This is a genomic window from Flavobacterium daemonense (genome assembly GCF_007341385.1).
In the GTDB taxonomy this organism is placed as follows: domain Bacteria; phylum Bacteroidota; class Bacteroidia; order Flavobacteriales; family Flavobacteriaceae; genus Flavobacterium; species Flavobacterium daemonense.
In genome coordinates this window covers 1-230,686 of sequence record NZ_VJYD01000003.1, presented here as the reverse complement: position 1 = coordinate 230,686, position 230,686 = coordinate 1, and the positions used below count along the sequence as shown (strand labels likewise).

The window sequence follows — 230,686 nt, the reverse complement described above, 5'->3', positions numbered from 1 at the left end:
CATACTTTAAAACTGAAAATAAATAAATTGTTGTTCTTTACCACTAAAACAAAAAATAGCAACGATAATCATATAATAAAATAAATATCTAAAAATAGGCTTCCATTTTAGTCCAAACTTAGCTATTGCAAATTGATTTTCTCTACCTATCCATTCAATTAGAACAAAAAATGACAATAATAAAAACAATATCTTTTTAAAATCATCACCATGATATATAGGATAACTAAACAACGAACTCGAAAAAATCTCCGAAATATAATTCAAAGCATGTTTCAGGTTATCTGCTCGAAAAAATATCCAAGCAAAAACGGTTAAACAAAATGTCAAACTCATTTGAAGAATTTCTTTCAAATTAGGTACGCATCTACCTTGAGCCACAATATTCAGATTTTTCCTATTTGTTCTAAAAATAATTGAAGGCATAATATACATTGCGTGTAGAAGTCCCCATACTATAAAGGTCCAATTGGCTCCATGCCAAAAACCACTCACTAAGAAAATGATAACGGTATTCCTGATTTTCATCCAAGTTCCGCCTTTACTTCCACCTAAGGGGATATACAAGTAATCCCTAAACCAAGTTGAAAGAGAAATATGCCATCTTCTCCAGAATTCTGCAATATCTCTAGAAAAATAAGGAAAAGCAAAATTTCTTAATAAGTCAATACCAAAAAGGCGTGCTGTTCCTATGGCAATATCAGAGTAACCAGAAAAGTCTCCATAGATCTGAAATGCAAAAAATATTGCACCTAATACAAGTGTACTACCTGAATATTGGACAGAATTATCAAAAATCTCATTAGCACATTGAGCACATTGATCAGCTATCACAACTTTTTTAAACAATCCCCATAAAATCTGTCGCAATCCGTCTGCGGCTAAAGCATAATCAAAAACTCTTTTCTTCTGAATTTGAGGAAGAAGATGTGTAGCGCGTTCGATAGGCCCTGCAACAAGCAAAGGAAAAAAACTTACAAATACAGAATAATCGACAATGTTTTTTTCTGCAGATATCCTTTCTTTATAAATATCAATTACATACGATAGGCCATGAAAAGTATAAAATGAAATTCCAACCGGCAATAACACATCTAATGTCAAAGGATTTATATGAAAACCAAACTCAGAAACGCCTTCAGCAAAAGATTCAACAAAGAAATTATAATACTTAAAAATACCTAAAAAACCAAGATTAATAGATATACTAAGCCAAAACCAAAATTTTCGAGTGGTTTGATTATTAGATTCAGCAATTTTTATTCCTGAAAAAAAATCTAACATCGTAGAAAAGATTAACAGGAATAAAAACCTCCAATCCCAGCAAGCGTAAAAAAAGTAACTCGATAAAAGCAATAATATGTTTTGAGCTTTAAGTGATTTATTAAATACAAACCAATACAATATAAAAACTAATGGTAAAAAAATCGCAAAATTTATAGAATTAAAAAGCATTAAAAAGATTTGTGGTTTGCATTTAGTTATTAATTATTTATAAATTTCTTATCGAATAATCATCAATTTCTTAACCTTTGTTTCTCCACCGTCTTGAGCTGAAATAAAAATCATATAAACTCCGGAAGTAACTTTATATTTTCCAAAAGCAGTTGTATCCCACTCTATAGTTCCTCCTTCTGAGGTAGTCTCATAAACCAAATTCCCTTCAATGTCTGTTATTTTAACATTGGCTTTATTTAATAATCCAGCCACTTTTACGGTGCCGCTATAGGTTGGGCGAACTGGATTTGGATACACATACACACTATTCAAATCCTCATTGGCTTCAGTATTAACCCCTTTAAAAGAAATCAATCCTTTATTAGTAGCAATAAAAACTTCGCCAGTGCTGCTGTTTATTTTAATTTCATTTATGGCGTTGCTCGGTAAAGGAGAATTGCTGATTGTAAAATGGTATTTCGTTTCTTGTCCGTTTGGCGAAACCATAAAAACACCAGAATCACTGGTACCAATCCATTTATTATTTGCGCCGTCAACTGCAATTGTGGTTATAAATTGCTCATAGAGCAGTTCTTGAGCCACATTATCTTCCATAATTATAATTGGATTTGCTTTTAGCTGACTCTCATTTTGAAAATTCCCAACATTTGACAAAACGCGCAACCCCTTTGTTGTTCCTATCCAAAGCTGATTTTTAGTATCAATTGCCAGCGCTCTTACATCAGCAACTGGAAGATTTCCAGCATCGGCACCAAAAGCCATTTTTTTGAATGTGTTTGTCGCTTCATTAAAACCAACAACACCGTCGCGATTTGTTGCAATCCATTTTACATTATTTCTATCCACTAAAATACTCGCATAACTGCTCGCCTCGGCATCATCCAAAATCGAAGTCATTGCATAACTTCCCCATTGATTATTCGATTTCAAAACTTTCAATCCGTTTTTGATTCGGCTGTTGGTTACCCACAAATTCCCATTTTTATCAAAAGCCGTCGCATTAATGCGGACATCAATATAACTTGGACCTTCAGTCGTAATCGATTCTAAACCACTGTTTTTTTCGTTGTACAAAAAGTTCGGCACATCATTTTCTATTCGGAGCAATCCAGAAAAGAAAGAACTTGCATAAACTTGATTCTCATTTTTTGGATTAACAATAACTCTAGTAATCGACTTTGCATTTAAAACAGAAGAATAAGGGATATTCAACCAGCCAGAAGTATTGAATTTGCTGACTCCATAACTATCTAAATCGTACGGATTATAATAGGTATCATAATCTCCATATACAGCCCAAAGAACATTTGGCGTAACATCCATCGAAAAAATATTGTTTCGCGCTGGTCCGGCAGGCGTATTATTCGCAAATGTGCCGTTGCTCGAAAGTGATGAAGAAAACAAACCTTTTTCTTTTGTTCCAATAAAAATCACATCGCCTACAGCAGTTGCGCATGTAAAATTCAAAGTATTATCTAAAACCTGCGAATTACTGATTTGACGAATCAAAGTCATTTGATTATTATAGACATAAACCGCATTTGAAATCGTAATAAACAAATTATGATTTTTTGCCCTCATATCAACCGAAGCCTGCGGAAGCTGAAAAAAACCAACAAAATTACTTGAGTTGAATCGGTGAATATTACCAGCAGAATTAATCGCAATCAATTCTGTATCGATACTTTCAATACTTGACCAATCGCCAGAATTGACAACAGACCACTGCTGAAAATCATTTAAGTTAGGATTCGTAATATCGGCGCGGCGTATTCCGCTTGAAGTTGCTGCATAAATAAATCCGTTAAAAAATGCAGTTTGCTTTACACTGATTTCTGCACCATTGTCACCAATAAAATACGTATCGCCAAATTGAGATGTTGCCAAATTGAACTGTACAATTCCGAAATCACAGGAAACATAAACCAATCCGTTATGCTCCATAAAATGATTGATTTTTTTGATATTTGGTGCTAATTGTTTGTTGATGATATCGACAACTTTCAGCATACTTCCATCAGCCTCATTAATCACAATCATAAGACCGTTTTCATAACCAACGATTGTTTTTTTGAAAGCCTCACTATAATAAACTGCCGAAATCGTCTGTCCTGAAAGTCCATCAACAGTTGTAATGGTTTTGCTAGTATTTGCTGTAGTATTTTTAACAAACAAAGCATTTTCTGAAGCCGCATAAACCGCAGAAGATGATTCTGAAATATCTTTTATTTCGTTAAACGAAAAATAACCTTGCCATGACAATTTATTCTGCGAAAAAGCAAATTGAAACAGGAGCAAAAACAAAATATACAGAAAACCTTTTTTCATTATTTTATGCATTCAGATTGACAAATATACTACAAACGAAAGTATTTGTTTTTTGTTCTTATACAAATAAAAAAATGCCTTCAATTGTCTCGCAACAATCAAAGGCATCTCAAAAAACTATAACTAAAAATTACACTACACCTTGAGCCAGCATAGCATCGGCAACTTTAACAAATCCGGCAATGTTTGCTCCTTTTACGTAGTTTACATAACCGTCTTCTTCAGCACCGTATTTTTTACATTGATTGTGAATTCCAACCATGATATCTTTTAATCTCAAATCCACTTCTTCACTTGTCCAGTTCAAACGAATAGAGTTTTGCGTCATTTCTAATCCAGAAGCTGCAACTCCACCAGCGTTAGCCGCTTTTCCAGGTGCAAAAAGCACTTTATTATCTAAGAAAAGTTTAATTGCATCTAAAGTAGATGGCATATTCGCCGCTTCAGTTACACATAAAACTCCGTTGTCGATTAGTTTTTTAGCATCATCTCCGTTCAATTCGTTTTGAGTAGCACAAGGAATCGCAATATCAACTTTTACTTCCCAAGGGCTTTTTCCTTTATGGAATACCGCATTTGGATATTTTTCTAAATATCTTTCTGCTCTGTTATCACCAGTTGCTCTCATTTCAAGCATGTGGTCGATTTTTTCTCCAGAAATTCCTTCTTCATCATAAATATAACCATCAGGACCAGAAAGCGTAACCACTTTTCCTCCTAATTCATTTACCTTCAAAGCAACTCCCCAAGCAACGTTTCCAAATCCTGAGATCGCAACTCTTTTTCCTTTAATTTCGTGACCAATAGTACGAAGCATTTGATCTGTAAAATATACAACTCCGTAACCTGTAGCTTCTGGTCTGATTAATGAACCTCCGTAAGCCAAACCTTTTCCAGTTAAAACTCCGGTAAATTCATTTCTGATTCTTTTATATTGACCAAACAAATAACCAATTTCTCTTGCTCCAACACCAATATCTCCAGCAGGAACGTCAAGGTCTGGACCAATGTGACGACACAATTCTGTCATAAACGATTGGCAGAAACGCATAATTTCACCATCAGATTTTCCTTCTGGATCAAAATCAGAACCTCCTTTTCCTCCTCCCATTGGAAGAGTTGTCAAACTGTTTTTAAATACTTGCTCAAATGCCAAGAATTTTAAAACTGATAGGTTTACTGTGTGATGAAATCTTATTCCACCTTTATAAGGTCCAATCGCTGAGTTCATCTGGATTCTAAATCCTCTGTTTACGATGATTTCTCCTTTGTCATCAACCCACGGAACTCTAAAAATTACAGATCTTTCCGGTTCAGCTATTCTAAGAAGTAAATTTTTCCCGTCATATTTTTTTCTTTCAGCAATAAACGGAATAACCGTTTCTGCAAATTCTCTGACAGCTTGAAGAAACTCTGGCTCGTTTGGATTTTTTGACTCCACCAGAGCCATAAATTCATTTATTTTTTGTTCCATTTTTAAATCAATTATTCAAATAATAGTTTTTAGCTTACATCTAATTATAATACGAAAATACGCAATAGAAAACGTTTTCGTAACAACATGCAAAGATAAGGCAAAACAATCATGATTTGTTATTTTTTTTCGTTTTTGGAGAAGAATTGTGTATTTTTTAAACAAAAGGAAAAATACAATTTTACACGTCCGGAATTACACCAATTAATCCCACTTAAAGTCAGAAAATTAAGTGTTTTGTTACTAATTTTTTAATAGACTTATATAATATTTTGTTTAGACAACCTTTTTTATATATTTGCCATGATTTGAAAGCCCCCATACTATGCTCAAACCCGTAATTATCACGCTATTTGCCTTTTTTGCAATCAATACCACAGCGAATGCACAATCCAATTTAGCACAAGAAATAGGAATATTCGCAGGACCTGTTACACTGCAGTCAGATTTTGGACAAAGAAACAATTTTGACACCAATGTTGGGAACAGTGGATTTGGAATTGGACTGATGCATTTTATCAACTTTTCAGCAGCCAATAACCACGAAAGTTTTTTCACAGAGCACTTTAAAGTTCGATCTGAACTTTCATTTAGCCATACACAATTAAAACATTATGGAGAATGGGTTGATAAAAAACCACCTACATTAGCAGTTATACTTCTCCAAAACATGCATGCTAGCTCAACAACGGTAGGATTAGGATCTCAATTAGAATTTTCGCTAATTAAAATTCATGATTTCGAAAACACAGTTGGCAGCTTTAATCCGTATGTGAGTGCTGGATTCCAGGTAAATTATTATTCTGCAAAAGTGGGTTCTCATTTAGGAGACATGACACTTCCAAGTGTTACAGTTGGGAAATATCTAATGCCATCTGACGGACGACCTCACGGATTTTCAACAGAAGACGGAGTTGTAGTCTCTGCAACTGGAAGCATAGGTGTTCACTATAAAATGACAACGATGAGCGATTTGATGTTTGAAACACGTTTTCAGATGTACAGCAACGACTGGATCGACGGTTTAAATCCAAATAAAGACGTTTATAAAGAAAACAAGTCAAATGACTGGCAAGTTTGGTTTAACTTTGGATATATCTACTACTTAGAATTCTAAAAATATTTCAAGCTCTAAAATATAAAATCCCAAATTCCAATTATAAGATCGGAATTTGGGATTTATTTTTATTTAGAATCTAATCTTTATGCCAAAGCTTGTTCCAAATCGGCAATTAAATCTTCCGCATCTTCAATACCAACGCTCAATCGAACTAAATCATCAGTAATACCAACTTCTGCTCTCTTATCTGCAGGAATTGAGGCATGCGTCATCAACGCCGGATGATTTGCTAAAGATTCAACACCACCTAAAGACTCTGCAAGTGTAAACACTTTCAATTTCTCTAAAAAGTCAATAGAATCTTCTTTTTTACCCGATTTAAAAGTAAACGAAACCATTCCGCCAAAAGCTTTCATTTGCTTTTTAGCAATTTCATGAAACGGATGATTTTTTAATCCAGGATAATAAACCGTCTTAATTTTTGGATGATTACTCAAAAACTCCACTACTTTTTCTCCGTTTTCACAATGTCTTTGAACACGTAATGAAAGTGTTTTAATTCCTCTTAAAACCAAGAAACTGTCCATTGGCCCTAAAGTTGCGCCCGTAGCAAACTGCTGAAAATGCAATTGATCGCCTAATGCTTCATCTTTTACAATTAAAGCGCCGGCAATAACATCAGAATGTCCTCCTAAATATTTCGTTGCTGAATGCATTACGATGTCAGCTCCTAGATCAAGAGGTTTTTGCAAATAAGGCGTTGCAAAAGTATTATCAACAGCAAACAAAACATTATTTGCTTTTGTGATTTTGGCCACTTCTTCAATATCAGCCAATTTCATTAATGGATTTGTTGGTGTTTCAACCCAAACCAATTTTGTGTTTTCATTGATTAGCGACTTCAACTTAGCAAGATCGGTCATATCAACAAAATGGAATTTAATTCCGGAATCTTTATAAATTCTAGAAAACATCCTGTACGTTCCGCCATATAAATCATCCATTGCAATGATTTCATCACCTGCTTTAAACGATCTCAAAATACAGTCTGTTGCCGCCAATCCAGATGAAAAAGCAAGACCGCGTGTACCATTTTCAATACTTGCCAACGCATTTTCTAAAGCTGTACGAGTTGGATTAGACGCTCTACTGTATTCATAATCTGCTAAAGGTTTTCCTGGACTTGTCTGGATAAAAGTTGAAGTTTGATACACCGGAGGCATTACTGCTCCTGTACTTGGATCATGATGCTGACCTCCATGTATTACTTTAGTATTGAATTTCATATAGTTACAAATTTTAAATGCTTAAATACTGTACAAATTTACCGTTTAATTTATTCTAATCCTGAACCAAGTTCTTACCTTTGTATATAATTAACACTTTTTTACTTAAAACAACTGCAAATCAGACTTTTATGCAATGAAAATTCTATTTCAAAAAAAAAGTGTTATCTTTTATGTCTCCTAACAAATAACTTTTACATATATGAAACATTATGCTTTTTTAGTCTTTTTGTTTTTGATATTCACAAGTTGTAACAAAGAGCTTTCATTTGAAAATGAAACATTTGACGAAAAATCCGATCTTCCTTGCAAAAATGATTGTCCGCAAATAACAATCGACATTCCTATTGCAAAAAACAAAGGAATTCCTGCCGATAGCATCAATAAAAAGGTTTTTTCGGTCGTAAAAGAAATCGTTTATTTTGGCGAAGAACCTGCAAAAGCCAACGATTATAATACGCTGGCAAAATCTTTTATTGCTTCATACGAAGAAATGCATAAAAAATTTCCAACTGAAACTTTTGGATGGGAAGGAAAAATCGTGGGTAATGTCGAATTCCATTCGGAAACAATTTTAAACATAAAAATCGATCATTATACATTTACGGGAGGTGCACATGGCTATCAAGGTTTTAGATCGCTCTTATTTGATCCAAAAACTGGAAAGACGATTTTTAACGATCAATTGTTTAAAGACGAAAAAAAATTTATGGCTTTCGCCGAAAAAAAATTCAGAGCAAAATATAAAATCCCTTCCAGCGCCAATATCAATGCAACGGGATTGATGTTTGAAAATGATAAATTTCAATTGCCACAGAATATTTTTTATACAGAAGAAGGCTTGCTTTTATATTACAATTCCTATGAAGCCGGATCTTATGCCGATGGCCCAAAAGACATTTTATTTCCATATGCCGAAGTAAACCAATTTTTGAAATACCAATAAATAAGGTTCTAAGTTGCTAAGATTCTGAGATTCTAAGTTTTTTTCCACTTAAAAATTATTGAACATCGTATTTCATTTTCCTTAAAATTCTAAGTGCTTCTTTAAAAGACAAATAAACTTGCGGAAAAGGCTTCAACAACAATTTTGAATCAATTAATTTTTGTTTGGCTTCGTCAAAACCATTCAAATAACAAATCATAAAAGTAGAAGGAAGATTTTCGAGATCAGTCAATTCGCGCTCGGATAAAGCAAATCCTTTTTGTAGTTTTTGAAGCAGTGCCATATTCGAATTATAAATATGATAGAGCATTTTTCGGTTGAATTCTGGTGGTTGGAAAAGCATTTTTCGGTCAATTTTATAATAACCGTTGTCAAAAAAATGAATTGTTTGTTCTTCTAAAGGATAATAACTGGTTTTATCATTTAGTCCCAGCGGAACATATTCGGTAATGGTAAAACTATCATCATCATAAAAAATCGTAACAACATCTTGCGCCGAATAAAAAAGTTTAATTTGTTCGTTGATCAACTCAATGTCAACGCGAGAAAGAAAGGTTTTATCTCTCGATTTTTTGGGAACTCCCGCCCAGCAAATCACAAATAATTCTTTAAAAACATGATATTTCGGCGACATATCTTTGTGCCTGAAATTCATAAAATCAAAAACGCCGTCTAACGTATATTGAATACTATTTCGGGAACTGTTTTCGATTCCAATTACAGTTTCGGTATTTTGATAATTTTTCTCGACTTCTTCGTGATTTTCTAAAGGAATCGAATTGCTTCCCCGCCTCACAAAAACGCTATTGGCTAAAATTGTATGAATACCTTTTTTGAAATACGATATTTTGCTTTTTGGCTTAATCGTAACAAGACCGATCACTTTGTCTTTTGGAAGATTCGGAAAGGGAACATTTTCGTATTGAATCTTTGGAGGATTTTCTAGAAAAGCGTTGACTAAATTCTGAATTCGGCTATCGTCAAAAAAATCATCACCAACAATTTCATTGTCCTGATCTTCAACACCAACTACGATGTATGAATTATTCGTAGGATTAGAGTTTGATAACGCGCAAATATGTTTCAAGAATTTTCCCTTTCCTTCGCGCGTATGAAGATTCAGCTGCCTTTTTTTATCATAAAAACTGCTCTCGTCGTTATGCGCGAGTAAATTCTTTATCAAAAGGCGTTTGTTGATCATAGTCTAATTTTTTTTGCCACTAATTGCACTAATTTACACTAATTAAAACATCGAAATCATTTAAATCCCAATCCATAACCTTAAAACGTAAAAAAGACGCACTGCTGTGCGTCTCTACAATAAAATTTTCTATCAAATATTTTTCTTGACAATTGTTGCTGAGGCCTGAGCTGTTGGAAACACAATCAAATCGGCAATATTTACATGATATTTTCTTGACACCACAAAATGAATAATATCTGCAATATCTTCTGCTTGCAATGCATCTAAACCTTTATATACATTGGATGCTCGGTCAGCATCGCCTTTAAAACGCACTTCACTGAATTCAGTCTCTACCATTCCTGGATGAATTGCCCCTACTCTAATTCCGTACGGATTCAAATCCATTCGCATTCCATTGTTAATTGCATCAACCGCATGTTTTGAAGCACAATACACATTTCCGTTTGGATAAACTTCTTTTCCTGCAATTGATCCAATATTGATAATATGTCCCGATTTTCTTTCGATCATCTGCGGAATAATTGCTTTAGAAACATACAAAAGTCCTTTAACGTTAATATCAATCATGGCATCCCAATCGTCAATATCTCCATTCTGAATTGGATCTAAACCATGCGCATTTCCAGCATTATTTATTAAAACGTCGATTTGCGAAAAATCTGCTGGCAAAGAATTGATTTCACTAAAAACGGTATCTTTATCTCGAACATCGAAAGATAAAGAATGAACTTCTGTAAAAGCTGAAAGTTCTTTTTCTAATTCTTCTAAACGATCTTTTCGTCTTCCACAAAGAATAACTTTATAATTGTTTTTTGCCAATATTTGCGCGGTTGCCTTACCAATTCCGCTTGTTGCTCCAGTAATTAGGGCTGTTTTTTTCATTTTAAAATATTTTGTTTAAACACATAGAAACATAGCTCTACTTTGCGCTAAAGGCATTTCATTTGCATTAATTCACATAGCTATTATATGTAAGTGAAACGCTAAATTCTTCTCTTTTCAAATAAAAGTAGAGCTATGTTTCTATGTGTTTATTTTTTCGAATTTGCTGAATACTAAAAACTGTAAACTGAACACTAAAAATTAAGGCACATCGTCGCCCATACTTTCTGTCCAGATTGCAAACCAGTCTTCTTTATCCATATCTAGTTCAACAGCTTTTAACAAAGCTTGAATTCTTGCAATGTTAACAGTTCCCGCAATTGGAATAACGCGAGCCGGATGTTTCAAAATCCAAGCAAGCAAAAGCGTATCTGCGCCTAAATGGTATTTTTCCAAAAGTACAGAAAACAGTTTTTTCAATCGGCGTGTTTTTTTGGTATCTTCTCTAAAAACCGTTCCAAGCGGATTCCATGACAACGGACGAATTCCGTGAGTCTGCATATAATCCAAACTTCCGTCAACCATTGGTTCAAAATGCGTTGCCGAAAATTGCACTTGGTTATAGCTTACTTCTGTTTTCTGACGAATCAATTCGGTTTGAGAATTCGTAAAATTCGAAAGTCCGAAATCAATAATTTTTCCTTCCGATTTTAATTTCTCAACTGCTTCCGCAATTTCGTCAGCCTGCATCAACGGACTTGGTCTGTGCAGCAAGAAAACATCTATATAATCTGTTTTTAATTTTTTTAGCGATTCTTCTGCAGACCAAATAATATAGTCTTTAGAATAATCATAATGTTTGATTTTGTTTTCAGGACGTTTTTCAGCAATCATCTGAATACCGCACTTGGTAATTAATTGTAATTTGTCGCGGGAAATTTTGCTTGCTTTAAAAGCTTTTCCAAAATCAGCTTCGGTAGTATAATTGCCGTAAATATCGGCGTGATCAAAAGTGGTAATTTTGTTTTCGATACTAATTTGTATCATGTTTTCCATTTCTTTAGTCGAAAGGTTTTTGTCCCATATTCCCCAATTCATAGTGCCTGAAATAATAGGCGATAATGTTGTTTTGCTCATGGTTATATTGCGTTATTTTTTATAATAAATATGCTTTTTAAAAACATATCCATCAAAGTTCTTAAAAATATAAAAATAGATTCACAATTCGTCCTTAAAATTAGGTGTTTGGTCGAAGTTTTAACCATTCTTTAACATCTTACTTCTCAAAAAATATTCAATTTGCACTCTCAAAAACTAGGCATAAAAATCAAAGGTTTAAAAAGGCTTTTAAAAATATTTATATGGAAGAAAATACAACGACTTTAGACATTAGAGCGATAAATGAAAAAATTGAGAGAGAAAGTGCTTTTATAGACCTTCTTACAATGGAAATGAACAAAGTTATTGTGGGCCAGAAACATATGGTCGAACGTTTATTAATTGGTCTTTTAGGACAAGGACATATTTTGCTTGAGGGAGTTCCTGGTTTAGCAAAAACATTAGCGATTAATACTTTATCGCAAGCAGTTCAAGGTTCTTTCAGCCGTATTCAGTTTACTCCTGACTTATTACCTGCCGATGTTATCGGAACCATGATTTACAACATCAAAGCAAACGAATTCTCTATTAAAAAAGGGCCAATCTTTGCTAATTTCGTACTTGCCGATGAGATCAACCGTGCTCCTGCAAAAGTACAATCAGCGCTTTTAGAGGCGATGCAGGAAAAACAAGTTACTATTGGCGACACGACTTTCAAATTAGATCGTCCGTTTTTAGTATTGGCAACACAAAACCCTGTTGAGCAAGAAGGAACATACCAGCTTCCTGAAGCGCAAGTTGACCGTTTTATGTTAAAAACGGTAATTGATTACCCAAAAATTGATGAAGAACGATTCGTAATCCGTCAAAACTTGAAAGGAAGTTATGAAAAAGTAAATCCTGTAGTTTCTGTAGATCAAATTTTGCGCGCTCAAGAAGCAGTTCGTGAAGTTTATATGGATGAAAAAATCGAAAAATATATCTTAGATATCATCTTTGCTACTCGTTATCCAGAGAAATACAAATTAGCCGATTTAAAACCTCTTATCAGCTTTGGTGCATCTCCACGTGGTAGTATCAATTTAGCAAATGCTGCAAAATGCTACGCTTTCATCAAACGTCGTGGTTATGTAATTCCAGAAGACGTTCGTGCTGTTGTACATGATGTATTGCGTCACAGAGTAGGAATAACTTATGAAGCTGAAGCTGAAAACATTACTTCTGTAGACATTATCAACAAAATCGTAAACGAGATTGAAGTACCTTAAAAAAGTTGATGGTTGATTGTTTTTTGTTGATGGTTCCAAAACCATAAACTAACAACCAACAACCATAAACCAAATCAAAAAATGGATACAAAAGAGCTTTTAAAAAAAGTACGGAAAATAGAAATCAAAACCAAAAGACTGAGCAATCATATCTTTTCGGGCGAATACCATTCTTCATTTAAAGGACGCGGGATGACTTTTAGCGAGGTGCGCCAATACCAATATGGCGATGATATCCGTAACATCGATTGGAATGTAACAGCACGCTACAACGAAGCTCACGTAAAAGTTTTTGAAGAAGAACGCGAATTGACCATGGTTTTAATGGTTGATATTTCGGGTTCAGAAGGTTTTGGTTCAAAAAGCCAATTTAAAAAAGACATTGTAACCGAAATAGCGGCAACAATGGCTTTTTCGGCTACGCAAAACAATGACAAGATTGGTTTAATATTATTCTCAGATAATGTCGAATTGTATATTCCGCCAAAAAAAGGCCGCTCGCACGTTTTGAGAATTATTCGTGAATTGATCGAATTTGAACCAAAAAGCCACAAAACCGATATTTCTGAAGCTTTAAAATTCTTATCGGGAACTCAGAAAAAGAAAGCCATAGTTTTTATGATTTCAGATTTTATGTCTGAAAATTACGAGCAGACATTAAAAATTGCCTCAAAAAAACATGACCTTACTGGAGTTCGCGTGTATGACATTCGCGAAGAAAAAATTCCGAATCTTGGAATGGTAAACATGCTTGATGCTGAAACTGGAAAAACAATTCTGGTGGATACCGGATCAAAAACGGTTCGAATGAATTACGAAAAACAGTATCAGGAAAGAGTAAATTATTTCAAAGAAACATTTAGTAAATCTGGTGCTGGAGTTGTAAATACAAGAGTCGATGAAAATTACGTAACTAAATTATTAGGCTATTTCAAATCGAGATAAATATAATTTTAGATTGCAGATTTTAGATTTTAGATTTTTTGAAAATCGATAAACTTATTTCTGCCAAAAATTAGAACGTAAAAAATCCGCTTAAATCTGTGTCATCAGTGTTCCATTTTTAAGCATCATTTTAGACTAAAATCTGAAATCAAAAATCAAATGAAATTAAAATTTTACATATTTCTATCTTTGCTTACTTCGGCTGTTTTTGCACAACAAAAACAAGTTGAAACAAGCATCGATACTACAAAAAACAAAATTGGGGCTGAGTTTAAACTGACTCTTAAAACGGTTGTGAGCTCAAAATCGAAAGTTGTTTTTCCTAAGCAAAAAACATTTGGCCCATTAGAAGTTATTCAGTCTTACCCTGTTGATACGGTGAAGAAAGATGGCAATTATGAGCTGATCAAAAAATATGGATTGACACAATTTGATTCGGGAAGATATGTAATTCCGAGTGTTAAGATTTTAATCGACAAAAAACCTTATTTCTCTGATTCAATCAAAGTTGAAGTTGCGAGTGTAAAAGTTGATACGCTACAACAAAAAATGTACGACATTAAAGACATCAATACTGCTGACGAAGGACTTGGAAATTGGTGGAAATATGTTTTGGCATTAGTAATTATACTTGGAATTGGTGCTTTTGTGTATTGGTATGTAAAAAAACGCCAGCAAAAGAAAATTGAAGAAGAAGTTTATAAAACGCCAATCGAAAAAGCGACAAGCCTTTTAAATAATCTAGAGCAAAAAGAATTGGTTCAAAAAGGCGAAATCAAAGAATACTATAGCGAACTTACAGATATTGCCAGAAATTATATTGAAGAAGCCATTCACATTCCAGCAATGGAAAGCACAACTTCTGAATTAATTCAAGCGATCAGAACAGCTTCGACCAAAAAGAAAATGACGTTGACGCCTGAAACGGTTGAAAACTTAGAACGCGTTTTACGTCAGGCCGATTTGGTAAAATTCGCAAAATCAAAACCGCTTGATTTTGAAATTACAGAAGACCGAAACAAAATCCAGAAAGTAATTTTAACGCTTGATAATGCAATTCCGACCGAAATTCCGTCTGAAGAAGATGAATTATTGAACGAGGCGCAAAGACAAAAACAGATCAAGCTTCAGTTACAAAAACAAAGAAATAAACGAATTACAATTGCTGTTGCATCTGTTTTTGGTTTGTTGATTGCGGCAACAGCTGTTTTAATTGCTGTAAAAGGCTTCACTAATGTAAAAGATACTGTTTTAATGAACCCAACAAAACGTCTTTTAGAAAGCGAATGGGTAAAAAGTGAATACGGAAATCCAGGCGTTTTAATTGAAACACCACAAGTTTTAAAACGAATGGATCCGATGAAAGTCCTTCCAAAAGATGCTATGGCGTTGATTAAAGAAATGCAACTTTTTGTTTATGGAGGCATGACGGACAATTTTTACATTGCAGTTTCAACAAGTAAATTTAAAACCCCAACTGAAATCGATTTGGCAAAAACCTTAGAAGGTTCATTAAAAATTATTGAAGCGCAAGGCGGACAAAATATTATTGTAAAACAGGAAGATTACCAAACAAACGAAGGTGTTCAAGGATTAAAAGGATACGGAACAATGTCGGTTATAAATCCGTTGACAAAAAGCAGCACAAAAGTGTATTATGAAATTCTTCTGTTCAAACAAGAACAAGGTTTGCAGCAAATTATTATTTCACACGAAGAAGGTGATACTTACGGAAATACGATTACAGACCGAATTTTAAATTCTGTTGAACTTAAAAAAGCTAGCAACTAATGGGAAAGATCACTTTTTTAAATCCAGAATTCTTTTGGCTGTTTCTTTGGATCCCGCTTGTGATTGCTTGGTATTTTTGGAAAAGAAACCAGCAGTCAGCAACTTTAAAAATGAGTTCAACAATAGGTTTTAAAAACAGCGAATCGTTGCTGGTAAAATTAAAACCGAGTTTACATGTTTTTAGAATTCTTGCTTTATGTTCGTTGATTATTGCTTTGGCAAGACCAAGAACAGTTGACGTGAGCAATCAAACTAAAACGACCAAAGGAATTGATATTGTTATGGCAATTGACGTTTCTGGATCTATGCTGGCAAAAGATTTAAAGCCAAACCGTATGGAGGCTTTAAAAAGAGTTGCCGCAGACTTTGTTGGAGAACGACCAAATGACAGAATCGGTTTGGTTTTGTATGCTTCTGAAGCCTATACAAAAACCCCTGTTACAAGCGACAAAGCCATCATTTTAGAAGCAATTAAAGAAATTAAATACGATACTGCTTTACAAGACGGAACCGGAATTGGAATGGGACTTGCAACAGCAGTAAATCGCCTTAAAGACAGCAAAGCAAAAAGCCGTGTTATTATTTTATTGACAGATGGTGTAAACAATGCTGGATTTATCGAGCCGGAAACGGCTGCAGATATTGCAAAACAATATGGAATCAAAGTCTATACAATTGGGTTGGGAACTAATGGAATGGCTGAATCTCCATATGCGTATGGTCCAAATGGCGGTTTCTTGTTCAAAATGCAAAAAGTAGAAATTGACGAACAGTTGATGAAAAGTATTGCCCGCAAAACAGACGGAACGTATTTTAGAGCAACTAGCAACGACAGACTAGCTCAAATATATAACGCAATCAACAAATTAGAAACAACAGAAATACAAGAATTAAAGTTCTACGATTATGACGAAAAATACCGATTTTTTGTTGGATTCGCGGTTTTCTTATTATTGTTAGAAGTTGGTTTAAGAAATACAGTTTACAGAAGCTTTATTTGATTTTTCAAATCAAAAAATTCCAATTTCATAAATTCCAAATAACAAAATTGGGATTTATAATTTGAGAAATCGCTTAATAGGTAAACAACAAAATTTGGAATTTGGAATTTCAACATTGGAATTTAAAAAATTTATGGAATTAGACGAAAAAAAATATTTATACCTTTTATTTTTACTGCCAATTTTGGTGTGTATTTTTCTTTTCAATGTGTATTGGAAACGAAAAAAACAACGCGAATTTGGTGATGTCGAAATGGTCAAAAAACTGAGCCCAGAAAGTTCTGTTTTTAAACCTGTATTAAAATTATCGATTATACTTTTAGCGCTTGCCTGTTTGATTATCGGTTTAGTAAATCCGAAGATTGGGACTAAAATGGAAACGGTTAAACGTGAAGGTATTGATATTGTTTTTGCTGTTGACGTTTCTAAAAGTATGCTTGCTGAAGATGTGGCGCCAAGCCGTTTGGAAAAAAGCAAACAAATTGTTTCTCAAATCATCAATCAGTTAGGAAGCGACCGAATTGGTATTGTGGCTTACGCAGGAAGTGCTTTCCCTGTTTTGCCAATTACAACAGATTACAGCGTTGCAAAAATGTTCTTGCAAAGTATGAGCCCAGATATGGTTTCATCACAGGGAACTTCGCTTGACGACGCAATCCGATTATCATCGACATATTTTGATGAAAAAAGCAAAACGAGCAAACTTTTGATAATGATTTCTGATGGAGAAGATCATTCTGAAGGCGCAACAGCTGCGGCTGAAGAAGCGAATAAAATTGGAATGAAAATCATCACAATTGGTGTTGGAACTGAAAAAGGAAGTACAATTCCGTTAAAAGAAAACGGTGTTGTAAGAAACCATCAAAGAGACCAAAACGGAGAAATTGTAATCACTAAATTAAATCAGGAAGGTTTAAAAACGATTGCAAAAGCTACAAAAGGAGGTTATGTTTATGGCGGCAACACTAAAGAAGTTTTAGAATACATAAAAAATGCGTTAAACAACATTCAGAAAACCGAATTTGAAGCTACACAAATGGCCGAATTTCAATCGCAGTTTCAATGGTTCATCGGCTTTGCTTTTCTTTTATTATTCTTAGATATTTTCCTTTTAGAAAGAAAAACAAATTGGATCAAAGAGTTGAATTTATTTAATGAAAAAAAATAATAAAGTTCGCCACTAATTACACAGATTTACACAAAAACAGTCGCTTTAAATAATCTGTTTTGTGAAATTCAAAAAATACGAAAACAATCAAATTAGTGACAATTAGTGAAATTCGTGGCAAATAAAAAAAACAAAAAATTTAGAATGAAAAATTTACTTCTATATATTTTACTAACCTTTTCTTTAGCAATTTCTGCTCAAGAAAAAGACAAAACATTGCCAAACGGGAACGAAGAATATAAACAGAATAAATTTGTTGATGCCGAAGCTAATTATAGAATTTCGCAATCAAAATTTCCAAAAAAAGCAGCTGCTTCATACAATTTAGGAAATACGATTTACAAGCAAAATCAAATTTCAGAAGCGAAATATGCTTACGCGAAAGCCATAAAAAATGCGAAAACACGTCCTGAAAAACATCAAGCGTATCATAACTTAGGAAATGTTTTCATGAAAGAGAAAGATTATACACAAGCGGTTGAAGCGTATAAAGAAGCGCTTAGAAATGATCCAACCGATGATGAAACGCGTTACAATTATGCTTTAGCAAAACAAAAGCTAAAAGAGAATCCGCCTAAAAACGACAACAAAGACAAGAATAAGGACAAGGACAAAGACAAGGATAAAAATAAAGATAAAGACAAGGACAAAGATAAAAACAAGGACAAGGATAAAGACAAAAAAGACGACAAAGGCGATAAAGACAAGGATAAAAAGGATGGCAAAAATGATCCGAAGAAAGATGATAAATCAGACAATAACGGACAGCCAAAACCACAGCCTGGAGGAATATCTAAAGAACGAGTTCAGAATTTATTAGATGCTGTCAACAACGAAGAAAAGAAAATTCAGGATAAAGTAAATGCTCAAAAAGTAAAAGGAAATCCTAGAAAAACAGAAAAAGACTGGTAAAGTTTAATCGTTTAATTGTTTATTTGTTTAATCGGAAAGTATCCTTTAGACAAAAAACCGATTAAACGATTTCACAGTTAAACAATTAAACAACAAACAAAAAAACCGATTAAACGAATAAATGAAAAGATTTTTAATTTTATTTCTATTCACTTTTCAAGGACTTTTGGCTCAGGTTCAGTTTGAAGCCAGAGTCAGCAAAAACACGCTTGGACTTAATGAAAGACTTCGAATAGACTTCATCATGAATGTTGATGGAGACAACTTCGAACAGCCTAATTTTGAAGGCTTCAAAGTTGTAGCCGGACCAAGTCAGCAAATAAGCCAATCGTGGATCAATGGACGAAGCTCTTTTCAAAAAATATATTCTTATATTCTGCAGCCAGACAGAAAAGGAAATGTAACCATCCGTCAAGCTGCAATTGAATTTAACGGACAGATTTACAAAACTTCGCCTATAAAAATTGTTGTTACGAATGCGGTTGCTCAGGAAAGAGATCCAAACGACAGGCCACAAGGACAAGGAAGCGAAACGTTAAATCTTGTTGCCGAAATTTCAAAAACAAATCCGTATTTGAATGAACCAATTACGGTTGTCTATAAACTATATTTCAATAATATTGGTGTTACTGGTTTTAAAGAATTGGCTAAACCAAAATACAATGATTTCTGGAATCAGAATATCGACATCAAGCAATTAGCAATCGAAGAAGGAAGTTTCCAAGGACAGAAATGCTATTTTGTAATCTTAAAAAAAACAATTCTGTATCCTCAAAAATCGGGTAAATTAACGATTGAACCACTTTCATTAGACATTGGCGTACAATTGCCGACAAATCGTCGCGATATGTTTGGCCAAATGATTATCACGGATGACAATAAAGTAGTTTCGGCTGGAGCCAAAACAATAAACGTAAGACCGCTTCCAGAAACAGGAAAACCAGCAGATTTCAGTGGTGCGGTTGGTAAATTTAATTTCGTGGTTACGCCTTCAAAAACTAGCGTAAAAAGCGGAGAAGGTTTAGACTTAATTGTTAGTGCTACCGGAACTGGCAACATGAAATTGTTTACTTTGCCAAAACCAATTGTACCAAATGCACTTGAAATGTACGATCCTGTTCATGATGAAAAAGTTACTACATCATTGACTGGAATGTCTGGAAGAATATCTGACAAGTACACAATTGTGCCTCAGTACAAAGGAAAATACATCATTAAACCGATGCAATTTTCTTATTTTGACTTAGGAACGGGTTCATACAAAACAATTACATCACAGGAAATTGCAATCGACGTATTAGACGGACCAATGCAAGCAGAAGCAAACAGCACTGCGAATGCTGCCAAAAACGTAATTTCGAAAACAGATCAGTTCAAGTATATCAAATCAAGAACGACATTAGTTTCTGTTGAAAAAGATGATTTTTATGGCTCTGATTTGTATTACGCATTATTGCTTGCGCCTTTCATCATTTTGCCAATAATTATTATTGCTAAGAAGAAAAAAGAAGCTATTGATGGTGATGTTGCTGGAAACCGCATCAAAATGAACAATAAACTGGCTAAGAAATATTTGTCTGAGGCTAAAAAACAGCTTAACAACAAAGAGCCGTTTTATATTGCACTGGAAAAAGCGATGCATAATTTCTTGAAAGCAAAACTGCATATTGAAACTTCAGAAATGAGCAAAGACAATATTCGCGAGTTGCTGTTATCAAGAAATGCAAATCCAGAATCGGTTCAAAGTTTTATTAATTTGACTGAAAATTGTGAATTTGCAAGATATGCTCCGGCATCAAGCGCTTCGATTCAGCAAGATTTTGATAAAGCTGTTTTAATTATTTCAGAATTAGAAAAACAGATAGTTTAATTTTTTTAACCGCAAAGTGCGCTAAGAAATTTGATTTAGATTGCGGAATTTTAAGTTCGCAAAGTTGAAAATCGTATTACACATCTAGAAAATGAAAAATATAGTATATCTCTTTTTATTGATCACACAGGTTTTCTTTGCTCAAAGCAGCTTTGAAAAAGGAAATGCGATGTACCAAAGAGGCAATTATCAGGAAGCTATTCAGGCTTACGAAGGTGTCATTAAAGAAAACAAACAAGAATCGGCTGAGTTGTATTTCAATTTGGCAAACAGTTATTATAAACTGAACAAAGTAGCACCGGCAATTTATAATTATGAGAAAGCATTGGTTTTAAAACCTCATGATCCAGATGTGCTGAACAATTTAAAATTTGCCAAAAAACTGACCATCGATGAAATCAAAGAAGTCCCGAAAGTGGGTTTTGCAAAACTGATTCAGAACTTTACCGGAATTTTTGATTACAATACTTGGGCAAAAATATCAGTTGGAATTGCGTTTCTTTTTTTGCTGAGTTTTATTGGTTATTATTTTTCACAGCTTACACTTTCAAAACGAATTTACTTCATCGGAATGTTTGTTCTTTTGGTTGCCTTGGCATTGAGCGTTTCAGCTGGAATGTCTGAAAAAAGTCATTTTGATAATGACCGTCCGGCAATTGTATTTTCTGAAATGAGCGAAGTTAGAAGTGAACCTCAAAAAGGCGGCGCTGCCATTTTCCTATTACATGAAGGCGCAAAGGTGTACGTTACCGAAGTTTTAGGCCAATGGAAAAAAATCGAATTAACTGACGGAACGGAAGGTTGGATTGATGGTTCAACAATTAAAGAAGTGAAATAAGTTTTTAAAATTTCAAATAAAAAAATCCCAAATTCCAATTCTAAAATTGAAGTTTGGGATTTTCTTTTTTGGATTTAAATCATATAAGTGATATAAGTAAATATAAATTAAGATTGTATTTTGTTAAATATTTATTTATACCAAATTATTTCAAATGCATATCGACAAACTTTGCGTAGACGCACTGCTGTGCGCCTCTACGATATGCGTTGGGTTGATAAATGTAGGCGCAATAATTTTTCGCAATCAAAATCGTAGAGACGCATTTCAATGCGTCTAAAATCATCCAAATCAATTCTGATAATAAATCGCCAAACGTTAAGTAGACGCATTGAAATGCGTCTCTACGAAAATTAAAACGTGTATATTTTCTCGGGCGTCACACAATAATCCAATTTCACATCGGATTCAAAAACATCAACAATCTCATTTTCGGCTTCAAAAAAAGAAAGCCCAATTTTTATAGTTTCTGGTCGGCATTCTGATAAAAATTTATCATAAAAACCTTTTCCGTAACCTACACGATTTCCATGAATATCAAATGCTAAAAGCGGCACAAAAACAACATCAATATTTGAACTCTGAACTTGAAGTCCGTTTACGGGTTCCGGAATATTGAATTCGTTTTTTTTGATTTTAGTATTATCGGTCAATAAAAAATGAGTCATTGTTCGTGTTTCAAAATCACTTTTCGAAATCACGATTTCTTTATCTTTTCCAGAAAGCAAATGCAATACAAACTCAGTATCAACTTCTTTATGTTCAACAATTGGAAGAAAAACATGAAAATACGTTTTATCCCAAATTGGCAACTGAATTAAATTATTGGCTACAGCCAAACTCTTTTCTTCAATCTCCTCTTCAGAAAGCTGTTTTCTCAAGTTCTTATAATGCAGTCTTAATTCTTTTTTATTCATCGTCATGTACCGGACTGTTTTTAGATAAATGATAAATTGCATCACCTTCGTAGACAATTGGCGAATGATTTGCGTTGATTACAAAACCATCGTGCGGCGCTTTTACTTTCTGTTCAAATTTTCCAAACGGATCTGTAATAATCGCCAAGATTGTTCCTTTCGTTACGAATCTTCCAACCAAATTAAAATCATGCAGCAAGCCAGAACATTTAGCTCGGAGCCAAAAAGAATATTTAATATAAATTGAAGGAACCGGCGCTGCTTCGACAAGTTGTTTTGAGTCTAACATGCCTAGATAATTCAACAATCGTTTTACACCAAGAACACCTTCGTTGGCAATATCATTATTGATGTCCAAAGATTTCCCCCCCTCAAAAAGAAGCATTTTTACATTTGCTTTTTCAGATGTATTTCTAAACGAACCGCTAATATTTTTTGAGTACAACGTAAAAGGTGCATTAAAAACATCAGCCAAAACTTTCAGTTCAGGATTATTTTCTGTGATTCTGATTTGAGGTGCGTTAAATCGGCTTGCACCACCGGCATGAAAATCGACAGCGAAATCTAAAATTGGTAAAATTTCCTCAACAATATGATAAGCAAATCGGCTTGCGAGCGAACCTTTTTTGCTTCCCGGAAAAACTCGGTTTAAATCGCGTCCATCAGGAAACTCGCGCGACTTGTTTACAAAACCGTACATGTTGATAATTGGAATACAAATTATAGTACCGCGGGCAGGTTTATTGATTTTTTTGCTGATAATCTGCCGTACAATTTCAACACCATTTATTTCATCACCATGAATTCCTGCCGAGAATAAAACAACAGGGCCGTCAATCTTGGAACGGCGCACAATTACCGGAATATTCAGTTTTGTAGTGGTATGCAATCTTGCGATTTCGACATTAATTGTCCTGCTTTCGCCAGGCAAAATTGTTTCATCGAAGATAACCAAAGGCTTACTATTTTTCATAAAGAATTATAAAAGCTAAATATAGAAATTATTCTTTTGATTTTGTAAATTTGAAACTAAATCGATGCTTTGGTTTTTTCGAGAAATCGAAATGATTCTTGAAAACGCCAAGCTACTCTCTTCACAAATAAAAAAGAATGCAAAAACCGTCCTTAGATCTTCAAATTCTAACCCTGCCAGACAATCCTGGCGTTTATCAGTATTATGATAAAGACGGAAAAATTTTATATGTTGGAAAAGCAAAAAACTTAAAAAAACGAGTTTCTTCTTATTTCAACAAAATTCATGACACGGCTAAAACAAATGTTTTGGTCAAAAAAATTGTTACGATAAAACACATCGTCGTTCCTACTGAAACCGATGCGCTTTTATTAGAAAACAATTTAATCAAAACGTTGCAACCGCGCTATAACGTATTGCTTCGTGACGACAAAAGCTACCCTTGGATTTGTATTAAAAAAGAACCTTTTTCGAGAATATTTCCAACAAGGAGAATGGTCAAAGACGGTTCTGAATATTTTGGTCCGTATACCAATTTCAAGACCGTTCATACTATTTTAGAATTGATTAAGGAACTTTATCCACTGCGAACCTGCAATTACGATTTAAGTCAATCAAATATCGATTCCGGAAAATTCAAAGTTTGTCTGGAGTATCATATTGGCAATTGCAAAGGTCCATGCGAAGGTTTGGAACCATTAGAAGAATATCAAAAACAGGTCGATGCAATCCGTGAAATTCTAAAAGGGAATTTTAAAGAAAGTATGAAGGACTTCAAGCGTTTGATGGTCAAATATGCTGAAGATTTACGTTTTGAAGAAGCTCAGAAAATCAAAGAAAAAATTGAAGTTCTGGAGAATTATCAATCAAGATCAACAATTGTAAATCCGAAGATTACCAATATTGACGTTTTCTCTATTGTATCTGACGAAAGTGCGGCGTATGTGAATTTTTTACAGATTTCTCACGGTTCGATTATTCGTTCGCACACTTTGGAAATGAAGAAAAAGTTGGACGAAACCGATGAAGAGTTATTAGAATTGGCGATTGTCGAACTTCGTGAACGTTTCCAATTATTGTCAAAAGAAATTATTGTTCCGTTTGAGATTGATTTGGGCGAAAACATCAAAACAACCGTTCCGCAACTCGGCGATAAAAAACAGATTCTGGATTTATCGATTCGAAATGCAAAATTCTACCGAATCGAACAATTGAAACAACTTCAAATTGTAGATCCAGACCGACATACAAACCGAATCATGGCGCAAATGCAAAAAGATTTGCGACTGCCGGTTGAACCACGGCATATTGAATGTTTTGACAACTCGAACATTCAAGGAACAAATCCTGTGGCGGCTTGTGTCGTTTTTAAAGACGGAAAACCGAGCAAAAAAGATTACCGCCATTTTAATGTAAAAACGGTTGAAGGTCCAGATGATTTTGCTTCGATGACCGAAATTGTTGGTCGACGTTATAAAAGATTATTGGAAGAAAATGAACCTCTACCACAATTAATAATTATTGACGGAGGAAAAGGACAATTGTCGGCCGCTTTAAAAAGCATTGATGAATTAGGCTTGCGTGGAAAAATCGCCATAATTGGAATTGCAAAACGTCTGGAAGAGCTTTTTTATCCCGGCGATTCGATTCCGTTATATTTAGACAAAAAATCAGAAACGTTAAAAGTGATTCAGCAATTGCGAAATGAAGCACACCGATTCGGGATCACATTTCACCGCGACAAACGAAGCAAAGCAGCACTTAATTCGTCAGTAGAAAATATTCCGGGCATTGGCGAAAAAACAATGTTGGCTTTGATTCAGCATTTCAAAAGTGTTAAAAGATTAAAATTAGCATCAGAAAAAGAAATATCGGACGTTATAGGAGTTTCAAAAGCCAAAAAAATTGTCGACTTTTACAAAACAAACCCATAAATTTTTATGCGCCCAAACAAACTCATTGCACTCAATAAGTTAAATGGATTTTTCTCAAATTCTATTTGGGGCGCAGCAATCCTACTTTTCACTCTTTTACTTCTTCCCGAAAAATCATTTTCGCAGGAACAAAAACAGGACAGCGTAAAAAGACCAAAAATTGGATTGGTTTTAAGTGGCGGTGGAGCGAAAGGTTTTGCTCACATTGGTGTTTTGAAAGTATTGGAAGAAGCTGGAATCAAGATCGACTATATTGGCGGAACCAGTATGGGAGCCGTAATCGGCGGACTTTATGCGTCTGGCTATAACGCCTCACAAATTGATTCTATTTTCAAAAAAACAAATTTCGACGAACTGATAAACGATTATATTCCGCGTTCTTCCAAAAACTTTTATGGCAAAAAAAATGATGAATTATACGCCATTACTTTGCCTTTCAGCAACTTTAAAATTGGAATTCCCGAGGCGCTTTCAAAAGGAATGTACAATTATAATCTTTTAAGCAGTCTGACGAGAAATGTGCGTCATATTCGTGATTTCAATAAACTCCCAACTCCGTTTTTATGTATTGGAACCAATATTGAAACTGGCGAAGAAGTTTTGCTGAATAAAGGAAATCTTGTTCAGGCAATGATGGGAAGCGCTGCTTTTCCGTCGTTATTTACTCCCGTTGAAATTGACGGAAACTTAATTGTTGATGGCGGCGTTGTAAACAATTATCCGATAAAAGAAGTTCGCAATCTTGGTGCCGATATTATTATTGGTGTTGACGTTCAGGATGATTTAATGAATCGAAAAAAACTGAAAAACGCCACAAGAATATTAGTTCAGATTACTAATCTTCAGTCGATTGAAAAAATGAAAAGCAAAGTAAAAGACACGGATATTTATATCAAACCAGATATTCGTGATTTTGGTGTAATTTCATTTGACAAAGGCGAAGAAATAGTCAGAAAAGGCGAAGAAGCTACTTTTGCTGTTTACGAAAGAATAAAATCGTTGGTTACAGAAGAAACTTTTTATAAAAAACCGAAGCTGAAAATCAGTTCAGATACTTTAGAAATAGAAAAAATCAACGTTGACAAATTAGACAATTATACAAAAGAATACATCAACGGTAAGCTTCGTTTCAAACCGGGAAGCACGATTACCTATCATGATTTAAAAACCGGAATGAATAATTTAAATGCTACCCAAAACTTTAGCACCATTTCATATTGTTTACAGCCAAATGGCGATCATGACGATCTAGATCTTGTTTTGAAAGAAAACCCAACACAGACTTACCTAAAACTTGGACTGCATTATGACGGCTTATATAAAAGTGGTATTTTATTGAACTTGACGCATAAAAAAACATTTCTAAAAAATGACGTCACTTCTTTTGATGTTATTTTGGGTGATAATTTTAGATATGACTTCAATTATTATGTAGAAAACGGATTTAATATCAGTTTCGGATTTCGCTCTAGACTTAATCAATTCAATCGAAATGTAACTACAAGCATAAGCAAGCTCCAAGTATCAGATCCAAATGTGAACCTTATTAACGTTGACTTTTTTGACGTTACTAATCAGGCCTATTTCCAAACCATTTTTGTTCAGAAATTTTTAATGGGGGGTGGTTTTGAATATAAATATTTAAAAATCGATTCGCCGACTTTTACAAATGAAGCAAACATAATTGATAAGAGTAATTATTTCAGTGTTTTTGGATACTTGAAATACGATTCATTCGACAATAAAAGTTTTCCACGTTCCGGATTGTATTTCTCAAGTGATGTTCAAACTTATTTAGCATCTTCAGATTACAATAATACTTTCAAGCCTTTTTCAATGGCAAAAGCTGAAATTGCATTTGCCAAAACATTGTTTAGAAGAGCAACAATTAAAGTTGGCGCCGATGCAGGATTTAACATCGGCAGCGACAGCGTTCCTTATTTCGACTATATTTTGGGTGGTTACGGATACAGCAAAATCAATAATTTCAATTATTTCTATGGTTATGATTTCTTGAGTATTGCCGGAAACAGCTATATAAAAACTGATATTACGCTGGATTACGAAATCATCAAAAAAAACCACATCAATTTTTCAGCAAACTTTGCCAATCTTGGCGATGACATTTTCAGCACAGTCGATTGGATTTCGATGCCAAAATACACTGGCTACGCGTTAGGATATGGACTAGAAACCATTATTGGGCCAATTGAAATCAAACAATCATGGTCGCCAGAAATGTCAAAAAGCTTTACCTGGTTTAGTATTGGTTTCTTGTTTTAGACTTTTATTGAAGAATACTGCAATAAAATCGTACTATTTTTTTGCTATCTAAAAATTATATCAAAAAAATTAAAATATTTTATAGTTATAAATAATATAATTTTTAATTTTACTCGGAAAAAATTACGACATTTGTTATAATGAAAACAAATTGGACAGGTTTATTAGAGTATCTTCAATTCCTAATCAAGAGAAATCCTGAATAATGGCCCTATCGAATTGAAATAATTGGTCATTTTAGAGATTGATCCAATTAGCTCTTCAATTCACATTTTCTAATTATCTAATTCACAAATTATCTAATTGAAAAAGCCATGCCATTATATCATAAACTTGGAAATTTTCCTCAAAAAAGACACACCCAGTTCGAAAAACCAAATGGAGGTTTTTATTACGAACAATTATTTGGAACCGAAGGTTTTCACGGACATTCTTCTTTGTCGTACCACGTTCACCGTCCAACACAGGTAAAAGAAATTTTAAACTCATATTCGGTTGAGCCAAAAATTGCAATCGGAAAAAACATAAAATCTTTGCTTTTTAAAGGTTTCGAATTGAAGCCTGAAAATGATTTTCTGGACAGCCGAAAAGCAATGTTAGTCAACAAAGACTGTATTATTGGTTTGGCTGCGCCGAAAGAATCACTTCGAAATTATTTCTACAAAAATGCCGATGCCGATGAAATGCTTTTCATCCACAAAGGAAAAGGAAAATTAAGAACCATGTTAGGAAATATTCCGTTTGAATATGGTGATTACTTAATTATTCCAAGAGGCATTATTTACCAAATAGAATTTGAAACTACAGAAAACAGATTGTTTTACGTAGAATCATACTCTCCATTTTATACACCAAAACGATATAAAAACCAATCCGGTCAGCATTTAGAACATTCTCCATTTTGCGAGCGTGATTTTATTTTGCCAAACGAATTGGAAACACACGACGAAAAAGGAGATTTTTTAATTAAAATCAAAAAAGAAGGCATGATTCACGAAGTGGTTTATGCGACTCATCCTTTTGATGTTGTGGGTTGGGACGGATATAATTTCCCATACGGATTTTCAATTCATAATTTCGAACCTATAACGGGGCGTGTTCATCAACCTCCTCCGGTACATCAAACTTTTGAAACGGCAGCTTTTGTCGTTTGTTCATTCTGTCCAAGACTTTACGATTATCACCCGAAAGCAATTCCGGCACCATACAACCACAGCAATATAGATTCTGACGAAGTTCTTTATTACGTTGATGGCGATTTTATGAGCCGAAATAATATTGAGCAAGGACACATCACTTTACACCCAAAAGGAATTCCACATGGTCCAGCACCAGGTGCAATGGAACGCAGTATTGGCCATAAAGAAACTCAAGAATTAGCCGTTATGGTTGATACTTTCAGGCCATTAATGGTAACGGAAGAAGCTATGGGACTGGATGATGGGAAATATTACAAATCTTGGACGGAGTAACTAGTCGAATTTAACCGCAAAGTTCGCAAAGGATTTTTCGCAAAGTTCACAAAGTTTTTAAGAGAGTTTTATCAAACCAAGTCCACAAAGCTTTGCGTTCTTAGCGATTTACAAAATCTTTCTCAAAAAAGCCTTTGCGCTCTTTGCGGTAAAAAAAACTTAAACACAACATTTCGGAAAATCAATTAAACGATTAGCCGATTAAACAAATAAACATCATGTCAAAAGAAGTTAAATCAGTAGAATACGGATTAGAGAAAATCTTTGAAGGAGCACAGGATTTCCTTCCATTATTAGGAACAGATTATGTAGAGTTTTATGTAGGCAATGCAAAACAATCTGCACATTATTATAAAACAGCTTTCGGATATCAATCATTGGCTTACGCCGGATTAGAAACTGGAGTAAAAGACAAAGCGTCTTATGTATTGAAGCAAGACAAAATCAGAATTGTTTTGACAACGCCTTTAACAGCAGATTCTCCAATCAACGAACATTTGAAAAAACATGGTGACGGAGTAAAAGTTGCAGCACTTTGGGTTGAAGATGCTACAAAATCTTACGAAGAAACTATGAAACGCGGTGCGCGTTCTTTCATGGAACCAACTGTTGAGGAAGATGAATTTGGGCAAGTTATCCGTTCTGGAATTTACACGTACGGTGAAACAGTTCATATTTTTGTAGAAAGAAAAAACTACAATGGTGTTTTCTTGCCAGGTTACAAAGAATGGAAATCAGACTACAATCCAGAACCAACAGGATTAAAATATATCGATCACATGGTTGGAAATGTGGGTTGGAATGAAATGAATACTTGGGTAAAATTCTACGAAGAAGTTATGGGATTTGTGAATTTCCTATCTTTTGATGACAAACAAATCACGACGGAATATTCTGCATTGATGAGTAAAGTAATGTCAAACGGAAATGGAAGAATCAAATTCCCAATCAATGAACCAGCCGAAGGAAAGAAAAAATCACAAATTGAAGAATATTTAGACTTCTATGGCGGACCTGGAATTCAGCACATTGCCATTGCGACAGATGATATTATCAAAACCGTATCTCAGTTAAGAGCACGCGGTGTTGAATTTTTATCTGCTCCTCCTCATACATATTATGAAGCAATCCCTGAAAGATTGGGCGTTCACATGGGTATGATGAAAGAAGACATTAATGAAATTGAAAAATTAGCCATCATGGTAGATGCCGATGAAGATGGCTACCTTTTACAGATATTTACCAAGCCAGTTCAGGACAGACCTACCCTTTTCTTCGAAATTATTCAGAGAATGGGTGCAAAAGGATTCGGTGCAGGTAACTTTAAAGCCCTTTTTGAGTCTATTGAAAGAGAGCAAGAATTGAGAGGAACACTATAAAAATGCAACATTTTTACATTATACAGAAGAATTCTCTGTAAAATGATGGTTTTTATGCAAATGTTATGTTAAACTTGCCTTTTGCTATTTCTTTTTTGAACTTTCTATCTATCTTTGCACTCGCAAAACAAAAGGGGTGGTTTCCTTTTGGATTGATATAAATTTCATAATTTATAGTTTTTTGGTTAGTTAATAGCATAAAAACTCAGTCATTACTTGACTGAGTTTTTTTGTTTTGGTACATTTGGAATAGAATTTGCATTTATCCTCATAAATAATTGTAAAACAGCACTATGAAAAAATTTATCCTCACTATATTCATCCTCACAGCCTTTAGTTTTGATACACAAAAAGAAGATGCTTTCGATACGGGAGAGTTTTTTAAATTCAGAATTCACTACGGAATCATAAACGCCGGATACGCTACACTTGAGATTAAAGACGCAACAATAAACAACAAAAAAGTATTTCATGCGGTGGGTAAAGGTTACACAACCGGTATGTCAAAGTTTTTCTTTAAAGTTGAAGATTTATACGAAAGTTATTTTGATAAAGAAACCGGAAGTCCTTATCGCTATGTGAGAAAAATTGATGAAGGCGGCTATACCAAAAATCAGGAAGGTTTTTTTAATCAAAATGAAAATCGTGTTTTGGTCAAAGACTATAAACGAAAAACTGAAAAAACCATCATTACCAGTGACAATATACAAGATATTGTTTCCTCATTTTATTACTTAAGAAATCATCCGAACATTGACAAACTAAAAACCGGTGAAGCCATAATAATTGACATGTTTTTTGATGATGAAATCACAAAATTTAAGTTAAAATATGTAGGCCGTCAAGATATTACAACTAAATTTGGCACCGTTTCTACAATGGTCTTTAAACCATTGGTTCAAAAAGGAAGGGTTTTTAAAGAAGAAGAAAGCCTAACACTTTGGATTACAGACGACGACAACAAAGTTCCTATTCGAATTAAAGCAGATCTTGCCGTGGGATCACTCAAAGCAGATCTTGATGAATATAAAGGATTAAAAAATCCATTTAAAGCAAAAAAATAATGAACCTTACTGATCAATCAGAATCAATTTTAAAAGAAATTGATCAAAAATTCCAAGCTATAAATCAAAAAACTGATGTTCAGTTAGAAGGATTGCTTTGGTCAAAACCAATCACTTATTGGGATTACATTCAAACAGATGCCCTATTAAATTTACAAATACAACGCACTACACTTCCTGATGAAATGGTATTTATTATGTATCATCAAGTCAACGAATTAATCTTCAAAATGATTTTGTGGGAAATCAATCAAATTGCCGACGAACAAAACATTCAGGTAGATTTTTTCAGCGAAAGACTTTCAAGAGTGACACGTTATTTTGACATGCTGACAAACTCCTTCAGCATTATGGAAAATGGAATGGAAGTAGATCAATACATGAAATTCAGAAATACTTTAACTCCAGCAAGTGGTTTTCAAAGCGCACAATATAGAATGATCGAATTTGCATCAACTGATGTTATCAATTTAACAGACAGAAGATATAAAGTAAACTTTGACGAAAACACAGATTTGGAAACCAGTTTTGAACATTTGTACTGGCAAGCTGCTGGAAAAGATTATCATACTGGCGAAAAATCATACTTGTTGAACGAGTTTGAAAAGAAATATAAAGACCAGTTTTTAAGACAGATGTCATCGTTTAAAACGAAAAACATTTGGCAAAAATTTACTCAACTTCCTGTTGAAGATCAGCAAAACACAGAGTTGATTGACGCTATGCGCCATTATGACAAAACTGTAAATATTACTTGGGTAATGCAGCATTTGAATACTGCGAGAAAATATATTTTAGAAAGTGGAAAAGGCAACGGAGAAGCGACCGGAGGAAGTGACTGGCAAAAATATATGCATCCAAAATACCAAAGACGCATCTTTTTTCCTAAATTGTGGACCGAAGAAGAATTGTCAAATTGGGGAAATGAATAAACCACTATAATTTCCCAAAAAAAATAGAAGTTTGAAAAAAGCAGTTGTAATTATAATCCTTTTATTCTCAGTATTTTCATGTAATAAAACGGATGAAAAAGTTGAAACTAAAATCACAAAACCAAAAACTAAAAAGGTAGAGTTTGGATTTAATTACGCAGACTTTAATGTTGTAAACGATACCATTTCAAAAGGAGATTCGTTTGGATCTATTTTTCAGAGTCAAAATATTGGCGACAAAAAAGTACACGATATTGTTGAACAGGTAAAAGATTCTTTTAACGTTAGATCTATCCGATACAACAAACCTTATACTTTGCTTCGTGCAAAAAATAAAACTAATAATCTTGAGGTTTTTATTTATCAGCCTGACGCTTTGACGTATTATGTCATAGATTTAAGAGACAGTATTGCAAAAGCGTATAAAAAAATAAAACCAGTTACTTTAAAACGCAAAATTATTGGAGGCGTTTTAAAAAGCTCACTTTCTGAAACTTTAGGAAATGAAAGTGTAGAAACAGCTCTTGCCAGTAGAATCACTAAAGTTTTTTCTTGGTCGATCGACTTCTTCAAGCTTAAAAAAGGAGATCGCTACGGATTAATTTTCACAGAAAGATTCATCAACGGAAAAACGTATGACGGCGTTGAAGAACTCGAAGCTGCCTTTTTTGAATATAAAGGAAAAATCGTTTATGCCTTTCCATTCGAAAAAGACACCCTTTCTGGAAAAGTAGAATATTATGACGATCAAGGAAGAACACTTAAAAATTTCTTCTTAAAAACACCTATTAAATTCAGCCGCATTACTTCTAGATTTACAATGAATAGGTTTCATCCGGTGCAACATACTTGGAAAGCGCACAAAGGAACCGATTATGCGGCACCAACCGGAACTCCAATTTCTACAACAGCATCTGGAGTTGTTGAAACGACAGGATATACTGCCGGAAACGGAAACTTTGTAAAAGTGAAACACAACGGAACCTACTCTACTCAATATTTACATATGTCAAAAATCTTGGTGCGCCATGGACAGCGCGTTACGCAAGGTCAGACAATTGGTTTGGTTGGAAGTACAGGTTTAGCTTCGGGGCCACACGTTTGTTATCGTTTCTGGAAAAACGGCGTTCAGGTAGATGCTCTTCGATTAAATTTACCAACTGGCGAATCTTTAACCGGAAATGACAAAACTCGTTTTACAAAACAAATTGAACCTTTGAAAAGAGAATTGGATAGCATTGGGAATTTGTAAATCACCTATTTTTACAATTCTTTAAATCAAAAAGTCATGAAAAATTCGCGTTTAAAAGCCATGTATCATGAAACCTTTTCTGGTTTAAAACTATTTTACAGAGACACTGACTTGCCGGAGAATTTAATTTCGAATTACAAAGTCGGACAAATAATTCAAGAAAAAGGATTCACTGATATGAGTTCTATTGGTGGAGGACTTTCAGGGAATTTCAGATATTTGATTGCGAGTGCTCATCCAAAAGATCTATCAAAATTCAATCCTGATTCGGCAAAAATCGGTCATTTTCTTTTAGACACGATTGCCTATTTTAAAGTTTTGGATATTTATAAAATTGGCGACAAAACCCAAGTTTTCCTTTTAAATATTCCCGATAATTCGCTAACTCTTTTTAAAAATTCATCTTCAAATCTGGAAGAAGAAATTATTGAAAAAGCGCGAAAAAAATTCGCAAATAAAATCAATATTGCTTTAATTCCCGAATTACAAACCGAAGATTGGAAAGAAAGAACAAAATCTCCACTTGGAATGGCTGACAATGGCGAATTCTTTTTTGATGATTCGAAAATTAAAACCGAACCTTTAAAAAGAATCGAAATTGACAATGAAAAGAAAACTATCGAAGTCAATAAAAAACCTTGGTGGAAGATTTGGTAAAAAACTATATTCAAAAAGTCCTAGCGCAAAACCTTACTCGTTCATGAAAAAATCCTTACTGATACTTTTAGCACTTTTCATAATAGGATGTTCCGATCCGAAGGTTTTTATTTTAAGCGACCAAAAAGAAAACAGATACTTTGTCCAAAAATTAGTTGACAATGCCTTCGAAAAGAATTTGATTGGAAATTCTCCTTTGATAGTAATAAATGGAATTCCCTTCAAATACAATAAAAAACAAGACACGATTTTACTGCCACTTAAAAAAATCTGACATCATTAGCTTAGATTTTTTAAACCAAAACAGCAGTCGTATAATTTATAACGAAAAAGAAAATGATGGCGCAATCATCATAACGTCAAAAATTCAAAAGTAAAATACATAAAACGTTTTCGTAACTTATTGTTATATAATCGTGAACCGCTAAGCTTTTAAAAGTTATTTCAGTATTTTTGTGTTTCTAAAAAAAAAACAAACCACATAATAAAATACAAATGGCTTTAAACACAACAAACCCAACTGGGACTGAGGCGTGGAAAAATCTGCAAAACCACTATAATGCAATTCACGAAACTACGATACAAGAATTATTTCAGCAGGATAATACTCGTGCTGAGAAATTCAACTTACAATGGAACGACTTTTTAGTTGATTATTCTAAAAACAATATCAGTCAGGAAACTGTTTCTCTTTTATTAGAATTAGCGAATTCAATTGGATTAAAAAATGCCATTGCTGATTACTTTGGAGGAGAATTAATCAACAAAACAGAAAACCGTGCTGTTCTTCATACCGCTTTACGTGCTCCAGAATCAGCAGTGATTAAAGTTGACGGAGAAAATGTAATTCCGGAAGTTTATGAAGTAAAAAATAAAATCAAAAACTTTACAGAAGAAGTAATTTCTGGACAAAGAAAAGGATACACTGGAAAAGCATTTACAGATGTTGTAAATATCGGAATTGGAGGTTCAGATCTTGGGCCGGTTATGGCAGTTGAAGCTTTACAATTTTACAAAAATCACCTGAACTTACATTTCGTTTCAAACGTTGACGGCGATCACGTAAATGAAGTAATCAAAAAATTAAATCCTGAAACTACTTTATTTGTAATTGTTTCTAAAACTTTTACAACTCAGGAAACACTTTCGAATTCAGAAACTATTAAAGAATGGTTTTTGCAATCGGCAACACAAGAAGATATTGCAAAACACTTTGCAGCCGTTTCAACAAATATTCAAAAAGTAACAGAATTCGGAATTAATCCAGACAACGTTTTCCCAATGTGGGACTGGGTTGGAGGAAGATTTTCTCTTTGGAGCGCCGTTGGTTTAAGTATCGCTTTAGCAATTGGTTTTGAGAATTATAACCAATTATTAGTTGGAGCTCATGATATGGACGAGCATTTCAAATCGGCAGAATTTGACGAAAACATTCCGGTAATTTTAGCTTTATTAAGCGTTTGGTACAATAATTTTTACGGTGCCGAAAGTGAAGCTTTGATTCCGTATACACAATATTTGTCAAAATTAGCTCCTTACTTGCAGCAAGCAACTATGGAAAGCAATGGAAAAAGTGTTGGTCGTGACGGAAAACCTGTAAACTACCAAACCGGGACTATTATTTGGGGAGAGCCAGGAACAAACTCGCAACATGCTTTTTTCCAGTTGATTCACCAAGGAACAAAGAGAATTCCAACTGATTTTATTGGATTTATAAAACCACTTTACGGAAACGAAGATCACCACGATAAATTAATGTCAAACTTTTTTGCACAGACTGAAGCTTTAATGAACGGAAAAACTCCGGCGCAAGTTCAAGCTGAATTTGACAAACAAGGACTTTCTGCAGAAAAAGCTTCTTATTTATTGCCTTTCAAAGTATTTACAGGAAACAAGCCAACAAATACTATTTTGATTGAAAAATTAACTCCAAAAAGTTTAGGTTCGCTAATTGCATTATACGAACACAAAATTTTCGTTCAAGGTATTATCTGGAATATTTTCAGTTTTGATCAATGGGGAGTTGAATTAGGAAAACAATTGGCAAATTCAATTTTGGATGAAATTAATTCTAAAACTGTGAAAACACATGATAGCTCAACTACATTTTTATTAAATCACTTTTTGAGAAATAAATAATTCACATTTTTATAACATTCTGAAACGCCTTAATTTAATAAAAATTAAGGCGTTTTTTCGTATAAAATGCATTCAAAATCATAAAGAAAGACATCTATTTGCAAGTTTTGAGCTACAACACTAATCAAATTATTATCATTTTAACAAAAAACAATAGTTGAAATTTAAAAAATCATTATTTAATTTAACGAAAAAAGAAAAAATCATTTTAATGCGCAGCATAAACCGTAAAACTAATTTTTCTTAACACTTTGATAACATTATCTGATTTTATTGTTATAATTTTGCCAAAAACAATAAACTAAATAACAAATGAAGAAAATGAAAAATTGGTTACTTACTGGACTATTTTTTATGATAGTTTCAACCGTATTTTCTCAAGGAAAAGTGACTGGTACAATTACCGACGGAACAGGCGGTTCATTGCCAGGAGCAAACGTAGCGATCAAAGGATCATCTACAGCTACTTCAACAGATTTTGATGGTAAATTTACCCTCAATTCAACAACTGGGTCAGGAGAGATTGTTATCTCTTTCATTGGTTTTGACAACAAAACTGTAAAATTTACAGTATCAAATGGCTCAACTACAAACTTAGGTGAGATTGTTTTAACATCAAACTCAAACGAATTAAGCGAAATTGTAGTAAAAAGCAGTGTAATTGACGTTGCAAAAGACAGAAAAACTCCGGTTGCTGTGTCTACAATTAAAGCAGCTGAAATTCAAGAAAAACTTGGATCTCAAGAGTTTCCAGAAATCTTAAAAAGTACTCCATCTGTTTACGCTTCAAAAGCAGGAGGTGGATACGGAGATTCTAGAATTGCGATTCGTGGTTTTGATCAAAAAAACATTGCTGTTATGGTTAACGGGGTGCCAATCAACGATATGGAAAACAGTGCTGTTTTCTGGAGTAACTGGGCTGGTATCTCTGATGTAACTTCTGCAATGCAAGTACAAAGAGGTTTAGGAGCATCTAAATTAGCTATTTCTTCTGTTGGGGGAACAATCAACATTGTTACAAAATCTTCTGACGTTAAAGAAGGAGGAAATATTTCTTCTAGCTTTGGTAACAACAACTACTTAAAAGCACAAGCTTCTTACAGTACAGGTTTAATGAAAAACGGACTTTCTGCTTCTGTTTTATTCAGTAGAACAACTGGAGATGGTTATGTTGACGGAACAAAATTTGAAGGATACAACTACTTCATGGCTTTTGGATACAAAATCAACGACAAACATAGTTTAGAATTCACATTTACAGGAGCGCCTCAATGGCACGATCAAAGATCTACTTCTCCACTTTTAAGTGATTTCTTAAAATTCGGAAGTGATGGTTCAAAACCAAACATCAAATACAACTCTGATTGGGGTATGAGAAATGGTGAAGAATACAACTTAAAAACAAACTACTACCACAAACCTGTTATGTCTCTTAACTGGGATTACAACATCAATGAGACTACAAAATTATCTACCGTTGTTTACGCTTCTTGGGGACGTGGTGGAGGAACTACTTCTACAGGTGGTATCAAAGGTCAAAACCCTTATACTGTGCCAACTGCTACTACTCCTAACAACCTAAGAGATGCTAATGGTTTAATCAATTTTGATTTAATCCAAAATTGGAACTCTGGTCTACCAACCGCAATTGGAACAAGAACACAAACGAATGGTCAATACCAAAATACTTCAAGTTCTAGTGGTAATGGCGCTGGTCTTACTGAAATTGCTTCAGTTAATTCACACAACTGGTATGGAACTGTTATCAATTTAGATAAAAAACTTTCTGAAACTTTAACTTGGGATTTCGGAGTTGAAGGAAGAATGTACAAAGGTATTCACTTCCAAAACTTAATTGATTTATTTGGAGCTACAAACTATAAAGATACTGCAAACATAAACAACAACCCTGCTTATTTCAGTACAACTTATGCGCCAAGACCAAACGGAAACCCGTTTGTAAGTACTGATTACCAAGAAAGAATCAACTACTGGAATGATAGTAAAGTCAACTACTATGGTGCATTTACACAATTAGAATATTCTAAAGATAGCTTTACAGCATTTATTCAAGGAGCAGTTTCTCAACAAGGATACAAAAGAATTGATCACTTTAAATATCTTACAACAGACCCACTTGCTGAAACAGATTTCAAAAACATCGTTGGTGGAGACGTTAAAGCAGGTGCAAACTACAACATTAACGAGCACCATAACGTGTACTTAAATACTGGTTTCTATTCTAAACAACCATTCTTTAATGCGGTTTTCCCTAACAACGCTTCTATCATTAACGATAACCTTGTTAACGAAAAAGTTAAAGCTGTTGAAGTTGGATACGGTTTCACATCTGGAATCTTCAATGCTAAATTTAACGGATACTACACTCAGTGGAACGACAGATTTACTATAGCTAATGATTCAGATGCAGCAGGAAATCCTGGTGGATACTACACTTTCTCAGGAGTAAATGAAACACATACTGGAGTTGAGCTTGAAATGACTGCAAGAGTACTTTCTAAATTGAGACTTAACGGTATGATCTCTCTTGGAGACTGGAAATATGATGGTAATGCAACTAGTAACCGTTTTGATGCATCTAACAACCCTGTAGCAGGTGGAACTGCACAAACATTATTCTTAGATGGAGTTAAAGTTGGAAACAACGCTCAAACTACAATAGCAGTTGGTGCTGCATACGAAATCTTAGACGGTTTGAATGTTGACGCTAACCTTAACTATGCTGAGAAATTATACGGAAACATTTCTCCAGTGAACTTCTTAAGCGCTACTAATAAAGGTGCATTAGAATTACCTGGTTTTGCAACTACTGATGCTGGTCTTTCTTATAAATTCAGATTTGGAACAGATAAAGCTCAAGCATTAAACTTCAGATTTAATGTAAACAACGTTTTCAACAAAACATACATCAATGAGGCTTTCACAAACATCTTCGCTAGTGATGTTAAGCCAGGAACAAATCCTGCTAAAACTTACGAAGAGTTAGGAGAAACTTATAAAGGTCTTGCTACTGCGAACAAAGTTTATTTCGGATACGGAACAACTTGGAACTTTACATTACGTTACGAATTCTAAAATTTAGAATCTTAATAAATAATAAAACGGCATTGACTTTTAGTTTAATGCCGTTTTTTTTATGGCCTTTTTTTCTATATTTGTTTTAAACAAAAAACACAATTATGTACCATTTTCTACAAAAATTTCACTCCGGCTGGGCTTACTTGGCATTATTGCTTCTCTTAGTGGCAGTTATAAATGCATTGGTAGGTCTAAATTCTAAAAAAGAGTTTACAGCTAAAGACCGCAAAATTTCGTTGTTTGCCTTAATTGGAACTCATACGCAATTATTGATTGGTTTAATCCTTTATTTTGTATCTCCGCTTGGAAAAGCTGCTTTCGGGCAAATGAGCAATGCAGAGCTTAGACTTACTTCACTTGAACACCCTCTTATTAATATTATCGCGATCACTTTAATAACTATTGGATGGTCTAAACATAAAAAATTAATTAATAGCGAAGCTAAGTTCAAAACTTTTGCTATTTTTTACGGATTAGGGTTATTACTGATCCTTAGCAGAATACCTTGGAACCTTTGGTTCCAATAAAAAGAAAGTCCTAATTTTGTAGGACTTTTTTTATAATGGCATATTATTTGTACAAACTCCCCAAGTCTGAAAAAAATAACCCATGAGAAACAAAAAAAACTTTATACTCACAATGCTTACAGCAGCCTTTATAAGTTGCTTTACTTATGTTATAAGCCAAACCAAGCCCGTTATTGAACCAAAAACTCAAGACACGCTTTCAAGACCTAACATAATCCCTTTACCAACTGACTCTGTCTTTACTGATAAAGGATTAAAATTAAAAACCTACAAAAAAAACGCTCATGCCTCCTACTATGCAGATCGTTTTAATGGTAAAAAAACCGCAGACGGAAGTCGTTTCAGCAATAGTAAATATACTGCAGCACATAAGAAACTCCCTTTCGGAACCCGAGTTAAAGTAACAAATGAAGCCAATGGAAAATTTGTAATTGTAAAAATTACGGATCGTGGACCTTTTGTAAAAACCCGCGAAATTGATCTTTCAAAACGCGCTTTCATGGAAATCACAAAAAACAAAGGTTCCGGTGCTATGAAAGTAACAATCGAGACTATTATCGAATAAACAAAAAATCCTGCTTGAAGCAGGATTTTTTGTTTAGACAAACTTTCGGATGCTCATTGCAATTCCGGTATGAATTCCTTCATGGTAATTATTGAAATCAAGCGCTCCGTGAATATCTTTTAGTGTAAAGCCTAAACTGGTGGTGTATTCATTATAAGAAACAAAAACGCCAGCTTCGAAATCTTTAATTGTTTGATCTAAAGTTATTGATAGCAATGTTCTAATTTCGTCAACTTCGGATTGTGAAACATTTCCTTCCGGTTTTGTGCCTTTACGGTATTTTGCAATAAATTCTTCAGAAACCATTACTGGTAAACCTGATAATTTATAAACTAAAACTTGTTGCGAAGCGACGCAATGCACAATATTCCAAATCAAATTATTACTAAATCCATCCGGAATTTTGTTTAATTGTTCTAATGAATGATTGTCTAAAATCTTCAAAAGAATTTCTCTAATGGTTTTTTGAACTTCAAAAACAGATTTCATAATTTTATTTTTTTTCTAAAATTAGGCAATTTTGAGCTTCAAATGGATTTTCTTTGCATGTCTAACAAAATTCATAAAAAATGAACAAAATATATTATTTAGCGTCTTGTGATACGTGCAGAAAAATAATCAAAAGCCTGCCTGAAAATAATCTGGTTTTTCAAGACATCAGACAAAATCCGATTACTGAAGCTGAACTGGAAGAAATGTATAAGCTTTCTGGAAGCTATGAGGCGTTGTTCAGCAAGAAAGCGCAATTGTACAAATCGATGGATTTAAAAAATAAATCACTTACAGAAGCTGACTTTAAAAAGTATATTCTTGAACATTATACCTTCTTAAGTCGCCCAGTTTTTATTATTGATGGAAAAATCTACATTGGCAACAGCCAAAAAAATGTAGCAGAAGTAATAAAGGTTTTAAGCTAGATTTATTTGCCACAAATTTCACGAATTTACCCGAATTTTATTCAAGCTTGACTTCACAAACTTTAAAATTAATTAGTGCAAATTCGTGAAATTCGTGACAAAAACACTTTAAATACTTACATAGCTCACAGAATAGTATTTTACGTCATAAACAGAGCAAACTTTTAATTATCTTTGCGCCTTTATACTCAATTATATGATACAATCTATGACAGGGTTTGGCAAAGCTTCTTTGCAATTGCCTACAAAAAAAATTACCGTTGAAGTAAAATCGTTGAACTCTAAAGGTTTAGATTTAAATGTGCGAATGCCGTCGGTTTACCGCGAAATGGAATTAGGTTTGCGAACGCAGATCTCAACAAAACTGGAAAGAGGCAAAATTGATTTCGGAATTTATATCGAAAGCACCGCTGAACAGACTTCAACTAAAGTAAACGTTCCTGTTGTAAAAAATTATATCACACAATTAAGAGAAGTTTATGCAGATGCTGACGAAACTGAATTAATGAAAATGGCCGTTCGTATGCCAGACACATTAAAAACAGAACGTGAGGAAATCGATGAAAACGACTGGGAGCAAATTCAGGTTATCATTGAAGAAGCGCTGCAAAACATCTTAAATTTCAGACGAGATGAAGGAGAATCTCTTGAAAGAGAATTCAACCTTAGAATCGCAAATATCCGCCAATATATGGACGATGCTTTGGCTTTAGATCCAGAACGTGTTCAAGCTATCAAAGACCGTTTACAAACTGCAATTTCTGAACTGAAAGTAAATGTCGATGAAAATCGTTTTGAGCAGGAATTAATCTATTATTTAGAGAAACTCGATATAACGGAAGAAAAAGTACGTTTAACGAACCATTTAGACTATTTCTTGGAAACAATCAAAGGAACGGAAGCTAATGGTCGTAAACTTGGTTTTATCACTCAGGAAATGGGTCGTGAAATCAATACAATGGGTTCAAAATCAAACCATGCTCAAATGCAGAAATTGGTCGTGATGATGAAAGATGAATTGGAGAAGATTAAAGAACAGGTTTTGAATGTTTTGTAAAAAACGCTATAAGCTTTAAGCTATAGGCAATAAGCTAAAAACGGAATCAAATTAAAGCCTAAGGCATAAAGCCTAAAGCTTAAAGCATATAATAATGAACAAAGGAAAATTAATTGTTTTTTCGGCACCATCAGGATCAGGGAAAACAACTATAGTAAAACATTTACTAGGGAAAGAAGATTTAAACTTAGAATTTTCGATCTCTGCAGCTTCACGCGACCCACGTGGAGAAGAAGTTCACGGAAAGGATTATTATTTCATTTCGTTGGAACAATTCAAAAAACATATTAAGGCTGAAGAATTCCTAGAATGGGAAGAAGTTTACCGCGATAATTTCTATGGAACTTTAAAAACTGAAATCGAAAGAATCTGGGCGATGGGAAAAAATGTAATTTTTGACATCGATGTTGCCGGCGGATTGCGTATCAAACACAAATTTCCTGAACAGACGTTAGCTGTTTTCGTTAAACCTCCAAGCGTTGACGAACTAAAACGCCGTTTAAAACAACGTTCTACCGAAAGTGACGACAAGATTAATATGCGAATTGCAAAAGCTTCTGTAGAATTAGCTACTGCGCCTCAATTTGATACTATTATAAAAAACTACGATTTAGATACTGCTAAAGAAGAAGCTTATCAGTTAGTGAAGGATTTTGTGAGTAAATAGAAATTAAAAAATTGAAAGATTTAAGTATTGAAAAATTACCAAAAGAATCTTTTCAATCTTTTCAATTTTTTAATCTTTTAATAATAATAAATGAAAATAGGTCTTTACTTCGGAACATATAATCCTATTCATGTCGGACATTTGATTATTGCCAATCACATGGCAGAGTTTGCCGATTTAGATCAGGTTTGGATGGTCGTTACACCACACAATCCGTTAAAAAAGAAAGCGACATTATTAGATGACCATCATCGTTTGCAAATGGTTTATTTGGCTACTGAAGATTATCCGAAAATCAAACCTTCAGATATTGAATTTAAATTGCCTCAGCCAAATTATACGGTAAACACTTTAGTTCATTTACAGGAGAAATACCCAAATCATGATTTCTCTCTAATTATGGGAGAAGACAATCTGAAAACGCTTCATAAATGGAAAAACTATGAAGTAATTTTAGATCATTATGAGATTTATGTTTACCCTCGAATTTCTGATGAACCTGAAAACAGAGAGTTAAAATCGCATCCTAAAATTCATGTAATTGATGCACCAATTGTAGAAATTTCGTCAACTTTTATTCGAAAAAGCATCAAAGAAGGCAAAAATATTCAGCCTCTATTGCCCCCGAAAGTTTGGGAATATATTGATCACAATAATTTTTATAAGAAATAAATACACAATATTGTCATTTTGATCCCGAGGCCTCGAGATCAAAATGACAAATACAAAGTAATAAAAAACTGAATTACAGCAATAAAATCACATTCTATTACCAAAAAATAATTTCAATTCTTTCTCAATAATATCAAAAAACGATTTCACATTGTTGTTCTTTGGAGCCAGTAAATACACAAATTCTTCCGGAACATGAAAGCTGTTCCAAACCAATTGCAATTTGTTTTCTTTGATATAATTTCTCGCATTACAATTCCACGTTGCTGCTATTCCTTCGTTTTTTGCTAAAAGTCTAAGCATTTCAGCTTCTGACGGAATAATGTAATTCGGAATCATCGATGGTCGCTTTTTATTAAAAGCATGAAGCCAAAATAATTTTATATGCGGAATACGAGCATCATGACTATACCATTTCTGTGCATTCAGCCATTGCTCAATTTCCGTAAAATTATCGGCTTTTAATTTCTGGCGAAATTCGGTTATGTCTAAAGTTGCTGGCGCGACTAAAATCAATTTTATTTTCCCGACTATTTCATAAGTAGTATCAAAAGTGTCAAATCTTTTTGTAGTAATTGCAAAATCAAGTTTTTTTGAATTGACCAAATCAAAAAGTTCATCATTTTCTGCGAAAGTAAAATCAATCAAATCAAATTTTGAGATTAGAAGATTCCCGACACAATCAAAAAGATGTCTTGAAATTCCGACCGAAATCAATCGATTCGCATCTTCTGCTTTTGCCCTGAAGCCTGTTTCGACGCTTTCGAGTCGATCCAAAGCATCTATAATCAAATTATTCAGTAACTTAGCGTATTCCGTTGGTTCTACGCCTTTTGACTTTCGATTAAATAATTTATTACCAACATGAGCCTCTAACATTGATATCTGCTGACTAACGGCAGGCTGGCTCATAAACAACTCTTTCGCGGCAACTGAAAAATTACCGTTTTTGTAAACAGATTTAAAAGTTCTGTACCATTCTAGATTTACCATGATATAATATTATTTATAACAAACATAGTTTATTTTATTTTTACTGATATCACTTTAGGCGTAAATTTGTTGAAAATTTAATATTTATGAAGAAAATAGCATTACTCGCAATAATCGCATTTGCAGCTATCGGCACAACTGCTTTAGCTCAAAAATCAAACAAGAAAAGTATGAAAAAAGTATTATTTGTTGTTACCAGCAATGATAAACTGGGCAATACAGGAGAAAAAACAGGATTTTGGTCAGAAGAATTTGCTGCGCCATATTATGAATTACTTGATCAGGGAGTCGAAATCACAATTGCTTCGCCTCTTGGAGGACAGCCACCAATTGATCCTAAAAGTGCTGATCCATCATCAGCAACCGAAGACACCAAACGTTTTGACGCCGACAAAGTATTACAAGAAAAATTGAAACACACTTTAAAACTTTCTACGGTAAATCAAAAAGATTATGATGCTGTTTTTTATCCAGGAGGACATGGTCCGCTTTGGGATTTAGTAGAAGACAAAAGCTCAATCGCTTTGATCGAATCATTTTATACACACAAAAAGCCAGTTGCGTTTGTTTGTCACGCACCCGCTGTTTTGAAAAACGTAAAAGTTAATGGCGAATATTTGGTAAAAGGCAAAAAAATAACCGGCTTTACAAATGAAGAGGAAGAAGCTGTCGGGTTGACTAAAATAGTTCCGTTTTTATTAGAAGATGCCTTGTCATCAAATGGCGGTATTTTTTCAAAAGGACCAAACTGGCAACCTTACGCAGTTGAAGACGGACTTTTGATAACTGGTCAAAATCCAGCTTCATCTAAATTAGTAGCTGGAAAATTGCTACAAAAGATAAAATAAAAAGGGACTAAGGGACTGAGTTTCTAAGGTTCTGAGGGTTCTCACTTGGCATCTTAAAACTTAATCTCTCATTTTCTATAATTAGTAAAAAAAATTAAATAAAAATTGACGCTAAGTTTACTGAATAAGTTCAAAGAAAAAAACTCAGAACCTCAGAACCTTAGCATCTTAGAAACTCAAAAAAAATGCTAAACTTTGAATTATACAATCCGACAAATTTAATTTTCGGAAAAGGACAAATAGAAAAACTTTCAACTTTAGTTCCAAAAAATGCTAAAATTTTATTGGCGTACGGCGGTGGAAGTATTTTTAAAAATGGTGTTTACGATCAAGTAATCGCGAACTTAAAAGGTTTTGAAATAGTAGAATTTGGCGGAATCGAACCAAATCCAAGATTTGAGACTTTAATGAAAGCTGTTGAAGTCATCAAAACAGAAAAAATCGATTTTATTCTGGCTGTTGGTGGAGGATCTGTAATTGACGGCGTGAAATTCATTTCGGCAGCCGTTAATTTTGAAGGAAATCCGATTGATATTCTCCAAAAAAGAATTTTAATTAAAGAAAATGCATTGCCATTTGGAACCATTTTAACATTGCCGGCAACGGGAAGCGAAATGAATTCTGGCTATGTCGTTACAATCGAAGCTACTCAGGAAAAATTAGCTTCAGGCGGAAGTGCTTTATTTCCTAAATTCTCTATTTGTGACCCAACTGTAATTGCATCGCTACCAAAAAGACAAATTCAAAATGGTGTTGTAGATGCTTATACACATGTTATGGAGCAATATCTGACGTATCCGCATGAAGGTTTTCTTCAGGATAGAATTGCCGAAGGAATACTGCAAACCCTAATTGAAGTAGGCCCAGGTGTTGTCGAAAACCCAACAGATTATACTTTGGCATCTAATTTTATGTGGAGTTGTACGATGGCCTTAAACGGATTGATCCAAAAAGGTGTTCCGAGTGATTGGGCAACACATATGATTGGTCACGAATTGACAGCACTTTACGGAATTGACCATGCCAGAACTTTAGCAATTATTGGCCCAAGTTTGTACAAAGTAATGTTTGAAACCAAAAAAGGCAAACTTGCCCAATACGGAAGACGCATTTTTAATCTTTCAGGATCTGATGAAGAAGTAGCAAAAGAAGCGATCAATAAAATGGTAGAATTTTTCCACAAAATGGGAATGGACACAAAACTTTCACAATACACAGATGATTATTCAAAAACAGCTGATTTTATTGTAAGTCGTTTTGACGAAAGAGGTTGGAAAGGTCTAGGTGAGAACCAATTAGTAACTTTAGACAAAGTAAAATCTATTGTTGAACTTAGTTATTAAGTAATCAGTGGTCAGGTTTTTAGTGATCACTAAAAACTAATCAAAAAAGGCGTTCTTAATAAGTTTAAGAGCGCCTTTTTACAATACTAAAACAAAACTAACTAACTCAATTTTTATTAAATTCATTAAAATTCTAATTTATAATCACTTACAACGTAAGACTTAATCTTTTATTGTATGAGAAGTGAAATATTTTTTTATTTTTTTTCTAACTCCTTGAAAAACCGCCATTTTTAAAGACGTTTTACAAATTTCTTAAAACAGATTTTGTATTATTACTACATTATTAAGTACTTTTGTTTTAAATTATTAAAATAATGAGCGAAAATTTAAAATTTGCAGTAATTGGAGGAGGAAGCTGGGCTACGGCAATTGCAAAAATGTTGTGCGTTAATCAATCTGAGATTGCATGGTATATGCGTAATGACGCTGCAATCGAGCACATTCAAAAATATAAACACAACCCAAATTATTTAAGTTCAGTTGAATTTGACACTAAAAAACTTAAATTAACCAACAATATCAACGAAGCAATTGAATACGCAGATTATTTGATCTTCGCTATTCCATCTGCATTTTTAGATGCCGAAATGAAAAACATGACGGTTTCTCTAGCGGACAAAATTATTTTCTCGGCTATTAAAGGGATTGTTCCAGAAACAAGTTTGATTGTTGGAGAACATTTTCATATTCAGTACGATATTCCATATTATAATATCGGAGTTATCACAGGTCCTTGTCATGCTGAGGAAGTTGCTTTAGAAAGACTATCTTACTTGACAATTGCTTGTGGCGATCCTGAAAAAGCTTGCAATATGGCAAAATCACTTTCTGGAAATTACATTAAAGCCAAAATTTCAGATGATATTATTGGTACCGAATATGCGGCTATGCTAAAAAACATTTACTCTATCGCGGCCGGAATTGCACATGGATTAGGATATGGCGACAACTTCCAATCCGTTTTGATGAGTAACGCGATTCGTGAAATGAAGAAATTCATCAGAAAAGTACATAAAATGAAACGTAACATTAATGATTCGGCCTATCTGGGTGATTTATTGGTTACAGGATATTCTGTTTTTTCAAGAAACAGAATGTTTGGAAACATGATTGGAAAAGGATATACCGTAAAAAGTGCCATGATGGAAATGAGCATGATTGCCGAAGGTTATTACGCAACAAAAAGTGCTTATAAACTAAATCAAGGCTACGGTGCAAAAACACCAATTATTGACGCTGTTTATGCGGTTTTATACGAAGGAAAAGATGCCAAAACGGTTTTCAGAAAATTAACAGAGTCTTTAGATTAGTTTTAGTTAAAAGAGACAAGAAGCAAGAGACAAGATTGTTGAAAATAGAATAAATAAAAAAGAGTCAAGCTAATTATACAGTCTTGACTCTTTTTTTATTTTCAACACAAGTCTTTCCTCTTGCTTCTTGCTTCTATTCTCTTTACTTCACCATAATCCCTTCAACAAACAAAATCGGCACTTCTTCCGTTTTGTTTTCGTCAAGCGAATTGGCTTTAAAAATAAACTTCTTATCGTATAAAGTATTTCCAATGAAGAAAGTCACCATAAATTCATTATTAAGCGCCAAAAGGCTTTTTTCGACCAATTCTATCTTTACAACAGAAACCGATGGAACCTCAACAAATGCATGTCGCAGAATTGACGTTTTTTTCATCTCGCCATCAATCGTTCCAAATGCCTTTGAAACCACCATTACGCTATCTAAATTAAAATCGCTGTCGTTAACTAAATAAGCGTACCACACTTTTTCCATAAAATCGTCGCTCCACTCCTGCACTGCTGCAAGAAAAACGTTTTCAACTTCTGGAATTATTATATCTTTTTTCATTTTTTAGTAATTAGTAAAAAGTAAATAGTGATTAGAAAGAAAGCTCTTCACTAATCACTACTCACTAATAACTTATTTATTAAATATTTGCTTTGAATTGCTCTAAGAAACGAACATCATTTTCATAAAACATACGAATATCGCCAATTTGGTATAAAAGCATTGCGATACGCTCTACTCCCATTCCAAAAGCAAAACCGTTGTATTCATCTGGATTTATATCACAGTTTTTAAGAACATTTGGGTCAACCATTCCGCAACCTCCAATTTCCAACCAACCAGTTCCTTTTGTGATTCTGTAATCTGTTTCGGTTTTTAAACCCCAATAGATATCAATTTCAGCACTTGGTTCTGTAAACGGAAAGTAAGACGGACGAAGACGGATTTTCGATTTCCCGAACATCTCTTTTGTGAAATAAAGCAAAGTCTGTTTTAAATCGGCAAAAGAAACATCTTTGTCAATGTACAATCCTTCTACTTGATGGAAAATACAGTGCGAACGCGATGAAATTGCTTCATTACGAAATACACGTCCCGGAGAAATGGTACGAATTGGCGGTTTATGATTTTCCATATAACGCACCTGAACCGATGATGTATGCGTACGCAAAAGCACATCTGGATTTGTCTGAATGAAAAATGTATCCTGCATATCACGCGCCGGATGATATTCTGGCAAGTTCAATGCAGTAAAGTTATGCCAGTCGTCTTCAATTTCTGGACCTTCAGAAACGTTGAATCCAATGTTGGCAAAAATATCTATAATCTGATTTTTAACAATTGAAATCGGATGGCGAGAACCTACAATTACTGGTTCTGCAGCACGAGTTAAATCACCAAAAATACCTTTTGTCTCCTCTTTGCTTTCTAAAGCCTCAACAATAGATTTAACTTTTTCCTCAGCAGCATTTTTCAATGCGTTTATAACTTGTCCAAATTCCTTTTTCTGATCATTTGGCACGTTTTTAAACTCTGCGAAAAAATCGTTTAAAACTCCCTTTTTTCCTAAGAATTTTATACGGAATGCTTCTAACTCTTCTTTGTTTTCAGTCGAAAAAGATTGGGCTACCCCAATATACTCTTTAATCTTATCTATCATTTTCATTCGGTTCTTGAGAATACAAATTTAAATAAAAAAGTGAGATGATAATAGCGAGATATCACAAGTATTCTAAACTTCCGTGATAATTTCAATCTATCCCAAAACTTCGGGGCTAAAATCTCCACTCTAATCCCTAACCATCGGGATAAAAATCTTACTCTATGAGGTTTCTTTCTAAAAAATAACTCACAATGGCTTCTTTCATCAAAACCGATTGTTCCCCAGCTTTTAATGGTGGTAATTGCTCTTTCACTTTGTAATGCGGCCAGCCGTCTTCATCAAAATATTCAAATTCGTAAAATCCGTATGGCTCTAATAATCTACAGATTGCAATATGCATTAGGTTCAGCTTTTCATCTTTTTTGAATTGTTGGTGCACTTTCCCGAATTCCTGAACTCCAATTAGGTAAATTATGGCATCTAAATCTAAATCTTCTCCTTGCGAAAATTGATTTGAAAGTATATCGACGAGCTTTTCCCAGCGCTCTTTTAATTGTGTATCTCTAGACATTTGTTTTTAATTATGAATTATGAATTGTGAATTGTGAATTCAGAAAGCATAAATTTTAGATGGCAAAGATACGGACTTCAAATTCAATGCTCGTAAAAATATTAAACATGAGAAATATAAAACCTTTGAACCTATGCAACTCTGCACCTTTGAACCTTAAAAAAAAGAATATCTTTGCGCCTCATTAAACACCAAACCAAAGCATGAGTTTTTTTGATATTATTGTAGCCGCTCTTTTGGCTTTTAGCTTGTACAAAGGCATTAAAAACGGACTTTTTGTAGAAGTTGCTTCTTTTATTTCCCTGTTGCTGGGAATTTATCTTGCGATTAAATTTTCGTCAATAATGAAAGAAATAATCATGAAACATGTTTCATGGAATCCTAGTACAATTCAAATTACAGCTTTCATTTTAACGTTTATTCTTGTTGTGATTGGCGTTTATTTTTTAGCCAAGATTTTAACCGGAATAGCTGATTTTGCGTTTCTTGGATGGGCAAATAAATTAGGTGGCGGTTTTTTCAGAGTTTTAAAAACCATTTTGATTCTGAGTATTTTTATTGCTTTATTCGAAAAAATAAACTTCAATAATACTTTTGCAAAACAAGAGACTTTGGATAAATCCATTTTTTATAATCCGGTAAAAAAAGTGGCCGCTTTTGTGTATCCGTCGATCGAAAAATGGTACGACAGCTTTAAAAAAGAAAGCACCAAAAAACCTGAGGAAAAATCAGAAACTGAAACAGAATAATTTAATTGTCAGGCTGAGCGAAGTCGAAGCCTTTTCATGTAAATGAGCCTTCTCCCGAAGCCTCGGGACGCTCAGGATGACATTCGTTTTCATTATTAAACCCGACAGGTTTCAAAAACCTGTCGGGTTTATAATATGTTGTCAGAATAATATTTAGAATTTCACTTCTAACTTCTCTCCTTTTTTCAAAACAATTTCTTGTTTTTTATCCCCAAAAATCAAAGTAGTTTTCCCTCCGATTTTAGAAGAAATTATCAATTTTTGGATCGTTTTATTGTTCCAATTCATTTCAATTTCAAATCCGCCACGAGCACAAATTCCTTTTACAGAACCTTCTTCCCAAGCATCTGGCAAAGCAGGAAGCAAACGTATTTCATTTTCATCAGATTGGACTAGCATTTCGGCAACGGCTGCTGCGCCTCCAAAATTTCCATCGATTTGAAATGGCGGATGCGCGTCGAATAAATTTGGATACGTTCCTCCTCCTCTTCTTGGTTTATCGGTTTTCTTTTTGTCTGGATCTACGTAACGCAATAATTCGCGGTACATTTTATAAGCACGATTTCCGTCCCAAAGTCTTGCCCAAAGATTAATTCTCCAGCCCTTTGACCAACCCGTGGTTTCATCGCCTTTTATTTCGAGCGTTTTTCTTGACGCTTCAGCCAAATCTGGCGTTTTTAAAGGCGTAATATGATTTCCCGGAAAAAGTCCGAATAGATGCGATTGATGGCGGTGTTTTGGCTCTAAATCATCCCAGTCAAAATACCATTCCTGCAAATTTCCTTTTTTCCCAATTTGATACGGATGCAGTTTTGCAAGCCCCTTTTCAAGTTTATCTCTAAAATCGGCATCAGTATTCAATATTTTTGAAGCTTTTATTGTTTTATCAAAACATTCGCGAATCATCGCCAAATCAGCAGTTCCACCATAAAGTGTAGCGCCAATAAAACCATCTGCGAGTTTATATTGATTTTCAGGCGAAGTTGATGGCGATGTAATTAAATCTCCGTTTTTATCGGTAATCATCCATCCTAAAAGAAATTCGGCCGCACCTTTCATCAACGGATAACCTTCTTTTTTTAAATACTCTTTGTCCTGACTAAAAGCGTAATGTTCCCAAATATGCGTACTCAGCCACGCTTCTGCCATTGGCCAGCATGCCCACATTGGTTCTTCTTTTCCAAATTGCCCAACCGGATTGGTCATTGCCCAAATATCCGAATTATGCGCCGCCGCCCAGCCTTCTTTAACTCCGTAAAAAGTTTTAGCGGTAACTTTTCCAGTTACCGAAAGGTTTTTAATGAAGCTTAAAAGCGGCAAATGCATTTCGGAAAGATTGGTGTTTTCTGCCAGCCAATAGTTTTCTTCCAAATTGATGTTCATCGTATAATTACTGCTCCAAGGCGGATTTACATATGGGTTCCAAAGTCCTTGCAAATTTGCCGGAACACCAATTGTTCGAGATGAACTGATCAACAAATAACGCCCAAAATTGAAATACAGGATTTCCAGATTTTTATCTTCTTTCCCTTCAGAATATCGTAGTAAACGTTCGTCTGTTGGCAAATCTGGTGCGGTTGTTTTTCCTAAATCCAAATTGACACGATTGAAGAATTTTTGATAATCAGCAATATGAGATTCTTTTATTTTATCAAATGTTTTTGCATATGCTTTATTCAAATTTTGCAAGGCAATTGTAATGTCATCTACGCCTTCAGTCGCAGGATTTTTGTCAAAACCATTAAAACTTGTTGCAACAGAAACAAAAATAATAGCTTCGGTCGCATCTTTTAAAGTAAGCGTTTCTCGGGAAGTTGTAATTTTTCCGTCCGTTTTTTTGATTTGGACTAATGTCGTAAATTTTGTTCCTCTCTCTTTTATACCAAGATATTTTGGCAAAACGGTATATCCTGCATTTTCATGAATTGGCGCAGTGCCAGTCATTACCAAGATATTTCCTTTCACATCCACATTAGATTGCAACAGACTTTTCAAATTAATATCAAAATTCAACGCCCCTTTTTGATCGGCTGTAAGTTTGATGATCATGATTTGATCTGGCGCTGAGACAAAATATTCACGCGTATATTTTATGCCGGCCATTTCGTAACTTACTTTTGAAATTGCATTCGAAAGATCAAGTTCACGATGATAATTTACAGCATTTCCTTTTTCAGAATTGTTGATTTCCAAAGTTCCTAAAGGCGCATACGATTCGGAGTTTTTTCCTTGTACTTTTTTATTGAGTTCTTCGGCGAGTTTATAATTTTCATTTTTTAAAGCTTCGCGAATTGCCGGAATGTTTTTGTAAGCTTCCGGGTTCATATTAGCGTTTACGGGTTCTCCCGACCAAAGCGTAATATCGTTCAGGTAAATTTTATCTGAATTCGCACCTCCAAAAACGGTTGCTCCCATTTTTCCGTTTCCTAAAACCAAGCTTTCTTCAAAGAATTCTGCCGGTTGTTTGTACCACAAAACATGATTCGATTGTGCCGAAATGTTTATGGCGTAAGATGTGAAAAGTAAAATGAGAAATGTTTTTTTTATGAGGTTTGGATTCATGATCGGGTTGTTTTTATTTTGATGTTTTTTAGCATTAAGTATTTCCACAAACTTGTCATTTCGACCTAAGGAGAAATCACACCAGAAATTCTACAAAGTGAGTTATCCAATCTTTGTCGAATTTCTAGTGTGATTCCTCGTTCCTCGGAATGACATACAAAACGTTAAGCACGCGTTAGGGATAGCAGCTATCCTCTTCCACGCAACTATTATTTCGGTTCTAAATTTAATTCTTTAGAATTTAATTTGTCGCTTTATAAATAAAATTCTTAAATGTAACCTTGCCCGTTCCAGCGGCAGAAAGCCCTAGGCGCAAACTCATGAATCCGCTTAGGACATTATGATGAAAAGCAGAAACTTCAGCTGAATTTTCAATTTTTATCAATTCTTTTCCGTCTATGCTATAAAACATATTTACTAATTGCTCTTTCTTTTCTAAACGCAGAAATAAATGGGTTTTGTTGACTCCTTTTTGAGTAGGAAGTTGCCATGATCTCAAGATTGCAAAAACATTTTCATGATCTGCCGCGATTCCTGTGTACAATTTAGTATCATAAAATAGAACAAGTCCGGCTGTTGCATTTTCTTCAATTTCGACTTCGACTTGAGCAACATAAGAATGATCTGGTGGCGTGCACAAAAGTGGCGAACTCTCTCCAACATTTTTACCTTTTGCTTTTAACTCTAAACCATTTTTTGTGAGTTTGAATCTTTCGGCATCATATTCATTAAAAAATTGCCATTGAGGTTTGAGTTCCAAAGCCGAAAAATCATCAGAAAGCGAAAAATTACTTTCAATCTTTTTTCCTGCAGGTTTCTTAATCGGGTTTTCTGTTTTAATAGCAGCAGCGCTTTTAAACCAACCATCTTTTGTCCACTCCACTGGTTCTAAAAGTGTTTGGCGTCCCATATTGTAATAACCATTTTCGTAGCCATGAAAAACCATCCACCATTTTCCGTCAGCATCATCAATTAATGTCGCGTGCCCCTTAGACCACCATTTCTCTGATTGACTTTTGGTTCTAATAATTGGGTTGAAAGGTGAGTTTTCCCAAGGTCCTAAAGGCGATTTTGATCTTGCCGAAATTACCATATGACTTGTTGCCGGGCCAGCAGTTCCACCTTCGGCGACGGTTAAGTAATAATAATCTCTGCGTTTTAAAACTTTTGGACCTTCCATACAAAAACACTCTATCGACCAGTCAGCAGGAATTTTCCATCCATCGTAAACATGCTTTCCTTCGCCCGAAACAGAAAGCCCATCTTTAGATAACGGCACATAATTTCCGTTGCTGAAATAAAGATATCGATTGCCTTTTTCATCAGTAAAATGTCCAGGATCGATATTCCCAATTTTCAAATCAATTGGATCACTCCACGGTCCGGTGATAGTATCTGCCCAAACGACATAATTCGTTTCATTTGCGGGAAAATAAATATAAAATTTGTTGTTGTATTTTACCAAATCCGGCGCCCAGACAGAACCTACGCTTTTTTTTAATGCATGCGTCACCGGTTTCCAGTTCACTAAATCCTTCGAAGTCCAGATTAATAATCCGGGATAATAATTGAATGACGAATGCACAATATAATAATCCTCTCCGTCTCTAATAATAGATGGATCAGGATAATCGCCAGCAAATATTGGGTTTTGATAAGACTCCTTTTCAATATTTGCTTTTTGTTGCTGTGCATTTCCGGCAAAAGAAATAAAACTTATAAATAATAAAATTATTCTTTTCATAGTTTTACTTGCTCACTTTATATACTTCATTCGCCGTAATCATTTCCCAATTATCGGTTCTGAAAGGCGATGCAGGAAATTTTTCTTTATTGAAAAGATTAATCTGCGTATCATCATCTGCCCAACCGTAATGAACGGCAACTGGATTTTGAACCGCATCGCTGGAAACGATTACCTTGTTGTCTTTAATTATCGCTTTCGCGGAATGAAAAACTTTGTCTGCGCCTGCGATTTCGAAGCCTTTCAATTCATCGTTATTTGGCGTTGATAGTCCACCCCCAATGTTATCGAAAGTAAGGATGATTTGATTTACTTTTATTTCCTGAGATTTATAAGTTGGTCCGCTGAAAATTTGTTTTTTGCCGTAAACATTGTCTAAAGCAATTGCTGCCAAACGCAATCCTACATCTTGTTTGTTTGTTGGATGAATGTCTTTTGCGTTTCCAATGTCTGTTGTAACAGCCATTCCGGTATTTTTTAGTTTTAACGTTTCCGACTGTGCTTCACGAAGTTCTGCCCAACGACTTCCTTTTTTGCTGTTTCCTCCGGTTTCATCAAAAGTTGATAATTGCACAAAATAAAGGAAAATCGCCTTGTTTGAATTTTGTTCTCCAATCTGTAATCATTAACGGAAACGCTTTTTTGTATTGATTTGCTCTCCAAACATTCGCTTCGCCTTGGTACCATAAAACACCTTGAATTGCGTAAGGAACCAACGGATTTACCATTGCGTTATATAATAATGACGGATAACTATTTGGTGATAAAGCCGTTTTAACAACGATAACTCTGTATTTCCAATTTCCGTCAAGCGGAATAACTTTGTTGCCAAGTACAAGTTTTAAATCTTCCGATTCTCCGTAAATTCCGCCACCGCCACTATTATCGACAATTAGAACGGCAATTACATTTTTGCCTTCTTTTAAAACATTTGCAGGAATTTGATACACTCTTTTAAAATCCCATTGGTTATTTTTACCAACTTCGATTCCGTTTACGTAGGTAATATCTTCGTCGTCGATTTTCGCTAAATGAAGTGTTACTTTAGTTTTAATATCTTCTGCCGAAAGTGTAATGGTTTTTCGCATCCAAACAACGCCGTCCAAATCGCCAAGAGGCTGATTTTCCCATAAACTCGGCGTTTTTAATTCGCCCCACGAAGCATCATCAAAAGAAAGTTCTTTAAACGTATTTTCGTTAGCCGTACTTACTGTAGTTCCCTGAATTTTTTCGACTCTTTCGTTCATTCGCTTTGCGTATAATTTTGAAATCGAATCGACATTCATAACCGGAACATCGGCAATCATGTTTTTGAATTCGGCACTTTTTTCGAATGCTTCACGACTTGTCCAAGTTTCGACATTGGTTCCTCCCCAAGAAGTATTGATAATTCCAATTGGGATTTTCAATTCAGCATACAATTTTCTGGCAAAATAAAATCCGACAGCGGTGAAATTACCAACCGTTTCTTTACTTGAAACTTCCCATTTTCCAGCTTTTAAATCGTCTTTGGGTTTTCCGTTTAAGTCTTGCGCGACGCCAAAATGACGAATCAGAGGAAAATCAGCATTATTCATTTCTTTTTCGGCATTCATGGTTTTAAAAACCTGAAATTCCATATTTGATTGTCCACTGCAAATCCAGACTTCACCAACCAAAACATTTTTAATTGTGATTTTATTTTTTCCGATAATTTCTAATTCGAAAAGTCCGCCTGCTTTTTCAGCATTTAAGTTTACGATCCACTTTCCGTTTTTATCGGCCTGTGTTTTTTTGATTTGTTTATTGAAATGAATTTCTACATTTTCATTCGCGTCAGCAAAACCCCAAATCGGAATTCGTTTGTCTCTTTGGAGCACCATTCCGTCAGAGAATAGTAAAGGCATTTTCACATTTGCCTTTGATAAAACACTAATTAATAGAAAAATAAATATTACACTCTTTTTCATCTTTTCTAATTTAAATATTTTTTTGAATCATATAAGTGATATAAGTTTTTTAAGTTTTTATTAAACACTGTGCTTAAATTTGCTTATATCACTTGTATAGTTTTACAGTATTTTTTATTTTAATCCGTCTATTAATGCATTTAAAGCTTGTGTATCAAAAACGGTATTATCTGTTCTATTGATAATTCCGAAACCGTTGTTCCCTAAGTTTCCTTCATCCCAATAAAAAGGCAGTAATCCATTTGCTTTTGCAGTTTTTACCACCGTTTTTAAATAATATGCTCTTGAATTCAAATGCAAAGTCAAAGCGTCTCCAGTTAAAGAAGTTCTTCTGATTGCTCCAAATTCACCCAATAAAACCGGAATTCCTTTGTCTACAAACTGGGTTTTCATCAATTTGAAATTCTTTTCCAAATCCGCTTCTTCTCCCCAAGTTGCATTTCGTTCTGTATCTGTTGTCGAATGATAATTTGCTCCCCAATAATAAAACATTTTCCCCCAAGTTTCGTCTTTGGTTAAACCTGCAAAATTCCATGGAGCATAATAATGTACTTCGACCATCATTCTGCCAGAAACTTTATCTGTTGGTAATGTAGTCATTAATTTGTTTGTTTTTTCGATATCTGTCGTTGGTCCTTGTACCACCAAAACACGAGAAGCATTTTTTCCTCCCGTTGAACGAACTGCATCGATAAAAGTTTGATGGTACGAAGTTAAAACCGCCATTTGAGAAGCATCTTCAACTGCTGGTTCATTGGCGCTAGCAAAAAGTAAATGTTCGTCAAATCCGCGTAAATGCGTTGCGATTTGTTCCCAAAACGCTTTTTGCTTGGCGTTGTTTTCATCTTTTTTGGCTTCGGTAACATTGTTTTCCAGCCAACCGCCGTCCCAGTGAATATTTAATACAACGTACATATCATTGTCGACACAATATTGAACTACTTCTTTTACTCGGTTCAACCAATCGACTTTGATTTTTGCTGTTGCTGTATTTTCTAAATTCTGGTTCCAAGAACACGGAATTCTGATCGCATTAAAACCATTTGCTTTTACGGCATCGATTAATGCTTTTGTTACTTTTGGATTTCCCCAAGCAGTTTCACCTCCCGTAGCTTCCAAAGTATTTCCGATATTCCACCCTAATTTGATTTTTGCTGCCAATTCAACTGCTGAACTTCCCATTCCAGAAGCATCGGCTGCAATTGGGTTGGTATTGTAACTTGGGTATAAACTTCCGGCTGCTTGAGAAACTGAAATTGTTACAGATGGAACATCAGTACCCGTTAATGTAATCACTGCATTTCGCAGAGCCGTAGTTGTGTTTTCTAAAGCCGTAATTTTTATGATTGTACTTCCCGAAGTTCCAGCAGTTGAGCTTAATTTTATCCAACTGACAGGATTATTCAGAGCCCAGGCCGCTCCATTAGAATTAATAGTTACTTCTACCGTATTTTCTTTACTCTCAAAATCGATTTTATTTGAGCTTATTGTCAACGTTTTTATACTTACCGGCGTATTTTCTTTATCTGAGCTGCAAGCAGAAACGCCCAGAAAAACAAAACATAAAACAAAACTCAGCAGATAATCTTGAATTGTTTTTTTCATTTTATTTGGTTTGTTTTTAAAATCAACGCCAGCTTTTTAATGGGCTGGCGTCAATGGTTTGGTTACTTTTATTGCATAACAAGTTTTATTTAACTGTTACTTGAATTTCTTTCTTAATATCTCTTGAAGAAGTTCCAATTTTTAGCGTATATTTTCCTGGTTCAACCGTCCATTTTTTAGCAGAAACATCATAATAAGCCAATTCTTTTACTGGAATTTGAATGCTAACCGTTTCTGAACTTCCCGATTTTACCAATACTTTTTTGAAACCTTTCAACTCTTTTGAAGCACGAGTTACTTTAGAATCTCCTTTAGAAGAGTACACTTGAACAACTTCTTTTCCGTCTACTTTTCCGATGTTTTTTACTTCCGCAGAAACTGTAATTACATCATTTGCAGAATATGAAGTTTTATCGGTTTTACTATTTTCGATAGCGAAAGTCGTATATGAAAGTCCGTAACCAAAAGGAAATAATGGCGTAATGTTTTTAGTATCAAACCAACGGTAGCCAATCAAAATTCCTTCAGCATAATTAACCGATTTTCCTCCTGGGAAACTTTTTGTAGCGTGCGCAGGCGAATCCATAATATTTTTAGGCATTGTCCAAGGCAATTTTCCTGACGGATTTATTTTTCCAAGCAATACATCGGCCAAAGCATTTCCACCTTCAGAACCATTGAACCAGCTCCAAACTACAGCAGGCGATTTTTTAGTGATTTCGTCAATATCAAAAGGCGCTCCGGCAACAAATACAACGATAGTTCTTGGATTTACTGCTAATACTTTTTTGATTAATTCTTCTTGTCCAAAAGGCAAATGCAAATCTCTTCTGTCAGAAGCTTCCGTTTCGTAATCACGATTTGAACCTGCAAAAATCACCGCAACATCAGACTTTTTAGCCGCATCAACAGCTTCTTGAACTTTTCCTGGATCTAATTCGTCAATAGTTACAGGACCATTTAATGTAATGTCACCTAATTTTCCTTTATTTTTTTCGTCGTAACGCTCTAAATAACCTTCGGCATAATTGATTTTTATAGAAGATGGCAATCTGTTTTTTAGACCTTCAAGTGGCGTAACTTCTCTTTTCGTTTTTACTCCGGCACCAAATCCTCCAAGAGAATTTTTCTTCATGGCATTGTTTCCAATTACGGCAATCGATTTAATTGCGTCCACCTTTAAAGGCAACGCATTGTTGTCATTTTTCAATAATACAATATCTTCTGTCGCAATTTTGTAGGCATCTTGATAATGTGCTTCTGTCGCAATACTTCCTTTTGTACGATCTTTTGCGCCCATTGCTTTTACTTGGAACAACGCTCTTAAAATACGTTTTACATGCAGATCAATTTCGCTTTCTGAAATTTCTCCGGCTTTAACAGCAGCAATTAATTTATCTGCCAAGAAAAATTCATTAAATGGTTTTGGAGTTCCCATTTCAACATCTAATCCGCTTTTTAGAGATTTTACTGTTGAATGAACCGCAGCCCAATCTGACACTACAATACCTTTAAATCCCCATTCGTCACGAAGGATTTTATTCAGCATATAATCGTTTTCACATAAATATTCGCCTCTAAATTTATTATAAGCGCCCATTATAGCATACGATTTTGCTTCTTTTACCGCCGCTTCAAACGCAGGAAGGTAAATTTCGCGAAGTGTACGCTCATCCATTTGAACATCAACAAAATCACGATTTGTTTCCTGATTATTTGCCGCATAATGTTTTACACACGCCATCACATCTTTTTCCTGCAAACCAACAATCAAAGGCACGGCGATTTTTTTATTCAAAAATGGATCTTCAGACATGTATTCATATGTTCTTCCTCCAAGTGGCGTTCTAACCATATTAATTGCTGGCGAAAGCAACATGTCTTTATCTCTGGCGCGTAATTCTTCTCCTAAACTATTCCCAAAAGTATGCGCCATTTCGGCATTCCAAGTTGCAGCCAAACCGCCTCCTGCAGGATAATAGGTTGCAAAATCATTTGTCAATCCGGCTGGCGCCCAGCTGTCTCTTGAAATTTCCTCACGAACTCCAAGCGGTCCGTCGGCCATTTTTAATTCTGGAATACCTAAACGTTCTACAGCTCCCGTACTAAACATGCTGTTTCCGTGAAGCATTCCAATTTTTTCCTCAAGTGTCATTTGAGAAACTAATTTATCGATTTCAGCATCGTGTTCTGAGCCAATTTCTTTTCCTTTATATTCTTCGGTTTGTGCGTTTTCTGAAGTAGTTGTTTTTGCATCATTTTTACAAGAAGCAAACAATACAAAAGCCAAAGCGGCCGATAGGTATATCATTTTGTTTTTCATAGATAGTTAGATGGTTTTTTTTAGATTTAAAGATGCTATTCCTCACAAAGTCTCTTTAAACCATGTTAATATATGTTTGTGGTTTTTATTTTATTCTCGGGCTAAATTTAAAAAAACAACATCATTTTCATTGATTTTAATTTCTTTATTAAAAATCCCTTTCGCATCAATTGTAATTTTTTCTGTCGAAATTGGCGCGCCGTTATTTTTCTCTTTTATCAAATTAACCTGCTCACGTGTTAACTGACTTGGTTTGTTCAAAGTTAAATAATCTGCGTAAGCGTCATTTACTTTGTAACCCACTTTGTAAATTTCCAAAATGTATTTCCCTTTTTGCAGTCCGCCAACTTCAATTTTCACTTTTCCTTTTTCTTTCGATGGAAGATCTTGAACATAATAAGTCTGATTCCAAACTTTATCTCCCGGATGTGTATTGGTAAAATCCCAAAACAAAATTTGCACATCGCCTTTTGCATTCTTTGTTGTCCAAGAAGTTTTATCTGAATTTTGAAGTTCTGTTTCGCCCAATTTATTCAAAAAAGCATAAGAGAAATAAGCTGGTTTTTTAATTCCCTGCGTATTCAATAATCCGAAACCGCCGTGAAAAGGCGTGAATCTTGGTCCTGGTTCTTCAAAAATATCCGTAAAAACCCAATACGACATGGAGTTTGCAGCATTGCCAACTTGTTTTAATTTTTGCAGAATATACGCCGCCGAATGATAACTGTCGTGAATTGGATCTGCCGGTGTGTAGGATGAACTCCATTCGGTGTAATGCAATTCTAGATTTGGTTTAGCTGAGTTTGTAATTAATTTTCGAGAGTTTATAATTTCACCACTCACGCTCCATTCATCCTGATTTAAAACCGTTCCCGAAGTTCCAAATTCGTCCAAATATCCTTGTTTTACACCATACGTATGTGTTGAAACAAAATCCATTGGAACATTATTTTTAGCACAAAAATCAATAGTTTCAGAAACCCAACCAGATCCTGCCGTCGCTGGTCCTCCCACTTTGTACGCAGGATTCACGGCTTTTATTCCACGTGCTGCATAATCGTATAATTTAAAATATTCGGCTTGCGTTCCTGTCCAAAAACCTGGCGATAAATTCGGTTCATTCCAAACCTCAAAATACCAAGTTTTTACTTCTTCATCTCCATAACGTTCCTTGAAATGCTGGGTTAAATTTCGAACTAAATCTTCCCATTTTTTATAATCTTTTGGAGGCGTTACGTTGCCGCGCCACCAAAAAATCGTTTCTTTTCCGCTTGCTAAAGCATTCGGCATAAAACCTAATTCAACAAATGGTTTCATTTTCAGACTCACAATATAATCAAACAAAACATCTACATATTGGTAATTGTATTCCGGATTTCCTTTTGAATCTTCTCTGTAAACGCCCATATCATCAGACAATAAACCATGAAAACGGATGTATTTAAAATCGCATTCTTTTTTCACCAATGCCAATTGTTGTTGCCAGTCGGCTCTCAAACCTTCATTTGCTCTTCCGGCACCGATGCATTCTTTAAACATGGTGTTTAATTTTCCTGCTTCTTTTTTATAATCAACTTTTATGATTCGGTTTTCAGTTTGCCCAAACGAATAGATTGAACTAAATAAAACACCTGCTAATATTAAAAGTTTTTTCATCTGAAAATGGTTTTGTTTATTTTTTTGCCACAGATTAAAGAATTCAAAAGGTTTTTTTTCTCTTGCTGATTTATATCATACTGATTTAAATCTTTTTAATCCTTTTAATCTGTGGCTAAATATTTTATTGCCCAACTATATGTTAGACGCATTGAAATGCGTCTCTACAAATTATGGCCAATCATTTCGTTTAGTAAACCCGACAGGTTTTTAAAACCTGTCGGGTTTAACATCTAACATTTAACTTTTAACTTCTCACTTACATTACAATTTTTTAAATCTCACTGCTCCACCTCCAGCTCCGCCTAATTTCAACTGTAATTTATCTGACGCTTTTACTGTTTTCTTAGAAATTGCAACTGCTTCTGGATTATGTGTTTGATCTGTTCCTTCTGCATCTACATAAATCTGTGCTTCGTAGGTCGCATTTGGATCTAAGAATGATAACGAAACTTCTACGTTTCTTGGTTTTTCATTTGTCAAAGTTCCTAAATACCAATCGGCGCTGTTTCTGTCTTTTCTAGCAGTTGTAATGTATTCGCCAATTTTTCCTTCTAAGATTTTAGTGTCTTCCCAATCTGTCGGAACATCTTTTAAGAATTGCAATGCCGGTTTTCCTTCGTAGTTTTCAGGAAGATCAGCAAGCATTTGAATTGGCGCATAAATCGTTACATATAAAGCCAATTGCTGGCCAACTGTTCCCTGAACTCTTTTTCCAGGATAACCTTGTTTTACCTCAACATCAAAAATTCCAGGCGTGAAATCCATTGGACCAGAAAGCAATCTTGTAAACGGAATAATCGTCAAGTGATTTGGCGGATTTCCTTCGCTCCAAGCGTTATATTCTTGTCCACGCGCCGCTTCTCTCGAAACCATATTTGGAAAAGTTCTTCTTTCGCCCGTATCTTTTATTGATTCATGGTATACAACAGCCAAATCATATTGTGCCGCTTTTTCTAAAATATATCTGAAATAATTTACTCCAAATTGTCCGAAGTGCATTTGTTTCATGTTTAATTTAGAACCTACGTGACCAATTTTCACCGTGTGGATTCCTAGTTTTTTGTATAAAGCAAATGCTTCGTCAACTTGTTTCAAATAGTTGATTAAGTTCGAACCCGTTTCATGATAACCAATTAACTCAACATTATGCTTCTTTCCGTATTCAACCACTTTTTCTAAATCGAAATTGTCTGCATTTTTTGTGAAACTGAACATGTGCATTTTATTTTCATACCACGCAGGCGTCCAACCTTTATTCCAGCCTTCGATCAATAAATGATTGAAACCTTCTTTTTCTGTAAAATCAATATATTCTTCGGCATGTTTTGTGGTTGCACCTTGTTTGTCGCTTTCCCAGAAAGTATATTTCCCAATGTGCATTCCCCACCAAATTCCTAAATATTTATAGGGTCTAAAATACGAATTTGTATTTTTTAATTTGTTTGGTTCGTTCAAGTTTAAAACCAAATAAGAAGTAATCAATTCTCCTGGATTTTCTCCAATTTGAATCGTTCTCCAAGAAGAAGTAAACGAATCTTTCACACGAACTTTTACACCATCTGCCCAGGGCACTAAATCTGATTTTAATTCTGTTCCCTTGGTATTTACCAGAGTCATACTTGCAAAATCAACCAAATTTGCCTCGTGAAAACTTAATGCTAATCCGCTTTTGCTTTCGATTGTAAGTGGCGTTAAAACCGTATCCAACGTACTTACCGGCGCATCTTTAAAAAGATATTCGTCGCGGTTTTCTCTGTTTGCCGGAATCCACCAAGCTTTTCCATCTTCTTTTAAGTTGAAAGTCGTTTTTTCATCCATGATGAAAATACTGTCTTTTACATTTTGTTTTGGATAAACATATCTAAAAGCAACTCCGTCGTCGAAAGCGCGAAACTGAATTTGTAATTTTCTTTTGTTTCCCGTTTTTTGCTGTAAATCGACTACCAATTGATTGTAGTGATTTCTGATATTTTTCTTTTCTCCCCAAACTTGTTCCCAAGTTTCATCAAACGTCGAAGTTTTAGCTCCTTTAATTTCAAAATTCGAACTCAAATCTTCATTTCCTTTCAGCACAAATCCCATTTCTGACGGAGAAATCACTTCGGTTTTTCCGTGAGAAACAGCATATTTTGGTGCGTTTTTTACGAGCTCAAATTTGATTTTATTCTGTCCGTTTGGTGATGCCAATTCGTAAGCATTTTTGTTTTTCTGGCTGTATCCAATCGAAACCGAAAGCAATAAAGCGGGAAGAATCAGGTGTTTTTTCATGTTCATTTTCTTAATTCATTTTTTAATAAATCGGGCAAAAAAGAGGTTTTCACCCGATTTAGAAACTCAACAAAAACTTATTTTTAATATTGTGCGTGACTTTTTTAAACACATAGAAACATAGATTTACTGAACTTATAAAAAGGCGTTTCACTTGTTTAAAAAAAACATAGCTGAATTTGAATCTTTACATTTTCATACCTTACTTATCTCGTAGAGATTTTATATCGGTAGAAAAGAAATGTTCATTTTTCAGTGTCCCGTCAGGGACTACATATTTTTAATTTCGTTTAGTCCCTAACGGGACAAATTATAATGTGTAATATTTCTTTTCTACCGATATAAAATCCCTCTGGGATAAAACATATACAGCATAATTTCTATATGTGAAGAAACGAGTTTCTTTTTTGTCTTCTTTTCAAGAATAAAAAAACCTATGTTTCTATGTGTTTAAAAATTCTCGTAACTTATTTAACCCATTCCGTTTTAAAAGTGGTTTTTCCGTTTAATGGATTTGCGGTAACATCAAAATTGTTTCCGTTTTTATTCACTTTTATTTCTTGAACCGAACTGTCATTTGGCAAGAATACTTTGGCTGTCGCCGAAGTGGTTTTATCGCTTGCAAAAACTTTTAATGTCAATTTGCTCCAATCCATATCTTTTGTAGACTGCGCTAATCCAATATGCGGAATTGCAGTTCCATCTTTTATCAAAACTACGATTGGCACTTCGCCCGCTTTGATTTTATGCCAGCCAGATTGGTACACTTTCTTAGTTTGGTAATCGATCCAAGTTCCTTCTGGAAGATAAACGTCTCTTTCGGTCACTTCTTCAAAAAGTGGTGCAACCAACATACTTGAACCAAATAAATATTCGTTATCAACCAGCCAAGCTCCCGGATCATTTGGATATTCTACAAAAAGAGCGCGCATCATTGGCAAACCTTTTTGAGAGCTTTCTTTTGCTTGAGCGTAGATATATGGCATTAATTCGTAACGCATATTATCAGCTTTTCTAAAACCTTCCAAAAAATCTTTACTGTACAACCAAGGTTCGCGCGGAGGCTCTCCGTGGCTTCTTACGTGTGAAGTGAACATTCCGAAAGGCGCCCATCTTCTGTATAAATTCTCTGGTGATTTTGTTGCAAATCCTCCAACGTCATGGCTCCAGAAACTGAATCCGCTAAGGCCTAATGAAAGTCCGCCACGCAATTCTGCTGACATTGCGCCGTTTGACGTCTCAGCATCACCACCCCAATGTAATGGGTAACGCTGTGATCCTGCCCAAGTGCTTCTTGCCCAAATTAAAGTGTAGCCTTTTTCTTTTTGAGTAATTTCGGCAACAGCCTTATTGTATCTTAATGGATATAAATTATGTTCGTAGAAACCAGTTCTTCCCGAATGATAAATTCCATCTGGCGGAGCAGCTTCTCCAAAATCAACTTTGAAAACTGAAACGCCTTCATCAAATAATTTTTTCAATTTTGCTTGATACCACGTTACCGTTTCAGGATTTGAGAAATCCAAAACCGCATCTTCATAAGGAAGATTTCCTTTTCTGTCTCTAACTGCCAAGTTTTTGTCCATAATTTCAGGAAACAAAGTATTCTTTGGCGTGAAATAAGGCAATTGCCATAGACACACATGGAAACCATCGTCTTTCAAATCAGACATCATTTTTGTGGCATCTGGAAAACGAGATTTAGCAAACTCATAATTGTTTCTCCAATCGACATCAAACCAGCCCGTATCGAAGTGAATAACATCAGTTGGGATTTTGTATTTACGCAAATCTCTTGCTACTTCACGACCTTCTTTTTCAGAAAAATAAGTGATTCGGCTCATCCAAAATCCGAATGACCAAAGTGGTGGCATTGCAGCTTTTCCAGTCAAATTCGTGTATTGGTCTAAAATATCTTTTGGCTCTCCAATGAAGAAAAACAGATCGGCTTCATCATCTCCAATGTACATTTCGTTGGCACTTCCAAAATATCTACCAAAGTCAACTGTAATTGGTGTTGAATGATGCATGAAAACACCATAACCACGGCTGCTCATGTAAAACGGAATTGGTTTGTACATGGTTTCATTTTGGATTCCATTTGCGTCATCCGTCCATAAAACTACTTTTTGTCCGCGTTTGTTGAATTGCGTGAATGATTCTCCACAACCAAATATTTTTTCATCTGGCTCTAAACTAAACGCCGCGCCCATACTTCTTGAATAATCGCTGTTTCTACGAACATATGAGAATGGAAGTGTTGGCGTATAGGTGTTTTTGAAATCAGTATCGTGAAGCGTGCTTGTCAATAATTTTCCGTTTTCATCGTAGATTTTTACGTGCCAAGGTTTTGTCAAAATTTCGACTCTTCCGTGTTTACTTGTATAACAGTGACCTCCTTCGATTTTAGAATATTTCCATAATTCTGGGTGATTTGGAGCTGTTCCGTCAACCAACATTAAAGAAGTTGCCTGCGGATGAAACTGCGGTCCAGAAGTGGTTTTGATTCGGATTGTTCGGTCAGAAACAAACTGAATTTCGAATGGCAATACTGGAGATTCCTCATATTCCGTTGTTGGGAATTCATTTGCTTTTTCCACATCAGGTTTCATCATCATGTTGTTGAAAGCCTGACGTGTTTTATAATTGTATCTCAAATATTTTATAGTTCCTTTTCCTGTTGCAGGATCAAAAGAAGCCAATTCATCAGCAAAATAAAACGTGTTCAGATAATTCTGAAAATCTTTGCTGATGTCTATTGGAGCGTTAAGTACATCTGCATTTTGAATTTGTGCCGACACTTTTGGCGAAAGCAGCAAACTCGCAAATAAAGACAAGGACGCTATTTGTATTTTTTTCATTGTGTGTTTTTATTTATTAGCTCGTCCTACAAGGTTTGAAAAACCTTGCAGGACGAAACTTATTATTCTGTTGTAATTACTATTGTTGCAGATTTTAATCCGTTTGCTTTTGCAGTCAATTCTAATCTTCCTGATTTTGCACTCGATTGCACAATCACTAAACATTTTCCGTTTAATGCCGTATGTTTCGAACCTTTGTACGATTCATGACTTACCGGATCGCCGCTGCAAACGCCAACTATTTTTCCGTTTCCTTTTAATGAAAAATTGATTTCGTTGTTTGCATTTGGAGCCAAAGTTCCGTTGGCATCCAAAATATCTACAGTTACAAATGACAAATCATTTCCATCTGCTTTGATGGTGCTTCTGTCTGTAGTTAATTTTAGATTTTCTGGATTTCCGGCTGTTTTGATTTCGGTTTCTAAAACTGTTTTTCCGTTTTTACGAGAAATTGCTTTTAGCGTTCCTGGCTGATACGGAATTCTCCACATTACATGCAAATCATCACCTTTTTTACTTCTGATTCCGACCGATTTTCCGTTTAAGAAAAGTTCAACTTCATCAGCTTTATTATAATATGCCCAAACGTCAACAGTTTGTCCCGCTTTCCAGTTCCAATGCGGGAAAATATGAAGCACGGTTTTGTCTGTCCATTCACTTTGGTACATATAATAAACATCTTTTGGGAAACCGGCTAAATCTACAATTCCGAAATACGAACTCACTGACGGCCATTCATACGGAGTTGGTTCTCCGATATAATCGAAGCCTGTCCAAATGTACATTCCAGAAAGATAATCGTGTTTTTTAACCACTTTCCACGTTGCTTCATGTGTTGAGCCCCAAGGCGCTTGAACTTGATCGTAAGCCGAAACAGTATTTCCCGGATTTCCATCTGTAAATTTAAGATCCCATCTAACTGGCCATTTTTTTACAACATCCGAAACATTGTCATAATAACCGCGTGTCTCTAAACCTGAAGTAGTTTCGGTTGCAATAAAAGCTTTGTTTGGGAAATTTTCTTTATGATGCTCATACGTCTGATGTGCATAATTGTACCCGATCAAATCTAAAACTCCAGATGCCGCGATTGGATTGATTTGAACATTTTTCTTTTCAAATTGCAATGTCACCTCGTCAATATTCATATTAACTGGAGGATTCATAGCTGCCGTTAGTGGTCGCGTTTTATCAATCGAACGCACAATTCCGGCTAATTCTTTTGCAATTTGTACCCCGGTTTCACTCCATTGATCTGGAATTTCATTTCCGATGCTCCAAATAAAAATACTTGCGTGATTACGATCGCGAAGCAATTGATCTGTCAAATCTTTTTTATGCCATTTTTCCCAGTCGTTTGCGTAATCGTATTTTGTTTTATTGGTTTTCCACATATCAAAAGCTTCATCCATAACAATAAAACCCATTTTGTCGCAAAGTTCTAAGAGTTCTGGAGCGGGAGGATTATGAGAAGTTCTGATTCCGTTTACGCCCATTTCTTTTAAAATTTCAAGTTGGCGTTCAATTGCACGAGTATTGATTGCAGATCCTAATGGCCCTAAATCATGGTGCATACAAACACCTTTAATTTTAACTTGTTTTCCGTTTAAAATAAAACCTTTGTCTAAGTCAAATTTAAAATCTCTGATTCCGAAAGTCGTTTTGTATTGATCTACAATTTTATCGTCAAGCGAAATTTCCGTAACTGCCGTGTACAATTCTGGTTTTTCATCTGACCATAAAATCGGATTTTCAACTTCCGCCAATTGTTTCAAAGTTTGGCTTGCATTGGCATTAATGGTAATATTCTCTATTTCGGTTGCAACTTTCTTATCTTCTTTAAAAATTGTCGTTGTTACCGTTGCTTTTTTAGCTTCTTTGTTTTGATTTTGAATAGTCGTTTCAATACTAACAGCTGCTTTTTCAGTCGTAACTTTTGGCGTTGTCACATACGTTCCCCATTCTGCAACGTGCAATTTATCTGTAGTTTCAAGCCAAACATTTCTAAAAATTCCTGAACCAGAATACCAGCGTGAATTGGGTTGTTTTGAATTGTCAACCTTAACAATTATTTCGTTGTTTTTTTCTCCATAATTTAAATACTGAGAAATTTGATATTGAAAACCGATGTATCCGTTTGGACGTTTTCCTAAATAATGTCCGTTTACCCAGACTTCGCTGTTTTTGTAAACGCCATCAAAAGTGATTGAAGTTATTTTCGTGCTGTCTTCCGCCGCAACTTTGAACGTTTTTTTGTACCAGCCTAAACCGCCATTTAATGACCCTCCACCATATCCTGCCGGACTTTTTTCGTCAAATTTTCCTTCGATGCTCCAATCATGAGGAACATTTAACGTTCGCCATTTTGTTGCTGCTCCAATAGTATCTTTGTCAACAATGCTGTCATTAAGATGAAAACTCCAATCTGAATTAAAAGAAACTTTTCGGCTACTGAAAGCCTCGTCGTTTTTATTGCATGAAGTAAATAATGTAATTACTGCCAGCATTACTACTGTCAGTCGGCTGCCTAAATATTTTCTTTTATTTTTCATTTTGATATGATTTTACAGTTTTTGAAAAACAAATATAAACATACCAGCAGGTGACTGTATCAATCACCTACCGGTTAGTTTCATATATTTAAAGATTAGGCTTTGGTTTGTAATGAAAAACAATTAAACAAACACCTTCACCAGTACGGCTCTTATCTCTAATAACTGCCAAACGCAATGACGTTGGAGTTAATTCAACAAGTTTTACCGTAATCCAGTTGCTGCAGTCTAAATAATAATCACCGCCATAAAGCATTTCTGGCCCTCCGTTAAAAGTTATTTTATTGTTGATTAGATCTAAACCGTAAGTTCCTTTTTTAGTAGTTTGAACATTGCTTGAAATAGCAGTTTGGGTAACAGAAGTATTGTATCCGCCATTTAAATTAAAAGACATTTCGCCCCAGTTTTTATTTGCCATTACCCATGAATTGCCAGCGTAATCAGGAAACCAGTTCCAGTTGTCGCCTGATGCACCAGGATAATCTAAACCAGCCCATCCCACAGGACTATCCATATCTAAAATCCAAGTTTTTCCGGCTACGCCGTTTGTCAGCATTTCCCATTTTGGATCTTTAAAGTACGTTTCATCATTCTCGTCAACTGTTACGGTTACAGGAGCTCCATCTACAGAGCCACCACGAGTAAGAGCCGTAAAATAAACCGTGTATTTTCCAGCAAAAGGAAGCACAACATTGTCGCTGCTTTTGTTTGAATGTCCTAATTCGTTGCCGCTTGCATCAACATATTTCCAGTATGGAATTACAGTTGGATCATCACTTTTTAAAGTAATTTGGTTTTTGTTTGAAGGATTCTGCGTCACCGAAAACTTAAGAGTTGACGGCGTTAAAGTTACTGCAGGCAAAGTCTCACGATCTTCAACAGCCTCACATGAAAATAAAAGTGAGCTTATGGTTACTGCAGCGAATATTATATATAGTATACGTTTCATAATCATTGTTTTTTAATTAATTACCAACCTGGATTTTGAGAAATTGTACCATTTGAAAGTATAATCTGAGATTGCGGCAATGGGAACCAGCCCAAAGTCTCTGTTCTAAAAGTCACTGCAAACTGAGAACCTCCAGTTGTATTGTCAATTGCTTTTTTAGTCTCAGTCATTCCTTGTCTCAATAAATCGAAATAACGCTGTCCTTCAAGTGCCAATTCTAACTGACGCTCTTCCATAATTACTGGTTTGCTTACTGTTTTACGATTAGATGTATTTTTGAAAGCACGGTCACGAACTCTATCCAAGTCGGCTTGAGCAATTGCAGGGTTTGTATCTAAATTCAGCTCAGCTCCCATAAGCAATACATCGGCAAAACGAATGATTGCATAATCTTGGTAGTTGTCAATTTGGAAATTTCCACCGTTTGCTTCTACAACACTTGTTCCAGCTGCATTTGTAATTGGGCAATATTTTTTCCAAGAATATCCTGTATATTGACGTTGTTCTCTAGCTTCGGCATCAAAATTCAATCCTTCGCCAACGAAATCAATAAATGAAGCTGCTTTTCTTGTATCACCAGCAGCATAAGTGTTTACTAATTTTGAGTTCACAGTTGCTCCTCCCCATCCAGATGCATATTTTCCGATAGCACCGCCACGTGGCGCAATGTTAACCTGAAAACGGTTTCCTTCGTGAAGATCCCAGTTTCCTTTTCCTGAACCGTTGAAACGAACCGCCCAAACCATTTCAGTATTATCTTCACCGGCAAAATTTTCAAAAGAAGCTGCAAGCCAAAGATTAGCAAAATCAGGAACTAAATTGTGTCCGCTGTTGTTTACTGCATCATTGATATAGGCTACAGCCTGCGCTTTTGTCACAACTCCAGCCAAATCTTGTTTGCCATAAACTCCTGTGTAGAATAAAAACGTTCTAGCCAAATATGCTTCAGCTGCCCATTTTGTAATGCGCCCGAAGTTTGCATTTCCTTTTTGAGAGTAATTTTCAGGCCCTAGATTATCTGCTGCAAATTTTAAGTCATTAGCGATTAAAGCATACGTAACTTCTGGCGCTTGTCTTGGCAATGTAAATTCGCTTGACGTAATAGTATGATCAAGTGGAATAATATCACCAAACATTTTAGCAGCTGTAAAATGGAAATGCGCTCTTAAAAAACGAGCTTCTGCTTCGTATCTAGTTTTTAAAGCCGTGTCAGTTCCCCAGTTAATTTTATCCAGATTTTCTAATAAAATATTAGCTCTGTAAATTCCTAAATATGCATTTGACCAAACATCTTTATTCATGTCTTTATCAGAAACGTATAAAAAACGGTCCCATTCTAAATCTGCCTGACCATCGGCAATACCAAATCCTCCAAAGCAATCATCTGAAGCTTCTTCACTAATTAATAAAGGTCCGCCGTATGCTTCGCGCTGCAACACATCATAAACCGCAACCAATCCCTGAAAAGCATCAGCTGGAGTTTTGTAAAAGTTATCGGTTACTTTTTGTGTATAAGGTTCTGTTTCTAAAAAATTCTCCGAACAAGCTCCTAAAATAAACAAGCTTGAAAGGGCAAATAATTTTATATATGTTTTCATCGTTTTCATAAATTAAAAGTTAACATTAAGACCCATCATGTATGTTCTTGGCTGCGGATAATATCCAACATCAATTCCTTTAGCCCAAGTCTGGTTCACGTTTCCAAAACCAATTTCAGGATCCATTCCTTTGTATTTTGTAAAGGTGTAAATGTTGTTTCCTGCTACATACAATCTGAATTTGCTGAAGAAATGCAATTTGCTTGTCAATTTTGTCAAATCGCACCCAATTGTTGCATTTTTAATTCTGAAGAAATCAGCATTTTGAACATATAAATCTGAGAATCTAGTCCAGTTTCCGTTTGGATCAGTTCCGTAAGTTACTCTCGGAATTCTGTCTGAAGTTCCTTCAGTAGTCCATCTGTTTAAAATCTCAGTTGTATTGTTTGTGTACGCACGAGTTGCGTCATGAACTCCAAAAACATTCTGGCTTCCTGAAACTCCGTAAGTATTGATAGAGAAATCAAATGCTTTATACGAAAGATCCATATTTACGCCATAAGAGAAATCTGGATTTGGATTTCCAATTTTCGTTTTATCATTTGCATCGATTTTTCCATCATGATTCAAGTCCACAAAGCGAACATCTCCTGGAGAAGCATTTGGCTGCACTCCTGCCGCAACCTCAGCTGCATTTTGGAAAATTCCATCTGTCTTTAATCCGTAGAAATAACCCATTGGCTGACCTACTTCAACACGGTTCATCTCATCTAAACCTTGAAACAATAAGTTTGAGTCTCCGTGAATAATTCCTTCGCTGTTTGCAATTCGAAGTACTTTATTTTCATTATGAGAAAGGTTTGCATTGATGCCAAAATTCCAGTCTTTAGCAAACGTTTTGCGGTAGCCCAAAGTAATTTCGAAACCTTTGTTGCTCACATCTCCACCATTGATATAAGGTGCAGTTGCTCCAGCGTAAGTTGGGATAGAAGCTAAAACCAACCAATCTTTTGTTTTCTTGTCGTAGTAATCAAAAGTCAAATTGAAGTTAGAAAACAAAACGGCATCAAAACCTAAATCTAATTGTTCTGAAGTTTCCCATTTCAAATCACGGTTTGCCAATTGATCTGGGCTTGAGCCTACTAACAAAGTCTCGTCTCCTGTTCCAAAATGATAACTCTTATCTGTAGAATTTACTGTTGACATATAAGCAAATTTTCTAGCAAATTGATCGTTACCGTTTTGACCCCAGCTTCCTCTAATTTTTAAAGTATTCAACACTTTATTTTCAGTTGGGAAAAAGCTTTCTTTATCAACATTCCATCCTGCAGAGAACGATGGGAAAACTGCATATTTGTTGTTTGGACCAAATTCTGAAGATCCATCACGACGAATTGTTGCCGAGAATAAATATTTGTTGTTATAATCGTAAAGCAAACGAGCAAAATAAGACTGAATCGCGTAATCAGTACGATTTCCACCAACTGTATTTGAAGTTTGATCTTTTGCATTGTCTAAATAAGCATGCTCAAAATCATCAAAAATCAAGTTTTTACCTGTCGCTGTCATATAATCTGATGTATTTTTCTTAGCCGAAGTACCTACTAAAACATCAAAATTATGAGCTTGGCTTACTGTGAATTTATACTGAAGCGTATTTTCAAAAATCCATCCCATAGATTTAGTTCCGCTTTGTGTTACACTTGAAACCGTGTTATTATCATTTGATGAAAGCGAATAAACTGGTCTGAACGAACGGAAATTACTGTCGGTCATATCAACTCCAAAACTAGTTCTGAAAGTGAAGTTTTTTAAGAATTTTAATTCTGCAAAAATGTTTCCAACATAACGGTTTGATTTCGTTTGGTTGAAGTTATTGTAGTATAATGATCCAACAGGGTTGCTAACATCTGCAGAAATAATTGAATGTGCAAAATCTCCATTTGCATCATAAGCTGCATCAACCGGAGCCGCATTCAAGAAACTTCTGATTCCGTTGCTGTAGATACCGTCATCAGCAATTCCGCTGCTTTTGATATTCGCTAACGTAAAATTTTCTCCAATTTTCAAGTGATCTTCAATAACCTCTGAAGTTGAGTTTACACTAAAAGTTACACGATCATATTGCGACTGATTTGCAGTACCGCCAATCATACCTTCTTGCCCGTAGTAAGACAATCCTGTTGCAATTGTAGATTTTCTGTCACCTCCAGTAATTAAAAGCGAATGATTTTGTTTCATTGCACCTTCATTAAACAAGTCATCCTGCCAATCATGATTTGGCAATTTAGCAACCTGTGCCTGTGTGTATAAAGGAGTATAACCTGAATTAACGCGAGCTTCGTTAATAATAGTTGTATATTCCTGCGTATTCATCAAGTCTAATTTTTTAGCAACTTGCTGAAAACCTGTATAAGAATTTAGGGAAACATTCATTTTCCCGTCTTTTCCTTTTTTGGTTGTCACCAAAATAACACCATTCGCCGCCCTTGCACCATAAATTGAAGAAGCCGCAGCATCTTTCAATACATCCATCCTTTCAATAACAGAAGGATCTAAATATCCTATTCCGTTATCAACCACAACACCATCAACTACATAAAGCGGATCACTGTTTCCAGCAGTTCCTGCTCCACGAATGTTCACGACCATGTTTGCGCCAGGTTGTCCAGAAGATGAAGTAACGCTAACCCCAGATGCTTGACCTTGCAAAGCATTTACAACATCTAAAGTTGCAACTTGCTGAATATCTTTTCCAGACACTACTGAAGTTGCTGCAGTATTTACTTTTTTCTTCTGCGTTCCATATCCAATAACAACAATCTCTTTAAGTTCTGCTGTTTCAGCCTGTAAAGAAACATTGACAGTTTTTTGTGTTCCTACTGTAACTTTTTGTGTTTTATATCCCATAAAACTTACTACAAGTACGTCTCCGGCTTTTGCCTCGATTTTGTAGTTTCCGTCAAAATCAGTTGCGGTACTGATTTTTGTTCCTTGTACCAAAATAGTAGCACCGGGAACTCCCATTCCATCCTCTGCCGAGGTCACATTTCCACTTATTGATCTTGACTGGTCCTGAGCAAAACCAGACTGAATCGTAAACACGCTAAGCAGCAGCGCCATACAAAACGGAAGCATTGTCGTTTTAATACAATTTTTGCTTTTCATAATAATTAAGAATTGGTTAAATTAAGTTAGTTGTAATATGTAATTAAAGTGTAAGTTTCAAAACTGGTAATCGTTCATAATCTTCATTTTATGAACTTTTTTCTCGATCATTTTCCGTTTAAAATAGGCTCATTTCAAAACTTATAGTCAAATTGAACTTATCTTATGGTAAATTTGACTACAAGTGTAAAACTTTTTTTCTATTTTAGCAAAATATTAAGCTTATTTTTTTTCTATTCGGATTTATGAGAACTCATTTTTGCCAATACGACAACTAAAGTGTTTAAAATGAATTATTAAATGATAAAAAAAGAACGAAGAGCAATTTTTGCCATCAACTATTTAATAGGTTTTAAATAAGAAAGACACTTTTTTGATAAACCTGTAATATTTTGACATTCAGAAATTTCATCTTCAAAAAATATTCAATAATCAACCCAGACAGTTATGCATTTTATTTGTTTAATTTGTCCTAATTAATTTCACGTATGGTTAAAAAATTAGATTCTGGTTCGGCAACAAACAGCGAACAAAATGCGATGAATGCTATCACAATTGACTGCGTTATATTTGGTTTTGATGAAGGAAGCCTCGAAGTTCTTTTAGTACAGCATGCTGAAGGAATCAGTAAAGGAAAATGGGGACTTCCGGGAGGATGGATTTATAAAAAAGAAAGCACAGACAATGCGGCTCATCGTTTATTGAATGAACTTACCGGACTTGATAATATTTACTTGGAGCAGTTAAAAGCCTTTGGCGATCCAGACCGTTTCCCGCTTCGACGCGTTATTACGATTGGTTATTATGCTTTGGTAAAACGCGAGGATTACAACATTAAGGCAGGTTTTACAGCTTCGGATGCAAAATGGTACCGAATTAATACTATTCCGGATCTTATTTATGACCACAACGAAATACTCTCTTATAGTTTAAAACATCTTCAAAACCGAGTACGCCAAGCTCCAATCGGATTTAATTTATTGCCAGAAAAATTTACTTTGCTGCAATTGATGCATTTGTACGAAGAAATTTTAGGCGTTGAAATGGACAAATCGAATTTCAGAAGAAAAATTCTGCATATGAAATTATTAGTGGCTTTAGATGAAAAACAGCAAGATGTTTCACATCGAGCCGCAAAATTGTATAAATTTGATCCAGAGATTTACAACAAACTAACTCAAAAAGGATTCAATTTCGAATTTTAAAAACCGTTTATAAAAACCAAAAATGACATTGCCTTCTCCAAGAAAACATGAAAACCCAAACAGCAGTACAGCCGTTGATGGCATCACGATTGACTGCGTTATTTTCGGATTCAACAAAGCAAATCTGGAAGTGCTTTTAGTACAACACGCCGAGGGTGAAAGTATAGGAAAATGGGGTTTGCTTGGAGGTTATCTTAGAAAAGACGAAAGCGCCGATGATGCAGCACAGCGAATTGTATATGAACTTACAACACTGGACAACATTTACTTGGAGCAATTAAAAGCCTTTACAAATCCGAATCGTGTGAGCGAACGCCGCGTCGTGACGATTGGTTATTATACTTTGGTCAACCGCGAAGATTATAACATTAAGGCTAGCCAAACCGTTATTGAAGCAAAATGGTACAAAATCAGCGAGATTCCAGATTTGATTTTTGACCACAACGAAATTTTCGATTTTAGTTTGATGCAGCTTCAAAATAGAGTTCGTCAAGCGCCAATTGGTTTTAATCTTTTGCCTGAAAAATTCACATTATTGCAACTGATGCATCTTTATGAAGAAATCCTCGGAATTGAATTAGACAAATCGAATTTCCGCAGAAAAATTCTTCATATGAAACTCCTTGTAGCACTCGATGAAAAGCAACAAGACGTTTCGCACAGAGCGGCAAAACTCTATAAATTTGATCCTGATATTTACAAAAAACTGACTGAAAAAGGTTTTAATTTTGAATTTTAACCAATGTTTTAAATTTCTGACACCAACTATCAGGCAACTACATTTCAGAATCCAAAACTTTGCGCTATCTTTGCGCCTTACTAATAGGTGCTAAAGCATTTGCTGCAGTGCCATTTATACCCAAAAAAAGACTTAAACTCGATTAGAGAACTGATATATTAAAATGAAGAAGATACGTAACTTTTGCATTATTGCACACATTGACCACGGTAAAAGTACACTGGCAGACCGATTATTGGGCGCTACACAAACCGTTACAGCTCGTGAAGAAAAAGCACAATTGCTTGACAACATGGACCTGGAGCGCGAGCGTGGAATTACCATAAAAAGTCACGCCATACAAATGGAATACACTTATAAAGGTGAAGAATATATCCTGAATTTAATTGATACCCCGGGTCACGTTGACTTTTCATACGAAGTTTCACGATCTATTGCAGCCTGCGAAGGTGCGCTTTTGATTGTTGATGCTGCGCAAAGTATTCAAGCACAAACGATTTCAAATTTATATTTGGCTTTAGAAAACGACTTGGAAATTATTCCGGTTTTGAATAAAGTCGATTTGCCAAGTGCTAACCCTGAAGAAGTTAGCGATGATATTATTGATTTATTAGGTTGCAAATTAGAAGATATTATTCACGCTTCTGGAAAAACAGGTTTTGGTGTTGAAAATATTTTGGCAGCTATTATCGAAAAAATTCCAGCGCCAAAAGGAAATCCAGAAGAACCATTGCAAGCTTTGATTTTTGACTCGGTTTATAATCCGTTTCGCGGAATCGAGGTAATCTTTAGAGTTGTAAATGGTGAAATCAAAAAAGGACAAAAAATCAAATTCATGGCTACGGACAATGAATATTTTGCCGATGAAATTGGAACTTTAAAACTAAACCAAGTTCCTAAAAATGTGGTTTCTGCTGGAGATGTTGGTTATTTGATTTCGGGAATTAAAGAAGCACGCGAAGTAAAAGTAGGTGATACAATTACAGATGCAAAAGTGCCGACAACGAATATGATTACAGGTTTTGAGGATGTGAAACCAATGGTATTTGCCGGAATTTATCCTGTAGATACTGAAGATTATGAAGATTTGCGTTCTTCTATGGAAAAATTGCAATTGAACGACGCTTCGTTAGTTTTTGCACCAGAAAGTTCTGCGGCATTAGGATTTGGTTTCCGTTGCGGATTCTTAGGAATGCTTCACATGGAAATTATTCAAGAACGTTTAGAGCGTGAATTTGATATGACTGTAATTACTACAGTTCCTAACGTTTCGTATTTGGCTTACACCAAAAAACATCCAGAAACGCCATTAGTTGTAAATAACCCTTCAGATTTGCCAGAACCTTCAAAACTGGACAGAGTTGAAGAACCGTTTATCAAAGCAACTATCATTACAAAATCTGACTTTGTTGGAAACGTAATGAGTTTATGTATTGAAAAACGTGGTTTAATTACCAATCAAAACTACTTAACAACCGAAAGAGTTGAGTTAAATTTTGATATGCCTTTGGCAGAAATTGTATTCGATTTTTACGATCGTTTAAAAACAGTTTCTAAAGGTTATGCTTCTTTTGATTATTCTCCTATCGGGATGAGAACTTCGAAATTAGTAAAACTAGACGTTCTTTTGAATGCACAAACAGTTGATGCACTTTCTGCATTGATTCACGAAGATAACGCATACAACATCGGTAAAAAAATGACCGAAAAATTACGTGAGTTGATCCCAAGACAACAATTTGACATTCCGATTCAAGCGGCGATTGGAGCAAAAATTATTGCTCGTGAAACGATTAAAGCACTTCGTAAAGACGTTACCGCAAAATGTTATGGTGGAGATATTTCGCGTAAGCGTAAACTTCTTGAAAAACAGAAAAAAGGTAAAAAACGTATGCGTCAGGTAGGAAATGTTGAGATTCCGCAAGAGGCGTTTATGGCTGTTTTGAAACTTAATGACTAGTCTTTTAGAAAAAAGAAGAAAGAAACAAGAATATAGATTGACCCAATGACGAAAGTTGTTGGGTTTTTTGTTGGTTTGAAATTCGCTTTAATCAATAAAATTTTAATACTATTTTTTTTATACGCAAAAAGCAATAGATTTACTACAGAAAAAATACTAGCTTTTAAATCTATAGTAAGACTGTTTTTGAAAATGCAATCATTATCAAAAACTTGAACAAAATACCCAAATTAACCGAAGCTATCTAACAATACCACTATGATAATAACTCTACGCAAAATTAAATTTCAAATTGTTCTACAGATTTTATTGTTAATTCCCATTTTTGCTTCCGCGAATTTTAATGCTGCTGGTCATTTCTCTGAAAATTTTCAATCAGTAGATACAGAAGCGCCAACGGCACCAAAAAATGCAACCTCGCCCGGATCTATAGTGAGTACTGCCGACATATCGTGGACGGCTTCAACAGATAATGTTGGTGTTAAAAGTTATGACATATACAGCAACAATGTTCTTATTGGATCTGTAGATGCTCCAACAACAACTTACAGAGCAACCGGATTAGCCGAACTCACAACTTATATTTTTACGATTAAAGCCAAAGACGCAGCAGGAAACACCTCAGCGGCGAGCAATGAAGTAATCATTAATACTCCAGATCGTACCGCACCAACAAAACCAGCCGATTTAACAGCTTTAGAAATTACAGGAACTTCGGCAAAGCTTTCATGGAGTCCGTCAACAGATAATGTTGGAGTTGTAGGCTATAATGTTTATGGTTCGAGCTCACTTTTGAAACAACTAGATGCATCAACTACTACATATATAGTTGGATTATCTCAAAATGTAACTTCCAGATTTTCCATCAAAGCGCGAGATGCGGCAGGAAATCTTTCGTTTACAAGTGGTGACATTTTGGTAAAACCATTGGATATTGTGCCACCTACAGTACCGCAAAACGTAGTCGCTTCTGAAGCTACGGCAACAAGCATCAAACTTTCGTGGACTGCATCAACAGATGCAGAAAGCGCCGTTACTTATGAAATTTACAAAGGAGGAAATATTTTAGTTGGGTCTTCAACAACTACAAGTTTTACCGTTACCGAATTAACTCCAAATAATGCTTATTTGTTTACTGTAAAAGCGAAAGATGCATCTGGAAATTCATCGAATGCAAGTCTTCCTCTTTTAGCCGAAAGTTTAGACACCATTTTACCAACAGTTCCAGGTTCTTTGACAGCATCAGACCTTACAACGACATCTGTTAACTTAAATTGGACAGCATCAACAGATAATAGAGAAGTTACTGGTTATGAACTTTATATAAATGGAAATTTAGCAACAACATTAAAAGTTTTAGAATATAAAACAACGACGTTAGCGCCAAATACAACGTACAGTTTTTACGTAAAAGCTAAGGACGCCGCCGGAAATGCATCGGCATCGAGCAACATTGTTACTTTAAAAACAAACCCTACTCCGCCTGCATATTGCGTGTCTCAAGGTTATAGTCAAATGTTTGATGAATATATGGCAAGAGTTCAAATTGGAACTATTGACAGAAAATCAAATGTTTCAGCTATTAGCTATACTGATGCGACAAGCCTTGCAACAGAATTGAAAAAAGGCGAAACATATTCTATTACCGTTACACCAAAAGAATGGATTAGCGGGAAAACGCAATTTGGATTACGCTACGCCGCTTGGATTGATTATAACGGCGACATGGATTTTTATGATGCGGGAGAATTAATTTGGTACCAAGAAGTCACAACAAACTCACCTGTTCGAGGAACTTTTACAGTTCCTGCAAATGCTATCACAGCCAAAACCAGAATTAGAGTAACTGTTAGAGATGGTGGCGCAGCAGGGGCTCCATCGCCTTGTGGCGATTATACCGACACTTATAACTATGGAGAAACAGAAGACTACACTGCTGACATTGTTAATAATACCGTAGATTCCAATGCACCCGAAGCACCAACTAATTTAGCTGCTTCTGGCACAACTTGGACAACAACTAACTTGTCTTGGATTGCGCCAGCAAACAACGCAGATATTACAGGTTATGAAATTTATAAGGAAAATATTTTAATTGGAACTTCGGCAACTACCACTTTTAATGTTACGGGATTACGCCAAGGAAACACTTATTTGTTTACTGTAAAAGCTAAAAATGCAAACGGACTTCTTTCAAAATCAAGTGTTCCGGTTTCAGTAACAACTCCAAAAGATAATACTAGCCCAACAACGCCTGCAAATCTTAGAGCAACAACTGTAACGGCTTCAAAAATCACCATTGCTTGGGATCCTTCAACCAATAACGGAGGTGGAATATCTTATTTAGTATATTATGGTGATACTTTATTGACAACAGTAACCAACACTAGCGCGACAATTATTGAACTTGGAAATAATATTGCGTATGATTTTAGTGTTCAGGCGGTTGATGAATTCGGAAATAAATCTGCAAAAACTTCTATTTCGGTAACTACATTAAAAGATACTACACCACCAACAGTTGCGCCTCAACTTACAGCATCTGAAACTACATCGATTACGACCAATTTGTCTTGGACCGCTGCTACTGATGATGAATTTATAACCTATTATGATATTTATAATGGCTCAACTTTGCTTTATTCTGTAAGAGGCAACGTCTTTCAATATAACGTAAGTGGACTAAAAGAAGGAACAACTTACTCTTTTACGGTAGTAGCAAGAGATGGAGGTTCAAACAAAATATCAAGCAACGTACTTTCAGTAACTACAGTTGCAATCCCTAAATATTGCTCGACAAAAGCAACAAGTGATGATGGCAATAAAATTTATCGCGTCATTTTAGGATCGATCAACAATAACGCTACATCATTGGGAGCAGTAGCTAATTATAGCGATTTTACAACACAAACCACAAGCTTGAATCCTGGTCAGGAATATACGATTACATTACAAATGTTGAGATCAAGCGGTGTTGACAAAAATGGTCTGGCAGTTTGGATTGATTTGAACGGCGACAAAGATTTTGATGATGAAGGTGAATTAGTTTGGAGCAAATTCGATAATTCTGAACCATTTACATCTATTGAAGGAAAATTTACGTTGCCTCTTACTTCAAAAGTTGGAAGAACTAGAATGAGAGTAAGCGTGAAACGAAATGAAATTCCGAAACCTTGTGAAGAATTTGTTTATGGCGAAATTGAAGATTATTCGATTGACATTAAAAAACCTATCATAGAATCTGAAGCACCAACTGTTCCAACAAATCTGACAGCATCAAATATCAAAGCAAAAACAGTTGATTTATCTTGGTCTGCTTCGACTGATAATATCGCTGTGACTGGCTATGAAATTTATAAAAACGGCGTTCTTGCTGCTACAAGTGCAGATACACAATATACGGTTACAGGCTTGAATCCAGAAACGGTTTACAATTTTACGGTAAAAGCTAAAGATTATTCTGGAAACACTTCTTTAGAAAGCAATAGTGTTGCCGCAACTACTTTGGCTGCCGATGTAATTGCTCCAACAGCACCATTGAATCTTTCGGCTAGCAATACGACAAAATATACAACAACTTTGTCTTGGACTGCATCAACAGACAATGTTGGCGTTACTGGATATGAAGTTTATAAAGATTATAGTTTAATTGGAACAACTTCTGCCACTACTTTCAATGTTACAGGCTTAAAAATAAGTTCGATGTACACGTTTGTCGTAAAAGCAAAAGATGAAGCGGGAAATGTTTCGGTTGCAAGTGATAAATTGATTATAACAACGCAAGGTCAAGATGTAACGCCACCAACCGCGCCAACAAATTTAGTTGCAACAAATACGACAAAATCGGGAACAACACTTTCTTGGACAGCATCTACAGATAATGTAGGTGTTACAGCTTACAATATTTATCAGGGAACATATTTACTTGCTACGACAGCAAACACCACTTTTACAATCACAACTTTGATTCCTGAAACAAGATATTCCTTTACAGTAAAAGCAGTTGATGCTGACGGAAATGTATCAGAAGAAAGTAAAAATGTTATTGTAGATACTTTGCCAGAAGATTCTACACCGCCAACAGCTCCAAAAAATCTGACGGCTGAAACGAGCGGTACAACAACGGTTTTGAGTTGGACGGCTTCAACAGATAATGTTGGTGTAACAAGCTATGAAATTTATATCGACAATTCATTAATCGGCACCTCAACTACAACAACTTATACGGTTAAAAACTTAACATTAGGAAGAGATTATTTATTTAGTGTAAAAGCAAAAGATAAAGCAAAGAACTTATCAGAACCGAGCAACGTTGTTAAGGTAACCACGGAGAAAGAAGTTACATACTGCAAATCTAACGGAACTGATACGGAGAAAGGACACATCAATAAAGTCCATTTAAATTCGATAGACAATACGACAAAAGCAGATATTGGCGGATATTCAGACTTTACTGCCATGTCGACAACTATTGCAAAAGGACAAAGCAATACGATTACGATAGAAACATGGACATCAAACGGAAAATCGAATGTGTTTTCTGTTTGGATTGACTTAAACGGAGACAAGACTTTTGATTCTAATGAGTTAATGTGGAGTTCAGAACTTGTAGCATCAACAGCCGTAAATGGAACTTTCACAATTCCGAACACAGCTGTAAATGGCTCAACAAGAATGAGAGTTTCTATGAAACAAGGCGGAATACCGACAAGCTGTGAAACATTTGCCCTGGGAGAAGTTGAAGATTACACTGTAAATATTCAATCTAGTCTTTCTGTAGAAGATCATGATGCTTCGAAAAATGGCTACGTTTTACATCCAAATCCGGCTCACGATAAATTATTTGTTATAATTCCTGAAAATAAAAATGTAAAATATAAGATAACAAATTTAATTGGTCAAAATGTTGATCAAGGTAAAGTTGATGAAACTGGAATTGCGATCAGCAAACTAGGATCAGGAATTTATATTCTTGAATTGAATGATGGTGAGAAAACAGAATTCAAGAAATTTATAAAGAAATAACTATTTCATTTAAGTCTGAAACCTCGCTCTTTGCGAGGTTTTTTTATTTAATGAGGCTTTTCGGGTAAATTAAACTGATCCTCAAATAGTTAAAAATATAGTAATTTTAAGTAAGATTAATCTTATTTATCAAATAAAAAAAGATTAAATGCCTGATTTTTAACGCAGTTCATCGAACTTAAAGTTAATTTCACAATAAAAAATGTATTTTTAATCCTACAACTTTTAAACTGTAAGATTATGAAAACCAAATTTTCAATTATTTTAGCCTTATTTACTTTTTGTTTTGCACATGCGCAGCAAGAAGATCAAGTTAATTCTGAAATGAATTCTGCAAAAGGTATCACCTTTGCTCATGGTGATATGTTTATCGAAGGTGCTTTGCAAATTGCTACTGGCGGCGATCGTGATTATTATGCTTTTAATCCCAAATTTGGATACTTCCTAAATGACAAATTTGCCGTTGGCGGACAAATTAGTCTTTCAAGCGACAAATACGAATCAACTAATACAAAGACTAATATTTTTGGTATTGGAGGATTTGCAAGATATTATGTATTGGAATTAGACAAAAAACGTTTCAAAGCATATGGCGAAGCTGGTTTAGGCTATGGCCGAAACAAAATTGAAGACAACACTGGATCTGATGACAGCAACAGTTTAACTGCGAATATTAATGTTGGTTTAAACTATTTTATAACCAAAAATATTGCGGTAACTTTTGTTCTGGCGAACTTACTATCGTACAACAGCGTTTCTCCAGAAAATGGTCCGTCTTCAAATACATTCGAATTAAACATCAACTTGTTCAACAATATCTTTGATCAGCCGAAGTTTGGTCTTTTGTACAAATTTTAAATCTATATTTGATTTACATATTATAAAGCTGTTCCAAATTGGGACAGCTTTTTTATTTATCAAAACCTTTTGCCTTTGTAACTTTGAACCTCTGAACCTTTTAACTTAAAAAAATGGACGAAACCCCTAAACGATTTGATAGAATTGTTGCCATTCTTATTCAATTACAATCTAAGAAAATTGTAAAAGCGCAAGAATTGGCAGATCGTTTTGACTGTAGTTTGAGAACCATTTACAGAGACATCCGCACGCTCGAAGCCTCTGGTGTTCCTATTTATAGTGAAGCCGGAGTTGGTTAAGCTTTGATGGAAGGTTATAGATTACCTCCCGTAATGTTCACGCGCGAGGAAGTCAGCAGTTTTATTGCTGCCGAGAAATTAATGCAGAAATTTACTGATCCGTCTCTGGGAAATCATTATGCATCGGCGATGTATAAACTAAAGTCGGTTTTAAGAAGTGCCGATAAAGACTGGCTTTCGAATATTGAATCAAGAGTTGTGATGCAAACAGCCGAACCGATGTTCAACGATAATTCGCCAAATACATTAGCCGTTCTTTTTGAAGGAATTGCCGAGAAAAAACAGATTTTGCTTCAATATAAAACTTTTGATACCGACGAAACGACACAACGAAATATTGAACCCGTTGGCGTTTTTCATGATAATAACAATTGGTATTTTTTGGGTTATTGCCATTTACGTCAAGATTATCGGCAGTTTAGAACCGACCGAATTCAAGGTATTCGAAAAACAGAACTCGATTTTACTATTGAACATAACGCTCTGGAAACCTATTTGACTAAAACCGAAACCTGTCCTACAACAAAAGTCAGAATCTTGATTGAGAAAAAAATAGCACGATATTTAGCATCAGAAAAAAAATATCATGGTTATGTTTCGGAAAAAGAAGTTGATGACAAAATCGAAATGACTTTTATGTGCCGTGATATCGAAAGCGGTTTTGCACGCTGGTTCTTGATGTTTGGCGATTATGCTACTATTCTAGAACCTGAAAGACTTAAAGTGCGCGCATTAGAATTATTGGAAATAAACAAACAACGACTTTTATAAAAAAACTCCCGAGAGATTATCGTCGGGAGTTTTTTGTTTTTATTTCTGTGCTTTTATAACATTATAAAAATTATAATCGGTATTTGAAGCGTCTGTAATTCCAATGTTTCGTCCCATCGTTACAATTTGACCACGATGATACGTACCGTGATTGATCACTTGGATCAAATATTCAGAAATTGGAAGTTCACATTCAAACCACGGATTTATGATTTTCACTTCTTTACTTAAATCGTCTTCAGACAATGAATTGATGAAATGCTTCAATTTTGCAGATGAATTTAATAGGCCTGAGAAAATTTCTTCTTTTGAAAGCTCATTTTCAGGTTTCTTTTCAAATAAATCGGTTTCAGAAATTACCGAAAACCAATATTCTTCTGTTGACCAAATATGATCAAGTGTTTTGATGATAGTTGAAAAACTCGAAGGTACTTCAGTATAAAGCAATTCGTCTGATTTCGGCGAAAGCCAATTCACAAATTGCTTATTTACCCATAAATTATAATCGGCATAATTTGACATTATCTTTTTTAAACTCATAACAGTGAATTTTAGATTTTACATAAACCACGATAGACTTGAAGCTACAGATTTGGTTAGCAGGCCGAAAATCTGCAAAATCATAAAGCCCAATTTAACCACAAATTACACAAATTTTCGCAAATCAATTTTGTGTGAATTTGCGTAATTTGTGGTTAAAAGCTTTTTAGAAACCGAAAAAGTTACAACGAATTCTCAGATTATCTTTCCCAGAAAAACGGAGGTTCAATATTTAAAGCTCTCAAATAAACATACGCTTGTCCGCGGTGATGTACTTCGTTATCAATAAAATACAAAATATTCTGAATGATTGGAAATTCATATTGCCCAAAAAGATTGAACTTTTCGCTAAAATCTTCAATTGATAATTGCTCCCAATATTTATTGATTTCTTCTGTTGCCTCGTCCCATTTTTCAAGATATTGCGCTTTAAAAATCAGCTTTTCGCTTCCTTCTGTATAAGGTTGGCTGTCGCGATTTACAATTCCTTTAAGCGCCGGAGCTGCAATTGCCAAAAGTTCATCAACTAATTTTGAAAAAGGTCTCATGCCTCCAATCGAAAATTCGAAGAAATCTTTTTCTGGAAAAATTTCAATCAATCGGCGAGTCAATGCGCGGTGACCTTGCCAGTGTTTCAATAAATCTTCTGAAGTGATTACTTGTGCTTGTGCTTCTACTGTTTTCATGATTTTAAAGTTTTATTATTTCTATACTTCAAAAGTAAAATGGGCTGGTGACAACAGTTTGTCAGCAGGAAAAATTATTTTTTAAAAAAGTTAATCGAAGTTTCACAAAACATTCTGGAAATAATTCGAAACAATAAATTAACATCTTAAAATACTGACAATCAGGTTTTAAAATAAAAATCATTCGTACCTTTAAACTCCCCAATTAATAAAATCAGGATTATGAGAAATTCTCTTCTTCTATTTTTATTATTTTATTCGACTATAGCTTTGTCACAGGGGATTATAGTGGATGATACAAGCCTGACCGTACCTGAACTTGTGCGAGAAGAACTAATGAAAAATGCTTGTGCCAATGAAACCAACTTCAAGTTTTCGTCCACACAGGGAATTGGCAAATTCACAAATACAAATCCTAATTTTCCAATTTCAGAAGGTATTATTATTCGGAACGGAATTGCCAAATACACCGAAGGAATATACACCGGCGCTAATGAAAGCAGTATTTTAAATAATGACACCGATACCGATTTGCAAGCCATTAGCGACAGCAACGGACAAATGGTCCCCATTACCGATGTGAGTTATATTCAGTTTGATTTTACGCCTTTGTCAAGCAATTTCAGTTTCGATTTTCTTTTTGCTTCAAATGAATATGGCGAATTTCAATGTGGTTTCAGTGATGTTTTTGCTTTTATTTTAACCGATTTAACAACCGGAACTTCTTCAAATCTTGCCGTGCTTCCGGGGACATCAACGCCAGTTTCGGTAAAAAATATCAGAGACACTCAGTATAATTCTTCTTGTTTGTCTGCCAATGCCAATTTGTTTGACCATTATAATGTGAGCAATCCTGCGACATCGGCAATAAATATGCGAGGTGAAACCAAAGTTTTAACCGCTTCTTCGCCTGTAATTCCAAATAGAACGTACAGAATAAAGTTGGCAATTGGCGATTACAATGACAGCAGTTATGACTCGGCAGTTTTCATAAAAGGAGGCAGTTTTATCACGGCTATGGATTTAGGGCCCGACCGGACAATCTGCGAAGGCGAAAAAATCACACTTCAATCTGGTCTAGTGGGAAATTATGCTTACGAATGGACTTTGGACGGAAATGTCATTTCTGGGGAAACAAGCAGTTCATTGACCGTTGACAAATCTGGAACTTACGGAGTTACCGCCACTCTTTCGGGCTGTGTCATTAAAGATGAAGTAAAAATCACCGATTTAAAAGTGAAACCTGCCAAAAACTTAATTGCTTGTTACACCACAAACGGAATTTATAATTATGATTTAACGCAAAATAACGCAACTAGTTTAGGCCTCAATCCTGCAGAATATTCACTTTTGTATTTCAGTTCTTTGGCGGAAGCCAATGCAAATGGGCCAGCAATACCACAAAACCAATTAAATTCTTTTACAAGTGTTGGCAATCAAACTATTTACATAAAAGCAGTTTCTTTGAACAACAACAATGCTTTATGCAATAATTTGATTTCTTTTGATTTGCTTGTAACACCACCAATCAACCTTGTAAAACCGCCAGACTTGAGTTTTTGCAACACAAAATCAGGTAGCGTTCCAGTTGATTTGACTGTTCAACAAAATGTAGTTCTAAACGGCTTGAATCCTTCCGACTACAAAATTACGTATCATTTAAGTCAAGCAGAAGCAAACAGCGGTGCAAACAGTATTTTAAATCCTAATCTTTTCAGTACATCTTTATCACAGTCACCAAAAACGATCTGGATTAGAGTTCAAAGTCTGCAGAATTCCTTTTGCTATCAAACCGTGAATTTCAATATCATTATTTATTCTCTTCCGCCAGTAAATGAACTTCCAGATGTTGTTGCCTGCGATAGTTATACGTTGCCTCCTATCACTTTTGGTTTTTATTACACGGGGCCAAATGGTACTGGAACACGATTGAATGCTGGAGATGTAATTACAAAATCGGGAGCTTATTACATTTTCAGCGGTCCTGGTCCGAATAATTGTACCAATGAAAATACTTTCAATTTAACTTTTATCCGCGAAATAGAATTCCCAAAAGAAGCCTGTGGAAAATACATAGTTCCTAATGCGCTTGCGGGCGGTTTTTTTACCGAACCCGGAGGTAATGGAGACCCAATCCCGAGAGGAACATCATTTACATCAAGCCAAACCATTTATTATTATGCCGTTATTGATGGTGCAGTATGCAGCGACATAGCCGTGCCTTTTGTTGTTCATCCTTTGCCATTAGTCGATAAACCAGATAATGTTGTAACCTGCGATTCTTATTTATTACCACCTTTAGTCAACGGAAATTATTACACAGCGCCGGGAGGCTCGGGAAATCAATTAAACGCCGGAAGCCAAATAACTTCGAGCCGAACTTTGTATGTTTTTGCAAATGATGGAAAATGTACCAATGAGAACTCTTTCAAAATAGACATAATTAATTCACAGCGTTTTGTTCCCATAACGCAATGCGGAAGCTATACACTTCCTGCAATTGCTGTTGGCGGTTATTACGACAGTCCGGCTGGGCAAGGTAAAAATATCCCTGCGGGAACTGTAATTACCAGTTCGCAAACGGTGTATTATTATGCTGTTACAACTACTTCGCCAAATTGCACTATTGATCTAAAATACCAAATTACTATAAAGCCTTTACCTCCCGTCGATACTCCAGCAAACCGACTAGAATGTAACAGTTATGTTTTGCCTCCGCTAACAAACGGTAATTATTTTACTGCAACAAATGGTGGCGGAACCGCTTTGCATGCGGGAGACATAATTAAGGCAACTCAAACAATTTATGTTTTTTCAGTAAGTCCTGAATGTACAAACGAACATAGTTTTACTATCGAGATCAGACCTTTGCCAGATGTTGACAATTTTACCGACGTCGTCACTTGCACCAATTTTAAGCTTCCAAAACTAAAAAACGGAAAATATTATTCGGCAACAGGCGGGCCACATGGCACAGGAAGTTTGATTCCCGAAGAAACAATAATCAGCACCTCGCAAACTATTTACATTTACAACGAATGGCCAGATTTTGCAAATTGTAACAACGAAACCTTCTTTAAAATTAATATAAACGGCATTGACGTTGGGACTTTTCAAAATATAGATGCCTGCGACAGCTATACACTTCCTCCTCTAAAATTAGGAAATTATTATTCTCAGTCTGGCGGAAAAGGAACTGTTATCTCGGCAGGAACCGTTTTGACCACTTCTCAAACCGTTTATGTTTATGCAATTGTTGGAAATCGGCTTACGTGTTCGAGTGAAAAAAGCTTTACGGTAAATATTTCCAAAGCGCCGATATTAGTTAGCACACCAGATGTAGCAGTCTGCAAAAGCTATGCATTGCCCGTTTTAACTATTGGGAAATACTACAGTGCCCCTAATGCAACAGGAGTGCAATATAATCCTGGAGACTTGATTACAAGCACACAACGAATGTACATTTACGCGATAGCACCAACAAATTCAAGTTGTATTTCGCAAGATGATTTTAATATTACAATTTACCCGTTAAAAGATTTCACCATAAAAAACGGCGTAATTTGTGTCGATTTTCAAACGGGAATTTTACTTAGCCCAGCGCAATTAAACTCTGGGCTTAATCCGAGCGAGTACTCAATTGACTGGTTTTTTAACGGAAATAAAATATTTACAGGTGCAAATTATATTGCCAAAGAAGAAGGAACTTACACCGTCGTTCCAACCAAAATCTCTCCTGCTGTTGGAGCCGACTGTGGTTATAATTCGGCTACAGTCAAAATTGAAAAATCCAGTCCTGCCATTGCAACTTTAACGATAACGGATGCTTTTGAAGATGACATTGATATAATTGTAAACGTAACAAATGGTTTTGGAACTTATGAATATCAGCTCGACGATAGTGATTTTCAAACCAATAATATTTTTTCCAATGTTGATTCAGGTGAACATGTCGTTGCCATAAAAGATACAAAAGGAAATTGTGACAATCTTATTCTGTTTGCCAATGTTCTAAAATACCCCAAGTTTTTCACCCCAAACAACGATGGCTACAACGACACTTGGAACATCACAGATCTTTCCGCTCAGCCCGATGCAGTAATTAATATTTTTGATCGTTATGGCAAATTCATAAAACAGCTTCGTCCTTCTGGTCCTGGCTGGGATGGAAATTACAATGGTGGCCCACTCCCTTCCTCAGATTATTGGTTTCAGGTTTTTTATACACAAGATCAGGTCAAACAGGTATTTAGGTCGCATTTTAGTTTAAAGCGGTGATGGTTTGGCTACAACAATTTGAACATTCTAAAACTACAAATTTGTAAGTTTGTCGTTGTTATTTTTCTATATTTGGTACTACGAAACAAAGCAATTAGATGATAACAACAGAAAAATTTGAATTAACAAAAAACGAATATTTATCAGTAATTATAAAAGTTCTTATAAAGAAAAAATGGTGGGAATTTCTAATTTTTTGGGCTCTTGCCGTTTTTATTTCTATTGAAGCGGAAAAAGACGGTTTGACAATCTTTTGTTTGATTTTTCTGTATTTATATCCTTTCATTCTTATTTTTCAATATTGGAGATTTGCAAATTCAAAAGACAATAGAAAGATATTTGGCGAAATACACTATGAAATCTCAACAGAGCAAATCAATACATATTTTGGCAATGGCTCGCATAGCACAATAAAATTCGAACAATTCATAAAAACATTTGAAATTAAAGACTATTATTTTCTTTACATTTCAAAATCGCAAAGTTTATATTTTCCAAAAAAAATCTTCATAAACACAGAAGATTTAGATTGGTTTAAAAAAAACATATTCGATAAAATTAAAACTGTCAATAAATGACAATTTAAGTATTTGGGTATTTAAAAATTGGTTTTTCCTTTTAATGCTATTCGATATCTCGGTTTTCCCTAAAAACGAGTTGGTCAAAGTAATTATTTTATAGCCCGTATTAATAGAACTTTTTTGCCTAAATTTGCAATAATGGGGATAGTTGATAAAAATATTGAAGACTTAAAAAACCTTTGTACAATGTACAATGTGGAAAAGATGTATCTATTTGGTTCAGCTTTAAATTCTAATTTTGATAAAGAAAGTGACATTGACCTTCTTGTAAAATTTAAACACATTGAGTTATCAAAATATTTTGACAATTATATTGATTTCAAGGAAAAATTAGAGCGTTTATTTGGGCGCGAAGTTGATTTAGTCGAAGAGCAAACATTAAAAAATCCAATTTTAATTAAATCAATCAATAATTCAAAAGAGCTTATTTATGGATGAAAGAATTCTTAAATGGCTTTTCGATATCAAAATATCTATTGAAGAAATTGATACTTTTTTCAAGGATGAAGAAAGAAACTTTTTCATATATAGAAACAACCTGATGCTCAAAAGAGCAGTTGAAAGAAATCTAGAAATTGTTGGTGAAGCCGTAAATAGAATAATAACTCGCGATAATTCATTTACTGAAAAAATCACTAATGCAAAAGCAATAATTGGATTACGAAATCAAGTTATACATGCTTACGACAATATTTCTGATGAAAATATCTGGTCAGTTCTAACAAACCATCTTCCAAAATTAAAAATTGAAATAGATAAATTAATAGAAGAGAACATAAATGACTACTTATAATGGTCAAATCTTCTGTACCAAAAATTAATAACAACTCTCTTTTTAGTTATTAAATAACCAACTTTGTACCTTTGCAACTAAATAACTTTGGAACTCAGAAAAAATGATCGAAGATAAAAATCCGCAACGCACCAGTATAGCACAATTAGGAGAATTTGGCCTAATTGACCACTTAACCAAAAACTTTGATGTTACACAAGAATCTACTCTAAAAAGTATTGGAGACGATGCCGCCGTGTTAGATTTTAAAGATAAAAAAACCATAGTTTCTACCGATTTATTAATCGAAGGCGTGCACTTTGACTTGGCTTACATGCCCTTAAAACATTTAGGATACAAAGCAGTTGTTGTGAATATCTCCGACATTTGCGCAATGAACGCAAAACCAACTCAAATTACGGTTTCAGTTGCTGTTTCTAATCGCTTTCCACTTGAAGCTTTAGAGGAATTATTTGAAGGAATTACCAGAGCTGCAAAAGAATACAAAGTCGATGTTGTTGGCGGTGATACTACCTCATCTCAAAAAGGCTTAATTATTAGCATTACTGCAATTGGCGAGGCCGATGAAAACGAAATTGTATATCGAAACGGCGCAAAACAAACTGATTTATTAGTAGTAACAGGCGATATTGGCGCAGCTTATATGGGACTGCAGGTTTTGGAACGTGAGAAACAAGTTTTTCAAGTAAATCCAAACAGCCAGCCCGATTTAGATCCGTATACCTATTTGGTCGAAAGACAATTAAAGCCAGAAGCAAGAACTGATGTTCGCACACTTTTGCATGCTTTAGAAATAAAACCAAACGCCATGATTGATATTTCTGACGGATTATCTTCAGAAATCATGCATTTATGCAAACAATCAAAAGTGGGTTGTAACTTATACGAAGATAAATTGCCGTTAGATCCTCAATTTATTTCGACTTGCGAAGAGTTCAATATTGACAGTACGACTGTTGCCATTAACGGCGGAGAAGATTATGAACTTTTGTTTACGATTGACATTAACGATTTTGACAAAATAAAAGGAAATCCGAACTTTTCAATTATCGGACATATGACCGAAGAAAATGAAGGAGTTCATCTTGTAACCCGCGCCAACACAAAAATTGCTTTAAAAGCAAGAGGCTGGGATGCTTTGAGTGAATAAATTTTAGTATACAGTCTCAGGCGCTGAACTATAAAAAAAATCCCAACAGTTTTTATCGAATCTGTTGGGATGTTTTTTTATAAGTAATGTTCTAAAATCTAATGTCTAAAATCTAAAATTTTAAAAAAGCCCTTTGCTTTTTGCTTCTTTCAAAAGATCTTCGTCTAAGCCTGATCGTATTTTCAGCAATTCTTTCAAACTGACTTTTCGTTTTTCAATTGCGGCCAAAGAAATCGGAATGTATTGCGACATATCTTCTGTTTTTGTGCCTTTTGATAAATGAAATAAAATCTGTTTATCAAATTCATCTATTTCAATCGAATTATGTGGCGACTGATTTACCATTTTCACCACCGACTGGCTGTAGTATTTTCCGTTTTTCATCACTTTGTCAAAAGCAAGAAGAAGCTCATCAAAAGTAAGATCGTTTTTAATTATTAAACCGTTCGGGTTAATTGTCCTGATTATAGTCTTTATTTTCAGCAATTCGGTGTACATCGTCAGCAAAATTACTTTGCAGTCTGGCATTTTCTTCAAAATCAATTTTGCTAGATCTTCTCCAGAAAAAATTTCTTTTTCCTCATAAGCCGGCATGCTGATATCTAAAAATGCAACATCAAATCTTGGCGTTGATTCATCTTCTAGCAAATCATAAGCTGATCGGCAGTCATAAGCCTGAGCAATACGAAACTCATATTCTTTTGGATTATAACGCGTTATAGCATTTTTATATCCTTCAATAATAAAAGGATGATCATCTACAATCAAAATGTTTCGCGTGATTAAGTGCGAAATTGGAGCGGGTAAATCAAATGTCATTATTTTGCAGGTTAATTTTTTGATCGATTGGGACTTTAATTGTGAGAAGTGTTCCTTCTCCTTTGGCAGATTTTATCGTAACTGTACCCTTACACTCTGCGACTCTGTACTGAATATTATGCAATCCAATACCGTTTTTAGTTTTCTTTGCATTAAAACCAACTCCATCGTCCGCAATAGACAAAACTAAATAATTTATTTCACTTTTAAACTCGACAGTAATTGTATCAGCATCTGCATACTTATTGCAATTTTGTAGCGCTTCTTGTATCATTCTGTACAAATTAATTTTGACAGCATTGCTTACAAGATCCCATTTTATATGAGAATCAAATGTCGTAATTAATTTTGAATTATACGTGTTTCTCTGATTTTCAAATAGTTTCATCAGAATCGCGACAAAATTATTAATTAATTCTGATTTTTCTCTATTTAAGTCATGCGAAATTTCGCGAATGTCTTCTTCGATATGTTTCAGTTCTGTCAAATATTTTTTTCTCTTTGCTAAAGCTTGTGCTTCATCGATTTTATCAAGACTGTCCAAACTGATTCTAACACCAAACATTCGGCCCAAAACCCCGTCATGCAATTCTTGCGCCACCTTTTTCTTTTCTTTAATTCGCGTCAGCTCAATTTCATTTTGCTGCGAAATCATCAAGTTGTAAATATCTTCATTTGCAACTTGTTGCTGTTGTTTAAAAAGCAGTTCCCGGTTTTTTGCCTGTTGCGTTTTATAAACATAGAAAAATAAACCAAGAAGCGTACAAATACTGAAAACGTAAACTAAAGTTCTATTTTTCTCCTCGAGATTCGAATTTTGATCTTTTATTTCATTGGTTTCATATTCAATTCGGGAGAATTTCTCGCCCATTTTTCGCTCTGATTTAAGCATCTTTTCATTTAATCGAAAATATTCTTTAGAGTAAACCGAAGCATTTTTTGGATCAACAATAGCAATTTGCTTGAGTGCTTCCAAAGTATTTTTCCCAATATTTAGATTTCGCGCTAAACTTAAGGCCTGTTTTGAAAACTGAATGGCTCTAAAAGTATCTTTTTTAAAAGCATAAAACTCTGACAAGTGAATTCTGCTCAATATTGACGCCGATTTTAAATCGAGACTATCTCTAATTTTTAAAGCTCTTTCAAACTGATCTGGAAGTCCTTTAAAATCCTGTAATTTGAATTTAGAATATGCAAGATTATCAAGCAACATTGCATATAGCACATTTTTTTCCTGAAATAAATTTTTCTGATTTAATCCTTTTTGAAAATATTGCTTCGCTTGCTCGTAATCGTTCAAATTAATATAAACAAAACCAATATTATTTAGCGAAGTAGCTTCTAATTGCAGTTCCGACGGAATATCTTTACTCTTTAAAACTTCAATTGCCTTTTTATGATATTCCAAAGATTTATCATATTCTTCCCGATCATTGTATAATATTCCAAGAAGATTATAACACTCATAAAGCAGATCACTTACTTTTTTTTGCTTTTTTAAAATACTCAACGCTTTAAAAACAGCAATTTCACTTTCAAAAAAATCTCCTTCGTTGTACTGAAGACTTGCTTTGCTTAAAAATGTCTGTGCTAGATTGTATTGATCATTAATTCGAAGATAAATTTTTTGAGCCCTAAAAAAATTCAAAAACGCACTATCGGGAATGCTCTCATAACTATAATAATCTCCCAAATACGTATAAGCTTTACCCATGCTTACAGAATCTTTGGCGCTTATTGATCGTTCTAAAACCAATTTTGATATTTCACGATATGATTTGAGGTCATTCATGTTGTAATATCTATTGGCTACTTTAAACAAATTGACTCTGTTTAAAGAATCATTATTCTTTTCAATAATGATATTGAATGCTTTTCGATTGTATTTCTGTTTTAAATCATAAGTTAAATTGATGTCATTTGCTAAAGACAAATAAGTAGGCAAACTGTCTTCGGGCGAATTTCCAGCTTTTTCGATATGATTTTTCTTATTGCATCCAAGTAAGATGAGGAGTAAAACCAATAATATTTGCGAAGTTTTTTTCAATGTCTGGTTTTGAGTTTTACCAAAAATAATAAAACTACAGACACAAAAAAAGGCTGTCGAAAATTGACAGCCTTTTTTTGTATAATGGAACTTGTTTATTAGTCAAGTTTTATAGTGTTTCCTAGTGATTGTCTGTCTTGACGAAATCCTTCAGACTGATTATTTTTTAAATCATTAGTAGTAGTGTGGAAATCTAATTTTCTACTTCCATCACGTCCAGTTGACTGTCCGCCAATGATAGTATCTTGTTCTGCTACTGCAGTTGTTGGAGCTGCGAAAGAAGTTGCAACCATTACTAAAGAAAATAATCCGAATGTTAAAGCTGTTTTTTTCATGACCTGAGGTATTTAAGGTTTTAATTTGATTTTTTTGTTTTTGGGACCGTTCGCACTCTGCGTTTCGGTTTGGTAAAATTATACCCCAAGACGAAAAAAATTTACATGAAAAATCGAGTTTATGGTAGATCATACCCAAATGATAGTCATTGGGCGTCAAATTCGTGTAATTATCTAGTTTTTAGATCTCTATGTAATTACCTGCGGAGAAATTAGCGATTATCAAATCGACATTTGCTTTGTAAGTTTTGGAAAACGGAACCTTTTTAGGAGAGTTTTTGATGTAACAAACTGAGTTTCCGTTATGAATTCTCGAAATGTAGTTTTGATTGATGATGTAACTGTTATGAATTCGGATAAACGGATGTACTAAAATACTTTCAAAATGCTTTAAAGTCTTGAAAGCTGTCACCATTTCGCCAGAACTCAAATAAATATCTGTCGAATTATTATCCGCTTGAAAATAGCAAATATCCGCCGCATTCATATAACGATAATCGCCATAGGACTTGATGCAAAGTATCAACGGTTTTTCTAAAAGGTGTGGTATTGCTGTTTCTTGAACGACAATTGAAGTTTCTTCTGAATCCGGAATTAGGTTTTCCTGCACGTCTAAAGGCATTATTTTGAGCTCAGAGGCTTTTTCTTCGACAACAGGAGCTAATTCTTCAACTATAGCATTTTTTTGTTCTTTTGGCTCTAAAAGCACTTTTTCGAGTTTTAAAAGTGTTTTTACAACATCGACATGCGTTAAAGGTTTCAGGATATAATCGAAAACGCCATACTGAATCGCATCAAAAGCCAGTTCTTTTGTAGTTGTTGTAATAATGATTTTTGGAAGTACAGATAAATATCGATACAACTCTCCAATAAAAGCGAGCGATAAATTGCTTGAAGTATTTTCTGAATCGATTTCTAGAAAAACAAAATAAGGTCGGTGCTCTAAAACCAAATTTAATCCCTGCTGATAATTCGTAGCCGATGCTATAAAAGCTAATTCCGAAAAACCTTCTGCAACGATTCTGGTTTTCAAAACACTTTCCGCGTCATTGTCAATTATAATGTAGGAATATTTTTTCAATTTGGTTTTAAATAATTTATAAATGAATCATAGATTTATATTACCTGATTCACTTTCGAATTTTAGCATATGATGCGCAATTAAATTTACGTAAATTATTTATGCAAATAATTCATTGTTAACACATTACACTAAAATGTTAATACATAAAGATGAAATGCAAAAAAGTTCGACGAAATGCATTTCTCAAAATTAAAAAAATCCCAAACTCTCCCCATGTTACGGGACGGAATTTGGGATTTATATTATGTTAAAGTTGGAGATTACATCTTCATCAACCAGTTTTTCATAGAAACTTCGTTTTCGATAATATTTCTCAATTCAGAAATCTTAACGCGATCTTGTTTCATGGTATCTCTATGACGAATAGTTACTGTTTCATCTTCCAGAGTTTGGTGATCAACTGTGATACAGAATGGTGTTCCAAGAGCATCTTGTCTTCTGTAACGACGTCCAACTGCGTCTTTCTCATCATATGCCACATTGAAATCCCATTTTAAATCTTCAATGATTTTTCTTGAAATTTCAGGCAATCCATCTTTTTTAACCAATGGCAATACCGCCGCTTTAGTTGGCGCTAAAACTGCAGGCAATTTAAGCACTGTTCTTGTAGAACCATCCTCTAAAGTTTCTTCTTGCAACGATGTTGCAAAAACAGCTAAAAACATACGATCTAGACCTACAGACGTTTCTACTACATATGGCACGTAGTTTTCGTTCAATTCAGGATCAAAATATTGCAGTTTTCTTCCTGAATATTCTTCGTGTGCTTTTAAGTCAAAATCAGTACGAGAGTGAATTCCTTCTAATTCTTTGAAACCAAATGGGAAGTTGAATTCGATATCTGCCGCTGCATTTGCGTAGTGTGCTAATTTTTCGTGATCATGAAAACGGTAATTTTCTTTTCCTAATCCTAAAGACAAGTGCCAGTTTAAACGAGTTTGTTTCCAATGCTCGTACCATTTCATTTCTTCTCCTGGACGTACAAAGAATTGCATTTCCATTTGTTCAAATTCACGCATACGGAAAATGAATTGTCTTGCAACAATTTCATTTCTGAACGCTTTACCCGTTTGAGCAATTCCAAAAGGAACTTTCATACGGCCTGATTTCTGAACATTTAAAAAGTTCACAAAAATACCTTGAGCTGTTTCTGGACGTAAATAAAGATCCATTGCATTTTCTGCAGAAGCACCTAATTTAGTACCAAACATCAAGTTGAACTGCTTTACATCTGTCCAGTTTTTAGAACCCGTTTCAGGGTCAGCGATTTCAAGCTCTTCGATCAAAGCTTTTACATCATCTAAATCTCCGTTTCCTAAAGAACGTCCTAAACGCTCTCTAATTTCTCTTTCTTTAGCCAAATATTCAATAACACGAGCATTTGTAGTAACAAATTCTTCTTCATTGAATGCATCGCCAAAACGAGCTTTTGCTTTTTCGATTTCTTTTTTAGCTTTCAGATTAATTTTTTCAGCATAATCTTCCACTAAAACGTCTGCTCTATATCTTTTTTTCGAATCTTTATTGTCAATCAAAGGATCATTAAACGCATCAACGTGGCCTGAAGCTTTCCAGGTTGTTGGATGCATTAATATTGCCGCATCTAAACCAACAATATTTTCATTCATCTGAACCATTGATTTCCACCAATATTCACGAATATTCTTTTTTAACTCGACACCATTTTGTGCGTAATCATACACTGCACTCAATCCATCGTATACTTCGCTTGACGGAAAAATAAATCCGTACTCTTTTGCGTGCGAAACCACATTCTTAAATAAATCTTCTTGTTTTGCCATAGTGATGCAAAAATATAAAAAGTAGTTTTAAAAAAAAGAAAAATAATAAAGATTGAAGTTTGAATTTCGTTAGTTTTGTAACTAAATTCTTTCTATTTGTGTTTAAATCTATAATAAATCTGTTTTTCCCGAAAGTTTGCTCTGGATGCCGTTCTGTTTTAATGACAAATGAAACGGTTTTGTGTACCAATTGCCGACACGAATTGCCTCTGACACAATATCATCTGGATTCAGAAAATGAAGCTGTAAAAAAGTTTTATGGAAAAGTTGAAATTGAGCATGCATCTGCATTGTTATATTTTATAAAAAAGGGAATTGTCCAAGAACTGATTCACAATTTAAAATACAAAGGCCACGAAGAAATTGGGACGGTTCTTGGAAATTGGTATGCCGAAGATCTTAAAGAACTTCGGTTAAAAACTCCTTTCGAAGTTGTCATTCCCGTACCGCTTCATCCAAAAAAATTTAAAGAACGAGGCTATAATCAAGTTACTGCTTTCGCAGAAGCAATTTCTGAAGGTTTAAATCTCACTTTTGACGATGCTGTCTTATACAGAAAAAAATATTCCAAAACGCAATCAAAAAAGAATCTTCTCGGGCGATCTGAGAATATCGAAAATATTTTTGATGTCAAATTTTCCGAAGAAAATCACAATAAACATTTCCTGCTTGTTGACGATGTTTTGACAACTGGCTCAACACTCGAAGCCTGTTCAAAAGCCTTGCTCAAAATTCCGGGCGCGAAAATCAGCATTGTTTGTATGGCGATGGCGAATTCATAAAAAAAGAAATTCCAAATTCCAATGTGTTAATCAATTGGAATTTGGAATTATAGATTTTTTTCTTTGAATTTTAATTGATAATCAACTTTTTAACTGTTCTTCTGTTTCCGTCGATAACCGTCACCAAATAAACTCCGGAAACCGCATTTGGAAGCTGAATGTTTTGATCAAAATTTGAGGTTATGTCAAAAGTTTTCGAATACACCATTTTTCCCAAAATATCATGAACAAAAACTTTTACGCCAGTTTGTGATTCGCTTTGGAATTTAATCGTAAAGTTTCCTTTATTCGGATTTGGATAAATACTAAAATCGATACTTTCAAAATCTGGAGTTCCCAAAGTATAAGTCTGACCGCAAATATTAATTGAAGCCGAATTTAATGTTCCGAAATTTCCAACCACAGCATCTCTAACTCGAAATGTCCAATTTCCCTGCGCTTTCTCACCATTAAAAGCACTCAAAGCATCAACAGGCAAAACAATTTGCTGCGTTGTTGCGTTACAATCTAAAGCAGCACCTGAATCATTGAACTGCATGTCTAAAGTAGATTTTGTTGATCCGCAATTTTTATTAAACAATCGAACGACAGTTCCAGCAGGACTAACAATTTGAAGTTCTACATCAGAAAATTTATCATGTGTTATATTTACCGAAACATCGACATCCGTAACTATCGCTTCAGATGCCGGAACTGTTATCGTTCTAGTAACAAAAGTTGTAGTATTTGGAATCGAAAATGAGTTTCCAAAACTATAACTATTGCAAGAAGAGTTTGCAGTATAGCCAATTGCAAATGGTTTGCTGTTTATTGCGTAAAAAATATTTGCCGTTGGCTCAATTAAAATTCTACAATTTTTTGAAGATGGAACACTTGTAGGAAGCGTAATAGTTTCGGTACCGTCGTTTGGCGTATTTGAAGCTAAAATTATAGGAAACGTTGCACCTCCATCAGTAGATAATTTAATATTAACTGAAGAAGCACCTGCCAAAGAATTTGTATTATTTACACTCCAAGTTACAGTCTCGCTCAAGCCTTGCCACCAACTAACATTATCATTGTTATGCGAAGTCACTGCAAATGGCCCAGCTGTCGAAACAACATTTACAACCATATCGTCAGTATTTGTCTGCGCCGTGCCTTGAGCCGCATTGTCGCGTCCAGTCAAAGTAAAATGCAATGTTCTCGCAATTGACGAAACTGATTCCCAAGTTGTGGTTAATCTGTTTTGAAGGACATAACTAAAACTCGGCATATAGCGAACTGTACCACTTGCAGTTGGGACAACAGATCGAAATAACGGTCCATCTGGTTTTGTTGGATAAGCAATACTCGTGCTTCCAGAAGTTGTTATTGCGTTGTCATTTTCTTCCCAAGTATAAGTAACCGAATCTCCCTCAGGATCAGAGCCTGTTCCTGTTAAAACAAAGGCAGTACTTATTGGAATTGTAAAGTCATTGCCGGCATTAATAACCGGCGGATTATTTGTAATCGTGGTACTTACGGGACAGGATTTATTAGCCAAAGTATTTTGGATCTGCCTGATGCTCACATAAGCAAAATAATCGTCAGAAGTGTTTTGAATATCATAATCGCCCGTCACACCAGCATAAGCCATAATTGTAGAACCGCTTCCGGGTTCAACATTCACGCTTGTTCTTTCCTCAGAATCATATGAAAAAGTGTGATTTGCACCTAATTGATGACCAAATTCATGTGCCACAAAATCAATATCAAAAGTGTCTCCTTGCGGTTTACCATCTGAAGGCGATGTATAAGCACTTCCTTTTCCTAATGGAACACCTGTTGTTGGATTTGTACAAACGCAACCAATACAACCCGCGTTACCGCCACCGCCAGAACCACCAAATAAATGACCAATATCATAATTTGCATTTCCAATCACATTGGTCAAGGTCGTTTGAACTTCTTGATTCCATGCACCATCAGCACCTGTCGAGGCATTTGAGTATGGATCTGTGGTTGCATCTGTATAAATGACAGCATCTGTATTGTCTATCAAAATCAATTTTACCGCAAGATCTTTATTAAAAACGCCATTTACGCGGGTCAATGTGTTGTTCATTCCGGCAAGCGCCAATGCTTTTGTACCACCAAAATAGGCGGTATATTCTCCAGTACAGGACAAAGCCAGACGGACTGTTTTGAAAACTTTGTTGTTTGATTCTGTATTGGCAGTTTTTGCCGTACTGTTTTTATTTAAAATGACATCATCAGTTTTGCAGATAAGTCTTTTTGAGGCCGAATTACTTTTGGCAAACAAAATATATTCTGATTTGTCATCTGGATTTCCCTCGATAAACTCCGTCGATTTATCAGAACGAAAAACCATTGTTTGAAGTCCGAGTGGCGAGACGCTGAAATGTATCTTTGCCGTTTTATCATCTAAACCATTTCCTTCATATGATCTGATTTCTGGATATTTTGCCTGAAGTCCTGGCTCAAAATTCGACGATTCCCAAACAGTAAAGCGCTCTAAAACTCCCGAAGTATTAGGAATTGTAATTTCGGCTGTATTATTTCGAGAACCTTTTGCTGTTGCCGATGCCAGCTTAATTTGTAGAAGATCTGAATTTAATTTACAATAAAGCTTTTCAGAATCTGAAGTACTTATTCTTTTGCTCAACACAGAATTTGCGCTGCTTTTTTGCCACAAATCAGAATTTTGAGCATGTAAAACAGTACAGAAAACAATAAAATATAAAGAGAGTAAATGTTTTTTCATAGACGCGGGCGTTGATACATCAAAATTAAGTCAATTAAATTAAATTCTTACATATAAACGACATTTAACCTTTTTTAGTCGACGAGTTGGTGTATTTTCACAAAAAGAAACCATCTTCAGCCAAAAAAATCAATTCTCCTTGGCATCAAATTCAAAATAGATAGTATAAATTTGCAGCATCTTAAATTATTTGTTTTGAATCTCTTTCATTCTATAAACGATTTCCATTCGACCAAGAAAACAATCTTAACACTTGGTACCTTTGATGGTGTTCATATTGGTCATAAAAAAATTCTGGAAAGAATTACACAGAATACCGAAAACGGCAAATATGAAAGTTTGGTGCTTACTTTTTTTCCGCATCCAAGAATGGTTTTACAAGAGAAATCAGAAATCAAACTTTTAAATACAATTTCCGAAAAAACAAAACTTCTAGAAGCAACAGGAATTGAAAACCTTATAATTCATCCTTTTAACGAAAGTTTTTCAAGATTAACCGCAGAGGAATTTGTTCGGGATATTTTAGTTGATCAATTTCATATTCAAAAAATAATTATTGGACATGATCATCGTTTTGGAAGAAACAGAACGGCTAATATTGATGATTTAATTGCTTTTGGCGCTGAATATGGTTTTGAAGTAGAACAAATTTCGGCTCAGGAAATTCAAGATGTTTCGGTTAGTTCGACAAAAATCAGAAAAGCTTTAAACGGAGGAAATATGGCTTTGGCCAATGATTATCTGGGTTACAATTATTTTTTATCGGGAGAAGTTGTAAAAGGAAAGCAATTAGGAAGAACAATTGGTTTTCCAACGGCAAATATTCAAATTGAAGAAGATTACAAATTGATTCCGAAAACGGGCGTTTATGCTGTAAAAGCAATTGTAGATCAAAAAGAAGTTTTTGGGATGATGAATATTGGCTTCAATCCAACTGTAAACGGCGAAAAACAAACCATTGAAGTTAATTTATTTGATTTTAATGAAGATATTTACGGAAAACAAATTGAAGTTTCGTTATTGAAATATCTTCGCGAGGAACAAAAATTCGGTTCCGTTGATTTATTGAAAGAGCAGTTAAATCAGGATAAGGCAAACGCTTTAGATTTTGTGAGCAAGCTTTAATAATTTAATTCTAAAAATATATAGTCCCGATGGGACAAAATCGAACATTTCCATATTGTGTTACCAATATTGAATCTCTACGAGATATATCTAAATCATATTAAAATCCGCAAAATCTCGCTTTTTTCAATATAAATGTCTACAATAATATTCCGTTAGGAATGAAATATTGGTAGAAAAAATATTCCGCCCGATCAATTGTCCTGTCAAGGACTTCATATATGACATAACAACTTTTTCATAATCGTATTCCTCATACACAACATTTTACCAATTTTAAGCCATCGTAGTTATTTTTTTAGTAAATTTGATATAGAACACTGTTCTTCAAATATTTACTATTAACTTCTTTAAAAATAACCACTATGAAACTACCTAAAGAAATAACCAACGGGTTTCTAATATTCCTTGGAATAGGCATTTATTTTTTATTGATGAATCTATTAGGTCTTGCCGATTTGTTCTATTTACGTACTCTAAATGTGTTCTTTATCTTTTATGGCGTAAACAGAACCATGCTAATGAACCTGCATAAAGGAGAAACCAATTTTGTGTCGAATGCAGTTTCTGCCATGGCAACTTCAGTAGTTGGCGTGTCAATGAGTGTTTTCGGATTACTAGTTTATAGCTATGCACGAGGCGGAGATGCCTATGTAAAAACCTTATCAGAGACATTTATGTTTGGAGGAAATCCTTCTGTACCAACTTATTGCATCTGTTTGCTTTTTGAAGGAGTTGCCTCATCGGTCATCGTAACTTTTTTGATGATGCTTTATTGGGGTAATAAATATGTTGCCGATTAATATTTTCAAAATAAAAAATAACATTTAGCACTCTAAAATCATAGAATTATACATTTTTATGATTTTAGAGTGTTTCTTTTTTGAAAATAACTGTCAAATATTCATTTACCGACTACATCATTGGTTGATTAGAACAATTTAACTACTTTTGAGGCTTCAAAAACATTGTATCAATGAGCATTACAAAACACAATTGGACCAAAGACGAAATCATCGCCATATATAATAAGCCAATTATGGATCTTCTGTATGAAGCGGCAACCATTCACAGGCAAAATCACGATCCGAACGTAGTTCAGGTATCAACATTATTATCAATCAAAACCGGAGGTTGTCCAGAAGATTGCGGTTATTGCCCACAAGCGGCACGCTACAATACTGGCGTTGAAGGAAATGATTTAATGAGCGTAAGCCAAGTAAAAGCACAAGCTTTGCGTGCAAAATCAAGCGGATCATCTCGCGTTTGTATGGGAGCAGCTTGGAGAAACGTAAAAGACGGTGAAGAATTTGATCAGGTTTTAGAAATGGTTCGTACCATCAACAAACTTGACATGGAAGTTTGCTGTACTTTAGGAATGATTACTGAAAATCAGGCACAACGTTTGGCAGAAGCAGGTTTATATGCTTACAACCACAATTTAGATACTTCTGAAGATTATTATAAAGATGTTATTTCAACACGTGCTTTTGAAGACCGTTTAGAAACTATCGAAAACGTTCGTAAAACAAATGTAACGGTTTGTAGTGGTGGTATTATCGGAATGGGAGAAAGCATTGAAGACAGAGCAGGAATGCTTGTTGCGCTTTCAACTTTAAATCCGCAACCAGAATCTGTGCCGATTAATGCATTAGTTGCCGTTGAAGGAACTCCAATGGAAGATGAAAAACCAGTTGAAATCTGGGAAATGATTCGTATGGTTGCTACAACCAGAATTGTTATGCCAGATACACAAGTTCGTTTATCTGCAGGAAGAACAAATATGAGCCGCGAAGGACAAGCAATGTGCTTTTTCGCAGGAGCAAATTCAATTTTTGCAGGAGACAAATTGCTTACAACACCAAACCCAGATGTTCACGAAGACATGAAAATGTTTGAACTTTTAGGATTGAATCCGCAGAAGCCATTTACAAAAGTTTCACAGCCAAAAACTGTTGAAGCAGCAGACTCACAGTTTGCTCCATTAGGCGAAAAACCTAAATGGTCAAGACCAGGACACACTATTGAACGAAATGTTGAACACTCGATAAAATCAAAAATTTAGTTAATAGAGTTCAACAATCTGAATAAATATTTTTAAATTGCTTATGACATTGAGTTATAAGCAATTTTTTTATTTAGAGAGATGAAGTTAAAACAAATCGAAAGGGTAAAAAAAATCTCAAAAGCTGATTTTGTTTCCCAATATGTTAAAAAACAAATTCCTGTGGTTGTTGAAGAGCTGACCGAAGACTGGCCCGCTTATGAAAAATGGAAATTATCCTATATTAATGAAATCGCAGGCGATATTACAGTTCCGCTATATGATGATCGTCCCGTAAATCACGAAGATGGTTTTAACGAAGCGCATACCAAAATGAAAATGAGCGATTATATTGCTCTTTTAGAATCAAAACCTACCAATTACCGCATTTTTCTTTATAATTTGATGAAAGAAGTGCCAGCGTTGAATAATGACTTTAAATGGCCTGATATTGGTTTGAGATTAGTCAAGCAAATGCCGATGCTGTTTTTTGGCGGAGAGAATTCAAAAGTCTTCATGCATTTTGATATTGATTATTCGAATATCCTGCATTTTCATTTTCATGGAAAAAAACAATGCATGATTTTTCCACCAGATCAATCGAAATACATGTACAAAGTGCCGCATGCATTAATTTCGAGAGAAGACATTGATTTTGACAATCCGGATTATGAAAAATTTCCGGCATTAAAAAACGCCGAAGGTTATATTACAAACCTCAATCATGGTGAAATGCTATATATGCCAGAAGGTTATTGGCATTATATGAAATACTTGACGCCGGGATTTTCAATGAGCCTAAGATCGTTTCCTAAAAACATTACCAACTTGTCAAAAGCTGCATACAATGTTTTTATTATGCGCCATTTTGATATTTTGATGCGAAAATTCAAAGGTCAAAAATGGATTGATTATAAAAATGAAAAAGCAATCACAAACACTCACGAAAATCTTCGAAAGAGTGCTTAAATAAGGTTTTAAAATAAAAAAAAGAGCTGTTAGAGTTTAATTCTTTAACTGCTCTTTTTCTTTATCATTTATCAAAATACAATTTTTTTGGTCGCGATATTTCCGTTCTCCAAAGTCACTTTTACTAGTAAAACCTGATTCTCAGAGCGGAAATTCTGTAATTGCAATTCAGTTGCGTTAATATTTTTCTTCTCATAAAGCAATTTTCCAGAAAGATCATAAACATTAACATCGTGAATTATTTCTTTATTCGAAGTCACTTTAATTTCTTTAGATTTTATAGACACCCAAACATTATTTTCGACATCTGAAACCTCATCAACACCCAAAGATTTATCAGAATAACGGAGTACGAATCGGTCAGTGAAAGTTCCGGCTCCTGTATTGAAAGTATAATTTCCAGCTCGGAGATCAACTATTTTATTTGTGGTTTTATCTTCTAAAAAAATAGGCTGCAAAGTCAAAGCACCGTCAATATGATAAATTGAAATTGTAAAATCGCCGGCAATTTCTGTTCGATATCCAAGCGGGACAATATCAGCAGATCTAACAGGCAAAGCACGTCCTTGAATTGCTAGTTTATGGTCGTTGTTTATACTATAGAAATCCAGAAATTTATTTCCATCAAAACTATCTCCGTCAAACTTTCTGTCAAAATCATCCGTTGCACCTTCGATATAGCCAACAAGCAATTGCTTAAAAGCCCCTTCATCGTTAGTCATGTTCAGCCAAATTCGATTTCGCTCAAGATCAGATTCACTTGCATCTGCTTTGGTTTTGAAAAATTGAGTATTGGTACTTCCGCCTCTTCGCATTGAATTTTTAAAAACAATAGTTCCAGATGCAGCAGTACCTGCAAAAAATGATTGTCCGGCCGCTATATCGCCGCTTGGCGGTGTATTGTTATTTCCCGAAGTATTTCCAGAACCTGCAGGCGTACCCGTACCAACTCCTCCTGTTAAATTATAAGTAGCATAATCATCTGTAGAATATTGATAAGCACCAACCAAAACGACTGGTGTATTGTGTGTCCAAAAATATAATGTTCCTTCTAGAATAGGATTTCCATTGATAAAATCATCAGCGTGTAAAGCAGAAGGATAAGGGTTCCCAATTAAGTAAAATTTTTCAGCGCCAACAGTTTCTCCCGTAATGTCTCCGTTATTAGGAACACCGACAAAAGTCGTTGCAAAGGGATATCTAGCTGTATTTGAAAAATCGTCAGGACCACGAATAATATAGCCTTTTCCAACAACCATTACATTATTCCTGTCTTCAGCCACCCATTGAGTGCCATCAAAACTAAAATATTTATCGCTGGCTGTCAATGGCGAAACATCAACTAATTTTCTATTTTTTACAGGACTTGACCAATACACATAATCCGCTTGACGAATGAGCTGGCTATTTCGTTTGTAAGTAATAATTCCTGTATTTATGGTATTATCAGTACTTGTTTGCAAGAGACTAGCACCATCAGCAAAAGTCAAACTTCCAGAATCAACATGAACTCCGTTGACTACATTTAAAGTATTGCCATGCTGAATCATCACTGCTGCATTATTGCTGATGATACAAGAACAGGCATTTATATCATTACCCAAATTATAATCTCCTTGAAAATCGACCAAATCATTAAATGACGGATTTGCTGTTCCATAAGACCACGAAGTACCGTTCCATGTATTTGCCATAATCGTGATTTCGGCTGAATAGGTTATAGCACAGCTATTGTCAATTGCAAATTTATATTTCCCGAAAGGCAATCCTGAAATTGTTATTGAAGTACCTGAATAAGCACGTGGCGTAACCGTTGTCCCATCAGATTGCAGAATGTTTCCCGACCCAGAAAGTCCATTTAAAGTAATACTACCCGTAGGCGTGGTACAAGTTGGTTGCGTAATATTTAAAATATTTGGAGCAGGAGGCAAAGGATCGACATCAATTCTTGTTTCAATTGCAAATTCCTCAGGACAGGTTCCATTTTTTACAACAGCTCGATAACTCGTACTTTCAGTCAATATTCCAGGCTGATATGTAGGAGCAGTATTTGCTATAGGTTGCCAAACATATGGTATTACTGTCGCATACTCCCATCTCACAATTGTACCGGTATAATTATTCAGTGTTAAAAGCGGACTAGCATTTCCTTGACAAACATGAACACCACCATTTACAACGCCACGATCTGTTTTTGTTACGGTTGTTGTGTTTGTTGCATTTGTGGTTGCGGGACATCCATTGGAAGAATATTTGACGCTTACTGTTTTACTGCCACTCGTGAGCCACTGTAAAGTAACCGTGTTACTGCCAGAAGAAATATTGCCCGCGGTAATAGTATAATCGGTTCCGAGTACACCGGGAACTGACCAAATATAATTTGCTTGTCCTACTAAAGTGGTATAAGTCACATCTGTCGAAACACAAACTGAAGATCCCGGTTGCACTGAAAAAGCAGGCACAGGAATTGGATTTACCGTAACTGTCGTTGCTCCCGAAGGCGTTGAAGAGCATCCGCCACTTTGTACAACAGCTCTAAACTGTGTTGTTTGTGTCAATATGCCAGAAGTATAGGTTGTTGTAGCGTTCATAATTGGAGTCCAAACAGTAAAAGGGCTAACGGAAGATTCCCAATTTAAAACAGTACCGGTATTTCCTGTTAAAGTTAAACTACCACTTGTGAAACCACTACAAATTGTTGTCCCTCCGCCAACCGTTCCCCCAACTGATGGTGAAGAAACAACAATGCTTGCAGTATTATTAGAAGAAACATCAGTAAAACAAGCTCCTGATGTTAGTCTTGTAATAGTAATATTTCGTGTACCGGCAACAGTAAATCCTGATAATGTAAAGCTCCCCAACCCTGCTGTAGTTACTGTTAAAGCAGTTGTTAATCCGTTACTTGCAGGATTGGTCAAATTGTAAGTAACAGTATAAACTCCAACAGGTAAAGCAGCCTGAGATCCCGAAAGAAATATAGTAGCATTTCCTGGCGAACTACAAACAGGCGAAGCTGAAATCCCGGTTAAACCGTATGTCGGACAAGTGTAATTCACAATTATCTGACCTCCACCTCCTGTACCGCCTGGCTGCGTTCCGCCTAAAAGCGTGGTCATAGCGCCACTTCCACCACCACCGGGCGGTGTTCCGGGATTTCCAGGAAAGCTTCCTAAAACTGTACTGGCTACACTGGCACCTCCTGCTCCAGACGCACCACCACCTTTACCCCCAGCTCCAGAACCTTGCAATAATCCAAGAATACCTGTGTTTCCGGAACCTCCGTCAGCACCAGAAGTTTTTGTAATCGAACCAAACGAATTCGTATCTAAGCCACCTTTACCGCCGGCAGGACTTCCTCCCGCATTATTTGTAGTTCCTGCTTTTCCTCCTGCAGCAAAAAAGACACTTTCGAATCCCAAAATAGTTGAATTCCCTCCATCAACTCCCTTGGCGGTCGTCCCTGGAACGCTAATATTCAAAGTTGCTCCGGGTACAACTGTAATTTTACCTTTTACATATGCGCCTCCGCCACCGCCACCGCCACTTCTTCCATCGACAGTTGCACCGCTCGCGTCTCCACCGCCACCACCTGCACCCCAGCCTTCAACGTCCATAGAAGTAACCCCTGCAGGAACAAAAAGTGTATTATTAGCTGTATAAGTATGTGGAGGTTGAGCAAATAAAGAATTACAAGTAAATATTAAAAGAAACCACAATCGTAGATTTTTATTCAGAAGAAATAATTTTTGTCTTTTTAAATAAAATAAAAATTGAAAGGGCGATTTGAGTAAAGATTTTTTCATACTGTGGCATTTTAAAAGTTAAAAAAAGATTCCAGCGGATATTAGAATCATCTCTAATTTTTAAATACCTTAAAATTGAAAAACAGAACAACAATATAGTTTTCTGCGGAGTGCGCTAAATACAGCAGATAGAAGAAAACTATGAGCTGACAAAGTGTGGTATTTAAAAATAATGATTTGTATTTTGGCAGATAAAAGACTTGAGTGCTTTCTGAAAGCCATTAAAAATGCATTACGACGGGCTTTTACGTTGTTTATCGGATTAAAACAACAACAAGGTACGATTTTATTTACAATATTAGAAGGACTTTAACTTGTTAATCAGTACTTTAACATTATAGGAGAGCTAATTATTCAAATCATTTAAATCGAGGAAGAGAATGTTAAAACTCATTTTAACAGTTTTTAAAATAAAAAACCATTCCGTTTCTGGAATGGTTTTTTGCTATAAAGAGATTTCTTTTATTTAGAAAACAATTTTTGAATCCTTCAAATTTCCATTTTCAAGTGCCGTTTTCACGAGCAATACTTGATTAGATGACTGCAGATTGGTGATCTGCAATTCTTTTTCTCCAATGTTTAGTTTCTGATAAATCAGTTTTCCTGCAACATCAAAAATGTAAACTTTGTCAAGTATCTCAACTGTAGAAGTCACTTTAATCACTTTGTCTTTAGTTGCAATCAAAACACTGCTTTCAGGATTTTCAACAGTAGTTGTTCCCAAAGTTTTATTAGTGTAGCGCAAGACAAAACGATCTGTAAAAGTTCCTTCCGTTGTTTTGAAAGTATAATTGCTTTCTTTTAAATCGTGAACAATTCCGGTCAATTTATCTTCTAAATAGATCGCCTGACTGCTCATATTTCCATCTGTCTGACTTATCGAAATTGTAAAATCACCTGCAATTGTGGTACGATATCCGAGCGGTACCAAATCAGCATCTGAAAAAGGCAATCCACGACCTTGAATCGCAAGATGCATATTATTATTTACACTGTAGAAATCGAGATAAATATTTCCGTCGAAACTCTCTCCATCATATCTTTTTTCATAATCATTGCTTGCACCTTCTATGTAGCCAACCAATAATTGTTTAAAAGCACCTTCCGTATTTGTCATATCCAGCCAAATTCGGTGTTTTTCGATTGTTTGTTTACTTAAATCTTTACTCGGTTTAAAAAACTGACCGTTATTAGCGCCACCGCTTCGCATTAAATTATTAAAAGTAATAGTTCCTGCTCCACTTGTTTTTGCAAAGAAAGATTGTCCGGCCGCAATGTGACCACTAGGTACATTCGGATTGTTTCCGGGAGCAGCAGTACCCGTTGGAGCTGCTGCTGTTGCAGTTCCTCCACTTAAATTATAAGTAGCATAATCGTCTGCATTGTATTTATAGGCACCCACTAAAACAACTGGAGTATTGTGAGTCCAGAAATAAAGAGTTCCTTCTAAAACATTATTTGCAGTAATAAATTTATCAGCCTCTAAGGCAGAAGGATATGGATTCCCGATTAGATAATACTTGTCAGCAGTTACCGTTTCTCCCGAAATCGTTCCGTTATTTGGAACTCCAATAAAAGTCGTTGAAAAAGGACTGCGAGCAGTATTAGAAAAGGTTTCGGGTCCTCGAATTATGTATCCTTTCCCGATTGTCATATTACTGAATTTAGAAATTCCCACCCAATCATTGCCATCAAAAGCATAAAATTTATCATCTCTGGTTTGCGAAGAAACATCAACCAATCTCTGCGGATTTACAGGTGTTGACCAATACACATAATCCGCTTGACGAATAGGCAGGCTGTTGCGCTTGTAATTGATATTTCCAGTATTAGTCACGTTATTTGTCTGAAGAAGACTAGCACTATTTTCAAAAGTTAGCACTGCACCGCCACCAGATTCTACTACAACATCATTTTCGATGGATAAAGTGTGTCCCGAATTAATAGTCACTTTTTTGCCTGCATCCACTTTGCACGAACAACCGCTCAAATCACCCGTCGACTGAAAATCGGCGGCAAACTCAAGTATATCAGTAGCGACTGGATTTCCATTTGACCAAGTTCCCGAATATACATTTGTTATGGGCACTTTGATTTGAATACTCACCGTTGCTAGTGAAGGACAATTTACACCATCATGAATCGTAAAAGTATAATTTCCCGGTATTAAATCTGGAATTGTAATATTTGGCCCAGCACTATTGTAAACTTGCGAGGCTGTTCCTGATTGTGTTATCGTCCAATTTGTACCCGTTAAGATACCGTTTAGTTCAATACTCCCTTTCGGATTAACGCAAGTAGGTTGCACAATTGTTCCAATACCCGGCGTAATCGGCAATGGATTTACCGTTATTGTTCCTGTAGCATTTATTGAACCACAACCACCAATTAAAGGAATTGTATAATTATATGTTCCCGTATTTGTTGGAGTTCCGCTAATCGTAATTGTATTTGATGACCAAGCAGCGGTAATGCCCGGTGGCAAACCAGACGGCGTACCAATGCCCGTTGCTCCAGTTGTTGTATGCGTAATATTTGTCATTACCGTATGATTACAAACTGTGGGAGATGAAGATGCCGGTCCCGCACTATTTAAATTGACGATAATAGTTCCGATTGCGTTATAAGTGCCACAACCACCTGTTAAAGGAATACTATAATTGAATGTTCCTGTATTTGATGGCGTTCCGCTTATCGTTATTGTATTTGACGCCCAAGCAGCTGTTACGCCAGTTGGCAAACCCGAAGGAGTTCCGATGCCCGTAGCCCCCGTCGTGGTATGTGTTATATTTGGCATTAATGTATTAACGCACAATACAGGCGATGATGAAGCAGCAGTAACGGTATTTTCGGCTCTAACCGCGATAGGATATATATCTGAAACTACATATGTTGGCGTACAACCAGCTGTTACAGTTAATGTCAAGGTTACTTGTTTTCCAGCATCAGCCGCCACTGAATTATAAGTTGGCGTTAAAGTTGTACTATTAGAAAGAGTTCCCGAACCATCATGAGTCCATGAAACGGTTCCGTTTGCCGCGGTGGCTTCTCCGGCCAAAACTGTAGCAGCTTCCGTCGAACAAATAATTTTAGAACCTGTAATAGAAACAGTAGGTGCGGCCTGTATGTTTACTGTATACGTAGCCGTTGCAATTTGTGGAGCACAAGTATTATTACTAGTGACCGTCATGGTTAGTATAACTGTCCTTGCCGCACCACCAAGCGTTGGCGTATAAGTTGGCGTAAGCGTAGTATCTCCTGTTAATGTTCCAGAACCACCACTAAAAGTCCATTTAATCGTTCCATTTGAAAATGATGCACCGCTTACAGTTGCAGTACCATTGGAACAAATTGTCTGAGATCCTCCTGCGATTGCTGTTGGAAGTCCTTGAATAACCACATTTTGTGCTGCAGATGGCAGACTGTTGCATCCGCCGGTTCTGCTAAATTGAACAGTATAGCTTCCGGCTGCGGTAACAAATATTGACTTTGAAGTTGCACCATTCGACCATAAATAACCATAACCAGAAGGAAGTGGATCATTAGCCGTAAGATTAACTCCATCTGTTTGACAAATTGTTAAAGGACCATCAGCAGTAACAGTTGGAGCTGTTGCAGGAGTTGCAGTTGTAATAAAAGCTGGCGAAGGCACTCCGGCTGCCGCACTTTTTCCACAGCCATTTCGGGCATAAACTCTATAATAATATGCAGTCGTAACGGTTAACCCTGTAAAAGTATAACTTGTACCTGTAATGCCTCCCACCGAAACTAATCCTGTAGTGAAACCGGCATTGGTAGCACGTTCAACCGTATAATCAACAGCTCCGACAGAAGCTGCCCAATTCATTGTAAATTCGGTGCAGTAAACATTACTCGAGGTTACAGAACCAGGGGCCGCTGGCAATGCACTATTCATAGTAACTGAAGCAGGGCCTGGTGCGTAAGCGCTGTTTCCACAACCATTAATCGCTCTTATACGATAATAGTACGTCATAAGTGATGTTAGCCCCGTTATGGTAAATGAATTGGTTGTTATACCCGTAAACGTAGCAACTCCCGTTGTAAATCCAGCGTCGGTTGCGCTTTGTACTTCATAACTTGTTGCACCAGCTACGGCCGTCCAAGTAACATTAAATTGCGAACACAAGACGGTATTAGAACTTGGATTCGTTGGTGCTGAGAGCACAGATCCTGTCGGAGTAACATCACCGATCACATAGCCACTAGTACCACAGCCATTAACCGCTGCAATTCGATATCTATAAGAAGTACCACTTGTTAATCCTGTTATTGTATAATTTGTAGTAGTAACATTAGAAGCAGTTCCTAAAATTGGACTAAAATTAGCAGCTGTAGTTGACCATTGCACCGTATAACTTGTCGCATTTGCAACCGTATTCCAATTCAATGTAAACTGTGTACAAGCATTTCCGGTTACAGGAGTCGCAGCCATTGTTGGAGTTGTCGGCGCTACAGGAGTCGCGTAGGTTATTGTATTCGAATTTGAACTTATACAGCTCCCGTTAAAAGCCCTAACTCTATAATAATAAGTTGTATTTGCACTACCTGAAACTACGTAAGACAATACATTTCCAACATTAAGTGCATTGTAACCAGCAACAAAAGTAGCAAAGGTATTCACAGTTGAAACATCCAACTCATAATAAGTTGCCCCTGCAACCGCCTGCCAATTTGCTGTAATTTGTGTACAAGTTGCATTGCTTCCCGCTAAGGCAACTGGCGCGGTACCAGATGAATTTACAGTAACATCGGCTGTATTATTTGAATTAATGGGTGATGAAGTACAGTTTTCAGAAGCCACAGAACTTGATCCTGATGACAAAGCCGTAATTTTAATTGTTCGTGTTCCTACAGTAGTAAAGCCGGTTGCAATAAAACTTCCTGTCCCGGCAGTAGTAACCTTCATTGAGGCTGGCGTCTGCGCTGTCCCTTGAATATCATAAGAAACAGAATAAAGTCCGACAGGCAGATTTCCTGTCAAAGTAATTTCAGAAGAAGTTCCTGAGCAAACATTTACAGCAGTAGCTGTTGTACTGGTTAAGCTATAAGTGGGACAGGTATAAGAAATTGTTACTTTTCCATTTCCTCCATCGCCACCCTTTCTTGATTGACCAAAAAACGAAGATCGTCCACCGCTTCCTCCACCACCTGGAGCTGCTCCTGGATTTCCCAAATTAGTTGTAAAAGCTGTCGAAATTGCTGCACCGCCAAGACCTCCGCCGTTTGCACCGTTTCCTCCTGCTCCAGAACTTATAATTCCACCCGTATCATCAGTAAGACCAGCTTCTCCATTACCTCCGGCAGTACCTGAAGTTGTAGTAGTTCCTAAAGAATTTGCTGCTAAACCTGCCACACCACCTACAACTAAATTACCATTATTTACCAAACCACCTTTTCCTCCCTCGGCTAAAATAGAATATCCAGTTATTCCAGAAGATCCACCATTGCCTCCGTTTTGACTATCGACACCTTTACCGCCTGTACCGACGTTTACAGTAAGTGTTTCACCAGATGTTATTGTTAATACAGCACTTGCAAAAGCACCTCCACCTCCTCCAGAGCCTCCTCTTGCTCCACGTATACCTGGATTCGTAGAACTTCCACCACCACCGCCGGCACCCCAAGCTTGTACCGTAATACTGGTAACGCCTGCCGGACTAACGAATGTTTGCGAGCCTCCTAAAGTAAATGTTGCTGTAGTTTGTGCCAAAAGAAAAACAGGAAGACAAACTAATACTGAGATAAGTAATGTTTTTTTCATACTGCGCTTATTTAATAACAAAAATTAAATTCAGATTCAACTCAAAATTTATTCTGCATTCTTAAATACCACATTAAACAGGAATTCTTATAAAGGCCTGGACAGTAATGAAAAATAATGGTGATAAAAGTAATTTTGTTCCCTTAATTTGGTATTTAAATAGTAATAACCAGTATTTTAATTTTTTGGAAGAAAAGGGGCTGAAACAATTTTCTTAATCTGTTTTCAATTAAAAAAGGCGGAAATCGAATGTAAAAATCAAGCTTAAAAACTTATGAAAACAGCGTTAAACAATTTACAAAATTTTAACAACTATTTAAAAAACAAGCACTTATAATTAAAATTTCTTTTTAATCCACAACTTTTTAAGTAATTTCTTTCATTTTTTTTCTTTTGATGCAATTGGTCTTTTAAATTTTGCAAATCAACTGAAATTAAAAAATCTTGATTTTTCAAATTATCACGTTAATTAAAAAAAATCAAAATTCATTTTAAAAAATGTCAAAAAAAAACGTCTGACTAAGGCTTTTTCTTCGAAAAAAAACACAAAAAAAAATCCGTTTGCAAAATGACAAACGGATTGTTTATTTGGAGAAAAAATAGTTAAAAAATTACTTTTCGAGTCACTAAAAAACCATTTTCCAATTTTACTTTCACCAATAAAACTTCATTAATTGAAATTATATTGTGAATCATTAAATCTCTTGAATCAATTTTAGTTTTTTTATACAGCATCTTTCCAGAAATATCATAAATTTCAACTTCGTCAAGAAAGTCTTCATATGTTTTTATATAAATTTGTTTATCCTTTATTGAAACAAAAACATTTTCATTTTTACTTTGAAAATCGGCACTATTCAAGCTTTTGTCAATATATTTCAGTTCAAATCTATTGTTAAAAGTTCCGGCTTCGCTTTTGAAATAATATGGAGCTTCTTTTAAATTATGAATTACCTTTAAATCTTTATCTTCAAGATACACATTGGCTGAAAATTCCGCATCAATCTGATCAATACTAAAACTGAAAACATCTGCAAGTTTTGACGAATAACCAAGCATTACCGAATCTGCTTCTTCAAAAGGAAAAGTTCTTCCTTGAATGACCAATTCTTTGTCATCTGCAATGCTGTAAAAATCTGCAAACTTGTTTGCATTAAAAGATTCGGCGTCATAACTAGTATCAAAATGTTCCGTTGCTCCTTCAATATAACCTATCAAAATTTGTTTAAAAAGACCTTGTTCGTTTTGTAAATCCAACCAGATTCGCTGTTTTTTGATATCGTTTTTTTGATTTTTTGCATTTGTTGAAGGTTTATAAAAGGATGTATTTTTTTCTTTCATCCTCATTTTATCATTAAATTCTATGATTCCATAATTTAGGCTTTCCACAAAAAATGCCTGACCCGCACCAATTGTCTTATCCGGAATCGTTTCAATCACTCCCGATGTCAAAGCGCCACGCGTTCCAACACCGCCCAACAGATTGTAAACCGCATAATCGTCAGATGTATATTTGTTATTTGCAATAGGCGTATTGTGTGTCCAAAAATAAATTGTGCCCTTAATTTTTGAAGCGTTTTCTTTTAAAAAAGCATCTGCATTTAATGTCGAAGGATATGGATTTCCAATTAAATTAAAACTATTCGCCGTGCCCATATTTATTTCAACCTTTCCATTATTCGGCAATCCTTTGAAAGTAGCTAAATAACTAACCGGGACTGATGACGAAAAGTCTTTTGGTCCTTGAATAATGTAACCAATTCCGGGCAACATTTTATTGGATTCGTTTTCAACTTTCCAATTATTTGCAGCCGTATCAAAAGTCATAAATTTATCGGAGAAGGTGTTAGGAGAAAGATTTACAAGCTTTTGTTCATCAACTGGCGATGACCAATATGTATAATCTGAACTTAAAATAGGTGATGAATTTCTTTTTAGATGAATATGTCCGGTATTGATAATTTCATCATCTGACTGATATAAATTTGCTCCATCTTCTAAAATCAAAGTTCCGAGGCCCGAATAAGCAAACTCTAAACCCAAAGTATTTTTGCTTGACAAAAAAACATTTTTGCCTTCATCAATAGTGCAACTACAAACATTAGCACTTGTCAAAGCAGTGTAATTATCGGCAAAAAACAATTCTTTTCCGCCTGACGGAAAGCCATTTGACCATGAATTTCCATCCCAAGTTGTAGAATCTAAACAAAGTTTCAATCTTGCAATTCGGTGTTTAGAAATTCCAGAAACCGAATTAAAATCGCCTCCAATTAAAAGTTTAAAATCGGAAGTAAAGCACATTGAATACACTTTATTATTGAGCTGCGCATTAAAAGAAGTATCAACATTTCCAGTTTTTAGTAATCGCAGCAATCGCAATGAAACTGTGTTTTTATAATTTCCCGAAAAAGTACCTCCTACCAAAATACGATCATCTGGCTGTACCAAAATACTACGGACATCACCTTTGCTAAAACCAGAACCCGACTCAAATGAAGTATCCAAGCTTCCGTTTGGGTTTAAACGCAAGAATCTTTTTTGCACAACTTTATTAAAACTTAAGAAAGAACCTCCAACAATAATTTTTTGATCAGACTGCAATCCTAATGCATACACGTATTTATCAAATCCATCACCAATTGTAAATGTTGGGTCTATAATTCCATCTGTATTTAATCGCACTAAACCTGCATAATTGCTGTTGTTAAAACTCATAAAGCGTCCACCAACCAAAATTTTTCCGTCGGGCTGAATCACAATGGCTTCGATAATAGCATTTGCGCCAATTCCGACATTAAAACTGGCATCTTTCGAGCCATTTGGCAAAAGCCTAATAATCCTGCCAGCATTTACATCATTATATTTAGTAAAACCGCCAGCAACAATAATCTTTCCATCAGGCTGAATAGCCATTGCATAGACTTGACTGTTACAGCCAGAAGTTACTATAAAAGAGGGATCAACTTCTCCATTTGGCAAAATCCGTACAATTCGGTTAACAATAGTCTCATTGTATTTTGTAAAATTTCCGCCCAAAATAATTTTCCCGTCTGGTTGCAAAACCGCTGTTTTAATTAAATTATTTGCTCCTTCATTTCCGGAATTAAAATCAGGATCCGTCGAACCATCTTCTAAAAGTTTTGCAATTCTATTGGTTGGACTTCCATTAAATTTTTTAAAATTCCCAACTACCATCGATTCGCCGTTTTCTAAGGGCAATATTTTGTAAACCGAATTATCAAAACCAATTCCCGCAGCTAGATATCCTGTATCATATTCGCCATCAATGTTAATTTTAGCCAATCTTCCTTGGTTTAAACCATCAAAGACCGAAAATGAACCTCCAATGTACCAAGCACCATCATTATCAATTTCTAAAGCCAAAACTGAAGCTGAAGCTGGACCAGATCTGGAATTTTCTTCTTCGATAAGGATCCCAGATTTTGTAAGAAGACAAACACGATTAACATCCGCACCATTATAAATTCCTGTAAAAGATCCACCAACCATCATGTCACCAACAGCATTTATTTTGATTGTCTGAACCGTTCCCGAATCAAAGCCAGATCCACTCAAAAAAGAAGCATCAATACTGCCATCTTGCCTGATTCTTATAATTCGGTTTGCAGTTGTACCATTATAAGATGTGAATTTACCACCCAGAACAATTAGTTCATCTGGTTGAGTTTCCATTGTCGAAACATTATCATCAAATCCCGAACCTATATTAAAACTTATGTCCGTGCTTCCATCAACATTTAAACGAATAATTCTATTGCTTGAAGCTCCATTAAAAGCAGTAAAATTTCCGGCAAGCAGTATTTTTCCATCAGCCAAAACCTTGACTTTTGTAATGGTTGCCGAAGATCCTGTAGATAAAAAAGCAGCATCCAAAGTACCATTAGGCAAAATTCGTGCAATATGGTTTGCGGTTACATTGTTGTATTTTGTAAAGCTGCCACAAACGATTATTTTTCCGTCTGACTGAACTGCGATGTCGTATATAATTCCAATTGTAGCGCCAATAGAAGTATTTAATGAGACGTCAAGACTTCCGTCAGAATTTAAACGAACGAACCGGCCAACAGCAGTGCCATTATAGGAAGTAAAACTTCCGCCGACAAGTATTTTACCATCTGGCAAAATAAATGATGCATAAACTTTTCCGTTAAAACCGCTTCCCACATGAAAATTTTCATCGACACTTCCATCAGGTTTTAGGCGTGTTAAATAGGGAGAAGAAATTCCGTTAAGGTTCAAATAATCGCCTCCAACGATAAGATTTTGATCTTTTTGAAGCGACAATGTTCGTACTGCATTATCAAAACCGTCACCAATCAAGCCATCGTCCAGTGTATTAAAAGTTATATCAACTTTTCCTTGTTGGCCATAAATAACAGAATTTCCAAAAAAAACAATCAAGGTAATTGCGTAAAGTAGTTTTTTATTCAAAATCAAAAGTGAGATTAATATTAAATTGAAAGAATTTTCTGAAATTTATAATTTACATTCTACTTGTACAATACCCACTTTTAGTGATATTTCGATCAAAAAAAAGCCATTTCTCAAGAAGAGAAATGGCTTTTAAAGTATTAAGATTAGTTTTTTATTTATTGAAAGATAATTTTTCTTGTCGTTTTGTATCCGTTTTCAAGTGTAATATCCACTAGTAAAACTTGATTTCCAGACTGTAAATTTGAGATCAATAATTCTGTTGTTCCTACTTTCTTTTTATCATAAAGCTGTTTGCCCGCTACATCAAAAATCGTAATCTCTTTAATTACTTCATTTGAAGATAGTATTTTAACAGCTTTATCTTTAACAGAAACCGTAATGCCTTTATCTACATTTTCAAAATCTCCAGTTCCTAGAGATTTATTAGTGTATCGAAGAACCAAACGATCTTCAAACGTTCCTATCTCGGTAGTAAAAGTATAATTGCTTTCTCTTAAATCATGGATTGTACCTGTCTTTTTATCTTCAACATAAATAGCCTGAGTTGTCATATTACCATCAACCCCGTCAATCGCAATTGTAAAATCTCCAGCAATTGTAGTGCGGTAACCCAATGGCACTTGATCAGCATCATTAAATGGCAAACCACGCCCTTGAATTGCTAAATTTTCATTATCGTTAATACTATAGAAATCAAGGAATTTATTTCCGTCGAAAGTTTTTCCATCAAACAGTCTATCGTAATTATTTGTCGCACCGTCAACATAAGCCACCAATAATTGTTTAAAAGCACCGCCATCATTAGTCATATTCAGCCACACACGATGTTTTTCAATTGCTGCAGTCTTTGCTGTTTTGCCAGGCTTAAAGAACTGATTGTTATTATCGCCTGAAAGTCGCATTGAGTTGGTAAATTTGACATTACCAGAAGCAATGGTTCCTACAAAGAACGCTTGTCCTGCGCCAATTTTACCATTTGGTATTGTCTTATTTGGAGTATCAAGACCTGGTTTTGTTCCCGAAGGAGCTGCAGCAGTTCCCGCTCCTCCACTCAAATTATAGACCGCATAATCATCTGTCTGATATTGATAAGCCCCTACCAAAACTACTGGTGTATTGTGTGTCCAGAAATAAAGGGTTCCATCCAATAAAGTTTTATTAGTAGTTTCAAGTATAAAAAGATCTGCACTTAATGCTGAAGGATATGGGTTACCTAATAAATAAAAGTTTCCTCCAACCATAGCTTCTCCAGTAAAGTCACCATTATTAGGAGTTCCTACGAAAGTTCCTGTAAAATCAGTTTTACTTGTATTTGAGTAAGTATCAGGTCCGCGAATAATATATCCTTTACCTACAGTCATCAATGAAGTTTTAGGTGTAAATACCCATTTCGTACCATCGAAAGCAAAATATTTATCTGATGCTGTTGCTGATGAAAGTGCACCTAAGACTTGGTTTTTAACGGGAGATGACCAGTAAACGTAATCTGCCTGGCGAATTTTGCCTGCATATCGGTTATATCTAATCGTACCTGTATTTAAAGTATTACTAGAATTATTCTGTATTAAAGTTGAAGTATCATCAAAAATTAAATTACTTCCTGTACCCACCACATGCACACCTTTTGTTACTGTTAGGGTTATTCCTGATGCAACTGTTACTACAGCGCCATTGCTTACCGTTACAGAGCAATAGGTCGCATCTGTACTAATAGTGGTACCACTTGCAAAATTTACGTATTCATCTGAAGTTGGAGGTGTCCCATATGACCAAGAAGTACCACCAGTAAATGTATTTGCTACTACATTAACAGCCGCCGAGTAGGTTACAGTACAACCGTTGTTAACACCAAATTTATAAGTCCCTGGCGCTAATTGTGAAACCGTTATTGAACTTGACGTAAATGGAATTGTAGTTACGGTTGTTCCGTCATCTTGCAATAAATTTCCTGAAGCCGGCAAACCGCTAATTGATACACTAGCTCCATTTGCAGCACAACTTGGTCGCGATGGTGTTCCAACAATTGGTGCTGGATAATTTGGATTAATTGTTAAAGGAGTAGTTGAACTTTTTGAACAACTACTGCCGTTTGTCACGGTATATACTACATCTACATTACCAGCTGTAACACCTGTAACAACTCCTGATGCGTTAATAGTTGCTGAACCTGTTCCGTTAATAATAGACCATACTCCTGACGGTGTTGCATTTGCAAATGCTGGAGTTGTTCCTCCAACACAAACTGATGTTGCGCCTCCTGTGATTGCGGCTACTGTTGGAACCGGGTTGACTGTTATCGATTTTTGAGCAAATACATTACCGTTGCATCCACTCGATATGGTATAAGTAATATTTGTTGTTCCTACCGAAACTCCGGTAACATTTCCTGAAGCATCAACTGTTGCAACTGTTGGAGTACTACTACTCCATGCGCCTGTTCCACTTCCTAAAACAACTCCATTTGCTGTGTAAGCTGTTGCGGTGCCTCCAATACAGATTGAATTTGGTCCCGTTACTGAGGTTATTGCTGAATTAGCAATAACAGTATATGGTTTTGATGCTGTTATTGGAGCTGAAGTTCCACAGCCTCCTGTCACCATATAAATTATATTTGCTGTTCCTGCAGAAACTGCCGTTACAACTCCTGTAGATCCGTTAACAGTAGCGACTGCTCCGTTATCACTTGCCCAACTACCTGTTCCGCCTCCTAAGACTTGGCCAGAAACAGTATAAGTCGTAGTGGCACCAATACATTGTGGAGTGATTCCCGCTGTAACGGTTCCTGCACTTGCATTAGCATTAACTGTATATGGTTTTGATGCCGACACTGTGTTTCCACAGCCTCCATTCACTGTATAAATTATATTGGCTGTTCCGGCTGAAACTGCAGTAACAACTCCTGTCGATGCAACAACTGTAGCTACTGATGTGTTATCACTTGTCCAACCGCCTGTTCCGCCTCCTAAAACTTGACCGGAGACAGTATAAGTTGTTGTCCCCCCAATACATTGTGGACTAATACCTGCCGTAACTGTTCCTGCATTTGCAGTAGCATTAACTGTAATTGAAATTTGTGCCGATTTCGTTCCGCCACATCCACTTGTTATAGTGTATTTGATAATAGTTGTTCCAGCCGAAACACCTGTAACATTTCCAGAAGTATCAACTGTTGCGACACTAGGACTGCTGCTGTTCCAAGCGCCAGATCCACCTCCTAAAACAACTCCATTAGCGGTATAAGTTGTTGCAGTACCACCAATGCAAATTGAACTTGGTCCTGTCACCGAAGATACAGCTGCATTAGCATTTACTGTAATTGGAATTTGAGCTGATTTCGTTCCGCCACATCCACTTGTTATCGTGTATGTAATAGTAGTTGTTCCCGCAGAAACTCCTGTGACTTTTCCAAAAGCATCAACAGTTGCGACTGATGGAGTAGTACTATTCCAAGCACCTGTTCCATTTCCTAAAACAACTCCATTAGCTGTATAAGTTGTTGCGGTACCGCCAATGCAAATCGAACTTGGACCCGTCACCGAAGTTACAGCTGCATCTGGATAAGTTGTACCGATGCTGGCTGGTGAACTAGTGGAACAACCTGCGCCATCAGCATAACTCAAAGTATAAGTTCCGGCATCTAAACCAGTTCTATTCAAAGTAGTGCCACCATCAGACCAAGAAACATCTAAGACATTTAATGTAACATTTGTAACAGTATTAGATTGATACAAATCTATTGTTTTAGAATACACTACATTATTACTTGCATCTAAAAGTTCTAGCAACATGTTTTGACCTCTTTGTGCACAGCAATCAGTACGATTATAAATTTTTAAATAATCAAGATTTTTACCAGCTTTTAAATCAACTAAAATATATTCGTTAGTATTTGGTGTTGCACTATGCCAAAAATTATTAACTCCCGAATTATCACCATCAATAGCACTTGACGCAGGGTATGCGGCTGAATAAACTGAGCTTGCTGTAGCCGTTGCTCCAACTGAAGATCGCGCAACATTTGTACCTGTAAAAATTTCGAAAGCTTCAATTTCTGCAACTTGTTGATAAGCATCTACATTAACGTATTTTTGGGTTAATTTAATATATCGAATATTAGCTAACCCTCCCGAAATAGATGGCGTAATAGTACCATTATTAGATGCAGCACAAGTTTCATCTGTTTTGGCTAATGTAATTGTTGGTGTTGAATTTACCGTTATTGTAGCTGAACTTGCGAGTGTGCTTGAACATGTTGGTCCTGATTGATAAACCGCACTGACCAAATTATAAACAAATACTCCGGCGACTGAAGTTGGCGCAGCAACTGTTGCTGTAGTATTTGCCGCCAAATTTATGATTTGGTTCCCTCCACTATTAATCTTATAAGTTACAGTAATTGGTAAAGCTTGTGGATTTGTAAAAGTTATATTTGGCGACGCCGAATTTAAACAAACTGTTGTAGTACCGCTTACTACTACGGTTGGTGACGGTTTTATTAAAAGGGTAAAAGTATTCATAAAACTTACACATCCTGACGTAGCGTTTTTAACAGTAAGAGTTCCCGTGTACGTTCCTCCTGGAACATTGGCTGGTACAGCAATCGTGTTTATTGTTCCAGATCCTGCTCCAAAAGCAAATGTAGCATCTGTTTGATTTACTAATCCTGCCGCCAATGCAGCTGCATTCCACACTATACTGTAACGATTAGGACTACCTACTGTAGCAGAATAATTTAATAGAGCATTTTGTGCGGTAGTGCTATAACATAAATCTGTGGCGCTCGACGCCGCTGAAATTGACATCGTTGTGTTTGCAACCGTTGTAGATTGACATGCAGCAGTCATATCACAACTATTTTTATATCGTACATAGTAAGTTAAATTACCCATTGTAGGGCTAACTACAACACTAGCAGGAATAGTATTTGAAGTTCCTACTACAGTTCCTCCACATGAATCGGAATAAAACTCTACATATCCTCCCAATCCACCAAGTGAACCACTATTACCAACTGAAAGGGTGGTTGTACCTGCACAAGAAGTTGTAGAAGTAAATGATCCTGCTGCAGGTTGGGTTGGAGCACCTGTTACTACTTGTATAATAACAATTGTAGCATCAGAATAAATACCTGATGTAACCGTTCTTCTGTAATAAGTTGTTCCGGTAATTGTATTAGCTGGAACTGTATAACTTACACCGTTGTTAGTTCCCGAAGCTGCAGTATAACCGGTGGTAGGATCAGTAGAAGTACTTTTCTCCCACAAATAAGTGTAAGTCCCATTTCCTCCTGTTGGTGTAGATCCGTTAATAATAATTTGAGGAACTCCTCCAGTTGTACAAAAAGGCTGTGCATAAGTCGCCACTACATTATATGATTTTACCACACCCTGACAAGGATCTCCAAAAGTAGTATTAAAAGCTGCTCCTCCTGGAGGAACTGTTGCGACATTGCTACCCAATAAGCCTGTGGTTACAGCACGGCTATTAAAAGCATGGCAAGAACCAATCGTGAAATTTGGACTTGTTCCGCCAGGCAAACCATAACTTGCAAATTTAACATTAATAAAAGCTGAGCCTATTGGGGCTGAAAGCGTTACTGAACCTGGTATTGTATGTGCTGCGTTGCCATACTCTCCAGATGTTCCGGCCATATCACCCGAATTTCCATTTACGTACCATGCATAATTATTATCAATCGCAGGATAAGGAATACTGCCATTAATATTAATTCTACCCGATGATGTGTCAAAAAAAGTATTATTTGTATTTGTGGCAACCGGGTTAGAACTTGTACTACCCCATGAATTCGAAAGCGGTCCCGCTCCCCCAAGTGTTAAAATTCCTGCATAATGCTGAATACTTCCCAGCGATGCAACAACATTTGTTTCAATAGCTAAAAGATTAGTTACAGTAACCGCGGCTGAAAATGTTTTTGTTCCTGATCCTGTTGGTGATGGTGGAGAAAGAGTTAAATTACTATATGTGACACCAGCAACAGTTTGATTACCTCCCACAAAGTTAATTTTACTCAATGAGCCACTTGCACTAAATGTTCCATTGCTTACAAAATTACCACTGATGTTTAGCACCGTATTAGAATTACTAACCAACGTCAAAGCAGCTGAAGCATTAATTGTCAAATTATTAACTGATGCTGTATATGCAGAAATAGAAGGAGAAAATGGTGTTCCAGCTGGTATCACAACATTTGTTGATGATGAAGGTACTGCATTACTACACCAGTTCGAAGGCGTATTCCAATCTGTACTTGTCAATCCTGACCAGTAACCTGCAGTACATGAGGCTGCACTTACTGTAATTCTCCCTGTTGCAGTTGTTCCAAAATAAGTTGCGCTTTTATTTGCTGCTGAACTGTTACTACCTCCCCAAACTCCACCAGTCTGAAAACTACTTGCAAAGGCAAGTGCTCCCGCAGTGTGAGTATTAACATTTCCTAAATTCATAGTCGTACCTGAGGCAAATACAAGATTTCCAGTAACTGCCAATTTAGACCCGTTTGCTGTTAAGCCACCACCAAGAATATTAAGGTTGCCGGTTACGTTTAAGTCCGTCCCCATTGTCGTAGTTCCGCCTGTAATATATAAATTATTAAATGATGTGAATTTGGTAGCAGGCAGCGTATTTGTTCCTGTCAAAATAACCGTTCCTGTGCCTGGAGTCCAAGTACCCGAATCCGCACCTATAGTTATATTTCCTCCGATAATCAATGTTCCTCCAGCACTCATTGTAACTGTCCCTGTGTTCCCTCCATTACTTCCTCCTAACCGCAAACTTCCTGCAGTCATGGTAGATCCGTTCGTAAATGTTACAGTTCCTGTAATTCCATTACCAGTTGATGTTCCTCCAATGAGAACGGCACCCGATACAGTAAGTGAAGGACTTCCTGTAGATGCAAAAGTTAAAGTACCAGTTTCTGCACCATTTCCCCCTGCTCTTCCTAATTGTAAACTTGCACAAGTTGCATTTGTTACATCAATAGTTAATGTTGCACCGCCTCGAACGACAATATCGTCTGTAGAATTAGGATTAAGAGCACTCCAAGTAGTACTTGAACTAACGGTAATCGTAGCTGCATTCGCAAACGAAACAACAAAAAACATCCCCAAACAAAGTATCCTTAAACTCGGGGTAAAAGATCTTTTTTTAGAAGAATTAGAAAAATTAAAAAATAAAGAACGAACGAACAAAAGTAGTTTTCGAATCATATAGGGCGTGGTATTAAATTTGTTTTTGGCGTTAAAAAGAAACAAAACTGCATTGCAAATTTGGGGCAATACTTTAATTTTGGCTTTTAAAACTCTTATTATCAAAGGCTAAAATCCTGTTTTTCAAACCGAATTCAGCTCGTGATATTATCGTACAAAAATATTATAATTCCGCACACACACAACATTTTAGCAATTTTCTTTTTGAGAAAACGAAGAAAATTATCATAAAATTTAACAACAAAATGACTATTTTTAGCATTTATAGTTAAAAAGCAAGAAAAACCATATGAATTTAATTTGCACACCAAAAGAAGCTTTACAGAAATTAGAACACTTTTGTGCGTATCAGGAACGCTGTCACGACGAGGTTGTTTCAAAATTATACAGCTTAAAAATGACAGCAGACGAGATTGATTCAATTGTGGTTCAGCTAATTGAAGGAAACTTTTTGAACGAAACCCGATTTGCTTGTTCGTTCGCTGGAGGAAAACATCGCATGAAATCTTGGGGAAAAATCAGAATTACTAACGAACTCAAACTCCGAAACATTTCTTCCACAAATATCAATTTGGCATTAAAAGAAATATCGGCCGAAGAATATGAAATTACCTTCAATGAACTTTCTGAAAAATGCTGGAACAGCATCCAAGAAAAAAATCTGCTAAAGAAAAGAAAAAAGTTCTGCGACTATCTTCTTCGTCGCGGTTATGAGAGCAATTTTGTTTATGAAAAAGCAAAAGAACTTGAGAGAGAATAACTTCCGTTTTTCTTACAATTCAATTACATTAAACTTCTTCTGAAAGGTCGTCATTTATCAGAAAATACTTTCCTATACAAATGTCCGTTTCTTGCGAATAACGCAGTATATCAGACGTTTTCAATTATTAAATTGTAAAAACTTAGCAATTTTACTTGATATGTTGCGACTTTTCTTATAATATTTTTTAAGCATTTATAAGAATTTCCACAGATTGTGCATTTTTTATGTGCATTTCAACGATTAATACAAACACTTCATCGATTATTCGACCATTCCAAAACCATCTTTTTTCGAAACTCGTAGATGTATATATCTTTGTTAGGTTAAATGCTATGCCAGCATAACATCCTGATTGAAACCACTTAACATGACTACTTGGCTTCATTTTGATGTTCATTTTTTTAAAATTTTATGGCATAGAAACGTTAAACAAAACAAAATAAAAAAACAATTTTTAAAAATTAAATGCCACGATTTAATATGATTAGAAAATTACTTTTAAGTTTTTTATTTTCCCTATTCCCCTTTTTAAAAATACGCGCCGAAAAATTTAGTTTTAAAATTGCTTTTGTTGCGTTTTTCTTAGGATTTAGTTTAAATAGTGCAAATGCACAATGTAATACCGCAAGTACCGGAACAGTAAGTAGCAATACCGATAAAATGTGTGTTGGAACTAATCAAACTTTTTCATCAAATGGCTGGGGAGGTGGAACTTGGACTTCTTCAAATCCATCAGTTTTGCAAAATGTCGGAAACAGTGAATTCAAAGCAATTGCTGCTGGAACAGCAGATGTTATATATTCTATAACTCAAAGCGGCTGCTCTGAAGTTAAAAGTTCGAGAAAAACTATTACTGTTTACAATGCTTTAGGCACAATAGGCGAAATTACCGGAACTTCTCCACAATGTGAAAAGATTTCAAATCAAGTTTATTCTGTATCCCCTGTTGCCAATGCAACTAACTACGTGTGGACAGTCCCAAATGGTTGGTCAATTGATTCAGGAGCGGGAACAAACAGCATTACGGTAACTGTTGGAAATCCAAATCAAGGTGGCAACATTACAGTTTACGCAACCAATAGTTGTGCATCGACGTCTACAAAAAGCCTTTATTCAAATGTCAACCCTACAATAAAACAAACTCCTAATGCAACTGGTGCAACTAATACACAATGTACTTACGCCATGCTAACATGGAACAACGTCAATAATGCAACGGGATTTTATTTGGACATTGCAACGGACATTAATTTTACAAATTTCGTAGGCATTTATAAAAATTACGATGTAGCCTACAATAACGGAAGTTCACCAGTTTATGATCTTCCTCCAGGAACTTTGTACTATAGAGTTAGAGGATATAATAGCTGTACAATAACCGACTATTCTACCCCTAGAAGTTTTAGCACTATTGCACCTGTTGGTGGTTCTGCTTCATCACCACAAACAATATGTTCAGGAGCTACACCTGCAAATTTAACACTTGCAAATAATACTGGAACTGTCCTTTATTGGGAAAAGTCTGCTACTTCGTCATTTACATCAGCTACTCAGATAAACAATTCAGCAAGTACTACACTATTAGGAACCACAATTGGTCCGCTTACTGCAAACACTTACTTCAGGGCAGTCGTAACAGGTTCTAATTGCAACAGTTATTCAAATTCTGTATTAATAACAATTGGTAATTCAATTTCTGCCGCATCTTCATCTCCAACAATATGCGCTAATACACCATTGACAGCAATTACCCATACTACTTCAGGATTTACAGGAATTGGGACCCCTAGCAATTTACCTCCAGGAACTAGCGCAGGTTTCGCAAACAATACCGTTACAATTTCGGGTACACCTACAACAGCAGGAACATATGATTATAGTATTCCGTTAACAGGTGGAACTTGCGGAAGCGGCAGTGCAAACGCAACTGGAAGAATTATTGTGAACCCAATTTTAACTGCAAGCGTAAATATTGCAGCTTCACCTTCAGGACCGATTTGCCCGGGAACTTCGGTAACTTTTACGGCGACTGCAACAAACGGAGGAACTCCTAGTTATCAATGGAAATTAAACAATGTTACTACAGGAACAAACTCTGCAACTTATACGAGTTCTACTTTAGCAAATAATGACGTTGTTACCTGCGTGATGACATCTACGGCTTCTCCTTGTTTGGCAGGAAGTCCGGCAACCTCAAACAGCATAACTATGGTTGTAAATCCAACCAAAACTGCTAGTGTTACAATTACGTCTGACCAATCGAGCTCAACAATTTGCCAAGGAACTCATGTTCGATTTACAGCGCAGCCAGTCAATGGCGGAAACGCGCCAACTTATCAATGGTACAATGGAACAACTTTGCTTACAGAAACTTCAAATTCTTATCTTGCCTATAATGTAACAAGTACAGACGCCTTTAAAGTTGTAATGACTTCTAATGCATCTCCTTGTCTTACAGGAAGTCCGGCAACTTCTAATACTATGTCTTTTTCGGTTATTACCACAGACCGAGGAAGAACACAGGGAGGAACACCAATATGCCAAGGAACCGCAACACCTAAGTTAAAATTGGTAAATTTTGATGCTCCGAATCAAGGTGCCGCTTATTCTTATCCAACAAAAGTTGTACGATGGGAATATAGCACTGACGGAAACAACACATGGACTCCAATTCCGGGAACTCAAGGTTTGATCGAATATCAACCTGCGGCGAATGATCCTTTAAGTAATTTAGCAGTTACCACAACCTTTAGAGCTGTTGCACAAACTACTGGCTGCGCTCAAGAGTTTAAAGCCATTGAAACTGAAGTAACAGTAAAGCCATTGCCAACAGTAACATTTACAACACAGCCAACTTCTGATGTTGTGACTCAAACTAATGTTACTTATACTACGCAAGCAGGACAAAACAGTTATTTATGGACGGTGACTGGAACTTTAAATACGGATTACTCTATTGTTTCAGGAAGTTTAACTAGCAATACAGTAACATTAAAATGGTTGACAACAGGAAGTAAAACAGTAACGGTAAATTACAAAAACAGTTATAATGGTAATGCCAATAACGGTTGCTATGGCGCAACACCAGCAACAAACACAATCATGGTTACTGATCCGCCGGCACCGCCAGCACCACCTACAGTGGGGACTATCACACAGCCAACTTGCGCAGTTCCAACCGGAAGTATAACTTTAACTAATTTGCCAAATTCAGGAACGTTGCTTCGCCAAGGACCAAACACTACTAATGCAACCTATACCATTACAGGAAATACGATGACGATATCTGGCCTTGCGGTTGGAACTTATGCATTTGCCATTAGCTCTGCTTTTACACCTGCTTATACGGATCCAATCGTAATTGACGGTTCAAAAAAATGGAATGGTACATCTTGGACTGGTAATACAGACCCAACTTCAAATGACGTATTGATATTTGCTGGAGATTATAGTTTAAACAAAGACATCGAAGGCTGTTCTTGTACTGTAAACAATAACGCAAAGGTTACAATAAAAACCGGCAAAACGATGACTATTACAAACTTTATTCACGTTGATTCGGGCTCATTAAATTTTGAGAACAATGCCAGTTTAATTCAAACAAATCCTGATGCAACAATCAACACAGGAAATATTAGTTATATCCGCAATAGCTTACCTATACGTCAAGCCGACTTCGTTTATTGGTCAAGCCCTGTAAAAGGTTACACTCTTGCAGGAGTTTCGCCTGCAACTTCGGCAGATAAATATTTTACTTACAATGGTACGCAGTGGATTTCGGTTGCAAGAACAACTGAAATGATTGTGGGTAAAGGGTATATTATTCGTGGGCCTGACAACTATTCGAACACACAACGTCAAGCTTTTACCGCTACATTTACTGGAGTTCCTAACAATGGAACATTATCAGGCGAAACTGTTTCGGCAGATAAATTCTATTTAGTCGGCAATCCATATCCTTCGGCATTAGATGGCAGTAAATTTATCCTTGACAACAACAATAAAAATTTACTAACAGGAACCTTGTACTTTTGGACACACAATACTCTTGTAGTTTTATCGGGTGCTTATCAATATAATGCCGATGATTATGCAAGTTATAATGTAACAGGAGGCGTAAGAACTTCTGCCATTACCGGAACAACATCTGGAAATAACAACGAAGCGCCAACCGGCCAAATTGGAGCGGGTCAGTCCTTTTTTGTCGGTGCAAAAGCAGCCGGAACAATCAAATTCGACAATACAATGCGATCTGGCGGAACTAATAACAGTCAATTTTTCAAACCTGCAACTGCAAAGACTACGGGAACAGAAAAACACCGTTTGTGGCTTAACATGACAAACGATGAAGGGGCTTTCAAGCAATTGCTTGTAGGATATGTTGAGGGCGCGACAAATAAAATTGATTTTGGCTATGACGGCGAAACTTTTGACGGAAATAAATATTTGGATTTTTACAGTATCAACGAAAATACCTCACTTGTAATCCAAGGGCGAGGATTGCCATTTAGCGATAGTGACACTGTTCCTCTAGGATACAGAACAACAATTGCAGGAAATTTTACGATCGCAATTGACGCGGCTGATGGAGATTTAAAAACGCAGAAAATTTATTTAGAAGACAAAACAACTTCTGTTATCTATGATCTTACTGCTGGCAACTACACTTTTACAACTGGTGTAGGAACCTTCCAAGATCGTTTTGTGCTCCGTTACACTAACAAATCATTAGGAACAGGTGATTTTGAAAATGTTAAAGATGGAGTTTTAGTCTCAATAAAAGATAAAATAATAAAAGTGCTTTCGTCTAACGAAAACTTGAAAGAAGTAGACATTTATGACATTTCAGGAAAAGTACTATATAACAAGACAAAAATAAATGCTACCGAATTGCAAATTTCAAACTTGCAGTCAGGCAATGGAGTTTTAATAGCAAAAGTTATTTTAGAAAATGGTTCTTCAATTTCTAAAAAGATTATTTTTCAATAAATAAATCATATTATTTCATAAAAAAATCCATCCGCTTTGGCAGATGGATTTTTTTTATTCAGAAATCTAAATATCTAATCAGATTATCTTTTTTCAATTAAAATACTGACAGCATTACCTCCAAAACCTACAGCGTTTACTAAAACCTTTTTAATCGGCTTTTTGCGATCTTGCTTTTCTCCAAAAGGAACTCCAATAAAAACATCGTGCTGCATCATTAAAAGCGCCAATTCTAAACTCAAAATTCCAGAAGCGCCAAACGTGTGCCCTATTTTCCATTTATTGGTTGTCAATAAAGGTAACTTAGTTCCAAAAACTTTTTCAATCGCTCGCAATTCGGTCAAATCGCCTTTAATCGTTCCGGGCGCATGCATAACAATGGCATCGATGCTTTCCAAATCTTCGTCTTTTAAAGCCATTTTCATTGATTTCTGAAAACAAGTTGCTTCTGCAGAAATCGAAATATTATGTTCCAACACTTCAGTTGCATAACCCACACCGGTCACGTACGCGATGGCATTTTCTGTTTCTCCAGCTTCAAGACAGCAAACTGCAGCGCCTTCCCCTAAAATCATGGTGTTTTGAGTTTTCTCAAAATCGAAAGCCAGATTTGGCCAAGATTCCTGATCTTGATCAATACGCGAATAAATCTTCAAAGCTCTCATTTGAGCGATCGTAAAATCGGTCAATGGCGCTTCACTTCCACCCACCAAAAACTTATCAGCCATTCCTGATTTTAGCCACGCAACACCATTTAACAAAGCATGAAGCGCTGTTGAACAGGTAATTGAATGTGAAATTTCGGGTCCAACACTTTGCAGATCATGAGCAATCCAAGAAGAAATATTTCCAAGCGTAGTAGTTGGCGAAGCTAAAGTCTGGGCTTTTCCAGTATCTATATATTCTTTATAATGTTTTTCGAATAGATCTGTTGCTCCTCTTGAAGATCCAATATTTATTCCGAAAACATCATCTGAACTCCAGCCTGCTTGTTCAACTGCTTTGCGCGATGCTGCCAAAGCAAATAAAACAGAATCATCTAAAAATTTATATTTAATATCTGATTCTCTGACATCTGCAATAATCTTCTTTGAATCTGAACTTAATGGAGCTACCGAAGTTTCCTGCTGATCCAGAAATTGTTTTGAAAAGCAGTGATTTTCGTTCAGATAATTTGCCCAGACTTCTTCGGTAGTATTTCCCAATGGAGAAATAGATGAAAAAGCTGTTATGGAGATTTTATTTGTATTCAAAATATTGATTTTATGCCTATTGCATTTTCTAACCGCAAAGATCGCAAAAGAATTATAAAAAATGGCACACAGATGACGCTGATTAAACGGATTTAAAAAGATTAATCTGTGAAAATCCGTTTGATCTGTATTAATCTGTGGGCAGAATTACACCATTTCTATCGCTTCTTCAATTGTTTTATACACTTTCTGAAGTTGTTCGTTGGTCATAATATACGGAGGCAAAATGTAAACAATATTCCCAACTGGTCTTAAAACAACACCTTTATCAATAAAGAAATTATATAATTTGGTGCGCATTGAACCATAATAACTTTCTTCCGAATCTGATTTTATTTCAACAGCAAAAATAACGCCCAACGTTCGAGCAGTAATTACTTTCGAATGATTTTCAATCTTCTTCTGAAATTCTAAATGGCTCTTATTTATTCGTGCAATGTTAGCTTGCATTTCATTCGTCTGTAATAAATCAATACTAGCCAGAGCCGCAGCACAACCTGTTGGATTTGCCGTAAAAGTGTGTCCATGAAATAATGCCTTGTTGATATCGTCATCATAAAAAGCATCAAAAACTTCTTGTGTAAAAGTGGTAATCGCCATTGGAATTGTCCCTCCGGTCAATGCTTTCGATAAACAAATCATATCTGGATTTGCATCAACATAATCCATTGCAAAAGTTTTTCCTGTTTTTCCAAAGCCCGTCATCACTTCATCGGCAATTGTCAAAACATTATGTTCTTTACAAATCTCAATCAGTTTTGCCAATGCTTCTGGCTCATACATTACCATTCCAGCCGCACCTTGAACCAAAGGCTCAAAAATAAATCCGGCGCAATTATGTTTTTCAATTACATTTTTCAGCGCCTCAAAACTTGCTTCCTCATTCCCTTTTACAGGAACCGGAATTCGGACAACATCAATAAACATTCCTTGAAATGCTTGTGTATAAAACGAAATTCCACTAGCCGCCATTGCCGCAAACGTATCTCCGTGAAAAGCATTTTCGAAAGCAATTATTGTGGTGCGTTTTTCATTTTTATTGAAGAAATACTGTAAAGCTACTTTAATCGCTACTTCAACAGCAGTTGAGCCATTATCAGAAAAGAAGATTTTCTGCTGATTTTTCGGCAGAATTTCCATCAGTTTTTCAGCCACTTTTATTGCTGGCTCGTGTGTAAATCCGCCAAACAAAACATGTTCTAAAGTAGTCAATTGTTTGTAAATCGCATCGGCGATGAATTTATTGCTGTGTCCAAAAGGATTTACCCACCAAGAAGCAATCGCATCGATGTATTCTTTATTGTTTTCGTCCCAAAGCAAAGCGCCTTCGCCTCTCGAAATTGCAATTGGCGTTTGCGAAGTTTTATGCTGTGTATAAGGATGCCAAAGATATTGGCTGTCTTTTTCTGTTAATGTCATAGTGGTGAAATGTTTTTTGTTAGATGTGAGATAAAAGCATTTTACTTTTTACAAAACACATTTTACATTTTCAAAAGGTTTTCTCGAAACAAATCGGCATATTCTTTAATTACGTTTTGATCAAAATATGGTTCTTCGTCAATTCTTCCGATGCATTTGATTCCGGTTTTATTCAGAATCAAACTTTCTGTTGATTTATTTTCGCTTCCGCTGAAGATAATTCCGTGTACTTGAAAACCGCGATGCTGAATAGCCTCAATCGTCAACAAAGTATGATTGATACTTCCAAGATAATGTCTTGAAACTACAATTACTTTATAATCAGGTTTGATCAAGTCTACAATCGTATCACTTTCGTTTAACGGAACAAAAATTCCACCTGCGCCTTCAATAACCAAATGATTTTCAGTTTTTGGTTCCTGAATTTTCTTTAAATCAATTTCGATTCCATCAATTTCTGCTGCCAAATGCGGACTTGCAGGTGTATTTAATTCGTATGCATTTGGAAAAAATTGAGATTTAGAGTTCGAAATTTTAGATTTTACTTTGTGCGTATCGCTCAGAGCCAAATCTCCGGCTTGTATTGGTTTCCAATAATCAGCTTCTAAAGCTTCCACCACAATTGTCGATGCTACAGTTTTACCAACATCAGTAGAAATTCCTGTAATAAATATTTTCATAATTAATAGACCGCAGATGACACGGATTAAACCGATTATCGCGGATTTTTTTGTTTTTCAATCAATCAGCTACAAGACAATCCGCGTAAATTCGTTATATCCGTTTTATCTGTGGGCTGTCATGCAAAAATACCAATAAAAACAACAAACCCATCAATTACGATGGGTTCTGTTTTATTCTTCTTTTAATTGATCAATTACATTTTTGATTTCTTTGGCATATTTCCCATAAAATTTATGAACCCACCATTCCAACGAAATCCCCATAAATAAAATACAAAATACAACAATTGCAAAAACACTTATCAATTCTGTATTACTGAAATTCGTAACATCAAAACCTGGTTTTTTTAAAAATTCATTATACAAAAACCCAATTAAAAACAATACCATAAATGGCGTTAATGCAAATCCGAAGGTTTTGTATAATTCCATATTAAGCCGTACATCAAAATATGTTTCATACAAACTATCTTTTGTTTTCAAAGTAATCTTATTTAATCTTTTATAAAAAATGTAAAGCTTAACTAAGTAATACACACACACCGCAACAAAGATGCTAAACATCAAATAAAAAGGAACAATCCATTTTTCTGGAAAACGGTATAAATAAGGTGTAACACCAATTAATACTACAGCCACAGACTGCATAATAAGTTCATTTTTCAGATTTTTTTTAATCTTATCTAATGGCGTATTGGCCGAATTTATTTTTTCTAAATTATCTGGAACAACAACATTCTCTGTCTTTTCATTATTCCATGCGTTTTGTATATCGTTAAAATCCATATCCTTGATTTTTAATTATTTCTTTTAATTTTTCTTTGGCTCTGTTTAGTTTCACTCTGGCATTTCCTTCTGAAATCCCGAGATTTTCGCCGATTTCTTTATGAGAAAAGCCCTCTAGCTGATAGAAAATAATAGCCTTGTCAATTTTTTCCAATTTCTGAACTGCTTTATAAAAATGATCCAGCTGACTTTCTTTTATGTGCGAGTCACCCTCATCATCTTTTATATTTTCTGACGCAATTTCATATTTGTCAACCTTTCTCTTTTCTTTTCTAAGGAAAACAATTGCGGTATTAACGGCCACCCGATACATCCAGGTAGAAAATTGGCTTTCATTCCGAAACGTATCATACGATTTCCAAAGCTGGCAGACAATTTCCTGAAACAAATCCTGCTGATCGTCGTAGTTGTCCATGTACATTTTTGAAACCTTGTACAGAATCCCCTTGTGACTTTCTATCCGATTTAAAAACTCTTGTTCTTTTTCTTTCAAAATAGTTCTAGTTCATTACTGGTTTTACACTATATCCTGCTTTTCTTAATAAATTAATTACTCCAAATTCACCTCCCAAATGCGCCGAACCAACTGCGAAAAAGACGCTTTCATTTTTCATCATTTCCGGCATTTCATTAACCCAATTCAAGTTTCTTGCATCCAAAATCATCTTTTTTGTCTTCTCGCTTGTCACTTTTTTGTCTGTAATAATATCATACAAACTTTCAATATTTTCTGCTTTGTATTCAGTTACTAATTTAGTTGTTTCATCTTGATCTGAATCACTCAACAAAGTAATCATCTCATCATTTGTGTAGGCATTTTCAAAAATCGAAAATTGCGCTTTCACAGTTTCCAAACCGCCAATTTGCATATTTCTTTTTTTAGCCATCTCTATAAATTCCATTTCATAAAACTTTGTATCTGCACAGCCAAAACTTTTCATCGAAATCAAACTCATAACTGTAATTAAACTAAAACTATCTACTTGCTGAACCGTCATGCCAGTAGTTTTTTTCAAAATAGCATCTAATTGTGATAATTGTGTCGGATTTAAAAGTTTGCTCAGCGGTTCTTTCCCCATTGCCATTTTTTGCATTGTTGTCATTTCTGCCGCATCCGCCATATTGATTTCCAAAACCAACTTATTTGCTGTACCGAATGCTTTTTTTGTTTTTTCTAAAAGAAAAAAATCGCTTCCACAAATCATATGAATGGTTCCATATAAATAAGACGGCTTTTCCAATCCGTTTCCTGAAACTTCCCATAAAAGAGAGTTTTCCAGTTTTGGAGATTTTGTTTGCGCGTGCCCTACAGCACTAAAAACTAATACGATTATTGCGATTGCCGATGTAAATAATTTTTTCATAATGTTGACTGATTTTGATTGATTGATTTTTTGATTGATGATTGAAACCCGCTGTTATTTCTTCATGATTTTTTTTCGTTGCCAAGAAGCGATTGAAATCACAAATAAACAAATCATTACAACGAGTGTTTCTGTTCTTGGTTTATCTAAAATAAAATGGTTTACTAAAGTGTACCCTAATCCCAGAGAAGTAAAAAATATAAATACAAAGTCGGAAGTTCTCTCTTTTTTTGACGTTGATTCTGTTTTCATAATTATTTTGGTTTATTTGATTACGGCTCGTAAGTAATCGAATAATCAAAACGTTACAGAAAAATTTAAACTTTTTTAAAAAAGTGAGGAAATATAATACTTAAGAGAAGAAAAAAATGCCCACAGATTGAAATGTCACCCTGAGCGGAGTCGAAGGGCTTCCTAATCAAAATGGGCTTCGACTACGCTCAGCCTGACAACAACTGAGTCTTAAAAAACAAAATCTCCTAACAATTCTAAAATCTGGCTAATTTCTTCTTCTGTATTATAACTATGAATACAAAAACGCAGACGTTCCTGACCTTCAGGAACCGTGGGAGATAAAATTGCTTTGACATCAAAGCCTTTGTCTTGCAATTGCTGCGCAATTCGTTTTACATTTTCATTGCCAGGAATAATCGCCGACTGAATTGCCGATTTACTACGGACGAACATTGGCTTTAAGCCAAATAAATTTTTCTGCTGATTAAATAATACAATATTTTGACGGAGTTTGTCTATTGTTTCTTTCTCAATTTCCAAATGTTGATAAGCAACCAAAATTGTCGCAACCGAATGTGGTGATAATCCAGTTGTATAAATAAAGCTTCGGGCAAAGTTGACTAAATATTCTTTCAGTTCCAGACTTCCAAGCACAACCGCACCATGACAACCCAAACCTTTTCCGAAAGTCATAATTCGGGCAAAAATTCTATTGTGCAGCTTAAGATTTTGCATAAGTCCTTCACCTTTTTCTCCAAAAACGCCTAAAGTATGGGCTTCATCAACAACTAAGTAACAATTGTATTTTTCAGACAGCTGCACTAATTCTTCTAAATTAGGACTGTCGCCGTCCATTGAAAAAACGGTTTCTGTAACAATATAAATATTCGTATCAGGAAACTTTAAAATCAATCGTTCTAAATCTTCAAAATCATTATGATTGAATTTATACGATTTTGCATTTGACATAACAATTCCGTCACGAATGGAAGCATGACTTAATTCATCATACAAAATAATATCATTTCGCTGCGGTACGGCGCTAAAAAAACCCGCATTGGCATCATAACCCGAATTAAATATTAAAGCTGATTCAGCTTCATGAAATTGCATTATAAACGATTCTGCAATCTGATACAAAGAATGATTTCCAGAAATCAATCTTGAACCTGTCGCGCCATTTTGAATAATCTCATTTTCGATCAAATAATGATGAGATTGTCTAAAAACAGATTCCGATTTAGAAAATCCAATGTAGTCGTTTGAAGAAAAATCAACAAGATTATTAAAACTTGGTAATTTTCTCAACGAGTTATTTTGCTTTCTGTTTTCAAGCTTTTGAATAAGATTTTCAGGTAATTTCATAAAAGCAAAGTTATGAAATTGAAATTTGAAATAACATACAGCGGGATTTGATGTTCCCGCTGTTTTCTGGTTTATTTTAAATTGCGCTTATAAAAGGCGACTTTCGACTGTAATTTGATTCGGTCATTTCTTCAACCATAAATACCACAATATCAGATGCAGTAATTTTATCTCCTAAACAATCTTCAAGATTTACTTCAATTTCAGAGCTTTCATCGGTAAACTCAATAAACGGAACACGAACTTGCGTCCAGCCAACATCGCTTTGAACTAAAAGATCATACGCTTTTTGACGATCTTCCTGAATTATTGGAAAATTAGTTTTCATCCAGTCAGTTGCCATAATCGTCTTTGGACTTTTTTTATCAAATGGCGTATCAATATTCAATCCTGCCAATAAAACAAAGCGGTCAATATTTAATTCTTTCATGGCTTTTAGCACATTTTTTACCGACTGACTTGCAACCATAGGCTCACCAGGTCTTTGACCAATTGTACTCACCACCGCTTGACAATCTGCTAATAATAACCGAATAATTTCTTCATCAACAGCATCGCCTTTGATAATTTCTAAATGTGAATTTTGAATGGTTAGATTTTCAGGATTTCTAACTAATGCTTTTACATAAAATCCTTTATTTAACAACTGGTTTATAAGATAGTTTCCAGTTCTTCCTGCGCCACCAAGAACGGCGACTTTTGATATATTTTCCATAGATATTCTTCATAAAATTTGACATAAGTAATCTTGCTTTATCAAACAGATAAAACAAAAACGCAAAAGCTTACTGAGCCTTTACAACAAAATCAATATTTTATAAAGAGATTTTAATACTTCAAAAGTAAAAAATAATTTTCAAAAAGCATTGAAAATAAAAAAACCATTCACAAAAGTGAATGGTTTTAAAATATTCTGAAATTGTTATTAGTCAACTAAAACAATTACTTTATTGTCTTTCATTTCGATTGTACCTGACGCAATCTCTAAAGTATAAGTTTGGTCATTAACTCTCACAAATTTACCAGCTACCTCTTTAGAAAAATTAAAGCTTGGTGCAACAATTTTTACAGTTCCTTTTTCAAGAATAGAAACAATAGGAGCGTGATTATTTAAAATTTGAAAGCTTCCATCAACTCCTGGAACTGTAACTGAGGTCACTTGTCCTGAAAATAATTTTGCTTCTGGTGATACTATATCTAAAATCATGTCTTTTTAGTTAATAGTTGAGGTTGATGGTTGATGGTTGCTTTCTAACAACTGACAACTAACAACTAACAACCAAATTATTACGCTTCAGCTAACATTTTCTCTCCAGCTTCGATAGCATCTTGAATAGAACCTTTCAAGTTGAAAGCTGCTTCTGGAAGGTGATCTAACTCACCATCGATAATCATGTTGAAACCTTTGATAGTATCTTTAATATCAACTAATACACCTGGAATACCTGTAAACTGCTCCGCAACGTGGAATGGCTGAGACAAGAAACGTTGTACACGACGTGCTCTAGATACTGCAAGTTTATCTTCTTCAGATAACTCTTCCATACCAAGAATCGCAATGATATCTTGAAGTTGTTTGTATTTTTGAAGAATCTCTTTTACTCTTTGTGCACAGTTGTAGTGCTCATCCCCTAAGATATGTGGAGTCAAAATTCTTGAAGTAGAATCTAACGGGTCAACCGCTGGATAAATACCTAGCTCAGCAATTTTACGAGACAATACAGTTGTAGCATCTAAGTGCGCGAAAGTTGTAGCCGGCGCCGGGTCAGTTAAGTCATCCGCAGGAACGTAAACCGCTTGTACAGATGTAATAGATCCTTTGTTTGTAGATGTAATACGCTCTTGCATAGCACCCATCTCTGTTGCCAATGTTGGTTGGTAACCTACTGCAGATGGCATACGACCTAAAAGTGCCGATACCTCAGAACCTGCTTGAGTAAAACGGAAGATATTATCAACGAAGAATAATACATCTTTACCTTGGTCAGATCCTGCTCCATCACGGAAATACTCAGCGATAGATAATCCTGAAAGTGCAACACGTGCACGAGCTCCAGGTGGCTCATTCATTTGTCCGAAAACGAAAGTAGCTTTAGACTCTCTCATTCCTGGCATATCTACTTTAGATAAATCCCATCCTCCATTTTCCATAGAGTGCATGAAATCATCACCATATTTAATAATTCCTGACTCTAACATCTCACGAAGCAAGTCATTTCCTTCACGTGTTCTTTCACCTACTCCAGCGAATACTGAAAGTCCACCGTGACCTTTTGCGATATTGTTGATCAACTCCTGAATCAATACTGTTTTACCAACACCAGCACCACCAAACAATCCAATTTTACCTCCTTTTGCATAAGGCTCGATCAAATCGATTACTTTGATACCTGTAAATAAAACTTCAGATGAAGTTGATAAATCTTCGAATTTAGGAGCTTGTCTGTGAATAGGCAAACCATTTTCTCCAGTTTTTGGCAATTCACCTAAACCATCAATTGCGTCTCCAACAACATTAAATAAACGTCCATATACATCTGGACCGATTGGCATTTGAATTGGATTACCAGTTCCAACTACCTCATATCCTCTTGACAAACCGTCTGTAGAGTCCATAGAGATTGTACGAACAGTGTTTTCTCCAATGTGAGATTGTACTTCAAGAACTAATAATGTTCCATCTTTTTTTGTGATTTCTAATGAATCATAAATTTTTGGAAGTTCAACATCCTTACCGTTGAAAACTACGTCAACTACTGGTCCAATGATTTGAGCAACTTTTCCTATTACTTTTGACATTACTTATGTATTTATTAAATAGCTATTTAGGTTTATCGAAAATACCTCTTTTTTCAGAGCGCAAAGATAATTTTTTAAAATATAAAATCAATTTTTTTTTCATAAAAAATAGCATCATTTTGTTTGATTCCTAAAAGTAGAGGCCCAAATCACTAAAATTGTATTTTTTAACGAAATAAAAAAAGCCACTTCATTTTACAAAATGAGTGGCTTTTTACTAAAAAAAATTGGCATTATTGAATTGTCGCCGGGTATTGACCCGGATATGTAGCCAAATCGACATGACGCAATGTCGAACCGTATTGAGCATTTATCGCATCGATAAAAATATTAGCAATTAGACCATATCCTCTTGCACTTGGATGCACTCCATCTAATGAAAAAGCGCCACCAACCGCAAAGGCAGAAGTCATCGTAAAGTTTCCGAATTTAACTCCACCGTTTGACAGTTGAGTCATTACAGTTTTTGTATCAACAAAAGCCAAACCTTTTGATTTTGCCACTGATTCAATTGTTACATTGTATGCATCAGTTGCTTTTTTCACTTCTGCTATCTCTGTTGGGATAAGCACATGCTTGTCTTGCAGTGGATATGTAATTCCAAATGAATTTAATGGAGCCGGAGGAGCAACGCCAATTCCTGAGTTTTGAGCTGTCGGAGCTGTATTAATATCGTTCTGAGTAGTCAACATAATTAAGTCTGTTGCCTTGGCTTGTCTTGCTTGTCCAAAAACAGCACCGTAAAAAGCAGCAGTCTGTGCTCCCAATGTAGGAGTAAATGCCGCTGTTAATTGAGCAGACAAATCTTTCAAGCTTTCATCTTTTATCAATAAGGGGTTAGAAGCCGTTTCAGACAACAAGTTAATTCTATCTCCTGCACCAAAAGCTGTCAAAGCTTGTTTTAAAGGGCCGTACAATTGCGCATTAAGCGGCGCGATTTTACCTATTAACAGCTTAGGACTAAGCGGATTGTAAGGAACAGTTGTAAAATAAGGCAAAGTGGTAATATAAGGCAGATTTGCAACAACACCTTTTGCTCCATTTGCTGTTAAAGCTGTAGCCAAAGAAGAATAGACATTCGCAAAAACTGTCGGATCTGTAATATCGTTTCCTCCATAAGTTTTAGGATCCATATTTCCTGTTTGATCTTTTCCTATACCACCAGAAGTTGCATAAGCCAAAACATCATTTCCTCCAATAAACAATGAGAAGAAAGTTGGCGACTGAGCCAAAGCATCTGCCAACACAGTCGTTGACGGAGTGGTGGCAAATCTTGCAAAATATGGATTCGCCGCGCCAGAAGGTACGCCAGCCAAATTACCATAACCAGCCGCTATCAAATGAAAACTTTTAGCACCTGGAACTCCCATATTATTAAAGGCGCCTGTAAGATGCGCCGTAACTTCTGTTGTCGGAGCCCCAGATACAGGTGTCGGAGCCTTTGTTGTCGCATTAAAATACAAACGTGGTCCAGCAATTACAGCACCATTAAACAACAATCCACCTATATTATCATTCGCATAAGGTATTGTAAAAACCCCTCCTCCTGCGGCAGAAAATTGTTTAGCCAAAATATTTGGATATCCATTTTCCTGACCTTTTTTGAAAAGGGCATTATCACTATATCCCGCAGCAAAAGAATCACCAAGCGCTACATATTTAGTAAATACTGCCGATCCCGGTACTACTGGCACTTCTGCTGGCACATCACTATCATCACTATTACATGCCATAAAGGTTAAAGAAACCAATAAAAGCCATTTTATATTTTTTTTCATGTCGTTTAAAATTTAAAAATTAATACATCTTCCTATTTATTTTTCATTCGAAAAAACAGAAAGAAAATCTCACTTCATCAAATTTACTTCCTATAATTATGGATTAATAGTCCAAGAAGCAAACCACATCTGACCAATTGCACCAGCTCCGATTACTTGAATATAATCTTTCCCAAAAAGGTTTGTCGCTCCAACTTTAATAACTGATTTAAGTTTTGGCAAACCATAATTAACTTGCGCATCAAGAACTGTATTTTCTGGAATCATTCCATCTCCAAAAGAAGATTGCCATAAATACTCCGTGTTCCATCTCACATTTACATTAAATCCTAAATTCTTAGCCACTTTTGCATTTCCAAGAGAAGCTTTAATTCTGTGTTTTGGTGTATTGAATCCCGCCACAAAACCTGGATCTTCTGATTGATCAAAACTAAATTGAGCATAGTTGTAATTAACACCAACTTCAAAATCTTTATAAACTTTTTTAGACAAACCAACTCCAAAACCAAATGAAGAAATTTGCGCTGTTGTATTTGTGTAAACTTGATATACTCTTCTGTCACCAAAAGCAAGTGCCGCATAGGTCATTTGAACATTTGGATCTGCAGGATTTGTTCCTACTGTACCATAGTAAGGAGAAATAACTCTTGCCGTATTCATGAAATCATTGTAGATATTGTAATATGCATTTAAGTCAATTGACAAATCATTTTGAACCACAGAACGATATCCTGCTTCAAAAGCCTGAACCTGCTCTGGTTTCACTAGACCAATATTTGCCACTTGAAGGTCAGCCGGATTTCCAGATGCGCCAAATGCCTGAACAGAAGCTAAAGTATAAGCATTATGATATGCATTTTGCCCTGATAAATTTACAGTAGCTGGAGCTCCCATAGCTTGACCAGCCAAACTTACTGGCATTGTTTCTTGGAATCTGTCTAAGTTTTCTGCCGCTGAACCAATTAAAGCAAACGGCCCTAGGTCTAAACCAATATATTGATCTTGTGTAGTTGGGTTACGGAAACCTGTTTGATAAGATAATCTGAAATTATGTCTTTTAGATTCACCTGCAGCGTAAGTGAACGAAACTCTTGGCGAAATATTTCCGTCAAAATTTTGGCTTTTATCATAACGCAAAGACCCAGTGAATTTCAAACGGTCATCCATCCATTTTTTTTGCAATTGAGCATAAGCTCCATATTCTTTATAACTAATTGGACCATCATAATCCGTAAAGATTGTACCCTGGGAATCCATTACATATTTTCTCCAAGAACCACCCACTTGAATTTCTGCCCATTTTACTAAATCTCTAAAATTATAATTCACATCTGAGTGATACAATTTTGAATGATCAATGAATTTAGCACCCTGTGTCAAATCTGGATTCTGAGTTACAGTTGCAAGTGCGCTGTTAAACTGTGCAGAACCTGGCTCAAACCTCGGTGATCTTGGCGCATTTGGATTAGCAGGATCAATGTTTGGAACTAAACCAAGGCCTGGCGAAACATTGTAATCAGCAAAATTTCTTGCATAAGCGGCCGCTTCGTTTGAATTCAATCCTAAAGAAGCAGATGATAATTGGAAAGCCGTAGCATAATCTGTAAACCAGTTTGTATCTGATTTTGCCGCTCTGTTTACGTTCCATGCTGCAAATCTCATGTCATATGAATTTCCAGCATCCTCGCTTGTAAAATAAACTCTACCAAAAAAGTTTTTCCCTCTAACCTCAAATTTCCCTTGTTGCATTAAGAAATCTTTCAAAGCATATCTGTTTGCTCCCTGATAAATTGTACTTCCTGTACCAATTTTATATTGAAGAATAAACTCGGTATCATCTTTCCAAGGCTTGAAGTGCGCGCTGAAATCCGCTTTCATGCTCTTAACTTTATTATCAGTAAGATCTTGCTCACGATATCCAGTTCTACTCACCTGTCCCACATTCGGAATAAAAGTAGTAACCTCGTCACCATAGATATTTAATCCATCATAATTCTGATTCACTGCGTGACTATCTCCTCCAGCTGTCATGCTTCTTTTATCACCAGCAATCCATTCTGTAGCTTCCATGTAAGTAAAGTTAGCTTTCATAGCAAAAGTCTCTGTGAATGCTTTTGCTGCTCTAATTCCGAAATCATTATAATCATTAGTTCCCGCTATATCCTGAGAAGTCTGTCCGTATTTGTAATAAACACTGATTCCTTCATTTGTAAAAGGACTTTTACTTGTCATAAACATAATACCGTTAAAAGCATTTGCACCATAAAGAGCTGAAGATGCTCCAGGCAAAAGCTCAACACTCGCCACATCAATATCTGATACACCAATTAAATTACCCAAAACAAAATTTAATGCTGGCGATGAATTATCCATACCGTCAACCAACTGCATGAAACGGGTATTTGCAACAGTTGCAAAACCACGAGTATTGATAGATTTGAACGAAATACTGCTGGTATTGAAATGTACTTCCTTCAAATTTTCTAAACCATCATAAAATGTAGGTGCTGTTGTGTTTTTAATTTCCTGAATCCCCATTCTTTCAACAGTAACAGGTGATTCAATAATTCTTTCCGGTGTTCTTGAAGCCGAAACCACAATTTCATCCAACTTATTCTCCTCATCTTTTAGGACTACATCAATCTTCTGATTTAAAGATGTGACACTAATTGTTTTTGTTTCAAAACCGATTGCAGAAACCTTAATAGTAAAAGGTGGTTTTGAAGTAGTATTCAATTTAAATGTACCATCAAAATCAGTTGAAGTTCCAGTTGAACTTCCTACAATATTAATGTTGGCACCTGGAATAGATTGTTTGTTACTATCGGTAACAGAACCAGTGATTGTATTCTGCGCAAAGGAAACGCCGCAGAAAAACAACATAATCAGCAAATAGACTCTCATTTAGGTTAGGTTTTTGGTTAGTTTATCTAGCCAAAATACAAATATTTTTGAGATTAATAAAAAAACGTTAAAAAAAATCAGGATAACGCATATTTTTTGTTAGTATTTTAACTATTTCACATTGTGTTTTATTCAATTAACAGCAATAACGAGGCTTTGCAAATCTAAAATAGTATGCATACATATAAAATTTGACGAAAAAATTGAAGATTTAATAAAAATACTAGGCTCAGAAAAAAAATCTGACAAATAAAAAAAGCGAGACATAAATCTCGCTTTTTTAACATTTGTATATTTTAAGATATTACTCTACAGTAACTGATTTTGCCAAATTACGAGGCTGATCAACATTACAACCTCTCATAACAGCAATATAATAAGAAAGCAATTGCAATGGGATAGTTGTAATTAGCGGAGACAATGCATCTGAAGTTTCTGGAATTTCGATTACATAATCTGCCAATTCACGAACCTGAACATCTCCTTTAGTAACAACAGCAATAATTTTACCGCTTCGAGATTTAATCTCTTGAATATTACTTACAATTTTATCATAGTGACCTTGTTTAGGCGCAATTACAATAACTGGCATGTGCTCGTCAATCAAAGCGATTGGCCCGTGTTTCATCTCTGCCGCAGGATATCCTTCAGCATGGATATATGAAATTTCTTTAAGCTTCAACGCACCTTCAAGAGCTACCGGGAAGTTATATCCACGACCTAAGTAAAGACAGTTTGCAGAATCTTTAAAAGCTGCTGCAATTTCTTTTGCTTTATCGTTTGTTTCCAATGCCTCTGCTACCTTTTCAGGAATTATTTCTAATTCTTGCAAATAAGCATGGAAATCACTGTTTGTTAAAGTTCCTTTTGCTTTTCCTAATTTTAAAGCAATCATGGTAAGAACTGTAATTTGAGTAGTAAATGCCTTAGTCGAAGCTACACCAATCTCCGGTCCAGCATGTGTATAAGCACCTGCGTGGCTTTCTCTAGAAATAGACGAACCTACAACGTTACAAACTCCAAAAACAAAGGCACCGTTTTCTTTTGCCAATTTAATAGCCGCCATTGTATCAGCAGTTTCTCCTGATTGAGAAATTGCAATTACAACATCGTCTTTATTAATAATTGGGTTTCTGTATCTAAACTCCGAAGCATATTCTACTTCAACTGGAATACGTGTAAATTCTTCAAAAATATATTCAGCCACTAAACCAGCATGCCACGAAGTACCACAAGCAACAATTAAAATACGTTTTGCATTTAAAAATTTCTCAAGATTATCTTCAACACCAGCCATCTGAACAATTCCTTCATTTGCATGAAGTCTTCCTCTGTAAGTGTCTTTAATTACACTTGGCTGCTCGTAGATTTCTTTTAACATGAAATGATCGTAGCCTCCTTTTTCAATCTGCTCCAAATTCATTTGAAGTTCTTGAATGTAAGGATCAACTAATGAGTCATCTTTTATTTTTCTAACTTTAAGAGGCTTGTGCAATCTAATGTTTGCCATTTCGCCATCTTCAAGATAAATTGCATTTGAAGTGTATTCAATAAAAGGGGAAGCATCTGAAGCTACAAAATACTCACCCTCGCCAACACCAATTGCCAACGGACTTCCTAATCTTGCCGCAACAATTTCATCAGGATTCTTTTTATCAAAAACTGCAATAGCATACGCCCCTACAACCTGATTTAAAGCAATCTGAACTGCTTTTCCTAACTTAATGTTTTCGTTTTTTTGAACCTCTTCAATTAAGTTAACTAAAACTTCTGTATCTGTATCTGATTTAAAAGTATATCCTCTCTTGATTAATTCTTCTTTTAGCGGTGCGTAGTTTTCAATAATTCCATTGTGAATAATTACTAATTCACCAGAATTTGAAAGATGCGGATGCGAATTCACGTCATTTGGCACTCCGTGGGTTGCCCAACGCGTATGCCCAATACCTATAGCTCCGTTTGTTGTGAACTCACCTTTTGCTTTAGCTTCAAGATCTGAAACTTTACCTTTTGTTTTACAAAGCTTTATTCCAGTTTCGTTGTCAAACAACATAACACCTGCACTGTCATAACCTCTGTATTCGAGTCGCTTTAATCCTTTGATAACAATAGGATATGCCTCTCTATGGCCAATATATCCAACAATTCCACACATATATATTTATTAATTTGGTTTCGTGTAGTAAATTTCGAGTCTCAGTCTTTTATCTTCCGCAACGGTAGATTTACTTCCGTACAGAATAGTCCCTAATGGTCCCATAACTGATCCTCGCGGCGCTTCTGAAATAACGCTGTTTTTTAATTTTAATTTATTAGAAGTAATCGTACTGATATCTTCCGTAACAACCAGACCTAATTTTACATTGACTGCGGTTGCATCTTTTATAAGATTTCGAATATGATTTGTAATTCTTACTTTATATGATTTCCCTCTCTTCGTAGTGTCATCATAACTAATAATACCGCCAAAAATATATTTTGTGGCCTTCGGATCATTAGTAAGCGCAGTAGACGTACCATCAGAATAATCTATTAAAGGTATATTGTTTGTCAAATCATACAAATAAACCCTTTTTGGTTCATCAGCTTTAAAACCGCCAGAGCCTTGATCTGACATTTTATCTGAATCAATTGTAAAAACAAGATTCGCTTCGTTTACAAGCCAATTTTTTGTTCTGATTTCATCAAGCTGAGCGGCAAAACCATTTAATTCAATAACAGCGAGCGATCCCTGGCCTCCCCTTATATATAGACTTTCATCACCAGTTGTCCTATTTATATTCGATTCACTAATCGCATTGGAATAATTAGCACTCTTTGCATCTTGTTGAAGGCTTGCCGTTGCACCACTCAAATTAATCGTAATGGTCTTCTCTTCCGTTGTTTCAGGAGCATCAGTAGTAATTGCGGTTTTAGCCTTGTACTTAATAACAATTTTACCTGCTTTTGCAAAATCAAGCAAGGCCAAATTAGCAGGATTACTTCCTGATCTTTGCACTTTAAAATACAAACCTCTAAAATAGTCTTGAAACACTGTTGCCGACGATAATTTTTCGGCAGGAGCTAATAGAATTTTTTTCTTAAAAAACAACGTATCCAAACTCAATCGCATTTCTGGCGCCACTTTGGTTGTTGTTTCTTTTCCACTGTCATCCACAGTTGTATCTGTTATTTCAGCATTATTAAAAAAGAACTCTGTATTTTGACTTGTAGTACTTGAATTATTTAACTTTTCACCAATCTTGTAGGTATCAAAAGTTGTATTTTCATCAGTATAATATAGTTGAGGCAACTGCGTACCATTATCATAAAAATTACTTCGCATTTGAACTCCAGACTCATAAACACTCAAATCAATTTTTCCGTTTGCGGGTCCAAAAACCGAATCTAGTTCAAAAGTACGTGCGCCCGTAGTGGCATCAGTAGCCGTAACGTGGCTAAAATAAGGAACACTCAAAGTCACACTCTCAATAACAGGAGCTTCACCAATTGTCGGATTATATTCTGACAAAGTAACCTGAGTTGCATAATTTCCTGTCGTAGTACCAAAAACAGGATTATCATAAATACCTAACGCATTAATCGCCAATCCGTTTGACTGAATAGGCGTAATTTCTTGATTATAGGCCAAAACATCATATTTCTCCGGCGTCAAATCAAAATGATTATCCCCGATCAATTCATCACCTATCGCATTAAAATCTCTATCACAGGAATATAAAAAAACAACTGTTGCCGCTATTAGAATTTTCTTAATAAAAGAAGTATTATACATGTTTAAATTTAAAATTAATTAAAGACCCATTTTTCTATAGAAATTTGTATACGCTTCAGCGAATGCATCTTTCGGGCCGAAAGGTAAAAAAGGTTTTCCTGAAGATTCTATAAATTTTGTTAAACTTGGGGAAACATTTTCAGACGCAATAATCACAGCATCCGAATGTAATATACTTGCTTTTAATATATTCTCGTAGTTAGGAATTTCCAAGTCAGCAACAGATTCGTGCGGCACTCCATCGAATTTCACTTTGTTGATCATCTCCATATCAAGATTTTCATCAAAAGATTGTCCGTAAACTGACGTAACAATTTTTGTTTCAGAAAACAAAGCTTCATTTTTATAATAATGCTTCATATAAATTGGAAGCATTGCAGCCAACCAGCCATGAACGTGAATAATATCTGGAACCCAGTTCAATTTTTTAACTGTCTCAACAACTCCTTTGGCAAAAAATATGGCACGCTCATCATTATCTGGATAAAGAGCACCTTCTTCGTCTGCAAAAGTTGCTTTGCGTTTAAAATACTCATCATTATCGATAAAATAAACCTGAATTCTCTCTTTCGGAATTGAAGCAACTTTAATAATCAATGGCATATCTAAATCATTCACTACCAAATTCATTCCAGAAAGCCTGATCACTTCGTGTAATTGATGTCTTCTTTCGTTGATATTTCCATATCTTGGCATGAAAATTCTTATCTGACCTCCTTGATCATTGATCATTTTCGGAACGTCATACGACATTAAAGAAACCTCATTTTCAGCCAAATAAGGCACGACTTCAGATGATACATATAATATCCTCTTATCTTTCATAATAGTATTTTACTTAATTTTTGGTAATAAAAACGTTGCAAAATTACAAAATTTTATGCAGTTTATAACTAATATATTATGTTTGCACTAAATTTTAATAATACCGCCATGCATATTTTTTACGGTAAAGTAGCTCTGATAGCGTATTTGAAAACTATCAAAACAGCAAATTCAACTATCGGATTTGTACCAACCATGGGAGCTTTACACCAAGGGCATCTGGCTTTAATGCAGCGATCACTTAAAGAAAACAACGATACCGTTGTAAGTATTTTCGTAAACCCTACTCAGTTCAATAATTCAGAAGATTTAGAAAAATATCCTCGCACTCTTGAAGAAGATGTAAAAAAAATGAGAGGATTAAGTGACAAAATAATTTTATATGCTCCTTCTGTTGAAGATATTTATGAAGGAAATACAATTTCACAATCATTTGATTTTGATGGATTAGAAAATCAGATGGAAGGAAAATTCAGACCTGGGCATTTTAACGGAGTCGGAACAATTGTAAAACGCCTTTTTGAAATTGTTACGCCAACAAATGCATACTTTGGCGAAAAAGATTTTCAGCAATTGCAAATTGTTAAAAAACTAGTCGAAAAAAATAATCTGCCAGTAAATGTTGTTGGCTGTCCAATTTTTAGAGAAGAGAACCAATTAGCAATGAGCTCTCGAAACGAGCGTCTTTCTGCACAAGAAAGAAAAGAAGCCTCAATAATCTATAAAGTCCTTACTGAAACCAAAGAAATATTCCAGAAAAACACTCCCGAAGAGACTATAAAATTTGTCGAAGACGCATTCAAGGACAATGAAAGATTTAAACTTGAATATTTTGTAATTGCTGACGAATCGACATTATTACCGATTGATCATAAAATTAACGACAAAAAATACCGTGCGTTTATAGCAGTATTTGTTAATTCTATAAGGTTAATTGACACCATTTCATTAAATTAAATTACCTTTGCTGCATGCAAATTCAAGTTATAAAATCAAAAATTCATCGAGTAAAAGTTACTGGAGCTGATTTAAATTATATCGGCAGTATTACTATTGATGAAACTCTACTAGAAGCCTCAAATATTATTGAAGGCGAAAAAGTATCTATTGTCAACATTAATAATGGGGAACGTTTTGAAACTTATGCTATAAAAGGCATAAAAAATTCAGGCGAAATCACCCTTAATGGTCCAGCTGCCAGAAAGGTTCAAAAAGATGATATTATTATTATCATTTCTTACGCAACTTTGGATTTTGAAGAAGCTAAAACCTTCAAACCTTGGATCATTTTCCCTAATGAAAATGATAATTCGCTGACATAAATCAGACATTAATTCTACTTCTTAATCTTAATTTGTCAAAAATATTTTGAACAAACAGATTTTCTTGTGCCTTAAATCAATTACCGAATTAAGCGTAGGAAATCCATTGCTTTTTTTTGTTCCCCAAATACCAAAAAGCAAATAAAGTATTATATTGCCGTATAATTTTTAATGCTTTTTAATTCACTGAAATGCCACAAATCATGAAAAAAGTTTACCTACTGCTTGCATTCATTTCTGTTTCTGTTTTTTCACAGAAGAAATTTGACAATATTAAGTCTGAAAAACTAGGAGAAGAACGCCGAATAACAATTGGGCTTCCGCCTTCATACGATGAAAAATCAGATCGAAAATACCCTGTCTTATATCTTTTAGACGGAGATTATTTATTTGATCCTTTTTCTGGTGCTGTGAGTTATGGTTCTTATTGGGATGACATTCCAGAAATGATTATCATTGGAATTCATCAAAATAAAGATGGCGAGCGCGAAGACGATTCGACAATTGATCAAAATGAAGGTTTACCATTTGAAAAAGGAGCGAAATTTTTTGAATTTATAGGTGCCGAATTGATTCCGTATGTAGAAAAAAAATATCATACCGCGCCTTTCAGGATCATTGCAGGTCATGACATTACAGCAAGTTTTGCCAATTTCTACTTATACAAGGAAGAGCCAATTTTTAATGCATACATTTGTTTAAGTCCAGAACTTGCTCCAAAAATGGAAGTTAGAATAGCAGAGAAATTTGCAAAAATCCAAAAACCTATTTTCTATTATCTTTCTGCAGGAGAAGGTGATATTAAGAGAATAAAAGAGCCAATTGAAAAATTAAACAGCAATATTAAAATCGCTAATAATCCGTTAGTAAATTATAAATACGACGTATTCAAAGGTGCTACACATTATACAGAGGTTCTACATTCAATACCAAGTGCTTTGTACCAAATTTTTGAATCGTACAGACCAATCAATTCTGCTGAATACAATGAAAAAATTGCAGTTCTAGAATCTGGTTATTCTGATTATTTGGAGAAAAAATATGCCACAATGTCGGAAATACTTGGTTACCAAGTTCCAGTGCGAATGAGCGATTTTAAAGTTATTGAAAACATTATTCTAAAGAAAAACGCTTACGACGAATTAGGAAAAATGGCCGAAATTGGAAATGTAAATTATCCAAAAGCCATGTTGGGCGAATATGAATTAGGTTTGATGTACGAGAAAATGGGCGATCCGAAACATGCTTCGAAGAAATACCAAAATGCTTCTCAAATGGAACCAATTGGCGATTTGAACAAGGATTTGATGTATGAGAAAATTGACGAAATGAATACGCTTTCTAAAAAAAGTAAATAATGTCAAAAGTTAAAACTTCCTTTTTTTGCCAAAATTGCGGCACCCAATATTCAAAATGGCAGGGTCAGTGCAACGCATGCAAAGAATGGAACACAATTGCTGAAGAAATTATTCAGAAGCAAGAAAAAGTAGCTTGGAAAAGTGAACCAACTTCATCAAGCAAAGCGCCAAGACCTTTAAAAATTACCGAAATTGATTCGGCTCAGGAAATCCGAATGGATACTACTGACGGCGAATTGAATCGTGTTTTGGGTGGCGGCATCGTTCCTGGTTCTTTAACACTTTTGGGAGGCGAACCTGGAATTGGAAAAAGTACACTTTTACTTCAAATCTCATTAAAATTACCTTATAAAACTTTATACGTTTCTGGTGAAGAAAGTCAGAAACAAATAAAAATGCGTGCCGAAAGAATAACGCCAAATAGCGATAACTGCTATATTTTGACGGAAACCAAAACGCAAAACATCTTCAAACAAATTGAAGCGATTCAACCTGAAATTGTAATCATCGATTCCATTCAGACTTTACACACTGATTATATCGAATCGACTGCTGGAAGTATTTCTCAAATTAGAGAAACAACTGCCGAATTGATCAAATTTGCAAAAGAAACCAATATTCCAGTTATTCTAATTGGACATATAACCAAAGATGGAAACATCGCCGGACCAAAAATTTTAGAACATATGGTAGATACCGTTCTTCAATTTGAAGGCGACAGAAATCATATTTATAGAATTTTGCGTTCGCTGAAAAACCGTTTTGGTTCAACTTCTGAACTTGGAATTTACGAAATGCTCGGAAGCGGTTTACGCGAAGTAAGCAATCCTTCAGAAATATTGATTTCACACAAAGACGAAGAATTATCAGGAACTGCAATTGCAACAACTCTTGAAGGCATGCGTCCGCTGATGATCGAAATACAATCACTTGTTAGTACAGCCGTTTATGGAACGCCACAACGCAGTACGACTGGCTACAACGCCAAAAGGCTAAACATGATTTTGGCTGTTTTAGAAAAAAGAGCTGGATTTCGACTTGGTGCAAAAGACGTTTTCTTGAACGTAACGGGAGGAATTTCGGTAGATGATCCCGCAATTGACTTAGCGGTTGTTGCTGCAATTTTATCATCAAATGAAGACATTCCGGTTGGAAAAGGCTTCTGTTTTGCTGGAGAAGTTGGGCTTTCAGGAGAAATACGTCCTGTAAACCGAGTTGATCAGCGTATTCAAGAAGCTGAAAAACTAGGATTTGACACTATCTTTGTTTCCAAATACAATAAAATTGCCCTAAAAAATACAGGAATCAAAATTGAACTTGTAGCAAAAATTGAAGATGTTGCGAGTATTCTTTTTGGCTGATCTCCGATAAAAATACCACTATGAATTTTCCAAAACAAAAAATATTCAAAGCACTAAAAATACTTGCTGTATTGTTGGTTCTGCTTTGCATCGCATTATACTTTTTCCGTAATTCGCTTCTAAAACAAGCTATTGCAAAAGTTACCCATAAAATGGCTGTCGATTACAACAGTGATTTTTCAATAAAAGAAGCTTCCTTTAATGGTCTGTCGAGCATTAAATTGACAGATGTTGTTTTGGTTCCAAAAAATGACGACACTCTTGTCAAAATTCAAAAAGTTGAAACAAGCATCAGTTTGAGCAATTTATTGATTGGTGATGTTCAAGTTGGAACTTTAAAAGTCAACAATGGTTATATTCAGTTAGTCAAAAAAGGAAAAATCCGAAACTTTGATGCGTTTTTAAAAAGAAACAATGACGATTCTGAAAAAAATGAGAAACGCAAATATGGTGCTTTTGCTTACCGAATTATTTCAAAATTACTGAATCTGGTTCCGACAGATATGAACTTGGAAAACTTCCAATTCAAAATTAATGACAACGGCAAAAAAACAAATGTTGCAATTAATAAACTGGTTTTAGACAACAAACAACTTGAAACCAATATTCATGTTGTGAGCAAAGACTTTGATCAAAGATGGAATTTAAAAGGTTTTGCTGATCCAAGAAATCAAAAAGCAGATATTCGCTTTTTCAACTTAGATACTGGCGCAATCAAAGTTCCGTATCTTGATGAACGCTACAATTTAAAAGCTAGTTTTGATTCTATTCGCTTAAATGTCGAAAAAATTGACAAAAGTGGCAGCGAACTTCATATCGATGGTTTTACATCGATCAGCAATCTAAAAATCAATCACCCAAAAATTGCCAGCAAAGATGTTGTGATCAAAAATGCCCGTTTTGATTATCGCTTTTTATTAGGCAATGATTTTATTTCGATTGACAGCACTTCAACAATGACGTTGAACAAAATAAAACTGCGTCCGTATATTTCATATGACACCGAAAAAGACACAGTTTACACTCTAAAAGTTGATATTCCGAAGATGAAAGCGCAGGATTTTATTGTTTCGCTTCCTGATGGTTTATTTACGCATTTTCAAGGTATGCAAGCGACCGGAAATTTCGATTATAAGCTCGATTTCAAATTCAACAAAAACAAACCAAATACGCTTGTTTTTGACAGCAAACTCAATAAGGAAGATTTACGAATTACAAAATATGGTGAAGCCGATTTAAATAAACTAAACGGCGAATTTGTGTATCGCGCGATTATTCAAAACGTATTACAAAGACCAATTTTAGTTGGAAATGCGAATCCGAATTACACGCCTTTAGATCAAATCTCACCTTATTTGAGAAAATGTGTTTTAACAACCGAAGATCCTTCTTTCTTCTCGCATCGCGGATTTATCAATGAGGCTTTTAAACAGTCGATTCTGAAAAACATCAGAACTAAAAAATTCTCTCGTGGCGCTAGCACAATCAGCATGCAGTTGATTAAAAATGTTTTCTTGACTAGAGAAAAGACGCTTTCGCGAAAGCTTGAAGAAATCCTTTTAGTTTACATTTTAGAAAACAACCGAATTGTAAGCAAGGAAAGAATGCTTGAGGTTTATTTTAATATTATTGAATGGGGACCAAATGTGTACGGAATTGGCGAAGCGAGTCATTTTTATTTCCAAAAAAGTCCATCGGCTTTAAATGTTGACGAATGTTTGTATTTGGCGACGATTATTCCGAAACCAAGAAAATTCATGTATCAATTTAATGATCAAGGAAATTTGAAAGATTTCGCCATTAAAAACCAAAAATTCATTAAGAATTTGATGTTTAGAAGAGGGCTTTTAGTGCCAGAAGATACACTTGGACAATTACCGGTTTATATATCAGGAAGCGCACGTTCTTTAATAAAAATCAAAGCGCCGGATTCGACTGCGGTTAAAAATGATTCTTTGGCTGTTGATGATGAGTTTGATTTGTAAACACTTATTATTGCTATAAAGGCGAAGATTTGTCATTTCGACTGAAAGGAGAAATCACACTAGGAACTCTACAAAGATTGACGATTTACTTTGCGGAATTTCTAGTGTGATTTCTCCTTTCAGTCGAAATGACAATATTGAGTTTTAAAACTTTGGTGATAAATTACGGCGCCGGATCAGGAATTATACTTTGAACTGCATCAATTTCGGCAAGGATTTCTTTAGAAAGCACCACATCAATTGTATCAATATTTTCTTTTAATTGTTCCAAAGTTGTGGCGCCAATAATCGCACTTGTCAAAAAGGGCTGTTGCAATACAAATCCCATTGCTAATTGCGTCAATGTTAATCCGTGTTTTTTAGCAATTTCCTGATACAATTTTGTTGCCTGCGTACATTGTTCGCTATTGTAACGTTTGTATTGCGGAAAAAGATTGATTCTCGCTTTTGGGTGACTTTCTCCGGTTAAGAATTTCCCGGTCAAAACTCCAAAAGCCAATGGCGAATAAGCCAACAAACCAACATTTTCATATTTTGAAACTTCAGCCGAATTCACTTCAAAAAGTCGGTTCAATAAATTATAAGGATTTTGAACCGTTTGGATTCTTGGCAGATTATTGTATTTGCTTTCTTCCAAAAGACGCATCATTCCCCATGAATTTTCATTTGAAACGCCAATGTGTTTGATTTTGCCTTCTTTGATTAATCCGTCAAAAGTTTCTAGAATTTCTCTGAAATTATCTTCCCAGGTATCATTATGTCCATGAAAAGCGCGTTGTCCGAAATTATTGGTTTTTCTTTCTGGCCAATGCATTTGATATAAATCAATATAATCAGTCTGAAGTCTTTTTAAACTTTGCTCAACCGCAAATTTGATACTTGCTGGAGAAAAATCCAGTTTCTCACGCATATAACCAAAACTCGGATTTGGGCCTGCAATTTTTGAAGCCAAAACCACTTTATCGCGATTTCCTGATTTTTTAAACCAAGTTCCAATAATTTTTTCCGTGCTTCCGTAAGTTGCCTCATTCGCCGGAACCGAATACATTTCTGCGGTATCAAAGAAATTTACGCCTCTTTCAAGAGCATAATCCATTTGCGCGTGACCTTCAGCCTCTGTGTTTTGCTGACCAAAAGTCATTGTTCCGAGATTGATTTTACTAACTTTTATATCGGTGTTGGGTAATGTAGTGTATTTCATTTTTGAGGTTCTAAGATGCTAAGTTGCTAAGATTCTAAGTTTTTCTTTTAGGAATGATAAAGCTTCAAAGATACGATGCAATTTTTCAACTTGAAATTTTACAAAAGTTAAAAAATCTACAAGATTTTTTATGAGGTTCTAAGGTACTAAGGTTGTATTTATGAAACAAAAAAGGTGCAAAGTAAATCTTTACACCTTTTTTTAAAGCTTAGAGCCTTAGTATCCCAGAACCTTAGCATCTCTAATTAATACTATTAAGCATCTCCGCAATCTCATCTAATCTTGGCGTCAAGATGATTTCGATTCTACGGTTTTTAGCTTTTCCTTCTGGAGTCGCGTTGCTTGCTAGCGGAGAAAATTCGCTTCGTCCTGCTGCAGTTAATTTTTGCTTGTTGATTTTAGTATTTTCACTTAAAATTGCCACAATTGCAGTCGCTCTTTTTGTAGATAAATCCCAGTTGTTTGCAATTGGTCCAGAACCTGCATATGGATCATCATCAGTATGACCTTCAATCAGAACCGAAAGATCTGGATTATCTCCCAAAACTTTTCCAAGTTCCACAACCGCTTTTCTTCCTTCAACTCCAACAGCCCAGCTTCCAGAATTGAATAGCAATTTATTTTCCATAGAAACATATACCTTTCCGTTTTTCTGTTCAACAGTCAAACCTTTTCCTTCAAAACCGTTTAAAGCTTTAGACAACGTTTCTTTTAGTTTTCGCATTGATTCTTCTTTCGCGGCAATCATATCTTCAAGTTCTTTCAATCGGCTTGCGGTTTTGTCTAAACGAGCCTGTTCATCGGCTAATTTTTTAGATTTCGCTTCCAATTGCGCCAAAAGATCTCGGTTTTTAGCCATATTGCTTTCTAATGCATCATTGCTGTTTTTTTCTAATGCATTATAAGAATCTTGTAGTACTTTGTATTTTTTCTGTTCCGCAGCAAGATCTGCTTTTTGTTTTGCAAGATCATCTCTTGTTGCAGCCAAATCTTTAGTCAGCTTATCTTTATCTAACTCTAATTGATTTTTAGCAGTTTTTAAATTCGCATTTTCATCAGAAATAGAACGGTTTTCTTTTTTTAAATCTGAATATTTTGTTTCAAGATCGTTGTAAATCTTTTTGGACACACATGAAGTTGCAGACAAAGCTAAAACTACTAATCCAATCGAGGCTTTTCTAATCATTTTTTGGTGTTATTTTGGGGTATTAATAATTCTGTTTTCGATTATTCTTCTTTCAGCAAGAACAATACCAAACTTTACTCGATTTCGACTAAAACTGGACAATGATCTGAATGAACAGCATCTCGAAGAATAACAGCACGCTTTAATCGATGCTCCATTGAATTACTCACCAAGTTGTAATCGATGCGCCAACCTTTATTGTTTCCTCTAGCTCCAGCACGGTAACTCCACCAAGAATAATGATGCGGATCTTTATTAAAATGACGGAAACTATCAATAAAACCAGATTTCATAAAACCATCTAGCCAAGCGCGTTCTGCAGGCAAAAATCCTGAAACCGTTTTGTTTCGCACAGGATCATGAATATCAATCGCTTCGTGACAAATATTATAATCACCACAGATAATCAAATTCGGAATAGTCATTTTCAGTTCGTTAATATACGCTTGAAAATCATCCATAAACATAAATTTATGATCCAATCTTTCAATATTTGTTCCTGACGGAAGGTATAAACTCATTACCGAAACATCTTCGAAATCGGCACGCAAGTTACGTCCTTCAAAATCCATATGATGAATTCCAGTTCCATACACCACAGCCTTTGGCTCTGTTTTCGATAAAATCGCAACACCGCTATATCCTTTTTTTGTTGCAGGGTAATAATATTGGTACGGATAGCCGGCAGCCGTTATAGCCTCAACCGGAATTTGATCCTGTGTTGCTTTAATTTCCTGAAGACAGATCACATCTGGATTTGCTGCTTCCAGCCATTCAATAAAACCTTTAGTAATTGCAGCACGGATTCCGTTTACATTATAAGAAATAATTTTCATCTCGGTATTTTTTTTAGGATTCCAAATGTAATAAAAAAGTGGAAAGTTTATGTTTGAATAAAGGAAAAGTAGAGTTTTTTGTTATCTTTGTTGGCTGCTCTAATAATTTAAAAATAGTACATGGGTTTAGTTACCGCGAAAGAAGTTGCAAAGGCAATAAATGTTGATAAGTACGGAGTATTCGGTACTTTTTCTGGCTGGATTCTTATGAAGGTTCTTAAGATCTCTACCCTTAATAAAATTTATGATCACAATAAGCATTTAGAGGATGTTGCGTTTTTAAATGGAATTTTGGATGAGATGGAAATCAAATTTGAAATCCCAGAAGAAGATTTAAAACGCTTGCCTAAAGATGGGCCGTATATTACCATTTCAAATCATCCGCTTGGAGGAATTGATGGTATTTTGCTTTTGAAATTAATGTTGGAAAGAGAGCCAAATTTCAAAATTATTGCAAACTTTTTGTTGCACAGAATTGTTCCGCTTAAAAAATACATCATGCCGGTTAATCCTTTTGAAAATCATAAGGATGCAAAATCAAGCGTGGTTGGAATCAAAGAAACGTTGCGCCACTTAAGCGATGGAAAACCTTTAGGAATTTTCCCTGCCGGAGAAGTTTCAACATACAAAGACGGAAAATTGATGGTTGACAAACCTTGGGAAGAAGGCGCTTTGAAATTAATCAGAAAAGCAAAAGTTCCTGTAGTTCCTATTTATTTCCATGCTAAAAACAGTAAGTTATTCTATTGGCTTTCAAAAATAGACGACACTTTGCGTACAGCAAAACTTCCATCTGAATTGCTTACGCAGAAAGACCGAGTAATCAAAGTACGTATTGGAAAACCAATTTCTGTAAACGAACAAAACGAAATCGAATCGTTTGAAGAATATTCAGAATTTTTAAGAAAGAAAACGTATATGCTTGCGAATCCTTTTGAAAAGGATACTAAACTTATTGATACAGCAAGCTTAAAAATACCAAAAGCACCTAAAAAAATCGCAACGCCAGCCAATGAATCAAAAATGATTGCTGAAGTTGATGCGTTAAGAAACAGCGACTGCCGTTTATTGCAAAGTAAAAATTATGAAGTGTTTTTTGCTAGAGCAAAATCAATTCCGAATATCTTGCATGAAATTGGTCGTCTACGCGAAATCACTTTCCGTGAAGTTGGCGAAGGAACAAATGAATCGATCGATTTAGATCAATACGACCAATATTATCATCATATGTTTTTGTGGGATGATGATACAAAGAAAATCGCAGGAGCTTACCGTATGGGATTAGGATCTGAGATTTATCCGAAATACGGAATCGAAGGTTTTTACCTTACAGATCTTTTTAGATTTGAGCAGGAACTTCACGACATGATGCACAAATCAATTGAAATGGGACGTGCTTTCATCATTCGTGAATACCAGCAAAAACCAATGCCTTTATTCTTGCTTTGGAAAGGAATTATTCATACTACATTGCGTCATCCAGAACATAAATATTTATTAGGAGGCGTGAGTATCAGCAATCAATTCTCTGATTTCTCTAAATCATTGATGATTGAATTTATGAAGTCAAATTATTACGATCCATATATTGCGCAATATATTCATCCGAAGAAAGCTTATAAAGTAAAACTGAAAGATGCCGACAAAGACTTTATTTTTGACGAAGCCGAATCTGATTTAAATAAATTCGATAAAATTATTGACGAACTAGAACCAGGAAATTTACGTTTGCCGGTTTTAATCAAAAAGTATATCAAACAAAACGCAAGAGTTGTTGCATTCAATGTTGATCCGTTATTCAATAATGCTGTTGACGGCTTAATGTATATCAGAATTGCTGATATTCCAGAAAGCACGATGAAACCAGTTATTGAAGAGTTTCAAATTGAATTAGAAAAAAAGCTTTCTGAAAAAGAAGATTAATCAAATACACTCAAAATAAAAAAATCCCAATCATTCGTGATTGGGATTTTTTTTATTTTAAAACCAGCCTTTATAACCTATTTGATAAGTCTCAAAAAACTCTTCATCTGTTTTTGTTAAGTATATAATTCCTTCTATAAGACCAATCAAACCACCAACACCACACATTAAGCCTAAAAGCAACTGAATAATGCCTTCTTTTGTATAGCCTAAATAAAACTTATGAATTCCTAGAACACCAACTAAAATAGCCAGAATTCCCGCTGAGATTTTTTTGTTTTCTTCCCGTGGGCGCGACGGAGTATTCCAAGCCTCGTACTTTGTATTTTCCATTTTTTATCCGATTAATTAAAACCTACTCTTTTAAGGATTTTCGGCGGCTCCTTTTCGAAAATATTGTTAAAAATGCAATAACAATATTAACGAAAAATAACTTTAAAAACTAATCGAAGATGTCAAATTTACAGAAAATACTTATCGTAAAATTACGATAACACTAAGATAAAGTAAAGTCCTGCAAAAAATTACGCTTTAAAAACGCCGCCTGCATAAACCGCTTTGATTTTATCGACGATTACCTGAGCCAAACGTTCATGGCTTTCAAAAGTCCAACCAGCGATGTGAGGCGTCAACAAAACATTTTTGGCTTCAAGCAAATATTGAAATGCTTCTGGCGTATTTTTATCCTGAAACAAAGTTTCAAACGATAATTTCTCATACTCCAAAACATCCAAACCTGCACCTAGAACTTTTTTAGACTTCATAGCTTCAACTAAATCTGCTGTGACGATATTTTTACCGCGCGAGGTGTTTATGATCCAAAATGGCTTTGCAAATGCGTTTATAAAAGCTGCGTCGACCATTTTGTCTGTTTGTGGCGTCCAAGGCAAATGAAGACTCAAAACATCGGCTCTTTTTTGAAGTTCTGACAACGAAACCTGTTTGGCATTTTCATCGCCAATATTTTCAAGAATATCATAAAATAAAACCTCAACATCAAAACCGCGAAGTTTTTTGGCGAAAGCTTTCCCCATGTTTCCATAGCCAATAATTCCGACCGTTTTTCCGTCCAATTCATGACCACGATTGCTTTCACGATTCCAATGTCCGGCTTTAATCTCGGCGTCAGCCTGATTCAAATTATTGAAAAGCGACAATATTACGCCCAGCGAATGTTCTGCAACTGCATTTCTATTCCCTTCAGGCGCTGCAATTAAATGAATTCCTTTGCTCTCAGCATACTCACAGTCAATACTTTCAAGACCTGCACCCACTCTGGCAATGAATTGCAAGTTTGTTGCATTATCTAAAAAAGTCTTATCAATCTTGAATCGGCTGCGAATTACAATTCCGTTATAATCCTTGATTTTGGCTTCGATTTCTTCTTTTGAAGATTTAAAATCGGCGTGGTTTTCAAAACCCGCTTCTTCCAATTGATTCCAAAGAATTGGATTGTTACTGTCTATATGAAGAATTTTTACACTCATTTCTTTTGAATTTTAATAGTACAAAAATACGGTTAATTTGAATTTTTCAAGTCACCAGAATCATAAAGATTTTTTCACGCAGATTATGCAGATTTGAGCAGATTCTCAACCTTTTTTTCCGAAGTCAATAAGTAAAACTTTGCGCCTTTGCGCCTTTGCGAGATTAAATTTTTTAACTTTGGAAATATAAGCCTCAAAGAAAGCTTTTTCTTCTTTTAAATCTTCATAATCCTTCTAAAATGAAATTAACCAAAACTTTTAATTCTTTCTTTAATAACGAAAAATCTGGAGGACTGCTTTTGTTGTTTGTAACGATCTGTTCTTTGTATTTAGCAAATTCTGCTTATTCGGCTGAATATGTTGCTTTTTGGGAGAAAGATTTGGGAGGACATTCGATCACACATTGGATAAATGACGGATTGATGACTATTTTCTTTTTATTGATTGGTTTAGAATTAGAGAGAGAAATTTATCACGGCGAATTATCTAACATAAAAAATGCTTCGTTGCCAATAATGGCTGCACTCGGCGGAATGTTAGTCCCGGCAGCGATTTTCCTTGCATTAAATTTTGGCACTCCCACTCAAAATGGCGCTGGAATTCCGATGGCGACTGATATTGCTTTTGCAATCGGGATTTTATCGCTTTTAGGAAAAAGAGTTTCGTCATCATTAAAAGTATTTTTAACCGCTCTGGCCGTAATTGATGATTTGGGTGCTATAATTGTTATTGCAGTTTTTTATACCACATCAATTGCATTCGTAAATCTGGCAATTACACTTGGAATTTGGGGCTTGCTTTTTATTCTGAACCGAATGAAAGTCAACAACATTATTCCGTATTTAATTGGTGGCGCTATAATGTGGTATTTTATGTTGAATTCTGGCGTACACGCAACAATTACGGGTGTTATTTTGGCCTTTGTAATTCCGTTTGGAGATGGTGGCGAAAAAACTTCTTCTTATAAGCTGCAGCATTTTTTACACAAACCCGTTTCCTTTATCATATTGCCTCTTTTTGCCATTGCAAATACTTGTATTGCGATAACAAACGATTGGCACGAAGGCTTGAATCATTCAAATACTTTCGGAATAATTCTTGGTTTGGTTATAGGAAAACCTTTAGGAATTGTTCTTTTTTCTTCAATAGGCGTAACTGCAGGTTTATGTGCTTTGCCAAAAAACTTGAAATGGCCGCATCTTTTAGGAGCCGGAATGTTAGGCGGAATTGGTTTTACGATGTCAATTTTCATTACCATTTTAGCCTTCAAAGATCCTGAAACAATCGTTTTTTCTAAAATTGCAATTTTGATTGCTTCGCTGCTTTCTGGATTTTTTGGATTCGTGTTTTTAAAATACATTTTGAATAAAAAATAAATTTAAAATTATGATCGCAAGAATCTGGCACGGAAAAACAAAAGTTGAGGATTTTGATGTTTACACCGAATTTATGATCCAAAGAGCCATTCCAGATTATGAAAAAACATCGGGATTTGTAAAACTTTCTTTTTTAAGAAACATCAAAAATAACGAAGGACATTTCACGCTAATAACCTATTGGGAAAACTTGGAAGTCATTAAAAATTTTGCCGGAGAAGATTTTGAAAAAGCAAAATATTATCCCGAAGACAAACAGTTTCTCTTAGAATTTGAAGAAAATGTCGAACATTTTGAAGTTTTCGCTTAATCAGAAACAGCTATGAAAAAAATCAGATTTTTATATCTTTCATTACTCCTAATTCTAGTTCTAGCGATTGGAATAATTATTTATGAGAGATATAAAGATGAAAATCGAGGCTGTGCAACCCAAAATCCAAAACATTTAAACAAAACTTTAACGGCCAATCAAAGAATTGGAAAAGTCATTTTTGATTCTAATTGCGCTGCGTGCCACAAAAAAGATTCCAAATCAACTGGACCAGCACTTCATGAAATTGATTCCATCGTTTTTGTAAACTGGCTAACCGATAAAAAACATAAAATTGACAGCACAAAAACAGAAATTTTAGCAATAGACTATCATAAAACGGTCTTTTCAAAAACATTATCTGAAAAAGATGTCACTGCTTTGATCGATTATTGTCACACAAAATGAAATTCAAAAAAAAATCCAAATTCCAATTATCCACAATATTGTCATTCCGAGAAACGAGGACACGAGCGATAGCGAACTGGCGAAGCAATCTCCACAAGAAACTCCATTCTTAAAGTCGCCAAACTTTGTCGAGTTACTTGCGGAGATTCCTCGTTCCTCGGAATGACATACAGGGCTTAATATTTAAAAATAAAAAATTCCAAACCCCACAAAAAATTGGAATTTGGAATTTAAATATTTAATATTGAACTTTTACTTCAATAACCCTTTAATCTGTTTCAAAGAAGTTTTGATTCCTTTGATCAATGACGAACTGAAACCATTATGTTCCATTTCATTCAAACCAACAATTGTACAGCCTTGAGGTGTTGTTACACGATCGATTAATTGTTCTGGGTGTACTTTTTCTTCCAACAGCATTTTTGCAGCTCCTTTTGCCGTTTGTGCCGCGATTGCCAAAGCAGTGCTAGAATCAAATCCAATTTCGATTCCGGCTTGCATAGAAGCACGAATATAACGCAAGGCATATGCCGTTCCGCACGCACCTAAAACAGTTGCTGCGTCCATTAATTTTTCGTCAATAACAGGAGCAGTTCCTAAATCTTGAAATAAATCGACAATTGGCATTGCTTCTTCTCGATCAGTTTCAGGAAAAGAAATACAAGTTGCCGATTCTCCAAACTGCGCCGCAATATTTGGCATAATGCGTACAACAGGATATTCATTATTTGTTTTATCCTGAAGCATATCCAAAGACAATCCGCTTACCGCTGAAGCAATTGTTTTACCTTTGACAACAGGCAAAATTTCAGCCAAAACCGTATCAACCTGATAAGGTTTTACAGTCAAAATCACAACATCAGCTTCTTGAATATTGTGTTTATTATCGTTAGACACTGTAATTCCATATTCAGACAAATACTGAATGCTAGCAGTGTTTCTTCTTGTAACCGTTACTTGATTGTTTTTCGAAAATTTAGCAATTCCCAAGGCAATAGAAACACCAAGGTTTCCTCCTCCAATAATGTGTACTTTCATGTTGCTGGATTTTAATTTATTTCAGGCAGATGAACACCTTTTATTCCGTTTGCAAATTACACAGAATTTAAAGATCTTAAATCACTGCAATCTATTAATTTGTGCGAAAAATTTAAAAACCAAGAATCATTTTTGCTACTCCAAAATAGAGCATAATTCCGAAAACATCATTAGTTGTTGTGATAAACGGACCCGTTGCAATTGCCGGATCAATTTTATTTTTATGAAGAAAAAGCGGTACCAAAGTTCCAAGCGTTGCTGCAAACATAATTACCACAATCATTGAAATTGAAATTGCCATTCCCACCAAATATTGTTGATACATAACCGAATGATATCCCAACAAAAGCAGCGAAATGATACTTCCAGAAATCATCGAAACGGTAATCTCTTTGCTGAAATAGCTTTTGCTGAATTCTTTTAAAGTTCCGTTTGCCAAACCTTGAACTACGATCGCCGATGCCTGAACACCGATATTTCCAGCTGTCGCCGAAAGCAAGGGCACGAAAATAATCAAAGTTGAATATTTTTGAAAAGCAGTTTCATTGTCTTTCAAAACAAAAGACGCCACAATTTCGATCACCATACCAATCAATAGCCAAGGCAAACGTGCTTTTGTTAACTCCAAAACACTATCGTTTGTTTCAATGTCTTGTGTAATACCCGCCGCCAACTGGTAATCTTTGTCGGCTTCTTCTTTGATTACGTCTACGATATCATCAATTGTAATTCTACCAACCAAACGCCCTAATTCATCTACAACCGGAATGGCTTCCAAATCGTATTTTTGCATAATACGCGCCACTTCAACATCTTCGGTGTCGACATTTACGAAATTTAATTTTCGGATATAAACATCGCCGATTTGTGTTTTAGTTGATGAAGTCAATAAATCTTTTAAAGATAATCTTCCTTTTAAACGATTTTCATCATCAACAACATAAATTGAATGTACTCTTGAAACATTTTCTGCCTGAATACGCATTTCTTTTACGCAGGTTAAAACATTCCAATTTTCATTGACTTTTACAAGCTCTTTTCCCATCAAACCACCCGCCGTATTTTCGTCGTAGCGCAATAATTCGACAATGTCTTTTGCGTGCTCAACATCGACTAATTCCGAGATAACTTCTGCTTTGATTTCATGCGAAAGTTCTGCGATAATATCGGCAGCATCATTCGTTTCAAGCTCATCAAGCTCTTCGGCGATCTCTTTTGGTGATAATCGGCTTAAGATATTTTCACGCAGATCATCTTCTAGTTCAAGAAGAATTTCGGCGGTTTTATCACTATCTAAAACCTTAAAAATATAAGTTGCTTCGTCAAAATCCAGTTCTTCAAGGATTTCGGCAATATCGGCGTGGTGCAAATCGTTTAGTAAAACTTCAAGTTCTTTGTCGTTTTTCTTTACAATATGCTCTTCTAGTTGTTGGATTAATTCTTTGCTAACTTTGAACTCCATCGGCTTCTATTTTTTGAGTCAAAACAATAAATTCTTCAACGCTAAGTTGCTCAGGACGTTTATCAAAGATAGTGTCTTCTCGCAAATTATCTGATAAATTTAATGTTTTTAAACTGTTACGTAATGTTTTTCGTCTTTGCTGAAAAGCCGTTTTTACAACCGTAAAAAATAACTTTTCACCACAAGGAAGACTGTAATCTTCCTTTCGGGTCATTTTCATCACACCCGACTTCACCTTGGGCGGAGGAATAAAAACATTTTCGTCTACAGTAAACAAATACTCAGTATCATAGAAAGCCTGTGCCAGTACCGACAGGATTCCGTAAGTTTTGGATCCTTTTTTCTCGCAGATTCGCTCTGCAACTTCCTTTTGAAACATTCCAGAAAATTCCGGAATCTGATCTCTAAACTCAAGCGTTCTAAAAACAATTTGAGAAGAGATATTATAAGGGAAATTGCCAATTATAGCAAACTGTTTGTTTTCGTAAACCTTATTTATATTGTATTTCAGAAAGTCTTCTGAAATGATATTGTCTTTTAATTTTGGATAATTTGCATCTAAATAAGCAACCGATTCTGTATCAATTTCAATTACTCGCGTATGCACGGGTTTGTCAAGCAGATACTTAGTAAGCACACCCATCCCTGGTCCTATTTCTAAAACCTCATCATATCCCTTTAAGCTTAAAGTATCAGCAATTGCTTTTGCGATGCTTTCGTCTTTAAGGAAGTGCTGTCCTAAATGTTTTTTGGCTTTTACTTTTTCCATTTTCTCACTTGTTATGCCACGAGGGCGCAAAAGTATTCTTTTTACCTCGAAGGGTCAAAGACTCAAAGCTTTATTTTTTATTTATTTCTCGAAGCTGCTGCACATCAAATAAATCTTTTGCTCGATTTGCTTTGATTTTACTCGTAATCAAATCTTCTAAAGACAGAACATTCCACTTTAAAAAAGTTTTATCATTTAAAGTAACTTCTTCACTATCATTATATGCTTCCTCAAATGTCCTATTCACTGAAAATTTAGTAATCAATTCTAAATCAAGATCAACTGGAGAAAATTTTATTGAAATATTTTGCTGTTGTTGTTTTACATTTTCGGGAAAATCATCGATTTCATATCCCATTTCATTAAAAACTAGCACTAATTTTTTAAAATTTTCATCGGTAGTTTCTATCCAAAAATCAACATCAGCAGAGTGTCTCTGATATCCATGGAAATTAACAGCTCCTCCTCCAACCATAAGCATTCTAACCTTATGTTTAGTAGCTAAAGCTATAAATTCATCAATATTTTGATCCCAGAGCTTTGACATCTATTTTGATTTTATAACAATTATGAAATTATCTTTATTTTTATCTACTTTATTTTTCACAGGAAATTTGCTTATTCGTTCGCTTAAACGCAAAAAACTATAAAACCTTTCTGTTTTTGATAATTTCAAAAAATCTTCCTGTTGCTGTTTATTACTTTCCTCTTTTGTTTGAAATCGAATTTCCATAATAGACTTTTTAAGTAAAATTGAGACTGAAAAGACTTAAAATAAAATTAATGCTCCGAAATAACTTCCAATTCTGTTCTAAAAGAAAGCATTTTATCAGCAAATAATTCTAATGCTTCTCTGTCAAATCTTGGCTGATCTTCCAAATAATATTTTTCAAGCGTATCCTTGCTGTCTGTTGTATACTGAACAGAATATGTGATACCGCCCATTTCTTCTTCAACCAAAACCTTTACAATTCGCGCCGAAGAGAATTTCTCTGTCGCCAGAATTTCTGGTATGTGTTTTTCTTGCATCCATTTCAACCATTGATCATGAACGCTTTCGTGTATATTAGTAGTTATATTGTAAATTATCATTTTTTTAAAGATTCTGAGATTCTACGATTCTAAGGTTCTGAGTTTTTCTTACTAGACGCTTAAAAACAAATCATCTTATTACTAATTCTTTTTGTTTGCTCATAAATTCGGTTAAACGGTTAAACAAATAGCCAATTAAACCAAACTACAAATTCTTATCTCCTCGTAACTCGCGGTATTTTTTTCTGGCATCAACAAAGTAAATACTGTCTTGATGATTAAAAATTACCTTTTCATACAAAGGTTTTGCTTTTTCTATATCGTGCAATTCATCGTTGTAAATTTCTGCTGAAAAGAATAATGCTTCATCAACATAAATTCCGTCACTATGATTGTCAATTATTTGCTGGTATTGGCTTAAAGCCGAATTAAAATCCTTTAGACCTTCATAAATTTTGCCTAAACGCAACATTGTAACCGCTTCGATTTCCTGCCCTTTATAGGTTTTCAGAATGCTCTGAAACTGCGCAATCGCTTCTTGTTTTTTATTCTGATAAATTAAAAAATCACCTTTTGCAAATTGCTTCAATGCTGTTTGCGTCGAATCGGCAACGGTATTATCATTTATCAATAAAAAATACTCTAGCGCATCATTTGCAATCAACTGCGTATTTGCCGATTTTAGTTCTTTAAACTGCTTTAAAGCCCATTCAAAATCGGTTTTATAATAACTTGTTTTGGCCGCTTTCAAACTTGCTTCATGCGCCATAACATCATTCTTTAAATCCAATTGAATCTGCGAATAATAAATCAATGCCTGATTGAATTTTTCCTGCAAAAGCAAAATATCGCCCAATTCCATTTTAGCATCAGCTTCCTGATAATCATTTAAATTCAGTTCTAAAGCACGCTTTACAATGGCAATGCCTTCTTCGGGATTTTTCAAATTAAAAGCAGCAAAATGCGCTTTAAGCAATTGCAAAGATAAGGTAAAAGGAGTTACCTCGTAAGTTGTCAGTAATTGCTGCAACTCAGCATCAATTGCGGGATAGTCTTTTTCCTGTGCTTTTTCTATTTTGATTTCCATCAAATAGTAATTCGACTGAATCAATAAATCTAAATCTTTCGTATTTAAAAGAATGAAATTCAGAATTTCCGCCGCCGTTTCTGTATCATCTTCATTCAGTGCAAACTGACTCAAATTGACAATACTCGAAAGCGATTCGGGTTCGCGTTTATAAATTGCTTTTTCCTGAATGAAGGCTTTTCCAAACTCTTTTTGCTGTACATAAAACCAGCTTAAATAATGATTCCAAAAAACATCTTGATCTTTTTGCGTTTTTAAAATCAAAGCTTTTCGCATGGCATCTTTAAAAGCGGTATTATCTGTTTCACCATTCATGAAACGCGATAATTGTGTCTGAATCAAATTAGCATTCTGCGGATTTTTATAGGATTCTGTCAACAAAAGATCAATCATTTCATCTGTTCTGCCCAATTGCCCGTATAACATTCCGATTTGAAAGTTAAAATTGTAATTAGGCTGAATTTGCATTGCGGTTTGATACGCTTTTAATGCATATTCCAACAATACTTTTTTCTCAAATGAATTTCCAATTCCGTAAACATCATTCGGGTTTGCTTTGATTTTTTCAATTGCCTGATCGTAAAAACTTCGAGCTTTGGATTCATTTTTCTGCAATTGATAATTGTAGCCCAATTCGACTAAAAAAACGCCTTGTTTGTATTTGCTGTAACGATCCTGAATCGCTTTTTCGGCAACGGCATATTGCTGCAATTGCTGATAACAATCGATTGTTCTTAAAAAATATTGGGTATTAGATGGCACACTTGCCAAAAGCTCTTCATAACTGACTTTTGCTTTTTCGAAATCGCCTTTATCGTAATAGTATTGAGCTAATTGCTCATTTTGAGAGAATGCAAAGCTTGACCACAACAAAACGATATAGATAAAGATGTTTTTCATATTTCAGTTTTTTAGTCTCGGTTTTTAGTCTCACAGTCACAGTATAAAACGGTCAACTGTGACTGAAAACTATTCTCTAATTTCAGTTCTTGATTTCCACACAATCAAAGTTAATCCAATTAAAATAAAAGGAATACTTAAAATTTGCCCCATATTTATAATCATGCTATTTTCAAAAGATTCCTGATTTTCCTTGAAAAATTCAATTATAAATCTAGCCAAAAACAATAGCGTCAGAAAAGTTCCGAACAATAACCCGCTTGTATTCTTTATTTTGTCCGATTTATACATCCAAAATAAAATTCCAAAAATCAGCAAATATGCAAATGCTTCGTACAATTGTGTAGGATGTCTCGGAATTAAATCATCTCTTTGAAAAACAACACCCCAATTTCCATTAGTCGGTTTTCCATAAATTTCCGAATTCATAAAATTCCCGAATCTGATAAAAGCGCCTGTAACAGGAACTCCAATTGCCATTCTATCCAAGAGCCATAAAAACTTCACTTTGTATTTTCTGCAATATAAAATCATCGCAATCAAAACACCTATCGTTCCGCCATGACTTGCTAAACCTTGAAAACCAACAAATTTATAGATACCGCCAATTTTCTGAATCGGCAAAAGTATTTCTATTGGATGCTTAAGAAAATATTCAGGCTCATAGAAAAAACAATGTCCTAATCTTGCTCCTAAAATTGTTCCAACAATTACGTAAACCAATAAACTGTCGAGATTTTCTATTGAAATATTCTCTTTTTTATAAATATTTCTGACAATATAATAGCCTAATAAAAGTCCAGACGCAAAAAGAGCGCCGTAATATTTTAACGGAAAACTGTCTGTAATCATTATAATTACAGGATCTACATTCCAATTTAAAATTCCGTTCATATTATTTTATTTATGCTCATTATTAAAAACTAAGAAACCTAACAGGTTTATCCCGAAGCCTCGGGACTGTTAGGTTTAATTCTCTAAATTACAAAAAATTTAGTTTATTATATCAAATCCGCAGTAAGGACGTAAAACTTCTGGAATTACAATTCCTTCCGGCGTTTGGTAATTTTCTAAAATTCCAGCCAAAACTCTAGGCAAAGCCAATGAACTTCCGTTTAATGTATGCGCCAATTGGTTTTTTCCGTCTTTGTCTTTGAAACGCAATTTCAAGCGGTTTGCTTGGAAAGTTTCGAAATTAGAAACCGAACTGATTTCCAACCAACGATCCTGCGCTGTAGAAAACACTTCAAAATCATACGTCAAAGCCGATGTGAATCCCATATCGCCTCCGCAAAGACGTAAAATTCTGTATGGCAATTTCAATTCTTGAAGAATATTTTTTACGTGCTCTACCATTCCGTCCAAAGCTTCATATGACTTTTCTGGATGTTCAATGCGAACGATTTCAACTTTGTCAAATTGATGCAAACGGTTTAATCCGCGCACGTGAGCCCCGTAAGAACCCGCCTCACGACGGAAACATGGCGTATAAGCCGTATGTAAAACTGGCAATTCGCTTTCGTTTAAAATAACATCGCGGAATAAATTTGTAACCGGAACCTCAGCCGTCGGAATCAAATATAAATCATCAACCGTTGCATGGTACATTTGCCCTTCTTTATCCGGCAATTGCCCCGTTCCATAACCTGAAGCTTCATTTACCAAATGCGGTACTTGAACTTCATTATATCCTGCTGCTGTATTTTTATCTAAAAAATAATTGATTAATGCACGCTGTAAACGAGCACCTTTTCCTTTGTAAACAGGGAAACCTGCGCCAGTAATTTTTACACCCAACTCAAAATCGATAATGTCGTATTTTTTCACCAATTCCCAGTGCGGTTGTGCACCTTCGTGCAAAACCGGAATATCGCCTTCTTGAAAAACATTTAAATTATCGTCTGGTGTTTTTCCTTCAGGGACAATATCAGCCGGAAGATTTGGCAACGTGTATAATTTATTTGTCAATTCAACCGCAAGAGCCTCCGCTTTTTCGCCAAGTTCTTTGCTTTTTTCTTTTAATGAAACTGTTTTTTCCTTTAAAATAGCCGCTTTAGATTTCTCGCCAGCTTTCATTAATTCGCCAATATCTTTGGACAATTTATTAGATTCAGATAAAACATTGTCTAATTCTACTTGCGCAGCACGACGGTTTTCATCTAATTGCACCACCTCTTCAACAACGCTTTTAGCATCGATATTTCGTTTTGCCAAAGCCTTGATTACTTTCTCTTGATTCTCTCTAATAAATGCGATTTGTAACATAGCTTGATTTTTGTAACTATTGTATTTTTTTATAATGGAAGCAAATTTAAGGAAATGTTTGCTAAGAATACTACAAAGTTTAAACGGAAAAAATATTTTGAGAGGCTTCTCAAAATTAATTCTGCTTCAATCGACAAAGGATTATGCAAAACTTTTCATAAAATCTAAAAGAGCGTATTCAAAATTGCTTTTTTACCTTAATTTTATAAGGCAAACTTACTTCGCTTTATAACAGCTCATGACACTATTAATGCCTGAAAAATTCTAATGATAAAATTTTTAAACATTCGCACATTCAAAGCTTTTGAAAGCCGAAACTATAGCTTGTTTTTTGGAGGACAATTAGTATCGAGAATCGGAATGTGGATGCAGCGCACCGCAGTTGTCTGGATTGTTTACAGCATGACGCATTCTACTTTTATGTTGGGTTTGACTGTTTTTGCAGAGCAATTTCCTTCTTTTTTATTTTCACTTCTTGGCGGCGTTGCAGCAGATCGTTACAATCGGTATAAGGTTTTGATGATTACGCAGGTTATTTCGGCAATACAAGCCATTTTATTAACCGTTTTGGTTTTTAGCGGTCATCACGAAATTTGGCAAATATTGAGTCTAAGTGTTTTACTTGGAATTGTAAATGCTTTTGATATACCCGCAAGACAGCCAATGGTTCATGATATTATCAGCAAAAAAGAAGATTTGCCCAATGCTATTGCATTAAATTCCACTTTAAACAATTTGGCGCGTTTAATTGGTCCATCATTATCTGGTATTGTGCTGACTAAATTTGGCGCAGCAAATTGCTTTTTAATAAATGCTATCAGTTTTGTAGCGGTTATTATTTCGCTGATGCTGATGAAATTGCCAGATTACAAACCAAATCCGGTAAAAAAGAAAGTAATGACCGATTTAATAGAGGGTTTTCTTTACATGAAAAACACGCCCAAAATCAGCGTTATTCTGGTCATGTTGTCACTTTTGAGTTTATTGGTAATTCCGTACAACACTCTTTTACCCGTTTATGCCAAAGTCATTTTTAAAGGAAACGCCGCCACTTTTGGATATATAAATAGTTTTATTGGAGTTGGAGCCGTGTCAGCCGCTATTTTTTTAGCTTCATTAAAATCAAGTACAAATCTGAAAAAAATTTTATTTACCAATACCATTTTGCTTGGTTTCAGCCTAATTATTTTTTCACATTTAAATAATTTCCCAATTGCGATGATGGTCGCCATTGTCTGCGGATTCGGCACTATGTCGCTGATTCCAATTTGCAATACTATTCTACAATTAGAATCTAGTGAAGCCATGCGCGGTCGTGTGATCAGCTTTTTTGCTATGGCCGCTTTTGGAATGATTCCACTTGGAAGTTTGTTCATTGGCGCCGTTTCAAAATACATTGGTGCTCCAAACAGCATTTTATTGCAAGGCGTAATGGCGCTGCTTATCGCGCTTTCCTTTTATGTTTTATATAAAAAGAAAAAGAAGAAAAAATCAATTACTATTAACACGGAGGAATCCGATATGATTAACAATAATATTTAAAAAAATGGATCAAAAAACAGCCTTACTTGTTATGGATATGCAGCTAGGAATTCTTGCTAATTTCCCTGTTTCTGAAAGCATTGTAGCAAATGTTGCCAAAGCCATCGAAAATGCAAGAAATAAAAACATCGATATTATTTATGTTACGCTCAGTTTTAAAAATGGCGCTGTAGAAATTAGTCCGAACAATAAAGTTTTTGCTGCCAGACGAGCAAATATTGAAAACATTGACTTAGAACAATTTTCTAAAATTCATCCGTTATTGGAACCCCAAAAACAGGATATTCGTGTAACTAAACGCCGAATCAGTGCTTTTACCGGAAGCGAATTAGAAGTTGTTCTGCGTTCAAAAGGTATTCAACATCTTGTACTTTCTGGAGTTGCTACAAGCGGCATTGTGCTTTCGACAACTACAGAAGCTTCCGACAAAGATTATAAAATCACTATTTTATCTGATGCTTGCGCAGATCCCGATGAGGAAGTTCATCGTGTATTGACGGAGAAAATTTTCTTGCGAAGTGCAGAAGTGAAAACCATTGAAGAATGGGGAAATCAATAATATCACAATAGTCAAGTCCAAACAAAAAAACGGAAATAACTTTAGAAAGTTATTTCCGTTTCATGATAAATCCTGTAACAGATTTAAAATCGTTTCTTGAAATTATCTCGTATAAACTGTAATTACGCCGGCAGCATCTCTAAGCTTAAGTTCTTTAAATGTTAAATTTACGATGTCTTGGGTTTTAGACACACCATTTACAACAGTAGTTAAATTATTGTGTGATCTAGAATAAATTCCGGATTGAACTGTCAGTGCACAAGCACTTACAACAGAGCTATAATCTCCCATATTAACCGTGTTGTCTAATTTTAATTCCATGTAATCACTGTTGCATCCGCTTTGATTTTCTGGAGCATCAGTCAATGTTTCAGTACCGTTTATAACAGTTCCTGTTTTGCTAAGATCCCATTTGCCTTCAAGCGGAATCAATGTTTCTCCTTCGTTGTCATTACTGCTGCACGAACCAGCAAATAATCCCACACATAATAGTAGTCCGAAAAATATACGTTTAGTTTTCATGTTTGATTTCTTTTAAAATTATTTATAGTGCTAAATTAATTTTAAAGTTTTCCGGACATGTTACATAAATTTCCCGATGATTTACATAATTATTACAAATCCGTAAGTAAATTCATAAAAAAATTAAAAATAAGCATGCCGTTAAAAATCAAATAATTCAGATATATTTGTTTTTAACACTAATTTGCAACGTTTAAACCTATGAAAAAAATTACTTTATTGCTTTTAATGGTCGTTTCTTCAGTATTTATCAGCTGCAACGAACGAACGACAGAAAGCTACAACAACCAAATCGTCGAAGCTCACAGCAAGCTTTTTCAGGCAAATGAAGAATTCTTAAATGGAAGTTTAAGTTTAATCGGAAAACCAGAATCAAAAAAAGAACTTTTAGCACTTATTACCTCAACAAGAAATAAGCTGATAGAAGCAAAAAAACCAGTCGAACTTCTAGCTCCTTTAAATTCAGACAAAGGGTTAAGGAAAGTGATGCTTGATATGTTTAACAGCAGTATAACTTCAATGGATGGTTTTGAAACAAACATAGATGTTTTAACAGCTAAAGACAATCAAGCAAAATCGACAATAATGCTTCAAGGTGCTTTTGCTGAAATAGTAGAAATGGATGAAACGATTAAAGAAATTCAAGTAGAATATGCAAATGCTAACAATGCTCAATTAAGATAATATCTTAGTTGGGCGTTTTTCTATACTGTGCAAATCGATTGGCTTTTAGAATTCTTAATTTTCTACCAGCATCCCTTTCAATTCATCCGTTTTCAGATAAGAGGCAAAACGTCCCGCAAGCAACAACATTTCTTTTTCTTCTGGAGTTATTTTTAATTTAGTTTCCACATGCGACGTGTATTCATATAAGAGTAAAGTTTCGCTTGCGCCAAAATCCTTAAACGTTTCCCTGTCTAAACTTGAAAGCAAAATTTCACCATTTTTGTCTTTCTTAAAATGGTCGGCACCAAATTTTGCAATCAAACGGTCTCTGAAATCATTTTGCAGTTTTAGCCAGTTTGCTGTTTCGTCCTCTGTATTTTTTAATTCTGCAACCAAATCTTCATAAGCATCATCTTTTTTCAGTTTCAATAAATAATCACGCAAAGTTGTAAAACCAATAACCTGATAATTTGAAGTTGGAATTTTGTATTTCTCCAAAACATTCTCCACGTCTTTTTCAAAAGTAATGTATCGTGTTTGAACCGTGTATAACGAAGCGGTTTCTAAAAGCGAAAGCAATCTGATTTTTTCGTCCGTTATAAAAGGTGCTTTTTTTCCAGATCCCATGCAATCAATAAAAAGCGCTTTTTTGTTTTTGTCTTTCACTTTAGTATCGTTGTGAAGCAGTTCCAAAAGCGTTTCATAACCCGTATTATCTGATGCGCCACCGTCGATTACGCATAAAATTTTGTCCTGATTTTTGATTCCGAATTTCGTTTTAGGAAGAATTCCAGGAAAAGCAGAACTTGCCGTAATAGCATAGGTCAGCGGAAAATCGTAGCCATTATTGATCTCATTTTCGTCAAGCGGAAGAAACGCTTTATTTGGTGCAAGCGAAGAATTTATCTTCAAACCTCGAATAATATGCGGCATAAACGGAAAACGCTCGCCATTGTTATAAGCCGTTCCATTGGCAACCATAATAGGTAATTGCGGACTTCTATTACTTTCTTTTGGAATAAAAAAATCCGACAAAAGCATCTGCGTTTTAAACTTATTCTCATTTTCTGGATTCGTGCTGTCGTATTGCAAAACCTCTAAATCCAGCCTTTGCGCCATTGAAATTTTTTCGCCTTTTTCATTTCGGTTATTATTCAGAAGAGAAAAAAGCGTAGTTGATTTACTTACATCTGATTTATAAGCGTCGGCTTTCGAAAAATAAAATTCATTGAATGTACAATTATCAAATTGCAATTTATTTTTAAGAATCGTCAAATAATATCCCGCCGAATAACAACCGCCAGAAACCGTTGAGAAATAATCTATTTCACTTAAAAAATTGCGTTTTGGATCATTTCCCTGAATTTCCTCTAAACCCAAAAGCACGCCCATGCTAAAAAACTGCGCTCGTGAACCTCCGCCAGAAATCCCAACTCCTAATGCAATATTTGGATTCTGAAATTGGCTGTCTCTTTCTTGAACCGATTTATAATCACTAAGCGAAACAGCCGGAATCGAATTGTAATTGATCTCTGAAAAAAGATTGATTTTATTTTGAGAAAATCCTATCTGAAGAAAAAGGAAAAGCAATATGAGGCAATATCTAAATTTCATTTTTTTACTTTTTGTAAAGGTGCAAAGATTCAGAGGCTCAGAGGTGCAAAGGTTTTTCAAACTTCATCTTTAAAGGCTATGTCCCTTTGAACCTCCCCAAAAAACTTATTCTATATTAAACAATCTCAGTATATAAGAAAGCTCATAAATAATATTAAAAGGCTCATAGATTCAGAGGCACAAAGGTGCAAAGGTTTTGTCAAAATTTACTTTTATCAGTCTGAGCGATCCCCAGACTTCGGGAGAAGCTCAATTTTTAAATATCAAAGATTAAAAACCTTTGAAACTCTGCCTCTCTGAACCTTTGAACCTCTTTTAAAAAAAACTTATTCTATATTAAACAATCTCAGTATATAAGAAAGCTCATAAATAATAAAAAGTGATACTAAAATAGTATGAAACACTTTATTATTGACTTTTATTGCCACAAAACACAAAATAATATGACTAATAATCCGAACATAATATTCGGTTTGATTGTATAAAAAATAATCGCCTCCTTTAATTGCCGTGTCCACAATATCCGCAACATAACTAACGGCTAAAATGGAGAAGAACCACTTTTTTCGGGAATAAAAATAATCTTCATAACCCGTATAATCAACCAAATCATCGGGATACAAAATCGCCGAAAGCAGATAATAAATCAGAATATAACAGATTATGAAAAAATAATCGACAAAGTACCATTCCTGAATTAACTTCAGATTAAACTCCCACCACCAAAAATGGATAAGCAACAAAAAGACATAAAACACCCAAAGCGAATGCACAAAATAGAATCTTTTACGCCCAGGATGCTGAATAAAAATTACAGATCCTTTTATAAGGTGGGTCAAACTCAAACCCAAAATGATTCCAATAACCGATTTAACATGAGTAAGTTCTTCCATAAATAAACTTTTTTATTTATACCGAACTAAATTTAAATCAATTAATTCAAAAACAGGCGATTACATTAAAAAAAGTTATGTTTTTTGTCATTTCGACTGAAAGGAGAAATCACACAAGAAACTCTACATAGATTGGCGATTTTGCATGTCGAATTACTAGTGTGATTTCTCCTTTCAGTCGAAATGACAAAAGCGCTATGCTTCTTTGAATCTTTGAGCCTTTGTCTCTATGAACCTTTGAACCTTCAAAAAAAAAACTTACGCTCTCTTGATCTCGTGCCCAACAAACTCTTCTAGCGCCGCAAACATATCATCTACCGAAAGCACTTCAAAATCTGGATGATTCTTCAAGAAATTGGCATTCAATTCCACCAAATTTTCTTCCAATTCAAAAAACTTATCGTTGTTTAAAGCATCACGAACAGGGTTTGCGCCTTCCAGTTTTCCTTTCAAAAATTTATCCAACTTGATGTTGCTCGTAATTCTGACTTTTTTGCTTTGTTCTAGAAATAATTCCAAGTGTTTTTCGGCACCAATCAAGGCCAAACCTTCTTCAATCAATTCATTCAGTTCCTTGTTCCAGCCAGAATTATGCACAAACTGCGCAAAATTTCCTTCAGCATATTGCGAATAATAATAATCCAGATAATAACTCGTAATAGCATCTTCGTGAATCAATTCGTCATCAACGCCTTCCTCGCGCATTAAGTTGATTACCGAAATATTTGAATGCACCACATCCTGTGGGTTTTCACTTTTCATTGCCGTTTCCGAAACTATAATTCTGCCAAATTCCTCCATTGTATCTTCTTTTGAGTTATTGCTAAGATCAAAATCTTCGCCGTTCTTTATTTCATTTATTTTATTCACTAAATCCTTCAACCGTTTGGCCTTCGCTTCTTTTTCTTCCCGAAGTTTCGCCTTTTTCCGGTTCAGCAATTTAGTGTGCAAAGCCTTATTTTTAGTATTTTTTTCTGGTCCTTTCGCCATGATTTCTATCCTTCAGGTTTTCATTTGCAAATTTCGTCGAAATAATGATACGATTGAGAATATTTTTTGGGCGTTTCCCGCCGATAGGTTCATCATCTCGAAACTTTGGGGATCGTTTGAAATGAAATTCAGTGAACTCCAATAATGTTTTTAAAATTTTTAAAAAAAATAGTAAAATTGCAACGCAACCATTTAATAAAAATTCTATCTGTTTAATTAGTAAAACATTACAATTAAATTTTCAACCTAAAAAACCAAAACCATGAAACAGATAATTTTATTTTTAAGCCTTGCCTTAACATTCGCAAGCTGCAGTAATGACAACGATGACGGATCAAATATTGCGTTCACAACCATTTACCAAAGAGACACTTACGGATCGTCACCTGGAACGATTCCTAAATCAAATCTTGTAATCACAAATCAAACCGATTGGAACACCTTATTAGGAAAATTAAATATCATCACGCAAGCATTGTACACAACGCCTGATACTAATGTCGATTTTACAAAATATCAAGTAATCGCGGTTTTTGATGAAGTACGTAACTCTGGTGGCTATTCCATCGATATTACCAAGATTACACAATCGAAAAATGAAATAACAGTTAAAGTCGAACAACTAAAAAAAGGTGATTTGACTACCGTAATTACACAGCCTTTTCATATTGTAAAAATGCCTAAGTCGAGTAAAACGGTGGTTTTTAAATAATTTATTAAACATCCGAAAACTAAAAATTCGAGCAAATTCAGTTTTATTGTCTGTTATTTATGATATTTTTACAGACAATAAGAACTCAATAAAATGGCACCAACCTTCTTCTCCACCCAAGAAAAATTCAGAGAATGGCTAGAAAAGCATCACGAAAAAGAAACCGAACTTCTTGTTGGATTTTATAAAGTGAAAAGCAAAAAACCATCAATGTCTTGGTCAGAATCTGTTGATCAAGCACTTTGTTTTGGCTGGATCGACGGCATTCGAAAATCGATTGACGAAGAAAGCTATACAATCCGATTTACACCAAGAAAAAAATCAAGTATTTGGAGCGCCATCAACATCAAGAAAATTGAACAATTGACAAGAGCCGGACTAATGAAAGAAGCCGGAATTAAGGCTTTTGAATTTAAATCTGAACAAAGAACCGGAATTTACTCACACGAGAACGAAGCCTACGTTCTCGATCCTGAATTTGAAAAGCAATTTAAAGCCAATAAAACCGCCTGGGAATACTTTAGCAATCAAGCTCCATCGTATAAAAAAGTAGTAATTCATGTGATTATGAGCGCCAAACAAGAAAAAACCAGACTTGCGAGATTAGAGAAAACAATAAAATTTAGTGCCGAAGGAAAACGAATGTTGTAATACCTATTGCTTTAATATAGTAGAAACAGTAACTTTATCCGTCCAAAAGAAGTCTCAGTTAAAAAAGAAAAAGGAATGGAAGGAAGAAAAGCTTTAGAATACTACGTTTTAGATGTATTTTCAAACGAAAGCTACAAAGGGAATCCGCTTTCGGTGGTTTTTACAGATGGCAATCTGCCATTAGACACGTACAAAGACATTTCTAAAGAATTTGGCTATTCTGAAACCTCTTTTGTTTATTATTCCACAAGAGATAAAGCACTGATGGTTCGTTCTTTTACCCCAACCGGAATTGAAATCGACGGTGCCGGACATAATTTATTGGGCGCTGTCTGTGGTGCGCTCTTAAAAGGAATGCCAATTTTTGAAGAGCAAAACGAAAGCGAGCCCTTTGTAATCATGAAACATTCGGCAATTCCGTTGACTGTGAGTTTTGATACTGTTACTTTTTATCCGGTTGTTCAAATGCACCAAAAATCGGCTGTAATCAAACAAGAAATTCCAACTTATAGAATCGCAGTGGCGCTCGGCTTAAAAATTGAAGACTTAGACGTAAATGCTTTTGTTCCCACAATCGTTAAAACCGAAGTCGCACACACGATGGTTCCTATAAAAAATAGCCAATTACTCAATAGTTGTGTTCCAGATAATCAGCTTTTGGTAGAAATTTCAAAAGAATATAATTTTGAAGGTTTCTATTGCTTCACCATTACAGAAGGTCAAGAGCATATTGTCGAAACTAGATTTTTCAATCCTAAAATCGGGATAAATGAAGATCCGGCGACAGGAACCGCTGCTGGTCCGCTAATTGGTTTTTTGACACAAAAGAAATTCACAAAATCAGACAAAGAATATAAAATTCTGCAGGGCGTAAAATTAAAACAAGCCTCAATGATCGAAGTCATGAATCGCGAAGAAGATATTCTAGTTGGTGGTTCTTCAATTATAACCATGAAAGGCGAGCTTTATATTTAGCTGTAAATATTTACAAATTTTGATGCTGAATTAAAATAGTGATTGTTAAAAGAAAGAAAATAATGATATATTTGGGTTAATTAAACCTTAACCCATAACCTTCTTTTAACAACTATTACTATGGATAGAATCATAATTCTAATGAGACTTGCAGTCTCAATTTTCCTATTTTATGTACTAAATTTTGTATTGTACAGTACATTCAATCAAATTCCGTTTTTTATTAGTATACCTATAAATGTGCTTTTGATAATTTGTGCATTATATTACATTTTTAAAAGCAGAAAACAATTTGTTATTGATAATGAAGATGAAGAAGGAATGCCTGTTCATTTAGAAAAATCAAGTTACTTTTTTATACCAGTAGGAGCTTTTATCGCATTTTTCCTGGTTTCTTCAAGTTTTAGAACGACGCTTTATATTGACAATGGAAAATCTGTTCCTGTGCAAGTCAAAATATCTTCGGAAATAACACAAACTGTCGCTCCAAACAGTTTTATTTCAACTGAAGTTCCTATTGGAAAAAATGAATTAATCATTGACGGAAAAACAAAAACCATCAACATACTTGACAACGGAAGATGGGTTTATAATGTTGACAATCTGAATTCTTACATTGAAAGTACTGTAGATTATGCAAGTCAAGAAGTTAGACCGATAAAACCTGTAAACGATACAACGGTTACGCAACTTTCTGTAGATAAAATCATCCATAAAGAATTTTTCAAACTAGAATCCGATTTTATTTTTGAAGCACCAGAAACGATATCTGTTTCAAAAGATGCGGAAACAGGCACAGTGCACACTCAAACGGTTTTATATCGACTGCCAAAAGAGTTATCACAAATAAAATAAACGCATAAAAAAAGCTGCATCTCAAAAATGCAGCTTTTTTATATTCAAAAACTAATAAATTTTAGCTTGTTTTCATTGGAGGCAAATCAAACGCCTTTGAATCGTGTTCGAAATTATTACGGTGTGCTCCATCGCAAAATGGTTTGTTTGCAGAGTGTCCACAACGGCAAAGACCAAGTGCTTGTCTTCCTTGTAAACCGTAAAGTGTTCCTTCTGGATCCATGATTTCAAAATCACCTTCAATTTTGATTGATCCGTTTTTATTGATAATTAATTTTGTCTTGCTCATAACTTGTTTTTTTCGTATGCAAAGATTGCGAAATATATTTTGAAGATTTTAACTTGGATGCTAGTTTAAACTGGTTCTATTTTATGGATGCTTTTTATAGAGATTCAAGAAGATTAACTGTGTTGTCAGGCTGAGCGAAGTCGAAGTCCCATAAGGTTTCACACAATCTTGTCATTTCGACGGAGGAGAAATCTCCGCAAGTAGCTCTACAAAGATTGGTAACTCTAGGAATGGAGTTACTCGCGAAGATTTCTCCTCCGTCGAAATGACAAAAATGAGGAAGAAATCTTTGCGCCTCTGCGACTTTGCGAGATTAAAAACTCAACTAAAATCTCTGTGAATCTCCGCGCAATAACAAAATCTCAATTCTATTGCTTATTTTTGCACTCAATAAAATTGAGTTATGATACAGAATCCAAAAAGATATACCATCACAGCAGCATTGCCTTACACTAATGGACCAATCCATATTGGGCATTTGGCGGGGGTTTACGTGCCTGCAGATATATATTCGAGATATTTAAGATTGCAAGGAAAAGATGTAGCATTCATCTGCGGAAGCGATGAACATGGCGTTGCAATTTCGATGAAAGCCAAAAAAGAAGGAATTACACCACAAGAAGTTATTGATAAATATGATGGAATTATCCGCAAATCGTTCTCAGATTTCGGAATTTCTTTTAATAATTATTCTAGAACTTCGGCAAAAATCCATCATGATACGGCTTCAGAATTTTTCAGGACTTTGTATGATAAAGGCGATTTTATTGAAGAAGTTACCGAACAATTGTACGATGCAAAAGCAAATCAGTTTTTAGCAGACCGTTTTGTGGTTGGAACTTGTCCAAAATGTGACAATCCAGAAGCTTACGGCGATCAGTGCGAAAAATGCGGATCGACTTTGAATGCGACGGATTTGATTAATCCGAAATCGACAATTACAGGCGAAACTCCAATTTTAAAATCAACTAAACACTGGTTTTTACCTTTAGATCGTTACGATGCTTTTTTACGCGAATGGATTTTAGAAGGTCATAAAAACGATTGGAAAACAAACGTTTACGGACAAGTAAAATCTTGGATCGACGCAGGATTAGAGCCTCGTGCGGTAACACGTGACCTTGATTGGGGAATTGACGTTCCTGTTGAAGGTGCTGAAGGAAAGAAATTATACGTTTGGTTTGATGCGCCTATCGGATATATTTCATCTACAAAAGAATGGGCAGCGCGCGAAGGAAAAGACTGGGAACCATATTGGAAAGATGAAGAAACTAAACTAGTTCACTTTATCGGAAAAGACAATATTGTTTTTCACTGTATCATTTTCCCAGCGATGCTAAAAGCTGAAGGAAGCTATATTCTTCCAGACAATGTTCCAGCAAATGAATTTTTGAACTTGGAAGGAAACAAACTTTCGACTTCTAAAAACTGGGCGGTTTGGTTGCACGAATATTTAGAAGAGTTTCCAGATAAGCAAGATGTTTTGCGTTATGCCTTAACATCAAACGCTCCTGAAACAAAAGATAATGATTTTACTTGGAAAGATTTTCAAGCTAGAAACAACAACGAATTGGTTGCCATTTTTGGAAATTTCGTGAATCGTGTTGTGGTTTTAACCAACAAATATTACGACGGAATTATTCCGACTCCAAATGAATTTTCAGAAGTTGACGAACAAACTTTGTCCGAATTAAAAGCATATCCAGCGGTAATTTCAAGTTCGGTTGAGCGTTATAGATTCCGTGAAGCTTTAGGGGAATTAATGAATGTTGCTCGTTTAGGAAATAAATATTTAGCAGACGAAGAGCCTTGGAAAGTAATGAAAGACAATCCAGAGCGTGTAAAAACACAAATGTATGTGGCATTGCAAATTGCTGCTGCTTTAAGCGTTTTGGCTGAACCTTTCTTGCCTTTTACTGCAGCTAAACTTTCGAAAATATTGAATTTAGGAGATCTGAAAGAGCATTTTGCTGGATTCAGTAAATTCCTGAAAGAGAAAGATCGTGATGCAAAAGACATCATTATTGACAAAACTTTAGGTTGGAATGACATTTCTGAAAACTCAGATTTGATTCCGGCAGGACATAAAATTGGTGAAGCAGAATTGCTTTTCGCTAAAATTGAAGACGAAGAAATACAAAAACAAATAGATAAATTGGAAGCAACAAAAACAGCAAATTTAGCTGAAAGCAAACAACCAGATCCGCAAAAAGATTTAATTCAGTTTGAGGATTTTGCGAAAATGGATATTCGTATTGGAACTATTTTAGAAGCTGAAAAAATGCCAAAAGCCAACAAACTTTTGGTTCTAAAAGTAGATACAGGAATTGATGTTCGCACAATTGTTTCTGGAATTGCTGAGAGTTTTTCTCCAGAAGAAATTATCGGAAAACGTGTTTCTGTGTTAGCAAATCTTGCTCCAAGAGCTTTACGCGGAGTTGAAAGCCAGGGAATGATTTTAATGACAACAAATGCCGAAGGAAAATTGGTATTTGTAAACCCAGATGCTGACGCTCCAAACGGATCGACTGTAAACTAAAGATTTATATCGTTATATAAATTGCGTGAATTGGTTAACATTTTTTAACTGATTCACGCTTTTAATTTTTCAAAAAGATATTGTATCTCAAAAAAAATAAAGAAATTGCTCCAAAAACAAAACATACTAAATTCATGAAAAAAACTATATTATTCTTTCTCTTTTTAACCACTTACTATTCTTTTAGTCAGGAAATTATAAGTTCTACTCCCGTAGAATTAAAAAAGAATCGTGATGTTTTTCAAACCGTTAATGACAACAATAACAAAGTTACTTTATTTGTGAGTGATAAAGTAAAAGTAAAAGCGATACAGCTTGATCATAAAATGCAGGTTGAAGACAGTATTTCTGTAGAAAGACCAAATCCTAGAACCTATGACCTTATGATTGGTTATAATCTCAGCAACGACCATACCCGATTGTTTTGGGCATCTGATGATTTTACTGATATTTATGCTCAATTATTTGATTTCAGTACACGCAAAGTTGTTACGCAACAATATCCTTTGGTCTTAAAAGATGAAAAAGTTTTACAACAATTCAGTGAAAATGATAATTTTTATATCCTGACAGTTGTTAAAAAAAGCAACCTTTTCAAACTTCATATTTTTGACAAAAATGGAGTCTATCAGGAAAGAACAATTTCTTTGGACGGATTTCACTTTTTTAAATTAAATTATGTCAAATCAAATTTATACGGAGTATTAGATGAGAACTTGCTTCCGTTTGAAGGTCCGATGACGTTACAGTATATTAATACCGACAACCCGACCTCTTTAGCCGACTCTTCAAAAAGAAGAAAATGTTATTTTGACAAAAAACAACTTGTTATTACAATTGATCTGAATACTGATTTCACTCAAGTTATTTTAATTGATTTAGAAAAATTTACCGCTTCAGAAAAAATTATAAAATCAAATTCAATATCAAAAATGAGCAGTTCGGGGTTTCCAGTAAAAATAAGCTCAAACTCTTTTTTTATAGATAATAAATTATATCAGGTTAAAACATCATCTGATCAATTTTACTTTACGATCAATGATTTAGAAGGTAATGTAATTAAAGAATATTCGACGACTTCTGACAGTCCTATTGAATTCAAAAACTCCGATATACATCAGGAAGGTGGAGGTTTTGGTGGCTCAAGGACTTTGGAGACCAGCTCGCAATTTCTAAGAAAAATAAACAACCTTCATACTGGCCTTTCATGTTATCATGTCGGAGAAAATACGTTGGTAACATTTGGAGGTATTTCTGCTCAACAACAAGCGGTATCTCCAATGTTTATGGGCGGCGGATTTGTAGGAGTTGCAGCATCAGCTTTTGCAGGAGCTGCGATAGGCTATTATAATTCGACATTGAATAATTTCAATTCATATGCAAACCGAAAAGTTGTAAAAATAGATGGTTTATTTGATAAAGACGGTAATCATATTACAGGCGATTTACAGCCTTTAGCCTTTGATAAAATCAGGACTTTCTTTGATAAAAACAATGATGTTTCATCACAAACACTTTTTAAAATAGATGCATATTATTTAGGTTATTACGACAACAATAGCAAGGAATATATTATTAGGCAATTTATAGATTAATGTAAATCATAAAAGTCCTAAAAACATGTAAAGCGTGAATAGTTAATTTTTAACCAATTCACGCTTTTTGTTTTTAAAGTATTTCCTTTGTAAAGTATCTTTGAAAAAACAATACAAGAATAAAACACGCCTAATGAAACTCACCAAACCAAGATTAGCCCTAATCTGCGGTATACTCTGCATTTCGATTTTTCCGATATTGGTAAAATTGCGTTTAACTCCAGGATTAATTTCGGCTTTTTACCGAATGTTCTTTGCTGTTATTTTGCTTTTGCCCTATACAATTTTGAGCAAAAATTTTAAACTTCCGAGTCTGAAATTTACGCTTTTGGCAATGCTTTGTGGTGTATTATTTTCATCAGATGTTGCGGTTTGGAATATCGCTATTCAGGATTCTAGTGCAACGCAAGCTTCGTTGCTGACAAATTTATCTCCGGTTTGGGTGGGAATTGGTTCTTTTTTATTTTTGAAATCAAAACCGGCAACTAATTTCTGGATCGGAACCATTGTTTCTTTATTCGGAATGGTGACTTTGGTTGGCTTTGAATTTTTTATTGATCTCAATTTTGATCAAGCTTTTCTGTTTGCTGTTTTATCCGGAATTTTATATTCTATTTATCTTTTAGTCAGCAAAAATGTACTTTCAGAAGTGGATGTTTTATCGTTTATGACCATAAGTTTATCGGCTTCAAGTGTTTATCTTGGCATTCTTTGCTATTCATTAAATCAGCCTTTTACGGGATTTTCAAATACAGGATGGTTTGTGTTGGTTTTGCAGGCTGTTATTTGTCAATTGTGTGCTTGGCTTTCGATCAGTTATGCAACACAGCACATGCGTGCCACGAGGGTTTCGTTGAGTTTGTTGAGTCAGGCGGTAATTACCTCTATTTTGGCTTGGTTGTTTTTAGAAGAAAAAATAACTTTACAGATGGTTTTCGGCGGAATCATTTTGCTTTTCGGAATTAGAATTACGTTTTACGATAAAACTATTTCTTTGAAAAGATTGTTTTCTAAGGATTGAGAAATGGCACACGGATTTTAACTGATTAAACGGGTTTACGCAGATAATTTGTGTAATTCATAGTAAAGGTTTCCGCAGATCAAGCAAATAAAAATTAGTTTAATTCGTGAATTGCTTCGCCTGTTCGCTATCGCTCGGGTCGTGGCTGAAAAAAATAGTTAAGTCATAGCAAAAAGCCCCTCGTTCCCGATAGCTATCGGGATTACAGATCAAGTAGATAAAAATCATTTTAATCAAAATAATCTGTGGCAAAAACTTAAAACCTGACACGAGGCTTTAGCCGAATTGGCGAAGCAAACAAAGAAAACCTGAAACAAAAAACACTTGAAACAAAAAAACAATGTTACATAAAAACAAAATACCAAACTTAAAAGTAATCGCATTTGATGCCGATGATACTTTATTTGTAAACGAACCTTATTTCCAGGAAACCGAGCATAAATTTTGTGCTTTGATGGAAGATTACCTTTCACATCAAGGCATTTCGCAGGAATTATTCAAAATTGAAATTGCGAATCTGCCTTTGTACGGCTACGGAATAAAAGGTTATATTCTTTCGATGATTGAAGCTGCAATGAATATTTCGAATAATACCATTCCGATTGAAGTAATTGAAAAGATCATTCAATACGGAAAAGAATTGCTCGAAAAACCAATCGAATTGCTGGACGGAATCGAAGAAACTTTGCAGTCACTTCACGGAAAATATAAACTTGTTGTGGCGACAAAAGGCGATCTAAAAGATCAGCACAGCAAACTACATCGTTCTGGTTTGGGACATTATTTTCATCATATCGAAGTAATGTCGGACAAACAAGAAATTGATTATGAAAAACTTTTAGGTCGTTTAGACATTAAAGCACACGAGTTTTTGATGATTGGAAATTCTTTGAAATCCGATGTTCTTCCCGTTTTAGGAATTGGCGGTTATGCTGTTCACATTCCGTTTCACACGACTTGGGAACACGAAAAAATCAATCACAAAGTAGAACACGAACATTTTAGTTCCTTTGAAAACATTACCCAAGTTCTTCCAAATTTAATATAATGAAAACACTTTTAGACTTAGAAAACTGGAACAGAAAAGAACATTTTGCGCATTTCAGCCGAATGGAAGAACCTTTTTTTGGCGCAACTGTAGAAATTGACTGCACAAAAGCGTATCAAAAAGCCAAAGAACTTAATGTTTCTTTTTTCATCTATTATCTGCATAAAACTTTAGTCGCGGTAAATTCGGTTGAAAATTTTAGATACCGAATTTCCGAAGACAAAATATACATCAATGATCGCATTGACGCATCGGCAACTATTGGGCGTGAAGATGGAACTTTCGGTTTTTCATTAATTGAATATGACGCAGATTTTGAAATCTTCAAGCAAAATGCCTTGACCGAAATTGAACGTATTCAAAACACAATCGGCCTTTTTACTAGAGAATTCAATGATGATAATTTAATTCATTTTTCGGCAATTCCGTGGCTGAACTTTACATCGCTCACACACGCAAGAAGTTTTACTTATCCAGACAGCTGTCCAAAAGTTTCTTTCGGAAAAATGATGGTTTCTGAAACAGGAAAAAGAACGATCTCAATGGCTGTATATGTACATCATGGATTAATGGATGGATTGCATCTGGGTCAATTTGTCGATCTATTTCAAGATTTGATGAACGCTTAAAATTAACCGAAACACCTTTGACACGTAAAACGTACGAACCAAAGTTATCTATCACTTGCCTTATTTTGCAATACTATTTTATTAAGCCAAATATTTTTAACTCCTTATTAAAGTTTTGACAGCAAATTAGATTAAAATCAAGAAAATAAGAATGAAGAACATTCTAAAATTTGGAGATTTTTTTATTTTTAGGTTATTATGATTTAAAGACCAAAAAATACTTGTTGCTCATACATACAGATGGCTATAATTAATTTTAATAAAAAAATCCACCAAAAAAAGAGCCAACCTTATTCTGCTATATTTAAAACTTTTACAAAGCGATTATTCCTACAAAACATTGTTTTTTTGAGCCAAATTTAAAATCTCAAATAACAATGAAAAAAATAGTAATAACGCTGGCATTTGCGCTCAGCATTATGCGTGTAAGTGCACAAAAAGAAACTAAAACTGTAGACAATTTTAATAAATGGTCAGTAGAGCTTAATGGCGGTTTTAACAAAGTACAACGTCCGTTTACGTCAAGTAATTATTACAACGCAAGAATCAGCCCGTTTACAGTTGACTTAGGAGTAAGATATATGCTTAACAACAAGTTTGGTTTTAAGGCTGATTTTGGCTATAATAGTTTAACGGAGCAAAAAAACAGCTCCCTTCCTTTTGATTCTAAATATTACCGAGCTGACTTGCAGGCTGTATTAAACTTGGGACGTATCATGAATTTTGAAACATGGACGAATACATTTGGATTATTAGCACATGGAGGTTTTGGAATTGCTCAGTTAGAGAACAAAGATTATCACGTAAGCGACTTGGTCACGAATGCAATTGCTGGATTTACTGCACAAGCTAAATTAACTGACAGAGTAGTTTTGACCGGCGATATCAGCACTATTTTAAACTCACATCAAGACCATACTTTTGATGGTGCTGGTCTTACAGAAAACCGAGGATTTTCTGGATTGCTTTTTAACGGGACGGTTGGTTTGCAAGTTTATCTAGGAAAAAACACAAAGCATGCTGATTGGGTCGTAATGTCTGATAATGCTGATATTGCAGCGCTGGAAAACAAAATTGCAGGACTAGAAGAACAAATTAAAAAGACTCCTGAAAAGCAAATAATTGTCGAAAAACCAGTAACAAACACTCTGGTATCAAACAAGGATGTCGTGAAAGAGATGATTAACGACAACTATTATGGTGTTTATTTTGACTTTAACAAAGCAACGCCAATCGAAGCTTCGACTTCATCAATTGATGTTATTTTATCTTATTTAAGAAAAAATCCATCGGCATCAATGGATATCGTGGGTCATGCTGATCAAGTTGGAAGTTCTGAATACAACGATAAATTAGCAAATTTAAGAGCTACGAATATTAAGACCATTTTTGAAAAATCTGGCATTTCGTCGTCACGATTAAATGTTGTCTCTGAAGGAGCTGATAATTCAATCCAAAAAGATTCAGAGGAAGCTAGAAGATTAGCACGAAGAGTTACTTTCAGAATAAAATAAGTACTTTTTATATTCTTACACTAAAGCCTTAGAGAAATTTCCCTGAGGCTTTTTTTTATGATTCAGCCATCAAAAGAATGTCTTCTCGAACAGTAAATTTTCATCTGTAAAAAATCATTTTATTTCATTAATTTTGGAAATATATCCAAAGATTCTAATGAAAAAATTACTGCTTTTTTGCTTTCTGCTTTCACAGTCAATATTGTTAAGCCAGACTATATTAAATTCTTCTGTTCTTAATTTGAATAAACCATTAGAAAATGGACAGCTTATAAATGCAGAAAACAGCAAAACTCATGAAGTATTTGTTTTTGCGTCTGACAATAAAACCATCAATATTTTAAAATACAACAAATCGCTGTTTCTGGCCAATCAATTCAGTGATACAATAAAAGCCGAACAAAAAAGAACAATGCTTGGATACAGTTTTGGCGAAGATGGAAATCCGACGCTTTATTGGGGCTCCGAAAATCATAAAAACATCCGAATAATAAAATACAATCTAGAGAACAAAACTTCAACAGTTTTAGGTTTTGATTTTCCGGCAAACGCTGGAAATCTTATAACTTCTTTCCAAAAAAACAATGCATTTTATATTCTTTCCAAAGAAAAAGATCAAGAACATTTGCTTTTATTCGAATTTAGAAATGATAAATGTGAAATAAAAATGTTCAATTTCGCACCGTTTTCTTTTCAAAATGAAAGAGGGCAATCTGTTTCTTTCAGTGCGCTTGTGCAGTATCATTATCCGATTGAAAAAATGGAGACTGATGACTTTTCTTCTTTGGACAAAACCGAAAAGAAAAGCAAAATGTATGTTCTTGATGACCACATCATTCTGACATTTGACTACAATACAAAACGCACACAGGTTTTTGATCTGAACATTAAGACAAATGAAATTACGGAGAAAATTTTTGACACTCCAGATACGCAGACAATGCCAAAAATTACAAACTCGTTTTATCTTGAAAACAAACTATATCAAATTAGTGCCAACAGCGAACAGCTTTTATTCAGTTTAAAAGATTTTGATTCGGGGAAAAGCATAAAAAACATTTCGGTTTCAAAAAACGACACCATCACTTTTAAAAATTCGCCAATGTTTTTGCAGGTAAACGGAGAAAAACCTCAAAAACTAAAAACAACAAGCAAATTTCTAAAACAATTATCAACTGTAAACGCATCATTATCAGCTTTTAAAAACAGGCAATATACCTTTGTCACTTTTGGCGGATTTGCTGCTTATCAATCTCTAAGCGTAAATTATGCCCCAAATGGTTTCCTGGATGGTTTTAATAATGTCCAAAATGCAACAAAAATGGTGTTTTTTGACTCGGTATTAAACTCTGATTTTGAATTTATAAAAAACAATCAAATCGAACCTTTGGCAATAGACAATCTCAATTATTTCATTAATACCAGTAAAAATATTTCGTTGGTAAGTATCCTAAAACTAAGCGATTATTATGTTTTGGGTTATTACGACAACGTTTCAAAAAGCTATGTCATGCGCAAATTCACAGATGGTTTTATGGATCAAAGCGCAGGAAATCCAATTATGAACAAAGCAATATTTAGGAAATCTCTTCCTCCGACTCGAAATTAAATTTACTGAGAATCACTGCAAACGTTCTATGTTTTAGCCATTTATAAAAAACGGAATGGATTATTTTTGTTAATTTTACAGAAAAGACAACATTATGCTATCAAAAAATATTGAAACAGCTTTAAACAAGCAAATTCGCATAGAAGCAGAATCTTCGCAAACCTATCTTTCTATGGCTTGTTGGGCTGAAGTACACGGATTAGAAGGAATCGCTCAATTTATGTACACACAGTCAGATGAAGAGCGTGCACACATGCTTAAATTAGTAAAGTATGTCAACGAACGCGGAGGACACGCCCATATAACAGATTTAAAAGCGCCAAAAACAAGCTATTCGACTTTTAAGGAAATGTTTGAGGAGCTTTATAATCATGAACTTTTTGTTTCAAAATCGATTAACGAATTAGTGCATATTACTTTTGAAGACAAAGATTATGCAACTCATAATTTCTTGCAATGGTATGTTTCTGAACAAATCGAGGAAGAAGCTACAGCTAAATCAATTTTGGACAAAATCAACTTGATTGGCGACGATAAAGGTGGGCTTTATTTATTCGACCGTGATATTCAGCAATTAACAGTGACAAGCTCCATTGCTATCAATCCAAAATAAAAAAAGTTAAAGTTTATTTAGAATGCTTAAAAATAACTTTTTTGATATATATTTGCTTCTGTTTTTATAATACAGAGGAAAATTGAGCAAGAAAGAAAAAGATAAGGACAAGAAAAAGGATAAAAAGAAAAAGAAGAATAAAGTTATCCTTGAGAACATTAAGAAGTTGGAAAACTGCAAATCTTCTTGTTGTGAAAAATACAAAAAGAGCGAAAAGAAGCGTTGTTCGCGTTGTCCGATGTTTGATTTATTCAAAAAAACCGCTTAACAATATATACAAAAACCCACTAGATTTTTCTGGTGGGTTTTTTAGTTTTAAATTGCAGTCTTCTTTTGATTTTAAAGACTCAGAATTTATATGGAAAACAAAATCATAATCCCAAAATCCAGTTTGGATTTTTTGCAGCGACTCAAAGAAAACAATAACAAACCTTGGTTTGAAGCCAACAAACCACAATATTTAATTGAATTAAATCATATTGAGAATTTCGCTGGCGCTTTACTAAAAGAACTTTCCAAAACTGATGTTTTAGAAAATACTTCGGGCAAAAAAAGTGTTTACAGAATCTATCGTGATATTCGCTTTTCTAAAGATAAGACTCCTTTTAAACATTTTTGGGGAGGAAGTTATACGCGCGCAACCGCAGCCAGACGCGGTGGATATTATTTTCATCTTGAAAAAGGAAACAGTTTTTTTGCAGGCGGTTTTTGGGGACCAAATGCAGCCGATTTAAAAAGAATAAGAAGTGAATTTGACCATGATTCTGAAACATTTCAAGAGATACTAAATTCAAAATCTTTTGTTGAAACGTTTGGAACTTTGCAAGGCGAACAGCTTAAAACAGCTCCAAAAGGCTTCGACATTAATCATAAAGCAATTGATTTGCTTCGTTTCAAACAATTTTTAATTATAAAACGTTTTACAGATGACGAAGTTTTGAGTCCGCTTTTTTTGGAACAAGCTTTACAGACTTGCTTAAATATGAGACCTTTTTTTGATTATATGAGCGAAGTGCTTACGACTGATATTAATGGCGCTTCTGTTTTATAATTACTCCTAAAAGTTAAACCCGACAGGTTTTATCCCGAGGCTTCGGGACTGTCGGGTTTGCTAAAGTTCATCAAAGATTATTTGCTTAGCAATAAAATCTCATTTGCAACAACTTCGGTGATGTATTTTTTTTCTCCGTTTTTGTCATCATAGCTTCTGTGAGTTAACTTTCCGTCAACCGCAACTTCTTTTCCTTTTACAACAAATTTTTCGATTATTTCAGCCGTTTTTCCCCAAGCTGTAACGCGATGCCACTCCGTCTGCTCTACTTTGTCGCCTTTGTCATTTCTGTACGTTTCATTTGTCGCAATTGTTAAATGTGCGAGTTTTTTACCGCTTTCTAATGTTTTAACTTCTGGATCATTCCCTACGTTACCAATTAATTGTACTCTGTTTTTCATTGCATTCATGGCTTATAATTATTTAAATGTTCGTATAAAAAAATCGTTGATCAAATTCAACAGGGCAAAATTGGCGCAACTCCGCTAAAATATTCGGTTACCAACTGTTTACTTTCGATTGTAACTGTTTGTAAACGTTTGCAAATGGAAATATTTTTGTATATTTGAGATAAATCCTACGATATGCAAACAAAAATCAAAAAGGTTGAACTTCGTAATTTGGAAATCGAAGACTACAAACAGTTAAAAAATTCGATGATTCAGTCTTATCCTGAAATGGCGAATTCGTATTGGGAATCAGATGACATTGAACGCTTGTTACAAGTTTTTCCAGAAGGACAACTTGTAATTCTAGTCGATGGAAAAGTCGTGGGCTCGGCATTGTCACTTATTGTTGATGAAAAACTCGTTGACAAAAAACACAATTACAGTCAGATTCTAGGCGATTACACCTTTTCAACGCATAATCCTGACGGCGAAATTCTCTACGGAATTGATGTTTTTATTCATCCAAACTACCGCGGACTCCGCTTAGGACGAAGATTGTATGATGCACGCAAGGAACTTTGCGAACAGCTGAATTTAAAAGCTATCGTTTTTGCCGGAAGAATTCCAAATTATGGGCAACATTCTAAAAAACTGAGTCCGAAAAATTATATCGAAAAAGTTAAACACAAAGAATTATACGATCCAGTACTTTCTTTTCAGCTCAGCAATGATTTTCACGTTTTACGAATCATGAAAAATTATCTGGAAGGCGATGAAGAATCCAAAGAATTTGCGGTTTTGCTCGAGTGGAATAATATATATTATGATGAAAGTCCGAAACTGATCAATCTTGAAAAAAGCGTTATTCGACTTGGTTTGATTCAGTGGCAAATGCGTCCGTTGAATAATCTTGAAGAATTTTTTGAGCAAGCCGAGTTTTTTATTGATGTCGTTTCAGGTTATGGAAGCGACTTTGCTCTGTTTCCAGAACTTTTTATTGCGCCTTTAATGGCCGATTATAATCATTTGTCTGAAGCCGAAGCCATTCGAGAACTTGCGCGATATTCAGATCCTATCAGAAAACGTTTCCAAGAACTTTCCATTTCATATAATATCAATATCATTACCGGAAGTATGCCTCTCTTGGAAAGCGGTAATTTATACAACGTTGGTTTTTTATGCAAAAGAGATGGAACTTCAGAGATGTATACAAAAATTCATATCACACCGAACGAAGTGGTTCATTGGGGAATGAAAGGCGGTTCAGAATTTAAAACTTTTGATACCGATTGCGGTAAAATTGGTATTTTGATTTGTTATGATGTCGAGTTTCCAGAACTTTCAAGACTTCTTGCTGACGAAGGAATGAATATTTTGTTTGTTCCATTTTTAACCGATACTCAAAACGGATATACACGAGTAAAACATTGTTCGCAGGCGCGTGCGATTGAAAACGAATGTTATGTTGCCATTGCGGGTTGTGTGGGGAATCTTCCAAAAGTAAATAACATGGATATTCAATATGCACAAGCCTCTGTTTTCACACCTTCCGATTTTGCTTTTCCGAGCAACGGAATCAAAGCCGAAGCAACTCCAAATACAGAAATGACACTAATTGTTGATGTCGATCTAAATTTACTAAAAGAACTTCACGAGCACGGAAGTGTACATACCTTAAAAGACAGAAGAACAGATTTATACGAAATTAAAAAACTCAATTCATGAAGACATGCCTCGAATGTTCTGAAAAAATTGTTGGCCGCGAAGACAAAAAATTCTGTTCAGACGGCTGCCGAAATGCCTACAACAACAAAATAAATAAAGACACGACTAATTTTATGCGAAATGTGAACAATAAATTACGCAAAAATTACCGTATTTTGGCCGAGTTAAATTCAGAAGGAAAATCAAAAGCGACTAGAGAAAAAATGATAAATAAAGGTTTTGATTTTGATTTCTTTACCAATATCTTGCACACCAAAACAGGCAATACCTACTATTTCCTGTATGACCAAGGATATAGATCTTTGGACAATGATTATTTTATGCTAGTTAAAAAAGAAATATAGTACTATTCATCATGAAAAAAAACCCCACCTCAATTCTTGGATTTCTTTGTGTATTAGGCATTTTGGCCATTATTTATGCCACAATGATGCCTCAATATATCTCTCGGGAAGAAGAAGCTCTGGCGGAATTCTCGACAGAAAGAGCCTTGAATCAGGTAGAAATAATTGCGCAAAAACCGCATTATGTAGGGTCGACAAATCATGAATTAGTAGCAAATTACTTAATACTTGAGTTAAACAGAATAGGTTTAGAAACCTCAACTCAAGAAGGTTTTACACTAAACGACAAAGGACTTTTAGTAAAATCTAAAAATATTCTTGCGAGAATAAAAGGAACCAACAACTCAAAAGCACTTTTACTGCTTTCGCACTACGACAGCGCACCACATTCTTTTTCAAAAGGCGCCAGTGACGATGCCTCGGGAGTTGCTACTATTTTAGAAGGAATTCGTGCTTTTTTATATGCAAAACAGCCTCATAAAAACGATATTATAATTTTATTTTCTGATGCTGAAGAGTTAGGATTAAACGGAGCCGCACTTTTTGTCAACAAACATCCTTGGGCAAAAGATGTTGGTTTGGTACTAAATTTTGAAGCAAGAGGTTCATCAGGTCCAAGTTATATGCTGATGGAAACCAACAAAGGAAACAAAGCACTTGTAAATGAATTTTCGAATGCAAAAGCGGCGTATCCAGTTTCTAATTCTTTGATGTACAGCATTTACAAAATGCTTCCAAATGACACTGATTTAACTGTTTTTAGAGAACAAGGCAAAATTCAGGGTTTCAATTTTGCTTTTATCGATGGGCACTACAATTACCACACACAACAGGATGATGTTCAGCATTTAAACAAAACAACTCTTGCACACCAAGGTTCTTATTTGATGCCTTTATTAAAATATTTATCCAATGCCGATTTAAACGCAACAGATTCTACCGATGATGATGTTTATTTCAGCGTTCCATTTTCTTTCATCAGTTATCCTTTTTCTTGGGTAACACCAATGACAATAATTGCGTTAGGTTTGCTGATTCTTTTTATTTTCATTGGAAAAGCAAAACACATCGTCAATTTCAGAGAAATTTTCAAAGGATTTGTACCGCTTTTAGGAGCTGTTGTTATTGCGGGATTAGTAACCTTTTTAGGCTGGAAAATTGTTTTAGAAGTTTATCCCCAATATTCTGATCTACTCAACGGATTTACATACAACGGCCACGCTTATATTGGCGCATTTGTAACGTTAAGCATCGCAATTTGCTTTGCATTCTACCACCATTTTTCTGAACCAAAAGTTACTATGAATCATTTTGTTGCGGCATTATTACTTTGGATCATCATAAATGCATTTATTGCCAATAGTTTAGTTGGCGCTGGATTCTTAATTGTTCCTGTTTATTTCGGAGTCATTTTATTCGGAATTTATGTTCTTACTGGACATAACAGTTTAGCTGTAAATTTAATTTTCTCTATTCCGGCCTTAATAATCATTGCACCATTTATAGTAATGTTTCCAATAGGTTTAGGTTTAAAAATTCTTTTTGGAAGTGCTATTTTAACCGTTTTAGCTTTCGGATTATTGCTTCCAATTTTTGGAGCTTTTATCAAAAAAGGTGTTTGGACAATGTTGTTTTTCGCGATTTCAATTGGCTTTTTCATCTATGCTGGATATCATTCTGGGTACGAGCACGGAAAAGCAAAATCGAACAGTTTGCTTTATGTTTATAATGCGAATACCAACACGGCTGTCTGGACAACTTATGATGTCAACTTAGACGATTGGACAAAATCATATTTAGGCGAAACAAATCAAAAAGCAGTTGGATTGAACAGCCTTCCGCTTGCCAGCAAATACAATTCTGGTTTTACTTACAGCGCAATCGCTCCGGTTGTTGATGTTCCAAAACCAACAATTTCTTTCTTGAGAGACAGTGTAATTGGAAATAAAAGATATTTGAAAATCAGAATTACGCCAAACCGAAAAGTAAATCGTTACGACATTTTTGCAAATCCGAAAATGACTTTTTACAACTTTAAAGCAAACGGAGTTTCAGAATTGGGTGCAAAAACAAATCGCCTGGAACGCGAAGGTGCAAAAATACTGTGTTATTATGTTGTTGGAAACGAACCTCTTGAAATGGAATTTTACATCAATAAATCTTCTATTTTTGATATGGATTTAATTGAAAGTTCTTTTGATTTAATGACAAATCCACTTCTTAAAGTAAAACCAAGAAGCGACTGGATGATGCCGACGCCATTTGTATTAAATGACGCCGTTTTGATTCAGCAAAAAATTAAGAGATATGTAGCGCCGGTGCCACAATTGCCGGTTGTTCCGGTAACGGACAGCTTATCAGTAGTAAAAGACAGTTTATTAAAACCAGCTATCGTTAAACCACAATAAAACACACTAACTAACCTAAATCGTTTAAAAACCAATATGAAAAAAAACTTCCTGCTATTTTTGACTTTTGTGAGTGTATCAGTAATTAATGCGCAAACTATTGAAGAAAAAATCGCCGAAAAAGCATGTGAATGTCTTCAAAAAAGTTCAAAAATTACAGAAGATGTTTTTAGAGATTGTCTCACAAAACCAATGAGCGAGCTGATCTTAACCGATAAAGACCCAAAAGTTAGAGAATCTATAAACACAGTTGAAGGCATCAAAACCATGATTTTGAAAATTCAAGGTGTTGTTTCTAAAAAATGCCCAGACTTGGTTCCGGAATTAATGGCAAACAAAGAAGATGTTTTTTACAGTGAATCAAAAAATAAAAATGCACAGAATTCTTATGTAATCGCAAAAGATTTCATGCAAAAAAGCGATTATAAAACCGCTATCGAAAGTTTTCAATTGGCTTTAAAGGAAGATCCAAATTTTGTTCTTGCTCTTGATGACATGGCGGTTTCATACAGACAATTAAAAGATTATGACAACGCGATAAAATATTATAAAAAATCACTAGAAATTTATCCCGAAGGAAATTTTGCTTTGATGAATATTGGCGTTGTATACACATTGAAATCAGATTTTAAAACTGCCATCAGTTATTATGAAAAACTGATTCAGTATCATCCAGACAACGCTGAAGGCTATTTTGGTGTCGGAAAAAATTGCATTATGCTAAATGAGGATGAAAAAGCATTGGATAATATTTTCATTGCGCACATTATTTATACCAACGAAAAATCAGAATATGTAAAAGATAGCGAACAGCTTTTGGGCGCTCTTTATCAGAAAATGAAATCGGAAAACAAAGAAGATGTTTTCAAAAAAATTGCAGCAAAAAATAACGTTAAAATAGAATAAAAATGGCAACAAATATTTCTACAATCGTTCTGAATGCCCCAATCGAAAAAGTATGGAATGTCTTGACAAAACCAGAATTGGTAAAACAATGGCAATATGGAAGTGATCTCATTACAGACTGGGAAAAAGGCAGCGAAATACGATTTAGAAATGAGTGGGAAGGCCAAGTTTTTGAGCAATGGGGAACTGTACTAGAAGTTGTTTCGAATCAAAAAATCAGTTATTCTTTGTTTTTTCCAAGACCAGGTTTAGAAGACAAATCAGAGAATTATTTCATTATGAATTATATTTTATCTGAAGAAAATCAAAAAGTAAAACTCCAAATTATACAAGAAGATAATCGTCCGGGAGCAGTTCAAGAAGAACCTCAAGGCGAAGAAAATCCGATTCTGCAAAGCCTAAAAGCTTTGGTTGAGGCTTAAAATTTAGGCTCAAAGTTGCAGAGGTTCAGAGGTACAAAGATAAAAAGCACTATTAAAATAGTGCTTTTTGTTTTTTAAGACATGTTGAAAACCTTTGAACCTTTGCTTCTATGAACCTCTGAACCTCCTAACAGGCACATTCAATTTTCAATCCTTCTTTTACTCCTTTTGTGCCCTCCGTCGCGTAACCGTCGATTTTCCACCATTCTAATCCGCCGATCAATTCTTTTACTTTAAATCCGAGTTTTGTCATGTTCAAAGCTCCTTTTGTTGATGCGTTGCATCCAATTCCTGTGCAATATGTAACATACAAAACATCTCTATCTAAATGTTGTGTGGTTTCTAAATTCATTTCGCGATGCGGAATATTAATCGCATTCGGAATATGTTCTTCGTCATAACCAAAAGCACGTCGAGCATCAATTACGATTATATTTTCACCTTCATTTAGCGCTTCAAATAAATCAGACGGATCCATTTCAAAAGCCAGTTTGTTTTCGTAATGTTTAATTTGCGTTTCCATAAGTATGTTGTTTTAATGATTTTGTTTTTCCAAAATTAGAACGCTTTACATTCTCATAAAAACGAAAAGAATTCATGCAGAACATTACTTTTTTTCATACAAAAGCCACTACAAAATTTTGTTACTTTGTGTACCAATAAGCAAACAAAATGGAAATACGTCACTTAAAATTGATAAAAGCAATAGTCGAAGAAGGAAGCATTACAAAAGCAATCGACAAACTTCATTTGACACAATCGGCTTTAAGCCATCAGCTCAAAGAAGCAGAATATCAATTGGGTACAGCCATTTTTCTCCGAACAAATAAAAAATTGGTTTTGACAAAAGCCGGCGAAAAGATCTATGATTTAGCCAATGAAATCCTCAACAAACTAAACGAAACGCAAACGCAGATCAAACAAATGGTTTTTGGCGAATATGGCGAAATCAGAATCAGTACAGAATGTTTCTCGAGTTACCATTGGCTTCCGTCTGTTATGAAACAATTTCATTTGCTTTATCCAAATGTTGAACTGAAAATTGTGGCCGAAGCAACTCATATTCCGCTTCAAAAACTTTTGGATAATACTATTGATATTGCCATTGTGAGCGACACCATTAAGGACAACAATATCAAATATACTGAGCTTTTTCAGGATGAAGTTGTCATGGCAGTTTCGGAAAATCATCCATGGGCAGACAAAAAATATGTGGTTGCAGAAGATTTTATTGATGAACATTTGATTATTCATTCTCTTCCGATGGAAACGGTTACGATTCATCAATTTCTTTTGGCTCCAGCCAAAGTTACACCAAAGAAAATTACGCCAATGCCATTAACCGAAGCTTCTCTGGAAATGGTAAAAGCAGATATGGGCGTTATGTCCATGGCAAAATGGGCTTTGTTGCCACATTTAAAATCAAGTCCGATTAGAGCTATTAAAGTTGGAAAAAACGGTTTAAAAAGAAAACATTTTATCGCCACGCGTGCAAACGAAAACTACCCAGATTATTTTCATCATTTTATAAATTTTTTACAAAACGAAATCAACCTACAATGGAATATACAATAAGAAAGTGCGAAATCACCGACTTACCTAAATTAGTCGTTTTATGCCAAAAACATACCGAATTTGAAAAAGCCGAATATGACCCAGAAGGAAAAGAAAAAGGTTTAAAAGAAGCTTTATTTAATGAAAATCCGCAGTTATTTTGCCTAGTTGTCACAACAGAAAATGATATTGTTGGTTATGTTTCTTATACTTTCAGCTTTTCAACTTGGAGTGCAGGCAACTACATGTACATGGATTGTCTGTTTTTGGAAGAAGAAGCTCGAAATTTTGGAATTGGAGAGGTTTTAATCAATAAACTAAAACAAATAGGCAAGGAAAAAAACTGTGTGAATTTACAATGGCGCACCCCGCAATTTAACGAAAGAGCTATTAAATTCTACCACAGAATTGGTGCAAAAGGAAAAGAGAAAATTTGCTTTTTTCTAGATTTGTAAAAATTTAATCTCGCAAAGTCGTGACGCTTTTTGTCATCCTGAACGAAGTGAAGGATCACACTAGCGAATCTACAAAGATTGGCGATTTAGAATGTCGAGTTTCTAGTGTGATCCTTCGTTCCTCAGGATGACAAGATTGCGAATAACCTTTGTATCTTTGTGCCTTTGAACCTCAAAAAGTAATGAAAAAAATAAGCATTTTAGGCTGTGGCTGGCTCGGTTTGCCTTTAGCAAAAAAACTTCTCGAAAAAGGAAATTCAGTTAAAGGTTCTACAACTTCTGAAAACAAAATTTCCGTTTTAGAAAACGCTGGAATCAATCCGTTTTTGGTCGCGCTTGAAAGCGAAAGTATTTCAGAAAGTACAAATGATTTTTTAGCGGAAAGCGAAATTTTAATAATTGATATTCCGCCCAAATTACGCAATGAAAATTCAGATTCCGAAAAGAAAATCTTTGTAGAAAAGATCAAAAACCTAATTCCGTTTATAGAGAAATCAAATATTTCTAAAATCCTTTTTGTGAGTTCAACTTCTGTTTACGGCGATGAAAATGATTTTATTACTGAAGAAACCGTTCCAAACCCAGAAACGGAAAGTGGTAAACAATTGCTTTTAGCGGAAGCGATTCTTCAAAAAAACGAAAATTTTGAAACCACAATTCTTCGTTTCGGAGGATTAATCGGCGAAGACCGACATCCTGTAAAACATTTATCTGGTAAAGAAAACCTTGAAAATCCTGATGCGCCAGTAAATTTAATTCATCAAAAAGATTGTATCGGAATTATTGAAGAAATCATCGATCAGTCAAAATGGAGTGAAGTTTTTAATGCCGTTGCACCTTTTCATCCCACAAGAGAAGAATATTATACTCAAAAAGCAAAAGAACAAAACTTAGTTTTACCAAAATTCAGTTCTGAAAAATCGAATATTAAAAAGACTATTTCGAGTGAAAAAATTGAGAATGTTTTAAGTTATCAGTTTCGATTAGAAAATTATTAATGAAATTGTCAGGGTGAGCGGAGTCGAAGTGCCATTCCAATTGGCGAGCCCTTCGACTTCGCTCAGGGTGACAATTATATGATAACACAAAACTTAAATTACTCAAATAACTTATATGGTTTAAAAAAAACTTTGCGAACTTTGCGTAAATCTTAGCGCCTTTGCGGTTAAAAAATCATGGAAACAGTCTACATCAACTCGCCTTTAGGAATCACCAAAATAGTTGGCGATGAAGATGGTATTGCTGTAATTTCGGTTTCTGATGTTGGCACGAATGAAATTTCAACAGAAATTCCAGAAGTTTTGAAAGATGCTGTTTTGCAATTACAAGAATACTTCGAAGGCAAAAGAACCGATTTCGATTTAAAACTGAATCCGCAAGGCACCGAATTCCAGCAAAAAGTCTGGAAAGCTTTACTCGAAATTCCGTATGGAAAAACTGTAAGTTATATGGATCAAACCAAAAAATTGGGTGATGTAAAAGCGATTCGTGCCGTAGCTTCGGCAAACGGGAAAAATCCGCTTTGGATTGTCGTTCCTTGTCATCGCGTTATTGGTACAAACGGTTCGTTGACTGGCTACGCCGGCGGATTATCTCGTAAAAAATGGCTTCTCGAACATGAAAATCCTAGTAAACAGCAAAGTTTGTTTTAAAATTAAACACAAATTTCACAGATTTACACAAATTAAGATTTATAGCTTTATATTTACAAAACCTTAAATCTTGTGTAATTATTCAACTTTAAACAATTCGTGTTAATTGGTGTAATTCGTGTTTTAAACTACAAAAATGATTGAAAAAATTAACCTCAACAACATTCTCTTTCTTGATATAGAAACCGTTCCGGAAGAAGAAAACTTCAATTCCCTGGATTCGGAAATGCAAATGCTTTGGGATTTAAAAACGCAATATCAGCGAAAAGATGATTTTACACCAGAAGAATTTTATGACCGAGCCGGAATTTGGGCAGAATTTGGAAAAATCGTTTGTATTTCGGTTGGTTATTTTACGATCAAAGGTGATATTCGGAATTTTAGAGTGACTTCATTTTTTGGAGAAGAAAAAAAGATTCTGAAAGATTTTAATAATCTGCTGAACAATCATTTCAATCAGCCTCAACATCTTTTGTGCGGACATAATGCGAAGGAGTTTGATATTCCGTTTCTGGCCCGCCGAATGATCATCAACCAAATCGCAATTCCTGAAAAACTGAATTTATTCGGAAAAAAACCTTGGGAAATTGCGCATCTTGACACTTTAGAATTATGGAAGTTTGGCGATTACAAGCATTTTACTTCTTTAAAATTATTGACCAAGATTCTTGGAGTCCCATCGCCAAAAGGCGATATTGATGGCAGCCAAGTCGCGCATGTTTTTTATGTTGAAAAAGACATTGACCGAATTGTAACGTACTGCGAAAAAGATACGATTGCTGTAGCGCAGATTTTCCTTCGCTTAAGAAGAGAAGATTTATTGATTGATGAGGAAATTATTCATGTGTAATAACTACCTATAAAACCAAAAATAAATAATTAATAAAATCGCAACAAAAAAAGATAACAAACCATATCTTAAAGATTTGATATTTTCATGCTTTTTAGAATTTAGTAAAGTATCGAAAAAAGTACCGATAATCAACCATTCAAGAAAAAGCCAAATTCTTCCAATAATATCTCCAAAGAGAGTTGTATTTCTCAAGAAAATATTGGACGGATTAAACATTAAAAAAGCTAAAATTATTAAGTTTAAAATTCCTAAGATTAAAGCAGAATAATTTGTTTGCTTTTTATGTCTAGTAATATATGTCAAATTAATATTTATAATTTTTTCCGCTGGTAAAATCATAATATGTCCGGGAACGTCTTTTATTTCAACGCTATTATTTTCAAAATTTTTTCGATATCTCCTAACATCTGTTAAATAAATAGCCTTTAAATCTCCTGAGTTCTTGCATATAGTATGCTGCCTTATTAATCCCTTATAAAGTTTTGTTCCATCGTTCCCAACATCGACCAAAACATCAGCTTCAGTTAAAGCCACAATAAGACTTTTATCAGGCAGAAGCCCTTTAAAATCCTTAAACTTTAAAGATTCACCACTTAAGTAATAATGCCAGTAATTGTTAAATCTCAGTGTAGAAAATTGGATATCTAAATTAAAAGTTCTAACAACCTTCCAACAAATTTGAGCAATAATAAAAGAAATAAATACAGTTGTAAAGAGATATAAGAAGATCCAACTTAATAATTCAAAATTAAAAAGCTCTTTAGGAAGAGAATCTTTTTTAATTTTTTTGTAAATACTATTTATAAACTCAAAATTATTAAATGATAAATTTGCGTTTATTAAATTTACAAAGGCAAAATAAGATATGATTTGAATAATTAGCCCAGGAACCAAGCTAATATATATTGTATTTATCCAATTTCCTGAATTAAATTGCTTTGAAAATTCTCCCACATAATAAAATCTTCTAAATACAATACCGGGAAAAATAAATAATAGAAATAAAACAAATGAATTTAAAGCAATTTCCATTTATTCAACAAAAGAAAATTTGTCACCTTCAATTTTAATCTGAATAGATGAATCGTTACTTTCATTTAATTTTGTAAGTAATTTTTGTTTGTTCAGTGGATTAGACAAAATAACATCAACAACTTCCTTGTCAACAACAGAAATTTCTCTACCAAATGTTTTAGAAATTTGTTGCATTACTAATCCAAATGAAGCCGATAAAGACATCAAAACAACTTTAAAAGTCATATTTAATTTTATTAAATTAGTCATAGTCTTGGCAAAAATACAAATAATATATATACAAATAACCAACTGACAAATTTAATGCAAAAATTAAACACGTAAAATATTACAAAATGACGTGTCAAGAAATCTCACATCATCGTCTTGTTTCTCAAAAGCTTTATAAAACAACTCAATGTCCACCACAAGAAATTGTTCGGCATTTTGGTGCCATGCAGGCGCAAGATTATGCAATGGCAAAATGGGCGGTTGGTTCCCGATGTGACGCTTCGGAAAAGGAAATTGAAGAAGCCGTAAATTCGGCTAAAATTATTCGGACACATATTTTGCGTCCAACATGGCACTTTGTTTCTGCAGAAGATATTTATTGGATGCTTGATCTTTCTGCTCCGCAAGTGAAACGTTTTACAACTTCGGCCACTAAAAAATTTGGTTATGATGCCAAAAAGCTTGAACAAGCAAATAATAAAATCGAAAAGCTTTTAACCGGAAACAATCATTTGACTCGAGAAGAAATCATGCAGGAACTCGGCATCAGCAAAACTTCAAAAGAAGATTTTTTAAGTGCTGCCATAATGATGAATGCGGAACTTGACGGTTTGGTTTGCAACGGGCAAATGAAAGGCAAACAAATTACGTATGCTTTACTCGAAGAACGCGTTGAAAAACCAAAAATCAAATTATCAAAAGAGGAAGGTTTGGCAAAATTAGCCCTTCGTTATTTTGAAAGCCATGGTCCGGCAACCTTGCTGGATTTCTCGTGGTGGTCTGGTTTTCCGCCAACTACCTGCAAATCCGCAATAAATGCAATTGAGTTGCAATTAAACAAAATTAGTATTGAAAATCAGGAATATTGGTTCGGAAAGACCTATTCGGATTCAGTAAATTTCCGCGAAAGCGTCTATTTTCTTCCGGCATTTGATGAGATTTTAATCTCTTATAAAACGCGTGAAGCTTCCATGCAAGTCGAACATCAATCAAAAGCTTTTACCAACAATGGTATTTTTAAACCAATTATTGTGGAGAACGGAAAAGTAATTGGAATTTGGAAAAGAACCTTCAAAAAAGATCATGTCAAAGTAGAGACACAATTTTTTAATGAGATCGAAAATTCTAAAAAGGAAGTTTTGTTTGAAGGAATCAAAGCTTTTGAAAAATATCTTGAAACTAAAATTATAATCGAATAAATAGAATTTTTGCAAAAAAATTCTCATTTCATTTAAATACTTCTGCTTTCGGTATTAAAATCTTTGTGCGTTTTATTGCTAAATAATTACATTTACAAAAAATATAATTATGGTTTTAAGCAGATTTTGGTTAGCAATCTTTATTTCTTCAATTTTCTTTATTGTAGTCAGTTTATTTACTGCCAACACTTATACTGTTGATTCTGTATTAAATGGAAAAAAAGACGACCCAATTTTAGTTTCTGAAAAATACATCGAAGAACTTCCTGCTTTCATCAAAGACAGCATAAAAATGGCGAAAGATCAGACCATGATCATCAATCGCGACACGCTAAATGCTGACACAACTTATGTTTACAAAAACAAAACAGTAAAAATTTACAGCGGTCTTCAAAAATCGGATGGTTTATTGCCGACATGTAAATCTACTTTGGTTGATATAATTCTGCCTCTTATTGCTTATTTAGCTTTCTTTTGTGGTTTAATGGAACTTTTAATTATTTCTGGAGCTTCTGGAAAATTGGCCAAAGCTTTAAGTCCGGTATTTGTAAAAGTATTTCCAAGTATCCCAAAAAATCACCCTTCGATTTCCTATATGACGCTAAACTTTGCTGCTAATTTCTTAGGATTAGATTCGGCTGCAACACCTTTTGGGTTGAAAGCGATGGAAAGTTTACAAGAAATAAATCCTGATAAAGACAAAGCAAGCGATGCACAAATTATGTTTATGTGTCTTCACGCGTCTGGATTGACTTTGATTGCGACTTCGATTATTGGTTATCGTGCGGCTGCAAATGCCACAAACCCAGCCGATGTTATGCTGCCGTGTATTATAACTTCGTTTATTGGTACAATTGCGGCTTTCTTGATTGTGGGAATCAAGCAAAAAATCAATTTTAAAAGTGCTTCGCTTCTTATTGGTTTAATAACTTTGATTGCGGCGATTGTTGGTTTGCTGATGTATGTAAATCATTTGGACTTGATCGGAAAAAACTATTTCACTTCTAATCTTTCTGGATTGATATTAATTGCAATTATTGCCTTTACATTGATTTTCTCTTTTCTGTATGAGAAAAAATTTAAGGAAGCTGATACGACTGTTTTTGACACTTTTGTAGTTGGTGCTAACAACGGAGTTAAAACCGGAGTTACTATTTTCCCATATGTTTTGGGAATGTTAGTTGCGATTTCTTTGTTCCGAAACAGCGGATTATTTGAAATTATCAGCGACGGAATTGGATTTGTGTTTTCGAATTTAGGTGTTTCTCAAGAAATTACGAATGCTTTGCCGGTAGCGATGTTGCGTCCTTTCAGTTCTGCTGGATCACGCGGATTCTTGATTGATTCGATGAATACTTTTGGTGCCGATTCTTTAACTGGAAGACTAAGCAGTATTTTTCAATGCAGTGCCGAAAGTACTTTTTATGTGATTGCGGTTTATTTCGGTTCGATTAATATTAAAAACACTCGTTATGCCTTAGGCACAATGCTTTTGGTGGATTTAATTTGTGTGATTACGGCAATTTTTGTGGCGACTTGGTTTTTTTAAAATCTAAATAAAAACCATAAAACGCCCCTAATTCAAATTCTTTCTTAGGTAAATAATTTCTAACTTTGTAAAAAACAAAACAATGATTGATTTTATATACCAAGATCCTTATCCAATTTTAAAGGATGAGACACAATACCGCAAAATCACTTCTGATTTTGTGAAAACAGAAAAATTTGGAGAACGCGAAGTTTTAACTGTTGATCCAAAAGGTTTAGAGTTATTAGCTGAAGAAGCTTTAACAGATGTTTCGTTCATGTTGAGAACGACGCATTTGCAAAAACTAAGAAATATTCTTGACGATCCAGAAGCGACTGACAATGATCGTTTTGTGGCTTATAATTTACTTCAAAATGCTTCTGTAGCCGCCGAAGGACAATTGCCAAGCTGTCAAGATACCGGAACCGCAATTGTAATGGCAAAAAAAGGCGAAAGCATTTTTACCGGAGTTGATGATGCAGAATGGTTAAGCCGAGGAATTTTCAATACGTACCAAAAACGTAATTTACGTTATTCTCAAATCGTTCCAATTACGATGTTCGAAGAGAAAAACTCAGGTTCAAACCTGCCGGCTCAAATTGACATTTATGCTAAAAAAGGAAATTCTTATGAATTTTTATTTATGGCGAAAGGCGGTGGTTCTGCGAATAAAACCTATTTATATCAGCAGACAAAATCGTTATTAAACGACAAATCTCTTGATGCATTTATTCGCGCAAAAATTAAAGATTTAGGAACATCGGCTTGCCCTCCTTATCACTTGGCTTTAGTAATTGGTGGAACTTCTGCGGAAGCGAATTTAAGTGCTGTCAAAAAAGCATCTGCAGGATATTATGATCATCTTCCAACTTCGGGAAACATGGCGGGACAAGCGTTTCGTGATTTAGAGTGGGAAGAAAGAGTTCAAAAAATCTGTCAAGAAAGTGAAATTGGAGCGCAGTTTGGAGGAAAATATTTTACGCATGATGTCCGCGTTATTCGTTTGCCTCGTCACGCGGCTTCTTGTCCAGTTGGATTAGGCGTTTCTTGTTCTGCCGACAGAAATATCAAAGGAAAAATCACTAAAGACGGTATCTTCGTTGAGCAATTAGAAGTAAATCCGAAACAGTTTTTACCAGAAACTGCACCGCATTTAGAAGCTCCTGTTGAAATTGATTTAGATCAACCAATGACGGATATTTTGGCTAAACTATCTCAATATCCAATTAAAACACGTTTAAAACTAAACGGAACTGTAATTGTTGCGAGAGATATTGCACACGCAAAAATCAAAGAATTATTAGATGCCGGAAAACCAATGCCGGAATATTTTAAAAATCACCCAGTTTACTATGCTGGACCAGCAAAAACTCCTGAAGGAATGGCTTCAGGAAGTTTTGGGCCAACAACAGCTGGTCGCATGGACGTTTATGTTGATGAATTCCAGAAACATGGCGGTAGTATGATTATGCTTGCAAAAGGAAACCGCACAAAACAAGTTACAGATGCCTGCAACAAATATGGTGGCTTCTATTTGGGTTCTATTGGAGGTCCTGCTGCGATTTTGGCACAAGACAATATCCTAAAAGTAGAAGTTGTTGATTTTGAAGAATTAGGCATGGAAGCTGTTCGTAAAATTACAGTAAAAGATTTCCCTGCTTTCATTATCACAGATGACAAAGGAAATGATTTCTTTGAGAATTTATAGTCTAAGATGCTAAGAGTCTAAGATACTGAGATTCTAAGATAAATAAAAAAAACCGTCCAAAATGGACGGTTTTTTTATAAATATTGCGAACCTTGCGTAGATCTTCGCGTCCTTTGCGGTTAAAAAAAACTAAGCACTAAGAGCATTTTTCTCAAATGCTATAAAATGAGAAACTTCGCCTTTAGCGTTATAAACAGGATATCCGCTTATGTGACAGCTGTACACTTTTCCGTTTTTCTTGTAATTTTCGATTGTTTTTTCAAAAGAGGTCTTCAGCTGAATCGCTTCTCTTATTTCTTTGAGCGCATTGGGACAAGTCTCTGGTCCTTGAAACATTTTGGGTGTATTTCCTAAAACTTCTGCTTCAGTATAACCCGTCATTCTTTTAATTTTACTGGATGCAAAAACGATTTTCAAATTCAAATCTGTAATTACAACTACTTCATTTTTAATCCTTTCTTCAATCTTAAATTCTGTTTTGTTCCATGAATTTTGAGTTGAAATTTCATTTACTTTTTTTAAATCAGCCGCAATAGCTTTAAGTTCATTTACATATTCATAATGAAAATCCCAAGCTAAAATTGGAACCGAATAGCGATAAGAAGCATCTTCAAGGTCAGAGTTTTTCATTTTTGGAGCAATTTAATGAGATATCTTTTCTCTCAAAGATAAGGCGAAAACTGTAATCTATTTTACGTGAAACCGTATTTTTTATTATTATAACAAATCAAAAAGAAAACTTTAATTGCACAACAACAGCTTTCTTTTCTTCTGTGTTTAAGTTATTTAGGAAAATTCCGAGCAATCGAACAGAATCTTTCATTCGTTCTTGATACAATAATTCTTCGACGGTTTCTAAAATCAAGCTTTTATCTGAAATGAAATAAGGCAGTGTTTTGCTTCTGGTTTGTTGCGTAAAATCGCTGTATTTGATTTTCAATGTAACCGTTTTGCCTGAAATATTATGTTTTTTCAAACGTCTTTCCAACGATGTTGCAATTTTTTCAAGCTGTTCCAACATAAAAATTTCCGAAGATAAATTAACATCAAAAGTATGTTCGGCTGCGACCGATTTTGTAATTCGGTTCGATTTCACTTCACTATTATGAATTCCGCGAACCACTCTATAATAAAAGCCACCTGACTTTCCGAAATGCTTCTCCAAAAACTCCAATGTTTTGCTTTTTAAATCGGCTCCCGTAAAAATACCAAGCTGATACATTTTTTCGGTTGTTACTTTCCCGACGCCATAAAATTTCCGGATTGGCAATTCTTCCAAAAAAGCCAAAACTTCATCCGGATTTACCGTTTTTTGACCATTCGGTTTATTAACATCACTGGCAATTTTGGCCACAAATTTATTAACAGAAATTCCCGCCGAAGCCGTAAGTCCGACTTCATTTAAAATTCGCATCCTGATTTCTTGTGCCAATAAACTAGCGCTCGGATTTCCTTTTTTATTTTGAGTTACATCAAGATAAGCTTCATCCAGCGAAAGCGGTTCAACTAAATCGGTATAATCATGAAAAATTTTGTGAATTTTAGAGGAGATTTCTTTATATCGATCAAATCTCGGACGGACAAAAATAATTTCTGGGCAATATTTTTTGGCCAAAACGCCGCTTATAGCACTTCGAACACCAAATTTCCTGGCCTCATAACTTGCTGCCGAAACCACTCCTCTATTTTCTGAACCGCCAACTGCAACGGGTTTTCCACGTAAAGCCGGATTATCCATTTGCTCTACTGAAGCATAAAAAGCATCCATATCAATATGAATAATTTTTCTATATGTTGGCACTTCTGACATTATGCAAATTTAAACAGGAAAACAATAAAAAAACGCTGGCAATAGTTATAAATAGTATCAATTTTTAAAGATTAACAACTAAATGATTCCAAACAAATCATTTTCTCTATTTTTGTAATCCTTATTCGAAATATTAAAAAATGCGAACATTTGTTATAGGCGATATACACGGAGGATTACGCGCACTTGAGCAAGTGTTGGACAGAGCCAAAGTTACTGCAGAAGATACTCTTATATTTTTAGGCGATTATGTTGATGGCTGGAGTCAATCTGCTGACGTAATCGATTTTTTAATTGATCTTAAAACCAAACAAAAATGCATTTGCATTAGAGGAAATCATGACCAATTGGCTCTGGACTGGCTCGAAAACAGACATGAAGATTTTGATGAAGAAATGTGGTACAAACATGGCGGAAAAGCTACTGTTGAAGGATACTCTAAACTTTCTGAAGAAAAAAAGAGAACACATATCACATTTTTAGAATCATTGAAAGATTATTATCTTGATGATGAAAACCGACTTTTTGTCCACGCCGGATTTACGAATTTGAACGGCGTTGTCTGGGAATATTTTCCGAAATTATTTTATTGGGACAGAACACTTTGGGAATCTGCGCTTGCTTTAAATCCAGCTTTAAAACCAGATGACTTATATTATCCTAAGCGATTTACGGTTTATAAAGAAATCTATATCGGCCACACGCCCGTTACCCGAATTGGACAAACCGTTCCAGTAAACAAAGCCTGTGTCTGGAATGTTGACACAGGAGCAGCTTTCAAAGGTCCACTGACAATTATGAATATTGACACCAAAGAATTTTGGCAAAGCGAACCATTAAATGAATTATATCCTGACGAAAAAGGTAGGAATTGATTTTCAAAAAGCTATTTTTGCATCTCAAAATTATTAATATAAAGTTTATGAAAAAAATTGTTACACTCTTGTTTTTAGTTTCATTCGGATTTATCAATGCTCAAAAAGCTTTCACAGGAAAGGGAGATATCAAAGTAAATGTTGGTGCTAATATTCAAGATGGTGGTTCTGGAATTCAAGGTTCTGTAGATTTTGGTTTAGGAGAAAATTTCTCTTTTGGTTTTGTTTCGAACTATTTACTTGGCGTAAATAATTTTAATGGAATTTATGGTGATCACCCAACTCCTTACAATGATTACAAACCAGAATTCAAAGATCGTTTTGATGCAAAAGCAAGAATCAATGCTAACTTAAGCAGTGTTATTGGAATAGAACAATTAGATATTTACCCAGGCTTAAGTTTAGGTCTGAAAAATTTTGGAGGACACGTTGGAGGACGTTATTTCTTTACTGAAGGATTTGGTGTTTTCACTGAGATTGGTTTTCCAATTGCAAAATACAGCGCCAACAATGATGTTTTTGATCATTTAAATAATCAGGCAACCTTCAGTTTAGGAGCTTCATTTAATTTACAATAAATACTTTTGAGTTTAGCTACAAAGTTACAGAAACTCAAAGATGAAAGTTTTAAAAAATAGAAAACCGCCTTATGGCGGTTTTTGTTTTAAGTTCAATATGCTAGTCTGAGTTTTCTTTTTAGAATATAAAGAAAATCATTTAATGTGATGACGTAGTCTTCTTTTGAATTCTCATCAATTAAGAATTCTGAAATGTCTTTATCTCTATATGGAAACAAAGATGGAAAATATCGAAAATATACATTTGAAATTCCGTTTAAACAAGAAGCAAGCATAAAATAAAATACCAAAAAACGGATAAAAACAAGGATTTTTCTAAAACCTTTATTCAAACCATATTTTTTGTTTTCTTTCAAAACTTTAATAGCGAAATAAAAGAGTTGAATTATAAAAACTATTAAAAGAATATTAGACAGATATCCCAAATTATAACCATCTATCAAAAATAGCAACAACGAAATAATGATTGTTGTTATCGTATTTGTTAAAAACAAATAACTGCCCCATTTTAAATCTATTTCGAACTTTTCCAAATACTTGTGTTTTAAAACTAAAAGTAAATATAAATAAAAGATTACTTTTTTGTTTGATCTCAAAAATAAAAAAGAGAACCTTCCGTCAAGAAAGTTCTCTTTATCTATTTAACCTTTGCGACTTTGTACCTCTGCGCCTTTGTCCCTAAAAAAAAAATCAAATTGCCATTTCCGGAATTTCGCCTTCAATAATCAAATCAGCTTCCGTTGACGCAATGATGTGCTCGACAGAAACACCTGGCGCTCGTTCTAAGAGCTTAAAACCTTTTTCAGTTACTTCGAGAACCGCAAGCTCGGTTACAACCTTTTTAACGCATCCTACGCCTGTTAATGGCAAAGTACATTTTTTTAATATTTTTGATTCGCCTGCTTTGTTCACATGCATCATAGCAACGATGATGTTTTCGGCGGAAGCCACCAAATCCATTGCACCCCCCATTCCCTTTACCATTTTGCCCGGAATTTTCCAATTGGCAATATCACCATTTTCAGAAACCTCCATCGCTCCCAAAATCGTTAAATCGACTTTTTGACTGCGAATCATTCCGAAACTGAAAGCCGAATCAAAAAAACTCGCACCCGGAAGTGTTGTAATAGTTTGTTTTCCTGCGTTGATAATATCAGCATCTTCTTCACCTTCAAATGGAAAAGGTCCCATTCCTAAGACTCCATTTTCGCTTTGAAACTCAACGGCAATATCTTCACGAACGTAATTCGCAACTAAAGTCGGAATCCCTATTCCAAGGTTTACGAAATATCGGTCTTTTACTTCTTTTGCAATTCGTTTTGCTATATCTTCTTTACTTAGTGCCATATTTATAATGTGTCAATTAGAGAATTTGATAATTAGATAATTGTTTTTGAATTATCTAATTGTCACATTTTCTCATTATCTAATTTCTATTTCTCACTGTGCGTTGCTCAATACGTTTCTCAAATTTTTCTCCCTGAAAAATACGTTGCACCATAATTCCTGGAATGTGAATTTGATTTGGATCTAAAGTCCCAACCGGAACCAGTTCCTCAACTTCAGCAATTGTAATTTTTCCGGCTCCAGCCATACAAGCATTGAAGTTTCTGGCCGTTCCTTTGAAGATAAGATTTCCAGCTTCATCGCCTTTCCACGCTTTTACAATCGCGAAATCAGCTTTGAAAGCTTGTTCCATAATATGCATTTTTCCGTTGAATTCGCGTACTTCTTTTCCCTCGGCAACTTCGGTTCCATAACCAGCTGGCGTGAAAAAAGCAGGAATTCCAGCTTGCGCAGCACGACATCTTTCTGCCAAAGTTCCTTGTGGCGTTAATTCAACTTCTAATTCGCCCGAAAGCATTTGGCGTTCAAACTCCGCATTTTCACCAACATAAGATGAAATCATTTTTTTGATTTGTTTTTTCTGCAAAAGCAAACCCAAACCAAAATCATCAACTCCTGCATTGTTTGAGATACAGGTTAAATCTGAAATTGAAGTATTTACTAAGGCTGCAATCGTGTTTTCGGGAATTCCGCATAAACCAAAACCGCCAAACATAATTGTCATTCCGGTTTCAATTCCCGCAATTGCCTCGTGAACATTATTAACTTTTTTTGTTATCATAACAAACTGACTTTATAATCGTATATTTTTGATAAAAATAAGATTTTTAGATTAAATTATAACGATTTCGTAATGATTTTGCGCAATTTTATTTTAGCTGATTTTAATTGCCAATATTTAGTAACTCATGAATAAATCTCGTAGAGATTAAATATTGGTAGAAAAATTCATTGTTAGTGTTATTTTGTCCCGGAGGGACTATATGTGAAATTCATAACCAACCTTGAAAGATGTAGTCCCTACGGGACAAAATCGAGGTTTTATCGATAATTGTTACCAATATTTAACTCCTAAAGGAGTATAATCGATAATTCAATAAGCGCTTAAAAAATAAAACCTAATAGTAATCCAAAAAAAATCTCTTGTATTCTTCTAAACTTAGAAGATCACTTATCGATATTTGCTACCAATATTTAACTCCTAACGGAGTATATTTCAAAAAAATATCCTTTTGCAATCTTTCTATTTTGAAAGCACAAAAGGATATTTTTATATCAAACGGAATCTAAGTTTACAACTCGAATTCGTCTGTATTTTGATCAGTTTGCGTTGTATCTTTTACAACAGCAGGTCTTTGGTAGCAATCTACTTTTATAGAAAGATTTGCCGGACGCTCGAATTCAGATTTTGAAATCTGCAGACTTTCATCTTTATAACAAAGTTTCATGAAATAAGCCCAAACTGGCAATGCCGCGGTAGCACCTTGTCCGTAAGTCAAGCTTTTGAAACGTGCCGAACGATCTTCACAACCTACCCATACACCGGTTACTAAATTCGGAACCATTCCCATAAACCAACCATCTGATTGGTTTTGTGTTGTTCCTGTTTTACCTGCAATTGGGTTTGTAAACATATATGGATATCCTGTCCAACGGTTGTCACCGCTTCCTCCGCCTTGCGTACGCAAACGCGCACCAGAACCAGTTTCAGTAACTCCTTCTAATAATTTGATTACAGCAAAAGCGATATCTTTATTTAAAACGTCATGAGATTCTGGAATTGGCTCATAAATAACCTCACCACTTTTATTTTCAATTCGGCTTAAAAACTGAGGTTTTACATAAACACCTTGATTTGCAAATGTACTGTACGCCGCAACCATATCTTCAACTGTAATATCCACAGCTCCTAATGCAATAGAAGGCTGCACCGGAATTTCAGTTTTTACCCCTAGTTTTTTAGTCAATTCGACTACAGCTTCAGGACCCGTTCTGTCAATTAATTTAGCCGAAACTGTATTAATAGAGTTTGCTAAACCTTGTTTCAACGTTACCATTCCGCGGTATTTGTTGTCTGAGTTTCTTGGTTCCCAATCTTCGGTTACGTGGTGACGCCCTTTGTGAATCATAAATGGTCCGTCAAGTATTGAATCACAAGGGGACATATTCAGCTGTTCAATTGCTGTTGCATAAACAAAAGGCTTAAAAGTCGAACCAACTTGTCTTGCTCCCTGCCCAACGTGATCGTATTGGAAATATTTGTAATTGATACCACCAACCCATGCTTTGATATTTCCCGTTTGAGGCTCCATTGCCATTAAACCAGACTGTAAAAAGTGCTTGTAATAACGGATTGAATCTAACGGTGTCATAATCGTATCACGTTCTCCTTTCCAAGTAAAGATTCGCATTTTCGTTTTTACTTTGAACGAAGCGATAATCTCATCTTCGCTTTTATCCATATCTCTCATAATTGCCCAGCGAGAAGAATTTTTCATCGCTTGCGTCATGATTCTATCAGTTTCTGCTTGCGTAATATTTACGAACGGAGCATTTTTATTGGTTTTCATTTCAAGGAAAAACTGTTGTTGTAAGTTTTTCATGTGTTCAGAAACCGCTTCTTCAGCGTATTGCTGCATTCTTGAATCGATTGTCGTGTAAATTTTCAGACCGTCTTTGTAAATATCATAATCAGATCCATCCGGTTTTTTGTTTTCAGCAACCCATTTTTTCATGTAATCACGAAGATATTCTCTAAAATAAGTTGCCATTCCCTCACGGTGGCTTTCTAATTTAAATTTCAAAGTAATTGGCAAAGCCTGTAATCTTAATTTTTCAGATTCAGAAATCATCTTCGCTTTTGCCATTTGAGAAAGAACGACATTACGACGGTTTTTTACTCCTTCTGGATTACGAACTGGGTTATATAATCCTGAGTTTTTGAACATTCCAACTAAAATAGCCGATTCGTCCATCGTCAAATCTTTCGGATCTTTTGAGAAATAAGTCTGCGCAGCAGAACTCACTCCAACAGAATAATTCCCAAAGTCATAAACGTTGCAATACATTGCAAGAATTTCATTTTTAGTATATTGTCTCTCCAGACGAATAGCAATAATCCATTCTTTTATTTTCTGAACAATTCTAAACGGCAAGAATTTAGATCCTTCTCCGTGAAATAATTGTTTTGCTAACTGCTGTGTTAAGGTACTCGCACCACCATTAGTTCCTAAACTGAAAACGGCTCTTAAAGTTCCGCGTCCATCAATTCCTGAATGCTCATAAAAACGCGCATCTTCAGTTGCTACTAAAGCTTCAACTAAACTCTTTGGCAAATCTGAATATTTAAGTTGTGATCTGTTGGTTTTGAAATATTTACCAATTACAACTCCATCAGAAGAAATAATTTCTGTGGCTAAATTTGAATCTGGATTTTCCAGATCTTCAAACGACGGCATTGAACCGAATAATCCCCACGAAGCAAATAAAAAGAAAGCTAGAATTCCTAGCAATGTATAGGCAAAAACACGCCAGAACTTCTTTTTATAGTAATTAATATCTTTAACGCTATTTGATTGATTGTTTTTCTTAGCAGCCATAATTATTTTCTAATCTTTTTGTTCTATTCTAAAACCAACGTCTGTAATACCTTCTAAAGCCTGAACTCCAGGAATTTTACCCGATTCTCTAACGGCTTGCTTGATGTGGACTTTATATTTTCCTTTAAATTTCACATTTTCTTTGTAAAACAATTTACTCTCTTTGATGTCTGTAAAACCGTTTCCTAATAATGTCCCATCCGGATTTGCCATTTGATATTCTAAAGTATCAACTTTTGTAAAACCGCTCGGTGTTTCTATAGCTACAATTAGAAACAGATTATTGAACGGATAATTATTGTTGTCTCTCAAATTTACAAATAAATTGTATTTTTTGGTAGAATCTAAAACTGGCAGATCAAAAGTGACAACACTATCTTTATGCCAGGCGCTTCCCACCGATTTGTATTCATCAAATACTCTTTTCTTGTCGCATGAGAAAAGAACTATTGAGACCAAAAGAAGAATTACGCTATTTCTTATTCTCATTTTTAGTGATAATTATTGGTTTTCTAGGTTCAGCAGGTTTGTTATCATTTGAATTTTGCTTGTTCGAATTGTTTTGTTTATTCGGATTTTGCTTGTTCTTATGATTATGCTTATTTGGATTTGGTTTATTCTGCTGATTTGGATTTCCTCCCGCCGGTTTATTATTGTTGTTATTTTCCTGCTTCGCTTTAACTGGAGTTTCAGCCACCGCATTTTCAGCGTTTTGTTTGCGTTTGCGGTTTGGTTTTTTCTTTCTCTTTGGCTGATCAAAACGAGTTAAGCTCTCTTGACCCATTGCATTATTAAAGTCTTTTTCTGGCTCAGAAGTTACTTCGATCGCAAAATCTTCTAACGACGAAACTTTGTTTTTCTGTTTATTTTCAGCAATAATTTCTTTAACCTGATCGATTTTCAAAACATGCCAGTTTGCAAAATTATTGGTATAAGCAAACCACATTAATCCTTTAAAAATATCTTGTTTTTGACAAACAGCGTCTCCTTTTTCTGTTACTAATTTAGTATCATAATCCGGAAAATCTTTTAAAGCATCCATGTACGTATCTAATTCATAGTTTAGACAACACTTAAGTTTTCCGCATTGTCCCGCCAATTTTTGCGGATTCAATGATAATTGCTGATAACGAGCTGCCGATGTATTGACACTTCTAAAATCTGTCAACCAAGTCGAACAACAAAGTTCGCGTCCGCAAGATCCAATTCCACCTAAACGCGCCGCTTCCTGACGGAAACCAACTTGTTTCATCTCAACTCTCGTGCTGAATTCCTTTGCAAAATCCTTAATCAACATTCTAAAATCGACACGATCGTTTGCGGTGTAGTAAAAAGTCGCTTTTGAGCCGTCTCCTTGAAATTCAATATCAGAAATTTTCATTTCCAATTTATGCTGAATTGCCAATTCACGTGCGCGAACTTTCATTGGTTCTTCGCGATCACGTGCTACAGACCAAATATCAATATCTTTTTGAGATGCTTTTCGATAGATTTTTGGAACCTCGTTACTTTCGTAATTTACTCCCTTCTTTTTCATTTGAATTTTAACCAATTCTCCTGTCAAAGTAACAATTCCAATATCGTGTCCTGGTGATGCAACAGTTGCTACAATATCACCAATACTTAAAGTTAATTTCTCTGAATTTCTAAAAAATTCCTTACGTCCGTTTTTAAAACGAACCTCAACACAATCAAAAATCGCCTCTCCATTAGACGGACTCATGTTTGAAAGCCAGTCAAAAACCGTCAATTTATTGCAGCTATCGGTGCCGCAAGTCCCATTATTTTTACAACCCTTTGGTGCGCCACCATCTGAGGTTGAACAACTTGTACATGCCATAATTATATATGTAGTGTTGCATATAAGCAACTTAAGTTCATAAACGTTTGATCGGTAAAGATAGTATTTTTTTTATTTGAGCATTTATAGATTAATTCTAAAGCGTTGTTAAATAAAACGATCTTTTTTTATTTGCCTTATTCTGATGTTTTTTTGACCTATCTAGTACTAACGGATTAGCTATAAAAGATAATTTTTGCAAAATATTTCTTAATCCATTTTTCCTCCTTAATAGTTTCATAATCAGACATCAAATGAATTGTTTCTTTTGACAATACTTCTTCAATTTAATTTAGTTCATACATGCATAAAATTACTTACAAAAGCCTTGACAAAATAAAGCTAACATTCTTAAGCATGTTATTTTTTTTATCTTTTCAAATTAGAGCCCAATTTCCACTTTTTCAGAGTTTTAAAAACTCAACTGAGTCTGAAATGAATTTGCAAGGCGCTCCAACTGCTTTTCTAACTGCTGGAGCCGGTCTAAGAGACGGCTTTAATGATACGGCTGGAAATGGCTATTTACGTTTGACAAACAACCAGCAAGGTCAAAAAGGAGCTGTGTGGTGGGATAATTATTCTTTTCCATCTGCTTACGGAATGAATATTTCATTTGAATATTATGATTTTGGCGGTAATGGCGCGGATGGTATATCCTTTATTCTATTTGATGCATCAGTAACCACAGTACAAATGGGTGCTTACGGAGGCTCCTTAGGTTATGCTCAATCAGGGGGCGAAAATGGATTTGCACAAGGATATTTAGGGATTGGAATTGATGAGTTCGGAAATTTTGCTACCAACACAGATGGGACAACAGGGGGAATTTCCCGAACTCCAAGTAATGTAACCTTACGAGGAAATGAAAACAGTGGTTATTCCCATTTAATCACAGCAGAAACATCTCTTTACGGATTTAACGTTTCAGGTTATGATCGAAATGCAACTGATACTAGTCATCCTCAATTTAGAAAAATAGATATTAATTTGAAACCACGCTCTGTGAGGAGGGTTTTATATTGATGTTTATCTGACCCATGGGAACACAAAAGATCTAATAATCAATAATTTTGCTTATACAACGGTTTCTCCGGACAATCTAAAAATAGCAATTGCTTCATCAACTGGATCCGTTACTAACTTTCATGAAATCCGAAATTTAGAAATTTCTGTGGATTCAGCAACATTACTAACACCAATTGCTCATCCAGATTTTTTTTCAGATTGTGCAGGTTTAATGGCAACCTCTCAAGATATTACTGCTAATGATAATGGTACAGTCAACACATTAGGCAAAATAAATAAAAAATCAATAGATTTAGATCCCGCAATAGCTGGAATCCAAACCTCAAAAACTGTTGTCAATAAAGGAACGTTTACTTACAATGATACATCCGGTAAAATTACTTTCTTACCAATTGACAACACCGTAAATGGTACAATTACAATTGATTACACCTTTAATGACACTTACGGAAAAACATCAAACGTATCTACAATTACTTATACCGGTGACATTTCGCATAAACCAGCAGATGCTAAACTGACAAAACAATCTGTTCTGGAGAAACATTTATATGGGCTGCCAATAATACAATATTTACGACTCCGCAAAACGGAATCAAAATTACAAATGACGGATGTACGGCTGACCAAATTCTGAATCTAAGCGTTACCCCGAAACCGGCAAAAATATCAACTTCTCAAACGATCTGCTCGGGAGAAAGCTATACTTGGAGTGAAAACAATACAACCTACAATACTTCGGGAAATTATCTTGTTGCCAAAGACGGCTGTACGGCTGATCAGGAACTTGTTTTGACCGTAACACCAAAACCGACAAAAATATCGACTGCCAAAACAATCTGTTCTGGAGAAAGCTATACTTGGAGCGAGAACACTACAACCTACAACACGTCAGGAACTTATCTGTTGACAAAAGATGGATGCACGGCAGATCAGGAACTGGTTTTGACGGTAACTCCGAAACCAGCAAAAATATCAACTTCTCAAACAATTTGTTCGGGCGAAAGCTATACTTGGAGTGAAAACAATACAACCTACAATACTTCGGGAACTTATCTTGTTGCCAAAGACGGCTGTACGGCTGATCTGGAACTTATTTTAGATGTAACTCAGAAACCGGCAAAAATCTCGACTTATCAAAAAATCTGTTCGGGCGAAAGTTATACTTGGAGCGAAAACAATACGACATACAATACGTCAGGAACTTATTTAATTTCAAAAGACGGATGTACTGCTGATCAAGAATTGGTTTTGATTGTTGCCCCGAAACCAGCAAAAATCTCGACTTCTCAAAAAATATGTTCCGGCGAAAGTTTCACTTGGAGCGAAAACAATACAACCTACAAACAATACTTCGGGAACTTATCTTGTAGCCAAAGACGGATGCACGGCAGATCAGGAACTGGTTTTGACGGTAACTCCGAAACCAGCAAAAATCTCAACTTCTCAAAAAATATGTTCCGGCGAAAGTTTCACTTGGAGCGAAAACAATACAACCTACAATACTTCGGGAACTTATCTTTTAGCCAAAGACGGATGCACAGCTGATCTGGAACTTATTTTAGATGTAACTCCGAAACCAGCAAAAATCTCGACTTATCAAACAATTTGTTCGGGCGAAAGCTATACTTGGAGTGAAAACAATACAACCTACAATACTTCGGGAAATTATCTTGTTGCCAAAGACGGCTGTACGGCTGATCAGGAACTTGTTTTGACCGTAACACCAAAACCGACAAAAATATCGACTGCCAAAACAATCTGTTCTGGAGAAAGCTATACTTGGAGCGAGAACACTACAACCTACAACACGTCAGGAACTTATCTGTTGACAAAAGATGGATGCACGGCAGATCAGGAACTGGTTTTGACGGTAACTCCGAAACCAGCAAAAATATCAACTTCTCAAACAATTTGTTCGGGCGAAAGCTATACTTGGAGTGAAAACAATACAACCTACAATACTTCGGGAACTTATCTTGTTGCCAAAGACGGCTGTACGGCTGATCTGGAACTTATTTTAGATGTAACTCAGAAACCGGCAAAAATCTCGACTTATCAAAAAATCTGTTCGGGCGAAAGTTATACTTGGAGCGAAAACAATACGACATACAATACGTCAGGAACTTATTTAATTTCAAAAGACGGATGTACTGCTGATCAAGAATTGGTTTTGATTGTTGCCCCGAAACCAGCAAAAATCTCGACTTCTCAAACAATTTGTTCGGGCGAAAGCTATACTTGGAGTGAAAACAATACAACCTACAATAATTCAGGAACTTATCTTGTTGCCAGAGACGGCTGCACTGCGGATCAGGAACTCGTTTTGACGGTAACTCCAAAACCAGCAAAAATCTCGACTTCTCAAACAATATGTTCAAGAGAAAACTTCATTTGGAGCGAAAACAATACGACATACAATACGTCAGGAACTTATTTAATTTCAAAAGACGGCTGTACCGCCGATCAGGAATTGGTTTTGACGGTAACCCCGAAACCGGCAAAAATCTCGACTTCTCAAACAATATGTTCAGGAGAAAACTTCACTTGGAGCGAAAACAATACGACATACAATACGTCAGGAACTTATTTAATTTCAAAAGACGGCTGTACCGCCGATCAGG

The 230,686-nt window shown here is 35.2% G+C and carries 177 protein-coding genes and 2 pseudogenes (1 of these 179 cut by a window edge); 93 read left to right on the top strand and 86 right to left on the bottom strand.

Features of this window, described 5'->3' with window-relative positions; all coding sequences use genetic code 11:
* The 4 genes from FND99_RS05450 to gdhA all read right to left on the bottom strand — a co-directional run.
* Window positions 1-3, bottom strand: the beginning of a protein-coding gene (locus tag FND99_RS05450) for a hypothetical protein (RefSeq protein ID WP_144336968.1). The gene continues 963 nt to the left of window position 1, outside the view; the window shows 3 of its 966 coding nt (coding positions 1-3); the start codon lies at window positions 1-3; the stop codon falls past the left edge of the window.
* 3 nt (window positions 4-6) lie between these two features.
* Window positions 7-1,455 carry an MBOAT family O-acyltransferase gene (locus FND99_RS05445; protein ID WP_144336967.1) on the bottom strand — a complete coding sequence of 483 codons (1,449 nt, stop codon included), beginning with the start codon at window positions 1,453-1,455 and terminating at the stop codon, window positions 7-9.
* 48 nt (window positions 1,456-1,503) lie between these two features.
* Window positions 1,504-3,786, bottom strand: coding sequence for a type IX secretion system anionic LPS delivery protein PorZ (gene porZ, locus FND99_RS05440; RefSeq protein WP_144336966.1), 2,283 nt, complete (start codon window positions 3,784-3,786; stop codon window positions 1,504-1,506).
* 130 nt (window positions 3,787-3,916) lie between these two features.
* Window positions 3,917-5,260, bottom strand: a complete 1,344-nt coding sequence (gene gdhA / locus FND99_RS05435; RefSeq protein WP_144336965.1) for an NADP-specific glutamate dehydrogenase — start codon at window positions 5,258-5,260, stop codon at window positions 3,917-3,919.
* A gap of 325 nt (window positions 5,261-5,585) precedes the next feature.
* Between gdhA and FND99_RS05430 the strand changes: the two genes are divergently transcribed.
* Window positions 5,586-6,377 (top strand): THC0290_0291 family protein, encoded by a 792-nt coding sequence (locus FND99_RS05430; protein ID WP_144336964.1) that lies wholly within the window; start codon window positions 5,586-5,588, stop codon window positions 6,375-6,377.
* A gap of 86 nt (window positions 6,378-6,463) precedes the next feature.
* Here FND99_RS05430 and FND99_RS05425 read toward each other — a convergent pair whose 3' ends face one another.
* Window positions 6,464-7,606, bottom strand: a complete 1,143-nt coding sequence (locus FND99_RS05425; RefSeq protein WP_144336963.1) for a cystathionine gamma-synthase — start codon at window positions 7,604-7,606, stop codon at window positions 6,464-6,466.
* A gap of 202 nt (window positions 7,607-7,808) precedes the next feature.
* Between FND99_RS05425 and FND99_RS05420 the strand changes: the two genes are divergently transcribed.
* Complete coding sequence (locus FND99_RS05420) at window positions 7,809-8,552, top strand: DUF3298 and DUF4163 domain-containing protein (protein WP_144336962.1); 744 nt, start codon at window positions 7,809-7,811, stop codon at window positions 8,550-8,552.
* Window positions 8,553-8,607: 55 nt separating this feature from the next.
* On the opposite strand, the gene FND99_RS05415 is transcribed toward FND99_RS05420, so the two are convergent.
* The 3 genes from FND99_RS05415 to FND99_RS05405 form a co-directional block, all read right to left on the bottom strand.
* On the bottom strand, window positions 8,608-9,753 hold the full coding sequence (locus FND99_RS05415) for an ATP-binding protein (protein ID WP_144336961.1): 1,146 nt from the start codon (window positions 9,751-9,753) through the stop codon (window positions 8,608-8,610).
* 132 nt (window positions 9,754-9,885) lie between these two features.
* The gene (locus FND99_RS05410; RefSeq protein WP_144336960.1) at window positions 9,886-10,641 is read right to left on the bottom strand and encodes an SDR family NAD(P)-dependent oxidoreductase; all 756 of its coding nucleotides are present in this window, start codon (window positions 10,639-10,641) and stop codon (window positions 9,886-9,888) included.
* 201 nt (window positions 10,642-10,842) lie between these two features.
* Window positions 10,843-11,718 (bottom strand): aldo/keto reductase, encoded by an 876-nt coding sequence (locus FND99_RS05405; protein ID WP_144336959.1) that lies wholly within the window; start codon window positions 11,716-11,718, stop codon window positions 10,843-10,845.
* Between the two features lie 224 nt (window positions 11,719-11,942).
* Between FND99_RS05405 and FND99_RS05400 the strand changes: the two genes are divergently transcribed.
* From FND99_RS05400 to FND99_RS05365, 8 genes are all read left to right on the top strand, one after another.
* Entirely contained in the window at window positions 11,943-12,947 is a 1,005-nt protein-coding gene (locus FND99_RS05400) for an AAA family ATPase (RefSeq protein WP_142451507.1), read from the top strand.
* Between the two features lie 81 nt (window positions 12,948-13,028).
* Window positions 13,029-13,892 (top strand): DUF58 domain-containing protein, encoded by an 864-nt coding sequence (locus FND99_RS05395; RefSeq protein ID WP_144336958.1) that lies wholly within the window; start codon window positions 13,029-13,031, stop codon window positions 13,890-13,892.
* A 159-nt stretch (window positions 13,893-14,051) separates the two neighbouring features.
* Complete coding sequence (locus tag FND99_RS05390) at window positions 14,052-15,683, top strand: phenylalanine--tRNA ligase subunit alpha (RefSeq protein WP_144336957.1); 1,632 nt, start codon at window positions 14,052-14,054, stop codon at window positions 15,681-15,683.
* The gene (locus tag FND99_RS05385; protein ID WP_144336956.1) at window positions 15,683-16,684 is read left to right on the top strand and encodes a vWA domain-containing protein; all 1,002 of its coding nucleotides are present in this window, start codon (window positions 15,683-15,685) and stop codon (window positions 16,682-16,684) included. The genes FND99_RS05390 and FND99_RS05385 overlap by 1 nt, the downstream gene beginning before the upstream one ends.
* Before the next feature lie 133 nt (window positions 16,685-16,817).
* Window positions 16,818-17,852, top strand: a complete 1,035-nt coding sequence (locus tag FND99_RS05380; RefSeq protein WP_144336955.1) for a vWA domain-containing protein — start codon at window positions 16,818-16,820, stop codon at window positions 17,850-17,852.
* A gap of 144 nt (window positions 17,853-17,996) precedes the next feature.
* Window positions 17,997-18,764: a tetratricopeptide repeat protein gene (locus FND99_RS05375; RefSeq protein ID WP_144336954.1), complete on the top strand. Its 768-nt coding sequence runs from the start codon at window positions 17,997-17,999 to the stop codon at window positions 18,762-18,764.
* Between the two features lie 121 nt (window positions 18,765-18,885).
* Window positions 18,886-20,634, top strand: a complete 1,749-nt coding sequence (locus FND99_RS05370) for a BatD family protein (protein WP_144336953.1) — start codon at window positions 18,886-18,888, stop codon at window positions 20,632-20,634.
* A 91-nt stretch (window positions 20,635-20,725) separates the two neighbouring features.
* Complete coding sequence (locus tag FND99_RS05365; protein WP_144336952.1) at window positions 20,726-21,472, top strand: tetratricopeptide repeat protein; 747 nt, start codon at window positions 20,726-20,728, stop codon at window positions 21,470-21,472.
* A 353-nt stretch (window positions 21,473-21,825) separates the two neighbouring features.
* Here the strand turns inward: FND99_RS05365 and FND99_RS05360 are convergent, their stop codons facing one another.
* Together FND99_RS05360 and FND99_RS05355 are read right to left on the bottom strand one after the other, a co-directional pair.
* Entirely contained in the window at window positions 21,826-22,395 is a 570-nt protein-coding gene (locus tag FND99_RS05360) for a 5-formyltetrahydrofolate cyclo-ligase (RefSeq protein ID WP_144336951.1), read from the bottom strand.
* Window positions 22,382-23,362, bottom strand: a complete 981-nt coding sequence (locus FND99_RS05355; protein ID WP_144336950.1) for a succinylglutamate desuccinylase/aspartoacylase family protein — start codon at window positions 23,360-23,362, stop codon at window positions 22,382-22,384. The genes FND99_RS05360 and FND99_RS05355 overlap by 14 nt, the downstream gene beginning before the upstream one ends.
* 137 nt (window positions 23,363-23,499) lie before the next feature.
* Between FND99_RS05355 and uvrC the strand changes: the two genes are divergently transcribed.
* The 13 genes from uvrC to FND99_RS05290 all read left to right on the top strand — a co-directional run bounded on the left by uvrC (window position 23,500) and on the right by FND99_RS05290 (window position 40,665).
* The gene (gene uvrC, locus FND99_RS05350) at window positions 23,500-25,296 is read left to right on the top strand and encodes an excinuclease ABC subunit UvrC (protein WP_144336949.1); all 1,797 of its coding nucleotides are present in this window, start codon (window positions 23,500-23,502) and stop codon (window positions 25,294-25,296) included.
* A gap of 6 nt (window positions 25,297-25,302) precedes the next feature.
* Window positions 25,303-27,579 (top strand): patatin-like phospholipase family protein, encoded by a 2,277-nt coding sequence (locus FND99_RS05345; RefSeq protein ID WP_144336948.1) that lies wholly within the window; start codon window positions 25,303-25,305, stop codon window positions 27,577-27,579.
* A gap of 314 nt (window positions 27,580-27,893) precedes the next feature.
* The gene (locus FND99_RS05340; protein ID WP_144336947.1) at window positions 27,894-29,051 is read left to right on the top strand and encodes a homogentisate 1,2-dioxygenase; all 1,158 of its coding nucleotides are present in this window, start codon (window positions 27,894-27,896) and stop codon (window positions 29,049-29,051) included.
* A gap of 218 nt (window positions 29,052-29,269) precedes the next feature.
* On the top strand, window positions 29,270-30,430 hold the full coding sequence (hppD, locus tag FND99_RS05335) for a 4-hydroxyphenylpyruvate dioxygenase (RefSeq protein WP_144336946.1): 1,161 nt from the start codon (window positions 29,270-29,272) through the stop codon (window positions 30,428-30,430).
* Window positions 30,431-30,723: 293 nt separating this feature from the next.
* On the top strand, window positions 30,724-31,494 hold the full coding sequence (locus FND99_RS05330; protein ID WP_144336945.1) for a DUF3108 domain-containing protein: 771 nt from the start codon (window positions 30,724-30,726) through the stop codon (window positions 31,492-31,494).
* Entirely contained in the window at window positions 31,494-32,426 is a 933-nt protein-coding gene (locus FND99_RS05325) for a tryptophan 2,3-dioxygenase family protein (RefSeq protein WP_144336944.1), read from the top strand. Before FND99_RS05330 ends, FND99_RS05325 begins: the two co-directional genes overlap by 1 nt.
* A 31-nt stretch (window positions 32,427-32,457) precedes the next feature.
* Window positions 32,458-33,678, top strand: coding sequence for a peptidoglycan DD-metalloendopeptidase family protein (locus FND99_RS05320; protein ID WP_144336943.1), 1,221 nt, complete (start codon window positions 32,458-32,460; stop codon window positions 33,676-33,678).
* A gap of 36 nt (window positions 33,679-33,714) precedes the next feature.
* Entirely contained in the window at window positions 33,715-34,335 is a 621-nt protein-coding gene (locus FND99_RS05315) for a hypothetical protein (protein WP_144336942.1), read from the top strand.
* Between the two features lie 43 nt (window positions 34,336-34,378).
* Complete coding sequence (locus tag FND99_RS05310; RefSeq protein ID WP_246074176.1) at window positions 34,379-34,609, top strand: hypothetical protein; 231 nt, start codon at window positions 34,379-34,381, stop codon at window positions 34,607-34,609.
* A gap of 221 nt (window positions 34,610-34,830) precedes the next feature.
* Window positions 34,831-36,474: a glucose-6-phosphate isomerase gene (pgi, locus tag FND99_RS05305; RefSeq protein ID WP_144336941.1), complete on the top strand. Its 1,644-nt coding sequence runs from the start codon at window positions 34,831-34,833 to the stop codon at window positions 36,472-36,474.
* Between the two features lie 321 nt (window positions 36,475-36,795).
* Window positions 36,796-39,570, top strand: a complete 2,775-nt coding sequence (locus FND99_RS05300) for a TonB-dependent receptor (protein ID WP_342777765.1) — start codon at window positions 36,796-36,798, stop codon at window positions 39,568-39,570.
* Between the two features lie 104 nt (window positions 39,571-39,674).
* Window positions 39,675-40,100, top strand: a complete 426-nt coding sequence (locus FND99_RS05295; RefSeq protein ID WP_144336939.1) for a hypothetical protein — start codon at window positions 39,675-39,677, stop codon at window positions 40,098-40,100.
* A gap of 82 nt (window positions 40,101-40,182) precedes the next feature.
* Window positions 40,183-40,665, top strand: coding sequence for a septal ring lytic transglycosylase RlpA family protein (locus FND99_RS05290; RefSeq protein WP_144336938.1), 483 nt, complete (start codon window positions 40,183-40,185; stop codon window positions 40,663-40,665).
* Between the two features lie 33 nt (window positions 40,666-40,698).
* Here the strand turns inward: FND99_RS05290 and FND99_RS05285 are convergent, their stop codons facing one another.
* Entirely contained in the window at window positions 40,699-41,154 is a 456-nt protein-coding gene (locus tag FND99_RS05285; RefSeq protein ID WP_144336937.1) for a DinB family protein, read from the bottom strand.
* An 80-nt stretch (window positions 41,155-41,234) separates the two neighbouring features.
* Between FND99_RS05285 and FND99_RS05280 the strand changes: the two genes are divergently transcribed.
* The 4 genes from FND99_RS05280 (at window position 41,235) to nadD (ending at window position 43,978) form a co-directional block, all read left to right on the top strand.
* The gene (locus FND99_RS05280) at window positions 41,235-41,582 is read left to right on the top strand and encodes an arsenate reductase family protein (protein WP_144336936.1); all 348 of its coding nucleotides are present in this window, start codon (window positions 41,235-41,237) and stop codon (window positions 41,580-41,582) included.
* A 196-nt stretch (window positions 41,583-41,778) separates the two neighbouring features.
* Window positions 41,779-42,639, top strand: coding sequence for a YicC/YloC family endoribonuclease (locus FND99_RS05275; protein ID WP_144336935.1), 861 nt, complete (start codon window positions 41,779-41,781; stop codon window positions 42,637-42,639).
* A gap of 94 nt (window positions 42,640-42,733) precedes the next feature.
* Complete coding sequence (gene gmk, locus FND99_RS05270) at window positions 42,734-43,306, top strand: guanylate kinase (RefSeq protein WP_144336934.1); 573 nt, start codon at window positions 42,734-42,736, stop codon at window positions 43,304-43,306.
* Window positions 43,307-43,396: 90 nt separating this feature from the next.
* Window positions 43,397-43,978 carry a nicotinate (nicotinamide) nucleotide adenylyltransferase gene (gene nadD / locus FND99_RS05265; RefSeq protein WP_144336933.1) on the top strand — a complete coding sequence of 194 codons (582 nt, stop codon included), beginning with the start codon at window positions 43,397-43,399 and terminating at the stop codon, window positions 43,976-43,978.
* 87 nt (window positions 43,979-44,065) lie between these two features.
* Here nadD and FND99_RS05260 read toward each other — a convergent pair whose 3' ends face one another.
* Entirely contained in the window at window positions 44,066-44,971 is a 906-nt protein-coding gene (locus FND99_RS05260) for a LysR family transcriptional regulator (RefSeq protein ID WP_144336932.1), read from the bottom strand.
* Window positions 44,972-45,057: 86 nt separating this feature from the next.
* On the opposite strand from FND99_RS05260, the gene FND99_RS05255 reads away from it, so the two are divergent.
* The 3 genes from FND99_RS05255 to FND99_RS05245 all read left to right on the top strand — a co-directional run bounded on the left by FND99_RS05255 (window position 45,058) and on the right by FND99_RS05245 (window position 48,475).
* Window positions 45,058-45,819 carry a type 1 glutamine amidotransferase domain-containing protein gene (locus FND99_RS05255; protein ID WP_162615538.1) on the top strand — a complete coding sequence of 254 codons (762 nt, stop codon included), beginning with the start codon at window positions 45,058-45,060 and terminating at the stop codon, window positions 45,817-45,819.
* A 185-nt stretch (window positions 45,820-46,004) separates the two neighbouring features.
* Window positions 46,005-47,162: an iron-containing alcohol dehydrogenase gene (locus tag FND99_RS05250; protein WP_144336931.1), complete on the top strand. Its 1,158-nt coding sequence runs from the start codon at window positions 46,005-46,007 to the stop codon at window positions 47,160-47,162.
* Window positions 47,163-47,479: 317 nt separating this feature from the next.
* Window positions 47,480-48,475 (top strand): NAD(P)H-dependent glycerol-3-phosphate dehydrogenase, encoded by a 996-nt coding sequence (locus FND99_RS05245; RefSeq protein WP_144336930.1) that lies wholly within the window; start codon window positions 47,480-47,482, stop codon window positions 48,473-48,475.
* 142 nt (window positions 48,476-48,617) lie between these two features.
* Here the strand turns inward: FND99_RS05245 and FND99_RS05240 are convergent, their stop codons facing one another.
* From FND99_RS05240 to FND99_RS05230, 3 genes are all read right to left on the bottom strand, one after another.
* Window positions 48,618-49,025, bottom strand: a complete 408-nt coding sequence (locus tag FND99_RS05240; protein WP_111287353.1) for a hypothetical protein — start codon at window positions 49,023-49,025, stop codon at window positions 48,618-48,620.
* 79 nt (window positions 49,026-49,104) lie between these two features.
* On the bottom strand, window positions 49,105-50,124 hold the full coding sequence (pheS, locus tag FND99_RS05235; RefSeq protein ID WP_144336929.1) for a phenylalanine--tRNA ligase subunit alpha: 1,020 nt from the start codon (window positions 50,122-50,124) through the stop codon (window positions 49,105-49,107).
* A gap of 157 nt (window positions 50,125-50,281) precedes the next feature.
* On the bottom strand, window positions 50,282-50,638 hold the full coding sequence (locus FND99_RS05230) for a hypothetical protein (RefSeq protein WP_144336928.1): 357 nt from the start codon (window positions 50,636-50,638) through the stop codon (window positions 50,282-50,284).
* Between the two features lie 203 nt (window positions 50,639-50,841).
* Between FND99_RS05230 and FND99_RS05225 the strand changes: the two genes are divergently transcribed.
* Window positions 50,842-51,387 carry a CvpA family protein gene (locus FND99_RS05225; RefSeq protein WP_144336927.1) on the top strand — a complete coding sequence of 182 codons (546 nt, stop codon included), beginning with the start codon at window positions 50,842-50,844 and terminating at the stop codon, window positions 51,385-51,387.
* Between the two features lie 153 nt (window positions 51,388-51,540).
* On the opposite strand, the gene FND99_RS05220 is transcribed toward FND99_RS05225, so the two are convergent.
* The 13 genes from FND99_RS05220 to FND99_RS05165 all read right to left on the bottom strand — a co-directional run bounded on the left by FND99_RS05220 (window position 51,541) and on the right by FND99_RS05165 (window position 76,565).
* Complete coding sequence (locus tag FND99_RS05220) at window positions 51,541-53,949, bottom strand: glycoside hydrolase family 95 protein (protein WP_144336926.1); 2,409 nt, start codon at window positions 53,947-53,949, stop codon at window positions 51,541-51,543.
* Between the two features lie 241 nt (window positions 53,950-54,190).
* Window positions 54,191-55,693 (bottom strand): family 43 glycosylhydrolase, encoded by a 1,503-nt coding sequence (locus FND99_RS05215; protein WP_144336925.1) that lies wholly within the window; start codon window positions 55,691-55,693, stop codon window positions 54,191-54,193.
* A gap of 4 nt (window positions 55,694-55,697) precedes the next feature.
* On the bottom strand, window positions 55,698-56,267 hold the full coding sequence (locus FND99_RS20280) for a hypothetical protein (protein WP_246074175.1): 570 nt from the start codon (window positions 56,265-56,267) through the stop codon (window positions 55,698-55,700).
* On the bottom strand, window positions 56,248-57,642 hold the full coding sequence (locus tag FND99_RS05210; RefSeq protein WP_246074174.1) for a sialate O-acetylesterase: 1,395 nt from the start codon (window positions 57,640-57,642) through the stop codon (window positions 56,248-56,250). The genes FND99_RS20280 and FND99_RS05210 overlap by 20 nt, the downstream gene beginning before the upstream one ends.
* A gap of 114 nt (window positions 57,643-57,756) precedes the next feature.
* Window positions 57,757-59,247 carry a cellulase family glycosylhydrolase gene (locus FND99_RS05205; protein ID WP_211356619.1) on the bottom strand — a complete coding sequence of 497 codons (1,491 nt, stop codon included), beginning with the start codon at window positions 59,245-59,247 and terminating at the stop codon, window positions 57,757-57,759.
* Between the two features lie 85 nt (window positions 59,248-59,332).
* Window positions 59,333-61,558 carry a glycoside hydrolase family 3 C-terminal domain-containing protein gene (locus FND99_RS05200; protein ID WP_246074173.1) on the bottom strand — a complete coding sequence of 742 codons (2,226 nt, stop codon included), beginning with the start codon at window positions 61,556-61,558 and terminating at the stop codon, window positions 59,333-59,335.
* Window positions 61,559-61,660: 102 nt separating this feature from the next.
* Window positions 61,661-63,226, bottom strand: coding sequence for a GH39 family glycosyl hydrolase (locus FND99_RS05195; RefSeq protein ID WP_144336923.1), 1,566 nt, complete (start codon window positions 63,224-63,226; stop codon window positions 61,661-61,663).
* Window positions 63,227-63,490: 264 nt separating this feature from the next.
* Window positions 63,491-65,497 (bottom strand): glycoside hydrolase family 97 protein, encoded by a 2,007-nt coding sequence (locus FND99_RS05190; RefSeq protein WP_144336922.1) that lies wholly within the window; start codon window positions 65,495-65,497, stop codon window positions 63,491-63,493.
* 467 nt (window positions 65,498-65,964) lie between these two features.
* Window positions 65,965-68,358 carry a glycoside hydrolase family 31 protein gene (locus tag FND99_RS05185; protein ID WP_144336921.1) on the bottom strand — a complete coding sequence of 798 codons (2,394 nt, stop codon included), beginning with the start codon at window positions 68,356-68,358 and terminating at the stop codon, window positions 65,965-65,967.
* Window positions 68,359-68,420: 62 nt separating this feature from the next.
* On the bottom strand, window positions 68,421-70,910 hold the full coding sequence (locus tag FND99_RS05180; protein WP_144336920.1) for a glycoside hydrolase family 2 TIM barrel-domain containing protein: 2,490 nt from the start codon (window positions 70,908-70,910) through the stop codon (window positions 68,421-68,423).
* Window positions 70,911-70,998: 88 nt separating this feature from the next.
* The gene (locus FND99_RS05175; protein WP_144336919.1) at window positions 70,999-71,859 is read right to left on the bottom strand and encodes a hypothetical protein; all 861 of its coding nucleotides are present in this window, start codon (window positions 71,857-71,859) and stop codon (window positions 70,999-71,001) included.
* Between the two features lie 20 nt (window positions 71,860-71,879).
* Window positions 71,880-73,457 carry a RagB/SusD family nutrient uptake outer membrane protein gene (locus tag FND99_RS05170; RefSeq protein ID WP_144336918.1) on the bottom strand — a complete coding sequence of 526 codons (1,578 nt, stop codon included), beginning with the start codon at window positions 73,455-73,457 and terminating at the stop codon, window positions 71,880-71,882.
* A gap of 12 nt (window positions 73,458-73,469) precedes the next feature.
* The gene (locus tag FND99_RS05165) at window positions 73,470-76,565 is read right to left on the bottom strand and encodes a SusC/RagA family TonB-linked outer membrane protein (RefSeq protein WP_144336917.1); all 3,096 of its coding nucleotides are present in this window, start codon (window positions 76,563-76,565) and stop codon (window positions 73,470-73,472) included.
* Between the two features lie 488 nt (window positions 76,566-77,053).
* Between FND99_RS05165 and FND99_RS05160 the strand changes: the two genes are divergently transcribed.
* From FND99_RS05160 to FND99_RS05135, 6 genes and pseudogenes are all read left to right on the top strand, one after another.
* Complete coding sequence (locus FND99_RS05160) at window positions 77,054-77,770, top strand: NUDIX hydrolase (protein WP_144336916.1); 717 nt, start codon at window positions 77,054-77,056, stop codon at window positions 77,768-77,770.
* A gap of 22 nt (window positions 77,771-77,792) precedes the next feature.
* Window positions 77,793-78,509 carry an NUDIX hydrolase gene (locus tag FND99_RS05155; RefSeq protein ID WP_144336915.1) on the top strand — a complete coding sequence of 239 codons (717 nt, stop codon included), beginning with the start codon at window positions 77,793-77,795 and terminating at the stop codon, window positions 78,507-78,509.
* A gap of 163 nt (window positions 78,510-78,672) precedes the next feature.
* Window positions 78,673-80,469: a translation elongation factor 4 gene (gene lepA / locus FND99_RS05150; RefSeq protein WP_144336914.1), complete on the top strand. Its 1,797-nt coding sequence runs from the start codon at window positions 78,673-78,675 to the stop codon at window positions 80,467-80,469.
* Window positions 80,470-80,727: 258 nt separating this feature from the next.
* On the top strand, window positions 80,728-85,494 hold the full coding sequence (locus tag FND99_RS05145; protein ID WP_144336913.1) for a fibronectin type III domain-containing protein: 4,767 nt from the start codon (window positions 80,728-80,730) through the stop codon (window positions 85,492-85,494).
* A gap of 240 nt (window positions 85,495-85,734) precedes the next feature.
* Entirely contained in the window at window positions 85,735-86,352 is a 618-nt protein-coding gene (locus FND99_RS05140; protein WP_144336912.1) for an outer membrane beta-barrel protein, read from the top strand.
* 113 nt (window positions 86,353-86,465) lie between these two features.
* Window positions 86,466-87,422, top strand: a pseudogene (locus FND99_RS05135) (helix-turn-helix transcriptional regulator).
* A 39-nt stretch (window positions 87,423-87,461) separates the two neighbouring features.
* Here the strand turns inward: FND99_RS05135 and FND99_RS05130 are convergent.
* Window positions 87,462-87,962 carry a DinB family protein gene (locus FND99_RS05130; RefSeq protein ID WP_144336911.1) on the bottom strand — a complete coding sequence of 167 codons (501 nt, stop codon included), beginning with the start codon at window positions 87,960-87,962 and terminating at the stop codon, window positions 87,462-87,464.
* A 200-nt stretch (window positions 87,963-88,162) separates the two neighbouring features.
* On the bottom strand, window positions 88,163-88,648 hold the full coding sequence (locus FND99_RS05125) for a DinB family protein (RefSeq protein WP_144336910.1): 486 nt from the start codon (window positions 88,646-88,648) through the stop codon (window positions 88,163-88,165).
* 222 nt (window positions 88,649-88,870) lie between these two features.
* Here FND99_RS05125 and FND99_RS05120 point away from each other — a divergent pair, with 222 nt between their 5' ends.
* From FND99_RS05120 to thiL, 5 genes are all read left to right on the top strand, one after another.
* Window positions 88,871-92,926 carry a T9SS type B sorting domain-containing protein gene (locus FND99_RS05120; RefSeq protein ID WP_144336909.1) on the top strand — a complete coding sequence of 1,352 codons (4,056 nt, stop codon included), beginning with the start codon at window positions 88,871-88,873 and terminating at the stop codon, window positions 92,924-92,926.
* Between the two features lie 98 nt (window positions 92,927-93,024).
* Window positions 93,025-93,504 carry a YcxB family protein gene (locus FND99_RS20380; protein ID WP_162615537.1) on the top strand — a complete coding sequence of 160 codons (480 nt, stop codon included), beginning with the start codon at window positions 93,025-93,027 and terminating at the stop codon, window positions 93,502-93,504.
* A gap of 141 nt (window positions 93,505-93,645) precedes the next feature.
* Entirely contained in the window at window positions 93,646-93,945 is a 300-nt protein-coding gene (locus tag FND99_RS05115; RefSeq protein WP_144336908.1) for a nucleotidyltransferase family protein, read from the top strand.
* Window positions 93,938-94,300 (top strand): HepT-like ribonuclease domain-containing protein, encoded by a 363-nt coding sequence (locus FND99_RS05110; RefSeq protein WP_144336907.1) that lies wholly within the window; start codon window positions 93,938-93,940, stop codon window positions 94,298-94,300. Before FND99_RS05115 ends, FND99_RS05110 begins: the two co-directional genes overlap by 8 nt.
* Window positions 94,301-94,403: 103 nt before the next feature.
* The gene (gene thiL, locus FND99_RS05105; protein WP_144336906.1) at window positions 94,404-95,450 is read left to right on the top strand and encodes a thiamine-phosphate kinase; all 1,047 of its coding nucleotides are present in this window, start codon (window positions 94,404-94,406) and stop codon (window positions 95,448-95,450) included.
* 120 nt (window positions 95,451-95,570) lie between these two features.
* Here thiL and FND99_RS05100 read toward each other — a convergent pair whose 3' ends face one another.
* From FND99_RS05100 to FND99_RS05080, 5 genes are all read right to left on the bottom strand, one after another.
* A complete protein-coding gene (locus FND99_RS05100; RefSeq protein WP_144336905.1) occupies window positions 95,571-96,269 on the bottom strand; it encodes a response regulator in 699 nt (232 codons plus the stop codon).
* Entirely contained in the window at window positions 96,259-98,316 is a 2,058-nt protein-coding gene (locus FND99_RS05095; protein WP_144336904.1) for a tetratricopeptide repeat-containing sensor histidine kinase, read from the bottom strand. The genes FND99_RS05100 and FND99_RS05095 overlap by 11 nt, the downstream gene beginning before the upstream one ends.
* Before the next feature lie 98 nt (window positions 98,317-98,414).
* Complete coding sequence (locus tag FND99_RS05090) at window positions 98,415-98,651, bottom strand: hypothetical protein (RefSeq protein WP_144336903.1); 237 nt, start codon at window positions 98,649-98,651, stop codon at window positions 98,415-98,417.
* Window positions 98,652-98,832: 181 nt separating this feature from the next.
* Window positions 98,833-99,732 (bottom strand): LytR/AlgR family response regulator transcription factor, encoded by a 900-nt coding sequence (locus FND99_RS05085; protein WP_144336902.1) that lies wholly within the window; start codon window positions 99,730-99,732, stop codon window positions 98,833-98,835.
* A 263-nt stretch (window positions 99,733-99,995) separates the two neighbouring features.
* Window positions 99,996-101,537, bottom strand: a complete 1,542-nt coding sequence (locus FND99_RS05080; RefSeq protein ID WP_144336901.1) for a glycine--tRNA ligase — start codon at window positions 101,535-101,537, stop codon at window positions 99,996-99,998.
* A 98-nt stretch (window positions 101,538-101,635) separates the two neighbouring features.
* Between FND99_RS05080 and FND99_RS05075 the strand changes: the two genes are divergently transcribed.
* A complete protein-coding gene (locus FND99_RS05075; RefSeq protein WP_246074172.1) occupies window positions 101,636-102,319 on the top strand; it encodes a ComF family protein in 684 nt (227 codons plus the stop codon).
* Between the two features lie 70 nt (window positions 102,320-102,389).
* Here the strand turns inward: FND99_RS05075 and FND99_RS05070 are convergent, their stop codons facing one another.
* The gene (locus tag FND99_RS05070; protein WP_144336900.1) at window positions 102,390-105,065 is read right to left on the bottom strand and encodes a zinc-dependent metalloprotease; all 2,676 of its coding nucleotides are present in this window, start codon (window positions 105,063-105,065) and stop codon (window positions 102,390-102,392) included.
* A gap of 195 nt (window positions 105,066-105,260) precedes the next feature.
* Between FND99_RS05070 and FND99_RS05065 the strand changes: the two genes are divergently transcribed.
* The 4 genes from FND99_RS05065 to FND99_RS05050 all read left to right on the top strand — a co-directional run bounded on the left by FND99_RS05065 (window position 105,261) and on the right by FND99_RS05050 (window position 109,203).
* Complete coding sequence (locus tag FND99_RS05065) at window positions 105,261-106,190, top strand: bifunctional riboflavin kinase/FAD synthetase (protein WP_144336899.1); 930 nt, start codon at window positions 105,261-105,263, stop codon at window positions 106,188-106,190.
* Between the two features lie 365 nt (window positions 106,191-106,555).
* Window positions 106,556-106,993: a hypothetical protein gene (locus FND99_RS05060; RefSeq protein WP_144336898.1), complete on the top strand. Its 438-nt coding sequence runs from the start codon at window positions 106,556-106,558 to the stop codon at window positions 106,991-106,993.
* Between the two features lie 173 nt (window positions 106,994-107,166).
* Window positions 107,167-108,255 carry a biotin synthase BioB gene (bioB, locus tag FND99_RS05055; RefSeq protein ID WP_144336897.1) on the top strand — a complete coding sequence of 363 codons (1,089 nt, stop codon included), beginning with the start codon at window positions 107,167-107,169 and terminating at the stop codon, window positions 108,253-108,255.
* Between the two features lie 81 nt (window positions 108,256-108,336).
* Entirely contained in the window at window positions 108,337-109,203 is an 867-nt protein-coding gene (locus FND99_RS05050; protein WP_144336896.1) for a cupin-like domain-containing protein, read from the top strand.
* 71 nt (window positions 109,204-109,274) lie between these two features.
* On the opposite strand, the gene FND99_RS05045 is transcribed toward FND99_RS05050, so the two are convergent.
* The 4 genes from FND99_RS05045 to FND99_RS05030 form a co-directional block, all read right to left on the bottom strand.
* A complete protein-coding gene (locus FND99_RS05045; RefSeq protein WP_144336895.1) occupies window positions 109,275-113,006 on the bottom strand; it encodes a T9SS sorting signal type C domain-containing protein in 3,732 nt (1,243 codons plus the stop codon).
* A gap of 466 nt (window positions 113,007-113,472) precedes the next feature.
* Window positions 113,473-118,788, bottom strand: coding sequence for a fibronectin type III domain-containing protein (locus FND99_RS05040; protein WP_144336894.1), 5,316 nt, complete (start codon window positions 118,786-118,788; stop codon window positions 113,473-113,475).
* A gap of 603 nt (window positions 118,789-119,391) precedes the next feature.
* A complete protein-coding gene (locus FND99_RS05035) occupies window positions 119,392-123,240 on the bottom strand; it encodes a T9SS sorting signal type C domain-containing protein (RefSeq protein WP_246074171.1) in 3,849 nt (1,282 codons plus the stop codon).
* A gap of 158 nt (window positions 123,241-123,398) precedes the next feature.
* Window positions 123,399-130,364 carry an Ig-like domain-containing protein gene (locus FND99_RS05030; RefSeq protein WP_162615536.1) on the bottom strand — a complete coding sequence of 2,322 codons (6,966 nt, stop codon included), beginning with the start codon at window positions 130,362-130,364 and terminating at the stop codon, window positions 123,399-123,401.
* A gap of 394 nt (window positions 130,365-130,758) precedes the next feature.
* Here FND99_RS05030 and FND99_RS05025 point away from each other — a divergent pair, with 394 nt between their 5' ends.
* Together FND99_RS05025 and FND99_RS05020 are read left to right on the top strand one after the other, a co-directional pair.
* Window positions 130,759-131,229 (top strand): regulatory protein RecX, encoded by a 471-nt coding sequence (locus FND99_RS05025; protein WP_144336892.1) that lies wholly within the window; start codon window positions 130,759-130,761, stop codon window positions 131,227-131,229.
* 483 nt (window positions 131,230-131,712) lie between these two features.
* On the top strand, window positions 131,713-136,221 hold the full coding sequence (locus FND99_RS05020) for a T9SS sorting signal type C domain-containing protein (protein WP_162615535.1): 4,509 nt from the start codon (window positions 131,713-131,715) through the stop codon (window positions 136,219-136,221).
* A gap of 83 nt (window positions 136,222-136,304) precedes the next feature.
* Here the strand turns inward: FND99_RS05020 and FND99_RS05015 are convergent, their stop codons facing one another.
* From FND99_RS05015 to FND99_RS04940, 16 genes are all read right to left on the bottom strand, one after another.
* Window positions 136,305-137,474 carry a beta-ketoacyl synthase N-terminal-like domain-containing protein gene (locus FND99_RS05015; RefSeq protein WP_144336890.1) on the bottom strand — a complete coding sequence of 390 codons (1,170 nt, stop codon included), beginning with the start codon at window positions 137,472-137,474 and terminating at the stop codon, window positions 136,305-136,307.
* Window positions 137,475-137,621: 147 nt separating this feature from the next.
* Window positions 137,622-138,893: an adenosylmethionine--8-amino-7-oxononanoate transaminase gene (bioA, locus tag FND99_RS05010; protein ID WP_144336889.1), complete on the bottom strand. Its 1,272-nt coding sequence runs from the start codon at window positions 138,891-138,893 to the stop codon at window positions 137,622-137,624.
* A 62-nt stretch (window positions 138,894-138,955) separates the two neighbouring features.
* Window positions 138,956-139,573: a dethiobiotin synthase gene (gene bioD, locus FND99_RS05005; RefSeq protein WP_144336888.1), complete on the bottom strand. Its 618-nt coding sequence runs from the start codon at window positions 139,571-139,573 to the stop codon at window positions 138,956-138,958.
* A 174-nt stretch (window positions 139,574-139,747) separates the two neighbouring features.
* The gene (locus FND99_RS05000; RefSeq protein WP_144336887.1) at window positions 139,748-140,362 is read right to left on the bottom strand and encodes a hypothetical protein; all 615 of its coding nucleotides are present in this window, start codon (window positions 140,360-140,362) and stop codon (window positions 139,748-139,750) included.
* Window positions 140,352-140,855, bottom strand: coding sequence for an RNA polymerase sigma factor (locus tag FND99_RS04995; RefSeq protein ID WP_035652894.1), 504 nt, complete (start codon window positions 140,853-140,855; stop codon window positions 140,352-140,354). The genes FND99_RS05000 and FND99_RS04995 overlap by 11 nt, the downstream gene beginning before the upstream one ends.
* A 7-nt stretch (window positions 140,856-140,862) precedes the next feature.
* The gene (locus FND99_RS04990) at window positions 140,863-141,726 is read right to left on the bottom strand and encodes a TraB/GumN family protein (RefSeq protein WP_144336886.1); all 864 of its coding nucleotides are present in this window, start codon (window positions 141,724-141,726) and stop codon (window positions 140,863-140,865) included.
* A 54-nt stretch (window positions 141,727-141,780) separates the two neighbouring features.
* Window positions 141,781-141,978: a hypothetical protein gene (locus FND99_RS04985; RefSeq protein ID WP_144336885.1), complete on the bottom strand. Its 198-nt coding sequence runs from the start codon at window positions 141,976-141,978 to the stop codon at window positions 141,781-141,783.
* 210 nt (window positions 141,979-142,188) lie between these two features.
* Window positions 142,189-143,325, bottom strand: coding sequence for an aminotransferase class I/II-fold pyridoxal phosphate-dependent enzyme (locus tag FND99_RS04980; RefSeq protein ID WP_144336884.1), 1,137 nt, complete (start codon window positions 143,323-143,325; stop codon window positions 142,189-142,191).
* A gap of 76 nt (window positions 143,326-143,401) precedes the next feature.
* The gene (locus FND99_RS04975; protein WP_144336883.1) at window positions 143,402-144,040 is read right to left on the bottom strand and encodes an NAD(P)-dependent oxidoreductase; all 639 of its coding nucleotides are present in this window, start codon (window positions 144,038-144,040) and stop codon (window positions 143,402-143,404) included.
* 210 nt (window positions 144,041-144,250) lie between these two features.
* Complete coding sequence (locus tag FND99_RS04970; protein WP_144336882.1) at window positions 144,251-144,532, bottom strand: F0F1 ATP synthase subunit epsilon; 282 nt, start codon at window positions 144,530-144,532, stop codon at window positions 144,251-144,253.
* A gap of 80 nt (window positions 144,533-144,612) precedes the next feature.
* The gene (atpD, locus tag FND99_RS04965; protein ID WP_026727486.1) at window positions 144,613-146,124 is read right to left on the bottom strand and encodes a F0F1 ATP synthase subunit beta; all 1,512 of its coding nucleotides are present in this window, start codon (window positions 146,122-146,124) and stop codon (window positions 144,613-144,615) included.
* Window positions 146,125-146,357: 233 nt separating this feature from the next.
* Complete coding sequence (locus FND99_RS04960) at window positions 146,358-147,902, bottom strand: SGNH/GDSL hydrolase family protein (protein ID WP_144336881.1); 1,545 nt, start codon at window positions 147,900-147,902, stop codon at window positions 146,358-146,360.
* 96 nt (window positions 147,903-147,998) lie between these two features.
* On the bottom strand, window positions 147,999-150,806 hold the full coding sequence (locus FND99_RS04955; RefSeq protein WP_144336880.1) for a carboxypeptidase-like regulatory domain-containing protein: 2,808 nt from the start codon (window positions 150,804-150,806) through the stop codon (window positions 147,999-148,001).
* A 304-nt stretch (window positions 150,807-151,110) separates the two neighbouring features.
* Window positions 151,111-152,961, bottom strand: a complete 1,851-nt coding sequence (gene glmS, locus FND99_RS04950; RefSeq protein WP_144336879.1) for a glutamine--fructose-6-phosphate transaminase (isomerizing) — start codon at window positions 152,959-152,961, stop codon at window positions 151,111-151,113.
* 9 nt (window positions 152,962-152,970) lie between these two features.
* Window positions 152,971-154,581, bottom strand: a complete 1,611-nt coding sequence (locus FND99_RS04945) for a DUF4270 domain-containing protein (RefSeq protein ID WP_144336878.1) — start codon at window positions 154,579-154,581, stop codon at window positions 152,971-152,973.
* An 18-nt stretch (window positions 154,582-154,599) separates the two neighbouring features.
* Window positions 154,600-155,406: a glycogen/starch synthase gene (locus tag FND99_RS04940; RefSeq protein ID WP_144336877.1), complete on the bottom strand. Its 807-nt coding sequence runs from the start codon at window positions 155,404-155,406 to the stop codon at window positions 154,600-154,602.
* A 78-nt stretch (window positions 155,407-155,484) separates the two neighbouring features.
* Between FND99_RS04940 and panC the strand changes: the two genes are divergently transcribed.
* The 5 genes from panC to FND99_RS04915 all read left to right on the top strand — a co-directional run bounded on the left by panC (window position 155,485) and on the right by FND99_RS04915 (window position 161,432).
* On the top strand, window positions 155,485-156,363 hold the full coding sequence (panC, locus tag FND99_RS04935) for a pantoate--beta-alanine ligase (protein ID WP_144336876.1): 879 nt from the start codon (window positions 155,485-155,487) through the stop codon (window positions 156,361-156,363).
* A gap of 14 nt (window positions 156,364-156,377) precedes the next feature.
* Window positions 156,378-156,728, top strand: a complete 351-nt coding sequence (gene panD / locus FND99_RS04930; protein ID WP_115887625.1) for an aspartate 1-decarboxylase — start codon at window positions 156,378-156,380, stop codon at window positions 156,726-156,728.
* Window positions 156,729-156,931: 203 nt separating this feature from the next.
* Window positions 156,932-158,086, top strand: a complete 1,155-nt coding sequence (locus tag FND99_RS04925; RefSeq protein ID WP_144336875.1) for an alpha/beta hydrolase — start codon at window positions 156,932-156,934, stop codon at window positions 158,084-158,086.
* A complete protein-coding gene (gene radA / locus FND99_RS04920; protein ID WP_073410151.1) occupies window positions 158,086-159,447 on the top strand; it encodes a DNA repair protein RadA in 1,362 nt (453 codons plus the stop codon). The genes FND99_RS04925 and radA overlap by 1 nt, the downstream gene beginning before the upstream one ends.
* A gap of 20 nt (window positions 159,448-159,467) precedes the next feature.
* Window positions 159,468-161,432, top strand: coding sequence for a transglycosylase domain-containing protein (locus FND99_RS04915; protein WP_144336874.1), 1,965 nt, complete (start codon window positions 159,468-159,470; stop codon window positions 161,430-161,432).
* Window positions 161,433-161,595: 163 nt separating this feature from the next.
* Here the strand turns inward: FND99_RS04915 and FND99_RS04910 are convergent, their stop codons facing one another.
* The 3 genes from FND99_RS04910 to FND99_RS04900 all read right to left on the bottom strand — a co-directional run bounded on the left by FND99_RS04910 (window position 161,596) and on the right by FND99_RS04900 (window position 164,655).
* Entirely contained in the window at window positions 161,596-162,633 is a 1,038-nt protein-coding gene (locus FND99_RS04910) for an aldo/keto reductase (RefSeq protein ID WP_144336873.1), read from the bottom strand.
* Window positions 162,634-162,874: 241 nt separating this feature from the next.
* Window positions 162,875-163,819, bottom strand: a complete 945-nt coding sequence (locus tag FND99_RS04905; RefSeq protein ID WP_144336872.1) for an OmpA family protein — start codon at window positions 163,817-163,819, stop codon at window positions 162,875-162,877.
* A 74-nt stretch (window positions 163,820-163,893) separates the two neighbouring features.
* Window positions 163,894-164,655: an exodeoxyribonuclease III gene (locus tag FND99_RS04900; protein WP_144336871.1), complete on the bottom strand. Its 762-nt coding sequence runs from the start codon at window positions 164,653-164,655 to the stop codon at window positions 163,894-163,896.
* 120 nt (window positions 164,656-164,775) lie between these two features.
* Between FND99_RS04900 and FND99_RS04895 the strand changes: the two genes are divergently transcribed.
* Window positions 164,776-166,578 carry a GNAT family N-acyltransferase gene (locus tag FND99_RS04895; protein ID WP_144336870.1) on the top strand — a complete coding sequence of 601 codons (1,803 nt, stop codon included), beginning with the start codon at window positions 164,776-164,778 and terminating at the stop codon, window positions 166,576-166,578.
* A 57-nt stretch (window positions 166,579-166,635) separates the two neighbouring features.
* Here the strand turns inward: FND99_RS04895 and FND99_RS04890 are convergent, their stop codons facing one another.
* Both FND99_RS04890 and FND99_RS04885 read right to left on the bottom strand, forming a co-directional pair.
* Window positions 166,636-166,911, bottom strand: a complete 276-nt coding sequence (locus tag FND99_RS04890; protein WP_144336869.1) for a TM2 domain-containing protein — start codon at window positions 166,909-166,911, stop codon at window positions 166,636-166,638.
* Between the two features lie 191 nt (window positions 166,912-167,102).
* On the bottom strand, window positions 167,103-168,065 hold the full coding sequence (locus FND99_RS04885; RefSeq protein WP_144336868.1) for a 2-hydroxyacid dehydrogenase: 963 nt from the start codon (window positions 168,063-168,065) through the stop codon (window positions 167,103-167,105).
* Between the two features lie 239 nt (window positions 168,066-168,304).
* Here FND99_RS04885 and nhaA point away from each other — a divergent pair, with 239 nt between their 5' ends.
* Genes nhaA through FND99_RS04870 form a run of 3 tightly spaced genes read left to right on the top strand, consistent with a single transcriptional unit; the run spans window position 168,305 to window position 170,159 of the window.
* Window positions 168,305-169,441, top strand: a complete 1,137-nt coding sequence (gene nhaA / locus FND99_RS04880; protein WP_144336867.1) for a Na+/H+ antiporter NhaA — start codon at window positions 168,305-168,307, stop codon at window positions 169,439-169,441.
* 10 nt (window positions 169,442-169,451) lie between these two features.
* Window positions 169,452-169,751 carry an antibiotic biosynthesis monooxygenase family protein gene (locus FND99_RS04875; protein ID WP_211356618.1) on the top strand — a complete coding sequence of 100 codons (300 nt, stop codon included), beginning with the start codon at window positions 169,452-169,454 and terminating at the stop codon, window positions 169,749-169,751.
* Between the two features lie 12 nt (window positions 169,752-169,763).
* Complete coding sequence (locus FND99_RS04870) at window positions 169,764-170,159, top strand: c-type cytochrome (protein ID WP_144336865.1); 396 nt, start codon at window positions 169,764-169,766, stop codon at window positions 170,157-170,159.
* 252 nt (window positions 170,160-170,411) lie between these two features.
* On the opposite strand, the gene proC is transcribed toward FND99_RS04870, so the two are convergent.
* From proC to serS, 9 genes are all read right to left on the bottom strand, one after another.
* A complete protein-coding gene (gene proC / locus FND99_RS04865; RefSeq protein ID WP_144336864.1) occupies window positions 170,412-171,197 on the bottom strand; it encodes a pyrroline-5-carboxylate reductase in 786 nt (261 codons plus the stop codon).
* Between the two features lie 112 nt (window positions 171,198-171,309).
* Complete coding sequence (gene mgtE, locus FND99_RS04860) at window positions 171,310-172,659, bottom strand: magnesium transporter (protein ID WP_144336863.1); 1,350 nt, start codon at window positions 172,657-172,659, stop codon at window positions 171,310-171,312.
* A complete protein-coding gene (gene rsmA, locus FND99_RS04855; RefSeq protein ID WP_144336862.1) occupies window positions 172,643-173,428 on the bottom strand; it encodes a 16S rRNA (adenine(1518)-N(6)/adenine(1519)-N(6))-dimethyltransferase RsmA in 786 nt (261 codons plus the stop codon). Before rsmA ends, mgtE begins: the two co-directional genes overlap by 17 nt.
* Before the next feature lie 70 nt (window positions 173,429-173,498).
* The gene (locus tag FND99_RS04850; protein ID WP_144336861.1) at window positions 173,499-173,975 is read right to left on the bottom strand and encodes a nucleotidyl transferase AbiEii/AbiGii toxin family protein; all 477 of its coding nucleotides are present in this window, start codon (window positions 173,973-173,975) and stop codon (window positions 173,499-173,501) included.
* Window positions 173,976-174,161 (bottom strand): hypothetical protein, encoded by a 186-nt coding sequence (locus FND99_RS04845; protein ID WP_144336860.1) that lies wholly within the window; start codon window positions 174,159-174,161, stop codon window positions 173,976-173,978.
* A gap of 47 nt (window positions 174,162-174,208) precedes the next feature.
* Window positions 174,209-174,520 (bottom strand): DUF4286 family protein, encoded by a 312-nt coding sequence (locus tag FND99_RS04840; RefSeq protein WP_144336859.1) that lies wholly within the window; start codon window positions 174,518-174,520, stop codon window positions 174,209-174,211.
* Between the two features lie 145 nt (window positions 174,521-174,665).
* The gene (locus tag FND99_RS04835) at window positions 174,666-176,447 is read right to left on the bottom strand and encodes a tetratricopeptide repeat protein (protein ID WP_144336858.1); all 1,782 of its coding nucleotides are present in this window, start codon (window positions 176,445-176,447) and stop codon (window positions 174,666-174,668) included.
* Window positions 176,448-176,516: 69 nt separating this feature from the next.
* Complete coding sequence (gene lgt / locus FND99_RS04830) at window positions 176,517-177,341, bottom strand: prolipoprotein diacylglyceryl transferase (RefSeq protein ID WP_144336857.1); 825 nt, start codon at window positions 177,339-177,341, stop codon at window positions 176,517-176,519.
* Window positions 177,342-177,440: 99 nt separating this feature from the next.
* Window positions 177,441-178,712 (bottom strand): serine--tRNA ligase, encoded by a 1,272-nt coding sequence (serS, locus tag FND99_RS04825; protein WP_035652801.1) that lies wholly within the window; start codon window positions 178,710-178,712, stop codon window positions 177,441-177,443.
* Window positions 178,713-178,979: 267 nt separating this feature from the next.
* On the opposite strand from serS, the gene FND99_RS04820 reads away from it, so the two are divergent.
* Window positions 178,980-180,254, top strand: a complete 1,275-nt coding sequence (locus tag FND99_RS04820; protein WP_144336856.1) for an MFS transporter — start codon at window positions 178,980-178,982, stop codon at window positions 180,252-180,254.
* Window positions 180,255-180,258: 4 nt separating this feature from the next.
* A complete protein-coding gene (locus tag FND99_RS04815; protein WP_144336855.1) occupies window positions 180,259-180,813 on the top strand; it encodes a cysteine hydrolase family protein in 555 nt (184 codons plus the stop codon).
* Between the two features lie 102 nt (window positions 180,814-180,915).
* Here FND99_RS04815 and FND99_RS04810 read toward each other — a convergent pair whose 3' ends face one another.
* Window positions 180,916-181,335 carry a lipocalin family protein gene (locus FND99_RS04810; protein ID WP_144336854.1) on the bottom strand — a complete coding sequence of 140 codons (420 nt, stop codon included), beginning with the start codon at window positions 181,333-181,335 and terminating at the stop codon, window positions 180,916-180,918.
* A gap of 201 nt (window positions 181,336-181,536) precedes the next feature.
* On the opposite strand from FND99_RS04810, the gene FND99_RS04805 reads away from it, so the two are divergent.
* Window positions 181,537-182,019 (top strand): hypothetical protein, encoded by a 483-nt coding sequence (locus FND99_RS04805; protein ID WP_144336853.1) that lies wholly within the window; start codon window positions 181,537-181,539, stop codon window positions 182,017-182,019.
* Between the two features lie 54 nt (window positions 182,020-182,073).
* Here FND99_RS04805 and FND99_RS04800 read toward each other — a convergent pair whose 3' ends face one another.
* The 3 genes from FND99_RS04800 to FND99_RS20375 form a co-directional block, all read right to left on the bottom strand.
* On the bottom strand, window positions 182,074-183,615 hold the full coding sequence (locus FND99_RS04800; RefSeq protein ID WP_144336852.1) for a patatin-like phospholipase family protein: 1,542 nt from the start codon (window positions 183,613-183,615) through the stop codon (window positions 182,074-182,076).
* Window positions 183,616-183,941: 326 nt separating this feature from the next.
* The gene (locus FND99_RS04795) at window positions 183,942-184,508 is read right to left on the bottom strand and encodes a hypothetical protein (protein WP_144336851.1); all 567 of its coding nucleotides are present in this window, start codon (window positions 184,506-184,508) and stop codon (window positions 183,942-183,944) included.
* A gap of 258 nt (window positions 184,509-184,766) precedes the next feature.
* Window positions 184,767-185,498: a DMP19 family protein gene (locus FND99_RS20375; RefSeq protein ID WP_407925341.1), complete on the bottom strand. Its 732-nt coding sequence runs from the start codon at window positions 185,496-185,498 to the stop codon at window positions 184,767-184,769.
* A 262-nt stretch (window positions 185,499-185,760) separates the two neighbouring features.
* Here FND99_RS20375 and FND99_RS04785 point away from each other — a divergent pair, with 262 nt between their 5' ends.
* The 4 genes from FND99_RS04785 to FND99_RS04770 all read left to right on the top strand — a co-directional run bounded on the left by FND99_RS04785 (window position 185,761) and on the right by FND99_RS04770 (window position 188,691).
* A complete protein-coding gene (locus FND99_RS04785; protein ID WP_144336850.1) occupies window positions 185,761-186,210 on the top strand; it encodes a protease complex subunit PrcB family protein in 450 nt (149 codons plus the stop codon).
* Between the two features lie 93 nt (window positions 186,211-186,303).
* Window positions 186,304-186,861 carry a YdeI/OmpD-associated family protein gene (locus FND99_RS04780; RefSeq protein ID WP_144336849.1) on the top strand — a complete coding sequence of 186 codons (558 nt, stop codon included), beginning with the start codon at window positions 186,304-186,306 and terminating at the stop codon, window positions 186,859-186,861.
* 75 nt (window positions 186,862-186,936) lie between these two features.
* A complete protein-coding gene (locus FND99_RS04775; RefSeq protein WP_144336848.1) occupies window positions 186,937-187,836 on the top strand; it encodes a PhzF family phenazine biosynthesis protein in 900 nt (299 codons plus the stop codon).
* A gap of 120 nt (window positions 187,837-187,956) precedes the next feature.
* The gene (locus FND99_RS04770; RefSeq protein ID WP_144336847.1) at window positions 187,957-188,691 is read left to right on the top strand and encodes a hypothetical protein; all 735 of its coding nucleotides are present in this window, start codon (window positions 187,957-187,959) and stop codon (window positions 188,689-188,691) included.
* A gap of 61 nt (window positions 188,692-188,752) precedes the next feature.
* On the opposite strand, the gene FND99_RS04765 is transcribed toward FND99_RS04770, so the two are convergent.
* Window positions 188,753-188,980 carry a CDGSH iron-sulfur domain-containing protein gene (locus tag FND99_RS04765; protein WP_144336846.1) on the bottom strand — a complete coding sequence of 76 codons (228 nt, stop codon included), beginning with the start codon at window positions 188,978-188,980 and terminating at the stop codon, window positions 188,753-188,755.
* Window positions 188,981-189,383: 403 nt separating this feature from the next.
* Between FND99_RS04765 and metG the strand changes: the two genes are divergently transcribed.
* The 10 genes from metG (at window position 189,384) to FND99_RS04715 (ending at window position 200,599) form a co-directional block, all read left to right on the top strand.
* Complete coding sequence (metG, locus tag FND99_RS04760; protein ID WP_144336845.1) at window positions 189,384-191,519, top strand: methionine--tRNA ligase; 2,136 nt, start codon at window positions 189,384-189,386, stop codon at window positions 191,517-191,519.
* Window positions 191,520-191,653: 134 nt separating this feature from the next.
* Window positions 191,654-193,114 carry a hypothetical protein gene (locus FND99_RS04755; protein WP_144336844.1) on the top strand — a complete coding sequence of 487 codons (1,461 nt, stop codon included), beginning with the start codon at window positions 191,654-191,656 and terminating at the stop codon, window positions 193,112-193,114.
* Between the two features lie 133 nt (window positions 193,115-193,247).
* Window positions 193,248-194,135, top strand: a complete 888-nt coding sequence (locus FND99_RS04750; protein WP_144336843.1) for a DMT family transporter — start codon at window positions 193,248-193,250, stop codon at window positions 194,133-194,135.
* Window positions 194,136-194,475: 340 nt separating this feature from the next.
* Window positions 194,476-195,183 carry an HAD family hydrolase gene (locus FND99_RS04745; protein WP_144336842.1) on the top strand — a complete coding sequence of 236 codons (708 nt, stop codon included), beginning with the start codon at window positions 194,476-194,478 and terminating at the stop codon, window positions 195,181-195,183.
* Complete coding sequence (locus tag FND99_RS04740) at window positions 195,183-195,812, top strand: chloramphenicol acetyltransferase (RefSeq protein WP_144336841.1); 630 nt, start codon at window positions 195,183-195,185, stop codon at window positions 195,810-195,812. Before FND99_RS04745 ends, FND99_RS04740 begins: the two co-directional genes overlap by 1 nt.
* 377 nt (window positions 195,813-196,189) lie before the next feature.
* The gene (locus FND99_RS04735) at window positions 196,190-197,326 is read left to right on the top strand and encodes an OmpA family protein (RefSeq protein WP_144336840.1); all 1,137 of its coding nucleotides are present in this window, start codon (window positions 196,190-196,192) and stop codon (window positions 197,324-197,326) included.
* A gap of 157 nt (window positions 197,327-197,483) precedes the next feature.
* Entirely contained in the window at window positions 197,484-198,935 is a 1,452-nt protein-coding gene (locus FND99_RS04730; RefSeq protein WP_144336839.1) for a hypothetical protein, read from the top strand.
* A gap of 94 nt (window positions 198,936-199,029) precedes the next feature.
* The gene (locus tag FND99_RS04725) at window positions 199,030-199,548 is read left to right on the top strand and encodes a ferritin (protein WP_144336838.1); all 519 of its coding nucleotides are present in this window, start codon (window positions 199,030-199,032) and stop codon (window positions 199,546-199,548) included.
* 82 nt (window positions 199,549-199,630) lie between these two features.
* Window positions 199,631-199,816 carry a hypothetical protein gene (locus FND99_RS04720; RefSeq protein WP_056188713.1) on the top strand — a complete coding sequence of 62 codons (186 nt, stop codon included), beginning with the start codon at window positions 199,631-199,633 and terminating at the stop codon, window positions 199,814-199,816.
* 90 nt (window positions 199,817-199,906) lie between these two features.
* Window positions 199,907-200,599: a DUF2461 domain-containing protein gene (locus FND99_RS04715; RefSeq protein WP_144336837.1), complete on the top strand. Its 693-nt coding sequence runs from the start codon at window positions 199,907-199,909 to the stop codon at window positions 200,597-200,599.
* A 77-nt stretch (window positions 200,600-200,676) separates the two neighbouring features.
* Here FND99_RS04715 and FND99_RS04710 read toward each other — a convergent pair whose 3' ends face one another.
* Window positions 200,677-201,009, bottom strand: coding sequence for a single-stranded DNA-binding protein (locus FND99_RS04710; protein WP_144336836.1), 333 nt, complete (start codon window positions 201,007-201,009; stop codon window positions 200,677-200,679).
* Window positions 201,010-201,183: 174 nt separating this feature from the next.
* Here FND99_RS04710 and FND99_RS04705 point away from each other — a divergent pair, with 174 nt between their 5' ends.
* The 5 genes from FND99_RS04705 to FND99_RS04685 are packed head-to-tail and all read left to right on the top strand — an operon-like array spanning window position 201,184 to window position 206,793.
* Window positions 201,184-202,713, top strand: coding sequence for a bifunctional GNAT family N-acetyltransferase/carbon-nitrogen hydrolase family protein (locus FND99_RS04705; protein ID WP_144336835.1), 1,530 nt, complete (start codon window positions 201,184-201,186; stop codon window positions 202,711-202,713).
* Window positions 202,710-203,057 (top strand): hypothetical protein, encoded by a 348-nt coding sequence (locus FND99_RS04700; RefSeq protein ID WP_144336834.1) that lies wholly within the window; start codon window positions 202,710-202,712, stop codon window positions 203,055-203,057. The genes FND99_RS04705 and FND99_RS04700 overlap by 4 nt, the downstream gene beginning before the upstream one ends.
* A gap of 11 nt (window positions 203,058-203,068) precedes the next feature.
* Window positions 203,069-205,465, top strand: a complete 2,397-nt coding sequence (locus tag FND99_RS04695) for a M28 family peptidase (RefSeq protein WP_144336833.1) — start codon at window positions 203,069-203,071, stop codon at window positions 205,463-205,465.
* Window positions 205,466-205,501: 36 nt separating this feature from the next.
* Window positions 205,502-206,371 carry a tetratricopeptide repeat protein gene (locus FND99_RS04690; protein WP_144336832.1) on the top strand — a complete coding sequence of 290 codons (870 nt, stop codon included), beginning with the start codon at window positions 205,502-205,504 and terminating at the stop codon, window positions 206,369-206,371.
* Window positions 206,372-206,373: 2 nt separating this feature from the next.
* Window positions 206,374-206,793 carry an SRPBCC family protein gene (locus tag FND99_RS04685; protein WP_144336831.1) on the top strand — a complete coding sequence of 140 codons (420 nt, stop codon included), beginning with the start codon at window positions 206,374-206,376 and terminating at the stop codon, window positions 206,791-206,793.
* Between the two features lie 127 nt (window positions 206,794-206,920).
* Here the strand turns inward: FND99_RS04685 and FND99_RS04680 are convergent, their stop codons facing one another.
* Complete coding sequence (locus tag FND99_RS04680) at window positions 206,921-207,316, bottom strand: rhodanese-like domain-containing protein (RefSeq protein WP_144336830.1); 396 nt, start codon at window positions 207,314-207,316, stop codon at window positions 206,921-206,923.
* Between the two features lie 149 nt (window positions 207,317-207,465).
* Between FND99_RS04680 and FND99_RS04675 the strand changes: the two genes are divergently transcribed.
* From FND99_RS04675 to FND99_RS04655, 5 genes are all read left to right on the top strand, one after another.
* Window positions 207,466-208,368 carry a LysR family transcriptional regulator gene (locus FND99_RS04675; protein ID WP_144336829.1) on the top strand — a complete coding sequence of 301 codons (903 nt, stop codon included), beginning with the start codon at window positions 207,466-207,468 and terminating at the stop codon, window positions 208,366-208,368.
* On the top strand, window positions 208,353-208,802 hold the full coding sequence (locus FND99_RS04670; protein ID WP_144336828.1) for a GNAT family N-acetyltransferase: 450 nt from the start codon (window positions 208,353-208,355) through the stop codon (window positions 208,800-208,802). Before FND99_RS04675 ends, FND99_RS04670 begins: the two co-directional genes overlap by 16 nt.
* 182 nt (window positions 208,803-208,984) lie before the next feature.
* Window positions 208,985-209,800, top strand: coding sequence for an NAD(P)H-binding protein (locus FND99_RS04665; RefSeq protein WP_144336827.1), 816 nt, complete (start codon window positions 208,985-208,987; stop codon window positions 209,798-209,800).
* Window positions 209,801-209,977: 177 nt separating this feature from the next.
* Window positions 209,978-210,454, top strand: coding sequence for a methylated-DNA--[protein]-cysteine S-methyltransferase (locus tag FND99_RS04660; protein ID WP_144336826.1), 477 nt, complete (start codon window positions 209,978-209,980; stop codon window positions 210,452-210,454).
* A 136-nt stretch (window positions 210,455-210,590) separates the two neighbouring features.
* Window positions 210,591-211,304, top strand: coding sequence for a 3'-5' exonuclease (locus tag FND99_RS04655; RefSeq protein ID WP_144336825.1), 714 nt, complete (start codon window positions 210,591-210,593; stop codon window positions 211,302-211,304).
* 3 nt (window positions 211,305-211,307) lie between these two features.
* Here the strand turns inward: FND99_RS04655 and FND99_RS04650 are convergent, their stop codons facing one another.
* Window positions 211,308-212,339 carry a hypothetical protein gene (locus tag FND99_RS04650; protein WP_144336824.1) on the bottom strand — a complete coding sequence of 344 codons (1,032 nt, stop codon included), beginning with the start codon at window positions 212,337-212,339 and terminating at the stop codon, window positions 211,308-211,310.
* Window positions 212,340-212,591 carry a hypothetical protein gene (locus tag FND99_RS04645; protein ID WP_162615534.1) on the bottom strand — a complete coding sequence of 84 codons (252 nt, stop codon included), beginning with the start codon at window positions 212,589-212,591 and terminating at the stop codon, window positions 212,340-212,342.
* Window positions 212,592-212,677: 86 nt separating this feature from the next.
* Between FND99_RS04645 and FND99_RS04640 the strand changes: the two genes are divergently transcribed.
* The 3 genes from FND99_RS04640 (at window position 212,678) to FND99_RS04630 (ending at window position 216,987) form a co-directional block, all read left to right on the top strand.
* The gene (locus tag FND99_RS04640; protein WP_144336823.1) at window positions 212,678-213,751 is read left to right on the top strand and encodes a winged helix DNA-binding domain-containing protein; all 1,074 of its coding nucleotides are present in this window, start codon (window positions 212,678-212,680) and stop codon (window positions 213,749-213,751) included.
* Window positions 213,752-213,860: 109 nt separating this feature from the next.
* A complete protein-coding gene (locus tag FND99_RS04635) occupies window positions 213,861-215,300 on the top strand; it encodes a nucleoside recognition domain-containing protein (RefSeq protein WP_144336822.1) in 1,440 nt (479 codons plus the stop codon).
* Window positions 215,301-215,382: 82 nt separating this feature from the next.
* Window positions 215,383-216,987 carry a fumarate hydratase gene (locus FND99_RS04630; protein ID WP_144336821.1) on the top strand — a complete coding sequence of 535 codons (1,605 nt, stop codon included), beginning with the start codon at window positions 215,383-215,385 and terminating at the stop codon, window positions 216,985-216,987.
* A gap of 129 nt (window positions 216,988-217,116) precedes the next feature.
* On the opposite strand, the gene FND99_RS04625 is transcribed toward FND99_RS04630, so the two are convergent.
* Window positions 217,117-217,617 carry a PAS domain-containing protein gene (locus tag FND99_RS04625; RefSeq protein ID WP_144336820.1) on the bottom strand — a complete coding sequence of 167 codons (501 nt, stop codon included), beginning with the start codon at window positions 217,615-217,617 and terminating at the stop codon, window positions 217,117-217,119.
* A gap of 97 nt (window positions 217,618-217,714) precedes the next feature.
* Window positions 217,715-218,797, bottom strand: a complete 1,083-nt coding sequence (dinB, locus tag FND99_RS04620) for a DNA polymerase IV (RefSeq protein ID WP_144336819.1) — start codon at window positions 218,795-218,797, stop codon at window positions 217,715-217,717.
* A gap of 140 nt (window positions 218,798-218,937) precedes the next feature.
* Between dinB and FND99_RS04615 the strand changes: the two genes are divergently transcribed.
* On the top strand, window positions 218,938-219,672 hold the full coding sequence (locus FND99_RS04615; RefSeq protein WP_144336818.1) for a metallophosphoesterase family protein: 735 nt from the start codon (window positions 218,938-218,940) through the stop codon (window positions 219,670-219,672).
* 47 nt (window positions 219,673-219,719) lie between these two features.
* Window positions 219,720-220,250: a DUF6646 family protein gene (locus FND99_RS04610; RefSeq protein ID WP_144336817.1), complete on the top strand. Its 531-nt coding sequence runs from the start codon at window positions 219,720-219,722 to the stop codon at window positions 220,248-220,250.
* Window positions 220,251-220,940: 690 nt separating this feature from the next.
* Here FND99_RS04610 and FND99_RS04605 read toward each other — a convergent pair.
* The 5 genes from FND99_RS04605 to FND99_RS04585 form a co-directional block, all read right to left on the bottom strand.
* Window positions 220,941-221,597 (bottom strand): CoA transferase subunit B, encoded by a 657-nt coding sequence (locus FND99_RS04605; protein ID WP_144336816.1) that lies wholly within the window; start codon window positions 221,595-221,597, stop codon window positions 220,941-220,943.
* A gap of 79 nt (window positions 221,598-221,676) precedes the next feature.
* Window positions 221,677-222,378, bottom strand: coding sequence for a CoA transferase subunit A (locus FND99_RS04600; protein ID WP_144336815.1), 702 nt, complete (start codon window positions 222,376-222,378; stop codon window positions 221,677-221,679).
* A gap of 511 nt (window positions 222,379-222,889) precedes the next feature.
* Window positions 222,890-225,196 (bottom strand): penicillin-binding protein 1A, encoded by a 2,307-nt coding sequence (locus FND99_RS04595; RefSeq protein WP_144336814.1) that lies wholly within the window; start codon window positions 225,194-225,196, stop codon window positions 222,890-222,892.
* A 9-nt stretch (window positions 225,197-225,205) separates the two neighbouring features.
* Entirely contained in the window at window positions 225,206-225,685 is a 480-nt protein-coding gene (locus FND99_RS04590) for a gliding motility lipoprotein GldH (RefSeq protein ID WP_144336813.1), read from the bottom strand.
* Window positions 225,669-227,036, bottom strand: a complete 1,368-nt coding sequence (locus FND99_RS04585; protein WP_144336812.1) for a PSP1 domain-containing protein — start codon at window positions 227,034-227,036, stop codon at window positions 225,669-225,671. The genes FND99_RS04590 and FND99_RS04585 overlap by 17 nt, the downstream gene beginning before the upstream one ends.
* A 435-nt stretch (window positions 227,037-227,471) precedes the next feature.
* On the opposite strand from FND99_RS04585, the gene FND99_RS04580 reads away from it, so the two are divergent.
* The 3 genes and pseudogenes from FND99_RS04580 to FND99_RS04570 form a co-directional block, all read left to right on the top strand.
* Window positions 227,472-228,059 (top strand): L-type lectin family protein, encoded by a 588-nt coding sequence (locus FND99_RS04580; protein WP_144336811.1) that lies wholly within the window; start codon window positions 227,472-227,474, stop codon window positions 228,057-228,059.
* Window positions 228,060-228,207: 148 nt separating this feature from the next.
* Window positions 228,208-228,699 (top strand): hypothetical protein, encoded by a 492-nt coding sequence (locus FND99_RS04575; protein ID WP_144336810.1) that lies wholly within the window; start codon window positions 228,208-228,210, stop codon window positions 228,697-228,699.
* A 771-nt stretch (window positions 228,700-229,470) separates the two neighbouring features.
* Window positions 229,471-230,686, top strand: a pseudogene (locus FND99_RS04570) (hypothetical protein); the annotation flags it as partial.

Bases quoted from the DNA above. Each gene is read 5' to 3' on its own strand.
- uvrC (WP_144336949.1), top strand. From the start codon at position 23,500: ATGCAAAAACCGTCCTTAGATCTTCAAATTCTAACCCTGCCAGACAAT.
- FND99_RS05210 (WP_246074174.1), bottom strand. From the start codon at position 57,642: ATGAAAAAGAGTGTAATATTTATTTTTCTATTAATTAGTGTTTTATCA.
- FND99_RS05420 (WP_144336962.1), top strand. From the start codon at position 7,809: ATGAAACATTATGCTTTTTTAGTCTTTTTGTTTTTGATATTCACAAGT.
- FND99_RS05185 (WP_144336921.1), bottom strand. From the start codon at position 68,358: ATGAAAAAAATACAAATAGCGTCCTTGTCTTTATTTGCGAGTTTGCTG.
- serS (WP_035652801.1), bottom strand. From the start codon at position 178,712: ATGTTACAAATCGCATTTATTAGAGAGAATCAAGAGAAAGTAATCAAG.
- FND99_RS04710 (WP_144336836.1), bottom strand. From the start codon at position 201,009: ATGAATGCAATGAAAAACAGAGTACAATTAATTGGTAACGTAGGGAAT.
- FND99_RS05155 (WP_144336915.1), top strand. From the start codon at position 77,793: ATGACATTGCCTTCTCCAAGAAAACATGAAAACCCAAACAGCAGTACA.
- FND99_RS04870 (WP_144336865.1), top strand. From the start codon at position 169,764: ATGAAAAAAATCAGATTTTTATATCTTTCATTACTCCTAATTCTAGTT.
- FND99_RS04745 (WP_144336842.1), top strand. From the start codon at position 194,476: ATGTTACATAAAAACAAAATACCAAACTTAAAAGTAATCGCATTTGAT.
- FND99_RS05145 (WP_144336913.1), top strand. From the start codon at position 80,728: ATGATAATAACTCTACGCAAAATTAAATTTCAAATTGTTCTACAGATT.
- FND99_RS04755 (WP_144336844.1), top strand. From the start codon at position 191,654: ATGAAAAAAACTATATTATTCTTTCTCTTTTTAACCACTTACTATTCT.
- FND99_RS05080 (WP_144336901.1), bottom strand. From the start codon at position 101,537: ATGGCAAAACAAGAAGATTTATTTAAGAATGTGGTTTCGCACGCAAAA.
- FND99_RS04925 (WP_144336875.1), top strand. From the start codon at position 156,932: ATGAAAAAAGTTTACCTACTGCTTGCATTCATTTCTGTTTCTGTTTTT.
- FND99_RS04955 (WP_144336880.1), bottom strand. From the start codon at position 150,806: ATGAGAGTCTATTTGCTGATTATGTTGTTTTTCTGCGGCGTTTCCTTT.
- FND99_RS05290 (WP_144336938.1), top strand. From the start codon at position 40,183: ATGAGAAACAAAAAAAACTTTATACTCACAATGCTTACAGCAGCCTTT.
- FND99_RS04580 (WP_144336811.1), top strand. From the start codon at position 227,472: ATGAATTTGCAAGGCGCTCCAACTGCTTTTCTAACTGCTGGAGCCGGT.
- FND99_RS05200 (WP_246074173.1), bottom strand. From the start codon at position 61,558: ATGATATACCTATCGGCCGCTTTGGCTTTTGTATTGTTTGCTTCTTGT.
- FND99_RS04835 (WP_144336858.1), bottom strand. From the start codon at position 176,447: ATGAAAAACATCTTTATCTATATCGTTTTGTTGTGGTCAAGCTTTGCA.
- nadD (WP_144336933.1), top strand. From the start codon at position 43,397: ATGAAAATAGGTCTTTACTTCGGAACATATAATCCTATTCATGTCGGA.
- rsmA (WP_144336862.1), bottom strand. From the start codon at position 173,428: ATGGAAAAAGTAAAAGCCAAAAAACATTTAGGACAGCACTTCCTTAAA.
- FND99_RS05170 (WP_144336918.1), bottom strand. From the start codon at position 73,457: ATGAAAACATATATAAAATTATTTGCCCTTTCAAGCTTGTTTATTTTA.
- FND99_RS05050 (WP_144336896.1), top strand. From the start codon at position 108,337: ATGAAGTTAAAACAAATCGAAAGGGTAAAAAAAATCTCAAAAGCTGAT.
- metG (WP_144336845.1), top strand. From the start codon at position 189,384: ATGATACAGAATCCAAAAAGATATACCATCACAGCAGCATTGCCTTAC.
- FND99_RS04910 (WP_144336873.1), bottom strand. From the start codon at position 162,633: ATGAAATACACTACATTACCCAACACCGATATAAAAGTTAGTAAAATC.
- FND99_RS04900 (WP_144336871.1), bottom strand. From the start codon at position 164,655: ATGAAAATTATTTCTTATAATGTAAACGGAATCCGTGCTGCAATTACT.
- FND99_RS05225 (WP_144336927.1), top strand. From the start codon at position 50,842: ATGAGTTTTTTTGATATTATTGTAGCCGCTCTTTTGGCTTTTAGCTTG.
- FND99_RS04725 (WP_144336838.1), top strand. From the start codon at position 199,030: ATGCTATCAAAAAATATTGAAACAGCTTTAAACAAGCAAATTCGCATA.
- pheS (WP_144336929.1), bottom strand. From the start codon at position 50,124: ATGATAGATAAGATTAAAGAGTATATTGGGGTAGCCCAATCTTTTTCG.
- FND99_RS04985 (WP_144336885.1), bottom strand. From the start codon at position 141,978: ATGAAAACAGAATCAACGTCAAAAAAAGAGAGAACTTCCGACTTTGTA.
- FND99_RS05120 (WP_144336909.1), top strand. From the start codon at position 88,871: ATGAGAAATTCTCTTCTTCTATTTTTATTATTTTATTCGACTATAGCT.
- bioA (WP_144336889.1), bottom strand. From the start codon at position 138,893: ATGACATTAACAGAAAAAGACAGCCAATATCTTTGGCATCCTTATACA.
- FND99_RS05230 (WP_144336928.1), bottom strand. From the start codon at position 50,638: ATGTCTAGAGATACACAATTAAAAGAGCGCTGGGAAAAGCTCGTCGAT.
- FND99_RS05125 (WP_144336910.1), bottom strand. From the start codon at position 88,648: ATGAAAACAGTAGAAGCACAAGCACAAGTAATCACTTCAGAAGATTTA.
- FND99_RS05260 (WP_144336932.1), bottom strand. From the start codon at position 44,971: ATGGTAAATCTAGAATGGTACAGAACTTTTAAATCTGTTTACAAAAAC.
- FND99_RS04840 (WP_144336859.1), bottom strand. From the start codon at position 174,520: ATGATAATTTACAATATAACTACTAATATACACGAAAGCGTTCATGAT.
- FND99_RS04915 (WP_144336874.1), top strand. From the start codon at position 159,468: ATGAATTTTCCAAAACAAAAAATATTCAAAGCACTAAAAATACTTGCT.
- FND99_RS04625 (WP_144336820.1), bottom strand. From the start codon at position 217,617: ATGAAAAACTCTGACCTTGAAGATGCTTCTTATCGCTATTCGGTTCCA.
- FND99_RS04960 (WP_144336881.1), bottom strand. From the start codon at position 147,902: ATGAAAAAAAATATAAAATGGCTTTTATTGGTTTCTTTAACCTTTATG.
- FND99_RS04705 (WP_144336835.1), top strand. From the start codon at position 201,184: ATGCAAACAAAAATCAAAAAGGTTGAACTTCGTAATTTGGAAATCGAA.
- FND99_RS04660 (WP_144336826.1), top strand. From the start codon at position 209,978: ATGGAAACAGTCTACATCAACTCGCCTTTAGGAATCACCAAAATAGTT.
- FND99_RS04810 (WP_144336854.1), bottom strand. From the start codon at position 181,335: ATGAAAACTAAACGTATATTTTTCGGACTACTATTATGTGTGGGATTA.
- FND99_RS05175 (WP_144336919.1), bottom strand. From the start codon at position 71,859: ATGAAACGTATACTATATATAATATTCGCTGCAGTAACCATAAGCTCA.
- FND99_RS05360 (WP_144336951.1), bottom strand. From the start codon at position 22,395: ATGACGATGAATAAAAAAGAATTAAGACTGCATTATAAGAACTTGAGA.
- FND99_RS04815 (WP_144336855.1), top strand. From the start codon at position 180,259: ATGGATCAAAAAACAGCCTTACTTGTTATGGATATGCAGCTAGGAATT.
- FND99_RS05325 (WP_144336944.1), top strand. From the start codon at position 31,494: ATGAACCTTACTGATCAATCAGAATCAATTTTAAAAGAAATTGATCAA.
- porZ (WP_144336966.1), bottom strand. From the start codon at position 3,786: ATGAAAAAAGGTTTTCTGTATATTTTGTTTTTGCTCCTGTTTCAATTT.
- FND99_RS05385 (WP_144336956.1), top strand. From the start codon at position 15,683: ATGGGAAAGATCACTTTTTTAAATCCAGAATTCTTTTGGCTGTTTCTT.
- FND99_RS04805 (WP_144336853.1), top strand. From the start codon at position 181,537: ATGAAAAAAATTACTTTATTGCTTTTAATGGTCGTTTCTTCAGTATTT.
- FND99_RS04795 (WP_144336851.1), bottom strand. From the start codon at position 184,508: ATGGAAGAACTTACTCATGTTAAATCGGTTATTGGAATCATTTTGGGT.
- FND99_RS05255 (WP_162615538.1), top strand. From the start codon at position 45,058: ATGAAGAAAATAGCATTACTCGCAATAATCGCATTTGCAGCTATCGGC.
- FND99_RS20375 (WP_407925341.1), bottom strand. From the start codon at position 185,498: ATGGCGAAAGGACCAGAAAAAAATACTAAAAATAAGGCTTTGCACACT.
- FND99_RS04775 (WP_144336848.1), top strand. From the start codon at position 186,937: ATGGAAGGAAGAAAAGCTTTAGAATACTACGTTTTAGATGTATTTTCA.
- FND99_RS04890 (WP_144336869.1), bottom strand. From the start codon at position 166,911: ATGGAAAATACAAAGTACGAGGCTTGGAATACTCCGTCGCGCCCACGG.
- FND99_RS04640 (WP_144336823.1), top strand. From the start codon at position 212,678: ATGACGTGTCAAGAAATCTCACATCATCGTCTTGTTTCTCAAAAGCTT.
- FND99_RS04850 (WP_144336861.1), bottom strand. From the start codon at position 173,975: ATGTCAAAGCTCTGGGATCAAAATATTGATGAATTTATAGCTTTAGCT.
- gdhA (WP_144336965.1), bottom strand. From the start codon at position 5,260: ATGGAACAAAAAATAAATGAATTTATGGCTCTGGTGGAGTCAAAAAAT.
- FND99_RS04645 (WP_162615534.1), bottom strand. From the start codon at position 212,591: ATGACTAATTTAATAAAATTAAATATGACTTTTAAAGTTGTTTTGATG.
- FND99_RS04605 (WP_144336816.1), bottom strand. From the start codon at position 221,597: ATGGCACTAAGTAAAGAAGATATAGCAAAACGAATTGCAAAAGAAGTA.
- glmS (WP_144336879.1), bottom strand. From the start codon at position 152,961: ATGTGTGGAATTGTTGGATATATTGGCCATAGAGAGGCATATCCTATT.
- gmk (WP_144336934.1), top strand. From the start codon at position 42,734: ATGAACAAAGGAAAATTAATTGTTTTTTCGGCACCATCAGGATCAGGG.
- FND99_RS04695 (WP_144336833.1), top strand. From the start codon at position 203,069: ATGAAAAAAAACCCCACCTCAATTCTTGGATTTCTTTGTGTATTAGGC.
- FND99_RS04700 (WP_144336834.1), top strand. From the start codon at position 202,710: ATGAAGACATGCCTCGAATGTTCTGAAAAAATTGTTGGCCGCGAAGAC.
- FND99_RS05215 (WP_144336925.1), bottom strand. From the start codon at position 55,693: ATGAAAAGAATAATTTTATTATTTATAAGTTTTATTTCTTTTGCCGGA.
- nhaA (WP_144336867.1), top strand. From the start codon at position 168,305: ATGAAATTAACCAAAACTTTTAATTCTTTCTTTAATAACGAAAAATCT.
- proC (WP_144336864.1), bottom strand. From the start codon at position 171,197: ATGAAAGTACACATTATTGGAGGAGGAAACCTTGGTGTTTCTATTGCC.
- FND99_RS05180 (WP_144336920.1), bottom strand. From the start codon at position 70,910: ATGAAAAATAAAAGAAAATATTTAGGCAGCCGACTGACAGTAGTAATG.
- FND99_RS04740 (WP_144336841.1), top strand. From the start codon at position 195,183: ATGAAAACACTTTTAGACTTAGAAAACTGGAACAGAAAAGAACATTTT.
- FND99_RS05090 (WP_144336903.1), bottom strand. From the start codon at position 98,651: ATGAAAAAAACAGCTTTAACATTCGGATTATTTTCTTTAGTAATGGTT.
- FND99_RS05040 (WP_144336894.1), bottom strand. From the start codon at position 118,788: ATGAAAAAAACATTACTTATCTCAGTATTAGTTTGTCTTCCTGTTTTT.
- FND99_RS05240 (WP_111287353.1), bottom strand. From the start codon at position 49,025: ATGAAAAAAGATATAATAATTCCAGAAGTTGAAAACGTTTTTCTTGCA.
- FND99_RS05365 (WP_144336952.1), top strand. From the start codon at position 20,726: ATGAAAAATATAGTATATCTCTTTTTATTGATCACACAGGTTTTCTTT.
- FND99_RS05140 (WP_144336912.1), top strand. From the start codon at position 85,735: ATGAAAACCAAATTTTCAATTATTTTAGCCTTATTTACTTTTTGTTTT.
- FND99_RS05340 (WP_144336947.1), top strand. From the start codon at position 27,894: ATGCCATTATATCATAAACTTGGAAATTTTCCTCAAAAAAGACACACC.
- FND99_RS05345 (WP_144336948.1), top strand. From the start codon at position 25,303: ATGCGCCCAAACAAACTCATTGCACTCAATAAGTTAAATGGATTTTTC.
- FND99_RS04800 (WP_144336852.1), bottom strand. From the start codon at position 183,615: ATGAAATTTAGATATTGCCTCATATTGCTTTTCCTTTTTCTTCAGATA.
- FND99_RS04990 (WP_144336886.1), bottom strand. From the start codon at position 141,726: ATGAAAAAATTATTTACATCGGCAATCGCAATAATCGTATTAGTTTTT.
- FND99_RS04665 (WP_144336827.1), top strand. From the start codon at position 208,985: ATGAAAAAAATAAGCATTTTAGGCTGTGGCTGGCTCGGTTTGCCTTTA.
- FND99_RS05275 (WP_144336935.1), top strand. From the start codon at position 41,779: ATGATACAATCTATGACAGGGTTTGGCAAAGCTTCTTTGCAATTGCCT.
- FND99_RS04615 (WP_144336818.1), top strand. From the start codon at position 218,938: ATGCGAACATTTGTTATAGGCGATATACACGGAGGATTACGCGCACTT.
- FND99_RS04885 (WP_144336868.1), bottom strand. From the start codon at position 168,065: ATGAGTGTAAAAATTCTTCATATAGACAGTAACAATCCAATTCTTTGG.
- FND99_RS05020 (WP_162615535.1), top strand. From the start codon at position 131,713: ATGATTAGAAAATTACTTTTAAGTTTTTTATTTTCCCTATTCCCCTTT.
- FND99_RS05395 (WP_144336958.1), top strand. From the start codon at position 13,029: ATGGATACAAAAGAGCTTTTAAAAAAAGTACGGAAAATAGAAATCAAA.
- FND99_RS04685 (WP_144336831.1), top strand. From the start codon at position 206,374: ATGGCAACAAATATTTCTACAATCGTTCTGAATGCCCCAATCGAAAAA.
- FND99_RS04895 (WP_144336870.1), top strand. From the start codon at position 164,776: ATGGGTTTAGTTACCGCGAAAGAAGTTGCAAAGGCAATAAATGTTGAT.
- FND99_RS05405 (WP_144336959.1), bottom strand. From the start codon at position 11,718: ATGAGCAAAACAACATTATCGCCTATTATTTCAGGCACTATGAATTGG.
- hppD (WP_144336946.1), top strand. From the start codon at position 29,270: ATGTCAAAAGAAGTTAAATCAGTAGAATACGGATTAGAGAAAATCTTT.
- FND99_RS05130 (WP_144336911.1), bottom strand. From the start codon at position 87,962: ATGAGTTTAAAAAAGATAATGTCAAATTATGCCGATTATAATTTATGG.
- FND99_RS04970 (WP_144336882.1), bottom strand. From the start codon at position 144,532: ATGATTTTAGATATAGTATCACCAGAAGCAAAATTATTTTCAGGACAA.
- radA (WP_073410151.1), top strand. From the start codon at position 158,086: ATGTCAAAAGTTAAAACTTCCTTTTTTTGCCAAAATTGCGGCACCCAA.
- FND99_RS05315 (WP_144336942.1), top strand. From the start codon at position 33,715: ATGAAAAATTCGCGTTTAAAAGCCATGTATCATGAAACCTTTTCTGGT.
- pgi (WP_144336941.1), top strand. From the start codon at position 34,831: ATGGCTTTAAACACAACAAACCCAACTGGGACTGAGGCGTGGAAAAAT.
- bioD (WP_144336888.1), bottom strand. From the start codon at position 139,573: ATGAAAATATTTATTACAGGAATTTCTACTGATGTTGGTAAAACTGTA.
- FND99_RS05160 (WP_144336916.1), top strand. From the start codon at position 77,054: ATGGTTAAAAAATTAGATTCTGGTTCGGCAACAAACAGCGAACAAAAT.
- FND99_RS04690 (WP_144336832.1), top strand. From the start codon at position 205,502: ATGAAAAAAAACTTCCTGCTATTTTTGACTTTTGTGAGTGTATCAGTA.
- FND99_RS04730 (WP_144336839.1), top strand. From the start codon at position 197,484: ATGAAAAAATTACTGCTTTTTTGCTTTCTGCTTTCACAGTCAATATTG.
- FND99_RS04875 (WP_211356618.1), top strand. From the start codon at position 169,452: ATGATCGCAAGAATCTGGCACGGAAAAACAAAAGTTGAGGATTTTGAT.
- FND99_RS05045 (WP_144336895.1), bottom strand. From the start codon at position 113,006: ATGAAAAAATCTTTACTCAAATCGCCCTTTCAATTTTTATTTTATTTA.
- atpD (WP_026727486.1), bottom strand. From the start codon at position 146,124: ATGTCAAAAGTAATAGGAAAAGTTGCTCAAATCATTGGACCAGTAGTT.
- FND99_RS05110 (WP_144336907.1), top strand. From the start codon at position 93,938: ATGGATGAAAGAATTCTTAAATGGCTTTTCGATATCAAAATATCTATT.
- FND99_RS05000 (WP_144336887.1), bottom strand. From the start codon at position 140,362: ATGGATTTTAACGATATACAAAACGCATGGAATAATGAAAAGACAGAG.
- FND99_RS05415 (WP_144336961.1), bottom strand. From the start codon at position 9,753: ATGATCAACAAACGCCTTTTGATAAAGAATTTACTCGCGCATAACGAC.
- thiL (WP_144336906.1), top strand. From the start codon at position 94,404: ATGATCGAAGATAAAAATCCGCAACGCACCAGTATAGCACAATTAGGA.
- panC (WP_144336876.1), top strand. From the start codon at position 155,485: ATGTTTGCACTAAATTTTAATAATACCGCCATGCATATTTTTTACGGT.
- FND99_RS04630 (WP_144336821.1), top strand. From the start codon at position 215,383: ATGATTGATTTTATATACCAAGATCCTTATCCAATTTTAAAGGATGAG.
- FND99_RS04765 (WP_144336846.1), bottom strand. From the start codon at position 188,980: ATGAGCAAGACAAAATTAATTATCAATAAAAACGGATCAATCAAAATT.
- FND99_RS05220 (WP_144336926.1), bottom strand. From the start codon at position 53,949: ATGAATCCAAACCTCATAAAAAAAACATTTCTCATTTTACTTTTCACA.
- FND99_RS05245 (WP_144336930.1), top strand. From the start codon at position 47,480: ATGAGCGAAAATTTAAAATTTGCAGTAATTGGAGGAGGAAGCTGGGCT.
- FND99_RS04845 (WP_144336860.1), bottom strand. From the start codon at position 174,161: ATGGAAATTCGATTTCAAACAAAAGAGGAAAGTAATAAACAGCAACAG.
- FND99_RS05280 (WP_144336936.1), top strand. From the start codon at position 41,235: ATGAACAAAATATATTATTTAGCGTCTTGTGATACGTGCAGAAAAATA.
- FND99_RS04770 (WP_144336847.1), top strand. From the start codon at position 187,957: ATGGATAGAATCATAATTCTAATGAGACTTGCAGTCTCAATTTTCCTA.
- FND99_RS05390 (WP_144336957.1), top strand. From the start codon at position 14,052: ATGAAATTAAAATTTTACATATTTCTATCTTTGCTTACTTCGGCTGTT.
- bioB (WP_144336897.1), top strand. From the start codon at position 107,167: ATGAGCATTACAAAACACAATTGGACCAAAGACGAAATCATCGCCATA.
- FND99_RS05060 (WP_144336898.1), top strand. From the start codon at position 106,556: ATGAAACTACCTAAAGAAATAACCAACGGGTTTCTAATATTCCTTGGA.
- FND99_RS05425 (WP_144336963.1), bottom strand. From the start codon at position 7,606: ATGAAATTCAATACTAAAGTAATACATGGAGGTCAGCATCATGATCCA.
- FND99_RS05030 (WP_162615536.1), bottom strand. From the start codon at position 130,364: ATGTTTTTTGTTGTTTCGTTTGCGAATGCAGCTACGATTACCGTTAGT.
- FND99_RS04650 (WP_144336824.1), bottom strand. From the start codon at position 212,339: ATGGAAATTGCTTTAAATTCATTTGTTTTATTTCTATTATTTATTTTT.
- FND99_RS05285 (WP_144336937.1), bottom strand. From the start codon at position 41,154: ATGAAATCTGTTTTTGAAGTTCAAAAAACCATTAGAGAAATTCTTTTG.
- dinB (WP_144336819.1), bottom strand. From the start codon at position 218,797: ATGTCAGAAGTGCCAACATATAGAAAAATTATTCATATTGATATGGAT.
- FND99_RS04680 (WP_144336830.1), bottom strand. From the start codon at position 207,316: ATGGAAACGCAAATTAAACATTACGAAAACAAACTGGCTTTTGAAATG.
- FND99_RS05380 (WP_144336955.1), top strand. From the start codon at position 16,818: ATGGAATTAGACGAAAAAAAATATTTATACCTTTTATTTTTACTGCCA.
- FND99_RS04750 (WP_144336843.1), top strand. From the start codon at position 193,248: ATGAAACTCACCAAACCAAGATTAGCCCTAATCTGCGGTATACTCTGC.
- FND99_RS04635 (WP_144336822.1), top strand. From the start codon at position 213,861: ATGGTTTTAAGCAGATTTTGGTTAGCAATCTTTATTTCTTCAATTTTC.
- FND99_RS05355 (WP_144336950.1), bottom strand. From the start codon at position 23,362: ATGAAAAATAGTAAGCCTTTGGTTATCTTCGATGAAACAATTTTGCCT.
- FND99_RS05100 (WP_144336905.1), bottom strand. From the start codon at position 96,269: ATGACATTTGATTTACCCGCTCCAATTTCGCACTTAATCACGCGAAAC.
- FND99_RS04905 (WP_144336872.1), bottom strand. From the start codon at position 163,819: ATGATTAGAAAAGCCTCGATTGGATTAGTAGTTTTAGCTTTGTCTGCA.
- FND99_RS05165 (WP_144336917.1), bottom strand. From the start codon at position 76,565: ATGAAAAGCAAAAATTGTATTAAAACGACAATGCTTCCGTTTTGTATG.
- FND99_RS04735 (WP_144336840.1), top strand. From the start codon at position 196,190: ATGAAAAAAATAGTAATAACGCTGGCATTTGCGCTCAGCATTATGCGT.
- FND99_RS05310 (WP_246074176.1), top strand. From the start codon at position 34,379: ATGAAAAAATCCTTACTGATACTTTTAGCACTTTTCATAATAGGATGT.
- FND99_RS05445 (WP_144336967.1), bottom strand. From the start codon at position 1,455: ATGCTTTTTAATTCTATAAATTTTGCGATTTTTTTACCATTAGTTTTT.
- FND99_RS05330 (WP_144336945.1), top strand. From the start codon at position 30,724: ATGAAAAAATTTATCCTCACTATATTCATCCTCACAGCCTTTAGTTTT.
- FND99_RS04585 (WP_144336812.1), bottom strand. From the start codon at position 227,036: ATGGCATGTACAAGTTGTTCAACCTCAGATGGTGGCGCACCAAAGGGT.
- FND99_RS05410 (WP_144336960.1), bottom strand. From the start codon at position 10,641: ATGAAAAAAACAGCCCTAATTACTGGAGCAACAAGCGGAATTGGTAAG.
- FND99_RS05370 (WP_144336953.1), top strand. From the start codon at position 18,886: ATGAAAAGATTTTTAATTTTATTTCTATTCACTTTTCAAGGACTTTTG.
- FND99_RS04590 (WP_144336813.1), bottom strand. From the start codon at position 225,685: ATGAGAATAAGAAATAGCGTAATTCTTCTTTTGGTCTCAATAGTTCTT.
- mgtE (WP_144336863.1), bottom strand. From the start codon at position 172,659: ATGGAGTTCAAAGTTAGCAAAGAATTAATCCAACAACTAGAAGAGCAT.
- FND99_RS05430 (WP_144336964.1), top strand. From the start codon at position 5,586: ATGCTCAAACCCGTAATTATCACGCTATTTGCCTTTTTTGCAATCAAT.
- FND99_RS04980 (WP_144336884.1), bottom strand. From the start codon at position 143,325: ATGAAATTACCTGAAAATCTTATTCAAAAGCTTGAAAACAGAAAGCAA.
- FND99_RS05250 (WP_144336931.1), top strand. From the start codon at position 46,005: ATGCTAAACTTTGAATTATACAATCCGACAAATTTAATTTTCGGAAAA.
- FND99_RS04670 (WP_144336828.1), top strand. From the start codon at position 208,353: ATGGAATATACAATAAGAAAGTGCGAAATCACCGACTTACCTAAATTA.
- lepA (WP_144336914.1), top strand. From the start codon at position 78,673: ATGAAGAAGATACGTAACTTTTGCATTATTGCACACATTGACCACGGT.
- FND99_RS04610 (WP_144336817.1), top strand. From the start codon at position 219,720: ATGAAAAAAATTGTTACACTCTTGTTTTTAGTTTCATTCGGATTTATC.
- FND99_RS20380 (WP_162615537.1), top strand. From the start codon at position 93,025: ATGATAACAACAGAAAAATTTGAATTAACAAAAAACGAATATTTATCA.
- FND99_RS05070 (WP_144336900.1), bottom strand. From the start codon at position 105,065: ATGAAAAAACATTTACTCTCTTTATATTTTATTGTTTTCTGTACTGTT.
- FND99_RS04600 (WP_144336815.1), bottom strand. From the start codon at position 222,378: ATGATAACAAAAAAAGTTAATAATGTTCACGAGGCAATTGCGGGAATT.
- panD (WP_115887625.1), top strand. From the start codon at position 156,378: ATGCAAATTCAAGTTATAAAATCAAAAATTCATCGAGTAAAAGTTACT.
- FND99_RS04820 (WP_144336856.1), top strand. From the start codon at position 178,980: ATGATAAAATTTTTAAACATTCGCACATTCAAAGCTTTTGAAAGCCGA.
- FND99_RS05115 (WP_144336908.1), top strand. From the start codon at position 93,646: ATGGGGATAGTTGATAAAAATATTGAAGACTTAAAAAACCTTTGTACA.
- FND99_RS05195 (WP_144336923.1), bottom strand. From the start codon at position 63,226: ATGAAAAAACTTTTAATATTAGCAGGTGTTTTATTTAGTTCAATCTAT.
- FND99_RS05400 (WP_142451507.1), top strand. From the start codon at position 11,943: ATGGAAGAAAATACAACGACTTTAGACATTAGAGCGATAAATGAAAAA.
- FND99_RS04945 (WP_144336878.1), bottom strand. From the start codon at position 154,581: ATGTATAATACTTCTTTTATTAAGAAAATTCTAATAGCGGCAACAGTT.
- FND99_RS04595 (WP_144336814.1), bottom strand. From the start codon at position 225,196: ATGGCTGCTAAGAAAAACAATCAATCAAATAGCGTTAAAGATATTAAT.
- FND99_RS05300 (WP_342777765.1), top strand. From the start codon at position 36,796: ATGAAAAATTGGTTACTTACTGGACTATTTTTTATGATAGTTTCAACC.
- FND99_RS04655 (WP_144336825.1), top strand. From the start codon at position 210,591: ATGATTGAAAAAATTAACCTCAACAACATTCTCTTTCTTGATATAGAA.
- FND99_RS04785 (WP_144336850.1), top strand. From the start codon at position 185,761: ATGAAACAGATAATTTTATTTTTAAGCCTTGCCTTAACATTCGCAAGC.
- FND99_RS04940 (WP_144336877.1), bottom strand. From the start codon at position 155,406: ATGAAAGATAAGAGGATATTATATGTATCATCTGAAGTCGTGCCTTAT.
- FND99_RS04780 (WP_144336849.1), top strand. From the start codon at position 186,304: ATGGCACCAACCTTCTTCTCCACCCAAGAAAAATTCAGAGAATGGCTA.
- FND99_RS05190 (WP_144336922.1), bottom strand. From the start codon at position 65,497: ATGAAAAAACACCTGATTCTTCCCGCTTTATTGCTTTCGGTTTCGATT.
- lgt (WP_144336857.1), bottom strand. From the start codon at position 177,341: ATGAACGGAATTTTAAATTGGAATGTAGATCCTGTAATTATAATGATT.
- FND99_RS04975 (WP_144336883.1), bottom strand. From the start codon at position 144,040: ATGGAAAATATATCAAAAGTCGCCGTTCTTGGTGGCGCAGGAAGAACT.
- FND99_RS05295 (WP_144336939.1), top strand. From the start codon at position 39,675: ATGTACCATTTTCTACAAAAATTTCACTCCGGCTGGGCTTACTTGGCA.
- FND99_RS04675 (WP_144336829.1), top strand. From the start codon at position 207,466: ATGGAAATACGTCACTTAAAATTGATAAAAGCAATAGTCGAAGAAGGA.
- FND99_RS05375 (WP_144336954.1), top strand. From the start codon at position 17,997: ATGAAAAATTTACTTCTATATATTTTACTAACCTTTTCTTTAGCAATT.
- FND99_RS05205 (WP_211356619.1), bottom strand. From the start codon at position 59,247: ATGAAAAAAACAATTCAAGATTATCTGCTGAGTTTTGTTTTATGTTTT.
- FND99_RS05025 (WP_144336892.1), top strand. From the start codon at position 130,759: ATGAATTTAATTTGCACACCAAAAGAAGCTTTACAGAAATTAGAACAC.
- FND99_RS04715 (WP_144336837.1), top strand. From the start codon at position 199,907: ATGGAAAACAAAATCATAATCCCAAAATCCAGTTTGGATTTTTTGCAG.